This is a genomic window from Bacillus atrophaeus, assembly GCF_001584335.1.
GTDB lineage: Bacteria > Bacillota > Bacilli > Bacillales > Bacillaceae > Bacillus > Bacillus atrophaeus.
In genome coordinates, this window is record NZ_LSBB01000020.1 from 57516 (window position 1) to 288201 (window position 230686).

Sequence of the window (230686 nt, forward strand, 5' to 3'; positions counted from 1 at the left end):
TTGGGAACGCCGTATTGGGACAGCGATGTGCGCGGCTCCGTATTCGGATTGACGCGGGGAACGACAAAAGAACATTTTATCCGCGCTACACTTGAAGCGCTGGCGTATCAGGCGAAAGATGTGCTTGACGCAATGGAAGCCGATTCAAATATTTCATTAAAAACGTTGCGGGTAGACGGCGGCGCTGTTAAAAACAATTTCCTTATGCAGTTCCAGGGAGATATTTTAAATGTACCTGTCGAACGTCCGGAGATTAATGAAACCACTGCGCTTGGCGCGGCATATTTGGCAGGGATTGCTGTCGGCTTCTGGAATGACCGTTCAGAAATCGCCGACCAGTGGAGCCTGGATAAACGGTTTGAACCGGAAATGAAAGACGATCAGCGTAAAGAGCTTTACAGCGGCTGGCAAAAAGCTGTAAAAGCAGCTATGGCTTTTAAATAAATATTGAGTATGATATAATAAAAACAAGTTAATAATAACGGTCCTGAGATGAGGAGAGACCACAACACCAAAGTGCAGACATACGCTTTGGCTGTTGTGGTCTCTTTTACTATATACCGTGACAACTGGGAGGAACTTAAAAATGAATCAACAATTTTCAAGTCTTGAACGGGATAACATGCTTTCGGAAATGACAAAAAAGACATATGATTTGTTTATTATAGGCGGAGGAATTACAGGAGCGGGCACAGCACTGGACGCCGCTTCAAGGGGAATGAAAGTCGCGCTCAGCGAAATGCAGGACTTCGCGGCGGGAACATCAAGCAGATCGACTAAGCTTGTCCATGGAGGACTGCGTTACCTCAAACAATTCGAAGTTAAAATGGTTGCTGAAGTAGGAAAAGAACGGGCCATCGTATATGAAAACGGCCCGCATGTCACCACACCTGAATGGATGCTGCTTCCGTTTCATAAAGGCGGCACATTCGGATCATTCTCAACTTCTATCGGCTTGAGAGTGTACGACTTTTTAGCAGGCGTGAAAAAGGCGGAACGAAGAAGCATGCTGTCCTCTAAAGAAACTCTGCAAAAAGAGCCTTTGGTGAAAAAGGACGGTCTAAAAGGCGGCGGGTATTACGTTGAATACCGCACAGATGACGCGAGATTGACCATTGAAGTAATGAAAGAAGCCGTTAAATTCGGCGCCGAGCCTATGAACTATTCCAAAGTTAAAGAGCTTCTTTACGAAAAAGGAAAAGTAGTCGGCGTATTAATTGAAGATTTACTGACCAATAAAGAATATAAAGTGTATGCGAAAAAAGTCGTCAATGCGACGGGCCCATGGGTGGACCAATTAAGAGAAAAGGACCATTCCAAAAAAGGTAAGCATCTTCAGCATACGAAGGGAATTCACCTAGTATTTGACCAATCCGTATTCCCGCTAAAACAAGCGGTTTACTTTGATACGCCGGACGGCCGTATGGTGTTTGCGATACCAAGGGAAGGCAAAACATATGTAGGAACGACGGATACCGTTTATAAAGAAGCATTAGAGCATCCGCGTATGACGACTGAGGACCGCGATTATGTGATAAAAGCGATCCAATATATGTTCCCGGATTTAAATATCACAGAGAATGATGTGGAATCAAGCTGGGCGGGGCTTCGTCCGCTGATTCACGAAGAAGGAAAAGATCCTTCGGAAATTTCTCGTAAGGACGAGATATGGACATCAGAATCAGGTTTAATCACTATCGCCGGCGGAAAGCTGACCGGCTATAGAAAAATGGCTGAGCACATTGTCGATCTTGTAAGCAACCGCTTAAAAGAAGAAGGCGGAAAGGACTTCGGTTCTTGTAAGACGAAAACAATGCCGATCTCAGGCGGACATGTCGGCGGCTCTAAAAATCTTGCTTCCTTCGTTGATGCAAAAACAAAAGAAGGCGTCGCCATCGGTTTGTCTGAAAAGGATGCTAAGCAGCTTGCCATCAGATACGGTTCTAACGTAGAGAACGTCTTCAAAAGAGTCGAACCGATGAAAGAAGAAGCTGCCAAACGCCAGATGCCGGTTCATATCTTGGCTGAAGCTGCCTACAGCATTGAAGAAGAAATGGCAGCCACGCCTGCAGACTTTTTTGTCCGCAGAACGGGCAGATTGTACTTTGACATTCATTGGGTGGAAACGTATAAACATGCTGTTATTGAGTATATGAGCGACCGTTTCAACTGGGATGAGCAGACGAAAAACAAACACACACAACATCTGAATGAGCTGCTGCACGATGCCGTCGTGCCGCTTGATCAGTAAGAAAATTTGATGGGCTGTGCCTTAGTGGCACAGCCTGTTTTATCTTTTAGAAGATGAAATAAATGGCTATATATCCCATATATATCAGCCTCCGCAGTTAACAAGTGACACAGACAGCCGCTTCATATTAAAATAACTACATAAGATAATCATTAGGAGGACGAACATGAGCTGGAATAAGAGCTATGAGCGTTGGAAACAAACAGAAGAATTAGATCCCGAAATAAAACATTTGTTAGCTGATTTAGAGGGAAATGAGCAGGCGCTTGAAGACTGTTTCTACAAAAACCTCGAATTCGGAACCGGAGGCATGCGCGGAGAAATCGGAGCCGGCACGAACCGAATGAATGTATACACTGTCCGCAAAGCATCAGCGGGACTTGCCGCTTACATATTGCAGCAGGGAGAGGAAGCGAAAAAAAGAGGCGTAGCCATAGCATATGATTCACGCCACAAGTCACCGGAGTTTGCCATGGAGGCAGCAAAAACGCTTGCCACTCAAGGAATTCAGACATACGTGTTTGATGAGCTTCGCCCAACGCCTGAATTATCCTTCGCTGTCAGAGAACTGAAAGCTTATGCAGGGATTGTGGTCACAGCCAGCCACAACCCGCCGGAATACAATGGCTATAAAGTATACGGCGACGACGGAGGCCAGCTTCCGCCGCGTGAGGCTGATATCGTCATAGAGCAGGTAAATGCCATTGAAAACGAACTGACAATCAAAGTAGAAGACGAAAAAGTATTAAAAGAAAAAGGCTTGATTAAAATCATCGGTGAAGACATTGATAAAGTCTACACGGAAAAGCTCACTTCTATTTCCGTACATCCTGAATTGTCACGCGAAGTCGATGTGAACGTCATTTTCACACCGCTGCACGGAACAGCGAATAAACCGGTCAGACGCGGGCTTGAAGCGCTGGGATACAAAAATGTAACGGTTGTCGCAGAACAGGAGCTTCCTGATCCGAACTTTTCAACCGTCAAATCCCCTAACCCGGAAGAGCATGCGGCGTTTGAATACGCCATTAAGCTTGGAGAAGAGCAAAACGCTGATATCTTAATCGCCACAGATCCGGACGCCGACCGCCTTGGCATTGCCGTGAAAAACGATGAAGGCAAATACACAGTGCTGACAGGAAACCAGACAGGTGCGCTGCTGCTTCATTATTTGCTTTCCGAAAAGAAAAAACAGGACATCCTGCCTGACAACGGCGTCGTTCTCAAAACAATTGTCACCAGTGAAATGGGCCGTGATGTTGCTTCTTCATTCGGTCTGGATACCATTGATACTTTGACAGGCTTTAAATTTATCGGTGAAAAAATCAAAGAATACGAAACATCCGGCCAATATACATTCCAATTCGGATATGAAGAAAGCTACGGTTATTTGATCGGAGACTTTGCAAGAGACAAAGACGCGATTCAGGCCGCGCTTTTAGCGGTTGAAGTGTGCGCATTCTATAAGAAACAAGGAACATCGCTATATGAGGCTTTGATCAACCTTTTTAAAGAATACGGTTTTTACCGTGAAGGCTTACAATCATTAACACTGAAAGGGAAGCAGGGCGCTGAACAGATCGAATCGATACTGGCTTCGTTCAGAAGCAACCCGCCGCAGCAAATTGCCGGAAAACGAGTGGTGACAGCGGAAGATTACGCGGTCAGCAAACGAATGATCCTTGCGGAAAATAAAGAAGAGTCCATCGACCTTCCGAAATCAAATGTATTGAAATACTTCCTTGAAGACGGTTCTTGGTTTTGCCTTCGCCCGTCAGGAACAGAGCCGAAGGTTAAATTCTATTTTGCCGTAAAAGGCACTTCTACGGAAGACAGTGACCAGCGTCTTGCCGCACTTTCAGAAGATGTGATGAAGACAGTAGACCGAATTGTACAAGAAACATCAGCGAAATAAACCATGCAAATCACCAGCTTCCGGCTGGTGATTTTTTTATTCAGCCAAAAGTCTGAAAAAATTCATCCTATAAGAGAAGAAAAAATGTGCTAATAACTGGTATAATAACAAGTACTAGAAGTAAAGCCGGAGTGAGAGAAGTGAGCAAACCAAGGGTGGAGAAATTAAGAACGTTAAAAACCATTGCGGAAACCTTGAACCTATGTCAAGGTCACACTTGATGAGGTGTTAAAAGAATTGCTTAGCTTGACCGGGCTTCAGTCAGGATGGGTATTCCTGATAGACGGAGAAGGCTCCTATACATTAGCAGCGGATGCATATTTGCCTCCGGCTTTAAGCCATAAACAAAATGTGCTGATGTGTGAAGGTGGTTGCTATTGTCTGAATAAATTCAGGAACGGGAGCCTTACAAGGGCTGCCAATATAATGAACTGCAAGCGGATTGAATTGGCGGAACAATTAAACTGTTTTGACACAGAGGGCATCACCCATCATGCAAAGGTTCCGCTTGAAGGCGGCGGGCGAAGCTTCGGACTGCTGAACGTTGCCGCGGCGGGAAAAACCTTATTCGACGAGGATGAGCTTCACCTGCTTGAGGCTGTTGCTTTTCAGATCGGAACGGCGATACAGCGAATGAAACTGGCCGAATATGAACAAAAAAACGCTCTCTTAATGGAGCGTAACCGCCTTGCTCAGGATCTTCATGATTCAGTCAACCAAATGCTGTTTTCCGTCAGTTTAACGGCAAAAGCGGCAAAATCATTAACAAAAGACAAGACACTTCAGGATATGATCGATTTTATCCAAACCTTATCACAAGACGCCCTTGCAGAAATGAAGTCACTCATCTGGCAGCTCCGCCCTGAAGGACTTGAAAAGGGATTGCCTTCAGCCGTAAAAAGCTACGGAACGCTTATCGGGCTGACCGTTAATGTCAAGCAGACAGGGAGCCTGTCCTCTCTCTCCGATGAACAAGAGCTTATGCTGTGGCGGATCGTGCAGGAGGCGCTTAACAATTGTAAAAAACATGCCGGGACGGATACGGCATATGTGTATATTGCTTTACGCGGTAAACAGATTGCACTTGAAGTCATTGATCATGGCAGCGGTTTTTGTGCGGAGGCGCATGACGGGCTGCCTTCCCTAGGGATTAAGGGAATGAAGGAGCGTGCTGAAACCAGAGGCGGCCGATTTGCGATACACTCAGAGCTCGGAGCGGGCACGGTCATTTCTGTCAGCCTCCCGCTTAGTGAACAGAAGGGAAGGACAATGTGATGAGAATTGTGATTGCGGATGATCACCATATCGTACGAAAAGGGCTTCGATTTTTCTTTGCAACCCAGAAGGATATTGATGTTGTCGGTGAGGCCTCAACCGGGACTGAGGCTCTCCGCGTGATAGAGCAAACCAAACCGGATCTTGTGCTGATGGATTTATCCATGCCTGATATGGATGGAATCGAGGCGACAAAAAAAGCGGCAGCGCTTTTTCCAAGCATCAGTATTATTATCTTAACGAGTTATTCTGATCAGCAGCATGCGATTCCGGCCCTTCAGGCGGGTGCAAAAGCTTATCAGCTGAAAGATACAGAGCCTGAGGAATTGGTGAAAACACTGCGGCAGGTACATTCGGGAGAATATAAGCTCTCAAGTGCTATTATGCCCCATGTGCTGACACATATGAGGACACAACATGAACCGGAGAAGGAAAAGTACTATCAGCTGACAAGACGGGAAAAAGATGTTTTGATGGAGATTGCCAGCGGAAAAAGCAATAAAGAGATAGCCGCTTCCTTGTTTATTTCAGAAAAAACAGTCAAAACGCATGTGTCAAATCTTTTAGCTAAGCTTGATGTTGCAGACCGCACACAAGCGGCACTTTTTGCAGTCAAGTATCATTTGAATGGGGAGATGACGAATTGAATATATTAGTGATTAACGGAACCGCAAGAAAACAGGGCAGAACAAGAATTGCCGCTTCATATATCTCAGCTTTATACAACACCGGGTTGATTGACTTAAGCGAATACATATTGCCGATTTTTAATGGGGAAGCAGAGCAGTTTGAAATTGAGCGTGTTCAGCAGCTTAAACAGCGTGTAAAAGAGGCCGACGCGGTTGTTTTATTATCGCCTGAATATCATAGCGGCATGAGCGGAGCATTAAAAAATGCGATAGACTTCCTGAGCAATGAACAATTTAAATATAAGCCTGTGGCATTATTGGCAGTGGCAGGAGGCGGAAAAGGCGGTATCAATGCCTTGACGAATATGCGCACAGTCATGCGCGGAGTATACGCCAACGTCATTCCGAAGCAGCTTGTGCTTGATCCCGTCCATATTGATTATGATAATGCCGCGGTAACAGAAGAGATGGAAGTCAGTATAAAAGAATTAATGGAAGAACTGAAAATGTTCGCAAAAGCAGGAAATCCCGGCATCTGATATGCCGGGATTTTTTTATGTCAAAAGTGCCAATTGATCTTGATAAGTCAGTTCTGTGGCATGGTCAATATAACGGAGAAGAGAGTACAGTTCCTTTTCAAGAACACCATAATCATGTTCAAAGTGGTACGCGTGCAGAAAATGCTCAATACGTTTTGACAATAAATCGTCTTCTGTGCGCACCATTAAAATCAATAAGTTATCCCACTGTGAACGATGAGTGTAATATAACGCTTTATCATAATCCGCATAATTCAACTGAATCGCTTCTCCTTTCTTGTGAGAAGTTCGTGTTTAGTTTATGCAGCGGATGATTTTATTGACCGGGGAAAAGTTGGCGTTTGCGTCAGTAGCGGAGTAGCAATATGAGGGAGACATAAAAATCAATGCGTTTTACATGAATGCCGGATGGAAATTGGGAAACCCTATGACATGACATAAATCTAGGCACAGGAGAATTTGAAAATGAAATCACTTCCGTATACCATTGCCCTTCTTTTTTGCGGCCTTTTGATCGTTTCCATTGCTGCGAAAGGGTACTCAACAAATCCGAATGAGTCAGTGCAGAAGTGGGAGCAGCTCGCCTGGAGCAAGCTTCAGGATGAATATAAGGGCGCTTCTTTATCTGATTATGCTTATATGGGGCGAACTGAGGTTAATGATGAACAGACAAAAGACGTCTTTCGTGTGACGGTCAGCCGGAATAAAGAAACATTTTCTGCTCATGCAGAGGTCTATTTTCATCCGGTGACAAAGCATATGATCAGCATCAACGTCTTTCGGCTGTAAGACAATGAAAAAACTGTACAGCCCTAAGGCCATACAGTTTGAACCGTTTATAAATAACGTTTTGCTCCGAGGTAGCGCTGTTTCCAATAGGAATTGCTCATCTTTGAGATGACGACGCCTGAATCGTTGGCATTAATAAATTCGCCGTTTCCGAGATAAATGCCGACATGAGAAGGGCCCGCCGCATACGTTGTGAAAAAGACAAAGTCGCCGACTGCCGGCTGGCTGACCGGTTTCATGACATTCCAATAACCGGCCGCTGTTAACCTGGAGACAGAAGTGACTTTATTTAGTGCATAATAGATAAAGCCGCTGCAGTCAAAACCTGAAGGCGTTGTGCCGCCCCAGCGGTAAGGCACTCCTAATTGTTGTTTGGCAGCCGCAATCATTTGGTTAATCTTCGTGCTTCTTGAGCCTGTGCTTGTTGAAGGCGAAGATGTAGAAGGAGTGGAAGCCGTGCCTGAAATCGTTAATTTCTGGCCGACTTGCAGCACATCTGTTTTCAGATTGTTTTTATCGCGGATCTGCTGGGCGGTCACATTGTACTTTTGCGCGATCACCCAGAGAGAGTCGCCGCTTTTTACAGTATAAACCGTTGTCTTCCCTGAACCGGTATTCTTCGACGGTGAAGTTGAAGAATTCGATGATGTGCCTGAAAGCTGCAATACTTGTCCGACTTGAAGCACATCTGATTTTAAATTGTTGCTGTTTCTGATTTGCTGAACGGAGACATTATGCTGATTGGCGATTTTCCAGAGAGAGTCTCCGCTTTTGACTATGTATTTAGTTGATGATGACGGCTTCGTCTTTGATGAACTGTTTGAGCTGGAACTTGTTTTATCAGAAGCCGTTCCTTTTATTTTTAATACTTGCTTCACATAAATGGTATCTGATTTTAAATTGTTCAAAACCTTTAATTCGCCGATGGACATATTGACTTTGTTTGCGATTTTCCAAAGTGAATCGCCGAGCTGAACCGTATAAGTGCCTGAAGCTGACGTTTTTTTGTTGCTCTGGGACGATTTGTTTGTGCTTGATTTGGAATTGGAAACGGTTCCTGAAACCTTTAATTTTTGTCCTGCACGAATGAGATCGCTGCTAAGCCCGTTTAGTTTTTTAAGTTCCTGAACAGACATTTTAAAATCGCTTGCAATCAGCCACAGCGAATCGCCGTTTTTGACTGTGTACACAGAATTTCCGCTTTTGGCTGATGATGAAGAGGTAGATGAGCTTGATTTTCCGTTTGGAATGTCGAGTGTTTGTCCGATCGACAGCACCGTGCTCTTCAGATGATTTGCAGACTTAATTTTGTCAATGGTTGTATTGTAGTTTTGAGCAAGTTTCCATAAAGAATCCCCGCTTTTTACCTTAATGGTTTGTGCCTCTGCCGGTGTTACAGCAATGGTTGTGCCTACGATCGCGGATGCTGTTAACCCTGCCGCTAGTTTCTTTTTCATATGAATCTCCTTTTCCCCCATGAAAAGTATTTTGCTTTTTTCTTAAAACAATGTCCCTTATTTATTTTTAAGATAATTTTAAGGAAAAAACAATCATTATTTTTATTATCGGCTGGATAAGCATTTCATTTCGTCTTTTTTGACAGATCGGTTATATTTTCCTATGTTATGTTTGAAAAAAATACATAAAAAAAGAAGGAAACGCGTTCCTTCACTCACTTTAACAATCGCATGATGTCCTGCTTGTTTTTGACTAAATCGCCCAGTGTGTACTTGTCCAGCACTGAGAGATATGCCAGAAGCGCTTCATTGAATACATGCTTCAAACCGCAAACCGGAGAAATAATACAAAGATTCTTACCCGAATCAAAGCATTCGACAATATTAAAGTCATCTTCCGTTTTTCGGACTACCTCTCCGATGTTGATATCTTCAGGTGCCATACCTAAACGTATGCCGCCGCCCCGGCCGCGGATGGTTTCCACATAACCAAGCTGGCCGAGCTGGTAAATGACTTTCATCAGGTGGTTTTTTGAAATTGAATACGTTTCTGCGATTTGTTTTATATTGCAAAGATCTTCTGTATGTTGGGTGGCCAAGAAAATCAAGACCCGTAAAGAGTAGTCTGTATAATTTGTTAATTTCATAATATGACCTCGAAATAAGAGATTTCTTCTATCTTATCATATTCTATTATAAAATGAAAAAAAAGGAATTAAGCCAAAACAGGCATAAAAAAAGAGTGAGCCGATAAGCTCACTCTTTTTGATTAGGATAAGTGATTCGGTGGTTCTTGATTTCCAGACTCATTCGGCCGCTTTTGTTTACTTATTTCGGTGTTTTGAATTTTGCGGTCGATCTTTGCTAAATAGTTAGCAGCGAAGTCTTTTCCGCCAAGTCCAAACGATAAGCCGAATGCGAGAGCAAACCCGCCCAGCACAATAATAAACGCTGAATTGACTATTGTAGCTGCCACTCCGAGCTGGTCAAGAGCCATAAAGAACGACAAGGCGATAATGGTATACTTCGTGATCGCTGCCAATGATTTGAATTCCTGCCCTTTGATCACGCTGGCCAGCAGTTTGCTGACAAGCTGTCCGGCATAAAGGCCGAGTGCGAGAATAAAGACAGCGACAAATACATTCGGCAAATAGGCAATGATTCCTGTTGCGATCACCACGAGGAAGTGAAGCTGAACAATTTGCAGCGCCTCGGCTGTAAACAGCAGAATGACAACAATTTGAGCAATCATGCCGACGATTTGCGCGAGCGATAATTTCGCCGGTTCCTGAGTTCCGAGGCCCATTTTTCCTAATAATGAGTTAAAGCCTGTCCGGTGCAGGAGTCCCGCAACCATCGTATTCACCCATTTTCCGACCCAAATTCCGGCCAATATGAGGACAATAGCGATAATGATATTAGGAAGCATGGTCAGTACGTTATTCAGCATAGCGACGGCAGGCCCGGATATACCCGCGATATCAAGCTGGTCAAGAGCTGAAATGACAACCGGAATTAAAATGAGCACATACGCGATCGTGCCGATGATAGCTGAAAGGCTTGTGTCTTTTAAGTAAATAGACAGTCCCATACGCGCAGCCATCCGTTCTGTGCCTATGCTGGCAAGGAAATTTGTGATGATGTCACGAACAATACGCGCGATGAGCCAGCCGATTAAGACGATAAGGGCCGCTGCGAATAATTTCGGCAGGAATGAAAGCACGCTTTCCATCATTCCCGTAAACGGACCTGATATGCCGCTGATTTGAAGCGCGGATAAGACACCAGGCAAAAAGACCAGCAAAACGAGATAAAAAACAATTTGTGACGCCGTGTAGACAGCCTGATGTATATCTTTTCCTTCTGAAATCAAATTCCACTGGCGCAGCTTTTCAGCGATATGCATTTTCGTGCCGAGTTTTTTCACAAGATAGCTCAGCACTGAAGCGACTGCCCAGCCGAGTAATAGAATCAATCCAGCCTTCAACACGCTCGGAACCGCTGCAGCAATGGCAGAAAGCATGCTGACAAACGGCGAAGCGACGGCAGTCAGATGCAGAATGTTAAAGAATAAAATGAATACAATGATTAATGCGATAAAGTAAACGACTTTGCTGATGACTTTTTCTGATGAATAGCGGGCTGGTTTTTTGTCCGCAAACAGTTTGTCATCCATTTTCGTTTTTTGGAGCCCTTTGTAAACCCCTTTTTCGATGGCTTTGGCAATGGCCCAGCCGATGAGTAAAACGAGTAAAGCGATGATTAGGTTTGGTAATTTACTGAGAGAAGAACTAAGCATGTCAGCAACATTCAATGGGTATCGCTCCTTTTTGAAAAAGTTATATGCGTGTTTTACCCACTCGGATATTTAGCAAACCACTTGAGTGTGTTTCCTTATTTATCCTTCCAGTTCTTGATAGCCCCTAAAGAAAGTTCTTTTTCACATTTCATCTTTTGACAGGATGGCTCATACATTATAGATAAGTCCAAGTAGGGGGGATTCGGTTGAACGTGGAGGAAAAGAAGGATTTGCAGCGGGCAATTGAGGAAATTACCGAAATTGCAAAGGGATTCGGCCTTGATTTCTACCCGATGAGATATGAAATTTGTCCAGCGGAAATTATTTATACATTTGGAGCGTACGGCATGCCTACAAGATTCAGCCACTGGAGCTTCGGCAAGCAGTTTCACAAAATGAAGCTGCATTATGACCTTGGATTAAGCAAAATTTATGAACTGGTCGTCAATTCAGATCCATGTTACGCCTTTTTACTGGACAGTAATGCGCTGATCCAAAATAAATTGATTGTCGCTCATGTGTTAGCCCATTGTGATTTTTTCAAAAACAATTGCCGTTTTCAAAATACGAAGCGGGACATGGTTGAGAGCATGGCGGCAACGGCTGAGCGTATCAAATATTATGAACGGGTTCACGGAACAAAGGAAGTAGAATCCTTTCTAGATGCTATTCTCGCGATTCAGGAGCATATAGATCCGTCACTTGTGCGCCCGAAGCTGTTGTGGAGCATGGATGATGAGGAAGAAGAGGAGAGAGCGGCAGCCACCCCGTACGATGATCTTTGGGGATTGGATGAAAAAAAGAAAACACAAGAGAAAAGAAAAGTGAAAAAGCATTTTCCTCCCCAGCCTGAAAAGGATATCCTGCTCTTTATTGAAGAGCATTCGCGTGAGCTTGAACCGTGGCAGCGTGATATTTTGACAATGATGAGGGAGGAAATGCTCTACTTTTGGCCGCAGCTTGAGACAAAAATTATGAATGAAGGCTGGGCTTCCTATTGGCATCAAAGAATCATCCGCGAGCTTGATTTAACCTCTGATGAGTCCATTGAATTCGCAAAGCTGAACGCCGGCGTTGTCCAGCCGTCCAAAACGGGCATTAACCCATATTATTTAGGGTTGAAAATCTTTGAAAATATAGAAGAAAAGTATAATAACCCGACCGAAGAGATGAAAAAAATTGGAGTGAAGCCGAATTCGGGCCGGGAAAAAATGTTTGAAGTCAGAGAAATAGAATCGGATATATCGTTTATCCGCAATTACTTAACGAAGGATTTAGTCATGAGAGAGGACCTGTACTTATTCCAAAAGCAGGGAAGAGATTACAAAATTGTTGATAAGGAATGGCAGTCCGTCCGTGATCAGCTTGTCAGCATGCGGGTTAACGGAGGATTTCCATATTTAACTGTCAATGACGGAGATTACTTGAAAAACAATGAGCTTTATATTAAGCATTGGTACGAAGGAATCGAATTGGATTTGAAATACTTGGAGAAGGTCCTTCCCTACTTGTATCAGCTGTGGGGCAGAAGCGTTCACATTGAATCGATTCTTGAGGATAAGCCGGTGATGTTCTCTTATGACGGAAAAGGGGTGCATCGGCGGTATTTATAAAGTAAAAAAGGATGCAGGCAGCCTGCATCCTTTTTTTATGTTATTTTCCAGTTTTTAAGATCTTAAAAATCTTTTTCGCCTGGTCCGTGTTGTTGATCAGCCCGGCGAATTTTTCTTTTCCTGGTCCGTACGCATAGACGGGAACCTCTTCACCGGTGTGGTCAGTACTTGTCCAGCCGCTGTTAGAACGGGTGTTGAAAAGCTTGATGATCGCTTTGTAGGCGCCTTTGTTCTGATCAGCTTGAGCGGCTGCTTCGACAGTTTTTATTTCCTCCGCGGTAAATGTAAGATCAGTATAGCGGGAAAGCACATCCTTAGCAGGTTTTCCCTCGGCTATCTTCTTCGCCATAAATTCAGGAGTCCGCTTCGCCGCTAAAATTGGTTTGGCGTGCCAATTTTTTTCGCTGTTTGCGCCGATTGTAAAACCTCCGGTCGTATGGTCAGCAGTTGCGATGACAAGGGTGTGCTTATCTTTTTTTGCGAACTGAATCGCAGCTTTATAAGCTTTTTCAAAATCCTTCACTTCACTCATTGCTCCGACAACATCATTATCATGTGCGGCCCAGTCGATTTGGCTGCCTTCCACCATTAAGAAAAATCCTTTTTTGTTTTGATTAAGACGGTCAATAGCCGAACTTGTCATGTCTTCAAGCGACGGAGTCTGGCTGTCACGGTCTAAGGCTTTCGCAAGCCCTCCATCGGCGAATAATCCAAGGATCTGTTTATTTTTATCTTTTTTTAATTCATGCTTTGTCGTTACATAACTATAACCGGTTTTCTTAAATTCTTCCGTTAAGTTTCTGTCTTTGCGGTTGAAATATGTTTTTCCGCCGCCAAGCAAGACGTCGATTTTTTGTTTTCCGTTGATTTTATCATCAAAATAGCTATTTGCGATTTGATTCATATTTTTTCTTGATTCATTATGTGCGCCGTATGCTGCTGGGGTGGCGTGGTTGATTTCAGAGGTTGCGACAAGTCCGGTCGATTTTCCTTGCTCTTTTGCTTCCTCAAGCACGGATTTAACTCTTTTTTTGTTTTTGTTTACGCCGATCGCGTTGTTATACGTTTTGACGCCGGTTGAGAGAGCAGTGCCTGCCGCCGCCGAATCTGTAATATTGTAATCCGGATCATCAGGGTAAGTCATCATCATGCCGGTAAGGTTAGGATCAAATTCGGTGAGTTTCATATCGTTCGGGGTCTTGCCGTTATTCTTCAGAGAGCGGTAGGCGTTTATGTATGGCGTTCCCATACCGTCTCCAATCATCACAATGACATTTCTGATTTCGTTCTTGTCTTGTTTTTTGGCGTCCGCTTTTTCTGCCTGCTGAAACTCAATACCGGTGAAAATTCCGGCTGTCAGCACTGAAACAGCAGCAAGCGGCAGGAGCTTGGCTTTCACATTTTGAAAAAATTTCATCGTCCGAATGCCTCCTTTGGTTATTGTTCTGCACGTATTATGGTAGCGAAACTTTGTTAAATACGGCTTTCGTTTGTATAAAAAGCAGGTAAATCATTGTTAGAAATTGTAAAGGTGAGATACTTTTTTATCTTTCCGTATATCAGGGAAAAGCATTCGTTTTTTTCATTAAGATGTGAGTGCAGGAGAAAAATATTGGAGAAAACGAAAATGCCAGATAGAGGCTTTGACATGCTGGCAAATGAGAAGTTCTCTTCATAAAAGATACAATTTTTGGACTGCTCATACTGACTAGAAGGTTATGTGATGTTTTCGAATTCCCTTATCTCTTCCTTCTTTTTGATATATTTCTAAATATAGAGATTGAAAGAAAAATAACATGACAAACAGCCGTAGTTTTTGTCACTTTTGAAATGAAATTGAAATATTTTGTACCCTTAAAAACTTTTTTTAAAAACGAATTAGTAAGAAATTTGTCACAGGAAGTCAAGTCTATTTCTATTGGGAATCTATCCTTATAATAGAAAACAGATAAATGATCAAAAAGACAATGAATGAGATAGGTATATATAGGGAGGAAATCATGAAAAAGCAAATTATAACAGCTACAACAGCAGTAGTTTTGGGGTCAACTTTGTTTGCAGGAGCGGCGTCTGCACAAAGCGTCAAAGTGAAAAAAGGCGATACATTATGGGGATTGTCCAAGAAATATGGCACATCTATCAACAGCATTAAATCAGAAAACAAATTAAAATCAGATATCATTTACATAGGACAAACGTTATCCGTTAACGGCAAATCGTCCTCAACAAGCTCAAGCAGCAGTTCATCATCATCATCTACTTATAAAGTAGTGAGTGGTGACAGTCTTTGGAAAATTTCGAAAAAATACAGCATGACAATTAACGAATTGAAAAAATTAAACGGCCTAAAAACAGATTTAATCCGCGTCGGCCAGGTTCTTAAAGTGAAGGGCTCAAGCTCAAGTTCAAACCAAAGCTCGTCAAATGTTTCTGCATCAAAACCGTCTACATCATCAGGCAGCAACGTGTCATCAACGTCACTTAATGTAAGCAAGCTTGTATCTGATGCAAAAGCGCTCACTGGCACTCCGTATAAATGGGGCGGAACAACTACTTCTGGTTTTGATTGCAGCGGATTTATCTGGTACTTGCTGAATAAACAAACAAACGTGGGCAGAACAAGCACTGCGGGATACTGGAGTTCTATGAAGAGCGTATCAAGCCCGTCTGTCGGCGACTTTGTTTTCTTTACAACATATCAAGCAGGCCCTTCTCACATGGGTGTGTATATCGGAAACAACAAGTTCATCCATGCAGGATCTGATGGCGTGCAGACAAGCGATCTGAACAACAGCTATTGGAAACCTCGTTATCTTGGCGCAAAACGTTTCTAATTGCCTTTTGAAACCCGTTCATTGAACGGGTTTTTTATTATTACATTAGACGGGTGACATGATGATTGGTTACAGCTAAAAATGAAAATGTGATAAGAAATCCAAAAACTTTTTTTCTTTTTCGTTTTCATGAAGAGCAATCGCATACGCCCCTGCATGAGGCAGTTTTGTGAATTCGCACGGAACCTCGATCATACGTCCTGCAGTTAATTCCCGCTTGACCGTTGATAACGGAAGAAACGAGACTCCAAGTCCTTCTTTAATAAAACGCTTCGTAATGTGGGTTTGTGTCACCTTCATGGTTCTGACAAAAGGAAATGTGATTCTGATCTGGCGCAGCAAATCGTCCCAATAATCGGGATGATTATGGGTCAGCAATAAGTATTGGTTAAGCAGTTCTTTCACTTGGAAAGTATAAGCAGCTTGAGCTGCATCAGGAGGTGCGACAAGCACAACCGGGTCCTTATATAATGGGCGGCATGTTAAGGAGGCAGACTGCACCTTTAAACAGCTTAACCCGATATCAGCTTCGCCTGCTTTAATCAATGGCGAAATTTCGGCTGATTCGGCGATTGTCACCGTTATTTCCGTTTCTGTATTCATCATTGTATACCGCTTCATGACAGATGGCAGGACCGTATCGGCGATCAGCGGTGAGACGGCGAGATTTAAGGTTTGTGAGTAGCCTTGCCTGACCCTGTGAAGTTCTGACATGCTTTTTTCATAATCATCAAGCAGTCTCAAAGCATAAGGCAAGTAAGCTTTGCCTTCCTCAGTCAGCTGGATTTTCCTCCCTTTTCTTTGGAACAGCTTGCAGCTTATTTCCTCTTCCAAGAGTTTAATATGCACGGTTACGGTAGGCTGAGATAAAAAAAGCGTTTCGGCAGTTTTTCTGAAGTTTTCATATTTTGCAGCTGTTACAAAAGTGTGTAGCCATTTAAAATCCATATATGATCTCCTCTGATTAATAATTTTAATTAATTTCCTTAAAAATATTCATTATTTTTTAAATATTATATTTACTATAATAACAGAAAGAAGAAGAGGGGGAATAGAAATGGTATATCACGGATTAAAAGGGATTACATGTGTTGAAACATCAATCAGCCATATAGACGGAGAAAAAGGCCACTTAATATACAGAGGCCATGATGCAAAGGAAATCGCACTTCATGCGAGCTTTGAAGAAGCGGCCTATCTCATCCTTTTTGGATCGCTTCCTCAGCCGGCCGAATTGCTTGATTTTAATGAAAAGCTGATCGCAGAACGCCCGCTGCCTGAACATATTCAATATCTCATTCAAAGACTGCCTGAAAATATGGACGACATGTCGGTGCTGAGAACAGTCATTTCAGCATTGGGGGAAGCATCCTATACATATCCTCCGAAAACAGAGGAAGCGATTCGCCTTATAGCCATTACGCCTTCCATCATTGCGTACAGGAAAAGATGGGTTCAGGGAGAAAAAGCGATAGCGCCTTCTTCTCAGTACGGACATGTCGAAAACTACTACTATATGCTGACTGGCGAACGTCCCGCCGAATCTCAAAAGAAAGCGCTTGAAGCCTATATGATTCTCGCTATGGAACACGGCATGAACGCGTCTACTTTTTCAGCAAGAGTCACTGTTTCCACAGAGTCCGATTTAGTATCTGCGGTGACATCGGCACTGGGTACGATGAAAGGCCCGCTTCACGGGGGTGCGCCTTCTGCCGTGACAAAGATGCTGGAAGATATTGCGGAAAAATCACAAGCGGAAAAATATTTGGCCGAGAAGCTTGAAAAGGGAGAGCGGCTGATGGGGTTCGGCCACAGAGTGTATAAAACGAAAGATCCGCGGGCGGAGGCTCTGCGGCAAAAGGCGGAGGAAGTCGCGGGCAATGACCGTGATCTTGACCTTGCGCTGCATGTGGAGGCTGAAGCAATCCGCTTATTAGAAATATATAAGCCAGGCCGTAAGCTGTATACAAATGTAGAATTTTATGCAGCGGCGGTTATGAAAGCAATCCATTTCGAGGATGAATTGTTTACACCGACATTTTCGGCAAGCCGTATGGTAGGCTGGTGCGCCCATGTGCTTGAGCAGTCGGAAAATAATATGATTTTCCGTCCGTCAGCAAAGTATACCGGAGCGCTCACCGTATAGTAAAAGCAGCACATTCATACCGTTTAAACCCGCCCATAAGGTGGTAACGTTTACTATCATTATGTGCAGGAGTGATTTTAGTATGAACCCTATGGACAGACAAACAGAAGGCCAAAAGCCGCAGCACCAGGACAGGCAGCCCGGCATTGAGTCAAAAATGGAGCCTTTGCCTTTAACGGAAGATCCGGATTATAAAGGGAGCGGAAAACTCAAAGGAAAGACCGCTATTATTACCGGGGGAGACAGCGGAATCGGCAAAGCTGCAGCGATCGCATATGCAAAGGAAGGCGCCAACATTGCCATTTTGTATCTGGAAGAGCATGCTGACGCTGAAGAAACGAAGCAGCGGATTGAGCAGGCGGGTGCAGATTGCCTTTTAATACCGGGCGATGTGGGAGATGAAGAGCATTGTAAAAAAGCGGTGGAGCAGACAGCGAAGCACTTCGGGGGCTTGGATATCTTGGTGAATAATGCCGCTGAACAGCACCCGCAGACCGATATTCTCGATATTTCGACTGAACAGCTTGAACAAACGTTTCGCACGAACATGTTTTCCATGTTCCATATGACTAAAGCGGCTCTGCCTCACATGGGGAAGGGAAGCGCGATCATCAATACAACCTCCATCACCGCTTATCAGGGTGATACATCACTGATTGATTATTCATGTACAAAAGGAGGGATTGTTTCTTTCACCCGCTCCATGGCACTGTCTCTTGCTGAAAAAGGGATCAGGGTGAATGCGGTGGCTCCGGGGCCGATCTGGACACCGCTTATTCCGGCAACATTTTCAGAAGAAAAGGTGAAAAATCATGGATTGGATACGCTGATGGAAAGACCAGGCCAGCCGGCAGAGCATGCAGGGGCTTATGTGCTGTTGGCTTCGGATGAATCCTCTTATATGACAGGGCAGACGATTCATATTAATGGAGGCCGATTTGTCTCAACTTAATATAGGTAGAAAACCAGTGAAACCAGCTTTCTAAGAAAGCTGGTTTTTTGTTGGGAAATTTTAAAATAAATATTTTGTACAATATTTTAAAAATTCTGTTTTCATTTTTAAATTTTTATATATAATATTGAGTAGGAGAAAGGAATTATTGTTCAAACGAACAAATATAGTAGAAAATAAGGAGATAGCTCAATATCGCCTTTATTGTCAGAAGATTCAAATTATAGAGAATATAAGTTATAGGAGTTGATGGGGATGAAGGGAAGCGTATTTAGAAAGAAAAGCATTCAAGATTTGATAGCTGCCACAGGCGGTGAAAAGTCTTTAAAAAGAGAACTTGGGGCATTTGATTTAACATTGCTTGGCATTGGAGCGATTATCGGCACGGGAATCTTTGTATTAACAGGAACAGGCGCCGTCACCGCGGGTCCCGGTCTTACGATCTCATTTGTTGTCGCGGCGCTGGCCTGCTTATTCGCGGCCCTGTCATATGCCGAATTTGCTTCATCTGTTCCTGTATCAGGTTCTGTATATACATTTACCTATGCGACGTTAGGTGAGCTGATGGCCTTTATTATCGGCTGGGATTTAATTTTAGAATACATGCTGGCCGTGAGTGCGGTTTCTGTCGGATGGTCCGGTTATTTCCAATCGTTTTTATCAGGTCTCGGCATTGATCTTCCAACTGTTTTAACGGCTGCTCCGGGTGCTGTAAAAGGCACCGTCACGATATTTAATCTTCCTGCCTTTGTGATTGTGCTGGCTATTACGTTCTTGTTGTACTTAGGAATCCGGGAGTCAAAAAGAGTCAATAACATTATGGTTATTTTAAAAATTCTTGTCGTGCTTTTATTCATTGCAGTAGCGGCAGTCTACGTTAAACCAGATAACTGGCAGCCGTATTTGCCGGAGGGATTTGGCGGAGTATTCAGTGCTGCGGCGCTCGTTTTCTTTTCTTTCATTGGATTTGACGCTGTCTCTTCCGCAGCGGAGGAAACCAAGAATCCCGCGAAGGATCTGCCAAAGGGAATTATTTTTTCTTTATTAGCCTGTACGATCTTGTACGTGGTCGTTTCTGCCATCATGACGGGAGTTGTGCCATTCGCTCAATTTAAAGGTGTTGACCATCCCGTATCCCTCGTTCTTCAGATGTCCGGCCAAAACTGGGTGGCGGGCATCATTGATATCGGAGCGGTATTGGGGATGACGACTGTTATGCTTGTTATGCTTTACGGCCAGACAAGGGTGATGTTTGCCATGTCACGCGACGGTTTGGTGCCGGGTTCTCTTTCAAAGGTCCATCCAAAGCATAAAACACCTTATGTGGCGACTTGGTTTTTCGGCATACTGTCTGCTTTGCTCGGCGCGCTGGTTCCGTTAGACGAGCTTGCGAAGCTGGTGAATATCGGTACCCTGTCAGCATTTGTCCTGATTTCGGTAGCTGTCATCGTCCTACGAAAAAAACAGCCAGACCTTCCGAGAGCCTTTAGATGCCCAGGCGTTCCGTTTATTCCGATTTTGGCGATTCTTTTCTGCCTGTTTTTAATTATTAACCTAGGCTGGGTGACCATCGTCCGTTTCTTTATCTGGCTCTTAATCGGTCTGGTGATCTACTTCCTTTATTCGAGAAAGCATTCCAAATTGAATCAAAAACTTTGATAAACCGGGAAGCGGCCTATGCAGCCGCTTCTTTTTATATTTTCTGAACAATAGAAAATATAAAAATAGACTTAAAAAGTGCAAAAAAATAAGAGATAATATGGGGTGAAAAGGAAGGGTGATTTTTTGTCTGAGCAAAAACCAGTTCAATGGGCTTCGAAATTAGGTTTCGTCATGGCCGCCGCGGGTTCGGCGATCGGATTGGGCGCGATTTGGAAATTCCCTTACGTAGCGGGAACAAATGGGGGAGGCGCTTTTTTTCTCATTTTCGTGATGTTTACAGTTCTCCTGGGCTGCCCGCTTTTAATCGGCGAATTTATATTTGGCCGGCGGAGCCAGACGAATGCTATTGATGCATACAAAAAAGCTGCGCCCCGCACAGCTTGGTTTCTCACTGGCTGGGTTGGTGTAGCGGCTTGTTTCCTAGTCTTATCGTTTTACAGTGTGATCGGCGGATGGATTCTACTGTACCTCTTAAAGACGGCTTTGGGTTCGTTATCAGGTTTGTCACAGGCACAGTATGGTTCTTTGTTTGCATCCGTTATCCAAAATCCCGTGCAGACGCTTTTAGCACAGCTTATCTTTATGGCGCTTACCGTGATGGTCGTGGCGAGAGGTGTACAAAAGGGGATCGAACGGGTAAGTGCGATTATGATGCCGATTTTATTTATCCTGTTTATTTTACTCGTTCTGCGTTCTGTGACGCTTGAGAACTCAATAGAGGGCATTTCGTTTTTACTTGTGCCTCATTTCAGCGACCTTACTTCTGAGTCTGTTTTATTCGCACTTGGACAGGCCTTTTTTACGTTAACACTGGGGGTCTCCGTCATGGTGACCTACAGCTCTTATTTGCCGAAAACACAAAATCTGCCCCGCTCTGCAGGTTCAATCGTTTTGATGAATATAGTGGTGACTTTGCTTGCGGGCTTAGCTATTTTCCCGGCTGTTTTTTCATTCGGCATGCAGCCGAACGAAGGACCGACTTTGTTGTTTACGGTGCTTCCGGCGGTGTTTGACCAGCTGCCTTTTGGAACGCTGTTTTTCATTGGTTTTCTTATGGCGTTTTTATTCGCGGCTTTGACTTCCGCTTTTTCGATGGTTGAGATTATAGTGGCGACAATCGGCAAGGGTGATGAATCAAAGAGAAAAAAATTGTCCTGGACGAGCGGATTACTGATTTTCTTATTCGGAATCCCGTCGTGCTTATCATTTGGTGTTCTGGGCGGTGTGCAAATATTTGATAAAACGTTTTTTGACGTGGTTGATTTCACCGTCAGCAATATCCTGATGCCATTAGGCGCTCTGCTGCTGTCTATTTTTATCCCGCTGAAAATACCAAAAGAAGAGCTGTTTGCTGAAATGAGAAACGGTTCAAATGTCGGCAAAGGCTTCTTTTATGTTTGGTATTATCTGCTTCGTTTCGTCGTGCCGCTTGCCATTATAATCGTCTTTTTAAATTTAATCGGGATTTTTTAGAGAAAAACAGGCCGGGCAGCTGGCCTGTTTTTTTATCTTGCGCTAAACGGTCCATTGGCTGTGTGCTGGAACTGTTTGCTTACGTAATGCCGTGCTCATGTAGCTGATCCGCAGGGAGGGCAGAAGTGATTTTGAAAAGGTGTCCAAATAAATCACCCGGGCACTTTGTAAAGAGATTGGGTGTCCGCTATAACGGAACTCCTCGTCATGTCATCCTCAACAATATAAGATTGCGCCTCTTTAGCCTATGCTAACAGCTTCTGCCTTCTGGTGATCGTCATAATAGCGCCGAGCGGAAACTGATGGGAGGGTGTCGTGTACACGAGCTGCGGATAAAGCCTTCCGCCGTTTTGAAGGAAGCTTCATTCCTTTAGTAATTCTGGCATGAGATATTTCTTGTTTGAAATAATCATAAAGCTGCCTGTATAGCGGAGTCTTGCTTTTGTTGTCCAAAAAAGGTGTCATATCCATTTTGAAAGCTCCTCCTCAACTGGACTGGTCATTTTTTTGTGAAGTGGTTATTTAAAGAAAGCCAGGACCTGATTATAATCATTGTAACGAAAGAGAGGGGATGAAAAAATGATAGAAATAAAAAGGCTGACAAAAAAAGAAGAGTGGAAAGAGGCTTTTCCGGTGATGCACGAGCTGAGGACCCATATTGATGAGCCGACCTTTTTAGAAAGGATTGAACGTTGTATTAAACAAGAATCATACACACTGTTTGCCTTATATGATCATGGCGCGATCACTGCACTATGCGGAGCGCTGCCGCGGGTACCTCTTCATCAAGGAGAATATGTGTAGGTGGCGGACCTTGTCACAAGTGAACACAACCGATCAAAAGGGTATGGCAAACAGCTTCTTGAACATGTGTGCAAGTGGGCGAAGGAGGCGGGCTACGACATGATCAGCCTATCTTCAGGCGTTCAGCGGGTTGACGCGCACCGATTTTACCAAGAAAAAGCAGGGTTTACTATAGAAAGCTACTTGTTCAGGAAATCACTATAACACATAAAAGCCAGAGCATGAAAAATGATCTGGCTTTTGTATGTTTCTTTTACTCTATTGCACCTGATCCGTTTGCTTCTCTACCACAACCTGATTTTGATGTTCAAGCCGTTTTTTGATACGGAAATGATAGTACAGATAGCAGAAAACAATAAATGGCACTCCGCAATATAAACCGATTCGCTGATCAGGGATAAAAATGAGACTGACTAAAATAAGCCCGTATAACCCAAAGCCGAGAATCGGAACAACCGGATAAAATGGTGTTTTAAATTTTAGGTCTTTTACATCTCCGCCTTCAGCAAGAAAACGTCTGCGAAAGAAAAACTGCGAGGCGCAAATAGACATCCACGCCACAACTGTAATCATCCCTGAAATTGAAATGAACCATAAATAGACTGTTTCAGCCGCAACGATACTTGTAATTAATGAGCAGCCTGAAATCGCAATCGTCACCATCAAAGCGTATAGCGGCACTCCTTTTTTGGACAGCTTTGTTAAGAAGGCTGGCCCCATTTTGCTTTTGGACAGCGACCACATCATTCTCGACGCCGCGTATAAACCGGAATTTGCTACTGATAAGATTGCTGTTAAAATGACAAAATTCATGATATCTCCCGCATAAGGGATACCAATTCGGTCTAATACCGCCACAAACGGGCTTTCGATAACGCCGGCTGTTTCATAAGGAAGAATGGCAACTAATACAAACATGGCCAGTACAAAGAAAAACAATGTTCTCCAGATGACATTCCGAATGGAGCGGGGTAGTGTTTTCTCCGGGCTTTCGCTTTCACCCGCCGCAATCCCGACAAGCTCTGTTCCCTGAAAAGAAAAGTTAACCATCACTAATGTAAACATAACCGCCAGTACGCCATTGGGGAACAAGCCTTTATCAGTTGAAAAATGAGATAAAAATGGCGCTTGCTGATCTCCTTGGAAATCAATAAAGCCAAATACCGCAGCTCCTCCAATAATAATAAATAAAACAATGGCGGTTACTTTAATGCTTGAAAACCAGAACTCCATTTCAGCAAAACTTCGGACGGATAAGGCATTAATCGAAAAGATAATCACCCCGAAAACCAGGCACCACACCCAAATCGGAACAGACGGAAACCATCTTTGCATTAAAATCCCCGCAGATGTAAACTCCAATCCCACTGTATTAGACCAGCTGAACCAATAAAGCCATCCGATCATAAACCCGGTTGCCGGGCCCAAGAATTTTGTGGCATAGGCCTGAAAGGAACCTGCTATGGGCATCGCAACTGCCAGTTCTCCAAGACACAGCATCACCAGATACATTAAAAAACCGCCCAAGATATAAGCAAGAATCGCGCCGGCGGGTCCAGCCTGGCTGATGGTAAATCCCGAGCCTAAAAATAACCCGGTGCCAATAACGCCGCCTAATGCAATCATAAAAAGATGACGGCCTTTCATGCTGCGTTGTAATTCATTTTTATTATGGTTTTCAGCCATACAGATTCCTCCTTAATACACACAACCGTTATCGTGATCGCATGAGTACGTGTAGGTTTTATGTTCTGAACCATTTTGCTTTTTTCTATCTGTGGTCAATTGATCGCTTTCCAGCAGGTGAACAGTCGTTTGCTGAATGAGAGCCGGAAGGACATGAAATGTATAAGGCTTGTATACTCTTTCCGTCCATTTATGACCGTCCTTGCCGTACACTCCCATATTAATAGAGGGAATGTTTAGCTGTCGTATGTCTTCGAACGGAATGGAACCGATAATATCCCATCCGGGAAAATTCTTAGTAAAGGATGCAATTTCTGAATCTGTTTCATGCAGAGAGAGAAAGCTTCCGTCTGCTAAGTAAGGGAAAAATTTTTTAAAGGCAAATGTTTCTCCGGTGGAAACAGCGACTTTTTCCACTGCTTCTTTTATGACACTAAGTAATTGCCGGTCATTGTTGTTTTCCTCTTTCAAATAGTTATGAGGCAAATAGGGAGGAGCATAGAATACAATGACTTTGGCACTCTGTTCAGGGTCCAGCTTTTGCAATTCCTCTACAACCTTAAAGCATCTCATGCGCAGCTCCAGATGTTCATACTTCTTGAAGGTTTCTTTGATGCTTAAGTCAGGGTCTATTCCTTTCGCGCGTAGTTCCTCCATGTACTCTTCCAGACTGACGACTTGGATATGCCAGGACAAATCTTTTTTAGGCAAGTTGGTGCGTTTTAAAAATTCTTCATAATAATCTGATAATTTTTCTTCTACATGTTCGCAGGCTACGAGAGAAATGTGAAGTAACTGATCCATCACTTCTTTCGCAGTTTTTTCATAGAGAAAATAGTTGAAATATAAATAACTGCTCACAGCTGTTTGGACATTATAAGCCTCTTTATTGTCACGCTGGTATAAACAAGAGGGAGGTAAAATGAGTTCGCCGTCAATGTTCTCCGCTAAATTGATGTTATTGTGGATTCTTCTTGTCAGTTCAGAAGCAATGAGGTTGGGGTCAATGCCTGCTAATGTATCTCCTACGTGCACTTCACGCCCGTAAATATAAAAACAGGGAAGTAATTTGCCAGCGGCTCCTGTGTAGATGTATCTTGTTGAATCGTTGTCATATAAAGGTGTAATAAAGTCAGTATTAATGGCAGATAAATAGGTAAAGTGATATTCCTTTTGTAACCGATTCAGCTCAGGAATAGCTGACAGAATGCCGGCATGCTGGCTTTCCTCGTCCGGATTTGCCATAAATAATATATTTCCCGGAAGCTCGTCCAGATGTTCTGAGAAGTATAAAACGTTTGCCAGATGAACGGCAATACCGCTTTGCATATCGACAGATCCTCTTCCGAACATCCACTCACCTGATTGGGCATCTTTTTGAACCTCTTGATGAAACGAATAAGAAGCAAAATATTCAGCCAATTTATCTGGATCTAATGCATCGTCTTTTAGCGGGCCAAAATCTTCAATTCCAACAGTATCAATATGAGCATGATAAATGACCGTTTTCTGGCTGTCTTTGATGCCTTTCAGTAATGCAAAAACATTTTTACGGCCGTATGGATCACTTGGAATAGGCTGTTCCCACACTTGATCAGGATGCTGCTTAAAATATGGAAAACCTGTTAGCACCTCTTTTATAAAATCGGCTGCATCAGCTTCTCCGACCGTTCCGTTTATGCTTTTAATATTGATGAGAGCTTTAGTCAATGCCTCGATTCTTTCCGGCATTTTCATTTGGCTTATTTTCTCATACATAGAAGTACCTCCATCTTTAAATAGTATACGTTATAACAAAATAGTACGATAGAATCCCATCGTACTATTTTGCCGGATGGTTTTACATTATAGGTTTAATATGCTTCTGATGTTGTCTTTGCCTGCATATGCAGAACTAAATAATCCGGACCTCCTGCTTTGGAATCCGTACCTGACATATTAAAGCCGCCAAACGGCTGATAGCCGACAATCGCTCCTGTACAGCCGCGGTTAAAATATAAATTTCCAACATGAAAGTCTTCACGGGCGCGTTCAATATGCTCGCGGTTATTCGATAAAAGGGCTCCTGTCAGCCCATATTCCGTGTTGTTGGCGACTTCCAGCATATGATCAAAATCGCGGGCCTTACAAAGCGCCACAACAGGCCCAAAAATTTCTTCCTGCATCAGGCGGGCATTTTCATCCACATCCGCAAAGATAGTAGGCTGAATAAAGTAGCCTTTTGAATCATCGCCTTCTCCTCCGGTCAAAAGACGGCCTTCTGTCTTGCCGATTTCAATATAACTCATGACTTTATCGTAAGACGCTTGGTGTATCACCGGCCCCATATACGTATTGGGATCTTCGGGATTTCCCACTGTCAGTGTTCTTGCCAATGCCGCTGCTTTTTCAACAACAGCGTCATAGACGTCTTGATGAATGACCGCGCGTGAACCGGCTGAACACTTTTGTCCGGAAAAGCCGAATGCCGAATACACAATCGCAGACGCCGCAGCATCAAGATCAGCGTCCTTATCTACAAGAACGGTATCTTTTCCGCCCATTTCAGCGATAACGCGTTTTAGCCATTTCTGCGTCGGCTGTACTTTAGATGCCCGCTCATAAATACGGCAGCCCACAGCCCGGGAACCAGTAAACGAAACAAATCGGGTTTTCGGATGTTCAACTAAATAATCGCCGATTTCTGAGCCATTCCCCGGAATGAAATTAAGAACGCCGTTTGGCAAGCCTGCTTCTTCCATTACTTCGACAAATTTTGCTGCGACGACAGGCGTTGCATCTGCCGGTTTTAATAAGATCGTATTCCCCGTTACAATGGCAGCGGCTGCCGTACCGGCCATAATCGCAAGAGGGAAGTTAAATGGTGAAATGATAATGCCTACGCCAAGCGGTATGTAGTGATATTGATTGTATTCGCCTGCGCGGCTTTTTACGTCGGCTCCGTCTTTTAACTTCAGCACCTGGCGGGCGTAATACTCTAAGAAATCTATCGCTTCTGCCGTGTCGGCATCTGCTTCATTCCAAGGTTTCCCGGCTTCTTTTACCAGATAGCCGGAAAACTCATGCTTTCTTCTGCGGATGATTGCCGCCGCTTTGAATAAAACATTTGCCCGGTGTTCCGGTTTCTGCTTTTTCCACGTTTCAAATGCCTGTAATGCAGCTTGCATCGCTTTTTCAGCAAGATCTTTGTCGGCCATTGACACGCTGCCGATCACTTCTTCTTTATTAGCAGGATTAATGGAGACGATTTTTTCATCAGTTTCAACTCGTTCCCCGTTAATCACCAGCGGATAATGTTGGCCTAACTGAGTATTTACATCATCCAATGATTTTTGAAATGATGTTTGCTGCTTTTCTTCTTTGAAATTTGTAAATGGTTCGTGCGAATATGAAACTGCCATAACGAGACCTCCTAATGTTGGTTGAAAATTTTTCACTCTTCTTATCATGCAAGTTGTGTACCAATATTGTAAAAATGTAAAATATTTTTTGTAACTTTATGACATAGAAAATAAAATGATAGATTTTTTTTGATATAGGAATCTGGATCTGTATAAAAAGTGCAAAATAATATGGCGTATTTTTGCGTTTTAAGCGCCAATCATTTTTGCAGTTATACCCAGCCGCGGAAACGGGCAGCCTCAGCAGACTTTCTGATCCCCGTCATATATGCGGCTAACCGCATATCGACTTTATGTGTTATGGAAGTTTGGTATATGTTTTCAAAGGAGTCGACCATGACTTTGCGCAGCTTTTCGGCAATTTCTTCCGCTGACCAGTAATAGCCTTGATTGTTTTGAACCCATTCAAAGTAAGAAACGGTAACCCCTCCTGCACTTGCAAGGATATCTGGGACAAGCAGCACTCCTTTTTCATTCAAGATTTTCGTCGCATCCAATGTAGTAGGGCCATTTGCTGCTTCTACGACAATCGCCGCTTTAATGTCATGTGCATTCTTGGCGGTAATTTGATTGGAAATGGCGGCAGGCACCAGAATATCACAATCCTTTTCCAATAATTCTTGATTCGAAATGACATCTGTGAATAAATTGGTTACTGTGCCAAAGCTGTCCCGTCTATCAAGTAGGTAATCAATATCAAGTCCATTCGGGTCATACAGCGCGCCATGTGCGTCCGAAATGCCGATTACTTTGGCTCCGGCATCATGCATGAATTTGGCGAGAAAGCTTCCCGCATTTCCAAAGCCTTGAATGATGATGCGTGCGTTTTGTAAGTCAATGCCTTTTTTCTTCACAGCTTCTTCAATGCATATCGTAACGCCCTGCGCAGTTGCCGTTTCGCGTCCTTGGGAGCCTCCTAAAACAAGGGGTTTTCCCGTTATAAAACCCGGAGAATCAAATTCGCGCAGGCGGCTGTATTCATCCATCATCCACGCCATGATTTGAGAATTCGTATACACATCAGGAGCGGGAATATCCTTTGTAGGACCCACAATTTGGCTGATCGCCCGTACATATCCGCGGCTTAACCGCTCTAATTCACCAAAAGACATGTTCCTCGGATCACAAATAATCCCGCCTTTTCCGCCTCCATAAGGAAGATTTGTAATTCCGCATTTCAAGCTCATCCAAATGGATAATGCCTTGACCTCTTCTTCCGTCACTTCAGGATGGAAGCGTACGCCGCCTTTCGTTGGGCCTACTGCATCATTATGTTGAGAACGATAACCGGTAAATACGTTAACGCTGCCATTGTCCATTTTGACAGGTATCCGTACGGTCAGCATTCGAATGGGTTCCTTCATTAATTCATATACATCATTGGAGTAGCCTAATTTTCTTAACGCTTCCCTTATCACGGTTTGTGTTGAAAGGAACAAATTTAAGCTTTCTTTTTCTTCTGTTTCGGCGTTTACTTTGTTTTGGGTTGACACGATATTTCACCTCATAATGTTTTAAATAATAAACAAATCGATCAGAAACAAATGAATGTAAGCGTTTTTATTTTTGTGTGGAATCAAGCATACATGATTGCCTCCTAAGCCTTAAATCATTTCACGTATTTAACATGCAAGTTTCGTGCCATGTATTTTGCTGTTGAGATTCATGCCGCGAATTATTAAGAATAAAAAAAGACGCCTCTCGGGGCGTCTTTTAAAAACCAAACTGTAAATTCGTATCGACAGCTACAATTGTATATACACAGATAATAACAAAAAGATTCAGGACAACACCGAGCAGGCCCGGGCCTGTGCGGCCTTTTTTAATGATCAGCTCGGCAATGCCGAAAGGGACGGCGGCCATGGCGAACGGCAGCATTTGATAGGAATAAAAAGTGACGTTGCTGATAATGGCCAAGTTCAGCATGAGCAGAGACAGAACAGCTGTCCCGACAGAAATCCAGCCAAACACATTATGCTCTTTAAATATTCTTACCAGTTCCATAGTTCCACCTCGCCGATTTTTGCTGCTTTCACTGATTTGTTTTTAAGCAGACGTTCAATTTCCTTTGTCGGCCCCGTCACGACAGAACCGTAAACATTTACGCCATGTTGTTCGACATAATCAACTCTGTTATCCAGATTCATATCTTTACGTTTAGAAATGACGTGCACCCAGTTTTTATGCTTGGACATATATTCGAGCGCATTGATAAATTGTTCGCGATCCGATTCACCCTGTGATTCAAATGTAGGAAGCACCTTGGAATCTTTCCCGGGAAATCCTAGCGGCTCTGCATAAGGGGTGTCTTTCAGATTTTTTTCCGTCTCAATCGCATTCCAGAGGAACCTTACATCATAACCGCTGAATTTTTCATAGATTTCATTTGAAGGATACGCGCGGTCATACGAGAGATATACTTCAGAAACCGTTCCTTCAGGCAATTTTTTCAGTGTTTCCTGTGCTTTAGAAGTCGTTTTTTCCTTTAAGCCGGAAGGGTGGGTAAAATAATGGCTTGATTGATTGGCTTCTAAATCATAGTAATTGACGGAGGGTGCTTTGACTTTATCATAAAACATTTCAATTCTTTCATTTCCCACCGCTACTGTTTTCGTTCCGATCTGCTTTTGCAGCGGAAATTCTGTATTCATTCCGAACAGTTTGACCTGGCTTTTTAACCCGGACGTATCAACAAGGACGTTAGGCATCGTAAGCGCTACGGTAACAGCCGCCGTTTCCATGAATTCATTTCCGGTGCTTTGTTTTCCTCCCAGCCCATAATAGAGGTAGCTTCCCAGCGTGCAAAGCGGCAAGATAATTAATGTTGAAATGACAGCCAAGACAGAAATGCGCAAATAGGATTTTCGTTTTCCATATGACAGAATCGCTTTTTGTTTCTCCGGGCTGATCGTGGCGTCCCATTGGGACTCGTCTTGCATTTCACTCTCAATGAGTTCTTGATACACTTCAAGTTTCTCAAGCTCTTCTTCAAATGCGATCATTTCCTGGTCGCTCATCTCTCCATTTTTATATTGTTCAAAACGCTTTTTAAATTCTTCATTCATCATTAACACCTCTATTATAAAGTGTCTTCAGCCGCTGTCTGGCACGAAATAAAACACTTTTAAAATTAGCCTCTGAAATATTCATAATATGGGATGCTTCTTTGTAATTTAATTCCTTTAAATAATATAGCGTTAAGGCCTCCCGATAATTGTCGGGAAGCTCGGACATATATCCAGTCAGCACTTCCTTGATTTCAACCTGATGAGCCGGGCTTTGAACAGCCGTTTGAAAAAGGCTCCCGATTAAGTCATCAGAAATGGTCACTTCCTTTTTATGTTTTCTGACATAATCAATAAACGCATTTCGGGCCACTTGAAAAAGCCATGGCTTTACTTTGCTGTGGTCGTAGGAGTGGATGTGTATGTATGCCCGCATAAAAGTTTCCTGCAAAAGATCCTCCGCGAGATGCTTGTCTTTCGTCATGGAGAGCAGGAACCTGTAAACATCATTCATGTACATTTGGTATATTTCATCGATCGTCACTGCCTTTTCTCCCCTCTATGTTATACACGCATAAGAAAGGTTTAAAGTTGCACTTTACATGCAAACGGCTTATTTCCATTTTCACCTAATCAAACACCATTACTATATAGTACCTAAAAATTGCTCTGAAAGATAGGGCTGACACATGTTTTACATTTTTGTCAATGGGAAAAGGTCAGAAAAAGGGTAAGGAGTGGAATAATGGAACATATCAATATCTCTAACACTGAAATTGAAGCCTCAAGAATCGGATTGGGCACGTGGGCCATCGGAGGCACCATGTGGGGCGGAACCGATGAAGAAAACGCAATCAAAACAATCCACGCCGCCTTTGAAAAGGGGATTACATTCATAGATACGGCTCCCGCATACGGGTTCGGGCAATCAGAAGAAATTGTCGGAAAGGCGATTGAGCAATATGGCGCAAGAAATCAAGTCGTGCTTGCGACCAAAACGGCGCTTGATTGGAAGCATAACCAGCTGTATCGCCATGCAACCCGTGCCAGAATCATTGAGGAAATCGAGAATTCTTTAAAAAGATTAAAAACAGATTATATAGATCTTTATCAAGTTCACTGGCCGGACCCTCTCGTCCCGATTGAAGAGACTGCCGAAGCCATGAAGGAGCTGTATGACGCAGGGAAGATCAGAGCGATCGGCGTCAGTAACTTCTCAGTGGAGCAAATGGATACCTTTCGGGCCGTGGCGCCGATTCACGCCATTCAGCCTCCGTATAACCTGTTTGAAAGGGAGGCCGAAGAGGATGTTCTCCCATATGCGAGGGAAAAGGGACTGACTGCGCTTTTGTACGGAAGCTTATGCCGCGGGCTTTTAACCGGAAAAATGACGGAGGATTACACATTTGAAGGTGATGACCTTCGAAAACAGGACCCTAAATTTCAGCAGCCGCGTTTTAAAGAATACATCGGCGCTGTTAAAAAACTCGATGAATTGGCATACTCACGTTACAGGAAATCGGTTATTCATCTTGCTGTAAGATGGATTTTAGACCAGCCCGGGACAGGTATTGCCTTGTGGGGCGCCAGAAAACCTGAACAAGTGGAAGCCGTCTCAGATATTACAGGCTGGGAATTGACCTCTGAGGACAAAAAAGATATCAATCATATTTTGCAGGAAACGATATCAGAACCGGTCGGCCCTGAATTTATGGCACCGCCGACAAAAGAAGAAGTGTAAGAAAAAAGCTGAGGCCGCCGCCTCAGCTTTTTAGCGCCATGAAAAGAGGAAATGATAATTATTAGTACCAGGTAATAAAAAATGTTGTTATAATAGATAACAGATAGAATCATTTGATAACAACAACAAAGGAAGTGCGATATGTATAAGTTTTGTGCAAATGCTCTAAAAGTCATTCTTTCTCTGCGCGGAGGGGTGAAAGTCTATAACAAAGAAAACCTTCCGGCCGATTCAGGATTCGTCATTGCGTGTACACACTCCGGCTGGGTAGACGTCATCACACTTGGAGTCGGAGTTCTTCCTTACCAAATACATTACATGGCGAAAAAAGAGCTTTTTCAAAATAAATGGATCGGTTCTTTTTTGAAAAGCATTAACGCGTTTCCGGTCGACCGGGAAAATCCAGGGCCGAGCAGCATCAAAACACCGATTAAGCTGCTGAAGGAAGGCGAAATCGTCGGAATCTTCCCAAGCGGAACGAGAACGTCTGAGGATGTTCCGCTGAAAAGAGGAGCCGTCACCATCGCGCAATTGGGAAAAGCGCCGCTAGTTCCCGCGGCCTACAAAGGACCGTCAAGCGGAAAGGCACTTTTCAAAAAAGGAAAAATGAAGCTGATCATCGGTAAGCCGCTTCGCCAGGAGGATTTTGCCCATTATTCTTCTAAAGAAAAGCTTGCCGCAATGACGGATGCTTTGAACAACAGCATTAAAGAGCTTGAAAAGAAACTGGAGCAGCTTTAAAGAATAGCTTTAAACTCAAGTCCCAAAGTATGGGGGAGCAATTGAAAGGTGCATATGCTGTTATTGATCCGGGATGATGGGACTTTGAATGTGTATGCCTGCACAATTGTAAATGTCACTTCTCAATGTCCTAAAGTAATAGAAAACCCTGAACAAATTGCGTATTGTTTATACTTTTCTGCACTTAGTTATAATATATGAGAAGTTTATAAATGCAATTTAGGAAAGGGTACTGGGGATGAAAAAAGTCATAGTAGTCGGCGCAGGGATTCTTGGTGCATCGGCAGCATATCAGTTAGCAAAAATGGGTGCTGATGTTCTTGTTATAGATCGCAAAGATAAAGGGCAGGCTACCCATGCAGCTAAGGGTATTATTTGCCCGTGGATATCACCGCGGAGCAATCAGGGCAATATTAAGGTTGAGAGTCATTCACTAAATATTTGGTTCATTTCTTAACAGAGCATTCGTTCACTCATTCTGCTAATGCATTGAGTAGGAAATGCGCAGAATATGCTTACTGAAAAGCCAATGTTTTTCAATAAATTCTCACCTACTATCTGTTAGAATCCCCTTTTATTATGTTTTATTAGTAATAGTTGTAAATTGGAAATGATTGTAGTTTATGCTTGTCAGCGGATTCGGGCCTTTACAGCCAAAAATGACTATGAAAATTTTTATACGACATGGTATTCGAGGAGCTAGTCATTTTATAGTTAAATGTAAGAGGAAATCGATTCGGCAAATGATGATCTTAACCGTAAATCATGTAGCGAAATATCGCATTTTATCAAAAAACAGGTTCAGGTTTCCAATTGTTATTCCGAGTCTTTGGCAGGAATGTTTGTAAAAATACTGAATTAAAAAAGACACCTTTTAAAAAGGTGTCTTTTTGTTTTATGCTTCTTTCTGTTCAGCCGCTTCTAACAGCTCTTCGTGCTGAAGCTTTTTCACTTCAATATAAGCAACATGGTGGCCGTCAATTTCATTAATAATAAATTCGCAGCCTTCTTCTATGATGGAATCGTCCTTTTCAACATCATATTTCTGGGTCAGGAACCAGCCTCCGATTGTATCGACTTCTTCGTTTTCTAAATGAATGCCGAGAAGGTCGTTTACTTGGTCGATCAGCACTTTCCCGTCAAGCATATAATGTCCGTCTCCAAGCTTGCGGATTTCGTTAATTTCATCAATATCGAATTCGTCGCGGATTTCTCCGACGATTTCTTCAATGATATCTTCAACTGTCACAAGTCCCGCTGTTCCGCCGTATTCGTCTGACAGAATAGCCATATGCACTCTGTCTTTTTGCATTTTGACGAGTAAATCTTGGATTGGTGCAGACTCAATGACGTGAATGATCGGATTCACAAAGTCGGTGATTGTTGACTCAACTGAATACTCACCGCTGATGCAGGCTGTCAGCACCTCTTTAATATTGACGACACCGATAATATTATCTTTATCGCCTTCTTCAACGGGGTACCGGGTATACTTTTCAATTTGAATGATTTCCATCATGTCAGCGATCGTAATATCGTGCGGCAGGCTGACAATTTCGGTTCTTGGAATCATAATTTCTTTCGCAAGCCTGTCATCAAATTCAAATATCTTATTCACGTATTTAAATTCTGATTGGTTGATTTCTCCGCTTTTATAGCTTTCGGATAAGATAATCCGCAATTCTTCTTCGGAGTGAGCCAGTTCATTTTCAGAAACGGTCTCCAAGCCGAAAGCTTTCGTCAATAATCGTGCTGAGTTGTTCAGCACCCAAATAAATGGGAACATAATGCGGTAGAACCAAATCAGCGGTTTGGCAAACAGCATGGACACTGCTTCAGCTTTCTGAATTGCGACCGTCTTAGGCGCCAATTCTCCCACAACGACGTGCAGGAAAGTAATGATGGCGTAGGCAAGGATAAATGAGATGATGTGAGACAGTGAACCTGGCATGTTCATCTGTACGAAAAGCGGGTGAAGAAGCCTTTCAATCGTCGATTCGCCTAAAACCCCTAATCCAATCGAAGTCAATGTAATTCCCAGCTGGCACGCTGATAAATATTCATCAAGGTGCGTGGTCACTTTTTTTGCGGCAATGGCTGATTTATTTCCTTCCGCGATCAACTGATCAATCCGTGAGCCTCTGATCCTGATAATGGCAAACTCAGATGCTACGAAAAATGCCGTCAGCGCGATTAAAACGGCGACTAAAATCAAATTAACAATATCCAATTAGAACCTTCACTCTTAAATGAGAATGAAGGTAACACCTCCTGTAAGTAAAATAATGTTTTAACTTAACAGCAGCAAAAATGATTGAAGCACGGTCAGCTTTTCGGGAGCGAGCTTGCTTTTCAGCTTATCGCGTTCCTCAGGCTGCAACCTTTCAAACCGATGCAAGATTCCGGAGATGTTTTGATTCATATGATCAATTTCTGAGGTCAGAATACCAATTTCATCATCTTTCAAAGTTGAAGAGGGAAACTGATTCTCCAGGCGATCTTTAATATCGGACAGGGCCAATCGCTGCTGCTTGCAATCTACAATAAACATAAGACGTTTGAGTGCGTTTTCATCATAATAACGGTAATTCGAACAGGATCTGGCCGGCGTAAGCAGACCGAGATTTGTATAATAATCAACTGTTCGTTTCGTTACTCCGGCAAGCGCCGCTAGTTCACTGATGCGATAAGTCTCAGCCCCATCTAAATCCCTCCCCAACCATCACGTTATAGTTATGAGAATAGTTTAATATATGTAAGGGGATTTGCACAAGTTTATTGTTCTTAGAAATTGAGCGAGCGAGGCCAAGCTCCGCCGGATTCTATAAAGGCAAAGGACCTGTACGGGCGGCTGCTGGAACAACATTTATATGTACGATACTTTTTACCAGAAGCGTCTTCCTATAGAAGAGGGGATCGAACAACTGTGCTTAGAAATAGAGCAACTATTACAGCATTAGCCGCATGCTAAAAGAGAAGCCCTTTATACTCGGGAAGCAAAAAATCAAAATATTTAAAACTCTGTTTTGGAATGATTTATGGTACAATAAAATATACAATTTATTAAACATATTGACTTGGAGGTGGTATGATGGGGCCCTCTGCATAGTCATCAATACATCAAGCGCATCAACCTTAAGAAAATTTGATTTTATCAGGAGGTGACTCCCTGTCCTATCGTAAGGACGGGGTTAAATGGACGATATTGACAGTCTGATTTTAATTGGCGTGCTCATTGCTTTAACCGCATTTTTTGTCGCAAGTGAGTTTGCGATTGTTAAAGTAAGGAGATCCAGAATTGATCAGCTTATAACAGAAGGAAACAAACGGGCAATACTCGCAAAACGTATTATTACGGATCTGGATGAATACTTATCCGCATCCCAGCTTGGCATCACCTTGACATCAATCGGACTCGGTGTGCTGGGGGAACCTGCTTTTGAACGCCTTTTACATCCGGTGTTTGAGGCATTCAGTCTGCCGGCGTCGCTTACCCATGCTTTGTCATTTGCGGCCGCATACGGCTTGATTACATTCCTGCATGTCGTTGTAGGCGAGCTTGCCCCTAAAACGGTTGCTATTCAAAAAGCAGAACAGCTGACATTATTGATCGCAGGTCCATTACGTTTTTTCTATTTGCTTATGTATCCTTTTATTTGGGTCCTCAACGGATCTGCGAGGCTTTTGACCGGAATGTTTGGTTTGAAGCCCGCGTCGGAACACGACAGTTCTCACTCTGAGGAAGAGCTCAGAATGCTGCTGTCCGAAAGCTTGAAAAACGGAGAAATTAATCCGTCTGAATATAAATATGTAAATAAGATTTTTGAATTCGATAACCGAATAGCGAAAGAAATCATGATTCCGCGGAAAGAAATGGCCGCTGTTTCAACCGATATGACGATGAATGAGACGCTTCAAATCATGCTGAAAGAAAAATACACCCGCTGGCCCGTAACTGACGGTGACAAAGACAGCGTCATCGGCATGGTCAACACGAAGCACTTGTTTTCCGACTTGCTGTTTATGAGCGATAAGGAAAGGGAGAAGCTCTCGATACGCTCGTATGTGCGCCCGGTAATTGAAGTCATTGAAACGATCCCCATACATGATCTGCTGATTAAAATGCAGCGGGAACGCATTCATTTGGCGATTCTGTCGGATGAATACGGAGGAACCTCGGGAATCGTGACGACAGAGGATATTCTTGAAGAAATTGTCGGTGAAATCAGAGACGAATTTGACGAAGATGAGCAGCCGCTGATTCAGAAGCTGTCCGACCGCCATTATGTGATGGACGGAAAGGTTCGCATAGATCAGGTGAATGAGCTTTTGAGCGCAGCTATTCAAGAAGAAGAAGTGGACACAATCGGCGGACTGATTCTGAAAGAAAACATTGACATCGGAGCGGGAGAATCCATTCAAATCGGACAGTATACGATACAGGTCCTAGAGATGGACGGACGGCACATTAAGCAAATTGACATACAAGAACACGTCAGCCAAACCCCTGAACGCGCGGCACATCACAAGCTGCCGATTCCCGAACCGGTTATGCTGAATAATGCAACCTTGAGCGAAAAATAAGCTCAAGGTTTTTTTGTTAGGCTGTGTGAAATATTATCTAAATAGAACGATCAATCGTTCTGTAATGGCTGATAGTGCCGGTCTATGACCGTATTCATTAAGCAGATTTCTGCCAGTCATCTTTTCAAGATAAAGGAGCTTTAACGGAATAAGAAAGGGAACTTCCAATCAATGAAGTTCCCTCATTTTTATTGTAAATTCAAGATAACAGCGCTATTCCGCACCAAAATGCAACCAAGCAGCCGCATAGCGTTATCGCGGTGTATAACAGGCTTTCCTTTACGCGCTTTTCGAGCAGCAGCTGAACGGATTCCACACTGAAAGTGGAAAAAGTGGTAAACGCGCCGAAAAATCCGGTGCCGATGATGGTGCTTACGGACGGATTGGTGATGTTAAGTGCGGTAAACAGCCCGAGACCGAAAGCTCCGAGTATATTGATCGTCAAAATACCGATGGGAATGCTGAAGCTGTTCCTTTTGGCTGAAATCCTCTGTCCGAGCCAAAAGCGGAGCACAGATCCGATTCCCCCAGCAATACATATCCCGGCAATTGTCATGACGGATCAATCTCCTTCCTTTGCTGTCCGCCCGCTATTCGCCGTCCGCACAAAACACCGGCAAGCGCGAGGCCGATCCCTGCTAAAAGTGAGGCAGCCATATATGCAGCGGCTGCTGCCGGGGCTGTTTGCAGCATCATAACCGATTCTTTAGAAAACGTCGACATTGTGGTAAACCCGCCGCAAAAGCCGGTGCCTAAAAAAGCGGACAGAAGAGGCCGTTTAGTCCGGACTGTAAAAAACCCGGTGAGCAGCCCGAGCAGAAAGCTTCCGGATATATTTTCAAGCCAAGTTGCAAGGGGAAACGTATTTGTATGTAACCATGCAGATAATCCATATCGGAGGCAGGACCCTACAGCGCCTCCGATAAAAACAGCACTATATTGTTTCATGTTTGTCATCCTTTAAAGTGAAATCAGGATAATCCGTCACGATGCCGTCAACAGCCATGCTTTGCAGTTTGTCGGCTGTTTTTTGATCTCTTATTGTCCAGGCAAACACTTTTAAGCCGCGTTTATGGACGGAAGATATAAGCAGACGGTTCAGCCGAGTATATTTTATATTGGCATAATCCGCGCATGATTGATAGACATTCAATTGATTTCTCGTCAATCGCCCGAAACTCGGTCTTGCAATGACGGCTGTCGGGATAGAAGGATAGAGATCGCGGAACGTCTGAATGGATCGGATGTTAAAGGATTGAACGATATTATAAATGGAGAAAGAAAACGTGCTTAACAGCTTTCCCACTTCTTTTTCAAGTCCGACTTGAGAAGGAGGGCCTTTCAATTCAATCAGCAGACCGACTTTCTGATGATAGCGCTTGAGTACGGCTTCAAGTGTCGGAATTTTTTCTCCTTGAAAGGCGGGGCCGAACCAGCTCCCTGCATCAAGTGTTTGCAGTTCTTTCAGCGTATAATCTTTTACATAGCCAGTGCCGTTCGTCGTCCGGTCAACCCTGTCATCATGTATCACCACAATGTGCCGGTCTTTGGTGAGCTGCACATCAAGCTCAATCATATCCGATTTCAGTTCCGCAGCTAAGTCGAAGGCGGCAAATGTATTTTCCGGCGCGTAACCGGATGCTCCGCGATGGGCGATGGTGTACAAGCGTGTCAGCTCCTCATATGGACATTTCTGTTATTGTATCAAAATTCATATATGCACCGCGATACCAAGTGGTGAATTTTTTTGAGAAAAAAGAATAGGCCGGGCTGATTCGGGCGTATATCTTAAAAAAGAAAAATAAACAGCACGGTATACCGGTATGACAGCGTTCGCCAAAAAAATAGTGCTTTCGACTTGTTTACAAAAAATTCTGTTATTTTATAATAGCAAAAAAGGAGGCGAGATCATGGGTAAAGGGAGAATCAGAGTGGAGGAAAGAATTAAGGCCGAAACGGATGCTGAAATGCAAAAAGCAACTCTCCTGGATCAGACACAAACGAAAAGGAAGTAGTACGTGTTGTCCCTATTGAATCTGGCTGAAATATGATGAAAGATACTATGCCCCGGCTCTGTGCCGGGGTTTTTATGCGTCTATTGAGACATTAAAAGAGATTTTTGCCGAATGATTTAGTATAATTAATTTTCGATTGGGATAAAGGAGCGACCGTCATGCCGGAAAATCTACAACAATACTTTACACTTGATAAAACGATACAAATAGGAATCAGCGTAGGCATTTTGCTGATTTTTCTCATACTCAGAAAGATATTTACGAAGTATTTATTCAATCTGATTTTTAATTTAACAAACAAGCCGAAAACAGAAATATTTAAACAGGTGATCGTTGCCTTTGATAAACCTGCCAGGTGGTTTTTTGTCGCCCTCGGTCTTTTTTTGGCCATTCGGTATTCCCCGTTCTTTGATGGGCAGATGCCGCTTATCAGCAAAGTGTACCGTTCGTTTATTGTGGCGCTGTTGTCTTGGGGTCTTTGTAATTTGACAGCAGCCTCATCATTTTTATTCCATAAGGTCAATCAGCGATTCGATCTTGAAATGGACGATATTTTGGCCCCGTTTTTATCGAAGCTGCTTCGATTTGTCATTATTGCGCTCAGCGTAAGTGTTATTGCGCAAGAATTTAATTACGATGTAAACGGCTTTGTAGCGGGGCTGGGGCTTGGCGGATTGGCATTTGCGCTTGCGGCCAAGGATACCATCAGCAACTTCTTCGGCGGAATCATTATTATCACGGAAAAGCCGTTTACCATTGGCGACTGGGTTCAAACACCGAGCGTGACGGGAACGGTGGAGGATATCACATTCCGAAGCACGAGATTCAGAACGGCACAAGAAGCTGTTGTTACCGTCCCGAACTCCACGCTGTCGATGGAAGCCATCACGAACTGGACAAAAATGAACAAACGCCAGATTACATTCTCGCTTCATGTGTCATACGCCACGCCTGTTGAGAAAATGGACCGCTGCATTAAAACGCTCAGAAAAATGCTGATCGAGCATGAAGGCGTGCATGACGACACCATTATGGTCAACTTTGACATGTTTGCTGACAGCTATTACAACCTATTCTTTAATTTTTATACAAAAACCACAGCATGGGCTGAGAACCTTGATGTCAGAGAAGATATCAATTACCGTATTATAGACATTTTGGCAGCGGAGGGTGTAGAGTTCGCGTACCCGGGCCAAACCGTACTGGTGAAACAGAAAAACCATAATGATCCGTTTCAGACGAATCGGACCGATAGGGAGAAGGAGCGGGCATAGCCCGTTGTACTCCGTCCTTTAGCTGCCGCTTTCGGACGGAGTTTTTTTTATGGTAAAATAATCGAAAAGGGCGGTGAAGCTTTGAAGGATTATCAAGATATAGTGGACAAAGCCAAACGTATTGTCGTGCTGACGGGAGCCGGCATGAGCACGGAATCGGGTATTCCGGATTTCCGCTCAGCGGGCGGTATTTGGACTGAAGATTCATCCAGGATGGAAGCGATGAGCCGCGATTACTTTGAACGCCATCCCCGCCTGTTCTGGCCTAAATTCAAAGAGCTGTTTCAAATGAAAATGAGCGGCCGCTTTGAGCCGAATGAGGGGCATGTCTATTTAGCAGAGCTGGAAAAAGAGGGGAAGCAAGTCGATATTTTCACGCAGAATATCGACGGCCTTCATAAGAAAGCGGGAAGCAGACACGTATACGAATTGCACGGATCGATCCAGACAGCGGCCTGCCCAGCGTGCGGCGCGAGTTACGATCTTTCTCATTTGCTAAAGCATGACGTGCCCCAATGTACGGCGGTAAAAACGGACAGCGAAATTTGCAGCACGGTCTTAAAAACAGACGTCGTCCTTTTCGGCGACATCGTGCAGCATTTTGATACCCTTTATGAAAAATTAGGTCAAGCTGATCTGCTTTTGGTGATCGGGACATCACTTGAAGTGGCGCCTGCCAGGTTTGTGCCTGAGGAAGCAAGCCGGATTCCAGGAATGAAGCAGATTCTCATTAACCTAGAACCGACTTACTGTGATGACTTGTTTGATCTTGTGATTCATAGAAAAATAGGCGAGTTTGCCAAAGAATTATCCGATAAAAAATGAGGCGGCCTTTCGAAGGCGCCTCATTTTTTATTCATGGACAGGAATCATTGTATCCTTCAGCACATCAAAGGAATATCCCTTATCCTTCAGTTGTTTAATTAAAACCGGCAGTGATTGAACGGTGGACGGAAGGTCGTGCATGAGAATGACATGTGGGCGGCTTGAATGGCTGTTTTCCATATATTCAAGCTGATTGATGACCTCCGGGACAAATTTCGGTCCGCGGTATTTCCAATCCATGCTGTCAATCGTCCAGTCCCAGTACACAAAACCGCCTTTTTCCAGATGTTTGATCTGGGTGTCGGTAAGTGACGGCTTGCTGCCGTAAGGGGTTCTGACAAGGTCTGTTTTGACCCCCGTGATGTCTTTCAGCGTATCACGCGCCTGCTGCATTTCTTTCAGAGGCGATACCGGCGTCTGATAGAATCGTTTGTTGTCATGCGTGACGCCGTGCAGGCCGAGTGAGTGTCCTTCATTCTTTGATCTTTCCACAGCCTGCTTAAATGTATTCATTTGCGGTCCGAGCATGAAAAAGGTAGCTTTCACATCAGCGCTTTTTAATACATCCAGCAAGCGGTTTGTAGAAGCTGACGGGCCGTCATCAAACGTCAGATAGACCGTTTTTTCATCAGGGCTCTGCTCGGTCTGTAAATGTTTAATCAGCAGATCCGGGGAGTTTCTTTTGAGCTTGAGGCTCGGATTTTCGTCACGAAGCTGGCTGTTGGTTGTGACCGTGATTTGTTTACCTTTTGCGTGTGACCCTGAGTAACCCAAAAAGACGATTAACAACAGCAGCACACACAAAACTGCTAAGCTTGTAAATTTAAAAACAAGTGAAAAAACAGAAGGAGAAGTGTCTCCTTTCGTCTGGCGCATATTAATCTCTCCAGTGGCATAGATTTCTACATACCGCTGTATTGGTGGCAGTTTTATTGCAAGATACACTGCCATATGATTACAACCTATGTACTCCGACATAAAGTATACAGGAATAAAACTGGAAAGAACATAGAAAAATTGTCGAAATATCAGTTTTTAAGGAAAAAATAATCTCTTCTGCCTGCGCTTTCTATATCTCTAATTCTTTCTGTTTTTCAGCTTGTTCGGTATGGTAGAATAGTTGACAATGACAGCTTGAGAAAAACAGGATATCACGAAACTTGGGAGGGTTTGTATGAAGGTGTTAGTGAATGGACACTTATTGAAACGGGATGAGGCCGTTGTTGATATTGAAGACCGCGGTTATCAATTTGGCGATGGTATTTATGAAGTCATCAGAGTTTACGAGGGTGTTTTATATGGATTACGCGAGCATGCTGAACGATTTTTTAGAAGCGCCGCTGAAATCGGAATCGATCTGCCGTTTAGCATTGAGGATCTTGAATGGAAGCTGGAAAAGCTTGTCCAAGAAAACGGTGTCGAGAGCGGCGGGGTATACATTCAGACAACAAGAGGCGTGGCGCCGAGAAAGCATCAATATGAAGCCGGGTTGGCTCCGCAAACAACTGCGTACACGTTTCCAGTGAAAAAACCGGAAAATGAGCAGGCGCACGGCGTGTCAGCGATTACTGATAAAGACCTCCGCTGGCTGAGATGCGATATCAAAAGTCTGAATTTACTGTATAATGTGATGATTAAGCAAAAGGCCTATGAAACGGGTGCTTATGAAGCTGTGCTGATCAGAGACGGAATTGTAACGGAAGGAACATCCTCCAATGTGTATGCGGTGAAAGACGGGGTAGTCCGGACACACCCGGCCAACCAGTTGATTTTAAATGGCATCACCCGCATGAACATTTTGGAACTCATACGAAAAAACGGATGGAAGCTGGAAGAAAAGCCTGTCACCGAGGAAGAACTTAGACAAGCAGAGGAAATTTTTATTTCTTCTACAACGTCAGAGGTAATTCCGGTTGTGACGCTTGACGGGGAAGCGGTTGGCAGCGGAGTTCCGGGACCGCTGACGAAGCAGCTGCAGGCGGCATTTCAAGAAAGCATTCAGCAGGCGATCGGCATCTCGTCATCATAAACAAAACAGCACCGCTGCAAAAGAGCGGTGCTGTTTTGTTTATTTTTTTGCAAATCCAAGAATGACCGATATGATCGGAGAAATATAGAGGAAGAAAACATACGGCAAATAATCGATGACAGGAACGCCGAGTGCGCTGGCCATAAATGCCCCGCTTACGCCCCAAGGGATTAACGGATTAATTAAGGTGCCGCCGTCTTCAAGCGAGCGTGACAGATACTTTCGTTCAATATTTTGTTTGTCATATAAGTGTTTATATGACTGGCCGGGTATTAAAATCGACAAGTACTGTTCACCTGTTGCTAAGTTCACTCCGATGCTTGAGCAAACGGTTGCCAAAATCAGGCGTCCTTTTGTGTGAATGCCTTTCATGACACCCTCCAATAAGGCTGAAATCAGACCGATTTTCTCCATTATTCCTCCGAGTGCAAAAGCGATCATAATGAGAGAGACTGAGCCCATCATCGACTGAAGCCCGCCCCGGTTGATGATGTTTGAAACAGCCTGATTGTCCGTCTCATAAACAGTTCCGTTTTGCAGCGCTGAGATAAATGCTTGGACACCGCTGTCAGGAATGAAAAGGGCAGTCAGTATACCGGAGGAAACAATCCCGGCAGCCAGAACGGGAATCACGGATACCCGCTTACCTGCTAGCAGGATGACAAGCAGCGGAGATAACAGCGCCCAAGGAGTAACGTTTGCCGCCTCTTTTATCACTGAGATCATTTTCTCGATATTAGCTGTTGAAGCGGCATTTGCCGAAACAGATAACCCCATTACATAAAACAGCACGATCGTAATAAGCAAAGCGGGGATTGTCGTCCCCGTCATATGGCGAATGTGTTTGAAAATCGAAATTTCTCCAATGCCGGCAGCGAAGTTGGTCGTATCTGACATAGGTGACATTTTATCTCCGAAGCAGGCGCCGCAAATCACTGCCCCGGCGGTCCATTCAAGCGGAACGCCGGCAGCGCTTGCTACTCCTATCAAGGCTACGCCGATCGTGCTCACTGTTGTCAGGCTTGATCCGACCAGTGTGCTGATAATCATGCATGAAAATAATGCGGTCAACAGAAGCTGACTTGGTTCAATAAAGGACAAAGCATAAACGGTAACAGTCGGTATAGCGCCGCTGTACATCCACGCACCGATCAAAATGCCGATCAATGACAGGACAATAAGTGGCTGTACTCCGTTTTTTATGCCGTTCACAATGCCTTCCTCAATGTCCTTCCACGAAAAGCCGATGGTTAAGCCGGCAATCGAAAGAATAAGGATGCATAGAAACAGGGGCATATGCGGTTCTGTATGGAACATAAACAGGCAGGAAATGATAACCGCCAATATAAATAAAAATAGTCCGGCAGCCAACGGAAACGTCAGCCGTTTTTGTGAATTCAAAAAAACACCCCATTAATGATCTTTAATGCTTTTGTGCTTTTTGGCACGAAAGTATTATAGCAGAAAAAGCGGATAAACACTGTTTTTTTACAATTGTGAATTTAAAAAAGTGAGCACTGCTGCGTGCTCACTTTACAATCAGAACCGGAATATCGGATTTCGCTGACAGCTTTTCGCTGACACTTCCGAATAACAGTTTTTTCAGCCTGTTTTGGTCACGGCTTCCCATGACGATCAGATCGGCTGATATATCTGCTGCGTGCTCGATAATTGAACTCGCGGGATCGCCTTCTAATATATCAATGTCTCCGTCAATTTGGTTGTCATTCAAAAGCATTCTGGCTTCAGCAACGACTTCTTCCGTTTGATCTTCATAGATCATCGGCTGCGGCTGGACACCTTCTGACATAAGCGGGTCGGGAACACTCGTCATTCCTCCGCCGATATAGCTTGCGCCTGCTGCCGGTCTAGGCGGGTCGATGATCGTCTGATTTTCTTTTCTGTCATGAGAATGTGCGACAGTTATCCGTGCGTGCAGAGTTTTTGAAAGGTCAATGGCTTTTTGAAGCGCTTTCTTGCTATTGTCACTTCCGTCAAATGCAACAATGATTCGATCGGCATGAAACATGATCCTCACCCTTTCAAAAGATGGATTACAATACAATACCCGAAATATGAAACCGCTAACCATTTTTCTTAAAGTAGTAATTGACAAATAAAGGTTTTGTTTATAATATGAAAAAGAATCTAAAATCGGAACGGAGGTATTGTCATGCTAAGGATAAATAACGTTAACATCGTTCAATTTCATATATGCGTGACGAGCCCGAACCTCCCTTATTCTGTAACCTGACGTCTGTTTAAGTGGTTCAGTCGCGCACCAAAGCGGACTGCGCCTGTTGATAATCGGCAAAAAGAGGCATGGAGCTTACGCTTTATGCCTCTTTTTTATATGCAAAATGATTCTAAATCTAAAGAAAGACGGGTGTGGTGGATGTGAATACAAAAGAAGAATGCATGATGAAGAATAAGAAAAATGGCCGGGATAAACTTGAAGGCGGCTGACGAAGTGAAGGAGATGGAGATGTATGTTTTCTGTATTAAAAAAGCTGGGATGGTTTTTTAAAGCCTACTGGCTGCGTTATACTATTGCAATTGTGCTTTTATTGGCCGTCAATGTGCTGGAGATGTTTCCGCCCAAGCTTCTCGGAAACGCGATAGATGATATGAAATCCGGTTTGTTTACCGTCAGCGGCATGGTGTTTTACATCGGACTTTTTCTCGGCTTGACGGCTGTTGTGTATGTTATGTCCTATTATTGGATGTATCAGCTGTTCGGCGGGGCGAACATAATGGAAAAAATTCTCCGTTCTAAGCTGATGGGGCACTTGCTGAACATGTCTCCGCCGTTTTATGAGAAATACAGGACAGGAGATTTAATGGCACGCGGAACAAATGATCTGAAAGCGGTCAGTTTAACGACAGGTTTCGGAATTTTGACGTTGGCTGATTCTACGATGTATATGCTGACGATCTTTTTGACGATGGGTATATTGATCAGCTGGAAGCTGACATTTGCTGCGATTATTCCGCTTCCTTTTATGGCGTTGGCTATCAGCTTGTACGGAAGCAAAATTCATGCGCGGTTTACTGAGGCTCAAGATTCATTCGGCGCTCTGAATGACAGGGTGCTAGAATCTGTTTCCGGCGTCCGGGTGATCAGGGCTTATGTGCAGGAAACGAATGATGTCCGCCGCTTTAACGACATGACGGCTGACGTGTACGCAAAAAATATGAGGGTGGCCTTTATTGATTCGCTGTTCGAGCCTACTGTCAAGCTTCTCGTCGGTATGAGTTACCTTATCGGACTTGGTTACGGCGCCTATCTCGTCTTTCAAAATCAGCTGACACTTGGCGAGCTTGTTTCCTTTAACGTATATCTTGGCATGATGATTTGGCCGATGTTTGCCATTGGTGAATTGATTAATGTGATGCAGCGCGGAAATGCGTCTTTAGATCGCGTCAATGAAACCTTATCCTACGAGCCTGAAGTTGTGGAACCGACGCTTCCTGCCGCAGTTGAAGAGCCGGGCGAAATGGTTTTCAGCCGCGTCAGCTTTACGTACCCCAGTTCATCCCAAGGCAACCTGTGCGATGTCTCTTTCACAGTGGGTAAAGGGCAGACGGTCGGGATCGTCGGAAAAACGGGAAGCGGAAAAACAACCATCATCAAGCAGCTCTTACGCCAATACCCCGCCGGAGATGGAGACATTACATTATCAGGCGTCTCGATTCAGGACATTCCGCTGGACCGTCTGCGCAGTTGGATCGGTTATGTCCCGCAGGATCACTTGTTATTTTCGCGAACGGTTAAGGAAAATCTATTGTACGGAAATCCTGATGCCTCAGATGAAGAGGTGAAGCGGGTAATTCGGGAGGCGCATTTTGAAAAAGATCTGGAAATGCTGCCGGCCGGGCTAAACACAATGGTGGGCGAAAAGGGTGTCGCTCTCTCAGGCGGGCAAAAGCAGCGGATTTCGATTGCGAGGGCATTAATGGGAAATCCGGATATTTTGATTTTAGATGATTCGCTTTCAGCCGTCGATGCGAAAACTGAGGCGGCGATTATTCGCAATATCAGAAAAAACCGCCAAGGGAAGACCACATTTATTACGTCCCACCGCTTATCCGCAGTTGAGCACGCAGACCTGATTCTTGTCATGGACGGCGGGCGTATATCTGAAAGAGGAACCCATCAGGAACTGCTCGAGAACAATGGATGGTATCGTGAACAATATGAGCGACAGCAGCTGTCCTCTAATGAAGAAGGAGGGACTGTTGCGTGAAGACAGGAAAAACATTATGGAAATATGCGCTTATTTATAAGAAGCTGCTGATATCCGCGGTTCTTTTGCTTATGGTCGCTGTGGGCGCCGAGCTGACAGGACCCTTTATCGGAAAAAAGATGATAGACGACCATATACTTGGCATCGAAAAAACTTGGTATGAAGTGTCAGCAGGAGAAAAAAATGCGGTATCATTTCAAGGCAAATCATACGTGAGGGAGGATCGGTATGATTCTCCCGGCGCCCCGGATAACGAGGCGCATATCTATCAGGTTGGAACGTCTTATTATTTTGTCGGTCAAGCGGTCAGTTTTGACGGGGACAGAAAAGTATCTGACGGAAAACTGACCATCTCAAAAGGGGGAGAAAGCCGGGCGTATCCTGCTGAAAAGCTTACAAAACAGGAGATTTTTAAGTTTTACCAGCCGGAGATTCATGGGCTGCTGTTCTTGATTTTTCTCTATTTGGGGCTGCTTGTCTTTTCTGTGTTTTTTCAATACGGACAGCACTATTTGCTCCAAATGAGCGCCAACCGCATTATTCAAAAAATGAGGCAGGATGTGTTTTCTCACCTTCAAACGCTTCCGGTCCGATACTTTGACAACCTGCCAGCCGGTAAAGTGGTTGCGCGGGTGACCAATGATACCGAAGCGATCAGGGATTTATATGTCACGGTTCTTTCTACTTTTGTTACAAGCGCGATTTACATGATAGGCATTTTTACGGCGCTGTTTTTGCTTGATATAAAGCTTGCGATTCTATGCCTCGCAATCGTGCCGATCATATTGATCTGGTCTGTTATTTATCGCAAATATGCGTCGGACTATAATCATCAGATCCGCTCCATTAACAGCGACATCAATGCAAAAATGAATGAATCCATTCAAGGAATGCCCATTATTCAGGCTTTCCGCCACCAGAAGGAAACGATGAGAGAATTTGAGCAGCTTAATGAATCACACTTTCATTATCAAAACAAAATGCTGAATCTAAACTCTCTCTTATCCCATAACTTGGTGAATGTCATCCGCAACTTGGCGTTTGTCGGCTTGATCTGGCATTTCGGCAGCGCCAGTCTGAATGCGGCTGGGATTATCTCAATCGGTGTGCTGTATGCCTTTGTGGATTATTTAAACCGGCTATTTCAGCCGATTACCGGTATCGTCAACCAGTTTTCAAAGCTTGAACTGGCGAGGGTATCGGCGGGAAGAGTGTTTGAGCTATTGGCAGAAAATGAAACGGAAGCACAGGGGGTTCCGGCAAAAGATCGCGCATCAGGTCAGGTCGAATTTCGGGATGTATCTTTTGCTTACAATGAAGGGGAAGACGTGCTGAAAAATATCTCGTTTAAAGCGAAAAAAGGAGAAACCATCGCCCTCGTCGGCCACACAGGCTCAGGCAAGAGCTCGATTTTGAACATCCTGTTCCGTTTTTACGACGCCCAAAAAGGGGATGTGCTGCTTGACGGGAAAAGCATATACGAAATGTCGAGGCATGAGCTCAGAACCCATATGGGCATTGTTCTGCAAGACCCGTTCCTTTTTTCGGGAACAATCGGCTCAAATGTAAGTATGGAGGATGAGAGAATTTCGGCAGAAAGGATCACTGAAGCTCTCCGCCAAGTCGGGGCCGAAAACCTGCTAAAGAATCTGCCAAAAGGCGTGGAAGAACCTGTTATTGAAAAAGGAAGCACGTTATCTTCAGGAGAGCGGCAGCTCATTTCGTTTGCGAGAGCGCTCGCTTTTGATCCGGCTATCCTGATTTTAGATGAAGCCACCGCCAATATTGACACCGAAACAGAAGCGGTCATCCAAAACGCCTTAGATGTTGTCAAACAAGGGCGTACCACATTTGTCATTGCCCATCGTCTTTCCACGATTAGAAACGCTGACACCATTCTTGTGATGGAGAAAGGCAGCATCATCGAAAAAGGCAGCCATGAAGAGCTGATGGAGCAAAAAGGCCAATATTATCAAATGTATGAGCTGCAAAAAGGAAAACAAAATTCAATTGCATAACATGAGCGGCATACGGATTTCCGTATGCCGCTTATTATTATGTACACATTAATAAGCAAGCCCGACACGAACTCGGATGAAGTCACGCGCTTCAAGCTGTTGATAGAGAAAATGCGCCGTATCGCCGACTGTGATTTTTGATCCGCCCTCTGGCAAAAAGTCTTTTTCAAAGCGGTAAACACCGGTTGCTTCACCGTCCGGAAGATAAGTGGGACAAATGGCGGTCCAGTCTAACCCAGAAGCCTCGAGCATTGTGAAGACTTTGGCATGCTCCTCAGCCGCCCGGGTCAATTTTCGTTTTGACTCATTGGTCTCAAACCGAAATTTTTGCGGATGTTGCCGGGATTTGAGAATTCCGGCTGTGCCGACAGTAATCAGCCGCTTCATGTTTTCTTCCTCCATTATGTCAATGACATGTTTCATCGACACAGAGAGCGTGTCATCTCCATCTGTACCGAGACAGCTGATCACCATGTCTGAGCCAGTGATCACATGTTGTACGTCATCTCGATTCCGGGCATTTCCTGTGCTGATCCGTTCCGGAGGCAAGTGAGGCACGTTCTTTTGTTCTCTGGCCAGCGCGTAAATATCATATCGCTTGTTTGCGCCTGCTTCTTTAAGAAATGCCTGTCCGACTCGGCCAGTCGCGCCAAATAAAGCTATTCTCATCCAAAAACCCCCTCGTCTTATTATAAAATGAAGGCAATCATTTTGAACAGCGCGGAAAAGAATACCTGTACAAATTGATAGAACGGTGGGAAACATATTCATGAACCATCGATATACTTACAAACTGTACAAGCTCCCAATTGACAAACGCCATCATAGACACTATTTTCCCCTCCCTTTTCTCCTAGGATATGTGGAATAGGAAAAAAGAGTGACAGCATCAAAAGAAGGCACGGGAGCCCGTGCCTTCTGTCAGCCATTATATTGAATTAAGTTATTGTACGCCGCCGCCCATTTGTTGTTGAGCGAAAGAAACTAAACGTTTAGTGATTTCTCCTCCGACAGATCCATTAGCGCGAGAAGTTGTTTCAGCACCAAGGTTCACACCGAATTCTGAAGCGATTTCGAATTTCATTTGATCGATTGCCTGAGCTGCGCCAGGTACAAGTAGTTGGTTTGAAGAGTTACTTCCAGATTGGTTTGGCATTGTTAATATCTCCTTTTATATATAGTATGGTTGGGCTTGCTGGAGTTGCACCAGCCGTGAATCCGGGGAGTCACTGCCTTCTCGGCTGTGCCCAATGGCTGCTGACTGTACTATGTATTATGTTAAATTTGCAAAGTTTGATGCAGCCATTTGAATGGTAAATGTTGTGAGAGGAATAAAAAAAGCTTAGCCATTTTCAGGCTAAGCAGTTATCAGTTAATCATAAATGTGAAAGAGCATCAGCTCATGAATCTCGCTTTTAATAGAAGGCTCGTCGTCATGGGCGGGAAATTGCCTTCCCCACTCAATATCTCCTGTCTTATGGTAAATCCCTTCATAATGTGTCCCTTTATGAAAAAACGAAATTCTCCACCCGGGCAGCTTTTCTTTTTGGAACAAAGGCTTCCAGCTAAAGTGAGAAATCATGAAGTGTCACGCTCCTTAATTGATTTCAATTGACATGGATCGGAACCGAATTAGTTACATTGTATCTTATTCTGATGAAAGTTCATAGGATAGGAATTCATTTCCGCATGTTGACCTTGTCCAAAATTGTCAAAAAAATAGTGCCCGGATGTTTGCCGGGCGGCGCCGGATTACGGCCAAAGTTTTTCAGGCGCTACGATGGCCTGCTCCGAGAGATAAGACGCATATTCGAAGTTTCTCCGCTTTGTCAGAGAATCAACAGAGGTTAAGTTCGGATGCGAAAAAATACTGCGGCCCGGTCGTGAATTAGCCTCAAACATCCATACCTTTCCGGCCTGATCGATTCCGAGGTCAAAGCCGATTTCGCCGATGAAGCCTTCAATATGTTCATTGAGTACACGGCTGACAGTTAGTGCGGCGACTGAAAGCTTTCTGATCATATCGGCCCTTTCCTTAGGATCGTCATAGAGTTCCGCTAATGTTTTCACTGTTCCTCCATTTGAGAGGTGGGTCGTTATGCTGTTTTTGCCGGAAATCTTTACGGCAATTGCGGTTACGTCCCATTTTCCGCTTGCGTTCTTATTTGTATGCACGCGAAAATCGGCAGGACGTCCCTGAAATTCGATAAGATCAATGCCTTGCTGAACAAGAAAAGAAGCGGCATCGTGTTCTTTTTCAAACGCAGCTAAAAAGGCTGATGAATCCGGATACTCAATAGAAGTAAAGGATTTTTCTTCATTTGTATGTTTGACGGTCAGTCCTTTCTCCGATTGGGTCAGCTGGTAAATCCCAGTGCCGAGCGCGCCGTTAGCCGGCTTGATATAGACGGTCTCAAATGACTTACAGAGTGTGTCAATGCTTTCAACGGACGGATGAAGGATGGATTGCGGTAAGAAGGGTGCCGTCCGGTTGTCTTTTTCCAAAAGCTGATGAATCTCCCATTTGTTAAAAAACCCGGGATTAAACCATGGAATTTGATATTCATTTATCAGCCGCTGTTTTGTTTCCTGTAAGAGTGCAGAATCTTCTATTTTACGGTTCGGCAAGCGGTCATACACAACATTCGGGAGCGGGACGGTTTTCTTTTCCCAGCCGTTTTCTCTGTAAAGATACGCTTCAATCGTGCCGTGTTCCCACTGGATTTGATGGGCGCCAAAGACAAAGCAATACCCGCCAGACTGAAGGTTCAAGGTGAGCAGCTTTGAAAAAAAGAGAGAGCGTTCTTTGAATGGCTGAGAAAGGGACTTAGTAAATCCGGCCGTGAAAATCCCGATTAATGGGCCGATAAAGACCGTATTCTCGTGAATGATGATATTCGCCTGGCTTCGGTGCGGAATCATCAGCTCGTGAAACAGATTTTCAGAAAGCAGTACTGTGCGCTCAAGATTTTTCTTGAAGGAAATATGACATCTTGCGACCTGAGTACCGAACGCGGCATACAAAAGACCGTTTTGCTTCATAGAGGAGGGGAGAAACATCGTGTTTTCGCTTTTTTTGTGTATGCCGACCATGTAGCTTTTACGATTCATGCGGCAGGGCTCCTTTCTGGTCCCGTAACGAGTGAATCCCTAAGCAGCGCTTAAAAGGACTTGTGCAGAGCTGCTCCTTTTGCTCGGGAGAGACTTTTAAAATGGATTTTCTGCCTGGCTTTGAATTGATATCAAGTAGCCAGATTCTTCCGTCCTTGGCCAGGCATATATCGAGCCCAAGTTCAAATAAAGGTCCGTACTGCTCGTCGAGAAAATAAGGAACGGACTGGGTGATCGAGAAGACATCATCCAATAAAATGACCTGCTGTTTTTTCGGAATCTCTTGAAACCATGTATCAAATTTGAGAGCATCAGACCCCCCAGATAAATTTGCCAGAAGCCCGTTTTGATAGCCGCGTCTCACGGCCTTGCCGACAGTTTCCCAGCTGCCGGACTCATTTTTCTGCATTAATATACGAATATCACGCGGATACCGTTCCTTATCTTGAATATTTAAATAAGGCTGTAAAATGTAGCGGTGCTGCAGCACTTTTTTACACCATGTTTTAAAAGACACCTGATTGGAAAAAGATTTGGTTTGTTTATTCTTTCCGATATGATAGGTGGCCGTAATTGATTTTTTGCCCAGCTCGAGAAGAATGACGCCTCTGCCGCCGGACCCGAACGCCGGCTTTAAAATACAGGTTTTTTCTTTTAATAAAAACGAATAAATTTGCTCATATTTTGTGATTTGAATTGTTTCTGGGATATATGGGTTAATCAAAGGATTTTGCTGCAAATCGTTTAACACAGCCCACTTATCAGGAAGACCGAAACCGAGAAATTCTGTTTTTGGATATTTTTTGAGCCATTCGACGATCGGTTTTGCTTTATGGGAATGAGAGTCTTTCCCATAAAAACAGCGATCATAAATAAAGTCGGGAATATTTATTTCTGTTTCGTTCCATTTTCCGCTGGACGGATGATGGGCAAGCGCCTTGACACGCAGGGTGTCAGGAGATATATCAAATGGCGTAAAGCGGACGAAACGAATGCCGAAGTCAGGCGCTCTCTTCGCCAATTCGGCGGCATAATCTTCTTCATGCTGGCGGGATAAAGACATAAAACCGAGTGTTATCATGTTGTTACTCCCCCTTATTGAAAAACTGCTGATCACGTACGGAAGGATCGCATTCCTTTCCAGCAGCAGCTTCAAGCTGTTTAACCAAGAAACCGGAGACGGATTTTGCTGCGGGTGTTCTACCTTAATGATTACGATACTTCTCCTTGCCTTATTCCTGACAAAACAAGATGATTTTTAAAGGCAAGGTTCCGTCTCCTTTATTTGCTAAGTCGTCTCACGAACCTCTATAATACGAATAGATATAGTTCAGGTATCATAAAAAAGATTCGGTTAAGATGGAGGCAGATGAAAAGGAATGGGTATAGCAGGAACTTTTATTTTTATGATTGTGATCGGCGCTGTAATCGGGGCGATTACCAATCATTTAGCAATTCAAATGTTATTTCGGCCATACAAGGCTTATTACGTATTTGGCAAACGGGTCCCTTTCACGCCCGGGCTGATTCCAAAAAGAAGAGATGAGCTTGCTAAACAAATGGGACTGACGGTGGTCAATCATCTTTTGACACCAGAAGGCATTAAAAAACGGCTTGTTTCTGATACGGCCAAAAAACAGGCGCTGCAAGCCGGAGAACAGTTTATCCGCCGCATGACGGATTCTGAGATGACATTAAATGAAGCGTTGGACAAAGTCGGCATTAAGCGTCCGGGTGAGGCTGCTGATGCATGGATTGACCAATGGACGGATGAAAAGCTTTCACAGCTCTTCCTACAATACGAACACCGGCCGTTAAAAGAGTGGCTGCCGCCTGAAGTGCAGGAAAAGCTGGAAGAGAAGATTCCGATGGTTTCTGAATATATTTTGAAACGAAGCAGTGACTATTTTGAAGGTGAAGAAGGAAAAACAAGACTCGGCAATATGATTGATGACTTTTTAAAAGAACGCGGGATGCTCGGAAGCATGGTGCAAATGTTTCTCGGCAATTCAAGCCTCGCGGACCGCGTGCGGCCGGAGCTGTTAAAGTTTTTGCGTAATGAAGAAACGAAACGGCTGCTTTCCGATCTTCTCAATAATGAATGGGATAAGCTGAAGCAATACTCATTTTATGAGGCTGATGAAAAATGGAATGCCAAAGCCTTAATCGTCAGCCTGAAAAAAAGAGTGCTGCAATCATTCTCCGCCGCACCGTTTTTTGAAGGGACAATCGGCGCATTGGCATCCCGATATGAAAAAGAACTGAGCCAAACGTATTTGCCGGCGCTTTTAGACAGGGCCCTTGATGGGATCGCTGCAAATCTTGATGATGTGCTGAAAAGGATGCGCCTTGAGGAAATTGTTAAGGAACAGGTGGATCAGTTCCCTGTTCAGCGATTGGAGGAAATGGTGCTGTCCATTTCGAAAAAAGAATTTAAAATGATCACATATTTAGGCGGTCTTCTAGGCGGATTGATCGGAGCTATTCAAGCCCTGTTCGTCATCCTTTTTTAAATGAAAGCCCGTATAATAATGAAAGATGCTCCATAGTCTGTTATAGTGGAATGGTATGTCTAGCGGTATTGAAGAAAGGAGCAATAAAACATGGCAGTTAATTTTTATGATGCAGCTTATGATCTTGAAAAAGCAATACGGGAAAGCGAAGAATATACCCGTTTAAAAGGGCTTTACGATGAAGTAAATGCTGATGAATCAGCAAAGCGGATGTTTGAAAACTTCCGTGACGTGCAGCTGAAACTTCAGCAAAAGCAAATGTCAGGTGAAGAAATCACGCAAGAAGAAGTAGAACAGGCGCAAAAAACAGTCGCCCTTGTCCAGCAGCATGAAAAAATTTCTCAGCTGATGGAAGCAGAGCAGCGCATGAGCATGCTGATCGGCGAGTTGAACAAAGTGATTATGAAGCCTTTGGAAGAGCTTTACGGCAGTGTTGAAGGCTGATGATGAGACAGAACCCTTTTTTCTTAGGAAAGAAGGGTTCTTTATTTTTGCGGGGATCTCCTAATGTGTCAGTTCACAATAAAATCAAGCGACTCTTTTGGAGTTCCATTAATAATGATAGTGATCGTATGAACTCCTTTATAGTGTTTTCTCGTAGATAAATCTCTAAAGGAATGAGTTTTTGAATAAGCTCGTGTTTCACCTTGATGTATATCAATCTCAGTGATTTTAAACACTTTTTTATTCCGCTGTCCTCTGGCTTTCACATAATCAATTGCATATTCGGCTCTTACTTTGGTATTTTTTGCAGAATGAATCTGAAAGGAAAAAGATAATCTCTCTCCAATAGAGATTCGGTCAGGGCTGCAAGTGAAGTGCTGTAATCGGATGGATTCACCATCTTCATATCCAAAAACGGACAGCGCTTGTTTATCGCCTTTTTTTAATAACGTACGGTAAGCATGTTTTATGATCCAATCTGTGTCATGATGTTTTCCGTACCATTTTGCGGCGATGTCTGCCAAGAGTGCTGGATGTGTTTTTGAGATATCATTCAGGTTATTTGCCACACTTTTCCTTACGTATAATGATTCATCCTGTATGAGGTTGTGCAGGATCGGAAGGATAGGGGAGGGATCGGATTTAAATGAAGGAATAGATATTCCCCATGGAAGGCGGGGCCTGCTTCCCTCACTAGCCAGTCTCCTTACATGGTCATTCGGATGGCAAGACCATTCCAGAAACTGTTCGATCATTCTTTCCTGATTCAGCAGTAAAAAAGGCCTGACAGCAAACTCTGAGGTAGAGTATTGTGTAAATGTTTCTAAAGCCCCCATCGACTCTTCCCAATGCTCTAATCCGTATTGCTCGACATAATCAGGAAATATGATTCCGCTCAGACCCGTAAAATGAGGGGCGGTTTTATATAAAATGGTAAGCGCTTCATTAAATTTACTCGGGAGCGTTTCATATAAAGACACTGTTATTCGGCGCATTCGCTGTTTTAATGCAAGATCCTCCCAGTCCCGGAAAATCAATGTTTGGCATTTAGGCGCGTCAAAAGAAGGATATTCTTTTTTTATAGTGTGAGTCAGTTTCTGAACAAACTCGTGGTTGTAGATATCTTTTAGATTACTCATACGGTCACCGCTTTTCTCCTTGTTAATGTGAATTATATACGAATGTATGTTCTTCATCAATGTAAATCTCCAGTATTGCTGAAAATTTAATTTTGCTGACCGAACTGCTTTTTTAAATTAAAAAAATACTTGATATCCGGCGGATAAATTGAGATAATAATGTTGAAAGCGCCTACACTTACATTTTTACTGAGGATACGGTCGCATATACTGCCGATTTTTTAGGGGATAAGCAACAGAGAGTAAGTGAACGAGTGCGCTCGGTCAAAAAAGGGGTTCCTGATAAATGATATTTCGGAAATAGAAATAATGGTATTGGGAGAATGGCTGCATCGATCGTATCCTAAAAAGAAGATTTCATTCAAAGTCTGCCTGCGCGGGCTTTTTTGCTGTGAAGAAAACTTGTTCTAAACACAGAGACAGGGTCATATTCTAATGACAAGTACAGTCATCAAGAAGGGGGACATCTCTGTGTCTAAACAAATGCTTGCATTAAATATAGATGGCGCGCTTCTTCGCTCCAACGGAAAGCTGCACCAGGCCACAAAAGACGCAATAGACTATGTGAAGAAAAAAGGAATTTACGTTACTCTTGTGACCAATCGCCATTTTCGCTCCGCACAGAAAATAGCGAAATCGCTAAAACTGGATGCGAAGCTGGTTACTCACAGCGGCGCCTATATCGCTCAAAAAATAGATGACCCATTTTTTGAGAAAAAAATTTCTGAGGACCATACGTTTAATATTGTGCAAGTGTTAGAGAGCTATCAGTGCAATATCCGACTTCTCCATGAAAAATATTCGATCGGAAATCGGAAAAAGGTGAATTCCAATTTATTGGGGAAAGCGCTGATTCATCCGTCAGACCCGATCTTTTATCCGGTTCAGTTTGTTGAGTCATTAAGTGATTTGCTCATGGATGAACCGGTGAGCGCCCCTGTGATTGAAGTATATGCGGGCGGCGGCATTCAGAGCGATATCATGGAGACGATTTCTGCAGCCTTTCCGGCGGTCGATCTCATCCGTGTGAATGAAGAAAAACTGAACATCGTTCCAAAAGGCGTATCAAAAGAAGCCGGTCTGGCGCTTGTTGTCGCTGACGCAGGCTTAACAATGGAAGATGTAGTCGCCATCGGGCATCAGCATGACGACCTGCCGATGATTGAACTCGCAGGCCTTGGAGTCGCCATGGGGAACGCTTCTGCAGAGATTAAAAGAAAAGCTGACTGGGTTACGAGGTCAAATGATGAACAGGGTGTTGCATATATGATGAAGGAATACTTCCGTATGCAGCAGCGAAAAGGGTTTCTTGATAAATACCATATGAAACGAATCTAAAACTAGAGCCGCATGCGCACGTGATATCGCGCCTGCGGCTTTTTGCATATAGAGGGAGCGGATTGATTTTACCCATTTATTTTTGTACACTAAAGAAAGTTTTGAATCTGAAAATAAGGTGATTACGTTGCAAATAAAAATAGAAGGCATTACGGATGACAGGCTGCACCGTCCGCTTCAAAATATCGCGAATTTGTTTTATGAAGAATGTGTGCTTACATACGGAGGTTCAGAGGAATCATCAGATCTTGTGATCAGCTTGGATTATTCTGAATGCCTAGAGAATGTCACGGTTTCAGGGGAAGTGAAAGGCACCTCCATTAAAGAACGGCATACAAAGCCGATTTCCTCCGGCATGAACGAAAAAGAAGCATTTAAGCAAGTGAAAAACACAATTTCTTACGTGTATTTAAATCTGCTTCAAGCACATACGGGCATCACGCAAAAATGGGGAATCCTTACAGGCATCCGGCCGACCAAGCTGCTCCATAAAAAACTCCAAAGCGGGATGACGCAACATCAAGCGCATGCCGAATTAAAAAAGGACTATTTGATTCACGATGAAAAAATCAGCTTAATGCAGCAAATCGTGGACCGCCAGCTTGCCGCAGTTCCGGATCTTTATCAAGTCAAGGACGAGGTCAGCATATATATCGGCATTCCTTTCTGCCCGACAAAGTGCGCCTATTGCACCTTCCCGGCTTATGCGATTCAGGGACAGGCAGGCAGAGTCGGTTCGTTTTTGTGGGGGCTTCACTTTGAAATGCAGAAAATCGGCGAATGGCTGAAGCGGCATGAAATAAAGGTAACAACCATTTATTTCGGCGGAGGCACACCGACCAGCATTACCGCTGAAGAAATGGATTTGCTGTATGAGGAAATGGTCCGCTCGTTCCCGGATGTGAAACAGATTCGGGAAATCACTGTAGAGGCGGGGCGTCCTGATACCATTACGGAAGAAAAGCTTGATGTGCTGAACAAATATCATATTGATCGCATCAGCATCAATCCGCAATCGTATGAAAATGAAACATTAAAGGCAATCGGCAGACACCATACGGTTGAAGAAACTATTGAGAAGTATCACTTGTCACGCGAGCACGGCATGTCCAATATTAATATGGATTTAATCATCGGCCTTCCGGGAGAAGGGGTGGAGGAATTCAGAAACAGCCTTCGTGAAACAGAAAAATTAATGCCTGAATCCCTTACCGTCCATACGCTCTCATTCAAGCGGGCGTCAGAGATGACGAGAAATAAACACAAGTATAAAGTAGCGGACAGAGACGAGGTGTCTCAAATGATGGATGATGCCGTTGTTTGGACAAAAGAGAACGGCTATGAGCCTTACTATCTGTACCGCCAGAAAAACATTCTCGGTAATCTGGAAAACGTCGGGTACTCAGTTCCGGGACAGGAAAGCATCTATAATATTATGATTATGGAAGAGGTACAGACGATCATCGGAATCGGCTGCGGCGCGGCAAGCAAATTCATTGACCCCAAAACGGGAAAAATCACACACTTCGCCAATCCGAAAGATCCAAAATCATACAACGACAGATTTGAACATTATACGGAAGAAAAAATTAAATATTTAGAGCAGATTTTTGAAAAGACGTCTCTTTAAAAGAAAGCAGCACTGGCGAGCAGTGCTGCTTTTTTATGATATCGCGTTTAAGACATGACCCATTCGGGAAAAAATTGTATAGACTGAACCTAAAAGGACGTGAGTGCATGTATGATGTCATCGGAATAGGAATAGGACCGTTTAATTTGGGGCTTGCCGCTCTATTGGAGGATATTCCTGAATTGAACGGGCTTTTTTTTGATAAAAAGAAGGAATTCGCCTGGCATCCAGGGCTTTTAATAGAAGGAACAGATCTTCAGGTAGCTTTTTTAGCAGATTTGGTGACGATGGCCAATCCGCAAAGCCGTTATACCTTCCTTCATTACTTACATAAGTCAGACCGGCTCTACCGATTCTATACGTTTAACGAATTTGATATTCCAAGACGGGAGTTTAACGAGTATTTAGCATGGGCTGCGTCTGATATCGGGTCATGCGTTTTCGGCTCAGAAGTCATTCGTGTGACAGACAGCGGGAAACACTACCAGGTGACCGTGAAAGATACAGAAAGCGGAAGCGAGACGGTGTATGAAGCAAAGCATGTCGTCATGGGCACAGGCAGTGAACCGTTCGTTCCGGTAGAGCTGGATGATGAACTTCGGAAAGATACCATTTACAGCCCGGAATATTTGTATCGGAGAGATGAACTTAAGGATGCAGAGTCGATTACAGTGATCGGCTCCGGCCAAAGCGCGGCTGAAATTTTTTCTGATTTGCTTAATGGAGCAGCACACCGCGGCTGCCGGCTGCAATGGATTACCCGCTCAACGGGATTTCGGGAATTGGAGACCGCTAAGCTCGGCCAAGAAATGTTTACTCCGGAATATATTGAGTATTTTAATCAGCTTCCGTTTCAAGAACGGCTGAATACACTTCCCGAGCTTAACGGGTTGCGTAACGGAATTGATTCAGCTACACTTGCCGCCATTTATAACAACCTGTATCACAGATCCATTTCCGGCGGATCGCCTGATGTGTATATACAGTCGATGTCGGAGCTGACTCACATAGAGAAAAAGAAAGAACATTGTCAGCTTACATTCAAGCAGCGGCAATTAGATGAAACGTTCCAAGTTGATTCGCAAAAGGTCATTTTGGCGACAGGCTTTAAGCCGCACATTCCTGAATGGTTTGATTATTTCAAGGATGACATTGAATGGGAGGATGAGAAGCGTTTCAAAGTAACGGATGACTTCCGCCTTGTTTTTCATAAGGAACGGGAGCATCACTTTTTTACGCTGACCAATCTCGATCACTCTCATGGAACGGGAGCTACGAACTTAAAGCTTTCCGCCTACAGAAATCAAAAAATCATTAATACCATTCTTGGGAGAGAATACTACTCACTGAAGAAAAAAGCGGCATTTCAGCAATTTCTCCCCGCAAAAAAGAACTGACCCTCCAAGGAAGGCCAGTTCTTTTTTTTATCCTCGCTGTTTTTTCTTTATGGGGACCTCAGGCTTCCACTTGAATATCTTGTTCAGCTGCCGGTATATTCGTTTCGATTCCTTCGTCAGCAGCGGACCGAGAATCGCTAATATCAATACGTAAAGCGCGGCGAACGGCTTTAGCGTGCTGGACAGTCCGCCGGCAATACCGAGATTTGCGACGATAATGGAAAATTCCCCGCGGGAGACGATGGTGAGGCCGATATTTGACGACGCTTTATGTGAGAGTCCCGCGCGTCTTCCGGCAATCATTCCGGCGATAAAGTTCCCGGCAATGGTAAGAATAACGGCGCCTAAGGCAAGCCAAACCGCATCGCCGAGCGTAAAGGGATCAATACTGAGGCCAAAGCTGAAAAAGAACATGGCGCCAAAGAAATCACGGAAAGGAACCACAAGATGCTCGATCCGATCGGAATGCTCTGTTTCAGAAAATACAAGGCCGAGAAGCAAAGCGCCGATGGCCTCGGCAACGTGAATCGTTTCTGAAAAACCGGCGATAAAAAAGAGCGCGGCGAAAATGACGATAATAAACACTTCATTTGAACGAATATCAAACAGCTTATTCAAAAGGGCGGGGAGCTTTCTTGCCACAATGAAGAACAGCAGCATATATCCGAAGGCGATCAGGATTGATAAGAGCGCGCTTCCGACAGAAGTCGCGTCACCCAGCACAAGACCGGACACAACGGACAGATACACAGCAAGGAATATATCCTCAAACATAATAATTCCAAGTATCAGCTCTGTTTCGGGATTTGCCGTTCTTTTCAAATCAACTAGAACCTTCGCGACAATCGCACTTGAGGAAATGGTGATAACGCCGGCCAGCACGAGTACTTCCAGAAATGAAAATCCGGTAATAAATCCATATATCAGGCCGAGGCTGAAGTTGATTAAGATATATATCGACCCGCCGACCGCAATGGACCTTCCGGATTTAATCAATTTGCCGACAGAGAATTCGAGTCCGAGATAAAAGAGGAGAAAGAGAACACCCATCCGCCCGAAAAACTCAATAATCTCGCTGCTTTCTATAAACGTCAGATCAATAATCCCCAGCTTCGGCGCGTGAGGCCCAAGCAGCATTCCTAATATGATGAGGAAAGGAATAATGGAGAAGTTGATTTTGTTTGCAATTAAACTGGCAATCGCCACGAGGACGAGCGCAGTTCCGACTTCAAAGACCAAATGATCCATAGGCTGATCACACTCCCCCTCTAGAAAGAAATTCATGAGTCAGTTTCTTCAGATGCTTTCTTTCACCTGAGAGAACGAGTGTGTCATTTTCTTCAATGATGGAATCTGCTCCGGGGTTTAAGAACTTCTCCTGATTATGCTTAATGATGGCGATCACAGTTACATCATGGTTTTGGCGTACATCCAGTTCGCCGAGTGTGCAGCCGACTGATTTCGCTCCTTTTTCCACTCTGAACCACTCGATGATGAGATCGCTGAATGCCATTTCAATCGACTCCAGCGCCTGCGGCTTATAGACCATACCGCCTAAAATAGCAGCAATTTGTCTCGCTTCGGAATCATCGAGTGAAATGTTGGTCAGAAGCTCATCAGGATCTTGGTCATCAAACCTGTAAATTTCTCTTCTTCCGTCATCATGAATGATAATCGTCATTTTTTCATGATTTCTTGTTTCGATTTCAAATTTTTTGCCGATGCCGGGCAAGTCGTTCTCTTTTATATTCATACATTTCCCTCCGAAAAAAATAGTATTGGATGACTAATAAAAAAGTTTGATACGATTGATGGATGGTTTTAATGTATTTATGATCGGAGGTAATTTGATTGGTATTTTATAGGGACGGCACATATTTTATCCAAAATGCTCACTTTTGACTGATCAAGGGGCTTGACGGACAACAGGAAAATAACCCGTGCCAATGGATCATATTCTTTGCCCATAGGGGAAAACAAGCTGGCAGGCGAAGCCGTTTTTGCCGATTGTGTTTCCTGAGGATAAGAGGAAACCTGCAGCTGGCTGTCAGCCGCTGTATCAAGCTGTGAAGGCAGAACAACATCAGAAGGGGGGAAAAACACCATAAATAAACTTAACAACATACCAAGCATCAATTTATCCAACGTTATCCTCCCCCTTTCTCTCGAATATATTCTGTCAATTTCACTATATAAAAATTTATGACCACTTTCAAATGATATGCACTTTTCAGTATCAATTGAACTCGAAAAATAAAGAGGATTTTACTGTGAGCGAAGGGAATGTATACAAGGTGAAGAAATTTTGTAAGCGTATACAGGAGGTGCTTTAGTTGGACTATATTCAATATGAAGCAAAGGGGCTTGTCGCAGAAATTGTATTTCAACGCCCTGATGCTTACAATGCTTTCAATGAACAAATGCTTAATGAATTAAAAGAGGCGTGTGTAAAAGCGGCTGAAAGCGAGGCGCTTATCGTTCTTTTAAGAGGGAGCGGCAGAGGTTTCTCGGCTGGCGGAGACATTCATATGATGACGTCACCTCATGATTCCGGGCAATTTAAGCAGCTCATGGACACAATCGAAACCATCACGATGACACTATTTCAAATGAAAAAAATAACCGTGGCCGCTATTCACGGCGCCGCTGCGGGCCTCGGGTTAAGCGTGGCGCTTTGCGCTGATATGGTTCTGGCTGAAAAGAACGCAGGCCTTGCGATGAACTTTAATGGCATCGGGCTTATTCCTGACGGGGGAGGCCATTATCTTCTTATGAAACGTGTAGGCGAAACAGAAGCGAAAAAGCTGATCTGGAGCGGGAAAAAACTGTCGGCTGAGGAAGCGGTCACACTGGGGCTTGCAGACGGAACATTCAGCGGAGAGCCAGCAGCGGGCGCTGAACCGTATGTAAATCAGCTTTTGGCGTCGCCTCTTCAAGCGATGATTGAAACAAAAGCCATTTATCAAAACCTGCATGAGGACAAATTGAAACAGGTATTATCGCTCGAACGAAGCGCTCAGGAAAGAATGAGGAAAACGAAGGATCATCAAGAGGGGATACGCGCATTTTTGGAGAAACGAAAACCGATGTTTAATACGTAACACACAAATTCAGCCGGCCTATTGCAGCCGGCTTTTCTAGATTATCTGTGAAATAATATCAATTTTCCAGAGGCATTTACCAAACGGTGGGTATGGCTGTAAAGGTTCTTTTCCTTTAATATTGATTCCCCGGTTTTTTTCGCCTTTTCTTCACTTTCTGCTTCTATTCTTTCATTGATCAGCGTTTCTCCCGACGGGTGGAATGCTGTGAGAAAATAATAATCCATGAAATTTGTCCCCCTTTTTACCCTTTAATAAATTATATTCTTAGTAAGATATAAAAATCCTTTATTATTTTTCATCCAATAATAGTATATAATGGGTGGAGGAAGGAGGGAGTCAGGTGCTGACAATAGATCATGTAACGAAACAATTTGGCAAACAAAAAGCAGTTGACGGATTGCATCTTGAAATCCCGGAGCAGCAGATGTTCGGCTTGTTAGGCGCAAACGGCGCAGGAAAAACGACCACATTTCGAATGATATTAGGCTTATTAAGCATAACGGAGGGCTCCATCAGCTGGAAAGGCCGGCCAGTCAATTACAGTATAACCAGTAAAATCGGATATTTGCCGGAAGAACGGGGGCTTTACCCGAAATTAAAGGTGAAAGACCAGCTTGTATATCTTGCCCGTCTTAAAGGGATGGCGAAACAAGATGCTGTAAAAGAACTCGGCACATGGCTTGAACGGTTCAATATCACAGAGTACGAGAATAAGAAGGTAGAAGAGCTGTCAAAAGGAAATCAGCAAAAAATTCAATTTATATCGGCTGTCTTGCATAAGCCTGAGCTGTTGATTCTTGATGAGCCATTCAGCGGCCTTGACCCTGTGAATGTCGAACTTTTAAAGGATGCGGTTGTAGCTCTTAAAAACAGCGGTGTATCCATCGTATTCTCAAGCCACCGCATGGAGCATGTAGAAGAACTTTGTGAAAACCTCTGTATTCTGCAAAAGGGAAAGCCAGTCGTCCAAGGGAAGCTGAAGGAAATTAAGCGCTCGTTTGGAAAAAAGAATGTGTCTATTCATTCTGATGACAATCTTGAATTTCTAAAGTCGCACGAGGGCATTACGAAATGGAAAGAAACGTCTGACGGAGTAAAGCTTCAAATTGCCAATGAAGCCATTTCCCAAGAACTGTTTTCCATGCTTCAAGGCAAAGGATTTATCAGAAAGTTTGAACTGGAAGAGCCGTCACTGCATGATATTTTCATTGAAAAGGTGGGGGCTGTCTATGAATAAATTTTTTATTATGCTATTCCATACATATAAAAATAAGATCACGGCAAAGTCGTTTATTATTTCAACCGTTATCAGCGTACTGCTTGTTTTGTTTGTGACAAATTTAGAGTCGATTATTTCTATGTTCCAGTCTGATGACGATGCAAAGCAAGAAATAGCGGTCATTGATGAAACAAATGAATTGTACCCGATCTTTTCAAAGCAGCTGAAAGCTGTTGATGCCGACAGCGAATTGGATATGAAACAAACGAAAAAATCCGAAAAAGAAGTGTCTCAGCAAGTTAAAAATGAAAAATTGGACGGAATGTTCATCATCAAAAGAGATAAAAACGGAGAAATATCGGGGACTTACAAAGCGTTAACGATTTCTGATGAGACGGCGTACAATTACCTGAAGCAGGCGCTGACACAAACGAAAACCGTTGTGGGCACGGCTGACTTGGGTGTCTCACAAGAAAAAATCAGCAGCCTCTATGCCCCTGTCTCTGTCGATAATGTAGCATTGCAAACGGGAGCGAAGTCAGAGGAAGAGCTTGGGCAGGTTATGGGGCTTGTCTATATCCTTCTGTTTATGATTTATTTCGCTGTCATTATGTATGCGAGTATGATTGCGATGGAAGTGGCGACGGAGAAATCATCCCGCGTCATGGAAATTCTGATCTCAAGCATGCCGCCGATCCAGCAGATGTTTGCAAAGCTGTTTGGCATTGCGCTCGTCGGAGTGACGCAGCTCGCTATCATCCTGTCAATTGGCTTTGCGTCTCTCAAGCTCGGTGAAACCGGCGAGACAACATCATCGGTCAGTCAGTTTATCAATGTAACCGATGTTCCGGTTTCAACGATTATCTACGCAGTTATTTTCTTTTTGCTCGGGTATTTCCTTTATGCGACAATGGCTGCCTTTCTCGGAAGCGTCGTCAGCCGCATAGAGGATGTGCAGCAGACGATCACACCGATGACGCTTTTGGTCGTGGCCGGCTTTATGATTGCAGTGTTTGGAATACGCACTCCTGACGCGGGATTTATTACTGCCACATCGTTTATTCCGTTCTTTACGCCGATGATTATGTTTTTGCGTGTCGGCATGCTGGATATCCCGTTTTGGCAGGCAGCGCTCGGCATTGGAATTACCCTGCTCACCATCATCATTTTGGCAGTGATCGGGGCAAGAATCTACAAAGGCGGTGTCCTTTTTTACGGCAATTCAAACGCATTCAAAGCAATCAAACAGGCGCTTCGTTTATCGAAAAACTAATGGGAAACAGTCTGGGGACACTCAGGCTGTTTTTTTGCGGTTTCGGCGTTTTCCATTCTTTTAGCAGAACGTGCATTCGTACGGAAACGATGCTAAAATAGGGGTAATTCACCTCATCGAAAGGAGCGGAACATTGACTGATTTAACCTTTATACATGCTGCGGATCTGCATCTTGACAGCCCGTTTTACGGCATATCGCATCTGCCAGATCCGATTTTTAAACGGATAAAAGAAAGCACTTTTCACAGTGTGAGACATGTAATGGATGCCGCTGTCCGGGAACGCGTTGATTTCGTTTTGCTGGCAGGTGACTTATTTGACGAAGCTAACCGCAGCCTAAAAGCTCAGCTTTTTTTAAGAAAGCAGTTTACAAGGCTGAGAGAGTGCGGGATTCAGGTATATGTCATCTTCGGAAATCATGATCATTTGGGCGGGGAATGGACGCCGATTGAATGGCCGGATAATGTGCATATCTTTACCTCTTTTTCCCCTGAAGAAAAATCCTTTTACAAAGAAGACAAGCTAGCGGCCAGCATCTATGGCTTCAGCTATCCTGCCCGAGCCGTTACGAGCAACCAGGCTTCCCGTTATCGGGTGTCAACGGATGCTCCCTTTCATATCGGCATGCTTCACGGCACTTTATCAGGGGCGGAGGGGCATGATCCGTATGCTCCTTTTACATATGATGATCTTAAAAAAAGCGGGATGGATTATTGGGCGCTTGGCCACATTCATAAACGGCAGGTGCTATCTTCTCGGCATCCGGCCGTTATTTACCCCGGAAATATTCAAGGGCGGCATATGAAAGAAACGGGTGATAAGGGCTTTTATCTCGTCAATGTTTCAAGCGGTGACATATCCTATGAATTTAAGCAGGCCCATGATGTATTGTGGGAACAGATCAGTATTGATGTGACGGGCATAGAGCATATGACCGCTTTATTTCAAACGGTAGAGGCTGTTTTTTCGGACTTGCGGCTGACGGAGAAACCGGTTTGTGCAAGGCTGGTTTTGCAGGGAAAAGCGCCCGAATTCCTGAAAACGGCGTCAAACGGCGTGCTGGACGAACTTCTTGAAACGTTTCAGGAGCAGGAAGCAGAGGAGGATCATTTTATATGGCTGCTTTCTGTGGAAGATGAAACTGAGGACGGAGACGCGGACGCAGCTCTCAGCCCTTTCTTTGGCGGGTTGTTTTCAGAAATAGAACAATCGGAAGAGATGAACGGAGTGTTTGAAGGCCTTGAGCGGCATCCGGTGTACAGAAGGCACGCCAGCCGGTTCAGTGACGAAGACATAGCGGAAATCAAAGAGCAGGCGCAAACTTTGTTAAAAAAACAGCTCAGGGTGCTTGAGACATAAGGCGGTGAAAGCGATGCGAATCCTATCTTTACATATCTATCAATATGGAAAATTTTCAAACCAAACGTTTCACTTTTCAACATCCGGGGTTCAATTGATCTACGGTTTGAATGAAGCCGGAAAAACGACCATGATGTCATTTATTGAAAGCATGCTGTTTGGGTTTCCGAAAACAAAAAAGTATGAGCCGAAAACAGGCGGCGTCTACGGAGGTATCTTAGAGGCGGAACACCATGAGTACGGCAGGATTAAGGTTGAACGGACAAAAGGAGCCTCAGGAAGGGTTCGGGTATACACGGCTGCAGGTGAAGTGAAAACTGAGGATTTTTTAAAGAAGCTTCTCAGGAACACGGATCGTGCGCTCTATAAATCAATTTATTCTTTTGATGTGTTCGGTTTGCAGGAGATTCATACCTTTAATAGAGATAAAATTGGAGAGTTTCTGCTGTTTTCGAGCTTGTTCGGCGCCGAAGCAGTTACAAAGCTTGACTCTCGGCTGGCGAAGGAACAAGACCGTCTTTATAAACCGAACGGCAGAAACCCTCGTTTAAATCAGGAACTCGAAACGCTTAAGCAGCTTACGGCAAAACTGAAACAGGCAGAATCTCTTGAAGCCGGCTACCACAGTCTTCTCGAGGAAAAAAAAGCGCTCGCCTCAAGCCTTGCCGCCGCTGAAACGGAGCTGACCGGTTTAACGGAACATATTCGTCATATAGATGCGGCGATCCACATCAAGCCGCTGATAGACCAAAAAACGGCACTGCAACAAAAAATGGAGGCGTACCCGGCACAATCCGCCCGATTTCCAGCGGACGGATTGTATCAGCTTGAGAAATACGAGTCGCATATCCATCCGAAATCAGCCCAGCTTGAGGCGCTCCGGGTAAAAGCGGCGGAATTATCCAGCCAGTCACAACAGCTTATGCCAAATGAAGAAATGTTGAAGAATGAAGCGCTCATTCAAAATCTGCTTGCAGAGTATCATATGTATCAATCATATGGCGAACAGCTTTCGGCCGTACAAGCGCAGCTTCGCCAGGTCTCTTCCCGCGTGTCTTCCGGCTTGCAGCAGCTCGGCAAAGCGGATGAAAAAGAGCTGCTTCACATGAATACCGCCTATGATTACGAATGGCAACTGCAGCAGGCAATGCAAAGCTATGGCCAAGCCAGAGACAGAAAAAAGCAGCTTGATGAGACATTTGAACAGGTGCGGCGAGATCTTGAAGAAGCGGAACGGGCGTATGAAGAGTCCGCTGCCGCAGTGCTAAACGATCATCAGCGAAAAGAAAAGGAAGCCGAACTCAAAAAACAGAGGTTTTACCAAGGGCAAGAGGAACTGGCATCACAGCTTATGCTCTTAGAGAAGCAGCAGGCAAAACAAAAGAAGATCATCCTTGGTGCCGGCGTCCTCTGCACCGCCTTCTTTCTCATCGTAAAGGAATGGCTGCCCGCGATTGCTTTTGCCGCTGCTGTTTTAATCTATCTATTCGTGAACTTTAAAAAGGCCCCTGCCATCCGTATAACTGCGCAGAGAAGCCAGCAGAAAACAAATATGCCTTCAGGAGAAATGGATGAGCTGAAGGAAGCGCTGTGGCAGGATGATCAAAACAGACAGCAGCTGATTACACTCAAAGCGGTTTTACAGCAAAAAGAAGCCGGTTACGAAAGAGTCATTCAGCAATTTGAAGAGTGGGAAGCGGAAATGGCCCCCGCTCAAAGCAGGATCGAAAGTTATAAGAAGGACCTCGGTTTCAGCGAAGACGCGTCTTTTTTGCTGGATGCCTATAGCTTAATGAAAGATTTGAAAAACGAGATCAAGAAAAAACACGAACTGACCATTGAAGCCGGAAGACTTCAAAAACACCGGCGGACTTTTGAGGCGCGGCTTAATCAGTTAATGCCGTCAGAGAACGGGGATGAGCATACCGTTGCAGACCTCATTCATTTCCTGAAAAAAAGTGTCGAACGGGAAGAGAAAATAGAAAAGAAAAAAAGGGAAATTGACACGGAAATTCAGTATGCCGAGGAGCAGATGCGTGATCTTGACCAAGAGATTCAGTACTTTCAAGCTCAGATTGACCGGCTATTTCACGCCGCAGGTGCAAATGACAGGGAAGATTTCCGGGCTATCGCCGAAATCGGCAAGAAACGGAAAGAGACAGAAGAGCAGCTTCAAAACATAAAGGCGCAGCTGCATGGGGCTCATTCCGATGCAACTGAACTGGCAGGATCCGGGACGCTTTCAGAAATGAAACGAAAGCTTTCTGAAGCAAAGGAAAGAAGAGACCGGCTCCATGAGGATGTACATCATTCCAGGGAGCAGCTTGCATTGCTTGCGGTCAGACAAGAACAGCTGGAGGCATCGGGAACAGTATCCGAGCTGAAGCTGCAAACTGAAATGCAAAAAGAACGGGTCAAATTGCTTGCAAAAGAATGGGCCGCCATTCAAATGGTCAGACAAGTGATCAAAGACAAAATGGAGCGCCATAAAAAAGTCGGATTGCCGCGCTTGTTAGAAACGGCAAAAGCATTTTTTCATCCGCTCACGGGCGGAAGCTATGAGAATATATATTTTTCCGAGGCAGATGACTCTATTATGGTGATGCGAAGCGACGGAATGACATTTCATGCGGAAGAGCTTTCACAGGCGACATGTGAGCAGCTATATGCATCGATACGTTTTGCGCTTGCACTTACCCGTCAGGATGGCGTTATGCTCCCATTTCAGCTTGATGACAGTTTTGTTCACTTCGATCAGGAGCGTCTTAAACGAGTGCTTGAGGTGCTTGCCAGGTTCTCTGAGGGCAATAGGCAAATCCTTTATTTCACATGTCATGAGCATGTCAAAGCGTCGTTTCCAAACGATCAAGTGATCCATTTATTGTCATAAATGAGTTTTTAGCTTAAAAGCTGTGTGTGATATACTGGTAATATGTAAGATATGGAGGGAGCTTTAATAGAATGGCTAAAGGTATTATGCTTCACGAGGTTGGCGAACAGGTTGACCAATATTTATTGATTAAATCCTCAACAAAGGGGATTGCAAGCAATGGAAAACCATTCTTGACATTAATGCTTCAAGACCAATCAGGTGATATTGAGGCGAAGCTATGGGATGCGAAGCAAAGCGATGAAACCACCTATGCGCCGCAAACGATCGTTAAGGTCGTCGGGGATGTCCATCACTACCGCGGTCGAAATCAGCTGAAGCTGAGAAACATCAGACCGGCGGGCGAGCATGAAAATGTAAACATTGATGACTTTTTAGAAACGGCGCCCATCCCGAAAAATGAGATGATGGACACTGTCACCCAATATATATTTGAAATGAAAAACCCGAATATCCAGCGGATCACAAGACATCTGGTCAAAAAATACGGTGCAGAGTTTATAGATTATCCTGCAGCTACCAAAAACCATCATGAATTTGTCTCCGGTCTGGCGTATCATGTTGTGTCCATGCTGAATCTGGCAAAAGCGATAGCGGATTTATATCCGTCGCTTGACCGTGACCTTTTGTATGCCGGCGTGATTTTGCATGATCTCGGAAAAGTAAAAGAGCTGTCCGGCCCTGTATCAACCACGTATACAGTGGAAGGCAATCTGCTCGGCCACATCTCCATCATGGTGACTGAGCTTTCAAAAGCGGCAGAGGAGCTTCAAATTGATTCAGAAGAGGTGCTGATCCTTCAGCATTTGATCTTGAGCCATCACGGCAAAGCGGAATGGGGAAGTCCAAAACCGCCGATGGTAAAAGAAGCGGAAATTCTGCATTACATTGACAACCTTGACGCGAAAATGAACATGATGGACAGAGCACTTGAACGGGTGAAGCCGGGCGAGTATACCGAGCGGGTATTTGCACTGGAAAACCGTTCATTCTATAAACCGTCGTTCCACGAATAATACGAAAGGGCTGGTCCTCCAAACACATGATGTGTTTGAAGGGTCAGTCCTTTTTTATCAGCTTCTTCACTCATAACTTGTCTGGCTGATGCATAAAGTTAGAAATAAAGAAACTATGCAAAAAGGGGGAAGAGGCCGTGCTATTTTTTCCGTGGTGGGTATACCTTTGCATCATCGGCATCATTTTCAGTGCTTATAAGCTGGTGACAACTGCGAAAGAGGAAGAAAAGCTTGACCAGTCTTTTATTGAAAAAGAAGGACAAATCTATATAGAGCGAATGGAACAAGAAAAACAACGCCGTCTGGCTCCGATTCCTTCTGCTGAAACGAAGCAGGGAGAAGAAGATCAAAACCATTCGATCGCATAAAAAAAGCGCAGCTCTTTAAAAGAGCCTGCGCTTTTTTTATTTGGAAGTGCTTGAAGATGTGTTAAATGTATCTTTTAAATCTTTGTCTTTCACATCAATATCAGCTTTTTTGATCACTTTTTCAACAGCAGCCTGAACAGCTGATGTATCGCTGAGTTTTTGTTCTTTCACGTCTTTCTTAAGATCTTTCTTCATGTCATCATATTTTCCGCGTTCCTCGGTATTTTTGATGATATGGTAGCCGAATTGCGTTTTAACAGGGTCGCTGACTTCGCCTTTTTTCAGCTTAAATGCCGCTTTGCTGAAAGTCGCATCCAATTGGGTATCATCTTTTGAAATCCAGCCAAGATCTCCGCCATTGTTTGCTGAGCTGTCTGTAGAGTATTCTTTCGCAAGGTCTTCAAATTTCTCGCCTTTTTTCAGCTTTTTCTCTACTTCTTCAGCTGTATCTTTGTCAGCGACAAGGATGTGGCTTGTACGGATTTTTCCTTTCAGACCTTCCCAATATTCTTTTACATCGTCATCAGTTACTTTGATGTTATCTTCAGCGGCTTTTTGTGTGAGCAATTCATATTTTACCTGGTCTTTCAGGTAATCCTCGCCATATTGTTCTTTGAGGGCAGAATATTGATCGCCGAGCTGTTTTTTATACTCTTTTAGTTTTTTGTCAATTTCTTTGTCCGTTACTTTATACTTTTTAGCTAACACTTTTTCTTGGACAAGCTGTGTCAGCACACTGGCTCCGGCTGTTTTTTTCATGTTTGTGTAAAGTTCGCCCTTCGTTACATCGCCGGCGTCTGTTTTAGCGATGACTTCTTTGTCGCCGCTGCTGCAAGCGCTAAGAGCCAAAATGCTTGTAGCAGTAATAGCTGCAATTGCCATTTTTTTCATTTTTCTCAAACACTCCTAATCATTCCAAATTAAATTGCCTATGCGTATCATAACATATTGTGGCTTTCTGTAAAAAGATTTTAAATAACGGGCATTCGTCTAGTCAAACTTTCCCCAGTTACATACAAATATATTGATCAAGAAAAGGAGGTATGTAGCATGAGCGGAGGATACTCAAATGGTTTCGCGTTGCTCGTTGTACTGTTCATTTTGCTTATCATCGTAGGTGCAGCGTACATTTACTAAGCAGTTTAGGATCGCTTGCAGTTTGAGCGGTCCTTTACTTTCACTTCAGCCTAATCGTTTTAACACCTAAGTGCATAAGATGTAATTGGAAAATAAACCTTTTTTGAGGAGGTGCTTTTCAGATGGGCGAAGTTTTCGCAGGCGGTTTTGCGCTATTGGTTGTATTGTTTATTTTATTGATCATCATCGGTGCTTCTTGGCTGTATTAATCAGAAAACAAAAAAGCATAGCTGCCGGACGTCCGACAGCTATGCTTTTTACTGTTGTTGTTTAAACAGTAAAGGAGATCTCTACAAACGAAGAGATCAGCAAAATTAAAATGGATACATTAATAAATCTGAATACCTTATCCTGCCGCTCTTCAGGAATCTCTCTGACAAGGCATAATGTATTTGTGAGCTTGTTTATAAAGTACAAAATAAACAAGGCTGCCACGATAAAATAGAATAAAATGATGGGAGATTCCCCCTCTCTCTGAACTGCTCCCATATTACATTACCAAATATTTATACAAAAAGATAGAAATTAAACTGAAATATCAGGTAGGGAAAGCGCGGCACAGCTACTTTTCCACCAATATATCAAAGCCGTCAGCTTCCTGATCTATGAAGCACGCTTTCGGCGCTTTCAGCAATTTTAATGCAAACAAGAAATCGGGCAGACAATAACCGAAATGAATGCTTGAAATAATACAGAAATAATGAGCGTGGCTTGGAAATGCCAGCCCTGCGTAAAATAATACCGGCGTAATCAGCAAAAACGGGCTCAACAATGAAATGAGCATAGTCATTTTAGGAATCCGTTTCCACTGGCGCAGTCTTAACAAATAAATCTTTTTTTCTATTTTTCTTTTTTTGCTGATGATCGGCAGGACATGGATGGCTTTATGTACAAGTAAAGTAACAACGAGCAAAACGCCGAAGACAGGTACATATTCATCGCTTAAGCTCATTTTCGGCCGCAGCAGTTCGAACGCTAAAAAATTCGATATAAAAAACATAATCATTAAACAGACAGCAATCAATACGATGCGAACGGCCCCATAATCTTTCACAAGATTAATGGTTTTCCAGCAATTCATCAGAGTCATCCTTCCGTACAAAGCGTGAATACAATCTCAAAATAATTTACTCCTCCCAAGAGAAAAAATCAATCCTTTTTCACGAAAAAAAATGGATTTGGCAGGAATTTTTTTGAAAGCGCCAAACAATCTGGGAAATGTACGGTTAGAACTTTCTTCTCACTGCATTATCAGCTAAAATAAGATTAAAGATAGAAAGAAGTGAAACGGATGGATTCGATGGATCATCGCATTGAGCGATTGGAATATTACATACAATTATTAGTGAAAACAGTAGATATGGACCAATATCCCTTCTATGCGATGCTGATTGAAAAAGGGCTGACCAAGCGGGAAGGGGAAGAGGTTGAACGGATTTGCCGCGATTTGGCAGAAGAGCTGGCGTCACAAAAAGCGCAAGGTTTTGTGACTTTCGAAAAGCTCCTTGCGCTTTTTGCCGGACAATTAAATGAAAAATTAGATGTCCACGAAACGATTTTTGCCTTATATAAGCAGGGGATGTATACCGAGCTGATGGAAGAATTTATTGAAATCATCAGGAACTTTGACTAACTGTTAACCGGTTCGAGGTGTTCAGCTGTTTCATCAAGAAGATCGCCGTCTGCTTTTTTCTTCAATTTTCCGTCTTCAATATCAAAATCGTTTTCGATATTCATAAGCGATTTTTCAAAGTACTCCATAAAGTCATCTCCGTATATATTACGGATGATACATGTCATTTCTGCGTTTTCAGGGAATTTTCCGAATAATTGATATAAAGGCTGTGATCCTTTGAATACCGCATTGCGCGTCGGATCAAATTCTTCAAGCAAGCTCGAAAAGATATTTTCCCCTTCTTCGGTCAGCTGAATGTACGTATTTCTTTTATCATTTAACCGCTTCGAAAATTTTAGATACCCCCGCTCCTCAAGCTTCTTAGAGAAATTAAAGGCCGTTGATACATGCATCACGCCGAACTTCGCAATTTCAGAAATTGAAGCCCCGTCCAGCTGATAGGCTATCCATAAGATATGATGTTCGTTAATATTCAAGTCGTATGGCTTGAGCCATTGCTGCCAATCCTTCTCTAAAGATTTCCAAAGGGCCTTGCTCAGCTGTGCCATTTTTTGAGTAAAAACAAGTGCTTCTTTTAAATCATAAGGCGGTTCCACTCGATTCATTACGTTCACCTGCTTCTCTTTATCTTTGTCTCTATTATGCCAATAAAATAAAGATTAATAAAGATGAAAATTTAAGAATTTTATAATAAATTCAGCACCCGTTGCCAAATAAGGATTTTCAGCCTAAAAAAAGTGCAGGGAAGCCATTTTCCCGCACTTTTTTTAATTAGAATAGGATATTAGTTTTGTAAGGTTTTCTCCAGCTGTTTAATCTTCTCTTCAATATCCGCAATTTCCTTTTGCAGATCCTGCTGGTGCGGTTTAATTTCTTCCTGCCATTTTTTAATTGAGGTTTGCAGCTCGCCGCTTACGTCTTTAATGACATCAGCGCTTTCTTTCGCAGCTCTGACTAGCTGATCTTTTAATGCCATGCCGTCTGTTTTTAAGCGTTTGATCGTTTCTTCAAAAGATTCACAATTAGATTTAATTTTCCCGCGCAGCTCTTTACCTGATGAAGGTGCTGAAAGCAAAACCGCCGCGCCTCCGATAATCCCGCCTACGAATAGTCCTGTTAAAAGAGAACGTCCGTTAGCCATTTGTATCACCCCGTTTTATCTTTGGATATCATACATGTGTTAGCTTTTTCTCATTCTAGCTGGAATAAGAAACTTCTATACATAGCTTGCTTTATTTTAGCATATTTTTTAAGTGAAAAGGAGGGAGAAGGTTGTCTGTCTTTATGATTGTGTTATCATGTATGACTCTTGCTTTCGCTTCAGGCGCCGTTTACTATATCAGACTTCTCGGCCAGGCTGCGTCTTACCCGCCGAAAAGGGTTCTCCGGCAAAAGGCGCTTGTTTGTTCAACCGGAACCGCCCTCACTCTATGTCTTATCTTTTTCACAAAACTGCTCGTTTGAAACCTGTTGAAGCGCCGTCAGCTCTCTTATATAAAAAAACCTCTTCCAGTGTGATTCGGAAGAGGCGTTTTAAATCAATTATTACGCCGGTTCGGATAAACTCGACCGTTTCATGATGGTTTGCACAATCGGATACATAATAATCATCGCGATTGTATTCACAGCGGCTGCAGGCAGGACAATGGCGACAAATAGTGCGGCAAAACCGCCCGGCAAACCGACAATAAGCAATGCTGATAACAAAAATACCGTTCCCGACAAGATGGTTCCGATAGCCGTCAGAATAGCACATGACGCTGTTTTTTGGCTCTTTCTGAACACAAGGAACAGGGTGAAAAACAGAAACGCCGATACCGGTTTGTCAATGATGTTTGGAAGCTGTCCGCCCGGAAAAGCGGTTGTCAGAGCCGAAATCAATCCGGTTACAATTCCGATCAGAAGCACATTTTGCACCCGCGGAAACAGCAGGATGGCCATAAACATCATGATCAGCATCATATCGGGCTTCATGCCGCCTAAAAAAGGCGGAATAATGGAATGGAGCGCTGCGCCGATTGCGGCAAACAGTGCCATAATGACTAACTCTTTTGTTTTCATAACTATGCTCTCCTCTGCTAAGCTCTTTTTGCCTTCCAATAATATGCTCGTCATTTATTGCGAGGGCTTAAAAGAATATAATATGCAAACAGTATATCAAAGGAACGGTTTGCATAGAAGATTTTTTACTCATTTTCTTGCTGGAATTTCTTCATAAAGGCTGCCAGTTTTTCGCAATCTTTCAGTGTGACAGCGTTATAGATGGAAGCACGGCAGCCTCCGACAGAACGGTGTCCGCCAAGCCCGACCATTTTCTCTTCTTTTGCCTGCTGGACAAATGTCTTTGTCAGCTCATCATCACGAAGGGTGAAGGTGACATTCATGCGTGAACGGCTGTCTTTTTCGGCGTGGCCTTTGTAGAAACCGCCGCTTTCATCAATGCATTTGTACAGCACGTCTGCCTTTTGCTCATTGCGCTGTTCAGCTGCATCAATGCCGCCGTTTTCTTTCAGCCACTCTAGGACAAGGCTCAGCATGTATATCGCAAATGTCGGAGGTGTATTGTACAGTGAGTCCGCTTTTGTATGTGTTGAATATTTTAGGATTTTCGGAACGTTGGCATTTTCATTTTGCAGCCATGATTTTTTCATTACGACAACGGTAACACCTGAAGGACCAAGATTTTTTTGGGCACCGCCGTAAATGACGTCAAATTTGGATACATCGATTTTTCTGCTTAAAATATCGCTGGACATGTCAGCGACGAGCGGAATTGGAGAGTTTGGGAATTCCTGCCACTGTGTGCCGAAAATCGTATTGTTAGATGTAATATGTAAATATGCGCCGTCTTTTACATCCGTAAGGTCAGCCTCGGGAATGTAGCTGTAATTGTCTGATTCGCTTGTCGCCGTCACAGATGTGTTTCCGAACAATTTCGCTTCAGCGAGCGCTTTTTCAGACCAAGCGCCTGTCATCACAAAATGAGCGGTTTTTTCAGGTGTTAAAAAGTTCATCGGAAGCATTGAGAATTGAAGGCTTGCCCCGCCTTGAAGAAACAGAATGTCATAGTCTTCCGGGATGCCCATCAGTTCAATCAGCAGGCTTTTCGCTTTTTGATGCACCGCTTCATATTCATTGCTGCGGTGGGAAAGCTCCATAACAGACATGCCGGATTCATTAAAATCAATAAACTCTTTCTGTGCTTTTTGCAGAACTTCCAATGGCAGCGCTGCAGGACCTGCGTTAAAATTCGTTGTACGTTCCATCATGATCTCTCCCTGTTTTCCACGTTAATGTATGAAATAATACAATTATCCTATCACAAAAATTCAGTTTTTTTATAAAAAATTTGAATTGTCTAAAGAAAGTGACGGATTATAACGATTTGTTCCCATAACAAAAAACCCCATCTTATGATGAGGCCAGGCGTTTGGCAATGGATGAAGAAATGTCTTGCAGATCTTCCGGTTTGTAATCATCTGCATGTGTTTTCCACACTGCTCCGAATCCGTCTCCTTTTCCGTAGCGCGGGATAATATGCATATGGTAATGGAAAACAGATTGTCCTGCTTTTTCGCCGTTATTGTTTAACGTATTTAAGCCGATCGGTTCAAATTCATCCCTGATGGCGCGGGCAATTTTCGGCACGGCGTGAAAATATTGTTTCGCTAATTCGTCTGTAAATTCGTAAACATTTTCAATATGTGTTTTCGGGATAACGAGGGTGTGGCCTTTCGTCACTTGGCTGATATCGAGAAATGCCAGCACATGTTCATCTTCATAAACCTTTGCTGACGGAATTTCGCCGGCGATAATTTTACAAAAAATACAATTCTCTGCACTATGCATGAGGGTTCCTCCTTATGAAATTGTTTTTTATGTATAAACTCATCGTACCACAGAAATGCAGAAAATAAAAAACAGGATGAACGGCGGAGCGTTCACCCTGCATGCAGAGGAATAGCTTAAGTTAAGAAAATTCGGATATGCCTTTTGTAAGCACCTCATTTGTTTATAAAATGAAGACTTTTTTAACGCCTATAGATTCCTGCGACAAACACCTCATTTGACAGTCAGCTTCATGTTTAATGAAGAAATTCATCAATTTAGTGAATGAGAAATGGTCTAAGCATTGGACATGTGAATTTCTATCCAACTGTTTTTAAGACGTCTTTGACAAACACCTCGTTTTTCAGTTGATTAAAGCTTTTTCCTCTACAACCATTATAATGTCCCGGAATCGGTTTGTTTATTACAGCTATTTTTAAGAATTCAGGAAAAGGGAATCGTTTCAAATCAGCCTGTATTTTTGGTACTATTAAGAAAACAAATTGAAGGGGAGAAACTATGTCTCTGCTATCGGTAAATAATGTGACCGGCGGGTACACAAGAAACCCGGTCTTAAAAAATATTTCCTTCACTCTTGAACCGAATCAGATCGTCGGTTTAATCGGGCTGAATGGAGCAGGAAAAAGTACGACAATCAGACATATCATCGGTTTAATGGACCCGCATAAAGGCGCGATTGAATTAAACGGCAAAACATTCGCTGACGATCCGACCGGCTATCGGTCGCAATTCACCTATATACCGGAAACACCCGTTTTATATGAAGAGCTGACGCTTATGGAGCACCTTGAATTGACGGCTATGGCGTACGGCCTTTCAAAAGACACGTTAGAAAAAAGGCTCCCTCCGCTCTTAAAAGAATTCCGGATGGAAAAACGGCTGAAATGGTTTCCGGCCCACTTCTCCAAAGGAATGAAGCAGAAGGTTATGATTATGTGCGCGTTCCTTGCAGAGCCTGAGCTTTATATTATTGATGAGCCCTTTCTGGGGTTGGACCCGCTCGCTATCAACGCGCTGCTTGAACGGATGAATGAAGTCAAAAGGGGCGGGGCGAGCGTCCTCATGTCCACGCATATTCTGGCGACGGCAGAACGCTATTGTGATTCATTTATCATTTTACATAACGGCGAGGTGCGGGCGAGCGGAACGCTGGCCGATCTCAGAGAACAGTTCGGAATGAGGGATGCGGCGCTGGACGATTTATATATTGAACTGACAAAGGAAGAAGACGGCCATGAATAATATGCTTGATATTTGGCAGTCACGGCTTCAAGAGCATATAAAAGAAACCAGAATGTATATGAAATATATGCTCAATGACCATCTCGTCATCGTCCTGATTTTTTTTATTGCCGGGGCGGCGAGCTGGTACAGCAAATGGGTGAAGGATATACCCGCCCATTTTCCGTCCTTTTGGGTGATGGCGGTGCTGTTTTCCCTTATCCTTACCGGTTCATATGTACGGACGTTGCTGAAGGAAGCCGATCTGGTCTTTCTATTGCCGATTGAACCGAAAATGGAGCCTTATTTAAAGCAGGCGTTTACGTACAGCTATCTTTCTCAGCTTTTTCCGCTGATCGCTCTTACTTTAGTCTGTATGCCGCTTTATTTTGCCGTTAATCCGGCGGCAACGCTTGTTTCTTATACAGTTATTTTCATACAGCTGCTGATCCTGAAAGCGTGGAATCAGGCGATGGAGTGGAGGATCACTTTTCTGAGTGACCGAAACAAAAAGCTGACAGACGCTATGGTCAGATTTGTAGCCAATGCCCTTGTCCTTTACTTTGTATTGCAATCTTTGTATATATACGCAGTTGTTGTGTATGTCATCATGGCAGCGCTTCTGATCTACTTTACAGCGGCTGCAAAGCATAAATCATTTAAATGGGAAGCGCATATTGATTACGAATTGAGACGGAAACAGCGGTTTTACAGAATCGCCAATCTGTTTACAGATGTGCCGCATTTGAAAAAGAGAGCCAAGCGCAGGGCGTATCTTGACTTTTTGCTGCGGCTTATCCCGTTTGAACAGCGAAAAACTTTCTCTTATATGTATGCGCGCGCCTTCTTGCGGTCGAGTGATTATTTGGGAATACAAGTGAGACTGACGGTTATTTTCGCGCTGATTATTATGTATGCCTCTTCAAGTGAGTGGATCGCAGCGGTTTTAACCGTGTTCACTTTATTTATCACGGGCATCCAGATGCTCCCGCTTTTCGGTCATTTTGATCACCTTTCCTTGCAGGAGCTGTATCCAGTGAAGAAGGAAGAGAAGATGAAAAGTTATTTTGCTTTGTTAAAAACAGCTTTAAGCGTGCAGGCATTGATCTTGATTGCCGCTTCTGTCTATGCGGCGGGTTTGACAGGCGGGCTGTACGCTTTAATCGGTTCCGCAGTGCTTATCTTTGCTCTGCTACCATCATACATGAGCGCCAGATTGAAAAAATACGGAAAGATTTGATTGAAACCTTTTTTCCATTCATATCGTGTAATAAAAAAGCGAGACGAAGGAGTGGAAGCTGATGACTGACAGCGAGCTGCTGTTAAACGAAGCGTTTCAATGGAAAATGCGTTTTTTAAGAAAGTCCTCGATGTTTGAACGGTTTTCGAAGGGTGTGCAAATGAAGGTGAATGAGCGCATTCCTGAGAAAATTCATGCAGCGGTAACCGAGAGCATAAAAAAGATGGTGGAAGCGACCATGCTTGGTTCCAATATGACAGCCTTTAAAAAAGACACAACCAGCCTTTCCGTCAGAGAAAAGGATAAGCTTGCTAAAAAAACGATTGCTTCCTATCAAAAGATGGCCGCTGCTGAAGGGATTGGCACCGGAGCGGGCGGTTTTATGCTGGGGGTAGCCGATTTTCCGCTGCTGCTCAGCATAAAAATGAAATGTTTATTTACATTGTCGTCCATTTACGGTTTTGATGTAAAGGACCGTGACGAGAGGTTATACCTTCTGCTCATTTTTCAGCTTGCATTCTCAAGCGATGAACATCGGAAAAAAGTTTTTTCCGCACTGGAGAATTGGGAAACGGTAAAAGAAGACATTGACTGGAGAGTCTTTCAGCAGGAATACCGTGATTATATTGATGTTGTCAAGCTATTTCAGCTACTGCCGGGCATCGGCGCGGCGGTGGGCGGAATCGCCAACTACAAACTGCTTGCACAGCTGGGGGAGACGGCAAGACATGTGTTTCATCTGAGATTACTAAAAGAAACAGCCGGAGAATAAATGCCGGCTGTTTTTTTATGAATGATGATATGAGATTGCAGCCCCTGCAAGCACTTTGGCGGCTGTCAGCATTGCTTTTTCATTGATATCAAATTTAGGGTGGTGGTGGGGGTGAACACATTCAGGATCTTCAGGGGCAGCTCCCGTGAAAAAAAAGGTTCCTTTCACATGCTGCAAGTAATAGGCGAAATCCTCACCGCCCATTTGCGGCTCAGCTTCGATCACATGCTCCACGCCTTCTGTTATCTTTGCGATGCTGGCTAGGTGGTCTGTTTCTTCCGGGTGATTGACAACTGCCGGATAACCGCGTTCATAGCTGTAATCATAGGAGGCCGCATGCATATCGCAAACTCCTTTAACGACAGATTCAATTTCCTTTTCCAAAAGGCTGCGTACATTTTCGTCAAAAGAACGTGCCGTGCCGATTAGTGTGGCTTGATCCGCAATCACATTAAACGGATTACTGGCGACGAATGAGCCGGTTGAAATAACGGCAGACTGAATTGGATTGACCTTTCGGCTGACAATGTGCTGAAGGGCGGTTACAATCTGCGATCCGATGAGAACGGCATCTTTTGTATCATGAGGATGAGCCCCGTGCCCTCCTTTTCCGCGAATGTTGATTGTAAACCTGTCAGCCGCCGCCATCACCGCACCTGTTCGATAAAGGATGGTTCCAAGCGGTTCTGTCGCCCACAAATGGGTGCCGAATATAACATCCGCTTCCTCGAGGCAGCCGTCGGCAATCATCGGCTCCGCACCGCCCGGGGCATATTCTTCCGCATGCTGATGAATTATGATGAATTTTCCCTTCAGCTTATGTCTGTTTTGGTAGAGCACCTTTGCAACCGAGAGTAAGGTCGCCGTATGGCCGTCATGCCCGCATGCATGCATGACACCAGGCACTGTAGAAGCGTAGGGAACATCTTTGGCATCTTGAATGGGGAGGGCGTCAAAATCAGCTCTCAACGCAACAGCCGGACCGGGTTCGCTGCCTTCAATATAAGCCAAAACTCCGCGTCCCCCGACTTGTGTCCGGATCGGAACACCGAGTTTTTCATAAAAGGAAGCGATAAACGCCGCCGTCTTTTCTTCCTGAAAAGAAAGTTCAGGGTTCATATGAAAGAACCGCCTGTGCTTTACCATTTCATCAAAACAGCTATCAAGCTGTTCATTTATACTTTTTTGAAGTGTCGAAAGTGACAAAAGCAGCATCTCCTTTTTGGTCATCTTTTCCCATGATTGTATAGAAAAATTCAGAAAATTTCAATCTCTTGATCATCAAAGAATAAAAATGGCTGCCGCCGTGGTTGCCAATAAACCGATGACAACGGGAAAGAAGTTTTTTCTCGCCAGTTCAAACGGGTCTACTTTACAAATCGCCGCGGCGGGGATGAGTGCCCACGGTATCAGCGTTCCGCCTCCGACCCAAATGGCGGAAATTTGCCCGAGTGCCGTTAAGACTGCGGGATCGGCATGTAAGGCGGCCGAAAAAAGCTTGGCGATGGAACCGTTGAGAGAAATGCCTGAAAAGCCTGAGCCGTCAAGGCCCGTCACTGCACCAACGGCAGTAAGAGTGATGGCGGCAAATTCCTTAGACATGGGAATAGCGTGAGATAAGGCAAAACCGAGGTCATTGACGATCCCGTCAGATCCTTCGGGAAGAGGGGTGCCGAGTATATGCTTAAAGCCTGAGTCGCCAAGATAAAAGAAAGCGGCAATCGGTATGACAGGGCCAAACACCTTAAAACCGAATTGGAAGCCTTCAATAAAATATCCGGTGATTTTTTCAAGGCTTTTTTGTTTGTAGACGATGAAATGGACAGTCATTAATATCATAATCGCCGAACCGCCAATCAATGCCGTGGCATCGTTGCCTTGTAGGTCAAGGATCAGCATGCAGCCGATATCAGCCAGAAAAACAATGGGAATAAAGAGAGCCAGCGCCGTTCTCAGGCGTCTCGGCAAATACATCTCGGTATTTTCATTTGCAGGGGAAGGCAGGACGGAAGCTGTTTTCAGTTTTGTCTTGTTTTGTTTTCTTTGATCACGCAGGATGATGATAAAGGCTGCGACTGTTGTAGTAAGGCCCATGATAAGGACGAGCGGGATGCTTGCCGACATCACATCATGTACAGGAATTCCGGCTGCATCAGCAGTAAGCTTCGGGGCCGCCTGAATGACAAAATCACCAGAGAGGGCAAAACCGTGGCCAAACAAATTCATCGACATGGCGGCCGCAATGGGAGAAAGGCCGGCGCGGATGGCGGCGGGAAGCAATATTGCTCCGATTAACGCCACTCCCGGAGAAGGCCAGAAAAACAGCGAAATGGCAAACATAAGTCCGCCAATGAGCCAATAGGCGATAACTGGGCCTTTGATCAGCCGTGCAAAAGGAGAAATCATCGCATCATTTATCCCGGTTTTCGTTAAGATCTCACTCATCGAAACAATAAAGCAAATGATGAAAATAGTAGGAAGCAATTCTGACGCCGCATAAATGAAACTATGAAATAAACTGCTGACAGACGCATGAAGCGATTGTGTGGCCAATAATGAAATCGTAAAAATACCCGCCAACGAAATGAAGGTCGTATCTTTTCTTAACAGCATAAAAAGGATAATAGCCCCTATGAAAAGCACATATAAAACATGAATCGACATGCCCGTGACTTCCATTCAGATCACTCCGTTTATATTCCGCTTTGCTACAGAATATTCATAGGCGGGCATATGGTGCAAAGCTGTATCATAGGGAAGAATGTCATTTCCAAGGAAATAATGGGCGGAAACACGAAAAAAACTGCCGGAAAAATCCGGCAGCTATTCAACTGCGAAATAAGTGGTCACATACGAAGGGCGGGAGAACATTGACGTTGTGTCGATTCCTGCAGAAGTGTTCCGTTTTTTGTGAGCCTCGCTGTAGGACGCGGACTGCTGCCAGTCATTGAAGGCTTTTTCCGTTTCCCAAAGGGTGAGAATGACATAGGTGTCGCTCTCAATCGGTCTCAGCACTCTGATTGCTTCAAAACCAGGTTCGTTTTCTACTTTTCCGGCTCTGTTTTTAAAGCGGTTTTCAAACAAGGGTCTTCCTTCCGGTGTTACGGCAATATTGTTTAATACCGCAAAACCCGGATTGCGGATTTCTCCAGCTTGGTCAATGCTTTCATATTGATGGGGCGCCTGAAATACAGTCGGTCCTTCTGTTTCATGCACAAGGATCGCATTTTCCTGACCTTGCATCAGCAGCATATTCTCCGAAGAATTCTTTTCAGCAATGGTCTTTAAAAAATCGGCTGTCCCATATGTAATATAAACATTCATATTTGCCACCTCCTGCTTGCTAGTATAACAAAAGAATGGTATAAGTTTCTATTGGCGACTCATTCAAACATAATTCGAAACAAATTTTCCCATACTACACGTAGAAAGGCGAGGTGAGTTTATGTTCAAGAAGAAAAAGAGAATCATCATTCCTTTATTCATTTTAGCTGTAACCGCTTTTCTCGCTTTAATAGGATACATTTCAATTATTTTTCTCGGCCATTATGTTATTGATGAAAAGAAGCTTATTCTTCATGCTTCATCTAAAATAGTTGATCAAAACGGCGATGAAGTTGCGAGTCTTTACACTGAAAACCGCGAGCCTGTCACTTTTGACGATATACCGAAGCATGTCAGCAAAGCATTTGTGGCTGTTGAGGATAAACGATTCTACGAGCATCATGGAATTGATTTGCAGTCTGTCGGAAGGGCGGTTTACCGTGATATCTTAGCGGGAGGCAAGGTGGAAGGCGGAAGCACCATCACGCAGCAGCTTGCCAAAAACATCTTTTTGACTAATGACAAGACATTTTTAAGAAAAACAAAAGAAGTGATTATTGCCATAAATCTTGAACGGGATTACAGCAAGGATAAGCTGCTTGAAATGTATTTAAACCAGCTTTATTTCGGGCACGGCGTATACGGCATTCAAGCGGCATCACACTATTATTTCAATAAAGAGGTTAAGGATTTAACGGTGTCAGAAGGCGCTGTACTGGCGGCCATTCCTAAGGCGCCGTCTACTTATTCGCCAATCTTGCACCCTGACAAAAACAAAGAGCGCCGTGATACCATTCTCAGCATGATGAATGAACAAGGCATTATCAGCGCAAAGGAAGCGGTCAGAGCCCAAGGTCAAACCCTAGGGCTGCACATCAAGAAAAAATCTGAAACGCCGTGGTTTGACAGTTACATTGACCTTGTAATGAAAGAAGCGGAGACGAAGTATTCCATCTCCGGAGAACAGCTTCTTCAAGGCGGCTATACGATTAAAGTGCCGCTTGATTCCAAACTTCAAAAAACAGCCTATACGCTCATGAAGGAATCCCGTTATTATCCGGGAACGGATGAGAACGCCGAGGGAAGCGCGGTGTTCATCAATAACAAAACAGGCGGTGTAAAAGCGGCGATCGGCGGGAGAGAATATACATCCCGGGGTTATAACCGCGTAACAGCGGTGCGGCAGCCCGGTTCTACTTTTAAACCGCTGGCGGTATACGGGCCGGCCATGCAAGAAAAGAAGTTTAAGCCCTATTCACTTCTTCAGGATGAAATGAAAACGTATGGAGATTACACGCCGAAAAACTATGACGGACAGTACGGGGGAGAGGTGACTATGTCAGATGCCATTACCTACAGCAAAAACGCTCCCGCTGTCTGGACATTAAACGAAGTCGGAATTGAAACCGCCAAATCTTATTTAAAAGCAAACGGCATTGATATACCTGACGACGGTCTGGCGCTTGCGCTGGGCGGTTTGGAAAAGGGCGTTTCGCCGCTTCAACTTGCCGGCGCTTTTCATACCTTTGCAGCCGGAGGAACCTATACAGAACCATTTTTCATCACAAAAATAACAGATGAAGACGGTGAAACTGTAGCCGGCCATAAAGAGTCCGCGAAACGGGTATTCAGCAAACAAACCGCTTGGAATATGACAAGAATGCTTCAGCAGGTCGTGAAAAAAGGCACCGCGACGTCAGGGGTCTATCATGGCGATCTGGCGGGGAAAACAGGGACTACATCTTTTACTGAAATCCAGGGCGCGACAAAAGACGCTTGGTTTGCCGGCTATACGCCAGATACTGCAGGAACCGTTTGGATGGGCTATGATAAAACTGATAAAAACCATTATTTAAAAGGGGGAAGCTCTTATCCGACAAGACTGTTTAAGGATATTTTGACACAGGCCGGCGAGAATGGATCTGCATTCAGCAAACCGGACAAAGTGAAAGAACTGGAAAGCCCGATTGTGCTGGAACCGGTAAAAACAGTAACCGCTGATTATACGTTTAAAGCGGCGGGGTTGTTTACAGTTGTATTAAAGTGGGACGCTCAAGAGGATAAGAGAGTGGTTTACAGGATATATGTGAAAAAAGACGGCGAGGAAACGCTCCTTGATTCAACCGAAGGGAAAAACAGCTATGACATTCCTTATGCCAACTTGTTCTCAGGCGCTTCATATAAAATTGTGCCTTATAATACACAGACGAAAAAAGAAGGGGAAGGCACCGATTACGTTCAGCCCAAATTATTTTCCTCTTAATGAATTCGGCGATTTTTTGAACTTTGCGCTTCATTTATATACCATTCGCATAAAACAAGGTATAGTGTAATGAGCGATGAATACGAACGTATGGTTGCAGGATGAAAGGTGGAAATGAGAGATGAGTAAAGCATTTAATGAGACATTATTAAAAGCAGCACGCGGCGGGAAAGCAGATCATGTGCCTGTTTGGTATATGAGACAGGCAGGGCGTTCACAGCCTGAATATCGGGCGCTTAAGGAAAAATACGGTTTGGTCGAAATTACGCATCAGCCTGAGCTGTGCGCATATGTGACAAGGCTTCCCGTCGAGCAGTACGGCGTCGATGCCGCAATCCTTTATAAAGACATTATGACCCCTCTTCCGTATATCGGGGTTGATGTGGAAATAAAAAACGGTATCGGGCCAGTCATTGATAATCCGGTCCGGTCGTTACAGGATATCGAAAAGCTTGGCGTGCTGGAGCCTGAACAGGATGTTCCTTACGTGCTTGAAACGATTCGGCTACTCGTAAATGAGCAGCTGAACGTTCCGCTCATCGGTTTCTCAGGTGCACCTTTTACACTGGCCAGTTATATGATCGAAGGCGGTCCGTCAAAAAACTATAATAAAACAAAAGCATTCATGTACAGTATGCCGGACGCGTGGAATCAGCTGATGAATAAGCTGGCTGACATGATTATTGTGTATGCCAAAGCGCAGATTAAGGCAGGCGCAAAAGCCTTTCAAATTTTTGATTCATGGGTCGGCGCGCTGAATCAGGCGGATTACCGCACGTATATCAAACCTGTCATGAATAGAATATTCACCGAGCTTGCTGATCAAAATGTACCGCTTATCATGCACGGTGTCGGCGCAAGCCATTTAGCGTCAGATTGGCATGATCTCCCGCTTGATGTCGTCGGCCTGGACTGGAGATTGGGCGTTGATGAAGCCAGGGCTCAAGGGATCACCAAAACGGTTCAAGGCAATCTGGACCCTTCGATCCTGCTGGCCCCATGGGACGTTATTGAGAAGAAAGCAAAAGATATACTTGACCAAGGCATGAAATCTGACAGCTTTATTTTCAACCTTGGACACGGGGTTTTCCCCGATGTCAGCCCTGACGTTTTGAAGAAGCTGACATCGTTTGTTCATGAGTATTCTCATGAGCAGAAAATGGGGCAATATTCCTGAGCATATCCTTTGGTATCTCGCCAAAAGCCTGTCAAAATTATGTTAGATCATCTAAAGAGGGTGTTAAACAGTGAGTAAGAAGAAAATGGGGCTTCTCGTTATGGCGTACGGCACGCCTTATAAAGAAGAAGATATAGAACGTTATTATACACATATCAGAAGAGGCAGAAAGCCGGAACCCGACATGCTTCAAGATTTAAAAGACAGATATGAAGCCATCGGGGGCATTTCGCCGCTTGCAAAAATTACGCAGGAACAAGCTGAAAAGCTTGAGCAGCATTTGAACAGCATCCAGAATGATGTCACATTCCAAGTTTACATCGGGCTGAAACATATCGAACCGTTTATTGAAGACGCGGTAGCCGCAATGCATAAAGACGGTATTACGGAAGCGGTGAGCCTTGTGCTTGCTCCGCATTTTTCCACATTCAGTGTTCAGTCTTATAATAAACGTGCGAAGGAAGAAGCCGAAAAGCTTGGCGGATTAACGATCACCTCTGTTGAAAGCTGGTATGACGAACCGAAATTCGTGTCATATTGGACAAATCAAGTTAAAGATACGTACGAAGCGATGCCGAAAGAGGAAAGAGACAAAGCCGTACTGATCGTTTCCGCGCACAGCCTTCCTGAAAAAATCAAGGAGTTTGGCGACCCTTATCCCGACCAGCTTCATGAATCAGCAAAAATGATTGCTGAAGGAGCCGGCGTTTCCGAATATGCCGTAGGCTGGCAAAGTGAAGGAAACACGCCTGATCCGTGGCTCGGTCCGGATGTACAGGATTTAACACGCGACTTGTATGAACAAAAAGGCTACAAAGCATTTGTGTATGTGCCTGTGGGATTTGTCGCTGATCATTTAGAAGTGCTGTATGACAATGATTATGAGTGCAAAGTCGTAACAGACGATATCGGCGCCAGCTACTACCGGCCGGAAATGCCAAACGCAAAGCCTGAATTCATTGATGCTTTAGCAACTGTAGTATTGAAAAAAATTGGGGAATAAAAGTTAAAGAAGGCGATTGAAATGAGTGACGGCAAAAAGCATCTTGTCATCATCGGCGGCGGCATCACGGGATTGGCCTCCGCCTTCTATATGGAAAAAGAAATCAGAGAGAAAAATTTGCCTCTTTCTGTGACGTTAGTCGAAGCAAGCCCGAGAGTTGGCGGAAAAATTCAAACGGCCCGCAAGGACGGTTATATTATTGAAAGAGGGCCGGACTCATTTTTAGAAAGAAAAAAAAGCGCACCGGAGCTTGTCAAAGATTTAGGCCTTGAGCATTTGCTTGTCAACAATGCGACGGGGCAGTCTTATGTGCTGGTTAACGAAACGCTTCACCCGATGCCAAAGGGCGCTGTTATGGGCATACCTACTAAAATAGCGCCATTTATGTCTACCGGCTTATTTTCATTTTCCGGCAAAGCGCGCGCGGCTATGGATTTCGTTTTGCCCGCAAGCAAGCCGAAGGAAGATCAGTCCCTGGGTGAATTCTTCCGCAGGCGTGTCGGTGACGAAGTTGTTGAAAATTTGATTGAGCCGTTATTATCCGGCATTTATGCGGGTGACATTGACAGGCTCAGCCTGATGTCGACGTTCCCGCAGTTTTATCAGACCGAACAAAAGCACAGAAGCTTGATCCTCGGCATGAAAAAAACAAGGCCTCAGGGCTCCGGACAGCAGTTAACGGCTAAAAAACAAGGGCAATTCCAAACCTTAAAGACCGGCTTGCAGACACTCGTCGAAGAGCTGGAAAACCAGCTGAAGCTGACGAAGGTATACAAGGGTACAAAAGTAACCAATATCAGCCGCGGGGAAAAGGGCTGCTCCATCGCTCTTGATAACGGGATGACGCTGGATGCCGATGCCGCGATTGTGACCTCACCGCACAAATCGGCTGCCGGAATGTTTCCGGATCTGCCAGCTGTCAGCCAGTTAAAAGACATGCACTCTACCTCTGTGGCGAATGTCGCGCTTGGCTTTCCACAAGAGGCTGTCCAAATGGAACATGAAGGAACGGGTTTTGTCATCTCAAGAAACAGTGATTTTTCAATAACGGCCTGTACTTGGACGAATAAAAAATGGCCGCACTCTGCTCCGGAAGGCAAAACGCTCCTCAGGGCTTATGTCGGAAAAGCGGGTGATGAATCAATCGTCGAACTGTCTGATAATGAGATTATCAAAATTGTATTAGAAGACCTAAAGAAAGTCATGAAAATCAAAGGCGAACCTGAAATGACGTGCGTCACACGCTGGAATGAGAGTATGCCCCAATATCATGTCGGCCACAAACAGCGTATAAAAAAAGTGCGCGAAGCACTGGCTGCTTCCTATCCGGGAGTTTACATGACGGGCGCTTCATTCGAAGGCGTTGGGATTCCGGACTGTATCGACCAAGGGAAAAGCGCCGTTTCAGACGTACTTGCTTATTTATTCGAATGATGAAATCCTCCTCTGCGGAGGATTTTTTTTATGCTGATTTACATGTTCTCTCAGCATATGGGCAAACCAACACTACGTAAAAAATAATTGAATCTTTTAAGGCGTTATGTTAAATTATCTTATGTACTTAATGACTAAATTGTTCAAACGGTCAATTCATTGAGGTGTAAAACATGTCCATAGATCGAAAAAAGCTTATATTGGATGCGGCAACAAAGTCTTTTACACAATTCGGCTATAAAGCGACCACAATGGATTTGGTAGCGAAGCTTGCGAATGTAGGAAAGGGAACCATCTACACTTTTTTTAAAAACAAGGAAGAGCTGTTTGACGACATTTTTTCTACGTTATTAAAAGAAATGAAGCAAACGGCGGACGAAGCGATGGACCCGGACCTGCCATTTCATGAAAATGTTCATCGGGCGCTGTTTGCGATTCTTGAATTTAGAAAAACACATCAGCTGACCATTAAGATCTTCCAAGAAAATGCTGAGATTGGTACAATGGCAGTTCAAGAGGTCATTCAAAAGATGGAACGCATGATTCTTCTTTACATTACAAGAAAGATAGAAGCGGCCGTTCAGAGCGGTGAAATCAAACCGTGTGATCCCGAGCTGACCGCCTTTATTATGCTGAAGCTTTATATTGCCCTTATTTTTGATTGGGAAAAAAATCACCAGCCGCTCACAAAAGAAACGATTGCAGAGCTGCTGGAGTTGTATGTAGTGAAAGGATTGTCTACTTAGATAATCCTTCCTTTTTTAGAGATTGGATGGCCGTTCCCGCGAATGAGTCAGTTTTAATTAGGAGGCATCAAGGATGAGCACAATACGGAGTCAATGGAAAGACATCCTGACAAGTAAAAAGCTATTAATCCCCATTATCGCAATTTTGTTTGTTCCGCTGATTTACAGCGGGGTTTTCTTAAAGGCATATTGGGACCCTTACGGCACAGTCGATCAGCTCCCGGTTGTCGTGGTGAACCAAGACAAAGGGGAAAAATATGAAGGGAAAAATCTTCAGATCGGCGATGACCTGGTAAAAGAATTAAAAGACAATGAAAATTTTGACTGGCACTTTTCAGACGATCTCGATCAATCTTTAAAGGACTTATTAAATCAAAAATACTATTTAGTTGTCGAGATTCCGGAAGATTTCTCAAAAAATGCCAGCACCGTGCTTGAGAAAAATCCGAAAAAACTGGATTTAAAGTACCATACGAATGCCGGTTCGAACTATGTCGGAGCGACAATCAGCGAAAAGGCAATAGATAAGCTGAAAGCCTCTGTGTCAAAAGAAGTGACAAAGCAATACGCTGAAGTTATTTTTGATAACTTTAAGGATATTGCCAAAGGTTTAGGCGACGCGAGCAGCGGAGCAAAGAAAATTGATGACGGTACAAAAGACGCGAAAAACGGAAGTTCGCAGCTGAAAGAGAATTTGGAGAAACTGACTGAGAGCACCGCAACCCTCAGTGATAAAACGAAACAGCTGTCAGACGGAGCGGCCAAAGTGACGAGCGGCATTAAAACGCTAGACAGCTCGTTAGGCAAATTCCAAGAAAGCAGTAATACTATCTATGAAAATGCTGGTCTACTTGCAGAAAAAACCGGTGAGCTGAGCGATGGCCTGAAACAAGGTTTAGACGGCCAACGCCAATTGCAAAAAAATATTCCGAATCTGACAAATGGACTCAATGAGATGAATCAGAAGGCTTTAGAGACTTCTCAAAAAGTGACAGAGGCCGAAAAGTTCATTAATTCGATAGATACAAGCGGGCTCGAACAAGCAATTAAAAATCTTCAAGACACAGAAACAGAAGTGCAGAAATTCAGCAAACAACTGAAAGAGCTCGAACAAAATATTAAAAATCGTGATAAAGCATTAAAAAATATTATCAATTCAAGTAAATTTTTAACAGATGAACAAAAAAGTCAATTAATCAATTCAGTCGATAACCAGCTTCCGAAGATTGATCTTCCCGATGTGGATAAGATTTTGAATCAGCTTCCTTCAGCAGGGAATCTTCCTGATATCTCAGGTATAAAAAGTTCGCTGGAAGAAGTGAAAGCAAAAGTGCAGGAATTGAAGGCACTCCCTCAGGCCACGTCTAAGCTATATAACGGAGCGGTCGACATTCAAAATGCCATTAACCAATTGGAGGAAGGAACAACTAAACTTTACACCGGAGCGCAAGCGATAAATGAAAATCAAAATAAACTGACGGCAGGTATTGGCGAATACAATAAAAAGTTTGCTGAAGCAAAAGCCGGATCAAGTGAATTAGTCTCAGGGAGCTCCCAAGTGTCAGGCGGCCTGTTGAAGCTTTTAGACGGCACTAATCAGCTGCAAAACGGTTCTTCTCAGCTTGCCGAAGGATCAGGGTCGCTAGACAGCGGTCTTGGCAAACTGTTGGACGGAACAGGCGAACTGTCAAATAAACTGAAGGATGCGGCTGATGAAACTGGAGATGTCAAAGCAGATGACAAGACATACAGCATGATTGCCGAACCGGTTGAGACAGACGATAATGCGATTCATTCCGTTCCTAACTACGGTACCGGATTAACCCCGTATATTTTATCTATGGGCTTGTATGTCGGAGGTTTGATGCTGACAGTCGTGTTCCCGCTAAAAGAAGCCTCAGGACGGCCGAGAAACGGCTTTGAATGGTTCTTCAGCAAGTTTAGCGTTATTGTGCTTGTCGGGGTGATTCAGGCCCTGATCGTGGCCACAGTGCTATTGAAAGGCTTGGGACTTGATGTAGAAAGCACCTGGAGATTTTATGTCTTTACCATCATTACAAGTCTCGCCTTCCTGTCAATAATACAATTATTGGCGACGACGATGGGCAATCCGGGCCGATTTATTGCGGTCATCATTCTGGTGCTGCAGCTCGGAGCAAGCGGCGGAACATTCCCGTTAGAACTGCTCCCGAATTTCTATCAGGTCATCCACTGGGCATTGCCGATGACGTACAGCATTAATGGATTCAGGGCGGTTATCTCAAACGGAGATTTCGCTTACATGTGGCATCAGGCCGGTATATTACTCGGTATTGCTTTTGTGATGATCCTGTTAAGTATTACTTACTTTACAATCTTGAGCCGGAAAGAAAAAACACCAACAGAGGATCAGCCGGCATAATGAAGCTTTAAAAAAAGAACTTGTTTCCGAACACGGAAACAAGTTCTTTTTTATTAAAATCCCCATCTTATCAGTAAGCCTGTATAAGTCAGCCCTCCGCCAAATCCAAATAACACTAGCGTATGGTCTTTTTTCAGCTTGCCTGCCTTCACAGCTAAGTCAAGCGCCAGAATAATTGAAACAGAAGACGTATTTCCGAAGTATTCAACACTTGTGAGTGTTTTTTCTGCGGGGAACAATGTTTTTTCACAAATAGACTCAATCATGCGCATATTGGCGCTGTGCGGAACAAACCAATCGAGGTCCTCTGGACGCAAGTCAGCTTTATGTATGAGCTGGTGAAACTCCGCAGGCACCGTTCTGGCGGCCCATTTGTATACTTCACGGCCGTTTTGGACCATTTTCCCCGTTTCTTCGAGCTTTTGGCCGTTTAGATCGCTTCGCAGCCCTGTGCGGTACAGAACATCGGCTCCATTGCCGTTTGTACCCTGAACGGAGGCCAAGAAGCCAGGGGATTGTTCATCATATTCAACCAATAATGCGCCGGCGGCATCGCCAAACAGGACGCAGGTCGTTCTGTCAGTGTAATCCGTTACTTTTGATAATGTCTCCCCGGCGATAACGATCACTTTTTTGTGCAGGCCGGATGTAACCAATCCATTTGCCATATGAAGCCCATATGTCAGCCCCGCGCACGTTGCATTGATATCAAGAGCGCCGGTCTGTTCCCAGCCGAAGTACTCTTGAACGCGGCAGGCCGTGCTCGGAAATGCATAGTCCGATGTGGTCGTGGCTACAAGAATCATATCCACATCTTCCAGAGTGCCTTCATATCGTCTCTGTAAATCCTTTACAGCTTCAATACAAAAATCAGAGGTGAATTCGTGATCACCGGCAATGCGGCGCTCTTTCATCCCTGTACGCTGAACAATCCATTCATCCGAGGTATCAACAATTTTTTCAAGATCTTTATTTGTTAAACGCTTGCTCGGCACATAGGTGCCAATGGCTGAAATTTTTGCCTTAGACAATGTCACCACTCCTTTATGATCAGATTATAACATTAGATATTAGTATCTGGTACTAAAGAATAGCAAAATAAGAAGGTATTTTGTGAAAAAGAGAGAAGATAACGGATGAGAGGGAACGTATTTGATCTTTAACACCGTCCTCTGTATCACCCGGCTGAGCCGCGAAACAAAAAAACTCCCCCAAGCAGAAAATCATTCAAACTGCTTGGAAGAAGTCTTGAAAAGAAATATTCTTTTCAGCATGGGTCATAAAGAATATTTCTTATTTGGATTTACCAGCTTCTGTGTTTATTACAATTACAGCCACAATGGTGTTTCTTTCTTTTCTTTTTGCAAGGGTCATGACACTCTCTCTTCTTTTTACAAGGGTCGTGGTCATGGCAATCTTTATCGAACCAGTCATCAAAGAACCAGAAATCATCGAACCAATCATCGTGGAATTTCCGTTTATGTGAATGACGACAGCACATAGATACCCCTCCTATTCCCATGCCTCCCTACAACATATGAAGAATGAATAGAAAAAGATTGGACGTGTCCATCGGGTAAAGAGTATATTTTAAGAAGAAATAGAATGATAAAAAGGAGGAATGGTTTTGACGTCAGTTCGAAAAACAATGAAGCTTATCAAAGAGCTTGTCCAAATACCAAGTCCAACGGGAAATACATTTGAGGTGATTGCATATATTGAAAGCCTCTTAAAAGAGTGGAAGGTAGAAACCATTCGAAATCATAAGGGAGGTTTGATCGCAACGTTGCCGGGACGAAATGAAGAGCGCCAACGGATGCTGACGGCGCACGTTGACACACTCGGCGCTATGGTGAAGGAAATAAAAGCTGACGGCAGACTTAAGATTGATTTAATCGGGGGATTCCGCTATAACTCGATTGAGGGCGAGTACTGCCAAATTGAAACCTCTTCAGGAAAAACGTATACGGGCACCATTTTGATGCATCAAACCTCTGTGCATGTTTACAAAGATGCGGGAAAGGCTGAACGCAATCAGGAGAACATGGAGATACGGCTTGACGAACCGGTGCGCAGCAGGCGTGATACAGAGGAGCTGGGCATTGGAGTCGGTGATTTTGTTTCATTTGACCCGCGTGTAGAGGTTACGCCGAGCGGTTTTATCAAATCACGCCATCTTGATGATAAAGCCAGTGTCGCCTTACTGCTGCAATTGATCCGCCAAATCAAAACAGAAGAGATCGAGCTGCCGTACACCACTCATTTTCTCATTTCTAATAATGAAGAAATCGGGTATGGCGGGAATTCCAATATTCCGGCGGAAACGGTAGAATACTTGGCTGTTGACATGGGGGCTATCGGAGACGGGCAAGCAACAGATGAATATACAGTCTCTATTTGCGTAAAGGATGCCAGCGGACCGTACCATTATCAATTGAGAAAGCATCTGACAGAGCTGGCGGAGAAACATGGGATTGAGTATAAGCTTGATATCTATCCTTATTACGGCTCAGATGCGTCAGCAGCAATCAAATCTGGACATGATATCGTCCATGGGCTGATCGGTCCGGGCATTGATGCGTCACACGCGTTTGAGCGCACCCATGAATCGTCTCTGCGCCATACTGCCAAGCTTTTATACTATTATGTGCAATCTCCTATGGTATAAAAGGGAGAAGATTATGGTTCACTAGAATCAGCCGAAGTGATCAGGCTGACAAACATAACAAAAAGCCTGCCGGACTATAGTCCGGCAGGCTTTTTGATTAACCGGAAATCGTAGCGTCTTGTTCTGTTTTAGAACGGCTCATGATTTCCGCTCCTTTAACAGGATCGTATTGGCCTTCCCATTTTGACATAACAACTGAAGCCAGTGCGTTACCTGTCAAGTTTACTACAGTACGGGCCATATCCATGATCCGGTCAACACCTGCGATGAAGGCAAGTCCTTCTGCCGGAACGCCGATGGTTCCCAATGTCGCAAGCAAGACGACAAAAGAAGTGCCAGGCACGGCAGCCATACCTTTAGAAGTGACCATCAAGACGAGTACAAGTGTAATCTGATGCCAAATCGTCAAGTCAATTCCGTACACCTGCGCTAGGAACAGGGCGGCAATGGATTGATAGAGCACAGAGCCGTCCAAGTTAAACGTATATCCGATCGGCACGACAAAAGAAACGATACCTTTTGGACAGCCGATTTTCTCCATTTTTTCCATGATGCGAGGAAGAACGGTTTCTGAACTGGACGTACTGAACGCCAGTAAAATTTCGTCCTTCATGTAGGCAAGGAATTTAAATATGTTCACGCCGGCAAGTTTACCGACGATCCCAAAGATTACGATTAAGAAGAAAGCAAGCGCGACGTAAACTAATCCGACGAGCTTTCCTAGGGAAAGCAATGAACCGAGCCCGAATTTGGAAACGGTAACACCGATAAGAGCGAAAACTCCAAACGGCGCCACTTTCATGACAAGATTCACCACATGGAACATAGCGTGGGATACACCGTCAAAAAAGGCCAAAACAGGCTTTCCTCTTTCGCCGATTGCTGAAATTCCTAATGCAAATAAGACGGTAAAACAAATGATCGCAAGCAGATCGCCTTCAGCCAATGATTGGAAGAAGTTTGTCGGCACAATATGGAGAAATGTCTCTGCCACTGATTTCGTGCTTTGCTCTTTCTCTGTTTCAACATATTGGCTGATGTCTGATTTTTGCGCACTTTCGATGTTAACACCCGTTCCCGGCTGGAATAGATTTGCAAGGGCAAGGCCGAGAATAATCGCAAATGTTGTAATTATCTCAAAATAGAGAATAGTACGGAATCCAAGTTTACCGACTTGCTTGCCGCTTCCCGCTCCGGCTACACCGATAATTAAGCTTGAGACAACAATCGGGATGACAATCATTTTAATTAAACGTAAAAACAAGTCGCCCACAGGCTGTAAGTACGTAACTACCGCAGGGTTGCCATACCAAATGACCCCTACGACTACCCCGAGTATAAGACCAACAAATATTTGAGTTGCTAATCCAAAGCGTAATTTTTTCATAGATACCCTCCCGAAGAAAAAATACTAATATATCATAAAAGACATATATTAATTCTCACTAATAGATCAAATTATACTGGATAAGAAAACATTTCGTCTATAGTTAAATAGAGTTAGAAAATATAGAATAATCTGACAAATTCAGTAAACCTTCTATAATCATCCAATTAAGGTGAGGTTTGTCCTGTTTAAAATGAATCATTATTTTAGAATTATCAGTCAGAAAAGCAATGCTCATAAAAAAATCCCACTGCAAAAGAGTGAGATAAGGAATTTCTTTTTATTTACATATCGCTAATTTTCATACAACGATCGCAAACATTTCCATAACACTCATGCTGTTCAGATATCTCTTTTCCGCATTCCCCGCACTTTTTAGAAGGCAGGTTTCTAAAAAATTCTGTAATTTTCCCTAACATAACCAATCCCTCTTTTCCCTTTGTTATGACATCATTGTAATATAACAGATTGTAAAAATCAATAACTGTTTTGATACAATGTTTAAAACATGCAATTTTTAAGAAAAATAGGTATATTGGAGTGGGGTTATTTTTAAAGAATAGATGGGAGGACAATATGAAAGTTACTGTTATCGGGTGCTATGGCGGATTTCCTGCTGCACATGAAGCGACATCGGGATATCTGTTTCAATCGGGTGATTACTCTTTGCTTGTCGATTGCGGAAGCGCTGTTTTGTCAAAGCTATTTGCATATGTGCCTGCTGAAGAGCTGGACGCCGTCATACTGTCCCATTATCACCATGACCATATCGCAGACATCGGGCCGCTGCAATTTGCCAAACAAGTCGGTTCTTTTCTCGGTAAAGGAAAGGAAGCGCTTCCGATCTACGGCCATAATGCTGATATAGAACAGTTTCAGCGGCTTACATATAAATCACATACAAAAGGAATGGCTTATCATCCGGATCAGCCGCTGACCGCGGGTCCTTTTACGATCACTTTCTTAAAAACCGTTCATCCGGTCGTTTGTTATGCCATGCGAATTACTGATGGAATCCATACCGTTGTGTATACAGCCGATTCAAGCTATCAGGATTCATTTATTCCATTTGCCAAAGATGCTGATTTATTGATATCAGAGTGCAATTTTTACGCGGATCAAGACGGAAAAAGCGCAGGCCATATGAACAGCCTTGAAGCGGGACGCATCGCTGAGCGGGCGGGCGCAAAAGAATTGCTTCTCACACATTTGCCGCACTTTGGTGTGCATGAGCGTCTGCGCGATGAAGCGAAAACCGTTTTTCATGGCAACGTGGATATTGCGAAGTCAGGTCTTGTGTGGGGAAAATAAAGGAGGAGCAGCATGTTATTTATAGATAATCAAAATATAAATGATCCGAGGATAAACCTTGCGATTGAGGAGTATTGTTTGAAATATTTAGATCCCGAGCAGCCTTATTTGCTTTTTTATGTGAATCAGCCGTCGATTATTATCGGGAAAAATCAAAATACGATTGAAGAAATCAATACGAAGTATGTTGAGGACAACGGAATTATTGTAGTTCGGCGTCTGTCAGGCGGCGGTGCTGTCTATCATGATTTGGGAAATCTGAATTTCAGCTTCATCACAAAAGATGACGGGGACAGCTTTCACAATTTCAAGAAGTTCACAGAGCCGGTGATCCAGGCTTTGAAACAGCTTGGCGTTGATGCTGAATTAAGCGGACGGAACGATATTGTCGCAAACGGCCGGAAAATTTCGGGGAATGCCCAGTTTGCGACGAAAGGCCGGATTTTCAGCCACGGGACGCTTCTGTTGGATTCAGCAATTGACAATGTGGTGTCGGCGTTAAAGGTGAAGAAGGATAAAATCGAATCAAAAGGCATTAAATCCATCAGAAGCCGTGTGGCAAATATCAGTGAGTTTCTTGATGATAAAATGTCGACAAACGAATTTCGCAGCCATTTGCTTCACCATATTTTCAATACAAATGACATTACCAAGGTGCCTGAATATAAATTGACGGAAGAAGACTGGAAAATCATTAACAAGATTTCCGAAGAACGCTATCAAAATTGGGACTGGAATTTCGGGAAATCTCCGAAGTTCAACCTGCAGCACTCAAAGCGCTTTCCGATTGGATCAATCGATTTGCGCTTGGAAGTCAAAAAAGGAATCATAGAGGACTGCAGCATATTCGGAGATTTCTTTGGTGTCGGAGATGTAGCTGATATTGAAAACGCGCTGATCGGAAAACAATACGAGCGCAAGGCGATTGCAGACGCTTTAGAAGGCTTTGATATGAAACACTACTTCGGAAAGATCGGAACAGACGATTTTCTAGAATTGATTTATTAATAAAGAACATTGCATAAACGCATCGTTTGATATGTAAAAGCAGTTTTGAAATAATATAAGAAGAAATGATAGGAGGGATATGCATAATGAAGGTGTTTTTAATTGGAGCTAACGGACAGATCGGGCAAAGGCTTGTCGGGCAATTTCAGCAAAACGGCGCCCATACGGTCAGAGCGATGGTCAGAAAACCAGAGCAAAAAGAGGCGCTTCAAGCATCTGGCACAGAGGCTGTCATTGCTAACTTAGAAGGAAGCCCGGAAGAAATCGCGGCTGCTGCAAAGGGCTGTGATGCGATTGTGTTTACAGCGGGTTCAGGCGGGAGCACAGGACATGATAAAACACTATTGATCGATCTCGACGGAGCGGCAAAAGCAATTGAAGCGGCCGAGATTGCGGGAATCAAGCGGTTTATCATGATCAGCGCTCTGCAAGCCCACAATCGTGAAAATTGGAATGAGTCTTTAAAACCTTATTATGCAGCCAAGCATTACGCAGATAAAATCCTTGAAGCAAGCGGATTAACATATACGATTATCCGCCCGGGAGGCCTTCTGAACGAAGCGGGCACCGGTCTTGTTTCCGCAGCCGCTGATGTAGAAAGAGGCTCGATCTCCCGCGACGATGTGGCGGCAGCTGTCATAGCTTCATTAGACGAATCCAATACAGAAAATCAAGCCTTCGATCTGACAGCGGGAGAAACACCGATCGCCGAGGCATTGAAAAATTTGTAAAATTGATAAGCGTTTGCTGACACTCGGGGCTTTTTGCTCTTGAGTGTTTTTTCCTGTTTCTCTATAATAAGGGGGAAAGCTTATTTCGTTTAATGAATGGCTATTCATTCATTTTTTACAAAAGGGGTGGGAGAATGAATCTGGTTTCCAAATTAGAGGAAACAGCAGCTGTGAAACCTGACAAAACCGCTTGTATATTTGGCGGCGAGTCTATTACGTATGAAGAACTGAGAGAGAGCATTTTCAGATTTGCCAATGGGTTGCAGGATTTAGGGATGGAAAAAGGGGACCATCTTGCGCTGCTGCTCGGCAATACACCTGATTTTGTCATCTCGTTTTTTGGAGCGCTGAAAGCCGGAATTGTGGTTGTGCCGATTAACCCGACATACACACCGACAGAAATCGGCTATATGCTGACAAACAGCGATGTGAAAGCGATTGTCGGTATTGATCAGCTGCTGCCGGTGTATGAGCGCATGCATGAAGCCTTGCCTAAGGTGGAACACGTGATTTTAAGCCAAACAAGCACAGAAGAGCCGGAGGCGGAAGAGCCTCAGGTAAAAACAAAAATGACAACGTTTACAAAGATGATGAATCCGATCAATCGGAGCCGAAGCTACCCGAAGCTCTCTCATGATGACACCGCTGTTATTTTATACACCTCGGGAACAACGGGAAAACCGAAAGGCGCCATGCTGACCCATCAAAATTTATACTCTAATGCAAATGATGTCGCCGGTTATCTGGGAATGGATGAGAGAGACAAAATTGTCGCCGCGTTGCCGATGTTTCACGTGTTTTGCTTAACCGTCTGTATGAACGCACCGCTTATGAGCGGAGCTTGTGTGCTGATTGAGCCTCAATTCAGCCCGGCGGCTATTTTTAAGCTGGTTAAAGACCGGGAGGCGACCATATTTGCCGGCGTTCCGACAATGTATAACTACTTATATCAGTATGAAAAAGGTTCTCCACATGATTTTGCTTCTATCAGATTATGCATCTCAGGCGGCGCTTCAATGCCGGTCGCTCTATTAAACGCTTTTGAAGAAAAATTCTCCGTTGCCATTTTAGAAGGGTACGGGCTTTCCGAAGCTTCTCCGGTCACCTGCTTTAATCCGTTTGACAGAGGGAGGAAGCCGGGCTCCATTGGGACAAACATCTTACACGTAGAAAATAAAGTCGTCGATCCTCTCGGCCGTGAGCTGCCGGATCATCAGGTTGGGGAGCTGATCGTAAAAGGCCCCAATGTAATGAAGGGCTATTACAAGATGCCGATCGAGACGAAGCATGCGTTAAAAGACGGATGGCTGTATACTGGGGATTTGGCCAGACGTGATGAGGATGGCTACTTTTACATTGTGGATCGTAAAAAGGACATGATTATTGTCGGGGGGTATAATGTGTATCCGCGCGAGGTAGAAGAGGTGCTGTACAGCCATGAAGATGTCAAAGAAGCTGTTGTGATAGGCGTGCCTGATGCGAAAAGCGGGGAGGCGGTCAATTGCTATATTGTGCCGAAACGGCTTTCTTTAACGGAAGAAGAGATTATGCAGCATTGTGAAAAGCATCTTGCCAAATATAAACGTCCCGCCGCGATTATCTTTCTTGAGGAAATTCCTAAAAACGCGACAGGGAAGATTTTAAGAAGGGCGCTGAGGGATACCCTGCCTAAATGACATACAAAAAACGCGAAGCCAAAAGGGCTTCGCGTTTTCATGCTGCGTTGAACGGTCAATCTTTTGCTTCTTTTTTGATAATGGTTTGCAAAGCCTTCGTATCGTTTCGGGTTAATTTGTAATACGTTCCTTCATGTAAAAAGACAGCCTGTTTATTATCATCGAACCATAAGCTGAATGAATCAAAGCGATCTTCATGGAACTTCACCGTTCCTTCATAGTCAGGATTTGACTGTTTGTCTGTCTTTATTTGTTTTCCCTGGTTCATGATGTCCAGCATATCTTTTACATGCTGTCTTCTTTCAATTTCGATAACTTCATTTTTGTCCGAAGACAACGTAATCAAATCTGCGTTGACCGATTGAAAAACGTCTCCTGATCGGCTGTACAGATAGAAAAAAGCAACAAGCATAAGACCGAGAACGACGATGACCGCCACTATTTTTTTCATGCACATCACTCCAAACATTTCATAGTTTCCCCAGCAGTAAAGCTTTCCATCCCCATATATTGAGAAAAAATTGACAAATGATTGAAGCTGTGTGAGGTTGATTATACATTTGGCAGTCATGGGAGAAACAAAGGGCTTGGTTCTAAGAATCTAAAAAAATGATTACAATAGAAGTAAAGTTAGTGATGTAAGGGGTGAGACAACGATGCGCAAATGGATTGCGGGAGCGGGCCTTGTTTATGTGTTATACGGCCTTTTTATTTATTGGTACCTCTTTATGACGGGCGATGCCGCTGTGCCTGAAGCTGTAAGAGGAACGGAAGCTGATCCTGCCTCGTTTATGAAGCCGTCTCAACTGGCGGTCGCGGAACAATATTCAAACATAAAGAACTTTTTATTTTTTATCGGCATTCCGCTTGATTGGTTTTTATTTTTTATTCTATTAATTACCGGCATTTCAAAGAAAATTAAACAGTGGATGGCAACGGCTGTGCGATTTCAGTTTTTGCAGGTGGCCGGTTTTGTGTTTGTACTGTCTCTTATCGTCGCAGCAGTCACTTTGCCATTAGACTGGATCGGCTATCAGGTGGCTCTTGACTATAACATTTCGACACAAACAGCGGCCAGTTGGGCAAAAGACCAAATCATTGATTTTTGGATCGGTTTTCCGCTGTTTACAGTCTGTGTGCTTGTGTTTTACTGGCTCATCTCAAAGCATGAAAAAAGATGGTGGCTTTATGCATGGTGTTTAACCGTGCCGTTTACCCTGTTTTTGTTCTTTTTACAGCCCGTTGTCATTGATCCTCTATATAACGATTTTTACCCGTTGCAGAACAAAGAGCTGGAAAGCAAAATTTTAGCCTTGGCGAATGAAGCTGATATTCCGGCAGATCACGTGTACGAAGTCAATATGTCGGAAAAAACAAATGCGCTGAACGCTTATGTGACAGGGATCGGGGCCAATAAACGGATCGTTCTGTGGGATACGACGCTCAACAAACTGAACGATTCTGAAATTTTGTTTATTATGGGGCATGAAATGGGCCACTACGTCATGAAGCATGTTTATATCGGACTGGCTGGCTATTTGCTGCTGTCGCTAGCGGGATTGTATGTGATTGATAAAATTTACAGGCAGGTTGTCCGTACTTTCGGCGCAAGGCTTCATATCAATGGAAAAGGGGATATAGCGGCTCTTCCTTTGCTGCTTCTGCTGATTTCCGTGCTGACATTTGCGTCAACGCCTTTTTCAAATGCGGTTTCCCACTATCAGGAGAATGCTGCTGATCAATATGGGATGGAGTTGACTAGAGACCGGAAAGCTGCTGTCGATACGTTTCAGGATTTAGCTGTAACGGGGCTCACCCAAGTCAATCCGCCGCTTTTAGTCAAGTTGTTCAGAAATAGCCACCCTTCTATTATGGAGCGGATTGAGCATGCGGAAACAAACGAGAAAACCGAAGAGAACCCTACATCTAAGCCAGATTCTGATCAATAAAAAAGAGAAGCAGGCATGAACCTGCTTCTCTTTTTGCTTATTGCGCTGCTGCCTGAACGTTGATTAAGCCTTTTCCGTAGTAGAAAGAGTTTCCAAGGTTAGTGGCAGTGCTCTCTAAACTGTTGCGGACTTGAGAGTTTGTCCAGTTAGGGTGCTTAGAAAGAACCAATGCAGCGGCTCCGGCAACATGCGGAGAAGCCATTGATGTTCCGTTGTAAGAACCGTAGCTGCTTCCCGGAAGTGTGCTTTGAATTGAAACGCCCGGTGCCATGACATCTAGCTCAGAGCCTGCGCTGGAGAAAGATGCTCTTTGGTTATTGCTGTCCACCGCGCCAACCGCAATGACAGAAGGATATTTCGCAGGATAGCCGACTGTGCTTGTGCTTCCTGATGAACCGCTGTTTCCGGCTGCCGCCACTACAACGATTCCTTGAGAAACAGCTTTATCTACAACTGCTTTTAAAGCTGTTGAACCTTGTGGTCCGCCAAGGCTCATATTAATGACGTCCATGTTGTTGGAAATTGCCCATTCGATTCCGTTAATAATCCAGCTGTAATCACCGCTTCCTGAAGAAGAAAGAACTTTTACAGCATATAGGGATGCGCTTGGCGCGACACCAAGTACACCAACTGAGTTATTAAGCGCTGCAACAGTTCCGGCAACGTGAGTTCCGTGTGAATTTCCATCTTGGAAAGGGTTTGGCTCAGACGGGACAAAGCTTGCTCCGCCGCTGACTTTTAAATCAGGATGAGAAGAGTCGATACCGCTGTCGATTACAGCGACTTTAACGTTAGAGCCGGTGTAGCCCTGGGAATGTACAGCAGGCGCTTTGATTTGGGAGATGCCATAAGGTACTGACTGAGCTAATGCGTGAGCTGTGTGATCTTCTTCTACGTATGCGATGCTTGGATCATTTTTCAGCTCTTTTACAGCCTCTTTGTCTAAAGTCGCTGTCGCCGCATCTACATACTTGAACTGTTTCTGTAATTTTCCGCCGTTTTCAGCAATGACATCTTTTTTCGCTGCGGCGCTCATTGCCCCCATTGTCTGTTTAAATCCGACAATATACTTCTTTTCTTCACTGCTTTTTCCTGCAGCCTGAGCCGGGGACATACTGCTGAACGCCATCGTAAAGACTAAAGTGAATGCAAACAACAAGCCGATCCATAATTTCCTGCTTCTCACTCTTTACCCTCTCCTTATATCGAATTTAGAATAATCCTATCTTTGGGATTATTCTGTAAATTTATTGTAATAGATGGAAACGTTTTTTAGTAGACCCATTTTTTTACGAACGTTTTAATTCTATTTAGGTATATCATCTCTCGTTATTTCAGTAGAGACTCGAAAGATCTAAAAATATTGAAGAAAAAATGAAAATTGGCATGAGTAAATGATCATGGTGTAGAAATTTCTGATGAAATCAGGCAGAATCTCCTGAATCTCTTATTTTTCCGAACAAGAAAATCAGTGCAAATGACCTGCCTGTCAAATGACAAGAAGAAACGAATACTATTTTGATATTCTATCACTGTATGCATAACAAAATAATTTGTATAAAAAATTCTGATTAATGTAAAATAGGTTCATCTGAATCTTATAGAAAGGGAGAATAAATGATGAACATTTATCAAGCAGAACTGAAGGATATCAAAGGAATCACACCGCTTTTTAATAAATACCGGGAGTTTTATCGCCAGGCGCCGGATCAGGACGGGGCAGAGACGTTTTTGAAAACACGTTTAAAAAATGGAGAATCTGTTATCTTTACGGCATCGGAAAATGGTGGATATCTTGGATTTGCCCAGCTCTATCCAGTTTTTTCATCCGTGGCGATGAAAAGAACTTACATATTGAATGATTTATTTGTTGCCGAACATGCCCGAAAAAAGGAGCCGGCCAAAAGCTTTTGGCGGCTGCGAAGGAGTTTGCAGCACAAAATGGAGCGAAGTCGCTGTCGCTTCAAACTGCTCCGGATAATCATGCTGCAAGAAGTTTATATGAGCAGAACGGCTATGAAGAGGATACCGATTTTATCCATTACATCTGCAAGGTGCAGACGACATAAAAAACGAAGCTGAATGATTTGGTTTTTCGAAGGCATTTCGGTACGATAGAAGCTAAAAAGGAGTGTGCCGTATGACCAAATCTTTTCAAGCCGTGCTTGCAGAAAAACACGGTGATGATGTATCAGTAAAAGTGACAACTATGACGGATGAAGATTTGCCGCCAGACGGCGTTCTGATCAAAACCGCCTTTTCAGGAATAAACTATAAGGACGGGCTGGCCGGCAAAGCGGGCGGAAATGTTGTCAGAGAATATCCGCTTATTCTGGGGATTGATGCGGCGGGTACTGTCGTATCTTCAAATGATTCCCGGTTTCAAGAGGGAGATGAAGTCATTGCGACAAGCTATGAACTCGGTGTCTCCCGTCATGGCGGGTTGAGCGAGTATGTATCTGTTCCCGGAGATTGGCTTGTCTCTTTGCCTAAGCATCTTTCCCAAAAAGAAGCGATGGTTTACGGAACAGCGGGCTTTACCGCCGCATTGTCCGTCCACCGCCTTGAAGAAAACGGACTGTCCCCGGAAAAGGGCAGTGTACTTGTCACAGGGGCAACCGGAGGCGTAGGGGGCATTGCCATTTCCATCCTGAGTCAGCGGGGATATCATGTCGTTGCGAGCACCGGAAATCAAGCCGCTGCTGATTACCTTAAACAGCTCGGGGCAAATGAAGTGATCAGCCGGGAAGACGTCTATGACGGCAAGCTGAAGGCGTTATCTAAGCAGCAATGGCAGGGAGCTGTCGATCCTGTCGGCGGAAAACAGCTTGCTTCACTTTTAAGCAAGATTCAATATGGCGGCTCTGTCGCTGTCAGCGGGTTGACGGGCGGAGGAGAGGTTCCTGCGACGGTATTTCCGTTTATTCTCCGCGGAGTGAATCTGCTGGGAATCGATTCAGTTTACTGTCCGATGGAAACGAGAAAAGCAGTTTGGCAGCGAATGGCTGGAGACTTAAAGCCTGATCATCTGCTGAATATAGTCGACAAAGTGATATCGTTACAGGAAGTGCCTGACGCATTAAACGATATTTTGGAAAATAAAATTCAAGGAAGAGTCATTGTGGAACTGTAATAAAGAAAGGTCTCTCGCGAGGGGCCTTTTTTTATTGTTGAATCTATTTAAATAAGTAATAAAAGCAATTGTTGATAATGATTATCATTGTTATTTGTTTCGTCCATGCTATAATATTTCATGGGTATTGCCCTATAGAAGAAAACAATAGAACAAACAGGAGAGAGTTGAAAGCTATGAAGAAAATACTGACAATTCTTACAGTTGTCATACTCGCTGTGACCGCAGCGGCATGCTCTTCTTCAGCAGGCAATAAAAAAAGTGCTGAAGAGCAGATTACAATCAAGCATGATTTAGGAAAAACAAAAGTCGCCAAAAACCCAAAACGGGTTGTTGTTCTTGAATTAGGCTTTATCGATACATTATTAGACCTCGGCATTAAACCCGTCGGTGTGGCGGATGATAATAAAGCGAAGCAGCTGATTAACAAGGATGTGCTGAAAAAAATTAACGGCTACACGTCAGTCGGCACCCGGTCGCAGCCCAGCATGGAAAAAATCGCTTCATTAAAACCAGATTTAATCATTGCTGATTCTAGCCGGCACAGCGGCGTGTACGAGCAGCTCAAAAAAATCGCGCCAACGATTGCTTTGGAAAATTTAAACGCAGATTACCAGGATACACTTGATGCTTCTCTGACAATTGCAAAGGCAGTGGGAAAAGAGAGCGAGATGGAGAAACAGCTGACAGCGCATGAAGAAAAGCTGAGCAATGTAAAAAGAAAGCTTGGAGCTCAAGGAGAGTCTGTTCTCTTAATCGGGAATACCAATGACGCAATTACCGCAAGAGATGAAAACTTTTTCACTTCGCGTCTGCTGGCCCAAGTCGGTTACAGATACGCGATCAATAAATCTGACAACAGCAAAACAAGCAACGGAGAATCCGTTAATATGAAGATGACGCTTGAGCAGCTTTTGGATACAGATCCTGATGTTATTGTTTTAATGACAGGGAAAACAGACAATGTAGATCAAGACGGCAAACGGCCGATCGAAAAAGACCCTCTGTGGAAGAAGCTGTCTGCGGTGAAAAACGGACACGTCTATCACGTTGATCGGGCGGTGTGGTCACTTCGCCGCAGTGTTGACGGGGCTGATGCTATTTTAGATGAGATCGAAAAAAATATGCTTCCATCCTAAAACAATATCAAATGCTTTGGTTCGCCGGGGCATTTGATGTTGTTTATTTCATTTTTGAGAGAGGACTGAACACAACATGCGCTCTGTTTCTCAGCAGAAAGAAGGGACGAGAAGCGGGAGAAAGTATGCGCTGCTTGCGGCGTTTCTGATTGCTTTGCTGCTTTTCAGCTTTACGCTATCCATTTCCGCAGGTTCTTCCTATATTCCTATGCTAGACATCATTGATGCGGTATTTCATGACGATGGGTCAAAGCTTCATTCTATTATCCTGTCGATTCGGATTCCACGTGCCATTGAGGCTGCTTTCATCGGTGCAAATCTGGGCGCCGCGGGCGCGCTGATGCAGGCAATGACTAGAAATGCGCTGGCGTCCCCGGGGATTTTTGGCATAAATGCGGGCGCGTCAGTCGCGGTCGTCTTGCTTCTTGTGGTCTTTCCGGCAGCCGTCCCGCTTCATTTTACAATGATTGGAGCTTTCATGGGCGGGGGCGCGTCAGTTTTGGCGGTTTATGCTGTTTCTTCTTTTTTTAATGAAGGTCAAAAGGAGATTGGCTTTGCGCTGACGGGCATCGTCATTCAGGCGATTCTAGCCTCTATTACCCAGATGTTATTGATCTTTAATGAAGAAAATACAGAAACCGTTTTATTTTGGCTTGCGGGTTCTCTTTCAGGAAGCAGTTGGGAAAAAATAGCCTTCTTGATTCCAGTGAGCGTGACTGCGTTGCTTGTTGCGGTGCTGCTGGGGAAAACGGCATCTGTATTAAGTCTTGGCGAAGACGTATCTAAAGCTCTTGGGCAGAAGGTATGGTTCAGCCGAGTGTTGATCGGATTAACCGTCATCGCTTTGGCAGGGGTTTCTGTTTCGGTAGCGGGACCTATCGGGTTTATCGGTTTAATGGTCCCGCATATGGTTCGTTATATGGCCGGAGCTGATTATCGGGTCGTTATTCCCTTGTCCGCTTTGCTCGGCGCTTCTCTCCTGCTGCTTGCCGATATTTCTTCCAGATTTGTGTATTTTCCTTATGAAACGCCTGTCGGTGTGGTAACCGCTTTTATCGGATCGCCTTTCTTTATTTATTTAGCGAGGAAGAGAAAAGAGGAAACTGACAGATGAAAAAAAACACAGCTAAAAAAACCTGGGGTATCATTACGCTGCTTACCATCCTGCTTGTCCTGCTTATCCTTTTTAATTTGGGAATTGGCGATACGCCGATTGCGTTTGCGGACATCATAAAGGCTCTTGTCGGAGTGGGGGACCCGGGTATACAGTTTACGTTATTCGAATTTAGGCTGCCCAGAATCGCCTTGGCGGTGCTTGCAGGCGCTGCGCTTGCGGTCAGCGGCGTCATTGCCCAATCGGTAATGCGGAATCCTTTGGCCGCGCCGGACACTCTGGGGCTAACAGGCGGTGCCGGACTTGGGGCGGCAATTGTCACGATTTTGCTTCCGGGGGCACACTCATTAATTTTAGCAGGAGCGGCTTTTAGCGGCAGTGTGGCTGCAGCTGTATTTGTCTATTTGCTTGCGTATCGCGAGGGAATATCTCCCGTGCGATTAGCGCTGGTCGGCTGTGCCGTAAGCGCGTTTTGCCATTCAGGCATCCAGCTTTTGATTTCCAGAATAAGCCCTAATGTAAACAGTGCGTTGGTTTGGCTGAGCGGCAGTTTATGGGGAAGGGAATGGGACGATGTCCTTTCTCTGTTGATATGGGCCGTCATTCTGATTCCTCTCGCTTTGTTTCTGGCTGGACCGATGGACTTGATAAAATCGGGAGATGATATCGCGAAAGGCTTGGGTGTCAGTCTTGAAAAAACCCGGCTTCTTTTGCTCGCCATCACCGTTTTTTTAACCGCGGCGGCAGTGTCGGCAGTGGGGACCATCGGGTTTATCGGCTTGATGACGCCTCATATCGCCAGGAAGCTGGGCGGCTTTTATTCTAAACAATTAATCCCTATCTCCGCTCTAATCGGGGCCATTATTTTATTAACGGCCGATGCTATTGGCAGAGGGCTGATTCCGCCAATTGAAATTCCCGCCGGTTTAATTGTCGCTGTTGTGGGCGGACCATTTTTTCTATATCAATTATGGAGAGCGTCAAATCGGAGGAAGAAAAGATAAAGACAGGCGATATAAGCCTGTCTTTATTTTATATATAAGAAGATAAATGGCTGCTCAGGTTGTAATCCTTCACATGCCATTTGTCTTCAATATATTGAATGTTGCTTAAGCATGCATTAACAAGCCTTGTGTTTTCAAGGTTGATTTCTCCGGCGGATATTTCTGACAAAAGGGCGTGAATCGCCACGCCGTGAGCGACAATCAATACCTTTTGGTTTGGGTACGCGTGATTCACCTTTACTAAACCCTCCATCAGCCTGGCTGTTAAGTCTTCTAAAGTCTCCATATTCGGATAGTTTTTATCTGGATAGCGTTTTCTCCGCTCTTCAAGTGACATGCCTTCCGCATCGCCATAGTCCCGCTCTTTGAAATCCTCCATCACTGCAATGGGAAGGTGCAAATATTCATTTATGATTTCTGCTGTTTTTTTCGCCCGTTTCATCGGGCTTGTCACAATGATATCCCAATTAAAGTCCTTTAAATACTCTCCTGTTTCTTTGGCCTGACGCTCTCCCGCTGCGTTTAAAGGAATGTCAGTGCTGCCCTGCAATTTTTTTTGGGCGTTCCAATCTGTTTCTCCGTGCCTGACTAAACAAACGGCAGTCATAAAAATCCCCCTTTCGATGTGTCGGTTGTTGATTCGATATATGTTTATTATACTAAAAAACCGAAAAAAGATTTAAACTAAGGCCTCAAATAAAAGAGCCAGCCCAATTCCGCCGCCGCTTCCGATTGCTGCAACAATAAATTTGCAGTCCACGCGCCTTTGTACTTCATAAAATGAGGGACCGCTGCAGCCATCATCCGGTGCAGTATATGGGGAAGAATATAACCAAGCCTTTAAAAGTAAAATGAAATCAACCACAAAAACATTTGGGAATTTTCCATATATTTGTTATGATTGATTTGAAAGCTAAATACGTGCAGAAATCATTTGCTCAAAAGGGAAGTTCTGTTAGATCCCGCCGATGTCCAGCAACTGTATTTGGGAGCGATTCGAAACAGCAGCTGTCTTTACCAGCACGAAGATGGGAAGGTTCGAGAAGACTTCTTTGTTTGGAACAGTTGAGTATGATACTGATTGCGTGCATCATGAACAACTTTAGTGGTGAAAATTAACTTACGCTGCCTCCTATTATGAGCAGCAGTTGCAAGAAATTATGATGCGGACAGGAATGAGTGAAAAGAAGAAGTTTTTTCGAACATTATTGAAAGGGCTTACAAAAAAATAATTGAAGGGCTTTCGGGAAATGGAAGGAAGAATGATTGAAAGATAAAGAGAAATTTTCCCGGTGGTTAGATGGTGTTTATCGAATATGAATGTTTTCAAAAGCTCTGCAGGTATTTCATAAACGCGCCAGAGAGTCGCGATCTTCCCTGAGGCGCTCGAAATCCGCTGAAGAATTTCAGGACTTTGGCTTTCAGATGGTCATCTATCCGATGACATCCTTCCCGGGCAGCAGCAAAAGCCTATGAACGAATGGTTCAACACAAAAAGAAGCAATAAAGGATAGGCAAACGAGAAGTAAGCTATATGACACGATAAAAATCTGGATAAAGAAATGGCAAAAAACAATTCTTAACGAAGAACATAAGGCAAAAAAACACACCATGAGAAAAGAAGGCGATGATTCGTATCAAGAAAGAGATGTGATCGGATTCATCGCTTTTTTATCACAGTTCATATTCATGAGTGAAAGCGAGGAGGAAAGCGATGGGTAAAGCAGAACTTAGAGGGAATGAACCCTTCATTTCTCATCATGAATCGGCTGCTGAAGTATTTACACCGGAAGATTTTAATGAGGAAGATCAACTTATTTTAAAAACCACAGAATTATTTGTCAAAAACGAAGTAACGCCCCTTATTGAATCGATTGATCAGCATGATCACGAGAACGTAAAGAAATTGTTTCAAGAAGCGGGAGCGCTCGGCTTACTCGGTATCGAAGTTCCAGAAGAATATGGCGGACTGTCTCTAAACAAGAAGCTTTCAGGGCTTGTAGCCGAAAAGATGGGAGCTGGCGGATCGTTCAGCGTCTCCTTTAATATTCATGCGGGTGTAGGGACATTGCCATACGTTTATTATGGAACAGAAGAACAAAAACATAAATACCTTCCGAAGCTCGCGGCGGGAGAATGGATCGGAGCGTATGCCCTAACAGAACCTAGCGCAGGATCAGACGCTTTAAACGCAAAAACGACGGCCGTCTTGAACGAGGAAGGAACAGCCTGGATTTTAAATGGTGAAAAACAGTGGATTACGAACGCGCAAGTGGCTGATGTCTATGTTGTCTTTGCGAAAACGACTGAAGGCATGACCGCATTTATCGTCGAGCGGTCGTTCGAAGGCGTTTCGGTCGGGCCGGAAGAGAAGAAGATGGGGATAAAAGGATCTTCGACAGCAACCTTAATCTTGGAAGAGGTCAGCATTCCAATAGAGAATGTTCTGGGGAAAGTCGGAAAAGGGCATCGCGTGGCCTTGAACATTTTAAACATGGCGCGATTAAAGCTGGCGTTTTCGAACATTGGAACATCGAAACAAGCATTGAAGCTTGCCGTGAACTACGCCAAACAGCGTAAACAGTTTAACAGGCCGATCATCAGTTTTTCCATGATTCAAGAGAAGATTGCGGATATGGCGATTTCGATTTATGGAGCGGAAAGCGCCGCCTACAGGACGGCAGGCAGCTTGGACAATGTTTTTGATTGCGCTGATCCATTAGACGATAGATTGAGAGAACTAGCAACCTATGCATCTGAATGTGCGATCAATAAAGTAAACTGCTCCGAAGTACTTGACCGGATCGTAGATGAAGCGGTACAGATCCACGGCGGCTACGGATACATGCAGGAGTATGAAGTGGAACGATTGTACCGAGATGTACGGATCAACCGGATTTTCGAAGGTACAAACGAAATAAACCGTCTGACGATCGCCAAACTTTTGATGAAAAAAGCGGATCAAAACGGTGGCATAAGGCTTGAAACTCAATTAAGCAAGCAAGAAAACCGAAACAAGCAATTCATTCAGCTTTCTAAGTGGCTTCTCAACAAAACTTTGAAAGCGCTGACAAACTCTGGCGTTAACATTCAGCAGGAGCAAGAATACTCACGGCTGCTCGCCGACATGAAGAAAGAAATCTATGTGGTGGAATCCGTTGACATTCGGACGAAAAAAGCGATACAAAAGAACGGGAAAGAAAAAGAACGGTTGAAAGAGATGATGACGAACGTCATTTGTGAAGAAAGCTTCCGCAGAATTGAAGAGATGGCGGTGTCCGTTTTATCGGGGGTCGTATCAGATGAGGCCGAAAGAAAACTCGTATTGGAAGAGATTCGCAGCCTTCCTTTGCCCCTCTTCAGCAACCTGTTTACTCAAAAACGCGAAATCGCAGAAAGAATAGCCGATCATGAAAAATATATTGTGTGAACGGAGTGACGTCTTGTGAAAAAAATCGGGTTTATCGGATTGGGAAACATGGGTCTTCCTATGTCGCAAAACTTGCTTCTGTCAAACTTTACTGTGTATGGAATGGATCTGAACAAAGAAGCTGAGATCTCCTTTCATCAAGCAGGAGGAACGATCGGCATATCGGTTGAAAAGATGGTTGAACTCTGTGATGTGATCCTCACAAGCCTTCCTTCATCAAACGCAGCAGAGAAGGTTTTTCTAGGGGAAAAGGGGCTCGTAAGCCTGGCTGAACCCGGCATCCTGCTGATCGATACGAGTACGGTCGCTCCTGAACTGAATCAACGAATTGAAGAGGCAGCCAGGAATAAAGGTGTTGCTTTTCTTGCGGCGCCTGTCAGCGGCGGTGTAATAGGGGCGGTCAACCGGACGCTAACCTTTATGGTAGGCGGTGCGAAGTCCGCTTTCGATGAGGCAATGCCTGTTTTTAAGGCAATGGGCGAGAATATTTTTCATGTAAATGAGAACATCGACAGCGGTACGAACACGAAGTTGATCAACAACCTCTTGATAGGATTTTATACAGCCGGTGTTAGCGAAGCTCTGCATCTTGCAAAAATAAACAATCTAGATCTTGATCAATTGTTTGAGATGCTGAACGTTAGTTATGGGCAGAGCCGTATTTATGAGCGCAACTATAAAAGTTTTATAGCGGATGATCACTATGAACCCGGCTTTTCTTTGAAGTTGCTACTCAAAGACCTTGGCTTTGCACTGGATTTAGCTAAAAAGAACAAGGTGGACCTGCCGGTGAGCAAAATCCTCTTTGACCTTTACGAAGAAGCCGAAAGGAACGGATATGGCGAAAAGGATATGTCTGTCTTATACAAAAAAATAAGTGAACAGACGACGACTATTTGATAAGGAAAGGTGATAAAGCAGATGTTGACAACCAATATGAAAAAAATGCAGAACAACATCAATGGAGAATGGGTTGATTCTACAGGCGCCGAAGTCGAAGAAGTGATCAATCCTGCAAACGGAAAAATAATCGCTTATGTACCTCTATCTACGAGAGCGGATGTAGATCGCGCCGTACAGGCCGCTCAACATGCTTATCAGACTTGGTCATTGGTGCCTGTGCCCAACCGGTCAAGACTTTTATACAAATACCTGCAGCTTCTTCAAGAGCAAAAAGAACAGTTGGCAGAAATCATTACGATGGAAAACGGCAAAACGTTAAAGGATGCCCGCGGAGAAGTGCAGCGGGGAATCGAAGTCGTTGAGCTTGCGACCGCAACACCCACTTTAATGATGGGAGAATCCCTGCCCGGGATAGCAAACGGCATCGATGGATCGATCTGGCGCTATCCTTTAGGAGTCGTTGCCGGAATCACGCCATTTAACTTTCCAATGATGGTTCCCCTATGGATGTTTCCACTCGCCATCGCGTGCGGAAACACGTTCGTCCTAAAAGCTTCAGAACGTACACCTATACTCGCAGAGAAACTGGTAGAGCTGTTCTATGAATCAGGTTTTCCTAAAGGTGTCCTCAACCTCGTACATGGAGCAAAGGATGTCGTGAACGGTATATTGGAGAATGAAGATATCAAAGCCGTTTCCTTCGTTGGTTCAGAGCCGGTGGCAAGGCATGTGTATCAAACGGGTACAGCTAACGGAAAACGCGTTCAGGCGCTTGCCGGCGCTAAAAACCATGCGATTGTCCTGGCGGATTGCCATCTTGAAAAAACAGTACAGGGCATCATTGGAGCGGCGTTCGGCAGCAGCGGGGAACGCTGTATGGCATGCTCTGTGGCGGCGGTTGTGGATGAGATCGCCGATGAATTTATGGAATTGCTCGTTTCTGAAACACGAAAGCTGGAAACAGGAGACGGCAGATCCGAGAATCACTTTGTCGGCCCGCTGATACGTGAAGTCCACAAAAACCGCGTCCTTGATTATATAGACAGCGGTATTAAAGAAGGCGCCGCATTGGCCGTAGACGGACGCGATCCGGATATTCAGGAAGGATACTATGTAGGGGCCACCATTTTCGATCATGTGAACTCGGACATGAAAATATGGCAGGACGAAATCTTCGCGCCGGTATTGAGTGTCGTACGAGTAAAAGACATTGATGAGGGAATCGAACTTGCCAATAAGTCCAAATTTGCCAACGGTGCCGTGATCTACACGTCGAGCGGCAAAAGCGTGCAGCAGTTCCGCGACAAAATTGATGCCGGCATGATCGGCGTGAATGTCAATGTACCGGCTCCAATGGCGTACTTCTCCTTCGCAGGGAATAAAGCCTCTTTCTATGGAGATCTTGGGACAAACGGAAAAGACGGCGTCCAATTTTACACACGCAAAAAAGTCGTCACCGAACGCTGGTTTTAACCTGAGAATCTCTAAAATAGGATCCCTCTAATTGCAGGACAAAACCTTTAGAGGGGTCTTTCTATTGAACAGCTAGCTTCAATCGGGAGGGATAAATGTTGAGCTACAAATATGTAACGCTTGAAAAGGAAAATGATATCACGACCGTCACATTGAACAATCCGCCGGCAAATACACTATCCTCTTCCTGTATCGCTGAAATGCGATCCCTTTTTCAGGAACTGGCCCAAGATGATGATACAAAAGCGATTATCATTACAGGAGCGGGCCGCTTCTTTGCGGCAGGAGCGGACATAAAAGAATTCGTTTCAAAATTAGGGGACCAGGAACAAGGGTTGGCGCTCGCCGAAGGAGGCCAGGCGCTCTGTGATGAAATCGAAGCGCTAAAAAAACCCGTCATTGCTGCGATAAACGGACCAGCTCTTGGCGGAGGTCTTGAACTGGCGATGAGCTGCCACTTCAGAATCATATCAGATCAGGCTACAGTAGGTCTTCCGGAATTAAAGCTCGGTCTGATTCCAGCGTTTGGAGGTACACAGCGGCTTCGCAATATAACGGATACTGCCACAGCACTTGATCTCATCCTGACGGGCCGAACACTTTCAGCTCATGAGGCAGTAGAGCTTAAGATCGCGAAGCTGGCCGTGAAGAAAGAGGAACTGTTGAAGACGGCAAGAGCTGTCGCGGCGTCATTTCTGGAAGGAAAAAGCATGACCAGTGTCATGCGGGCAGTGGAATGTATCATACAAGGGAGCAACGAGAGCATGGAACAAGGGCTGGAAAGGGAACGAAAAAGGTTTGCCGAGCTGTTTTTGACGTCCGATGCCAAAGAAGGAATCCACGCATTTGTTGAGAAACGCAAACCAGACTTTCATCATTCATAAAAGGAGAGGATCAAGATGTCCGATGAAGTTTTGTTTTCCGTCAATCAAAACGGAGCCGCAACCATTGTTCTGAACCGCCCGAAAGCTCTCAACTCACTATCTTATGAAATGGTTCGGCTGATTGGTGAAAAATTAAGAGAATGGAAGACAGATCATAGCGTTTCTGTCGTGGTCATGAAAGGCGCAGGTCCAAAAGGGCTTTGTGCCGGCGGCGATATTAAGGCACTCTATGAAGCTCGTTCGTCAACATCGGCTTTGCAAGATGCAGAGCGATTTTTCGAAAAAGAATATGAGGTCGACATGGCAGTCTATCAATTTCCGAAGCCGGTCATCGCCTGCTTGGACGGCATCGTGATGGGTGGAGGGGTAGGCCTGACGTATGGGGCCAGTCATCGGATTGTGACGGAGAGGACGAAATGGGCGATGCCCGAAATGAATATCGGTTTCTTTCCCGACGTCGGCGCAGCCTGTTTTTTAAACAAAGCTCCGGGACACTTGGGGCGATATCTCGGATTAACGGCGTCTGTCATCCATGCCGCTGATGTGCTGTATATGAACGGTGCAGACATCTACATGGAGAGCGGCGCTTTAGAGCGATTGATCCAAAAAGTGGAACATACGGACTGGAACCTTGTAAACGTTGAGGAAAGGCTTGATCAGATGATCGGGGAATGTAAAGCGGAGCCACCTCAAGAGAGCAAGCTCGCCCTTTATCAAAAAGCGATCGATCATCATTTTAGATATGATACGTTGGAAGAGATCCTTCAGTCGCTCGAAAGCGAGGGAAGCGATTTTAGCGTGAATGTAAAAAAACTGCTTCTTTCCAAGTCTCCATTTTCATTGAAGATCACGCTAAAACAACTGATCGACGGAAAGCATAAAACGCTGGAAGAATGCTTTGCCACGGATCTGGTACTGGCAAAGAACTTTTTGAAGCATAACGATTTCTTTGAAGGCGTACGATCCGTCCTTATCGACCGTGATCAATCACCGAACTATGAATATCAACACGTTTCAGATGTAACCGATGAAGCGGTGAATCAGTTCTTTCAACCTTCTGAATCTGCCCAATTTTAACAGCGAGATTTGGATGATCGTCATACACGGGCCCTTTACACGGCATTCTCTCATTATGGTTCAAATAGGATGATCGGAAGACAAAAATGGTAGGAAAAATAATTTGATAATACTTCTAATAGGATATAAGTGTAAATTCAAAAAGAGAGCGGTCGGACATTTGTCATAATTTTTTGAAAGTGCCAACATTTTTTGCGTTTTGTATGAAATTATAAGATTTTATGAAAAAGTATTGAACTTGACACCAGCAAGTATCTATCAGTTTTATCATCTCGCAACCTCCAACTCTGTAAAATATGGTTATACTTTAAACGCCGCTGTTTTATACGTCAACTTTTATTTTAACTTGGTTAACAAATGAAATAACAAAAAAACCAGCCTTACATCGGCTGATTTTTTTGTTATTCTATTCTTCTGTCAAAATCACAAGAGAATCTACAGAAGAAGCCACATGGGAAACTGCACGGCTCACTTCTTGAAGGCCCCCGAGAAAGGCTTGAAGATCGACATCAATTCTGCCGGTTTGGTCTTTGCTGACCTTCATGCTGTTGACAATGTCATCAAACAGACGGTTGATTTGAGCCATTTTTTCTTTGCTTTCCGTTACAAGATGGTTCACATCTTTAATATGCTTTGACACGATGTTGATTTGCGTGTTCGTATTGTTAACGAGTTCGGATACTGTCGAAACTGTCTTTTTCGTATCTTCAGAAAGTTTTCGAACTTCGTTGGCGACAACGGCAAAGCCTTTGCCGTGCTCACCGGCCCGTGCCGACTCAATCGAGGCGTTTAAAGACAGAAGATTCGTTTGCTCGGCTATGCCGGTGACGATGCCGAAAATCTTCTCAATTTGTTGGGCGATGTCATTCAGCTTCTCCATTTCTTTCTCAATTTGGACAAGGCTGCTGTCAATTTTGTTCATCTGTTTTTGCTGGATTTCCAATTCTTTTTTCCCGCCGATTGATTTTTCTTCTACATGAATAGAAGTAACAGTGCCCGCTTTGGACGCTTCAGAGATGCCTTCGGATTTGTCAACAAGCTCCTGTACGGAACGTGTTGTTTCTGAAAAAAGATTTGCCAATGAGCCGGATGTTTCCTGGATTTTCTGGTGAAGAACGGCTTTCTTTTCCTCTTGATCATCCCGGCTTTGTCTGTACTCATCTTGAAATGCTTCAAGTACAAGCTGCTGCTCCAGATTTAATATTTTTGTCGTTGCTTTGATGGCTTTAAGAAGCTCTTGATGGTCTGAAATGGATCGTTCATAAATGCTGATCATGGAGAGCAGCAAATCCTGAAAAGCGCCCATGTACCATTTCGGAAGCAGCCCGATTTTTAAATGAATCGAGGCGATTCTGTTTCTTTTTTCAATGAATTCATCATTGATCACGCCGCCAAACATTTCCTGAATATGCCGTTTTAACGTTTGTTTCAAGCGATCGACCGAGCTGTGGTCATTAATGATGTCCATTAAAGAGCTTTCATGACCCAGATTTTCATAAAAAGCATCTACGATACTTACTATATTCTCTTTAATCAGAGGCTGCAGTTCCTGTAAGACATGGAGTTCTGCATCCTCTAATCTGACCATTCTGAGTTGTTTTTTTACATCTGAAAACCGATCTGTCAGCTGAATCCGATTTTTCTCTTGAACAGGTGAAGCTGAAAAATAAGCCGTATCTTTTTTTCTGTCTTTTTTAAATAACAATGTGTGGTCCCCCAGATCATATTCTCTTTGGCTATTTTGCCTTTTTTCTTTTTTATCGGTATACGGGGAGCATGAATGAAGGTAATAGGGCAAAATATTTTCCTATTATTTGATTTTTTAGCGGAATTAGAAAAACCGTTCTGCAAGCATGAACGGTTTTAGTCATTCTTTATTTGTTTCAGCGGCTTAATGGCAGGGCCTTCCGCCACCTCGCCGTTTGGCTTGAAGCGGGACCCGTGGCAAGGGCAGTCCCATGTGTGCTCGCCGTCGTTCCATTCAACTTCGCAGCCTAAATGCGTACAGGTCGTATCAACGAGATGCAAGCACCCTTGTTCATCTCTATATGCACCGGCTCTTTTGCCGTTTACGGTGACGATTTTTCCTTCTCCCGTTTCCACATCCTCCGGTTTCACATCCGGTTTTTCAAGCTTTCCTTTAATGAAATGCTTGGCGACATCGGCATTGTAGGAAATGATCTTTTTTAAGCCGGGATCGGGATGGAAACGGGACGGAGTGAAGATGTTTGCGTATGAATTCTGTTTGTTTTCAATATGGTCAGACAAGATGTTCGCCGCAACGGCTGAACTTGTCATCCCCCATTTTTTAAACCCGGTGGCGACAAGGATATTGTCTTCATTTTTTGAGATCGGCCCGATGAATGGGATTTTGTCAATGCTGACAAGATCTTGGGTTGACCAGTGATACGGAATGCTTTCAATTCCGATTGTGTTTTCGGCGAACTGTTTCAGCGCTTCGTAATGCTCTGACATTTCTTTTCCCTGACCGGTTTTGTGGCTTTCACCGCTCACCAGAACAAGCTTGTCTCCGTTCATCTCGGTATATCGGAGCGATCTTGACGGCTGATCAATACTCAGATACATGCCTTCCGGGTATTCGATTTTCGGTTTAACTGCAAGAATATAAGATCTGTCAGAGTACATTCTGGCAGAATATAACCCGCCGCCGTCATAAAAAGGAAAGTGTGAACAGCATACAATATATTTGCTTTTAATGGCGTGTCTGTTTTTGGTTACGACCTCAGGCAGCACGCCTTTTTTAATATCAAGCGCCGCTGTCTGCTCAAAAATTCGCCCGCCGTTCTTTACGATGTCATCAAGCAGGGCTGTGAGGTAAAGCAGCGGATGAAACTGAGCCTGATGCTTCATGACAAGCCCCAACTTGATATCAACGGGGACAGGCAGTTCCTTAACAAGTTCCCGCTCTATCCCAAGCTTTGTATAGGCCTCGTGCTCGTCCCTGATTTTTTTGACAGATGACTCGCTCGTTGCGTAAATATACGCATCCTGTTCTGTAAAATCGCAAGAAATCTGTTTCTCCTTCACAATATCTTTAATGTAAAAAAGCGCTTTTTGGTTGGCTTCATAATAGAGCCTCGCGTTTGGCATGCCGATATGATTGATTAACTCGTCATATATCAAGTCATGCTGGGCCGTGATTTTTGCCGTGGTATGGGCTGTTGTTCCGTTCAGAACTTGATTGGCTTCAATCAGCGTCACACGGAAGCCTCTTTTTGTCAGTTCATAGGCTGTAGTGATTCCGGTTATTCCGCCGCCGATAATCGTCACATCAGTTTCTGTATCTTCCTGAAGTTCGGGAAAAGAGGGGACATCCGCTGATGCTCTCCAATATGACTCCGGAGCGTTGTCGTGTGAAAACGGTTGAGTAGTCACGAAATAATACCTCCCTTGCAAGTTATTCTTAATTTTTCCATTATGCTCATATTCATACATCTAATAAATCATGTGATAGAAAGCTTTCTTTTTTCATAAAATAAAAAGGTTTATTGAGAAAGGAGTGATACGATTGACGAATCAGAAAAAGAAAACATTGCCGCCCCAGCATCAGAACCAGCAGCCGGGTTTTGAATATGTCATGGACCCGCGGCCGGTGTTTGATAAGCCGATAAAAGAGAAGAAGCTGGAGGGAAAAACGGCTATTATCACCGGAGGCGACAGCGGAATCGGACGCGCCGTTTCTGTGTTATTTGCTAAGGAAGGCGCAAATGTTGTCATTGTGTATTTAAATGAACATAAGGATGCGGAAGAGACGAAGCAATATGTAGAGAACGAAGGCGTGAAGTGCCTGCTGATTGCAGGCGATGTCGGAGACGAAGCTTTTTGTAATGATATCGTAAGACAGGCGAGCCAAGCGTTTCCGTCCATTGATATTCTGGTGAACAACGCGGCAGAGCAGCATGTGCAGACAGGTATTGAAAAAATCACAAGCCACCAGCTGGTAAGAACATTTCAGACCAATATCTTCTCCATGTTCTACTTAACAAAGGCTGTATTGCCGCATCTGAAAAAAGGATGCTCGATTATTAACACAGCCTCCATCACGGCCTATCAAGGAAATGAAAGGCTGATTGATTATTCAGCAACGAAAGGAGCCATTGTTACGTTCACAAGGTCGCTTTCTCAATCTCTTGTCAAACAGGGGATCAGGGTAAATGCTGTGGCGCCCGGTCCGATTTGGACGCCGCTCATTCCGGCAAGCTTTGCGGCTAAAGATGTAGAAGTCTTCGGTTCAGATGTGCCGATGGAACGGCCGGGACAGCCTGTTGAAGTGGCTCCAAGCTACTTATACTTAGCCAGTGATGACTCGACTTACGTAACGGGGCAGACGATTCATGTCAACGGGGGAACAATTGTAAACGGATAATATAAAAAAGCCAATCCATGTAGGATTGGCTTATTCACTCTGCTTGAGAGCGGCATATTCTTTAGAGAGCGTAAGGAACGCTTCTTTATCTTTTTCATCTAACGCTTTATTGATTTTATCAGTCAGCATGGTCAACCGACGCTTAAACAAGGATTCATCGAGCACCATTTGAATGTAAATATCCATCATCGTTACATCAAATTCTTTTGTTTTTTGCGTGTTGCGGGACTTCATGAGCTCAGTGTACGATTTTTTCTCTTTCATAAAGAATCCCCCCAATGCCTTTTTTTAAGTATATGGATTACGGTCAGAAAAATCAATAAATTTTTATAATTTTTAGACAACTAATACTTGGAAAAATATCGACATATCCTGCAAAAAGCGTAGAGGAACAAATGATTAAAGGGTAGAAAGATAGAAAATAGTATCGGTGATAAGAAGAAATATTATTTTAAATAGTAATATAGAACTAATAACTACCTTTAAAAGATTATTTTGAACTGTTTCGAAAAAAATCCTGTCGTTTTATTTACGTTGATGATAGATTATTAAGTATAAATTTTGCAAAAAAAAGAAATGGAGGAAGTATCATGAGTCAGAAAACTGACGCACCCCTAGACACCTACGAAGTAAACAGCTCAACAATCGCCGTATTGCCCGAACCGATGAACGGGAAAATGTACTCAAAGATCATTGAAAAGGACTGCACGTTTTATGTCAGCATGAAGCCGCTGCAAATTGTCGACCGAAGCTGCCGTTACTTTGGCTCAAGTTATGCGGGAAGAAAAGCGGGAACCTATGAAGTGATTAACATTTCTCACAAGCCGCCGATCATGGTGGACCTTTCCAACCATATCTTTTTATTCCCTACACTTTCTTCGACAAGACCCCAATGCGGCTGGATATCACACGTGCATGTAAAAGAATTTAAAGCCACGGAATTCGACGATACAGCTGTGACCTTTTCCAATGGAAAAACAATGGAGCTCCCGGTCTCCTGCAATTCGTTCGAAAACCAGGTCTACCGCACGGCATGGCTCAGAACAAAATTCCAAGACCGGGTCGAACACGCGCCAAAACGGCAGGAATTCATGCTGTACCCGAAGGAAGAACGCACGCGGATGATTTATGATTTTATTTTGCGCGAGCTGGGCGAGCGGTACTGAGGGAATAATGGGAACAGGCCCACAAAACGTTAATCCTATTATGAATGTGCGGCTGAAGATGTGTGATTGCTGAAGTTTGATCAAAGATCATACTTGAGCCGGCTAAAAAGATGCGCTTGATATCTCAATCTTTCTTCCTATTTATATTGTAAATGGCGATTATTTCAATTATGATAAATCTAGCTATGAAACAACTGTAAATAGGGGGATGGATGAGATGTTTAAAAAGGCAGCTGCCGTTCTGTTGTGCTTAGGCCTGATTTTCGGTTTTTCTTACGGGGCAGATCATACAGCAGAAGCAAAGACAAAGGTGAAGACGTATAAAAATTGTAAAGCGCTGAACAAAGATTATAAGGGCGGGGTTGCCCGTTCAGCTAAGGTGAAGAATAAAGGCGGAAAAACGAAGTACAAGCCTTACGTCTCAAAGGCGCTGTATGACGCTAATAAAAAGAGCGACCGTGATAAGGATTACATCGCGTGCGAACGATAATATCGGCAAAAAAGCAATCTGAACATGTCAGATTGCTTTTTTATTATACGATGCGTGACCGGCTGAGCCGGCCTTTGTTTTCCTTGTCCACATGCTGACAGCCATCATAACTGTAACATTGAGCAGCAGGGCGATGATGCCTACATTCAAATCTTTCATCATTTGAGGCAAAAACGGCAGCAATGTTCCGATTGTCGTTTCGGTCAGCGTAATATATGCGACCGCGCCGACTCCTGTTATAATGCCGGCAAAAGCGCCTTGTTTTGTCACGAAACGGTGTTTCGGCAGGCTGAAAAGCAGTGCCGGGAACAGTTGAGTGACAAGGCTGTATCCCATCAGGAGCAGAGTGACAATGGTGTTTCCGCCTTTGAATGTAAAGTACACTGAAATCAGGGCGATGACGGGCACGGTGTATTTCGCCAATGTTGTCACGTGCTGTTCAGAGGTGTTCGGAGCAAGTGCCTGATACACATTTTTGGCAAACAATGTGGAGGCGGCCATTAAAATCATGGAGCCCGGCACAAGAGCCGTGAGTAATCCCGCTGCTCCGATGACCCCGACAATCCATGGGTCAAATGTCTGAAGAGACAGCCTCAAGAGAGACAAATCCGCATCCGCACCTTTCAACCCCGGAACCTGCAAAATCGCAGCAAAACCGACAAAAAGGACAAATAACAGGACAAGCTGATATAAAGGCATAATCATGGCATTTTTCCGAAATACTTTTGGGTTTTCCGCTGAATAGGAAGCTGCGAAGGTATGGGGCCACATGTAAAATCCGAGTGCTGTTAATAATACGGTTGAGCTGAACCAAGAGACGCTCTGTCCGCTTTCCGGCAGGGTGAGAAAGCCGGGTTTTGCCGCGTCGAGCTGTTGGAACATGTCCTGAAAACCGCCATAGTAATGAAAGGGCAGGTAAAGCCCGAGAAACAAAGCCACGACCAATATTAAAATATCTTTGACAACCGATATCCAAGCCGACCCGTGAATGCCGGAAACCATAACATAAACCGTGGTGGAAACGGCTCCGATCCAAATGGCCGCAGCCGGGGTGATTTGCCCGTAGGACGTTTCTGATACAATTAACCCGAGTCCTTTCAGCTGTAAAACAAGATAAGGAATCAGCGCCGCAATTCCGACTAAGGAGACAATGATGCCCAGCAGAGGACTATCATATTTTTTGATGAAAAAGTCGGATTGTGACATAAGCTTGTGCTCTTTAGAATATGTCCAGACGGCTGGTAGAAGCCAATAAGATATGATATAGGCCAAACAACCGTAAGCGATGATATAAAAGGCCGGCCCGCCTTTGCCGTAAGCCCAGCCGCTTCCGCCTAAAAATGTAAAGGTGGTATAAATTTCTCCCGCCATAAGCAAAAAGACAAAAATAGTGCCGAACCCGCGTCCTCCGACCGTCCATTGCTCAAGGTTCATATCTTTTCCTTTTTTGGCCCGTATGCCAAGGTACATGCAAAATAAGAGTACACTAAAAATAATGATCAGCGCTGCATTCATTTTGTCCCACCTTCCTTATTTTCCTTGTCCAAGACATATACAATGGTCATCAGTACAGAGGTCAAGAGCGCCCACATGACAATGTAAGCAAGAATAAAGGGCATACCGAAAAGGTAAGGAGTGACTTTGTTAGCAAATTGAATCCCGAATAAAATTCCGATAAAGGGTAAAGCCGCAAGTACATGAATCAGTTTCATAATGCTCCTCCTTATCTGTCGAAAATCAAGGGTTCGGCTGACGGGGTTAATAATACGTGTTTCGAATTATAAATAAAATGTTTCAATTTGTATAGTGTGAATTGTCTGTTAATTATAATAATTTACGTCAATTGCTTTTTTCAGCCGCAAATAAATAATGCTCCAGTAATCCGCTTACCTGCTCCCGAATCCGCGGGTTGAAGTAACGGTGATTTTCCTCGTACCCGTTGATGGCAAATACATAAAACGTAAACGCATCATCCCGGTCCGCCTGATGAATTTTAATCTTCCTTTTCCGCAGTTCTTGTCGTATGCCGATCAAATCCTTTTGTGCTATTTTTAATGATTGTTTGATAAGTTGTATATAGGGCTGTTTCAGTTTGAGTGTGCTTTTTCCGATGCTGTCCAGGTCGCGGTTTAAAATCGTGATGGCCATCGGCAAAAAGAGCGCCCTTTCAATGATGTCATATACTTCTGCCTTTGTGTTTGGCATGTAAGTCCCTTCTTTCTTTGGGAACGTTTGTTCTTATTTGTATTCTATATCGACATAAGAAATGTTTCAAGGTCTGAGAAAAAAGACCGAAATTTTTTAGTTTTTTGCCGATAATGTGTAGAATAAGGATAGACAAACCTGATGAGGAGTATAAATGTTGGAGCATTTTTTTTCTTATTTGACTGAGGATCGTTTAACTGAATTATTTCAAAGCTACAGGGCTTTTGGTCCGTTGATTGCTGTTTTGCTTCCTTTAATTGAAGCATTTCTTCCTTTCTTGCCTTTGGTCGTCTTTGTGGTGGCGAATACGAATTCCTTCGGATTGTGGGAAGGGTTTATCTTGTCCTGGCTGGGATCAACTGCCGGAGCGGTGCTTGTTTTTTTTATCGTCCGCCGTTACGGGCAGAGGAGAATTCTCGGGTTTATCCGCAGACATCAGTCAGTCAGAAAGCTGATGCAGTGGGTGGAAAGGCGCGGCTTCGGACCGCTGTTTATTCTGCTTTGCTTCCCATTTACGCCGTCAGCAGCGGTAAATGTCGTCGCCGGCTTATCAAGGATTGGAATGCGGCCGTTTATTTTGGCGGCGGCTTCGGGGAAGCTTGTTATGATTTTTATGATCAGCTTCATCGGTTATGATCTCCACGCGCTGATTACTCAGCCTATTCGGACAATCATTGCCGTATTGGTCATTGTTGTATTATGGTATGTCGGCAAGAGAGTGGAACGGCGTTTACATGTGAAAGCCAGTCAGCAGGAAAACGACGGAGGGAGACAATAATTTTGAAAAAACGGTTTTGGTTCATGGCCGGTGTGGTGTGTGTGGTTCTGGTCATTCAGGCTAAAAATGCTGTTTTTATTGATTATAAAGTTGAAGGCATCAGTATGAAACCGACCTTTCAGGAAGGGAATGAGCTGATGGTCAATAAATTTTCGCATCGCTTTAAAACCATCCGCCGTTTTGATATCGTGCTGTTTAAAGGCCCGGAAAAAAAGGTGCTGATCAAACGGGTGATCGGCTTGCCAGGGGAGTCTATCCAATATCGGGATGATAAGCTGTATGTCAATGGAAAACAGGTTAAAGAACCTTTTTTGAAATCTCTAAAATCCGTATCTGCGGGGAGCCATGTGACCGGAGATTTTACGCTAAAGGAAGCAATTGGTAAAGATGCGGTGCCAAAGGGACAATATTTTGTAATTGGAGATAATCGCATTTACAGCTTTGACAGCCGCCATTTTGGACCGGTTAAGGATAAAGATATCGTCGGAGTCATTTCTGATTGAGGCTCTATAAAAAACAAGGACGCCAATATACCGGCGTCTTTTTTTTGTGATAAATTTGGAAAAAAGGTGTTGATACACAAGCTGAGAGTCATTATAATAAAAATTGTTACGCGTGTAACAAAAATGAAAAGTCTGAATCAAGGTTCATGGATGATATTCTTTTATTTTTGTTTCTCTCGTAATAAAAAAAGGAGTGGTGAATATGGATTACCAGACAGTCATTATCGGAGGCGGGCCGGTCGGATTTATGCTTGCTTCGGAACTTGCTTTGGCAGGCGTGAAGACATGTGTGATTGAGCGTCTTGAGCAGCCTGTCCCGCATTCCAGGGCGCTGACGCTTCATCCCCGTACGCTTGAGCTTCTTGAGATGAGGGGATTGCTGAATCGTTTTGCATCACAAGGGAAAAAAATATCTTCAGGGCATTTTTCTATGCTCGATACCCGTCTTGATTTTTCCGGTTTGGATACAAGCACTAATTATACCCTGCTGCTCCCTCAGGCGATGACTGGACAGCTGCTGGAGGAATATGCGCGCGGTTTGGGCGTAGATATTTTTCGCGGAGCGGAAGCGCTGGCCGTTACCCAAAATGGAGAAATGGCTCAAACGATCGTGAGGGAGCATGATGGCACTGTGCGTACTCTGCGAAGTTTGTTTGTCGCGGGTGCTGACGGAGCGGGAAGCATTGTCCGAAAGCAGGCGGGAATTGAATTTATCGGAACGGACAGTACGGTGACGGCAGCGCTTGGAGATGTCAAGCTGCTTTCTCCACCGGCATCAGGCGTTCTTTCCCTCTGTACAAAACAGGGGGGAGCCATGATCGTTCCTCTTTCTCCGAAGCTTTATCGGGTAGTGGTTGTCAGCCCTTATCGTACTCAGACGCCGAAGGATGTACCTGTTACAGAAGAGGAATTGAAAGCAGACCTCATGCGTATTTGCGGAACTGATTTTGGCCTGACCGATTCTGTGTGGATGTCTCGATTCGGGAATGCCGCCCGCCAGGCAAAACAGTATCGGAACGGAAGGGTATTTCTTGCGGGGGATGCGGCTCACATCCATTTTCCTGCGGGAGGGCAAGGTTTGAATGTCGGCCTTCAGGATGCCATGAATCTGGGGTGGAAGCTGGCGGCGGACATCAACGGCTCTGCGCCGTCATGGCTGCTGGACAGCTATCATGCTGAACGGCATCCTGTTGCTGAAGATCTTCTGTCGAACACGGAAGTGCAGACACGCCTCTTGGATTTCACGCCGGCCGGGCTCCATTTGCGAAGTATGATGTCAAATATACTGGCATTTCCTGAGGTCAATCAATATATTGCGGGACAAATATCTGCTCTTGATGTGTATTATAAGGCTGATCAAAAGATGCCGGCTCATGTCCTCAATGGAACGAGGCTGTCGAATGTAGAACTGGTCCTTCCTGACGGTAAATCCGAGCAGCTTTACAATTTCCTGCGATCAGGGAAATATGTTCTGCTGTCGCTGCGGCAGGAAGCTGGTCATGAATCCCGGTCCGACGTGTTTCAGACCGTTTTCGCTTCCTTCGCTGAACCACGTGAACAATGGTGCGGCGTCCATACCGCATTGATACGTCCGGATGGCCACGTCGCTTGGGCGGTCGACGCATCAGATCCCGATTGTTCCGCTGTCATTCAAGCAGGTATCAGCCGCTGGTGTTCGGCTGGCTGCTGAGTTTAACATGAATTCGATTGTTTCATCTGTAACAAAACGTTATAGTAAAAGAAACAAACGAATGAAAAGGATGGAAGAGACGTATGGATCAATTAAATCAAGAGCAAGCCAAACGCGCCATTTTTGAGTTATATACTGAGCTGATTCATCAGCAGGAGAAATGGGAAAGCATTATCAAAACATTCTTATCTGACGAGATGAAGAAGCTGGATCATGGAAGCAGCCAAAAGCCCCAATTGACAATGACGGAAATTCACGTTCTGTCTTGTATTGGGGAGCATGAGCCGATCAATGTCACCTCTATTGCAGATAAAATGAATACCACAAAAGCCACGGTATCCCGCATCAGCTCAAAACTGCTCAAAGCGGATTTTCTTCGCAGGACACAGCTCAGTGATAATAAGAAGGAAGTATATTTCCGGCTGACACCGGCCGGGAAGAAGCTGCACGGCTTGCATCAATACTATCATCAAAAAATTGAACAGCGTTTCATCTCATTTTTTGACCGATATACAGATGAAGAAATTTTGTTTGCGGAAAGGCTTTTTCGGGATCTGGTGACAAATTGGTATCCTGCGTCGGATACGATTGATCATGTAATCCAAGATCTTTAAATCAGAAAAAAAACACGCAGCCACTGTGCGTGTTTTTTCTGCCGTTATGATCAGCATGATCAGCTCGCGTTATAGGAGCTTTCCGTTTCCTTTTTTCCATCATGAAGGTGGTGCAGCAGCCGATAGAACGGCGGAAGCATGGCGATGACGAGGATCACCCTAATCACCTGAACCGCCACAACAAAGGTGGAATCCGCGTGCAGGGTGACGGAAGTTGTTGCCATCTCAGCTATTCCGCCTGGCGCAAAAGCAAGAACAGACGTTATCAAAGAGATTCCAGTCAGCTTGGAAACAACAGCGGCACTTAACAGCATGGCTGCAATTAAACCGATTGACGAAACCAAGGCGACGAAAAGGATACGCGTCACACCTACAAACATACTTCTGTACATTTTAGAGCCGATTGTTGCGCCGAGAAAGATTTGTGACACATGGTTTGCCTGCGAAGGCCACCACGCGAGCATGTCATGTCCTGTGACAGAGGCCCCGCCGATTTGGACGGCCGCAACGCCGAGCATGCTGCCGAGCAGCCACGGAGCGGGGAATTTCAGCCATTTAGCCGCTTTACACGCGCCCCACGCGATGAGTGCCAAACAGCCGGTCCATAGCACCGGCCCAAGGCCTAACTCCGCTGTTGCGCTTGAAATCGTATGCTGGGCATCAACCGCTGCGCTGCCTTGTTTTGCATATAAAAAGATCACAAGAAAAGGAATGGACAAAACGACGAGAAGCACCCGCATCATTTGCACAAGACTTACGATGGCGGTGTTTGCGCCGACTTCCTGAGCGATGCTGGGCATAGCGGAAAGTCCGCCGGGCGCCGTGCCTACAAAACTTGTCATCATATCCGTTTTACTGAAACGCCAAAGCACATAACCGGACAGCATGGCGAGAAGTATGGACAATATCAGCATAATTCCTACTGAAAGCCAGTGGTCTTTTAAAACTGAGAGGACAGACAAGTTTAGTTTTTGTCCTAACTCTATCCCGAGGATCATTTGTCCGAGAGCGAGCCAGCGTTTGTTAATGCCTTTTTGGTCGGGTGCCATCATCAGCCATGACGGGCGGAGCATGGCGAGACAGCAGCTGACAAGCAGCGTGCCGATCATCCATCCGATTGACATCCCGGTTAACGAAAGAATAAACCCCCCTGCTGCACTGATGGCGATAAACCAAATATCTGTAAGGAGATTTTTGTCTTTCTTCAATGAAAACCCTTCTTCCTAATGACTTACATCTGTTTTATTAAGTTAGTGAATTTAATATTACTATAGTATATTTTTAAAGATAAATAAAATATGAATTTATTTCTGAGAGCCATTCATTTTTCTTATGAACGGACAAGCCAAAAGAATAGATTGGCTGAGCATAACGGAGTAACGCAGGGGGCTCTTCGAGAAAATGCAGAGGATGGTTCTGAATCAGAACCATCCTTGTGTGGTTAAGCCGCCATTTTGCGGCATTCGTCAGCACAGGCAAAGTAAGACTTCGCACACGCTTGGCAATGGTTATGATCATGCTTTTGACATTCTGTGCCACAAGCTTCACACACATTGGCGCAGAGGGCGCAAATTTGCTTCATAAACGGGCTGTCTGTTTGCATCGCTTTTGCAGCTAAATCGCACATGTCGTATTCTCTGTCCAGCCGGATACACTCGCTTAAGTCGTGATGGGCTTGCTCTTTCAGGCAGCGGCTGAAACAGGTGTTAAAGGCTTCGATACAGCTCACGCACGTCTCAAGGCAAGCTTCTGCATGTTGTGTCATCATACATACCTCTAAAAACATTGTATGTTGAATCGTTTTCCGAAACATAAAAATGAAAACAAACTTATGTATATATACCCAAGACGGGTATATAGGCTAAAGGGTTACCATGTAATACAAAAACCAGACGGCATGGTTTTGTTCATCTCGTGCAGCGCGGGTAAAAGTGCCTTTTGCCTTTAGGTTTGTGGTTTCCTCCGCGGTGCGTAAATAAAAATCAACGGTTTTCTGTTCATCCTTAAAGGCTGCGTCAAGCCCTCTCGCGAATGAGTCGGGACAATCTTCCGTTTGTTTAGGCATGATTTGTTTTCCGGTAATGGATGAATACAGTGAGGAGAAGGCGCGGAGATGGCGAAGTTCATCTTTTCTGATTTCCTCAATTTGTTTTCTTACTTCCTCCCGGTGCGCTAATTGGGAGAGTTTGCGATAATATTGAACTGCACTGTATTCTCCGTTAATGGCCTTTTCCAAATTCTTAATTAAAACGGGATCTTCACGATGCTGCTGCGGATATGGATAATAGCCGTAATGCAAGGGATTCACCTCTGCTCTTAGAGTTGGGCTGTCATTAAAGTATATGACCGCTTTAGTGATATGTGCTGATTGTTTTATGTGAAGGCGGAAGCGGTTTTTCCCGGAATTGGACATGAAAAGGCCGTTTTTACCAATAGATCAGATTGGTCATTTTCGTCAACATTCGATAAAATATAGAAAGATTACAAGAGAGGGGACTTCTAATTTGGGAGCAGAGTTTTTAGTAGGCAGATCCGGGAGTGGAAAAACGAAGCTGATCATAGACAGCATTCAAGATGAGCTGCGCCGGAATCCATTCGGGAAACCGATCATTTTTCTAGTCCCGGATCAAATGACGTTTTTAATGGAATATGAGCTTGCTAAAACGCCTGGTATAGGCGGAATGATACGCGCTCAAGTGTTCAGCTTTTCACGTTTGGCCTGGCGTGTCCTGCAGCATACGGGCGGAATGAACCGGCCGTTTGTCACCAGCACGGGAATCCAAATGCTTTTGAGAAAGCTCATTGAAGAGCATAAACAGGAGTTTAAAGTCTATCAAAAAGCGAGTGACAAAAGCGGGTTTACCGAACAGGTAGAACGGATGCTGACGGAATTTAAACGGTACTGCCTTGAGCCTGAAGATATCCGCCGCATGATTGAAAGCGGAACTGCCACAGACTATCGCGGCGAGCGGGTGTTAACCGATAAGCTGCATGATTTGTATATTTTATATCAGCAAATGGAAAAGAGCCTTGAAAACCAGTATCTTCATTCAGAGGATTATTTAACGCTGCTGGCGGAACAGGTCCCGTATGCGGAAGATTTGAAAGGGGCGCATGTCTATGTAGACGGCTTTTATCAGTTTACTCCGCAGGAATTCAGAGTGCTTACGCAGCTTATGGCACAGGCTGAGCATGTGACGTTTTCACTGACGGCGGACAAGCCGTCCCATGTGCAGGCGCCTGATGAGCTGGATCTGTTCAGAATGACAGGCAAAACATATTATCAGCTCCATCAAGCAGCTTCGGAGCTTCATTTGGACATCACAAACAGAGAACTGACCGAGACGAAACGATATCAGCAAACTCCGGAGCTTGCCCATCTAGAAGCAATGTATGACGCGCGCCCTGCTGTTCCGTTTTTGGAAAAGCAAGAAGCCTTCACTGTGATGCAGGCTGCGAACAGGCGGACAGAGCTGGAAGGAATTGCCCGTGAAATTCATGCTCTTGTAAGAGATAAGGGATTACGCTACAAGGATATGGCAATTCTCGCCCGCCAGCCGGAAGATTATAAGGATATGGTCAAAGAAATATTTGCAGATTATGAAATTCCTTACTTTATAGATGGAAAGGCATCCATGCTGAACCATCCGCTTGTTGAGTTTATCCGTTCAAGCCTTGATGTCATAAAGGGAAATTGGAGATATGAAGCGGTGTTTCGCTGTGTGAAAACCGAACTGTTATTCCCGCTTGACCGTCCGAAGAACATCATAAGGGAGCAGGTCGATCAACTGGAAAACTATTGTATTGCTTACGGAATTAAAGGCGACCGATGGACGAGAGGCGACCGTTTTGTTTACAGGCGGTTTGTTTCACTGGATGATGATTTTGCGCAGACAGATCAAGAGATTGAAATGGAAAACATGCTGAATGACACAAGAGACTGGATTGTTCCGCCGCTTTTCCGTCTTCAAAAACGGATGAAACAAGCAAAGACGGTCCAAGACATGGCGGAGGCTCTTTATCTTTATTTAGAAGAAACGGATATTCCGTTAAAGCTGGACCAAGAAAGACAGCGCGCGGAAGAGGACGGGAGAATTATCGAAGCGCAGCAGCATAATCAGGCTTGGGACGCTGTCATACAGCTTCTCGAGGAATTTGTGGAAATGATGGGCGAAGACGAAATTTCTCTGTCTCTTTTTCAGCAAATGATGGAGACGGGTGCGGAATCGTTAAAGTTCGCTCTGATTCCGCCTGCACTCGATCAAGTCTTTGTCGGCAATATGGATTTATCGAGAATGTACGGAACACGCTGCACCTTTGTTATCGGTGCGAACGACGGCGTACTTCCGGCCCGGCCTGAGGATGACGGGGTGCTGTCTGATGACGACCGGGAATGGCTGAAAACCATTGGAGTCGAGCTGTCATCCGGCGGGCGCGAACGTCTGCTTGATGAGCACTTTCTCATATATATGGCGCTTTCCAGTCCGTCTGACCGGCTGTATGTATCCTATCCGATCGCAGACGCCGAAGGTAAAACGCTTTTGCCGTCAATTGTGGTTAAACGGCTTACAGAACTGTTTCCGGAGCATAAGGAAAGGCTTTTGACAAATGAACCGGAACAGGTCAGCGACTGCGAACAGCTCTTGTATCTCGTCAATAAAAGCGTGGCGCAATCGTATACGGCAAGCCAATTCAGGTTGTGGTTAAAGGAGTATGACATCAGTGATGTATGGTGGAGCGCGTATAATGTATTGATGAGTGAACAGGACAGGCTGAACTCGAAAAAACTTTTCTCCAGCCTGTTTTTCAGAAATGAAGTCAAACCGCTTGAACGCACTGTATCGAGACAGCTGTACGGCGAGCATATTCATGGAAGTGTGTCCAGAATGGAGACCTTTAACGCTTGTCCGTTCTCCCATTTTGCGTCCCACGGCTTACATCTGAAAGAACGGCAATTTTTTAAGCTGGAAGCGCCGGATATCGGACAGCTGTTCCATTCCAGTCTGAAGCTGATTTCAGACAGGCTTCGTGAACAAAAGCTGGATTGGCGCGATTTAACAAAAGACCAATGTAACAAGTTCTCTTACGAGGCGGTGGAGCGGCTCGCGCCGAAGCTCCAAAAAGAAATTCTGCTTAGCTCAAACAGACATTATTATGTCAAGGAAAAGCTGCAAAAAATTGTGGCGCGCGTGTCCGGCATTTTAAGCGAGCATGCGAAGGCGAGCGGGTTTGCACCGGTTGGGCTTGAGCTTGGTTTTGGCGGAAAAGGCCCGCTGCCGCCTCTTACATTCACATTAAAAAACGGCTGCACGATGGAGCTTGTCGGACGCATTGACCGCGTAGATAAAGCGGAAAGTTCAAAAGGGCTGCTGCTGAGAATAGTGGATTATAAATCCAGCGACAAGGGTCTTGATTTGTCAGAGGTATATTACGGCCTTGCCCTGCAAATGCTCACGTACCTTGATTTATCCATTACGTATTCGGCAGATTGGCTCGGCATGAAGGCTACACCGGCCGGCGTTCTTTATTTCCATATTCATGACCCGATGATTCAAGCCAGCGTTCCGCTCGGGCTTGATGAAATAGAACAGGAAATTTTTAAGAAATTTAAGATGAAAGGCCTGCTGCTCGGCGATCAGGAAGCGATTCGATTAATGGATACGACGCTCCAAGAGGGAAGGTCAAATATCATTAATGCCGGGCTTAAAAAAGACGGTTCATTAAGGTCTGATTCAGCGGCGGTCGGAGAAGAGGAATTTTATCTGCTGACACAGCACGTGCGGCGGACCTTTCAGGAGGCCGGCGAACAAATCACCGACGGGTGTGTGTCGATTGAGCCGTATAAGCTGAAAGATAAAACACCCTGCACATACTGCTCATTCAAATCAGTATGCCAGTTCGATGAATCATTGGAAGAAAACGAATATCGCACGCTGAAAGCGGAAAAGGATCATACCATATTAGATTGGCTGAAAAAGGAGGGAGATGGCGATGCAAATTCCTAAACCGGCAGACAGCACCTGGACAGATGACCAGTGGAACGCCATTGTCTCATCCGGACAGGATATTCTCGTTGCAGCGGCCGCTGGATCTGGAAAAACCGCTGTGCTTGTTGAGAGAATGATCCGAAAAATTACCGCGGAGGAAAATCCGATAGATGTGGACCGTCTTTTGGTCGTGACATTTACGAACGCCTCTGCGGCTGAAATGAAGCACCGGATCGCGGAGGCTTTGGAGAAAGAGCTCGTGAAACGTCCCGGCTCTCTTCATATCAGGCGGCAGCTGTCTCTGTTGAACCGGGCCAGCATTTCAACCCTTCATTCATTCTGCTTGCAGGTGCTCAGAAAATATTATTATCTCATTGATCTTGATCCGGGCTTTCGGATTGCTGATCAGACAGAAGGCGAGCTGCTCGGGGACGAGGTCCTTGATGAACTGTTTGAAGACGAATACGCGAAGGGGGAAAAAGCGTTTTTCGAACTGGTGGACCGGTATACGACAGACCGGCACGACTTAGACCTTCAGCACCTCGTGAAACGGGTGTATGAGTTTTCCCGTTCCCATCCCGATCCAAAAACGTGGCTGGAAGGTTTCGTTCATCTTTACGATGCCTCAGAAAAAAGCACGATTGAAGAACTGCCGTTTTATCCATATATGAAAGAAGACATTGCGATGGTGCTGAGTGCTGTGAAAGAAAAGCTTCAGCGGGCGCTTGAGCTGACAAAAGTGCCGGGCGGCCCTGCGCCGCGCGCTGATAATTTTCTGGATGATCTTGCACAGACAGAGGATCTGATCGCACATTCGGCGGATTTCACTGAATTATACAAGCGGGTTCCCGCAGTCTCCTTTAAGCGTGCCAAAGCGGTCAAAGGAGATGAATTTGACCAGGCGCTCACAGAAGAAGCGACGGATTTACGGAACGGCGCGAAAAAACTGCTGGAAAAACTAAAAACGGACTATTTCACAAGAAGCCCCGAGCAGCATCTGAAAAGCCTGTCGGATATGAAGCCTGTGATTGAAACGCTCGTCCAGCTTGTCATCAGCTACGGAAAACGGTTTGAAGCCGCCAAACAAGAGAAATCAATTATTGATTTCTCTGACTTGGAGCATTACTGCTTGTCTATCCTGACAGCCGTGAATGAGTCGGGGGAGCGCAAGCCGAGTGAGGCGGCGGCTTACTATCAAGAGCAGTTCCAAGAGGTGCTGGTTGACGAATATCAAGATACAAATCTTGTGCAGGAAGCCATACTGCAGCTTGTCACAAGCGGGCCTGAAGCTTCAGGAAACTTGTTTATGGTAGGGGATGTCAAACAGTCCATCTACCGATTCAGGCTTGCCGAACCGCTTCTTTTCCTTTCTAAATATAAACGATTTACCGAAACGGGAGAGGGGACAGGCCGGAAGATTGATTTGAACAAAAACTTTCGAAGCCGGGCGGATATTTTAGACAGCACGAACTTTCTGTTTAAGCAGCTCATGGGCGGCAAGGTCGGCGAGGTTGATTATGATGAGCAGGCGGAATTGAAGCTAGGAGCCTCTTACCCTCCGAATGACCAGACTGAAACGGAGCTGTTGCTGATTGACAGAGCGGAGGAAAAAGAGGCGAGTGAAGAAACAGAAGAGCTCGAAACCGTTCAGCTTGAAGCAAAAGCGATTGCAAAGCAGATTCGAAAGCTCGTATCCTCTCCTTACAAAGTCTATGATGGAAAATCGAAAACACACAGCAATATCCGCTACCGCGATATCGTGATTTTACTGCGTTCCATGCCGTGGGCGCCGCAAATCATGGAAGAGCTGAAAGCTCAAGGCATACCCGTCTATGCCAATTTGACATCAGGCTATTTTGAAGCGGTCGAGGTGTCTGTTGCGATTTCCGCTTTAAAAGTAATTGATAATCCGTACCAAGATATTCCTCTCGCTTCCGTGTTGCGCTCGCCGATTGTCGGCGCGGATGAAAATGAGCTTTCACTGATTCGGATGCATAATAAAAAAGCGCCTTTCTATGAAGCGATGAAGGACTATCTTTCAGGCGGGGACCGAAATGACGAGCTATATCAAAAGCTGCACACGTTTTTTGAGCTTTTGCAAAAATGGCGCTCTTTTTCTAAAAACCATTCAGTTTCCGAGCTGATATGGGAAGTTTATCGTGACAGCAAATATATGGACTATGTCGGCGGTATGCCGGGCGGAAAACAGCGGCAGGCCAATTTGCGCGTTCTCTATGACCGGGCACGCCAGTATGAATCGACGGCATTTCGCGGTTTATTTCGTTTCTTGCGGTTTATTGAACGTATGCAGGAACGGGGCGATGACCTCGGGACAGCGAGAGCGCTCAGCGAGCAGGAGGACGTGGTCCGCCTGATGACGATTCACAGCAGCAAGGGGCTTGAATTCCCTGTCGTATTCGCTGCGGGACTTGGACGGAATTTTAATATGATGGATTTGAATAAATCATATCTGCTGGACAAAGAGCTTGGTTTCGGCACAAAGTTTATTCACCCCGAATGGCGTATTAGCTATCCGACACTTCCGCTCATCGCCATGAAGAAAAAAATGCGCCGGGAGCTGCTGTCAGAAGAGCTGCGTGTGCTATACGTGGCTTTAACAAGAGCGAAGGAAAAGCTGTTTCTTGTCGGTTCCTGCAAGAATCGTGAGAAGCAGCTGGCGAAATGGCAGGCTTCAGCGTCTCAGCCAGACTGGCTTCTCCCGGATTTTGAGCGGTATCAGGCAAAAACGTATTTGGATTTCATCGGTCCCGCATTGATTCGTCACAGAGACATGGGGACAGATGCTTTACAAGGGCTTGCGAGTCAAGCTGACATATCAGAACACCCTGCCCGGTTTAACATCCAAATGGTCAGCGCCCAAGATTTATTGGATGATGATCTGGAAGAAAGACAAGAGGAAAAGAGCAGCCGTCTTGACGCCATCCGCCGCGGTGAGCCTGTGTCCGGTTCGTTTGAATTCGAAGAACAAGCGCGGCGACGCCTGTCATGGCGATACCCTTATCACGACGTGACAAAAATTCGCACGAAGCAGTCTGTTTCCGAGATCAAGAGAAAGAAAGAATACGAGGACGAATACAGCGGCCGCTCTCTCATCAGACCGGCTGACGGAAACATGTTGTACAGGCGCCCTGCGTTTATGATGAAAAAAGGGCTGACTGCGGCTGAAAAAGGAACGGCGATGCACACCGTTATGCAGCATATCCCGCTGACACATGCGCCGTCAAAAGAGGAAGCGGAACGTATTGTCAAACGTCTTTATGAAAAAGAGCTGCTCACCGAAGACCAGCAAGCCGTTATTGACCTAGAGGAAATCGTGCAATTTTTCCATACTGAAATCGGCGAAAAGCTGATCGGCGCAAAATGGATTAACCGCGAAGTGCCGTTTAGCATGGCGCTTTCAGCACAAGATGCGTTTCTGGACACTGAATCTAAAGATGAGCCTATATTGGTGCAAGGAATTATTGACTGTCTGTATGAGACCGATGAAGGGCTTTTCTTGCTGGATTACAAAACGGACCGAATCGAAGGGAAATTCCAGCACGGATTTGAGGGGGCGGCTCCTATTCTTAAAAAACGATACGAAACTCAAATCGAGCTATACACAAAAGCTGTAGAACAAATAACGAAAACCAATGTGAAGGGACGTGCACTCTACTTCTTCGACGGAGGACACGTTTTGAACGTATAACGAGATCCATTAGCTCCCTGTTTCCAATGGGAGCGGATCTCTTTTTCTATAAAAAGAGAGGTGAGGCCTTTTGCGGATTTTACATACGGCTGATTGGCATTTGGGAAAAACACTTGAAGGAAGAAGCCGCCTAAATGAGCAGGCGGAATTTTTAGAAGAGCTGAACAAGATTGTAAAAGAAGAAAAAATTGACGCGGTAGTCATGGCGGGTGACGCGTTTGACACGGTAAATCCGCCGGCCCTTGCCGAGCAGCTGTTTTATGAAAGTCTTTCCGCTCTTTCAGACCGCGGAAAACGCCCGGTTGTTGTGATTGCCGGAAACCATGATAATCCAGACCGTTTGTCAGCCGCTTCACCGCTGACGACAGAGCACGGCATCCATTTGATCGGCTATCCGAAGACAGAGCCGGTTCATATCGAAGTGCCGTCAGCGGATGAGCTTTTAGCTGTTGCGGCGCTTGCTTATCCGTCAGAAGCGAGATTAAACGAAGTTCTGTCTGATACCTTTGAGGAAAAACTTCTCCGTGATCATTATGACATCAAAATCAGACAGGCGTTTGAACATATGAGCAGGCAATGCCAAAAAGGCGCTGTCAAAATAGCGGCAAGCCATCTGTACGTTGCCGGCGGCAATCAGACGGATTCTGAACGGCCGATTGAAGTGGGCGGAGCTTATACGGTTGCGGCTGAAAGCCTTCCGGCAGACGCGGCTTATGTGGCGCTCGGCCATCTTCACCGTCCGCAGACGATTAAGCGGGCAAAGACGCTGGCGCGTTATTCAGGATCACCGCTTGCATACAGCTTTTCTGAAGCGGGCTACGCCAAATCGGTGACTGTCGTGGAAGCCGGTCCGGCCGGGAAAGCTTCTTGGAAAGAGATTTTCTTATCAAGCGGCAAACCACTTGTGAAGTGGAAAGCGGCAAACGGGCTGAGCGAGGTCTATAGCTGGCTGGAAGAAGGGCGTGATACCAACGCTTGGATTGATCTTGAAATACGAGTGACTGATCAGCTATCACTGGAGGAAATCCACCGTTTGCGAAAATCACATCCCGGATTTATTCATATCCGTCCGATTTTCGAAGAGAAAGACATGGCAGCCGAGCCAATTGAAATTGAACATGCATCTATTGAAGACCGGTTTAAGAAATTTTATGAAAAACAGACAGGCGGCGCTGTGCCGGATGAGGAAATGGTGAAGCTGTTTTTAGAGCTTGCATCAGGAGCGGATGATGAGGAGGAAGCAAGATGAAGCCGATCGCATTAACGATAAAAGGGCTCCACAGCTTTAGAGAGGAGCAGACCATTGATTTTGACGGTCTTTCAGGCGCCGGGGTTTTCGGCATTTTCGGACCGACGGGAAGCGGAAAATCCTCGATTCTCGATGCGATGACACTTGCTCTTTACGGGAAGGTCGAGCGGGCGGCGAATAATACGCACGGCATTTTAAACCACGCGGAAGACCAGCTTTCCGTCTCCTTTACCTTCGCGCTCCAATCAAATCATCAAACCTCGTACAAAGTAGAGCGTGTCTTCAAAAGAACAGATGAGACAAAGGTGAAAACAGCTCTCTGCCGTTTTATCGAGATAAAGGATGAACAAACCGTCCTCGCCGACAAAGCGAATGAAGTGAATAAAAAGGTCGAGGAACTTCTTGGATTGACAATCGACGATTTCACCCGGGCGGTCGTTCTGCCGCAAGGAAAGTTTGCGGAATTCCTTTCTCTAAAAGGCGCAGAACGCCGGCATATGCTTCAGCGCTTATTCAACCTTGAGCAGTACGGCGACAGGCTCGTAAAAAAACTGAGACGCCAGGTGCAGGAAGCCAATTCGAAAAAAAATGAAATGCTTGCCGAGCAGTCTGGGCTTGGAGAAGCCGGGGCTGAAGCGCTTGAGCAAGCTGAACAGGCGCTTCATGAGGCCGAAGAGCGCCTTGAAGGTATGAGGAAGAAAAGAGAGCAAGAAAAAGAGCGGTATACAGAGCATCAGGATATCTGGAATCTTCAAAAGGAAAAAGGGGTTTATGAGGAGGAACAAAAGCGTCTTCAAGAGGAACAGCCGCGTGTAGACGCTATGCGCACCCGGCTTTCAGAAGGGGAAACCGCCGCCGCCTTAAAGCCTTATGCGGAAGGATATATAGAAGCCATCCGGCACGAAAAAGACACCGCCCGTGAAAAAGCGCTTGCGAATGAGGAATTCACGAAGAGCAGCAGCTCATTTGACCAAAAGAATAAAGAGTACGAAGACTGGCGCCGGCACAAAAGCGAAAAAGAACCCGAGCTTGTCAAGCGGCAGGAGCAGCTCATACGGCTTCAAAAAATCGAAATCAAACTGACAGAGGCGAAGCAGGAGGCAGAACGAACAAAAGCGGAGCTTAAGAAAAAGGAAGAATCCTGCCAAGCCGCCGTCAAGGAAGCAGAAACGGTAAAAGACCGGCTCGCACGCGGACAAAACAGACAGGCTGAACTAAAAGAACAGCTGAAAGCCGTGCAGGTGACTGCCCAAGAACGAAAGAACTGCCAGAAAGCGGCCGAACTTGTCTTACACATGAAGCAGACAGAAGGCCTGATCGAAAAAGAAAACGCGCGCAATCACGCGGTAACTCGCACCTTGCATGACATGAATTCAGAAAAAGAGAAGCTCGCGCTAAAAGCCAAAGCAGAGGAAGAAAATATCATTCAAGCCTATCAGACGGTACAGGCTGTATATGATATGGTGTGCGAGACAGAACGGTCACTGGCTCGAACGGCCGAACGCGCGAGACAGACGCAAAAAATGCTTCACACCCAGCGTGAGGAAGCGCGGACGGCAGCGTTAACGAAAGAATTATCGGAAAAGCTTATCAACGGAAAGCCTTGCCCAGTTTGCGGTTCAACTCAGCATGACCCGGCCGCATCGGCACATGAAACCTATATACCTGCTGCAAATATTGAGGAAAGCATCGCTCAGACAGAAGCTCTAATAACAGACGCAGCGGTCCTTGCGCAGGATATTCTTTCTGCGAAAATCACACTTGAGGAGCAATCGGCGCGTTTCATCGAGGAATGCCCGTTTTTACAGACAGTTCAAAACCAAACCCAAACCCTTGAGCCTGCTGCTTCTCATGAAGACAGCCCGCTTACAGAAGCATTCCATGCCGTTACCATAGAATGGAAACAAATAAAACAGGATATATTGTCTGTCAAGACGCAGATCACCCGAATGATCGGCGCATATCAAGAGGCGTTAAGACAGGCAGAACAGCTCAATGAGCGAATCAGCTACGAGGAAAAAGAGGGCGCCCGCATCAGCCAGGCATTAGATGAACTCCAAACCTCTTTGCACAACCAGCAAAAAACATTCTCGGAAACATGCAAAGACCTGCATCCGGATCAAGTGGAAACTTGGCAGCAGGCCATCGAGGAAAAAGATCGCGCTGCCGAGGAATGTGAGAACAGAATTGAGCGAAGCATTGCGTTTTTAAAGGAGCATGAATCGGAAAAAGAGAGACTTCAGGATCTTATCCATGGACTCGAACGGGAACGGCTGGAGCTTCACTATGAGACCGAACGCATCAGCGGCGCCATTCTAGAGTACCAAAAAGAGCTGGGCGAGCATGTAAAAGAACAATCGGTGCAAACGAATCTCCGAGCCGTCGAACAGGAATTACAGCTTTTAAAAGAGAAAGAACATATCCTTTATGAAAGCTTGAAAAATGCCCAGATGACGCTCAATCAGGCAAAGGGGAGGGCAAACGGAAGCGAGCTCTCACACCAAGAAGCGAAAGAAAGGCTGTCCAAAGCGGAGACCGTATGGCTGACATACGCCAAAGATACCTCTTTCGATCAGCCGGAACAAATAGAACGAAGCTTGATTCCGTCAGACGAGCTTGAGAACATGAAAAATGAAATTGACCAATATATGGATAAAACGAAACAAAACGCAGCAAACTTAAAGCGTGTCACCGATAAACTGGACGGAAGACGTGTCACCGAAAACGAATGGAATGAAACTGTCGCAGCGCTTAAAGAAGCCGAGGACATGTTTGGCGCCGCCATGGAAGAAAGGGGCGCGGCCGGCAAAGCTCTTGCTGTGATGCGTGATCATCACAAACGCTTTAAAGAAATTGAAGCCGAACTGAAAAAATGGCAGACACACATTGACAGGCTGGATAAGCTGCAATCTGTATTTAAAGGAAATACCTTTGTCGAATTTTTAGCGGAGGAACAGCTCGAAAGCGTCGCAAGAGACGCATCCGCGCGGCTTGGCGTGCTGACGCGGCAGCGGTATGCAATAGAAGTCGATTCAGAAGGCGGTTTTGTGATGCGTGACGATGCAAACGGAGGGGTCAAGCGTCCCGTTTCGAGCTTGTCGGGAGGGGAAACCTTTCTTACCTCGCTTTCACTCGCACTTGCGCTGTCTGCACAAATCCAGCTTCGAGGAGAGTATCCGCTGCAATTTTTCTTCCTTGATGAAGGATTTGGCACACTGGACCAAGACTTGCTGGATACGGTCGTTACCGCTTTGGAGAAGCTTCAGTCGGACAACCTGTCAGTCGGCGTGATCAGCCATGTGCAGGAACTGCGTTCGCGGCTTCCGAAAAAACTCATCGTTCATCCAGCTGAACCGAGCGGAAGGGGAACACAGGTGTCGCTTGAATTGATGTAAAGGGGGGCTTTGCGCTGTGCCTAAACAGACTGTCGGACATTGTGAACTGTGCGGCCGGCAGAATGTCCTGCTGACAGAACACCACCTGACACCGAAGGAAGAAGGCGGCACCTTCCTGCTGACCGCGATGCTTTGTATTCCTTGCCATAAGCAGATCCATGCCTTATACACGAATCAGGAGCTTGCGGCCAGGCTGTCAGGCATTGAAGAGCTTCGGCGTGATCCGCAGCTTGCAAAATTTGTGAAGTGGATCAGAAAACAGCCGGCATCCAAGCTGGTTAAAACAAGAAAAGCAAATGAACGAAAAAAGAAACGATAGCAAAAAGCAGCCTCCTCTTGGCAGAGTGGCTGCTTTTTATCCATTTCCAACCATATCCTGATCGCTGACATCGGGGTCTATATAGTTTGTTGCGTTTACTGCGTTGTTTAAAATAAGGAAATCTCCTGTATTTCCTGCTCCCGAACCGAGCGCAGATTTTGAGGAACTCTTAGGAGAAAGGTAAAAGGAATCACCAAAGTTTACGACTCCGCCCGATATGGAATTGATAGCTATAGGCCCGACAATTGCTGGCATAAACGACACCCTCTATAGAAGTCTCAAGAGCATTATATGTCAGCTCTGGGACGATTGTGAGTTTGAGAACGGAATCTCTCGGATATGTTTGACTCTCGCATCGCCGCACACCGCCGAAGCAGACCCAATATGAAAAACAGAGGAAGAAGACACCCCTTGTATGTTCACGCTGCGGACACGAATTGAGGGGACTTCATGACAAAAGGCGCTCTGTATACCGGTTTCCGGAAGAGGCTTCACTGCAGGCTGCTGAAATATTTGATATTCGTCTCTGTTAAAGGAGCCTTCCTTTGCCTCATACAAAGGGATATACCGTTGTACGGCGAAAACTTTTACATTCATATCAATTTCATTTGTATCGCCGGCTTGAAAAACACTTGAGATCCCGATCGAGTTTATTTTTGCAAACCTGAGGTGTGATAATCGTTTAAGCATTATTATTCAGGCGCCAGCGGAACTAATTGTCCGATAATAAGTGATTCCGGCGGTGTATCGAAAATAGAAGACAAATAAATAGAGTCCGTATCCCCGATAATAAATAAAGAAGAACTGGACACCCCGGCGGTCCGAATATCTCCGATTTCAAGCTTTCGATTGACGACTGTAAACATCATGAGGATTGATCATCACCTTTCATTTCCGGGGGAATATGTTCAATAAAGTGTTCAATAGCCCGGATGATATCGCGCTTCACATGCTCTGCAATCTGCTCTGCGTATTGTGCAGGCGGCATATTCTCTTCTTTTTTTATATGAGATACATAGTATCGAATCCGGCTGTCCATTTGTTTTCTGATATCTTCAATAATATGATGCCTGTTTGTGTCGTCCAGCCTGCTTTCATACTGATTCTCAAGCTGCTCTAATATCGATGGAATCTCCTCTGACAGGTACATATCGACGTTTTGCCGGATTTGCTGCATAAGCTGTGCAGATTGCTCTTGCTGCATGATTCCGATGCCCGGAGGCGTTTGGCTCACCTCGAAATTCTGGACACCTTCCGGATCTGTCGGGTTTAAGCCGATATTCAGCGTGCCCTCCAGCCGTTCGATTTTCAACTGGTCGAATTTATATTCAACACGCTCAATATTGGTGGCAGGCCGCTGTTTCATGTTCTCCATTGAGGATTGGATTTCTTTAAGTTCCCTTTCAAGCTGCTGGATCTTCACAGCCTGCTGCTGAACAAAGGAATTTAAATTTTGTAAGTATGATGAAACCGATTGATCATACATGTTTTATTCACACCCCGCATTCATTTGTAGACATTAACGGCTTGGCGCCTGCAGCGGCACGAATGGAGTAGAGTCGGAATCCTCTGACGTTACGGCTCCGCCAGGGGAAAGGGACGGAGCCGCTTCAACATAGCTGCCTGTGTTGTATAAGTTAGAAAGTGATTTAATCGAGCCCGCGCTGCCGATCTGCAGCACCGAGGAGTTGCTGACAGATTCCACCCGCAGATAATTGATTTGGATGGTCTGATTAATATAAAAGTTCATGAAGCATGCACTCCTTTAAGCATTGCCCGCGATCGGCTGATCGACCATATCTTTATCGTACACATTGGTCGTATTTTTGTAATTCGTAAGCGTGAGATTGTCTCCTGTAATAAAGCTGCCTGCACCCGCAAATGTCTTGACCTGGCTTTGGGGGGAAATGGTGATGCAATCGCCGATATGAACGACTCCGCTCGTACCGACTGCATTAATTTTAAACGCTCCGACAATCGCTGGCATACGGGCACATCCTTTATTGTAAAAATGAGGAAAAACAAGTAAAGTGGGTAAGGATATACATCCATTTGGGCTATTCACGATAGCTTATGACAAATGCACATTTTTGTGAGCGAAAAAATAAAGGAGAACGTAAAATGAATCAAAGTCCTGCGCCAACGCAGTCCGATGAGCGGATTGTATCGCTTGATTTGCTGAGGGGAATCAGTATATTAGGGATTCTTCTAGTGAATATTTTTGATTTCAAAGCGCCGATGGCCCAAACGATGACAATCGTCCAGAGTATTCCTGGAACGATTTCCTATTGGTGTGAAGCGCTGATTGCCATTTTTATTGAAGGAAGTTTTTATCCGCTGTTTTCTTTCCTTTTTGGGACGGGGGCGATCCTGTTTTATGAGAGAATCCGCGCCAAAGGGCTTTCATTTGGGGCATTTTATACAAGAAGACTGCTCGTTTTAACAGCGATCGGCATCCTTCACGCGGTTTTTGTGTGGTCTGGCGATATATTGTTTACATATGGCATCCTCGGTTTTCTGCTGTTTTTCTTTCTGAAACGGAAGAAGTCTGTGCTATTGATTTGGGCGGTGTGCTTATATTGTATTCCGTACGGGATTTTATCTCTTTTGATGCTTCTCATGCTGCTGGTTCCGGCGGAAGAGATGCAGGATCTGCTTGGTGCGTCTGATCAGACGGCGGCGATTTTTCAGCATGGAAGCTTTGGCGACATTACCGCTTTTCGATTCAGCGAATGGCTGACGGAAAATGTGGCGGTGCTGCCGCTCTCTGCTTGTATCATCGTGCCTTGTTTTCTTATCGGTATTTATGCTTATAAAAGAGGATGGTTTGAAAAAGAAATATCCGCGGGTGTAAAAAGTGAATTACTCGTGCTGATGTGGTGTTCGTTAGCCGCCGGTCTGTTGCTTAAGCTTACTCCCGTGTGGTTTGGCTGGAATATGACATGGATTTACATACAGCAGATGGCGGGAGGGCCGATTCTTGCCCTTGGCTATGTATCAGGATTCCTGCTGTTATGGAATAAAAAGCGGCAGGCTGGCTCTGTTCTTCGCATGTTTTCCTATGTCGGCAGGCTGTCGCTGACTCAGTATTTGTTTCAGACGATTTTTTTAAGCCTGTTTTTTTACGGCTACGGATTGGGGTTCTACGGGATGTTTTCTTCAGCGGAAATGCTTGGTATCGCGCTGATTTTTTATGCGTGTCAGCTGGTATTCAGCAGATTATGGGTTAAAACGTTCCGCTACGGTCCGTTTGAATATGTATGGCGGAAGCTTACCTATTGGCGTCTTCCCGCTTTTCGGAAGGAATAATGTCCTGCTTAATGCCATCATTTAAGAGGTTGTCCAGCTCTTGGCTGCATTGAATCGCCTCTTTGGAATTCATGCCGAATTTTTGGGCTGTCTCGATTAAAGTCATTCTCTTTTCTTCAATTTTTCTGTTCATCATGACGGTCTCCAACTCTCGAATTTATTTTGGAAAACGGAGGATATGGTTAGTATAACCTATTTTTGTATAAAAGGTTTTCTTTCGTCAATATGACAAAAAATGTGACAAAATTTTATGTTAAAAGAAAGCAGGCCCGGATAAGAGACAGCTAGAGTGTGGCCAGCTGTAGGTGCAATAAGGCCTGCCGATGTTCGATATCATGTAAAATTTTTGTCTGTTCCCGTTCTAATGAGGAGCAGGTGCCGCTGATATATGGGTCGCCGCTAATCCGCGGGCAAATGTCAAGGTGCCACTCTCTGATTTTCTGAGACAGACGGTCTATCGTAAATTCCCTTGTTAACACATTTTTTAATAGAGCGTGATACTGTGCTTTAAAGGCGGTAATAGCGAGCAGTCTGGCAGCCAGCGTTTGTCCGTTTGCAAGCAGGATGTCATCGTCTGCCAATGTGTTCAAGACAAGCTCTCGCGTCTCTTGCGGCACGATTTGAAAGCGGCCGGCGTCTCCGTTTAAATAAAGGGCGAAATGGGATGAGTGCCGGGTGCAGGTGCTTCCGATCAGCCATAAGTAAAAAAGCTTCACATCAAGGTATGTTTTGATGCGCACGGCAAATTCGTCATCAGCCGCTGAATGAATAAAGGAAAGAAATTCTTGTAAGTATGCGTCATGCTTGGGTGTGTTCATATTGCTTAAAGCATTAAAAAGCCCATTCTCTGTGCCAAAGAGCGGAATTCTCGGATCGGTATAGCGGGCTTCGTAAATCGCCCCCAACGGCATATGGCGCTCCTTTAAGAAATGGTCGTCAACCGCTTCGATTTTGACATAAATGCCTTCTTCCCGGCCATTTATATGAAGAAACACATGGGAAGCAAGAGGAGAGAGAACGCCGATTTGGCTGAAAAAGTGATAGGCCAGCCTCCGTCTGATAAGTGAGGGATCATGCTCCTCCGCGTTCAAATATATCGTTCTTTTTCCGTGCAGCGCGTTCTCATATTCTATTACATAAGATTTCTTATTCAGGCCGCCCCGGTTTCTGATAAGAATACGTGAGGCTGCAGATTCTGAGACGAGCAGGCCGGCTGCTGAGCCATTGCTTTGTATCTGCTGCGGATGAAAATATAGACTTATCGTTTCCATATTCTTTTCCTTTCCTCCTTTACGCCATATGTATGATATGTACAAGGAGCATGTCCCGAAACTGTGTATCTCGTTATTCTTTGCCTAAACTCATGACGGAGAAAAAAGGGTTTCTCATTTTTAATAGAGAATAAAATAAATAGCGCGTTTTGATATAAAGACGATGGGGGAATAAGATGAAATTTGCGACAGGGGAACTATACAACCGAATATTTGTCGGCCTGATTATTGATGATCACAAAATTATGGATTTGCAAAAGGCTGAAAAAAAACTGTTTGAACTTGAAACGATTCCGAATACGCTTGCGGAATGCATTGCAGAAGGAGACAAATTTGTGGCGCATGCCCGCCAGCTTGCGGAATGGGCCAAAAAACCAAATGATGAGCTTGGTTCATTTATTTATTCACTGTCAGACGTGAAACTGCACGCGCCTATCCCTAAGCCATCTAAAAACGTGATGTGTATCGGGAAAAACTATAAGGATCATGCGATTGAAATGGGGAGTGAGGCAGACATACCCGAGTATCCGATGGTATTTACAAAGTCGCCGACAACCGTCACAGGGCACGGCGATGTGATCAACTGCCATTCACAAGTCACTGCACAGCTTGACTATGAGGGGGAGCTTGCGGTCGTCATCGGTAAAAGCGGGACACATATCTCTAAAGAAGAAGCGTATGACCACATTTTCGGATATACGATAATTAACGATGTCACAGCCCGTGACCTTCAAAAAAAGCATAAGCAATTTTTCATTGGCAAAAGCCTTGATTCTACCTGTCCGATGGGACCGGTGCTTGTACATAAATCATTGATTCCGGACCCTCAGTGTTTACAGGTTGAAACGAGAGTCAACGGCGAACTGCGCCAGTCCGGCTCGACAAGCGATATGATTTTTTCGATTGCAGAGTTAATTGAAACGCTGTCGAAGGGCATGACGCTTGAAGCAGGGGATATTATCGCGACAGGCACGCCGTCCGGTGTCGGCAAAGGATTTACCCCGCCGAAGTTTTTACAGGCGGGAGACAGCATTGACATTACCATTGAACCAATCGGGACTTTATCAAATCGCATGGGCTGATTGTCCGGCTGGCTTTTTGAGAAATTCATTTTGTTGCCGGGGACAAGTTCATGGTACTATAAGTGGGGTATATTTATCTGATAGGGGGAAAACGTGTATGACACACATGCATATTGCATCATGGATCGTGGCGTTGATTTTGCTTTTCGTCAGCTACGGGCTTTATTCTTCTGGGAGTGCGAAGGGCGCCAAAATCACTCACATGATCCTGAGATTATTTTATATTCTCATCATTTTGACAGGCGCTGAGCTATTTATCCGGTTCGCCAACTTTAACGGAGAATACGCCGGAAAAATGCTGCTCGGCATTATCACGATCGGCTTAATGGAAATGATCCTCATCCGCAAGAAAAAAGAGAAATCAACTGGAGGCTTGTGGATCGGTTTTATCATTGTTCTCGTTCTTACTGTTTTACTCGGCTTGCATTTGCCGATCGGCTTTCATTTGTTTTAAAAGTTGATCCGGTTAAGGATAAAATCCTTAACCGGGTTTTTTTATGCTCTCAGAAAACGATGTGCACAATATATTAGCAAATTCATATAAATTCCATAAATATTTAAAATTACCTTAAATGTCCCCTTGAATAACTCCGAATCTGTTAAATTATGATACTCTTCAAAAAGAATCAGAATTTTTCAGGAGGTTATGAAATGAAACGAACAAAAGTGAGTTCTTTCTGGGCGTCGGTTTTGATCTTTACGCTTGTCATCAGTCTCTTTACGCCGTTCAGAGAAGTGTCTGCTTCAGGCAATACGATTGAAGATGCCTCAATTTTGGAAAATGGAAAAGAACAAACCGGAATGCTAAAGGAGCCGGAGCAGTCTCAATGGTACCAAATCTCCCCGGGCAAAGATGAAATCTTCAACGATTCTCATATGGCATTGTCGGTTAAGAGTGAATCCTTTTTAAATGTAAGCGTTTATGCCAGCAAAGAAAAAGCGCAAAAAGACGAAACCTTTGATATGTACCGCTCTTATACTGCGCAAGAAGGAAAAAGTGAAATCAACATTCCTCATGCCTGGAAGGGGCCTTACTACATAAAGGTGGAGTATGTCGGGGAAGAAGCTGAAGACGGGGATGCGGTTGCTGCTGAAAATGGCGAATCCGACAAAACCACGGAAGCGGCGTACACCATCAGCTACAAAGGAACAAAGCTTCAGCCGGCTGATCTTGAAGAAGAGTCTTGTCCGGTGGAAATGAGTGTTGACCAGAAAAAGTCAGGTAAAGACATTTTAAAGCAGCTGAGAGCCATTCGTGATGATCAGCTGAATCAAACGGCTCTAGGTAAACAGATGTCCGGCCTCTATTATAAGGCAGCTCCGTTCATCGTCGCTAAACTTGCTCTGAATAAAGAGACGAGAAATGCGGTATATCAGGATCTTGTGACGCTGCAGCCAATGTTCAAAGATGTATCTGAAAATGGCGCGGATTCTTCGTATACCATAACGGAAAACGATCAAAAAGCGATAACTCGCCTGTATGAAACGGCAATAAAATCTGTTCCTTCTTTCCTGAAAAAAGACATGAAAAAACAAGCGGAGCAATTGAAAATAAATCAAGTAAAGGGAAAGACGGCGGGAGCATTTTTAACAGAAAACAAGCTGGCGCCTGAAAGCAACGTTCAGACCGGAAAAGTCATCTTTAAAGTGAAGGACAAGAAGAGTCTTCAGTCCGTAAATAATGAAATGAAAGGCTTTACGGCCAGCGCGCAATCGAAAAAAGATATAGAAAACGTGAAAAATGCAAAAAAACTGTTCGATAATCTCTATTCGTTCGAACTGCCGAAGGATCAAAAACAAAACGGGTCGTATACAGCAAGTGCAAAACGAGTGAAGAGCGCGGCTTCTTCTTTATCAAAAATGTCCAACGTAGAGTTTGCTGAACCTGTTCAGGAATACAAAAGTCTGTCTAAGGATATTCAATACTCCTATCAATGGCCGCTCAAAAATAACGGAGAAGACGGCGGCGTGAAGGGGGCGGATGTGAAATCTGAATCGGCAAATGCCCTGCTTGCAAAACGCAAGCTGAATGACACGCTGATCGCTGTTGTGGATACGGGCGTTGACAGCACCCTTTCAGATTTGGAAGGAAAGGTAAGGACGGATTTAGGACGCAATTTCGTCGGACGAAACAATAATGCGATGGATGATCAAGGACATGGAACACATGTCGCCGGTATTATCGCGGCAGAAAGCGGCAATGGATATTCAATGGCGGGTTTACATGCTAAAGCAAACATTATACCTGTTAAAGTGCTCGATTCCACCGGGGCCGGAGACACTGAGCAAATCGCGCTCGGCATCAAATACGCGGCTGACAAAGGAGCAAAAGTCATCAATTTGAGCCTGGGCGGGGGATACAGCCGGGTGCTTGAATTTGCGTTGAAGTATGCTGCATCCAAAAATGTCACGATCGCGGCGGCAAGCGGAAATGATGGAGAAAGCGAGCTGTCATATCCTGCTTCTTCTAAATATGTAATGTCAGTCGGAGCAAGCAACCGCATGGATATGACGGCTGATTTCTCAAACTATGGAAAAGGGCTGGATATCACAGCGCCTGGTTCTGATATTCCAAGCTTGGTGCCAAACGGAAACGTGACGTATATGAGCGGAACTTCAATGGCGACGCCATATGCCGCTGCGGCCGCAGGACTATTGCTTTCTCAAAATCCGAAGCTGAAACCGAATGAAGTTGAGGATATTCTGAAGCGTACAGCTGACGATATTTCCTTTGACAGTGTGGACGGCGGAGAAGAAGTACTGTATGACGAAAACGGTGATCCGATTGAAATTCCTCATATTCCCGGCGTTGACTGGCATTCCGGCCACGGCCGTTTGAATGTGATGAAGGCGGTCAGCGCGGTAGATTTACAAGTGAAGATCAACAAGCTTGAAGATACGCAGACAGCCGTCCGGGGAACAGCAAAAGCAGGCACCGCAGTTGAAGTTAAAAACGGCAAGAAAAAGCTGGGCAGCGCAAAAGCCGGAAAAGACGGCAAATTCAAAGTTAATATTCCAACCCAGAAAAAAGATCAAGTATTGCATATCAATGCCTCATTGGGTGATGCAAAAACGTCTGTCAAAACAGTTGTGGTAAAAGGCAAACCATCAGGCGCTCCAAAAGTAAATGGAGTGAAAGCGAAAGACACGGCAGTAAAAGGAAAAGCAAACAGTAAGGCAGCAATCAAGGTCAAAAATAAATCGAAAAAGGTCATAGCCTCTGCGAAAGCGGATAATAAAGGAGCGTTTTCTGTAAAAATCAAAAAACAAAAAGCGGGAACCGTCCTTTATGTCACGGCGGCCGATACAGATAAAAAAGAAAGCAAAGCGGTAAAAGTGGTTGTGGAAAAATAGAAAAAACAGGCGGAGCCTCGGCGGCCGCCTGTTTTTTTATTCAGTTCCGTCCCGCTGAACAGCGGAGTACATAATGGATCGTTTCCCATCCGACGCTGTCCATTCAAACCGGTCGTTTGAGGAGGACCCTCTGCTGTAATGATGCTGTAAAGCGCACTGAGCTTCATCATTTGAAAAATGATAAAAGGACACGCCCTTATCTTCTTCCGGACTGCCGCCTGAAAATAAACCTTTATTATAAGAAAAAACACAGTCAAATACAGATAAGCCGAAGACACGCAAATGCTGTAAAAACGCAAGAAAGGTCTCATCATCAAGCGAATTCAAAAGAGCCATTAACGGACGCTTAATCGACTTTTCATAGCGGATGCTTTCCCCGCCGGAAAGCGGAATACGCCGTCCGTCACGGATCACTGCAAAGCTGCTTGAAATGCCGGCTTTCTCCCATAATCCGTTAAGCTGAATATAAACGGGGGTATTCGGAAGGCTTTCGGCAAGCAGCATATCGCCTTCCTCATTTTCAATGACACATATCCCGTCTTCTACGATGATTGTTCCATATTCCCATTTTCTTTCTTCTGTAAATAAATACTGTTTTCGCTTCATAGAATGGGGTAATCTCCTTTTTTATTTCATCCTCACCGTTCTTTCCAATTCAGGCTTGTCTCATACAAGTCTTCATGGGACAAATCAACTATAAGCCTATAGATGCATAAGCTAAGAAAGGTGCTGAAGGATACGAATTTGATACCGAAAGAAACGGGATTGGAGCTGATATTACATGTGCGGTATTACGGGTTGGGTCGATTTTAAAAAGCAGCTCGTCCAAGAAAAACAAACGATGAACAAAATGACAGACACTCTTTCCAAACGAGGACCTGATGATACAAACGTTTGGGGAAAGCATCATGTTTTATTCGGACATAAAAGGCTTGCGGTTGTGGACATTGAAGGCGGGCGCCAGCCGATGGCTTGTACTTTTCAAGGAAATACGTATACCATCATTTACAATGGCGAACTGTATAATACAGAAGATTTACGAAAAGAACTGCAGGCTCGCGGCCATCGGTTCGAACGGACTTCTGACACGGAGGTCTTGCTGCACAGCTATATTGAATGGCAGGAAGAATGCGTTCATCGCCTGAATGGCATTTTTGCCTTTGCCGTTTGGGATGAAAAACGGAATCAGTTATTTGCGGCGAGGGATCGGCTCGGCGTGAAGCCGTTTTTTTATACGGAGAAAGGTTCTTCGTTTCTATTTGGCTCCGAAATCAAAGCCATACTCGCCCATCCTGATGTACCGGCCCGCGTGGACAGAAACGGGCTTGCCGAGATATTTGGGCTCGGCCCGTCTAGAACCCCCGGCATGGGTGTATTTAAAGGGATAAAAGAAGTTCGTCCCGCACACGCACTGACCTTTACAAAAGACGGGCTGAATATGTGGCGCTATTGGAATGTGGAAAGCAAGAAACATACAGACAGCTTTGGCGAGACTGTCGCAAACGTAAGGTACTTATTTCAAGACGCGGTGACACGACAGCTCGTGTCGGATGTGCCGGTCTGTACGTTCTTATCCGGCGGGCTTGATTCAAGCGCCATCACTGCCATTGCAGCAGGCCATTTTGAAAAAGAAGGAAAAGGCCCGCTTCATACTTATTCGATTGATTACGAGGAGAACGACAAATTTTTTAAGGCAAGCGCGTTTCAGCCGAACGACGATGGCCCGTGGATTGAAAAAATGACAGAAGCATTCGGCACACAGCATCACAAATGTGTTATAAGCCAGGCAAAGCTTGTTGAATATTTGGAAGAAGCTGTGTATGTGAGAGATTTGCCGGGAATGGCGGATGTCGATTCTTCTTTACTGTGGTTTTGCCGGGAGATGAAAAAAGACTTTGTCGTCGGCCTCTCCGGGGAGTGTGCGGATGAAATATTCGGCGGGTATCCGTGGTTCCATACTGCTGATGCGGAGGCGGGATTTCCGTGGATGAGATCTACAGAAGAGCGGATTACCCTGTTACAAGATTCGTGGCAAAAAAAGCTGAATCTGAGAGAATACGTGAATGCCAAATATGAAGAAACCTTGGCGGAAACGCCGTTATTAGACGGAGAAACCGGGGAAGATAAAGTGAGAAGACAGCTTTTCTATTTGAATATGCTGTGGTTTATGACAAATCTATTGGATCGCAAGGACCGGATGAGCATGGGTGCAAGCCTTGAAGTGCGGGTTCCGTTTGCCGACCACCGCCTTGTGGAGTATGTATGGAATATACCGTGGGAATACAAAATGCATGATCAGCGGGAAAAGGGGATTTTACGCAAAGCGCTTGAGGGGATTTTACCAGACGAGATTTTGTACCGCAAAAAAAGCCCTTATCCAAAAACCCATCACCCGGAATACACAAGAGCGGTCAGTGAGTGGCTGAAACAACTTCTGAGCAAGAAGGATTCGGTGCTTCACACGCTTCTGAACAAAAATAAAATGGATCAGCTATTAGAAACGGAAGGTTCATCCTTTCAGGTGCCTTGGTTTGGGCAGTTAATGAAGGGGCCGCAGCTGATTGCGCATCTTGCTCAAATCCATACATGGTTTGAAGCATACCGTATTGATATAGACGAATAAAATTCATATGCCGGTTCCTGATAAGGAACCGGCATATGTTTTATAGATAAAGGACGAGCTTCGGGATACGATGATATGTGACAAAGCCGCAAAAACATAATAGACTTGGAGAAGAATTTTGGAAAGGAGTGAATACGAATGGCTGATATCAAAAGAGCCTATCAGCAATGTGAAGAAATCACAAAAACGCATGCCCCGACATGTTATCAAGCATTTACGTTCCTTCCGCTGAAAAGAAGGCAGGCGGCCTGTGCGGTTTATGCTTTTTGCCATACAGCTATTACGATAGACGATAAAGACGAGCTGTCTGCATTAGAAAGAGATGCGGAACAATTTCTCGCCGGTACATATGAAGAGAATCATTTTTTATGGGCTGCGCTTGCCGATGCTTTCCGGCAGTTTGCGTTAGAAGCGGAACCTTTTCGGGAGTTCATCGCCGGTATTCATGAAAATAACGAAAAAACGAGATTTGAAACGCTTGATGAATTGCTCATGTTTGCATATCAAACGGGAAGCACAGCCGGATTGATGCTTTTGCCGATTCTCACCAAAAGAAATAAAGAAAAACTTCGCCAGGCTGCCGTATCCCTCGGCTTGGCTATCCAGCTGACCCGCATGCTGCGGGATGCCGGTAAGGATTATCGCCGGAAAAAGCGTATTTGTTTTCCTCAGCAGGCGATGCGGCAATTCGGTTATACAGAAAATGATTTTTGCAATGAGACGGTTAATAAGGCCTTCGTTTCAACATGGGAGTATGTCGCCTTTGAAGCGGAAGCGTATGCCGAGGAATGCTTCGACGCAATGTCCCTCTTTCCTCGATATTCCCAATCATCAGTAAAAGCCGCAGCTTATTTATATAAAGCTGTTTTAGAAAAAATCAGAGCGGAACATTACGAAGTTTTTACCAAGAATATGACGCTGACGGAAGAGGAAGCAGACGCCACCCTGCAGCAGCTATAAAAAAATCCCGGCTCTCTTTAGAGACCGGGATTTATGCCATTCCTTTTTGAATCCAAATTCGGGAGCGCCATCTTCTGTACATTAAAATTCCTCTGACCCATTCATCCGCGATAAAGGAAATCCAAACACCGGCAAGGCCGAATCCTAAATGGATGCCGAAAAGATACGCGAGCGGAAGTCCGATGCCCCACATTGAGATCATCGCCATGTAGACCGGAAACTTCGCATCACCAGCAGCACGCAAGGAGTTGATGATGATGACATTAAATGAACGGCCGGGTTCAAGAATAATCGTCATGACAATCAGCATGCTTGCTGTTGCGATAATATCAGGGTTCTGGCTGAAGATGCCGATGAGCTGTTTGGAAAACAGAGACATGATAACTGAAGTTCCCGCAGCGATTCCAAGCGCCCAATACAGGCTTTTCATACAGCGGTCATAGGCATTGTCAAATTGTTTGGCGCCGATATAACGGCCGATTAAAATCTGTGTTCCTTGACTGATGGCGGTCCCAAACAGCAGGATAAACATTGTGATGTTTTGTGTGTATACTTTTGTAGTGAGAGCCTGTGCGCCCATAATGGCGATAAAATAGGTAATCACCATTTGTGAAATGTTGTAGGAAAGCTGCTCCCCGGCAGAAGGAATTCCGATTTTCAGCAGCTTGCGCAAATGCTCTTTATGCACGTGAAACACTTTTTTCAATGTCAACGTTAGATTGATGCGTTTATTAACAATTACGATCATAGCAATTAATCCAATGACGCGGGCGATGGATGTTGACATGGCCACGCCGGCCACGCCGAGAACAGGCAATCCGAACGGCCCGAAAATGACGAGAAAGTTACCGGCAATATTTAAAACGTTCATGCCGATGGTGACAAACATTGTATCTTTTGTATAGCCGTAGCTCTTTAAAATCGCACTGAACGTCATGATTAACGCCTGAATAAATGAAAGGCCTCCGACAACCTGTAAAAAGATTTTCGCATCGGGCATCAGGTCATTGGTCAGCCCCATCATATGCAGCATCGGAACGGCTGCCATAAACACAGCGGCGCTGATGACGAGACTGATAACAAAGTTAGCCCCGATGGATACGTAAGCGACCTCTATCGCTTCTTTCTTTTGCTTTGAACCCAAAAATTGAGAAATAATGATAGTCGTTCCTGTAGCGATAAAGCTGAACATCACGATAATTAAATTCAAAATCTGGTTGCTCACACCGACCGCAGCCACGCTGTTATCGGAATATTGACTGAGCATCAGAGTGTCGGCATTCCCCATAAACATATATAATGAAACCTCAATAAATATCGGCCAAGTCAGCGAAAATAATGAGAGTTTTTGATCAGCAGGTTGTTTCAATGCAGTTTGACGTAAGACAGCCTGTTTCATAGCGCTACCCCTTTCTTTTAAAAAAATCAACGTTTTAAAGTGTACCGCCATTTCCTTATAATAAAAAGGGAGAGAACCGAAACTTCTTGCAATAATCCGACTTAAAAAGGAGGATGAAAAAAGTGCCGCGCATCATGTTTACAGTGCCGCCTTTTCCGGTCTTTATCGCAGCCGGTGAAGGTGTTTTTAAAAAAGGCGAAATGCATGCGAGACGAATTTTTTCCGTATTTGATCTTATCTATGTAAAACAAGGAACCTTATATATAACAGAAAATGACCAGACCTTCTCGGTGGGAGGAGGCGAATATATTTTGCTGTCGCCCGGCTTGGAGCATTTCGGCTCAAGGGGCTGTGAAGAAAATACTTCCTATTATTGGCTTCATTTCGACGAAAAAAGGTATGAATTCACGCAAAAAGGCGGAAACAATTGGGCGGAGCTGCTGCAGGAAAAAGGCAGCTTTGAAGAGCCGGCCCGCTATCGCCTGGCCTTGCCTCGCAAAGGAAAGGTGCAGCGTCCGCTATTTATGGAAAAACAATTTGACAGCTTAATGGATTACACTGCTGAAAACTCGGATTTGCCGCTGCGCAAGCAAATCCTGTTCGAAGAGCTTTTGCTGCATCTCCAAAAAGAGTCATTTCAGATTCCGTCAGCTAAAGAGCGGGTCGCATGGGACGCCGCCAGATACTTGCAAGAGCATTATAAAGAGCGGGTGACGATAAAGGACCTCTCTTACGCGCTCCACTATCATCAGGATTACGTGACCCGCTGTATGCAGCAAGTGCTCGGAGTAACTCCGGGCCAATATACAAACAAGGTGAGAATGACAGAGGCGAAGCGCCTGCTGTCTTCAACAAATGACAAAATGGGGGTTATCGCGGAAACCATCGGAATGGAGGACCCGACTTATTTTTCAAAGCTCTTCAAACAGACTGAAGGCGTGTCACCGATTGAATACCGTAAAATCGTAAGCCGTAAAATCGAGTAGTTATTTTTCAATATTTGACAATAAAGTGAATGTTTTATAGAAACGTTTCGTATGTACACCTTCTCTTGGTAGGATAGAATAGGGCGGTTTCTATTCGTCTGAAAGATAAGAGGAGGTGCTGATTTGTGGATAAACCTGAAGCGGTTTTCGGTTTTGAGCAAAACCGGGTCACAATTAAAGATTATATCAAGCTTGTAAAACCGGGAATTATTATATCAAACTCAATTGCCGCATTCGGCGGGTTTTGGATCGCTTATGTGAGTTCAGAAAAAGCTTTAACAGGCTCCGCGTTTTTTGTGACCATGCTGGCGGCTATGATCGGAACGGCGTTTGTTATGGCCTCAGGCACAGTATATAACAATTATTTTGACAGAAAGATTGATGCCAAAATGGCCCGTACACGTCATCGGGCATCTGTCACTGGGAAAATGTCTGCGGCCTCGATTATCACTTTTGGTACATTCTTAGGAATAGCCGGACTGGGGATGCTGGCGGCACTGAATGTGTTAACCGCTGTTTTAGGTTTTTTAGCTTTTATTTTCTATGCCGTGATTTATACGATCTGGTTTAAAAGGACGTCCGTCTGGAGCACGGTTGTGGGGAGTTTTCCGGGAGCCGCGCCGCCATTGATGGGATATTGCGCTGTGGCGGGACATATAGACATGACAGCAGTTGTACTGTACGCCATTATGTTCTTATGGCAGCCTCCTCATTTTTGGGCAATCGGCATCAGGCGAAAAGAAGAGTATCGAGCGGCAGGCGTCCCGCTATTGCCGGTTGTAAAAGGCAATCATGTCACAAAAATAAGCATACACCGGTATATTACAGTGCTTGTTCCCGTTACACTTTTGCTTTCCTTTTATGTCGGCCTTCATCATTTGAGCCCGCTCTATTTTATTTCTGCCTTAATCCTCGGATTCATATGGATATATAAAAGCTATCAGGGATTTAAAACGGATGATGATGTTCAATGGTCAAAGGGGATGTTTATCTATTCTCTTTTTTATTTTTGTATATTGTTTTTCATTATGATGATCGACTCTTTCGTCATGGCTTTTTTTGTACAATGATAAACGATGCCTCATATCCTGGACCTGTCCACCTTCCGCAGCCCTGTTCTTTTCTGATAAAATAATGAAACACGAAAATGGTGAAGGAACGGATGAGGGATTTATGATGAAAAAAACAATTTATGACGTGGCAAAAGCGGCAGGCGTCTCCATTACAACAGTATCGCGTGTCATTAACAATACCGGCAGAATCAGCGTGAAAACCCGGCAGAAGGTGATGCGTGTCATGAAAGAAATGGATTATCTGCCTAATGTGCACGCCTCCGCGCTGACAGGAAAACGCTCGAATATTATCGGTCTGCTGACTCCGGATATATCGAACCCCTTTTTTGGCGAGCTGGCAAAAAGCATTGAAGACAGGGCAGACGAGCTTGGGTTCAATATCATTATTTGCAGCACGGATCATGATTCGAAAAAAGAATCGAAATACTTCTCAATTCTCAAGCAAAAAAGCGTGGACGGTATCATTTTTGCCACAGGAATTGAGAATCATGACAGTATGTCCGCATTAGAAGATATCGTCAATGATGAAATCCCGCTTGCCATGATTTCTCAAGATAAACCGCTCGTTCCGATGGACATCGTCATTATCGACGATTTTCTCGGCGGCTATGTGGCAACGAACCATTTGCTGTCCTTGGGCCATAGAAAAATCGCCTGCATCATGGGGGACGGCTCCACAACAGGTGAAAAAGACAGGATGAAAGGATTTCGGCAGGCCATGCAGGAGGCGGACGTGCCGATTGATGATTCGCTCTTTGTCCCGACAGTATTTTCATTGAAAAGCGGGAAAGAAGAAGCGGGCAAATTGTTTGATCGAAGCATGCCGACCGCCATTTTTGCATTTAACGACGTTTTGGCGTGCGCGGCGATTCAGGCGGCGAGAGAAAGGGGAATCAAGGTGCCGGAGGATCTGTCCATCATCGGATTCGACAATACCGTTCTTGCAGAAATGGTCGATCCGCCGCTCACCACGATGTCTCAGCCGATTCCTGAAATGGGCCGCCGAGTCGTCGAACTGCTTGTTGATGAAATGAAAGGAAAGAAAACGGCAAAACAAAAAATCATGTTGCCACCCGAGCTTGTCATCAGACATTCTACCGCTAGATTAAAAGACATTCCGCCAGTCCGGCTTTCATAGCGGTCTTTTTTTTGTGGAAATGAATGTGTGAAAAAACAAAAAACATATTGCGAATGGGAAAAAGGCATTGTAGAATGAAATCACCTCGTTGAGAAAGCGCTTGCGCAAAATTAAGAAAACCGTTAAGCGGCCACTGGATGCTGAAACGGCACTTTATTTCACCTATTATGTAAAGCGCTTTCATTAAGGGTGATCCCGGACGGAATCATCACATGTAAAGGCTTCGGCGGCCGGGTCAGACAACATAAGGAGTTGATTGGCAATGACGAATCAAGTAAGATGCGCAGTATTGGGGCTAGGGAGACTTGGTTACTATCATGCAAGAAACATCATCAACGAAGTACGCGGAGCAAAGCTCGTCAGCGTGTGTGACCCTATGAAGGGAAGGGCCGAGCAGGTCGCCGAAGAGTTCGGCCTGGAAAAATGGACAGATAATCCGGATGTGATTTTGGAAGATCCTAATATTGACGCCGTTATCATTGTCACCCCGACAAGCACCCATGCAGAGATGATCAAAAAAGCCGCGGAACACGGCAAGCAAATCTTCGTTGAGAAGCCGTTGACGCTGAGCCTTGAAGAATCAAAAGAAGTGATAGAAAAGGTAAAAGAAACAAGCGTCATCTGCCAGGTCGGCTTTATGAGGCGATTCGATCCCGCATATGCAGATGCAAAAAGGCGCATAGACGCCGGAGAAATCGGGAAGCCCATTTACTTTAAAGGCTTTACGAGGGACAGCGGTTCACCCCCTCCGGAGTTTATCAAACACAGCGGCGGAATTTTTATTGACTGCTCGATACACGACTACGACATTGCTCGTTATGTGATGGGAGCCGAAATCACCTCTGTTTCCGGACATGGCCGGATTTTGAACAATCCGTTTATGGAAGAGTACGGTGACGTTGATCAAGCGTTAACCTATCTTGAGTTTGATTCAGGTGCGGCCGGTGATGTTGAAGCAAGCAGGACCTCCCCTTACGGCCATGATATCCGAGCGGAAATTATCGGGACAGAAGGCAGTATATTTGTTGGAACATTGCGAAATCAGAATGTGACGATCCTAACGTCAGCAGGCAGCAACTATGAGATCATACCAGACTTTCAAACTCGCTTTCACGAAGCATATTGCTTAGAACTCCAGCATTTTGCTGAATGCGTTCAAACAGGAAAACGTCCGCTTGTCACCGAGGTCGACGCAACGATCAATTTAGAAATCGGAATTGCAGCAACCGACTCATACAAAACCGGCAAACCTGTAAAGATTCACATGGATAAAATTCACGCGGATGTGTAACACGCCAAAGCGCCCTTGCAGCAGGATGATGCCGGCTTTGAAAGATGGAAGAGAAAGTGGGAAATGATTCAAACGAAGGCATCACGCTTGGAATTGCTCTGGTCAGCTCGGCGAACGACGAATTTCCGGATCGAGATGCGACCCGCTGGAAGTATTGAAAACCTATTTTAATAGAATCAGATATGTGCATGTAAAGGACGTAAGAAAGGATATTTTTTATGAGGTTCAAGAAAAAATCTGGATTTCCGGCAGGCTGTCCGTAAAGGGTTTTTACGGTGCCGGGGACGGAGACTTTGATGTTGCGCCCATTGTGAAATAGCTGGCGGAAAAGGCGGTACAGCAGCTGGGCCATCGTTGAAGCGGAACAGAGCCCGGCGATCTATGATCCTTATGATTATGCTAAACGTGCAAAAACATATATGGGCGGTTTGCTTGTTCGTGAACGAAACAGATAGAGGCATCTCTTTTACGGGCTGACAGTCGAAAAGATTGCCAGCCGCTTGTCTTACTGCTTCAATCCATACAAATATTGGATATAGTCAGTTGCAATTCCTTTATGCCCCAGCTGCCGCAGCATCGCCGTAATATTCCCGCGATGATACGTACCGTGGTTGATAATATGCTGCATGATTTCTGCGTATGTGGTGTCAAGCGTGCCGTAGTGCTGATGATAAATGGAAAAAGGCTGGTCCAAGTTTTTTTGGCGGGTGAAAAAATCTCTATACTGCCCGTTTAAGGATAGAAACTGATTTTCAATCGCTTCGAGCTGCCCCCGAATACCTTGAAATTGGCTCAGATCGTCAATAGCGTCTTGAAAAGAATCTCCTAACAGCGTTCTGAGCCATATATGATCTGTTTGGCACATGTGAAACAGCACTTCATTTATGGAAGAAAAAACACTCTTCGTTTCTTGATTGGCAATGTCGGCCGGCAGGCTTTTTACGTGTTCAAAAATCCGTTTGTTTGCCCATGTGTGATACTGATAAAGCTGTTCTATATTATTCATCTGACTCCCCCTCACATTTATTATTCTCTTTTTTATTCGGCAATTCCTTTTTTTAAAACAGCAGTGCAGCCCCCCCGCATCACCAAAGCTGAACATTTATTTAATACGATCATCAGTCCTCCGCCCGTATCCAGCGTTTTAAATATTCGCACGGCCAAAACCAGCACGATAAACCAAACCCAAGAAACGGCAATACAAGACAGCGTATATAACCATTTATCAAGTCCCGTGTACGGAAGCGATTGGTGCCGATCACACCGGCAGTGTCCAAAATGGCGTGCGGATTTAAGAGGGAAACCGCGGCTTGTTTTTTAGCGCTGAACACGTTCTTTTGCGTCTCATCTGGATTCGGCCGGCTGTGCCATGTCACCCAGCCCATATAAGCAAGAAACAAAAATCCGCACGTAAGCATGATCGTTTCAAAGACGGGAATCTGCTGCACAACAACATCCTGCCGAACTGTGCTTTCAAAACAGCGGAGACAAGAAATGATTCGGCTGACAACAAACGAGCGGATGCCAATCATAGAGGACGATGCGTACGGAGATTTATGGTTTGAAGAAAAGCCGCCGCCCCAATAAAGTCGATGGATAAGGAAGGAAATGTCCTGTATCTGGGCACGTTATCCAAGACGGTGAGTCCGGGACTTCGCATCGGCTGGGTGACCGGACCTGAACCGGTGATTGAGAGGCTGGCTGATATCAAAATGCAGACAGATTTCGGTTCAAGCGCTTTGTCCCAGTGGGCTGCGGCAAAGTGGCTGGCAGAAGCTTGTTATGAAGAGCATCTTGCGTGGCTGAGGAAAGAGCTGAAAGCCAGAAGAGATGCAACGCTCCGTTTTCTGCAGCGATATACGGTAGATATCGCCCGATGGAACGTTACCACAGGCAGTTTTTATATTTGGGTGACGTTTCATCGGCCGCTCCCTGTCAGACGGTTATTTAACCAGGCGCTGACAAAAAACGTTCTCCTGAATCCCGGTTCAGTATATGATCCAGATGACCGGCAAAGCTTGCGGCTGTCTTATTCATACGCCGCCCTTCCTGATATCGGGAAGGGCATTAAGGTATTAGCAGAAACGGCGGGGCAATTAATGTCCGAGCACACGAAATAAAAAGGGGCTCTTATTTAATGACCGCGCCGAGTGCTCTGGCGAATACGGTGGCCTGTTGCGGAGTTATTTTACAGCCTTTCAGCTTTTCAAGTGAAACATGAATCTGTTCAAACCGGCAGCTGCTGATGTCCATTTTTTGAAGAGACGTCCCGATAAAGTTTGCGCCCTCCAAGTCACACGAATCAAAATGTGTGTGCTGCAAGACAGCGTCATTGCATTCACATTGCAAAAGTGAACATTGATCAAAACGAACCTGCTTCATATTAGAAAAAAGGAACGAACTGAAATTGGCGGGGCACTGGCTGAACAAAACATTCCGCATGGTTGCTTCTGCCAAATTGATTCCTAGTAGCTTTGACTGTCTCCATTCGGTTCTGTGGATAATAGCGCCGCTAAAATCGGCATTTGACAGATCGCACTTTTCAAACAGCACATCGGTTAATTCAATATTCCGAAATGAGACATCAATAAATTGCACATTTCTGAAAACCACCTGATCTGCGCATATTCTTTCAATGTCTTCCTCAATGATCGAACAATTTTCAATCAGGCACATCTCGAGTTGATCATCTTGCGTCAGCCCCTCGCCGAAGCTTGCTGCTGTAAGGGTTTCCGGAATTCGGGGTTTTTGAATGGTGCTTGTATTCATCTGATGACATCCTTTACTGATCTTGCGGCAAGATACTCCGCTGAGACATTTTTTTAGAGTTTGATAATAAATTGCAAAGCTATGCGATACATATAATTAAATGAGTGCCTTTTAAAAAAGCTGGTGAAGTTAACCGCGGCAGCCATGCAGCTGGAAGCGGTCATTAAAACAGGGAGCTCCAAGCAGGCTGAATACAGAGCGAAGTTTTATAACGATAAAGCTTTGACAGTTCAACCGGCCGAGAATATCAGCATGTTTACTGTGTTTAATGGCGGTTCGTCCCGCTTATTTCTAAAAGCATAATGGGAAGGTCCTTTTACGTCAAGGGGCGGCGGATGATCACTGGGGAACATGACAGGAGGTTTTAAAATGGGGCATTACATTCAAACGGAAGAGCATGTGACGCTATTTGTGGAAGATATCGGTTCGGGCCGGCCGATTGTCTTTTTGCATGGCTGGCCGTTGAATCACCAGATGTACGAGTATCAAATGAATGAGCTGCCGAAAAGAGGCTTCCGTTTTATCGGCATCGACTTTAGAGGCTACGGAAAATCTGACCGCCCGTGGACCGGCTATGATTATGACACGATGGCAGATGATGTAAAGGCTGTCATATACACCTTGCAGCTTGAAGATGCCGTGCTCGCCGGATTTTCAATGGGGGGAGCCATCGCCATCCGTTACATGTCGAGGCACGACGAAGCAGATATTAAGAAGCTGATTCTGATGGGAGCCGCGGCGCCTGCGTTTACAAAGCGGCCGTATTACCCGTATGGCTTCTTGAAAAAAGACGTCGACGACTTGATTGTCCAATTCAGAAATGACCGACCGAAAGCACTTGCAGATTTCGGGCAATTATTTTTTGAAAAGCATATCTCGCCGGAATTCAGGCAATGGTTTCAGGAGCTGAATCTGAATGCTTCCCCCTATGGCACGATTCATTCCGCTATAGCTTTGAGAGATGAGGATTTAAGAAAAGAGCTCGGAGACATTAAGGTGCCGACTCTCATTATGCACGGCGTCAAGGATAAGGTATGTCCGTTTGATTTCGCCAGAGAAATGAAACGCGGCATCAAACAAGCCAAATTAATTCCGTTTGAAGAAAGCGGCCATGGGCTCTTTTTTGACGAGAAAGAAAAATTAAATAATGAAATCATGCGGTTTTCAAGGTAAAGCGCGAAAAAACCCGATGTAAGGATTCGGGTTCTTTTCACACGTTTATATGATTCCTTTAGTATGCAGTTCATGAATGATCAAGTCTGCTGCATCCGCAATGGATATTTTATCTGATTCAATCGTCAGATCAGGCGAAAGCGGAGCTTCATAAGGAGAGTCGATTCCCGTGAAATGTTTGATTTCTCCGCTCCTCGCTTTTTTGTAAAGCCCTTTAGGATCGCGTTCTTCGCAAATATTCAGGGGGCATTTGATATAAATTTCAAAAAATTCTTCTTGAGGAAATTTCTCTTTAACCATCTTTCGGTCTTCTCTGAATGGAGAGATAAAAGCCGTTAGGATAATCTGGCCGCTATCTACAAAGAGCTTTGCAACCTCTCCGATCCGCCGGATGTTTTCTACTCTGTCTTCGGCACGGAAGCCAAGGTCTTGGTTCAAACCGTGCCGGATGTTGTCACCGTCGAGCACGTAGCTTTGTATGCCTCGTTCATACAGCTTTTCATCAACCGCATTGGCCATCACGGATTTACCTGAGCCTGATAAGCCGGTAAACCAAAGAACACAGCTTTTGTGCCGATTTAACTTTTGCCTGTCAGCTTTCATCACAGCCGTGGGGTGCCAGACGATATGCTGGTTATTGCTCATGATGGACCTCCGTTATATGCTGGATGGCAATCGGCTTTTGATGCAGACCTTTCATCAGGACATTGGCAACTTCCGGCCTGCTGAATTCTTTAGGGAGCTTTTTGCCTTGGCGCAGCAGTTCTCTTACTTTTGTTCCGGATAAGTGAATGTGGTCTCTCGCACTGTGGGGGCAAGTTTTAGAGGTGCCCATGTTTCCGCATTTCCGGCAATAAAAGCTATGCTCGAAGAACAGCGGCTTAATGCCCAGCTCCTCTTCAGTAAATGATTGGAATATCTGTTGCGCGTCATACGTGCCGTAGTAGCTGCCGACACCCGCGTGATCGCGGCCGACGATAAAATGCGTACACCCGTAATTTTTTCGGACGAGAGCATGGAAAATGGCTTCGCGCGGCCCCGCATAACGCATAGCCGCCGGGAATACCGATAACATCACGCGGTCTTTCGGATAATAATGATCAAGCAATACTTGATAGCTCTCCATCCTGATATCACTTGGTATATCATCTGCTTTTGTTTCTCCGACAAGCGGATGGAGCAGCAAGCCATCTGTTATTTCTAGCGCCGATTTTTGGATATATTCGTGCGCTCTGTGAACGGGGTTGCGGGTTTGAAAGCCGACGATAGTTTTCCAGCCTAGTTTATCAAAAGCGGCCCTTGTATCGGCCGGGGTGCAATAGAACTGTTCAAACGCTTTTTCAGGCAGGCGGCTTGCGGTGATAGGGCCGCCGATATAAGTGCCGGGCCGCTCCAGCAATTTTTTAACGCCCGGATGAGCGGGGTCATCCGTTTGAAAAACAGACAGAGCTTCCTGAATCTTATCGGGCTGATAGATATCGGTAACGGTCATGGTTCCATAAGGAACTGTATCTTTCACCAATGCAACCTTTTCGCCAATGGACAACTGCTTTGCGGTTTCTTCATTGACAGGCAGCGTGACCGGCAAACTCCATGGCAGACCGTCTGCCAAACGCATTTCTTTCACAACAGATTGGTAGTCTTTCTCCCCTAGAAATCCCGTTAACGGACTATACCCTCCAATGGCGATCAGCTCAAGGTCGCTCAATGCCAGCTGATCAAGCTCGGCTTCGCATACACAACCTTCAAAAGAGCATTCACGATCCACCCGGTTTATTAAAATCCCTCCATGAGGCTCATTTACATTCACTTGGTAAAACCTCCATCTTTTAAGGTTCATTTTGATTATTTCTGTATGAGTTAGATTACTCCAGGTGCAGTCCGCACTCCGTTTTTTCGCGCCCGGCCCACCTTCCCGCTCTTTCATCATGCGGATTGGAAGAAGGCAATGTACACATTTCACAGCCTATGCTCGGGTAATTTTGATCGTGCAGCTTGTTGTACGGCAGATCGTTGAGCTGAATGTAATTCCACACGTCATTCCATGTCCAGTGAATAAGAGGGCAGATTTTAATTAATTTAAATTTTTGGTCTCTGTTGATGAATTTGACATGTTTTCTTGCAGGTGATTGTTCCCGTCGCAGCCCTGAAATCCATGCATCCATTCCCGATAAGTGTTTTTGCAAAGGCTCGATTTTTCGCATATGGCAGCACAAATTCGGATTGTGTTTCCACAGCTCGCTGCCATATGTCTTTTCCTGGTCCTTTACACTCAGAGCGGGCTCGAGAAGCTGAATGGTAAACCCGGGATATCTGTTCTTGGCTGTTTCAATGAGTTCGTACGTTTCTTTAAAATGCAGTCCTGTATCCAAAAAAATAATGTGCGCACTTTTATTGATCTTAGAGATCAAATCAAGAAGCACCATTCCCTCAGCGCCGAAACTGCAGGCATATACGATCTGATTCCCATAAGTCCGAAAAGCCCATTTCAGAACATCAAGTTCGTCGATGAGCTTTGCCGTTATATCATTTGCAGCCGTGCCACTCCATGTTTCATAGGTGATGTGTTCGCTCAACTTTATTCCCTCCGCTCCTGAAACTCTTCGTTTGTTCTCTGAACTATAGATTAAGTTATAGGCAGACTATTCACCTTTTCCTTAAATGTTCTTGGTTTTTACTCCGTATCTTTCATAGATTGGAAGGGAGGCGGGGAACCAATAGGCGGTTTGATGAATATACTTTTTTGACTTGACCGCAATGTTTATTGCCTGAAGGGAGGGGTAGGATGCCGGTTACGATTTATCAGGGAAATGATTATTCGCCCGCCCCGGCAGACATCAATATCGTAATTGATGTGATCAGAGCATTCACCGTCGCCCATTATGCTTTTATCGGAGGGGCGAAGAAGATTCTATTAGTCAGAACAACGAAAGAAGCATTTCGTCTGAAAAAAACATACCCGGATTATCTATTAACGGGGGAGGTGAATGGCGTCGGGATCAAAGGATTTGATTTAGATAACTCTCCTAAACGTGCGGCGGGACATGATATGGCGGGGAAGACGCTCATTCAAAAAACAACTAACGGCGTAAACGCGGCATTGCACGCATTACAGGCTGAACACATTCTGGTCACCGGTTTTTCGAATGCGAAAACAACGGCGGAATATGCCGCTGCACTTAGCCGCCGGCAAAAGGAGCCCGTGATCAACATCATAGCTTCCCACCCGACAGGTGATGATGATATGGCCTGCGCCGAATATATCAAAGACATCATTGAAGGCAAGCAGACGATCGCACCCGCTGAGGCCGTTATGAGAATCAAAAACTCTCATGTTGCCGAGAAGTTTTTCGATCGTGAGAATCCATTGTTTGATCCGGACGATATCACTTATTGCATAAAAGAAATACCGGGCCATTTTGTGATGAAAATCAATCCGGAAAAAGAAGTACCAATGATTGAGAGGGTTATAATATGAATCATTTCACGCTTGATTTGCCATTGAGAACAATCAAACCTAGAAAAACCGGCCTGACCATTTTAATTGATAATGGCTATCCACTGCGTTTTTTTAAAGATTCAATCGAAGGAGCGGCCGATTATATTGATTTTGTCAAATTCGGCTGGGGGACATCGTTGATTACGAAAGATTTGGAGGAGAAGATCAGCTGCCTGAAAGAGAATGACGTGAAGTACTTCTTCGGAGGCACACTATTTGAAAAGTATGCAAGCCAGAAAAAGGTCGATGAATTTTATCGGTACTGTATATCATACGGCTGTGAGTATATTGAAATATCAAACGGAACAATCCCGATAACCAATAAAGAAAAAGCGGCATACATTACAGATTTTTCGCGTGAATTTAATGTATTCAGTGAAGTGGGAAGCAAGGATAATGTGATATCGAATCAGCAAGGGCCGGAAGAGTGGATCGAATCTATTCTCGAAGATATAGAAGCCGGTTCTGAAAAAGTCATAACGGAAGCAAGAGAGAGCGGAACAGGAGGCCTGTGCTCCAGTAATGGAGATATCCGGTTTCAGATAACTGATGATATCTTATCTTCCGGAATTGATATCAACAAACTGATTTTTGAAGCCCCAAATAAAACGCTTCAAACAGGTTTTATCCAAAAAGCCGGTCCCAATGTGAACATGGCCAATATTTCATTTCAAGATGTGATTTCTTTAGAAACTTTGCGGCTGGGATTGCGATCCGATACTTTCTATCTGTAAAAGAAGCGGCTTAAGGGCTCTCGTTTCAGAAGGGAGAGCCTTTAGAGCCTTGCATTATCATTTTTTACGGTACATAGGCGTCAAGAGAGGAAGGGAGGCAAAACGGATTTGATAGATTACATCAATCACTCTCGTGGAAATTAATTGGCAAATAAGCGCTTGGAACACGATGGCCCAGGCAATAATAGAAGCGGTAATCAAAAAGATCACACAATTTATGGCTAATAAAATATTGCCGGGATTCCCTCCGCGGTAGATGGAAATCATGAGCGCAAGGGCGCCAAAACCCCCGTTGGAAATTTTGTATTTGTATAAAAGGCCGATGCCAAGCCCTAATAAAAGAGACCCGCCTGCCAAATCAAGCCAAAGATTTGCGGCTACATCGGGAAAGGCGGAATCGAAAATCAATACCGAGACAGATGTGACTGTAATAGAGGCAAGGGTTCCGACAAACGTTCTCATTTCCAGCCATTTCAGGGCGGTGAAAAGCATGGACACATTCACAGCCCAAACCGAAATGCCATGCGGAATATGAAACAAATAGTTGAATAAAACGGCAACGCCAGCCGCTCCACCTGAAGGGATATCATGAGGGAATAAAAACAAGGACATGCCAAGCCCTTGTAAAACGCCTCCTGCAAGAATCATACATATCATTTTTACTTTCATGAGCCGCTCCTTTAAAAAAGACTCGTCCGTTGTTTATATTTTATGAGGCTGTCCTTTTATTATGTCAAAATAAAAGAGGTTCAGCCTAATAGGCTGAACCGTCCCATGTATAATGATTGATCAAGTCCATATTGATTTCTGTGCCGATGCCCGTTCCGGCAGGGATATCAATCGTTCCGTTTGCAGGCTGAAGGGGCACAAGATCTGTAAAAGGATTGTCCATCACATCCCATTCGAGCGGTTCAATCTGATTGTGCTCCATTTTTGACCAAGGCGGCAGGCAGGCTTGGGAAAATAATGCATATAGCCTCGAAAGTGCACCGTCATAGGCGTGAGGGGAAACCCTGACGCCGAAGTGACGGGCGAGCTGCAGACAGTCGCGAAACTCGTCAATTCCATTCACGTGCATGACATCTGGCTGAATGATATCAAAACCGCGCTGGGAAAGAAGAGGAACAAATTGCTTTGCGCCTTTTATATTTTCGCCTCCTGCAAGTGGGACAGAGAGGCGGCTTCTGAGCAGAGCAATATCTTGTATGTGGTCAAGAGGGACAGGCTCCTCAAGCCAAAGAATATTCGTCCATTGTGAAAAATAGCGCTCCCACAGTAAAGCGGTTGCCGCGTCATAGCTTTGATTGGCATCCAATATAATAGAGACTGAATCGCCGCATGCATGCTGAAGCGCTTTGATATGGGCGGCATCCTCTTCAAAGGATTTGCCGCCTATTTTTACTTTTATTTGTTTAAACCCTTTTTTCAGCATTGCTTCAGTATGAAGAAGAGAACTGCTGATCCACTGCTGATGATCGGAATATGACTGGAAAGAGGCGTATACAGGTATTTGCCGCCTGTAGCTCCCTCCCCATAATTCACATATGGAACAATTGGCGGCCTTTGCCGCTATCTCGGTTAACGCCATACTGACAGCTGATGCCGCTCGCTGATGCCACTTTTTTACGGTGCGAACCAAAGGCAGCCGGCAGCCGGCCTGTTTTCCAAGAAGGTAAGGGATAATGCGGTTGGTAAATCCGACATGTAAAGAGGGCAGCCAATCTATGCATTCACCCCAGCCATCTATCCCGGTGTCAGTAATGATTCTGATGAGATAACACGTCCGATATTGCTTATATCCATTTGCATCTCCATAGGGCTCTTCCAAGCGATGGAAAAGCGGGAATGTTTCAATACGTTCAATTTTCAAAGCTCTGTCGCTACCTTTCTTCAGCGGGCTGCAGACGTTCACTTGACAGGTGCGGCTTTTCTTTCTCTTTGGTTTCTTCTTCATTTTGATTCACATGGACGAGAAGCAGCACGAGAATGCCGACAGCCAGTGTTAAGCCGGCGATGCTTAAAAACATGCCGGGTCGTGACCATTCCATTAAGCGTCCGAAAATCGGAGGTCCAATCGCGACACCTAAAAACCGAACCGATCCGTATAATGACGTCACAAATCCTCTTCGGTCTTTCCCGACAGCTCCGGTGATGAAGCTGTTGATACAAGGCAGCACAAGCCCGGTGCCGACACTGCTGATGACAAGAATGCTGATAAAGAGAACCAATTGCTCAAAAAAAGATAGCGTGGCATAAGAAATAGTCATCAGCGCCAAACCAAGAACAATCAGCTTTTTCATTAAGGATTGCTTTTGTCCGATTTTACTTCCGGTAATATATGAAGTCACGCACATGACCAATAGCGGAATGGCCAGAATCAGCCCTTTTTTTACGCCGTCCGTATCATAGGTTTTCTCCAGTACATCAGAAAAGTAAAATAAGATCCCGAATAGGGTAAATAAACAAGTTGCTCCCGCCAAATATGCGGTGAAAAGCCATCTGCCCTCTTGTTTAAATACGCTTAATAATCCTTTTGCGTATTTTCCTATCGTTGGCGGCTCCTCCTCTTTTTTCTTCTCCTTAATAAAAATCCACGTCAGCAGAATAGAAAGAGCGCAAAATGCAGGGAATGCAAAAAAAGCTCCATACCAGACAAGTAAGGCTATAAGAGAGCCGATAATGGGTGAAAGGACTTTTCCCATTCCGTTTGATGCTTCGACGATTCCGAGCACTTTGCTTTCCTGCGCCCCTTTAAACAGATCCGCCGACAGGGCCATAGCGATCGGGCCTGTTCCTGCGGCGCCGAGTCCCTGCAGGGCGCGTCCCGCCATGATCAAAGGAAAAGATTGATGGAAAAAACCGGCGATTAATCCGCCTATCCCGTACAGAAATAAGCAAGGAATAATAATTTTCTTACGGGAAAAACGATCTGCGAGGTAGCCGACAATCGGTATAAAAACAGCTGCGGTTATCGAAAAAACCGTTATGACAAGACTGACTTGAAATTGAGATAAATGAAGTTCGGATTTCATTTGCGGTAATATCGGGATTAACATGGAATTACCCAGTGTTAAAATGAGCGGTATGGAACCGATTGCCACAATAGTCATCACATTAGGTTGTTTTGTTTGTGCCACCAAGGCTCACTCCTTTTCTTGTTTAGAATGTCCTTGATATATCGGTTTATTCAGAAAAGCTTAGCGCTCTGTCATATGTAAAAAACCGAATACGGAATGAACCGTATTCGGGCATTTATCACGTATGTTTGAATCAGCCGAGTCCTTGTGACGTAACGGCGACTAAGTGTCCGTTTCGTTTCGGAAAAAGGCTCTTTCGAAGAACCATCAGCGGCGATTCAGTATCTCGTACAAACCCCATGGCCGCCAGATCAGGATCGATACAGCGGTATTCTCCGGAAATATCAATCCGAATCCGTCCTTGCTTCCCATCCGCAAGCTCATTGATTAACAGAGCCGCACATTCTCTGGAAGGTGCGATTAAAGGCCCTATTCTCAAGCTGTCCGGCGTCTGGCGGGAAAGTCCGTATCCGACAATTCTGCCCTCTTTGTTTTTGGCAACGGCACATTCTAAACAGCCGGAAACGAGCTGCTGAAGCAGGCGTTCTCTGCCTGTGCCGAATGCCGCCCGGTCTGCTTTTGTTAATGCCTGAAAATCCTTTGCTTGAAAAGGTACAATGTCTATTTCAGAATCCGCTGTGTGAGGAAAAAAGCGGTCACACACATACTTATAAATGGAACTGATTTGCTGAAATCCGGCTTTTTGATAAAGCGGAAGGCCTTGCTCGGTGGCGACAAGCATTATCGGAATGGTATCGTTTAGTTCGACGATGCATGTTTCCACCATCTTCTTGCCGAGACCGGCCCCTCTGAATTCTTTTTGTACGATCACAAGGCCAAGCGAAGCAAAAGACCCGTATGGAAAAATGCCGGAGCAAGAAAGAAGAGTTCCCTTGCTATTCTTATAACCAAAAAGGCGTCCGTTTTGCAGCAAAAGCCCCAGCTCCCGCTCATCATAACCAGGCCAGCCTGCGTGCCGGCACAATGCGGACAGGCCAGGCACATCTTTTTTTGTTAAAACGGAAAGCGCAGCATCACTCATTGGCATCATTATCACCGTCTTACTTGAGTTTTTTATACATGACAATATGAGGTCCGATACCAGGGAGATCAAATGGATCACCAGTATCCTTCCAGCCAAGCTTTTCGTAGTACCCTTGTACGTGGCATCTGGCGTTGCACCATACCGTTTTTGCCCCCATATCGGCAAGCTTCTGTTCAGCGCGAGTGACAAGCGTGCTTCCGGCTCTCTGCTTGCGGTATCCGGGAAGCGTCGCCATTCCCCTCATCTGATAGGATGGGGAAGCTTCAATCAAGGGATGATCTTGGCGATAAAAAGAAGCTACACTGATCAGCGTTCCGTCAAAAAAAGCGCCGAGGTGAAAGCTGCCTTCCTCTTTGTCTTGTTCATATTTACATTGTTCTATCGTTTGGTGCGGACGCAAGATCATATGTCTGATTTCATAAGTATCTTCTGCTGAAATTTCATTGACAAGAATCATAATATCCTCCTTTTACTATGGTTTGAAGAGAAGGGGAGACACCTCTTTATATTATCACCTGTCATCCATAAAGAGGAGGGCCGCCTGATTTATTCAGGCAGCCCTTTTCACGTTTAGTGCAAAAACACATTCTCGCGCTTTTCGTCTTTTTTCTGAATATAGGAAGTAAGCTCCGCCGTTAAGTCAGACCGGAGGAAAGGCGTGATCAGATAAATTCCGTTAAACAGCTCACATGCCGTATCGAGAAGGGAGCGGGCGATGGCGAGGCCTTCCGCTTTTTGTTTTTGCTTATCTTCACCGGCAAGCGCCATTTTCTCGCGAATGGAATCTGACAGTTTGATGCCGGGAATTTCATGATGAATAAATTCGGCGTTGCGGCTGCTGGTTAACGGCATAATGCCAATGTAAACAGGCGTCTTGAGATGCTTGGTTTCGTTATGGATGTCGACAAGCTGCTGCTCTGAGTAGACTGGCTGTGAGATAAAATAATCGGCGCCGCAATCGATTTTTTTCTCAAGCCGTTTCACCGCTTTGTCAAGGTGGCGGACGTTGGGATTAAACGCCCCGGCGACAGAAAAATTGGTCTTTCTGCCGAGCGGTTTCCCCGATAAGGAAAGCCCTTCATTGAATTGCTTGATCAGCCTGATTAAATCAAAGGATGTTAAGTCATAAACAGATGTGGCCCCCGGAAAATCACCGATTTTAGAAGGATCGCCTGTAACCGCCAAAATATCGTTTAAGCCTAAAGTGTCGAGCCCCATTAAATGTGACTGCAAGCCGATTATATTTCGGTCTCTGCATGTTATATGAACGAGAGATCTGATATCCAGCTGCTGCTTCAAAAGCGCTCCGCAGGCAACATTGCTGATTCTCGGTGTCGCAAGTGAGTTATCCGCAAGCGTCAGCGCCTCTATTCCGGCTTCTTTTAATTCGCTTGCAGCGGAAAGGAATTTCTCAAAGTTCAACTTTTTCGGCGGATCAAGCTCTACGATTATTGACCTTTTTTGAGAGGCGATTTCATCTAAACCCGGCTCGGTCCGCTCGTGCTGAATGGAGATGGTTTCCTGCGCTCTGACTTTCACTTCTTTTTCCGTAATAGGCTCAAGGCCGCCGACTGCATCTGCCATAGCCCGAATGTGGCTCGGGGTTGTGCCGCAGCAGCCTCCGATAATCCGTGCGCCCTGTTTTCGGAATTCAATGGCGCTGTTTTGGAAATACGTATCATCTGTTTCATACACAAGCCGTCCTTCTTCTAGGGATGGCAGGGAGCTGTTAGGATAAACGGATAAAAACGCATCATCAAAAATCGGCACCTCGGTGAGCGCTTCAATCATATGATAAGGGCCGAGCCGGCAGTTAATGCCCGTCACATCAGCACCAAGACCGACAAGCGATCGAAGAGCTTCCGATAGGGGCGTTCCGTCTTGAAGCACGCCTTGTTCATGCATCGACACATTCAGGACGATCGGCAAATCCGTTTCCTTTCTGGCAATTTTTAAGACTTCCTGTGCTTCTTCAAGATCATAATAGGTTTCCAAAAGGAGTCCGTCCGGCTCTTCGTGCAGCAAGAGATAAAGCTGTTCCCGAAAGCTTCTTTTAATTTCCTCAAGGCTGTACGCATTTTTGTTAAAGGTGCGGATGCCGCCCATCGTCCCGAGCACATACGCTCCGCCAGACGAGGCACGCGCGATTTTGACTGCTTCTTTATTGATTTTTTTCGTTTCATCTTCAAGTCCGTGCCGGGATAATTTGATATAGTTGGCCCCGTATGTATTGGTTTGAATAATATGTGCGCCCGCCTGAACATACGCTTCATGAATTCGTTTGATTTCCTCCGGCTTTGACACATTCAATTCTTCAAAGCATCTGTCAATGCCATATGAATAAAGAAGCGTCCCCATAGCGCCGTCTCCGATTAATACCTGATGTTTCAAATCTTCTAAAAGTCCCATTGTCTGCCTCCTTCATAACATTCAGCAAGGAAAAAAGAGAATTAAAAAAAGTCCTCTTAAGAAGAAGACTTTATAAAAGATTTGTCTATCTTCTTATCTTCCAAGCTGTTCAAGCTTGCTGGATTTAGCACCTTGGTCATGACTGCGGATGCAATCATTACACCGGTTGCTGAAGCTTCTTCGGGCCAGTCCCTCAGCTTCTCTTGATAAGAACAATGATTCAGTTTTTAATTGAGCAAATGAAATCCGGAATTCCCCAAAAGAGATGAGGAATTTTCCTTTCTCCAAATTTACCGAAAATATAGACAATAATCAATAGCAAATGTAAAATTTATCGGAAATTTATAAATTGAACGTCAATCGGCAGGTCAGCACCGCGGACGGCAGACATAATCTGCTGAAGATCGTCCTTGCTTTTTCCGGTCACCCGTACCTGATCATCCTGGACTTGGGATTTCACTTTCAGACCTGAGTTTTTAATGATCGTGTTGATTTTTTTGGCATTCTCTTTATCGATCCCTTGAACTAGCTTCGCGCGCTGTCTCACAGTGCCGCCGGAGGCATTCTCAATTTTTGAATATTCGATGTTTTTGGTCGGGACATTTCTTTTAATGAGTTTGCCTGTGAGCACATCCTTAAGCTGGCTCATTTTGAATTCATCATCGGAAACCAGAACGAGGTCCTCTTTTTCTAACGTAATGTCGCTTTTACTGCCTTTGAAGTCATAGCGGGTGCCGATTTCCTTCAATGCAATCTGAATTGCGTTTTGGACTTCCGGGAATTCAACCTTGGACACAATATCAAAAGAACTTTCTTTTGCCATATGAAAACCTCCATAACATTTAACTTATGTGTTGATTATAGTAGAATAAAGAGAAACTTCCAACAGAACAAAGAATCAATTTGGGATGATTGGAAAAAAATAAGGAACAACATCCGCCAAAAACATAAGCGGAATAGGAAGGGCGATAGCATGAGACCAGGGCAGCAATTAACCTTGAGTATAGATCACCAAACAGATTTCGGTTACTTTTTAACCGACGGAGAAGACACGGTTCTCTTACATAACAGTGAAGTGACAGAGGATATAGAAGAAAGAGACGAAGTAGAAGTATTCATCTACGTTGACCAGCAGGAAAGGCTTGCGGCAACGATGAAAATACCGGTCATCAGCGCCGAGCAGTATGGATGGGTAGATGTTGTGGACGCAGTAGACGATATGGGCGTGTTCGTTGATGTCGGCTTATCTAAGGACGCGCTTGTCGCAACAGAGCATCTTCCGCCGTACGAATCCGTGTGGCCGCAAAGAGGGGACAAGCTGTATTGTATGCTGAAAGTGACAAACCGCGGACGCATGTTTGCAAAACCCGCGCCGGAGGACATCATCAGCGAGCTGTTTACTGAAGCGTCAGAAGATGTGATGAATAAAGAGCTGACAGGAACGGTGTACAGGCTTATCGCTTCCGGTTCTTTCCTGATCACAGACGATGGCATTCGTGCCTTCATTCACCCTTCTGAAAGAAAAGAAGAGCCGAGACTCGGATCAAGAATCACGGGACGGGTGATTGAAGTGAAGGATGACGGGTCGGTGAACATGTCGCTTCTCCCGCGGAAACAGGATGCGTTGTCAGTAGACGCCGAGCAAATCCTTACTTATATGAGAACGAGAAACGGCGCCATGCCATACGGAGACAAGAGCGACCCGGAAGATATTCGCCAACGCTTTCAGATGAGCAAGGCCGCCTTTAAACGGGCGCTCGGACACTTGATGAAGAATAACAAGGTCTATCAGGAAAACGGCTGGACATATGAAAAGCAATAAAGAAGAGAGCAGGCTGCCAGAGAGCAAGCCTGCTTTTTTTGCGGTGAATATCCAATTGATTACGGCCTCCATGTGCCGAGGAGTCCGTACAGGATGTGGGGAATACTCCGCGAAACTCTCCATGCTTTACGATCTTCATGAAAAAACAGCAGAACATAGAGCGTTATGCAGAGGAACTATATACAGAGCTGAAGAATATGTCTGATGTAGAAAGAGAGAATGCAATCGCGGAAATAAGGGTCACGTATTTGTGAAGAATGACAAAACAAAGGCCGAGGAACTCCCAAATGTGATTTCTGAGGAATTTTCGCAGCCAAAGGAGTTTGCTGAAGCGTTATTGGGCGTAAGGAACAACGGGACAATCGTCTATTTCTGTCAGGAAAAACAAAATGAAATTCCAAAAAGAGATCATCGTTATAGCAAATCTGGCAGCGGTCTAGTTGGTGTTGTAGCGTGCCGTTTTTTTCTTTTTTGAATTTTAAAGAACACGGGGAGGCCGTAACATGGATTTAAGCATCAATTATCTGTTAACGATCATTTCGCTTCTTTTCTTTTTGGTAGCCTATTATGTAGGAATAAAAAAACAAACTTGGATACTGGCCGGTTTTAATGAGGCGCGTATCCGTGACAAGGATAGACTGGCAAGAATTGCAGGCTGCTTTTTCTTGAATTCCGGTTTATTTATTCTGCTGAACAGCTTTATCGCATTTCCCGGACAGGAGGAGCTGCTCCCGCCGCTCATTTTGGCATATGGGGCCGGCGTCATTATTTACGTGAATAAGAAATTAGTAGAATAGGAAAAGAAGGACAGGGCATAAGTCTTTGTCCTACTTTTCCATTAATAAAATCGTCTGCCTTAACCGCGGGCATAGCGCGGCAGCCTAATGGGAGGATGTTTATATACTGAATGTGAAATTTATTATCGGGCGTTAACTTACTATGTAACAGCATCCCAGATTCTTAGTATGAGGAAACAAGCAGCTATCGAGGCGGCCAATATTTGTACGGTGAAGGCTCAAAGCAATCTGCTTCGGTCCTGCAGGCATATAAGAGAAAAGTAAAAAACCGGCAGTCCTTATCACAAAGCTTACCGGTTTTGTTGTTTATGATTTACTTGAGAAAAAAATCGCCAGCGTTCCCGGACCGGAATGTGAGCCTACGGCCGATCCGATCGTATGCATGATAATCTCTTTCGGATGAAAGGCGTCTTCAATCAGCTGTTTCATTTCAAGCGCGGTGTCTTCGTTATCGGCGTAGCTGATGCCGACTGTCTGCCCGCTCCAATTGTCTCCGCGTTCGGCCATTACTTCAATGATCCGCTTTAACAGCTTTTTTTTGCCTCTGATTTTTTCTAACGGAATAAGTTTCCCGTCCTCCATGTGCAGAAGCGGTTTAATATTTAAAAGCCCGCCTACAAAAGCGGAGGCTTTGGAAATTCTGCCGCCTCTTGCAAGATAAGTTAAATCATCCACAGTAAAAATATGCTCAAGATGAGCGCAAAAGTCCTTTACAGACGTTTCAATTTCTTGTATTGTATTTCCGTCGACACAGAGCTCTTGCGCGTATCGCACTGCAAGGCCGTAACCTAATGAAGCGCATTTGGAATCAATGATCCGCAAATCAAAATCAGGATATTCTTCCTTTACTTCATTTGCCATCATCACAGCGGTCTGATAAGTGCCGGAGAGCCCTGAGGAGAAAGCGACATAGAGCGCAGGTTCTCCTGTTTCGGCGAATTGCAGAAACGTGTTTTTAATCGTCTGCGGTGACGCTTGGGAGGTCTTGGGAGCTTTCCCGTTTTTCATTGCCTCCAATACTTCATTCGCCTGAATTGTTACCGCATCTTCATATTCTTTGTCATCAAGAGAAACTCTGAGAGGTATAAAGCCAATGTCGTTCGCCTCGAAAAAAGAACGGGGCAAATCAGCCGCGCTGTCGGCGATGAGATGAACTTTCATATAAATATCCCTTCTTTCCAATATGCTCTAAAAAGTAAGAGGTAAGCCAACTATATCATATTAATTTGCCAAATTCGTGTTCAAATATTTGATTTAAGGGAAAAGATAATAATATGAATAAGCGGAGGAACAAAGCCATGGTACTAGAACTGACAAAAAAAATAATCATTGTTGTGATCGGCGCTTTACTTAATGCGGCAGGGCTGAATTTATTTTTGATTCCCGCTGATGTGTATGCCAGCGGCTTTACCGGTGTCGCCCAGCTGTTATCAAGCGTCGTCGACCAATACGCCCCTTTTTATATTTCGACAGGGATTTTGCTGTTCCTCTTAAATATTCCGGTCGGCATTTTAGGATGGCTGAAAGTCGGAAAATCGTTTACGGTTTACAGCATTTTGAGCGTCGCTATGACAACCGTTTTTATGGGTGTGCTTCCGGAAACCAGGCTGTCACATGATATCCTGTTGAATGCGGTATTTGGCGGTGTCATTTCCGCAGTCGGAATCGGTATGACATTAAAATACGGCGGGTCGACAGGCGGACTAGATATCATCGCCATGGTGCTCGCGAAGTGGAAGGATAAACCCATCGGCACGTATTTCTTTATTCTGAACGGGATTATCATTCTGACGGCAGGATTATTGCAAGGTTGGGAGAAAGCTTTATATACCCTTGTTACACTTTATGTGACAACGAGGGTGATTGACGCGATCCACACCCGACACATGAAGCTGACGGCGATGATCGTGACAAAAAAAGCGGATGAAATCAAAGAAGCGATTTATGGAAAAATGGTTCGGGGCATCACGACTGTTCCGGCAAAAGGCGCATTTACGAATGAACCAAAAGAAATGATGGTCATCGTCATCACAAGGTATGAACTTTACGATTTGGAAAAAATCGTCAAAGAGGTTGACCCGAAGGCATTTACGAATATTGTCCAAACGACCGGGATTTTTGGTTTTTTCAGAAAAGACTGATGAAAGCAGGTGGATGTCATGAAGCGGCTGCTTGTGATGCTCTTGCCGGCGCTGCTTTTAATAGGCTGCGGGCAAAAAGAGTCAGAACCCGATAAGGAGGTATCAGGCGGAATGGAAAATCAAGAGGTTGTATTAACCGTTGAACCGATTCAAGAGCCTGAACAAATCAAGTTTAACATGTCACTAGAGAACCAAGGTGAAAATGCCGTGGACTTTCAATTCAGCACCGGGCAGAAATTTGAGCTTGTCGTCTACGATTCTGAACACAAAGAAAGATACCGTTATTCCAAAGATAAAATGTTTACACAGGCCTTTCAGAACTTGACGCTTGAACCTGGCGAAACATACGACTTTTCCGATGAGTGGAAGGAAGTGCCGGAGCCGGGGACTTATGAAGTAAAAGTGACCTTTAAGGGAAAAGCGGAACACTTGAAGCAAATTCAGGCCGTTCAGCAATTTGAAGTGAAATAAAAAACTATGGCGGTGCCCGCCATAGTTTTTTTATTGCAAGTTATCCAGCTGATCCTGGAATTGATGAAGCTGGTGACGTTCTGCATCTGTCGAATTGGCATACGCGGAAGACACAGCATTTTTTGCTCTTAGAATGGCTTTTTGCTGATCGCCTTCTTCAAAGCCGCCTGCAATCATAACAGCCTGATTAACAAATGATTTCGCCTGAGTGAACAATTCGTTTCTCATTAAAATTCAACCTGTCCTTCAGCCGCATTTTTTGCTGCGGTATGCTGGGACTCTTCAAGTGTAGACCGATATGGAAATCTTGCGTCATGAAGACTGACGGAGTCCTTACCCTGCTGAATAAACCTTTTTGATTTGCTTCGTTTACCCATTTCGAGAATGCCCCCTTCCATATTGTGACGAGATGAGTCGTCCTGCTTAGTATGGAAGGGCTGCCGGCGGTTTATGAGTGGGAAAAATTAAAGCGAAAAATGTTGTTTTAAAAAACGGGAAACGCCATCCTCTTCATTTGAAAAAGTGGTTGTATCCGCAATTTGCTTGACGGAATCAATGCCATTCTCCATCGCAACGCCGCATCCGGCAAACGCAAGCATTTCCAGGTCATTATCTTCATCGCCGAAAGCGATGATGCGCTCAGCGGGGATCTGGTAGTAATCGCTGATTTTTTTTAATCCAACCGCTTTGTTCATGCCGCTTTTGATAATTTCAATCACATGCCACGGCGCCGCCCATCTTCTGTGATCAATCACTTCCGCGTGCACATCGGACAAGTAAGCGCGGATGTCCGGCACATCTTCCTCTTTGGCGTGAATTAACACAGAGGTGACATCCTCACCCAGATTGTCACGTAAATCACCGACCGTTACATTTGTTGTATTCATATTAAATGCGTCAATAAGCCGTTCATCATGATAATGAAAATACACATCGTCGATGACTTCCGCAAGTACATTATGCACACTGTACGTTTCGCTGATATCAACGAGCTGTTTTACGACTTCAAGCGGCAAGGAGGTATGATACCGTCCCCAGCTCTCATCTTGCGGATGGTGAACAAATGCCCCGTTAAAATTGACGATCGGCGTTGTAAGCCCCATCTGCTGATAATACATTGAGCTGGAGCGGTACGGCCGGCCTGTCGAAATACAGACGTAATGTCCGGCTTCTTTGACCTTTCGGATGGTGCGAAGGGTATCTTCTGATATTGTTTTATCATCCTTTAATAATGTTCCATCTAAATCTAAAGCGATTAAATAAGGTTTTGTCTCCATAAAAGCTCCTTTATAATCTTAGATTTTGCGTTTTCTTCCTTATCTACAGTGTAGCTTTTTACCATCTTTATTGTCTACATGTTACACTTATGATTATGGTTATCCTAAGGAGGGAGCTTCGTGATTCAAATTGAAAACCAAACCGTTTCCGGCATTCCGTTTTTACATATTGTAAAGGAAGAGAACAGCCGCCGCGCCGTTCCTCTTGTTTTCTTTATACACGGATTTACAAGCGCGAAGGAACACAACCTTCACTTTGCTTATTTACTTGCCCAAAAAGGCTTCAGAGCTGTTTTGCCGGAGGCTCTTTTTCATGGGGAGCGGGGGGAGAACATGACCGGAGAAGAGCTTGCGGGCCATTTCTGGGACATCGTGCTCAATGAAATTGAAGAACTGAATGTGCTCAAAACATACTTTGAAGAGCGTGATCTTATAGACGGCGGACGCATCGGACTGGCCGGCACGTCCATGGGCGGAATAACCACTCTCGGCGCAATAACGGCGTATGATTGGGTGAAAGCCGGTGTCAGCCTGATGGGAAGCCCGAATTATGTAGAACTGTTTCAACAGCAAATTGAGCACATCAAATCGCAGGGAATCAATATTGATGTCCCGCAAGAGAGAGTAGATGATCTCATCGAACGGCTGAAAACAAGAGATCTCAGCCTTCAGCCTGACTCCTTGCGTCATCGTCCTCTCCTGTTTTGGCACGGTGTGAAAGATAAGGTTGTTCCTTACGCGCCGACCCGTAAATTTTACGACACCATTAAACCGCTGTACAGCGAGCAGCCTGAGCTTCTGCAATTCATCGCAGACGAAAAGGCTGACCATAAAGTGTCGCGGGAAGCGTTGTTAAAAACCGTCGCCTGGTTTGAGACGCATTTATAGAGCACAATGGTGTTAACACAAACCGGATTTACGTTATACTGGAGAAAAAGGAGTGATAGAACGTGGAAGAAGCATTAAAAGAAAACATTATGGGCGCTCTAGAGCAAGTCGTTGATCCTGAGCTTGGCGTGGATATCGTAAACCTCGGCCTTGTATACGATGTCGATATGGACGAAGACGGATTAACGCATGTGACGATGACACTGACGTCAATGGGCTGTCCTTTGGCACCGGTGATCGTGGATGAAGTGAAAAAAGCTTTAGCGGATATTCCCGACGTGAAAGAAACAGAAGTTCATATCGTCTGGAACCCGCCGTGGACAAGAGATAAAATGTCAAGATATGCAAAAATCGCACTTGGCATACAATAAGAGAGATAAGGACAGCTGAACAAATGGAGGCTGTCCTTTTCTGCATAGAGAGGAGTGAAAAACATATGATGTACTTGCTTGCCGTATTATGTCCCCCGCTTGCCGTCTTGTTTTCAGGAAAACCGTTTCAAGCTGTGTTAAATCTGATTTTAACGGCAATCTTCTGGCTGCCGGGCGCCATTCACGCCTGCTTTATCGTAGCGGACCGGCGTGCGGAAAAACGGGCCGGATAAATTGGAAAAATGAGTGCGCAATCATGGTATACTTAACGCAAACAAAGCAGGGAGAGTGCCATGAAGAAGAAAAAAACGCTTGCCTTTGTCCTTTGCCTCGGCGTATATGCGGCCCTGTTTGCGTACTCTGTCCATTCCGGCCAGAAAACAGAGGCAGGAGGCATGACCGATGTCAGCCGCCTGTTCCCGATGAAAATTAAGCAAACGGTCAAAGGGAAAGAAGAGGAAACACTGATCGAAACGGTGAAAGAGGCCAATCGAAAAAACATAAAAATTTCAATTGCCGGTACCCAGCACTCCATGGGCGGCCATACATATTATGAGGACGGCATCGTTCTCGACATGACAAGCTATAATAAAATCTTAGCATTCAACAAAGAGAAAAAAATCATCAGGGTCCAGAGCGGAGCGACATGGAATGACATACAGAAATACGTCAATTCATACGGACTTGCCGTAAAAGTCATGCAGTCACAAAACATTTTCACCATTGGAGGGTCGCTCAGCGCCAACGCCCACGGACGTGATATTCGCTACGGCTCGCTCATTGATACGGTCAAATCATTCAGGCTCTTAAAAGCGGACGGCAGCATCGTCACCGTTACTCCGAAGGATGACTTGTTTTCCGCGGTCATCGGAGGATACGGGCTATTTGGCGTGATTCTTGATGTTGAGCTTGAGTTGACGGATGACGAGCTGTATCAGATGCAAACCGAGAAAATGAATTATAAGACATACGCCGATTATTTTAGAGAACAGGTGAAGGGGAATCCCGATGTGCGCATGCATTTAGCCCGCATCTCGACAGGCGAAAAAGGGTTCCTGCAAGATATGTACGTGACGAATTACTTATTGGCTGATGATCAGGATGAAATCAAATCGAACAACGAATTAAAAGAAGATGAGCATACAGAGCTGACAAAATTCGCGCTCGGCCTGTCACGGCGGTATGGTTGGGGCAAGAATTGGCTGTGGAGCACGCAGCAATCCTATTTCCTGAAACAAACCGGAACGACCATCACAAGAAATAACGTGATGCGGTCTGAATCGGAATTTCTCGAATACGAAAACAATGAAAATACAGACGTCCTGCAAGAATATTTTGTCCCGGTTAAAGAGTACTCGTCCTACATTGATGATCTGAGGCAAACATTGTCGCATGAAGACTTCAATCTCCTGAACATTACGATCCGGTATGTGCAAAAAAATGAAAAAGCCGATCTGTCTTATGCGAAAGATGATATGTTTTCGCTCGTTCTGTTAATCAATGAGGGCTTTTCTAAAGAAGAGCAGGCTGATACCGCACGGATCATCAGAAGCATGACAGACGTTGCCCTAAAGCATCACGGAAGTTATTACCTGCCATACATGACGTATCAGACAAAGGCACAAATGAGAGAGGCATATCCAAAAAGCGAAGCATTTTTTCGCAAAAAACAAACGTATGACCCGGATGAGCGGTTTATGAATTACTTTTATCAGAGGTACAAACCATGAAACACAACAAATTGAAATGGCTGATTCTTTCCCAAAGCAGCGTATTTTTCGCCAGCAGTTTAATCTTTCCGTTTTATATTTTGTTTATTAAAAACATCGGTTCCAGCTATACACAGTTCGGCTTGTCCTATGGCTTATTCGGTCTGAGCGGGGCGCTTATTCATCCGCTGCTCGGCAGGCTGTCGGCTAGAGTAGATAACCGTTATTTCCTTATGGCCAACTCTTGGGGAATGGCGGTGCTTCTTTTATATTTCCCGCATATCTCCGACGTTTCTCAAGTATACATCGTGCAAGTTCTATTAGGTCTGCTTGGCGCAATGCAAAAGCATGGCGAAAAAATTCTTATTGCCGACTATACAGACAGCGGAGAACGCGGAAGAAAGATTGGCAGCTATCACTTTTGGACCGCCGTTTTTTCCGCGGCTGCGATTATACTGGGCGGCTTTCTTGCAGATTTCTTTACAGTGCATATTATTTTTTACGCCAGTTCAATTGTCTTCTTTGTGAGCGGACTGATGTTGTATCAAAACCGAGAGTGAAATGAATGACCCGGCCTTCATGAAGGCCGGGTCATTTTTGTTCCATCAGAATAGCCCCTGCGATAAGAAAGAATTAGTGATTTTATGATAGTCGGCAGCCCGTTTTTTACAGTGGGTTTTTTTAATGAACAGAAAATTTTCAAATGAATAAAAATATTAAATATACGATTGAATTAATTTTTATTCATGTTATAATGTTAAATAATTTCACAAAAACCAAGAAGGTGAACACGTTTGAAAATAGGTATTGTAGGCGCTACAGGCTATGGAGGCGCTGAACTTGTCAGGATTATCAAAAATCACCCGCATGCAGAAGAATGCATACTTTATTCATCGAGCGGGCAGGGAAATGCATATAGTGAGACATATCCGCATATGAGCGGTCTGGTGCATCAAACCTTGCAGCCAATTAATATGAATACCATTAAACATGAAGCAGATGTGATGTTTCTTGCGACCCCTCCCGGTGTATCAAGTGAACTGACTCCGCAGCTTGCGGCCGCGGGAATTCCGGTCATTGATCTTTCCGGTGACCTGAGGATACAAGAGCCGGAGGCATATGAGAAATGGTATAAACGGACGGCCGCGCCGGAACAGACAATCAAAGAGACGGTATACGGCTTATCTGAAATCAACAGAGAACACATTAAAAAAGCAAAGCTGATTGCAAACCCGGGCTGCTTTCCGACAGCCGTTTTGCTCGGTCTCGCTCCTCTTGTACAAAACAAGCTGCTCGATGAAACCTTTTTAATCGTTGATGCAAAGACGGGTGTTTCGGGAGCCGGACGAAAAGCCTCTATGGGAACTCATTTTTCCGAGCTGAACGACAATTTAAAAATTTATAAGGTTAACGAGCATCAGCATACGCCGGAGATTGAACAGCTGTTAAAAGAATGGCACCCGGCAATGGAGAATATCACATTTTCCGCCCATTTGGTTCCAATGACGAGAGGAATCATGGCGACAATGTATACACAGGTAAGGACAAATATGTCTGGAGATGAACTGCAAAATCTGTATTTGGAATTTTACCAAGATTCATATTTTGTGAGAGTCAGACCCCAAGGACATTTTCCGGCAACAAAGGAAGTGTGGGGCAGCAATTTTTGTGATATCGGCATAACCATTGACGAAAGAACAAACAGGGTGACGGTCGTATCAGTGATTGATAACTTAATGAAAGGCGCCAGCGGGCAGGCAGTCCAAAATTTAAACATTATGAACGGCTGGAAGGAAGAAACAGGGCTTACCATGACGCCAATTTATCCATAGAACAGGGGAGAAATCGAACCATGATTCAGTTGAGTCAAGAATATATCACAAAAGTAACAGGCGGCGTTTCTTCGCCGAAAGGGTTTGAAGCAAAGGGTGTGCACTGCGGTCTGCGCTATTCAAAGAAAGACCTCGGCGTCATCATCAGCGAAACGCCTGCAACAAGCGCCGCTGTGTACACACAAAGCCACTTTCAGGCCGCGCCGATCAAAGTCACTCAGGACAGTTTAAAACAAGGATCAGAATTAAAAGCGGTCATCGTGAACAGCGCCATCGCCAACGCCTGCACCGGAGAGCAAGGCTTGGAGGATGCTTACAATATGCGCGCAGACTGTGCCGAACTGCTGAATGTAGACCCTGAACTAGTCGCCGTTTCCTCAACAGGGGTGATCGGAGAGCATTTGGATATGGAAAAAATCCAGGCGGGGATCAAGCTTTTGAAAGACACGCCAGCGGGTTTCGGAGATTTTGAAGAAGCGATTTTGACGACAGATACAGTAATGAAGCAGACCTGTTACGAACTTACAATCGGTAATAAAAAAGTCACGATCGGGGGAGCCGCGAAAGGGTCAGGCATGATCCATCCGAATATGGCGACAATGCTTGGCTTCGTCACAACTGACGCGGCTGTGGAAGAAAAAGCCCTGCACAACGCGCTTCGTGAGATTACAGATGTCTCCTTTAATCAAATTACGGTTGACGGAGAAACTTCAACGAACGATATGGTGCTTGTCATGGCAAATGGCTGTGCGGAAAATGAATGCCTCACCGAAGCGCACGATGAGTGGCCATTATTTAAAAAAGGGCTTTTACTGGTCTGCGAAGATCTTGCCAAAGACATTGCCAGAGACGGTGAAGGTGCGACGAAGCTGATCGAGGCCCAAGTAAAAGGCGCGAAGAACGATCTTGAAGCAAACGTAATCGCCAAAAAAATAGTCGGTTCAAGCCTTGTAAAAACCGCCGTTTACGGGACGGATGCCAACTGGGGGCGCATTATCGGAGCGATTGGCCACAGTACGGCAAGTGTGACGGCAGAGCAAGTGGAGGTTTTTCTAGGCGGGCAGTGCTTGTTTCAAAACAACGAGCCCCAGCCATTCTCAGAAACGAAGGCGAAGGAATACTTAAGCGGAGATGAGATTACAATTGTCATCCGCTTGTGTGAAGGCGAAGGGAACGGAAGAGCATGGGGCTGTGATTTAACCTATGATTATATCAAAATCAATGCGAGCTATCGCACATAACAAGGGGAGCACAATGGATAAAACAATTGTTTTCAAATGCGGGGGGAGCGTCATCCGGGAGCTTTCTGCCGAATTTTTTCATAATGTAAAAGAATTGATGCAATCAGGCTGGAATATCGCCATCGTCCACGGCGGCGGCCCGGAAATTACAGATATGCTGAAAAAATTAAACATCCAGACAGAATTTGTGGGCGGACAGCGGAAAACAACAAAGCCGGTTTTAGAAGTTGCCGAAATGGTGCTGTCAGGTGTCGTGAATAAATTTTTCGTGGCGGAGCTGGCTAAAAACGGGCTGAAGGCTGCCGGCGTATCAGGCAAGGATGGCGGACTTCTTGAGGCGGAATATCTTGACCGGTACACATACGGTGAAGTCGGAGCCATTAAACAGGTCGATACAACGATGGTCAACGCGTTGATGGAAGAAGGCATCATCCCGGTGATCGCGCCGCTGTCGATGACAAGTGATTATAAGACGCTGAACGTTAATGCCGATCTCGCGGCATCCGCGGTAGCGGAAGCGCTCAAAGCCGATAAGCTTATGTACGTTACAGATGTTGAAGGAATCATGAAGAAACAAAAACGGCTTGATATCCTTTCACCGCAGGAGATTGACGAACTAATTGAGCAGGGGGTTATTTCAGGCGGAATGATTCCGAAGGTCAAATCAGCCTTATCCGCTTTATCAGGCCAATTAAAAGAAGTCATGATTGTAAACGGGAAGGGTTCATTTTTCTCAGGCAAAACATTTCAAGGAACAAAAATCGTGAAGGAAAAGGAGGCAGTTTCGTGAGCAGCTTATTTCAAACCTACAGCCGTTGGGATATTGATATCAAGAAAGCAAAAGGAACGATGGCGGAGGATCAAAACGGAAAAACGTATCTGGACTTTATCCAAGGCATCGCCGTTTCCAATCTGGGCCACTGCCATGAGGCTGTGACGGAAGCGGTCAAACAACAGCTCGACAGTGTATGGCATGTTTCCAACCTTTTTCAAAACGCCTTGCAAGAGGAAGCGGCTGATCAGCTTGCCGCTCATAGTGCCGGAGATCTTGTGTTTTTCTGCAACAGCGGGGCGGAAGCGAATGAAGGAGCGATTAAGCTGGCGAGAAAAGCGACCGGCAAAACAAAAATCGTCACATTTCTCCAATCCTTCCATGGACGGACATATGCGGGGATGGCTGCTACCGGACAGGATAAAATCAAAACAGGCTTCGGACCGATGCTGGAAGGTTTTCATTACCTGCCTTACAATGATCCATCAGCTTTTGAAACGCTTAAAGACGAGGAAGGGATCGCCGCAGTCATGCTTGAAACGATTCAGGGAGAAGGCGGAGTGAATCCGGCAAACGCTGACTTTTTAGAAGCCGTGCAGACATTTTGCAGCGACAAACAAGCGCTTTTGATCATTGACGAAATCCAAACGGGAATCGGGCGGACAGGAAAAGGCTTCGCTTACGAACATTTCGGCCTCTCACCGGATATTATTACAGTGGCGAAAGGTTTAGGTAACGGTTTTCCGGTCGGAGCGGTGATCGGCAAGAGAACATTAGCGGACGCCTTTACTCCCGGTTCTCACGGAACGACCTTCGGAGGAAATATGCTGGCGATGGCGGCCGTCAATGCGACATTACAAATTGTATTCCAGCCTGAATTTCTCCAAGAGGCGGCGGAAAAAGGGGAATACTTGCTCGCGCTATTACAAGCAGAGCTGAACGGCCCATTTGTAAAACAGATTCGCGGAAAAGGGTTAATGGTTGGGATTGAGTGTGACGGGCCGGTTTCTCATATCATTTCAGAATTGCAGACATTAGGCTTGCTCGTATTGCCGGCCGGACCGAATGTGATTCGTTTGCTTCCGCCGCTCACTGTATCAAAAGATGAATTATCGTCGGCCGTTGGCAAGCTCAAACAAGCGATTGCTCAGCATACTGCTGTAAATCGATAATTTTTTTTACCTACGAAAGCATAAAAATACAAAAATATTATTAATTATTCATCAAGAGGTGGGCTTTAAGATGGAAGGTTATTTAGTGTTAGAAGACGGAACGTCATTCAGCGGGGAGCTGGACGGAAACGAAAACTGCACGGGTGAGACTGTTTTTTTCACCGGCATGACAGGTTATCAGGAAGTGTTGACAGATCCATCATACACAGGGCAAATTATCGTGTTCACGTACCCGCTGATCGGAAATTACGGGATTAACGAGAACGATTTTGAAAGCAAAAAGCCCCATATAAAAGCCGCGGTCGTATATGAAGCGTGTGAGCATTTTTCTCATCATGAAGCGGTATACAGCCTCAAGGAGTACCTGAACAAATGGAACATCCCGCTGTTGTCCCACGTTGATACACGCGCGGTCGTCAAAAAAATCCGCACGAAAGGCACTATGAGCGCCGCGGTAACGACATCCAAAACGGAGGCGGGGCTTTCTTTACAGCCGGGAAACGTGGCGGAGCAGGCTTCCGCACAAGAGGTCACCACGGAGGGAGACGGAAACAGGCATATTGCTTTAATTGACTTCGGTTATAAAAAATCAATCGCCTCGGCTTTGGTGAAGAGAGGCTGCAAGGTCACTGTCATCCCTTATCAACAAATGGAAGCCGTTTATCAAATCAAACCGGACGGCATCGTATTATCCAACGGACCGGGCGATCCGAAAGCCATAAAGCTGTATATGGATCAAATCAAAAACATCATCAGCCGCTTTCCGACACTTGGCATTTGTCTCGGCCACCAGCTGATCGCGCTTGCCTTTGGAGGAAATACGTATAAGCTGCCGTTCGGACACAGGGGTGCAAACCATCCGGTCATTGACCGCAAAACGAACCAGGTCTTTATGACAAGCCAAAACCACAGCTATGTGGTCGATGAAAACTCAATTAATGATCAAGAACTGTCCATCAGATTTCATCATGTAAATGACACATCTGTCGAAGGGCTTTCTCATAAGAAGCTTCCTGTCATGAGTGTCCAATTTCATCCAGAAGCCCACCCCGGCCCGGCTGAAAGCGAATGGATTTTTGATGACTATTTAAAGAATGTAACACCAGCAAGGAGAGAAATCGCTCATGCCTAAAGACACCAATATTTCAAGCATATTAGTAATCGGCTCCGGTCCGATCATCATTGGCCAGGCCGCAGAATTTGACTATTCAGGCACTCAAGGGTGCATGGCGCTGAAAGAAGAAGGCTACCGGGTCATTCTCGTTAACAATAACCCGGCGACCATCATGACCGACGAGGCATTCGCAGATGAAATCTATTTTGAACCGCTGACGACAGACAGCCTGAAGGAGATCATCAAAAAAGAAAAACCGGACGGACTGCTTGCGAATTTAGGCGGACAGACGGCCTTAAATCTCGCAGTTGAGCTCGAAAAAGCAGAAGTGCTGAAAGCGAATGGAGTGAAGCTTTTGGGCACATCGGTCGACACAATTGAAAAAGGAGAAGATCGGGAAAAATTCCGCTCGCTTATGAAGGAGCTCAATCAGCCTGTGCCTGACAGTGAAATTGTCGATAACGAAGAAGATGCCCTGCGCTTTGCAGAAGCGATCGGCTTTCCGGTCATTGTCAGACCTGCTTATACACTCGGCGGAAAAGGTGGAGGAATCGCCCCTTCAAAAGAGGTGTTTCTTCCTCTGATTAAGCAGGCGCTGTTAGCGAGCCCGATCCATCAATGCCTGATCGAAAAAAGCATCGCCGGCTTTAAAGAAATTGAATATGAAGTCATGCGTGACAGTAAAAATACATGCATTACCGTCTGCAACATGGAAAACATTGATCCGGTCGGTGTCCATACAGGCGATTCAATAGTTGTCGCACCATCACAAACACTGACAGATGAAGATTATCAAATGCTTCGCACGGCGAGCCTGACCATCATTTCAGCTCTTGACGTAGTCGGAGGCTGCAACATTCAATTTGCGCTTGATCCTTTGAGCAAACAATATTATGTCATTGAAGTGAATCCGCGCGTCAGCCGTTCATCCGCACTCGCGTCAAAAGCGACCGGATATCCGATTGCAAAAATGGCGGCAAAGCTTGCAGTCGGCTATACACTTGATGAATTGAAAAATCCGCTCACAGACTCCACTTATGCGAGCTTTGAACCGGCGCTTGACTACGTCATCGTGAAATTCCCGCGCTGGCCGTTTGACAAATTTAAAAATGCCGACCGCACACTCGGCACCAAAATGAAAGCGACCGGCGAAGTCATGGCGATTGAACGAAATTTAGAAGCGGCGATTCAAAAAGCGGCGGCCTCCCTTGAGTTGAAAAATATCGGCACACACCTTCCAGAACTTGGCGGATTGTCTGCAGATGCCCTGTGGGAGTTAGCTATTACCCCAGATGACCGCAGATTTTTTGTTGTCATGGAGCTTTTAAGCCGTCGTATTTCAATAGAAGAAATACATGAAAAAACCAAGATTGACCCGTTTTTCCTGCATGCCTTTCACCATATCATTGAGCTGGAAAACCGCATGATGGAAGAAGGCGGTGACATCTCTTTTGATTTGCTGAAAAAAGCGAAGGAAAAAGGCTTTTCAGATATCACGATTGCCTCCCTTACCGGGAAAACAGAAGAACAAGTCCGCAAGCTGCGGAAGGAGGCGGGAATTACCGCGTCTTATAAAATCGTCGATACATGCGCCGCTGAGTTTGATGCAAAAACCAATTATTTTTATTCGACCTATTTTGGCGAAAGCGACGGAGATGTCAGCCGCAAAGAAAAGAAACGCGCCCTTATTATCGGCTCAGGTCCGATTCGTATCGGCCAAGGAGTTGAATTTGATTACAGCGCCGTCCACGGAGTCCTTACCTTGCAAAAGCTCGGGTTTGAAACGATTATGATCAACAATAATCCCGAAACGGTGAGCACTGATTATGAAATTGCGGACCGCCTTTATTTTGAACCGATTACGACAGAGCACATTTTAAACGTAGCGGAGCACGAAGACATTGATTTTGCCATCGTGCAATTCGGAGGGCAAACGGCAATCAATGCAGCAGAAGAACTTGAAAAAGCCGGCATCACTCTTCTCGGCACATCGTTTGAGACGCTTGACGCCTTAGAAGACCGGGACCAATTTTATAAGCTGCTCGATGAGCTTGGGCTTGCACACGCAAAAGGTGAAACAGCTTATTCCAAAGAAGAAGCGGTGCAAAAAGCGAAGGGAATCGGCTACCCTGTACTAATCCGGCCATCCTATGTCATCGGCGGAATGGGAATGATGATCGTTGAGTCAGAAGAGGCGCTTTCACAATTGCTTGATGACGAAAACGCTATGCCGTACCCGATTTTAATTGATCAATATATCTCGGGAAAAGAAGTGGAGCTTGACTTAATTTCTGACGGTGAAGAAGTCTTTATTCCGACATACGTGGAACATATTGAACGGGCGGGCGTCCATTCCGGCGACAGCTTTGCCGTTCTGCCGGGGCCGTCCCTTACCGCTCAACAAGAACAAGGCATGAAAAAAGCAGCCCGAAAAATCGCCCAAAAACTTTCGTTTAAAGGGATTATGAACATTCAATTTGTTATAGACAATGGGAACATTCTCGTTCTTGAAGTGAATCCTAGAGCAAGCCGCACAGTTCCGGTCGTCAGCAAGGTGATGGGCGTTCAGATGATCCCGCTCGCCACACAGCTTTTAGCAGGAGCGTCCTTAAAGGACGTAAACCCATCCGTTCAAAATCAGCATGGCGTGGCAGTGAAATTCCCGGTATTCTCTTCACATGCCATACAGGATGTGGATGTAAAGCTCGGACCGGAAATGAAGTCGACAGGCGAAGGCATGTGTGTCGCGTTTGATGCGGATAGCGCAATGAAAAAGATCTATGCCGGCCTCTGGGAGAAAAAAGGAAGCATCTTCTTAGAAGGCGGGAATTCCGACTTGAAGAGCCTTGCGGAAAGCGCCGGCTTCTCAGTATACGAAGGTCCATTTTCCGCATGGATCGAACAAAAAGAAAAAGCAGTCCACATTAATCTGAATCACTCTGAAGAAGCGCGTACGCAGCGAGTAGAAGCCATGACACACGGCGTAACGATCTTCACCGAAGCGGAAACCGTCCGGGCGTTTTTAAACAGCGGCTCCGGGCATCAGCAGCCTGTTTCTCTCAGAGATCTTTATAAAAAGGAAGTGGCACCATGCACACAGTGAATATTGGAGACACACAAACCAGCCTGTACGGTAAAGACCTATTAACATTGAAAGACCTCAGCGAGTCGGACATAAGCGCTCTGCTCACCGAAGCCGCCGATTTGAAACAAAACAAAATCCAGCCGATCTTTCAAGGAAAAACGCTTGCGATGATTTTCGAAAAGTCATCAACGCGGACGCGTGTCTCATTTGAAGCGGGAATGGCGCAGCTTGGCGGAAATGCGCTCTTCTTAAGCCAGAAAGATCTCCAGCTTGGGCGCGGCGAGACTGTGGCGGATACAGCGAAAGTACTGTCCGGCTACGTGGATGCGATAATGATCCGGACATTTGAGCATGAAAAGGTCGAGGAGCTTGCCGAGCATGCGGACATCCCGGTAATCAACGGGCTGACAGATAAATATCACCCATGTCAGGCGCTGGCAGACCTTTTGACGATCAAAGAGATCAAAGGGAAATTAAAAGGTGTAAAAGTTGCCTATATCGGTGACGGGAACAATGTAGCCCATTCTCTTATGGTTGGCTGCGCCAAAATGGGATGTGATGTCTCAATCGCTTCGCCGAAGGGCTATGAGGTTCTTGACGAAGCAGTCAATGCTGCAAAAGAGTATGCCGGCGTATCCGGTTCCTCTATAACGCTGACTGCTGACCCGGTCGAAGCCGCCAAAGGGGCCGATGTGATTTATTCCGACGTTTACACAAGTATGGGTCAGGAAGCGGAAACAAATGAACGTCTGACGGTTTTTACGCCTTACCAGGTGAATGCATCACTTGTCAAACATGCAAAACCTGACTATACATTCTTGCATTGCCTGCCTGCCCATCGCGAAGAAGAGGTAACCGCAGAGATTATTGACGGTCCTAACTCGGCGGTATTCCAACAAGCTGAAAATCGTCTGCATGTCCAAAAAGCCTTGCTGAAGGCGATCCTTTACAAAGGATGAAGACAAAAAACTGCTGAGTATTCCTCAGCAGTTTTTTTATGAGACATATTATTGATATTTAGACGCATACTACATCAAAAAGCTAAAGGAGGGATACAATGGGACAGCAGCATCAATTCCGACCTGGGCAAAAAGCGCCTAATAACGGTGCGTATGTAGAAATCGGCGAAACAGGAAGCATGGTGAAAAACCCGAAAAAAATTCATTTGACGGCAGGAGACATGTTTCCTGAGACATCGAATCATAACAGGCTATGGACATACCAAAGAAAGCCGTAAAAAAAAACCTGCGCATAAGCAGGTTTTTTTAATGCTGTTGGCTTGTTTCATTCTTCATAGGAAGCATCTCGCCGAGAACAATAACCAGCACTGTGATAATAACAGCGATAACAGAAGATGTTGTCACGTTATACTCGGCTCTGTTCATAGAGGCGATCAAGTAGCAAGCCATATGTGATAAAAGGAACGTCCAAATAAAAGCAACAATAAATCGCACGTTTCCACCTCGTCCTTCTCATTCTATTCTAAAGGTTATCATACCATATATAAAGTAGAGTAGGAAGTTAATTTTAATGCCCCTCTTCATTTCATCATTCTGCTTGATCTTCATTTTAATGGTAAAATAAAAATAAATATCGTCTATTGGTATAATAGCCAATTCAAGGCATCACTAGGACTTTACCTTATTCGTTTTGTTTCTTTCTACATAGCATAGTATAGCGTGAGATGAAGCTGCGAAAGGAGGCGGGCAGGCGATGGGATTAACGGAAAGATATTTTCAAATGGGATCGGAGCAAAACGTCATTCATCTGCCGTATCGGCCGAACGGATTCGGTATCTTTATATTGGGAGACCGGACTCACTTCGTCGGTGATGAGACCAGCTTTTGGCTTCAGCATTATGGGAGAAATCAGCTGTTGAATATGCTGAGGGAAGAAGGATATACGATTTTTAACAGCAATTTGTACGGAAGGCACTGGGGCGCAGAAAAAGCGGTCACGTATGCCAAACAGCTGATCCACTTTGTGTTAAAGCAGGAGATCCTCAATCAGAAGATTCATATATTAGCAGACGGAATGGGCGCCCTCGTTGCTGATGAACTGCTTCGTTTTTCCCCGGAACACATCCGTTCAGCAGCGATGCTGAATCCTTGTCTCGATCTTCAGGCACATTATGAATCAGAAAAAGAAAACAAATTTTTCTACAAACAATTCTTAAAAGAAGCAGCCGAAAGCTACGGAATAACAGAAAAAGAAGCGGCCGAACGGTCTTATAAAACGATAAAAGGCTATCCGAGCCGGCTGCCTGTGCACATCTGGCAGCGGATGACCGGAGCGCCTTACCCATACAGCATGCATGCGGGAGTTTACAAGGACACGCAAAAAAACGCAGGCTGCCCGGTGGATATCACATTCCACTTATTTGAGCACCCGACCAGAATCTACACATCTATCTGTAACTTCTTTCACAGGCATGAAAAAGAATTATAGTGAATACAATAACAGCAGCCTTCTCTTTACCGAGGGCTGTTTTGCTTTGCTGAATATTAAAAATTAGAAGGGCGGCAGATCAATGGACTCAATGCTGATTATTGGTGCAGATGAATTTTTCGGCCTTTCATTATGCGAAAGAATGATGGATGAAGGTAATGACGTTGATGTCATTCTGGCAAGTCCGGATAATGAGAATAGACGAATCTATTTGGAAGAACGGCTGATGTGGCTCGGAAGAAACGAACACTTTCGCCAATTAAAGTATATCGGGGACAAACAATATGATAAAGTCTGTGTCCAGTATGGGAGCGGCGATTTTTCTGCAGACAGCTTCAAAAACGAAACTGTTTATATACTTGTCTATGAGCATGACAGGCAGAAGTGGGAAGAAGAAGTGAAAAATGATGCGGTCAGTTGCATTATTCTTCCGAGAATGTACGGCCCATGGAAAGAAGAGCAAGAAGAAAAAACGGAAAACAGCTTTTTCGTTGATGACGTGGCTGATCAGCTGAGGAACTATCTTGTGTCAGGCACCGAGAAGGACAGAAGTAAGGTTATTCATTTGCAAGTCGAAGAACAAACGCCGGAAGAGGAAGCAAAAACAAAAATTATCGAGTGGAAAAGACAATTTTCATCATTATTCGACAAATATTAAGAAATACCTTCCATGTTTCGAGCTTTCCAGATACAATAAACGTATATGGAATATACATGTTATAGCTTGCAAAAGGGGTTGAACATGACATGATCACTAGGCTTGTCATGATCTTTTCTGTCCTCCTGTTACTGAGCGGATGTGGACAAACTCCGTTTAAAGGAAAAATTGAGAAGGTCGGTATGCTCTTTCCCGATACCATCAATGATCTAGTGTGGGGAACAAAAGGGTATAAAGGTTTACTAAGTATACAATCTGCATATAATGTCGACGTCTACTATAAAGAAGGCGTTAAGACTGATGAGGATATATTAAACGCCATTGAAGATTACCACAAGAGAGGGATAAACCTTCTTTTTGGCCATGGCAGTGAATACGAAGAAATGTTTAATCTGGTCAGTGAGGATTACCCGGACATGGAATTTGTCATTTCTAACGCGGAATCAAAAGCCGACAACGTCACAAGCGTTCATCTTAACGGAGAAGCGATGGGGTTTTTCGGCGGGATGACAGCCGCACATATGTCCAAAACCAATCAAATCGGCGTGATTGCTTCTTTTAAATGGCAGCCTGAAGTAGACGGCTTCATCAAAGGGGCCAAGTATGAAAATCCGGACATCACTATCAATACGAAATATACAGACCACTGGGATGACGATACCACAGCCGTGAAGCTTTATGAGAAGATAAAAGAGGAAGGCGCGGATGTTGTATATCCCGCCGGAGATGGGTATAATGTTCCTGTCATTCAACAAATTAAAAAAGACGGTCTCTATGCGATCGGCTATGTCACAGACCAGTCTGATCAGGGCGAAAATACCGTTTTGACAAGCACTGTTCAAAATGTGGACAAGGCCTATGGCATCATAGCCGAGCAATACAGCAACGGCACTTTGGAAAGCGGAGATCACTATTTCGATTTTAAAGATCATGTGGTTGAAATGGGGACATTCAGTCCTCTTGTCGACAAAGCCTTCCAAGATAAAATTGCCGCTCTTATCAAAACGTATAATCAAACAGATGAACTGCCGAAAAAAGAGTAACGGAGTGAATACGAATGCAGCATGAAAAATCACTTGAATTTTTGCAAATCGCGATGAAATATTTGCCGGAAGCAAAAGCGGAGCTGGAAAAATCGGGGATCGAGCTGTCCGCCGAGTCCATACAGCCATTTATGAATCTGTTTTCAACGGTGATGGCGGAAGCTTACGAGCTTGGCAAGTCCGACGCAAAATCAGAAAATGAATAATAAAAAGCCACTTTTATTGAAGTGGCTTTTCACATGATTTTTTTCTTTAAAGCGGTAACCATCGGGCCGAGGTCTTTTAAAACAGGTTTTAATTGGTCAAGCGAGTTCATAATAGAGCCGATTTGGTTCATGACATGCATGTAGTCGACTGCTTCGGCAGTCTCCTCTTTGCCCGAACGGGAAACCGCTTCTTTTTCGTCCTGTTTCTCTTTTTTTTCTGCGGAATCGCCAAACATCATTTTTGAAAATACATCCAACAATATACGCCTCCTTTTCGTCCTTATAACATAATCTATGAGAGAAGAGCGCTGATAGATTAGACGAATATATTGCCAACAGAAAAAAAATAGGGTAGGATTAGTACCAGATACTAATAATTGATCATAACGTTTGATCTTCTAAATTTAAGATATAAAGGAGTCTTCCCGATGAAAGCTGGAATACTTGGAATGGGCCGTTTTATCCCTGAAAAGGTTTTGACGAATCATGATTTAGAAAAGATGGTTGAAACTTCTGACGAGTGGATTCGTACAAGAACAGGGATAGAAGAAAGAAGAATAGCCTCAGAGGATACGTATTCATCACATATGGCGGTTGCCGCTGCCAAAAAAGCGCTTGAACAAGCTGAAGTTGCGCCTGAGGATCTTGATATGATTCTCGTTGCCACCGTCACACCGGATCAATCATTTCCGACTGTCTCATGCATGATTCAAGAGCAGCTGGGCGCGAAAAAAGCGTGTGCGATGGATATCAGCGCGGCATGCGCAGGGTTCATGTACGGGCTTGTCACAGGTAAACAATTTATAGAAGCAGGAACATATAAACATGTTCTCGTCATAGGCGTTGAGAAACTCTCCAGCATTACAGACTGGGAAGACCGCAACACTGCCGTTCTGTTTGGAGACGGAGCGGGCGCTGCGGTGGTCGGGCCTGTCAGTGATGACAGAGGGATCCTTTCATTTGAACTTGGAGCGGACGGCACAGGCGGTCAGCACTTGTACTTGGATGAAAAAGGACATACAATCATGCATGGAAGAGAAGTGTTCAAATTTGCCGTTCGCCAAATGGGTCAGTCAAGCGTGAATGTCATCGAAAAAGCCGGCCTCTCAAAAGAAGATGTCGATTTTCTCATTCCGCACCAGGCGAACATCCGCATAATGGAAGCGGCGCGCGAGCGTTTGGAGCTTCCTGTCGAAAAGATGTCTAAAACCGTTCATAAATATGGAAACACATCTGCCGCGTCTATACCGATTTCATTCGTAGAAGAGTTGGAAGCCGGAAAAATCAAAGACGGCGATGTAGTCGTCATGGTTGGATTCGGCGGAGGATTAACATGGGGCGCCATTGCATTGCGCTGGGGCCGATAGAAAAAGGGTGAGGTGCACAATATGAGTAAAAAAAGAGTAGTCGTTACAGGACTTGGGACATTATCCCCGTTGGGCAATGATGTCGAGACAAGCTGGAAGAACGCAATCAACGGTGTATCTGGAATCGGTCCGATTACACGTGTTGACTCAGAAGAATATCCGGCAAAAGTAGCCGCTGAATTGAAAGACTTCAATGTTGAAGATTATATGGATAGAAAAGAAGCAAGAAAAATGGATCGGTTCACACAGTACGCTGTGGTAGCCGCTAAAATGGCCGTTCAAGACGCCGGCCTTGAGATTACGGATGATATCGCACCGAGAGTCGGCGTATGGGTCGGTTCCGGCATCGGAGGCCTGGAAACGCTTGAATCACAATTTGAAATCTTCTTAACGAAAGGGCCGAGACGGGTAAGTCCGTTCTTCGTTCCGATGATGATTCCAGACATGGCGACAGGCCAAATTTCAATCGCTTTAGGTGCCAAAGGAGTCAACTCTTGTACCGTGACAGCGTGCGCAACAGGAACAAACTCGATTGGTGACGCGTTCAAAGTCATTCAGCGCGGTGATGCAGACGCGATGATCACAGGCGGAACAGAAGCGCCGCTGACAAGAATGTCGTTTGCGGGATTCAGCGCAAACAAAGCGCTCTCAACTAATCCGGACCCGAAAACAGCGAGCCGCCCGTTTGATAAAAACCGTGACGGCTTCGTTATGGGTGAAGGAGCAGGTATCGTGGTTCTTGAAGAGCTTGAACACGCACTTGCCCGCGGAGCGAGGATTTATGGGGAAATAGTCGGCTACGGTTCAACCGGAGACGCTTATCACATTACCGCGCCTGCTCAAGACGGTGAGGGCGGAGCAAGAGCCATGCAGGAAGCGATTAAAGACGCAGGGCTTGCGCCAGAAGAGATTGATTACATCAACGCTCACGGTACAAGCACGTACTATAACGATAAATACGAAACAATGGCGATTAAAACCGTTTTCGGCGAGCACGCGAATAAACTTGCGATCAGCTCCACAAAATCAATGACAGGCCACCTTCTGGGTGCGGCTGGCGGAGTTGAAGCGATTTTTTCTATACTGGCCATTAAAGACGGTATCATTCCGCCGACGATTAATATCGAAACACCAGACGAAGAATGCGACCTTGATTATGTACCGGACACTGCGCGGAAACAGGACTTAAATGTTGTCCTCAGCAACTCGCTCGGATTCGGCGGACATAATGCGACCTTGATCTTCAAAAAATATCAATAACATCATGACTTGCCGGCTGCCTATTAAGGTAGCCGGTTTTTTTGCCGTGCATAGAATACGAAAAGGAGGCGATTCACTTGAGTGTAAAAAAAACGTATAGCTGGTTCGAGTCCTCAACATCTATAAATGACTTGTCCCGCTACATTGTTCCCTTCTTTTCAGGAGCCGCAAAAGAAGACTGGAAAGCAATACTCGGCCACCTCCAAAACCACGGGATGTTCCGCAGTCTAAAAGAGGGCAAAAATACAATAAATTTGTTGAAAGAAAAAGGAAGCTTTAGCCATATCCAAAAGGAAGAGCAATGTTTGATGAAGAAATGGGAGGGGCCGGATGTACCCATTATCGTGCTGCCGGTTGACGAGCGCAACCGGAAAATTCGCTTGGAGTTCAGTTCGAAATCAGGCCTTGCTTTTCGGGACAAAATGTTCCTTTTTCTCCCGTCAGATCCTCCGAATTCCTCTGTCTCGGCCTTAATGACCCATGAATATCATCACGTTTGCCGGTTAGAACATATGACAAAACAAGAAAAAGACGTCACACTTCTTGATACAATCATCATGGAAGGATTGGCCGAATATGCTGTTTATGAGAGGTTCGGCAGCAGCCAAACGGCAGAATGGACTTCTTACTATACACAAGACCAGCTTCAGCTGCTTTACAAAAAAAAGATCGCGCCACATCTTCATCTAAAGCGGGAAAGCGCATTATACCCGCAGCTTCTGTTTGGAAAAGGATATTATCCGAGCATGCTGGGATATGCAGTCGGATTCAATATTGTAAAAAAATATTTAACTGAGAAAAAGGTAAATACCAAGGACGGAATAAGTATCCAGTCAGAAACCTTTCTGGAAGCAACGCTTTAAAAGATTAAAAGTCTGGAATTTAATTAATAATATTACATTTATCCTAAAAAATTCTTGCTTTTGTAAAAGTGTTGTAATAATATACAACTATAAAATTTTATGGCAATTCAATATTTTTTGCGATTTCAGAATAGAAAGTTTATTTTCTCTCTAAAACATTTTTTACACCATGATGGTGAAAGGAGAGTATTATGAGCACATTGTTAGAAGTGCAGAATTTAAAAACATATTTTTTCAGAAAAAAGCAGCCGATCCCGGCAGTAGACGGAGTTGATTTTCATATCAATAAAGGAGAAACCGTCGCGCTTGTTGGAGAATCTGGCTCCGGCAAAAGCATTACTTCCCTTTCCATTATGGGCCTGGTCCAAAGCTCCGGCGGACAAATAATGGATGGCTCCATTACACTAGAAGGCAAGGACCTTGTAACATACACCGAAAATGACTATTGCAAAATCCGCGGCAACGACGTATCCATGATCTTTCAAGAACCAATGACCTCCCTTAACCCGGTGTTAACCATCGGCGAACAAATTACCGAAGTGCTTATCTACCATAAAAATATGAATAAAAAAGAAGCACGCAAAAGAGCAATTGAACTTTTGCAGATGGTCGGCTTCTCCAGGGCAGAGCAAATTATGAAGGATTACCCCCACCGTCTGTCAGGCGGAATGAGACAAAGGGTCATGATTGCGATTGCGCTGAGCTGCAACCCGAAGCTTCTGATTGCCGACGAGCCGACGACAGCACTCGATGTCACCATACAAGCACAAGTGCTTGAACTGATGAAAGAGCTCTGTCAAAAATTCAACACCTCTATCCTTCTCATTACACACGATTTAGGTGTCGTGTCAGAGGCGGCCGACAGAGTGATCGTCATGTACTGCGGACAAGTCGTAGAAAATGCGACAGTGGATGAATTGTTTTTAGAACCGCTTCATCCGTACACAGAAGGTCTGCTTACCTCGATTCCAGTGATAGATGGAGAGATTGATACATTAAATGCAATCAAAGGCAGTGTGCCGACACCAGACAATTTGCCGGCGGGCTGCCGGTTTGCCCCGAGGTGTTCAAAAGCAATGGACAAATGCTGGACGGATCAGCCTGCGCTTTTAGCCCATCCAAGCGGGCGTTCTGTGAGATGCTTTTTATATGAGGAAGAGGGTGCCGACCAAACATGACAACAGCCAAGGAAGAAACAATCTTAGAACTGAAAAACGTCAAAAAATATTTTCCAATCCGATCTGGTTTTTTTCAAAGGAAAGTCGGTGATGTAAAGGCTGTTGACGGTGTTTCATTTTCTTTAAAAAAAGGAGAAACACTCGGGATTGTAGGAGAATCCGGCTGCGGGAAATCGACAGCGGGACGTACGATGATCAGACTCTACAAACCGACGGAAGGCCAGATTCTATTCAAAGGCCAAGATATTTCCAGCCTGTCAGAGGAAAGTTTGCGAAAAAGTGTCCGCAAAAACATTCAAATGGTATTCCAAGATCCGTTCGCTTCATTAAATCCGAGAAAAACCCTGCGATCCATTATTAAGGAACCGTTCAATACCCATCATATGTACAGCATGAAGGAACGAAACGAGAAAGTAGAAGAGCTTTTGGCAAGAGTCGGCCTCCATCCATCCTTCGCCAATCGCTATCCCCATGAATTTTCAGGCGGACAGCGGCAGCGGATCGGCATTGCGAGAGCCCTGACTTTAAATCCGGAACTGATCATAGCGGACGAACCGGTTTCTGCGCTTGACGTATCAATCCAAGCCCAAGTGATCAACTTAATGGAAGAATTGCAGGAAGAGTTTAACCTGACGTATCTATTTATCTCTCACGATTTAAGCGTCGTGCGGCATATCAGCGACAGAGTCGGCGTCATGTATTTAGGTAAAATGATGGAGCTGACAGATAAGCATGAGCTCTACGATAACCCGCTTCACCCGTATACCCAGGCGCTCCTATCCTCTGTACCCGTCACAAGAAAAAAAGGAGCCGTCAAACGCGAGCGTATCGTCTTAAAAGGAGAACTGCCAAGTCCGGCCAATCCGCCGAAAGGCTGTGTTTTCCACACAAGATGCCCCGCCGCAAAAGCCATATGCAAAGAACAAATACCCGAATTTAAAGAAGCCGCTCCCAACCATTTTGTCGCCTGTCACCTTTACGGTTAACGAAGAGTCACGGCGCAGCGAGACTTGAGAGGGGGTATGCGTACTACATAACCAACACGATCTAACTGACAACTTACATTTCAAAGGGGGAAATGAAGATGAAAGTAAGAAAAACAGCACTGACGATGCTAAGTGTACTGATGGTTCTGGCCATTTTCTTATCAGCCTGCTCAGGGTCAAAATCAACAAGCAGCGAAAACAAACCAGCCGGAAAACCGCAGAAGGGCGGGGACTTGGTTGTAGCCTCAACTGGTGAGCCTACCTTGTTTAACCCTCTCTATTCAACGGATGTTGCAAGTTCAGATATTGAAGGTATGATTTTCAGCACACTTTTGGAAACGGATGAGAAATTAAATGTAAAACCTGCACTTGCTGAAAAAGTCACTGAATCAGATGACGGTCTGACCTATGACGTGAAAATTAAGGAAGGTGTTAAATTTCACGATGGGAAAGAGCTGACAGCAGATGATGTTGTGTTCACATACAGTATTCCTCTGGATAAGGATTACAATGGAGAACGCGGGTCGGGATTTGAGTCCCTTAAATCTGTAACCAAAAAAGGTGATTACGAAATTGAGTTTAAACTAAAGAAAAAGGATGCCTATTTTTATAACGTCGTTTTAGACAGTTATGGAATACTTCCTAAACATATTTTAGGAGATGTTCCTGTTGCGGAACTTGGCGAGAACGAATTTAACCGCAAAAATCCAATTGGTTCAGGGCCATTTAAGTTCTCAGAATGGAAAAAAGGTGATTATGTAAAACTTGAAGCAAATGACGATTATTATGGCGGAAGACCATACCTAGACACCGTAACAGTCAAAACGATCCCGGATGCAAATGCTGCCGTTGCCCAGTTGAAAGCGGGAGACGTAGATTTCTTTGTAGTGCCGGGCACGGATTTTGAGACCGTTCAAACGTTTGATCATGTAAAGGTTAAATCTGATCTAGGCCTTAACTATAGCTACATTGGCTGGAACCAAAAAAATGACTTGTTTAAAGACAAAAAAGTACGTCAAGCCCTGACATATGCGCTTGACCGTAAAGCAATGGTGGACCAAGTGCTTAACGGAGACGGTGAAGTGGCAGACGTACCGGAAAGCCCGCTTTCTTGGAATTACCCTAAAGGCAAAATTCCAACCTTTAACTTTAATCAGAAAAAAGCTAAAAAGCTATTGAAAGAAGCTGGATGGAAAGATACGGATGGAGACGGCATCCTGGATAAAGACGGAAAAAAATTCTCTTTCACCATTAAAACAAATCAGGGGAATAAAATTCGAGAAGATTTAGCGGTAGTAGTCCAGCAGCAGTTAAAAGAGGTGGGCGTTGAAGCGAAGCCGCAAATTGTTGAATTCAGTGCGCTGATTGAGCAAACAAGTGCTCCGAACTGGGACTACGATGCGTTGCTTCTGGGCTGGAGTCTTGCAACATTCCCGGATCAGTACACCATCTTCCATTCAAGCCAATCTGAAAATGGTTTAAATAATATTTGGTATAAAAACAAAGAGGTCGATAAGCTTCTTGAAGAAGCTAAAACCATTACAGACCGAAAAGAATATCAGAAGAAATATGAAGAAATTTATAAGCTGATAGCCGAAGATCAGCCGTACAGTTTCTTATTCTATTACAATTATCACCGAGCGATTCCATCCAATATGCAAGGGTATGTATTCCACCCTAAAAATGATTTGTATCACATTGAAAAATGGTGGCTCGATAAATAATAGCATTTTCCAGAAAGGGAAGGGGATTTCTTCCTTCTCTTTCTCATTTTATTTTAAAAGGGGACAAGTGTATGGTTACATACGTTATTAGAAGAACATTAATGTCTCTGCCGATTCTTTTAGGCATTACCATATTGTCTTTTGCTATTATGAAAGCGGCGCCAGGTGATCCGATGTCCCTGATGATGGACCCGACCATCAGCCAAGCGGACAGAGCAAAGTTTATTGAAAAATACGGATTGAATGATCCTGAGCCTGTTCAGTATTTAAAATGGCTCGGAAATATGATTCAAGGCGACTTTGGTACGTCTATTGTTAAAAAAGGCACCCCTGTTTCCGAATTAATCCTTTCGCGCCTGCCCAATACGCTGGTGTTAATGATATTCTCAACCTTTGTCGCTCTTCTGATTTCGATACCATTTGGTGTTCTTTCTGCGAAACGTCCTTATTCTAAACTTGATTATGGTATTACGTTTACTTCATTTTTAGGGCTGGCAATACCGAATTTCTGGTTTGGATTAATCCTCATTATGTTTCTTTCTGTAAATCTCGGGTGGTTCCCAACTGGCGGGGTCGGCACATTAAATGCGGATTTCAATATATTTGACAGGCTTCATCACTTGATTCTGCCGTCATTTGTTTTAGCAACGGCAGATATGGCGGGCATTACGAGATATACCAGATCCAGTATGCTTGATGTAATGAAACAGGACTATATACGGACTGCTCGCGCGAAGGGTTTTAGAGAAAATAAAGTCATTTTTAAGCATGGATTGCGAAATGGCCTTCTTCCTGTTATTACGATTTTCGGTTTGATGATTCCTTCGTTTATTGGAGGAGCGGTTGTGGTTGAGCAAATTTTCACTTGGCCGGGACTTGGCAAACTATTTATAGATTCAGCGTTTTCCAGAGATTATCCGGTCATTATGGCAATGACAGTCATTTCTGCTGTTTTGGTAGTCGTCGGAAATTTAATTGCCGATATTTTATACGCATTGGTCGATCCGCGTATTGAGTATTAACAGAGAGGGAGAGATAACATGTCACAACCAAATACTGCGACACCCTCTAATGAGGTTAAGCTGAAGGAAAACATTCGTGAAAAACCCGAAACAATGACAAAAATCTTTTTTGAAAAGTTTTTTAAAAACAAACTGGCTGTAGCAGGAGGATTTATATTAACGATTATCATTCTGCTGGCGGTGTTTGCGCCATTCGTTGCGCCTTATTCTCCAGAAAGCCAGAGCCTTATCAATAAATTAAAGCCGCCGAGCGCTCAAAATCTGATGGGGACAGATAAATTCGGCCGCGATATCTTTACACGAATCTTATATGGGGCACGTGTATCGTTGCTTGTAGGATTTGCTTCTGTAATAGGTGCGATTACAATCGGTACGGTCGTTGGGGCGATTGCGGGATATTTTAAAGGAATTGTGGACGCCATCTTGATGAGAACGGTTGATGTAGTACTATCCATTCCTGATATTTTTCTTCTGATCACTTTAGTAACGATATTCCAGCCGGGGATGGATAAACTGATTTTGATTTTTTCATTAACAGGGTGGACAACGACGGCGCGTCTTGTAAGGGGAGAGTTTTTATCACTCCGCTCAAGGGAATTTGTTTTAGCTGCTAAAACCATCGGGACAAGAAATTACAAAATTATCTTTTCGCATATTTTGCCTAATAGCCTCGGACCGATTATTGTGTCTGCTACTCTTAAAGTAGGCGGCGTCATTTTAGCGGAGTCAACATTAAGCTACCTGGGCTTCGGCATCCAGCCCCCGATCGCAAGCTGGGGGAATATGCTGCAGGATGCGCAAAACTTCACGCTCATGATTCAAGCGTGGTGGTACCCGTTATTTCCCGGGCTATTTATTTTAATTACCGTTCTGTGCTTTAACTTCGTCGGAGACGGGCTGCGTGATGCGCTTGATCCGAAAAATATTAAATAAAAGAAAAACGAAACTAATGTCAGAATCAGTGACAAAAACAAAATGAAAAGCAGGTTTCTATTGTGAGATTATCTTCATAGAGAATCTGCTTTTTATTATGCCTGAAAAAATAATAAGTCGACCGCTGCTTATATATTTCATCATTTTCATTGGAATAATTTCTCTCTCCCTTGCCTATACTGTGGACAACAGTTTTTATAAAGTGAGGGGTCAGAGATGTTATTTCTTCATGATGTGTGGGTGAATTGGTTTGAAGGGGAAGAGAATGGCTACAATGTATGCCACTTTCACGAATGGCGCAAGGAGGATACGGTAGAGCTTTTGGATCAGGTGCCTCTTTTGAGAGTCCCGTCGGTGTTGTATCATTACATAGAAAATGATCTATCAGAGCTTCCGAAAGAATTGCTCGATGGTGTCCATCAAAAATCGTATATCAGAAAAAACCATGAGCGGACGAAGCTTGAGTATTGCTTTGTGGTGACGGACGGAATCGGCATCTTGGCCGTTGATACAATCGGCTATACCATCCCGGTCAGAAAAAGCCGCCTGATTCCGAGACAGGAACAGCTTGTATATGAAATGATTAAGGATGTAGAACCTGAAACCTATGAATTTGAACCGAACAAACTGGAATCTTCTAAGGAATACCACATTTTGTCCTTGGCGCCGGAGCATGTCAGAGGGCTGACGAGGAAAGAACGCCAAATTAAACAGCTCATGTTTATGGCGCTTGATCAGCTGAAAGGGCTCAATAACAGAGCCGAGATCGCTTATTGGTACACTGAATGGAATCCGCATATGTACGGGCAGATCAAGAGAATGAGCTTTGAAGAGATATGGAACATGCTTTACAACGAGACAATCGAAGGCTGGTCGGACAAGCATCTCTCGTTTTGCGAAAACCTAATAAAAGGACAGCCGTTTTTCGAAAAGTTATGGGAAATGGAAAATGAATCGAAAGTGAATTAAATAAAAACCGCTCTTTGCTTCAAAGCAAAAAGCGGTTTTTTCAATTAGCGTCTTTTCCGTCCGAGACCCATTGCGTTCTCCATTTTTTTTAGCATTTTGCCGGCTGTTTTGTTAGCGCGTTCAGCGCCTTCATCGAGAATCCGGTCTAATTCATCTGTTTCGATTAATTCGTAATAGCGGTCTTGGATCGGTTTTAACGCACCGACTACAACCTCGGCTACATCGCTTTTAAACTCGCCGTAGCCTTTGCCTTCATATTTCGCTTCAAGCTCTTCAACTGTAGTGTTGCCAAGGATTGAATAAATCGTAAGAAGGTTTGAAACACCGGGCTTGTTTTCTTTATCAAATTTCACAATACCTTCAGAGTCCGTCACAGCGCTTTTGATTTTCTTTTCAAGCTGCTTTGGATCATCAAGCAGTGTGATAAACGCTTTTTGGTTTGGATCTGATTTGCTCATTTTTTTGAGGGGATCAGCCAGAGACATAATACGCGCCCCGACCTTCGGAATCTTAACCTCAGGAATCGTGAAAATATCGTTATATTTTTTGTTGAAGCGCTCGGCAAGATTTCGCGTCAGTTCAAGATGCTGCTTTTGATCCTCGCCGACAGGAACAAGATCTGTGCCATACAGCAAAATATCACCGGCCATTAACGGCGGGTATGTTAACAGTCCGGAAACAACGGCTTCCTTGCCTTTAGACTTGTCCTTAAATTGTGTCATGCGTTCGAGCTCTCCGATATAAGCGACACATTGCAGCATCCATCCGGCCTGGGCATGAGCCGGCACCTCTGATTGTATAAACAGCGTTGCTTTTTCAGGATCAAGCCCGACTGCCAAATACAGCGCCGCAAGATTACGTATATTTTTCCGCAATTCAAGACGGTCCTGGGGAACTGTAATCGCATGCTGGTCAACGATACAGAAGTAACCGTTATAGTCGTGCTGCAAGTCGACAAATTGCTTCATCGCTCCAATATAGTTGCCGAGTGTTACTGAGCCGCTCGGCTGAATGCCGGAAAAAATCGTTTTTTTCATTCAACATCATCCTCATTTCTATTGCATAATAAAAAAGGCCCATTCTCCCCCTATAAAAAAGGGACGAATGAACCGTGGTGCCACCCTGATTATTCCATTAAAATGGAATCACTCCAGACGTTGGTAACGGAGACTGCTCCGTCTGAGCCTACTTCAAGTTCGGTCAGCTGCTCCAAAGTCCATTCCACATTGCCCATTATCTGCTCCCAGCACCGCAGACTCTCTGTAAACGGGGTGAATGTGTACTACTCTTTTTCATAGCAAAGTTTACATTTGATTGCTTCATTATAAATCAATTATAACCAAATGTCATCAAGTAAAAACACCATTTTTACCAATTTATTTGTAGCTGCCCATCGAATAACACATGTCTTCAGGCCGCTAAATGATAAAGAATATCAATGATTTTCCGCTTTAAAACATCGAAGTATATCTCGTTTTTGAGAGAAAAACTGACGAAGTTTAAATATTTTAAATTGAAAAAATAATATTGCAATAAATTATTTGTTTCATTATAATGAACTTGTTCACTTCTTTGTTACAGCTTTTTTACAAAAAATAATCAGAATAGACGGAACTGAGTAAATGTTACGAAAACATAGGTTCATTTGTCTGATATTTCTGAGGATTTAGCCGTAAGGAGCTGAAAAATTATTTTAGGGGGGCTACTTCATTGAAGAAGCGTTGGTCGATTGTAAGTTTGCTGCTTATTTTCACTCTCGTCTTAAGCGCATGCGGCTTTGGCGGCGGAACTAACAGCAGTGGTGATGGTAAAGACAGTAAAGGGAAAACAACACTGAATATAAATATTAAAACTGAGCCTTTTTCACTGCATCCTGGATTGGCTAATGATTCAGTGTCCGGCGGAGTCATTCGCCAGACTTTTGAAGGATTGACTCGTATCAATTCAGACGGGGAACCTGAAGAAGGAGCAGCTTCAAAGATCGAAAAAAGTGACGATGGAAAAACATATACCTTTACGATTCGTGACGGCGCGAAATGGTCAAACGGAGATCCGGTAACTGCCGAAGATTTCGAGTATGCCTGGAAATGGGCGCTTGACCCGGCGAACGAGTCACAATATGCTTACGAACTTTATTACATCAAAGGCGCTGAAGCTGCAAACACAGGCAAAGGCAGCCTTGACGATGTTGGTGTAAAAGCGGAAAACGACAAAACATTAAAGGTTGAATTGAATAACCCGACACCTTATTTCACTCAGTTAACCGCGTTCTATACTTATATGCCGATTAATAAAAAAATTGCAGAGAAAAATAAAAAATGGAATACGAATGCCGGTGACGATTATGTCTCAAACGGGCCATTCAAATTAGCGTCATGGAAACACAGCGGATCTATCAAACTTGAAAAGAACGACCAGTATTGGGATAAAGACAAAGTCAAGCTGAAAAATATCAACATGACCATGATTAATAACACCAACACTGAGTTGAAGAAATTCCAAGCGGGAGAGCTTGATTGGGCGGGTATGCCGCTTGGGCAGCTTCCGACAGAATCACTTCCAAGCTTGAAAAAAGACGGTTCTCTTCATGTAGAACCGATTGCGGGAGTGTACTGGTACAAATTTAATACTGAAGCTAAGCCGTTGAATAATGTGAACATCCGTAAAGCGTTAAGTTATTCAATTAACCGTCAATCTATTGTTGAAAATGTGACGCAAGGAGAGCAAATCCCGGCTATGGCTGCCGTTCCGCCGACAATGAAGGGATTTGAAGACAACAACAAAGGCTACTTCAAAGATAACGACGTTAAAACGGCAAAAGAATATCTGGAAAAAGGGCTCAAAGAAATGGGTCTGAGCAAAGTATCTGAACTGCCGACGATTAAAGTATCTTACAACACGGATGATGCCCACGCGAAAATTGCTCAAGCCGTCCAGGAAATGTGGAAAAAGAACCTTGGCGTCAATGTAGAGCTTGATAATTCCGAATGGAATGTTTACATCGACAAGCTTCACAGCCAAGACTATCAAATCGGCCGTATGGGCTGGCTTGCCGATTATAATGACCCGATCACCTTCCTTGAATTGTTCAAAGATAAAGAAGGCGGCAACAATGATACAGGCTGGGAAAATGCTGAATACAAAAAACTTCTGGATGATTCTCAAACGGAAACAGACGAAACAAAGCGTGCGAAACTGCTTAAAAAAGCAGAGGGCATCTTTATGGATGAAATGCCTGTTGCCCCTATCTATTTCTATACCGATCCATGGGTGCAGGATGAAAACCTAAAAGGCGCAATCCTGACGGGTACTGGTGAGATTTATTTTAGAAATGCTTATTTTAAATAGGTTCTTCATCTGAAAACAAAAGATTTTAAGGTATATGGGGAAGGGTTCCTCGTATACCTTTCTTACTGATGGAGTATAAAAATGCAAAAAACATGGAGGTGTATCCCTTTGCTAAAGTATATCGGAAGACGTTTAGTTTATATGATTATCACGTTATTTGTGATTGTAACCGTAACATTCTTCTTAATGCAGGCAGCACCGGGCGGGCCATTTGCGGGTGAAAGAAAACTTCCGCCTGAAATTGAAGCTAACTTAAATTCGCATTACGGATTGGACAAGCCGCTTTTTGTCCAATATGTCAGCTACTTAAAATCAGTAGCGGTATGGGATTTCGGACCATCTTTTAAATATAAAGGCCAAAGCGTTAATGATTTGATCAGTTCAGGTTTCCCCGTTTCATTTACTCTTGGAGCAGAAGCCATTCTCCTCGCTTTAGCGTTTGGTGTATTGTTTGGGGTTATTGCGGCCCTTTATCATAATAAGTGGCAGGATTATACAGTTGCAATTTTAACGATTTTCGGTATTTCAGTTCCGAGTTTTATCATGGCGGCTGTCTTACAATACATATTCTCTATGAAACTGGGGATTTTTCCTGTCGCAGGATGGGATTCCTGGGCATACACCTTTTTGCCTTCAATTGCGCTCGCTTCGATGCCGATGGCATTTATCGCCAGACTTTCCCGTTCAAGTATGATAGAAGTGTTAAACAGTGATTATATTCGGACAGCGAAAGCGAAAGGCTTATCAAGGCCGATTGTAACGGTAAGGCACGCGCTGAGAAACGCACTTTTGCCGGTCGTTACATATGTGGGCCCGATGGCTGCGCAAGTTTTAACAGGAAGCTTTATCATTGAAACGATTTTCGGTATACCTGGATTGGGCGCCCACTTTGTAAACAGTATTTCCAATCGGGATTACACTGTAATCATGGGCGTAACGGTTTTCTTCAGTGTTATTCTGCTTTTATGTGTACTTATTGTAGACGTGCTATACGGAATCATCGATCCAAGAATCAAGCTTTCCAAAGCAAAGAAAGGAGCCTAGGCCATGCAGAATATTCCAAAAGACATGTTTGAACCAGCTGCAGCGGATGCCAGAGATGCTGAGAAAATATCTAAAAAGAGCCTTTCCCTTTGGAAAGATGCGATGCTGCGCTTTCGCAGCAACAAGCTTGCGATGGTCGGACTTGTGATTATCATTCTTATCGTACTTATGGCTATTTTTGCGCCTTTGTTCTCAAAATATGATTATTCCACTACCAATCTATTAAATGCTGACAAGCCGCCGTCAAAAGATCATTGGTTCGGAACAGATGACCTGGGAAGGGATATATTTGTCAGGACATGGGTCGGCGCGCGGATTTCTATCTTCATCGGTGTAGCCGCAGCCGTTCTTGACTTATTGATCGGCGTCATTTGGGGAAGCATTTCAGGTTTCCGCGGAGGACGAACTGACGAGATTATGATGCGTATTGCAGATATTTTATGGGCTGTTCCTTCATTATTAATGGTTATTTTGTTAATGGTCGTGCTGCCAAAGGGCTTAATGACGATTATTATCGCGATGACGATTACCGGGTGGATCAATATGGCAAGAATTGTCCGCGGACAAGTCCTTCAGCTGAAGAATCAGGAATATGTGCTGGCTTCACAAACTTTAGGAGCAAAAACCTCACGTTTGCTGTTTAAACATATCGTGCCTAACGCGATGGGACCGATTTTGGTCACAATGACCTTAACTGTTCCGACTGCGATCTTTACAGAAGCATTTCTAAGTTATTTGGGACTGGGAGTACCTGCCCCGCTTGCAAGCTGGGGAACGATGGCTTCTGACGGATTGCCTGCATTGACCTACTATCCTTGGCGTTTGTTTTTCCCTGCCGGTTTTATTTGCATCACAATGTTTGGCTTTAACGTGGTCGGTGACGGGTTGAGAGACGCACTGGATCCTAAGTTACGTAAATAAGGGAGTGATACGGGTGACACGCCTATTAGAAGTAAAAGACTTAGCAATTTCATTTAAAACATACGGCGGAGAGGTTCAGGCGATCCGCGGGGTGAATTTTCATCTGAATAAAGGAGAAACATTGGCGATCGTGGGAGAGTCAGGTTCCGGAAAGAGTGTGACTTCCCAAGCAATTATGAAGCTGATTCCGATGCCGCCGGGTTACTTCAAGCGCGGCCAGATTTTATTTGACGGCAGGGATCTGGTGCCTATGTCAGAAAAAGACATGCAGTCAATCCGAGGCAAAGAAATCGGCATGATATTTCAAGATCCGATGACGTCTTTAAACCCGACGATGAAAGTCGGCAAACAAATTACAGAAGTACTTTTTAAACATGAGAAAATCTCTAAAGATGCCGCAGCTAAACGTGCTGTTGAATTACTTGATCTTGTCGGGATTCCGATGCCGGAAAAACGGGTCAATCAGTTTCCTCATGAATTTTCAGGCGGGATGAGGCAGCGTGTGGTCATTGCCATGGCACTTGCGGCAAACCCGAAGCTGTTAATAGCCGATGAACCGACAACCGCACTCGATGTGACGATACAAGCTCAGATTTTGGAATTGATGAAAGATCTGCAGAAGAAAATTGACACATCCATTATCTTTATCACGCATGATCTTGGTGTTGTAGCCAATGTGGCGGATCGTGTGGCCGTGATGTACGCCGGCCAGATTGTTGAAACAGGCACCGTTGACGAAATCTTTTACAACCCGAGACACCCGTATACATGGGGGCTGCTGGCGTCCATGCCAAGCCTTGAAAGCACGGGTGATGAACAGCTGACCGCTATTCCGGGAACGCCGCCTGATCTGACAAATCCTCCAAAAGGAGATGCGTTTGCGCTTCGCAGCTCGTATGCGATGAAAATTGACTTTGAACAGGAGCCGCCGATGTACAAAATTTCCGATACGCATTATGTGAAATCGTGGCTGCTCCATCCCGATGCGCCGAAGGTTGAGCCTCCGGAAGCGGTCAAAGCAAAAATGCGCCAGCTGCAACATACGTATGAAATCCCTGTCCTAATGGAAGAAGGTGAATGAAGTGACTGAGAAATTACTTGAAATTAAACATTTAAAACAGCATTTTTTCACATCTAAAGGAACGGTAAAAGCTGTAGATGATCTTTCTTTTGATATCTACAGAGGAGAAACGCTTGGCCTTGTCGGCGAATCCGGGTGCGGAAAATCCACAACAGGCCGAAGCATCATTCGACTGTACGATGCAACGGACGGAGAGGTTCTGTTCAACGGTGAAAATGTCCACGGGAAAAAATCCCGTAAAAAGCTGCTCGAATTCAACCGGAAAATGCAAATGATTTTCCAAGATCCATACGCCTCTCTGAATCCGAGAATGACTGTTGCCGATATCATTGCGGAGGGCCTCGACATTCATAAGCTGACAAAGACGAAAAAAGAACGCATGCAGCGCGTCCAAGAACTGCTTGAAACCGTCGGTCTGAACAAGGAACACGCCAATCGTTACCCCCATGAATTTTCAGGAGGGCAGCGCCAGCGTATCGGGATTGCCAGAGCGCTGGCCGTTGATCCTGATTTTATCATTGCGGACGAACCGATTTCTGCACTGGATGTTTCCATTCAGGCACAGGTTGTCAACTTAATGAAGGAATTGCAAAAGGAGAAAGGACTCACGTATCTGTTTATTGCCCATGATTTATCCATGGTTAAATATATCAGTGATCGAATCGGTGTCATGTATTTCGGAAAGCTGGTGGAACTGGCTCCGGCTGACGAACTCTATGAAAACCCGCTTCATCCATATACAAAATCATTGCTTTCTGCAATTCCGCTTCCCGATCCGGATTACGAAAGAAACCGTATCCGCCACAAGTATGATCCGTCCGTCCATCAATTAAAGGACGGGGAAAAGATGGAGTTCCGTGAAGCTTCACCAGGGCATTTTGTTATGTGTACGGAAGCGGAATTTCAATCATACAAATAAGCACGTACCAAAACCTTCAAGAGTCAGCCATCTTGAAGGTTTTTTTATGAAATATTCGAGGTATTGATGGTGTTTATTATAATAGAAGAAAATGGATTAAAAGCAGCCGTATCTATTTCTCTTGCAAAAAGCCGGGCAGCCATCATGTCGGTGAAAAACGCCCTGTTTACTCCTTGGAGTGCTGTGACCTATCCGATTACAGATGGCAGAAGGAACAAATGCACGTTTTGCCTTCACGGCTGCGGCTGTTTTGTATTTGATTACTTTCGTCATTGCAATAGCTAAAGCCGAGGCTTTCTCATTATCAGCTACAAACCCGCGCACATTGAAACTTACCAAGCGACCCCTCATTTTCCTATAATGGAAGCCAGGAGGGGATAATTGTGCGTTTTATGAAGTATTCAATCATAGCAGGCTTGCTTCTCAGTTTTGCGGCCTATCCGGCGGAAGCAGCGCAGAAAGAACCGCAGCCTTTATTAAAAGTGGCTCTCGAAAAGAAAGAACTGCCTAAAGGGATGTCCAGATTCGCGTATGATTCGGGCTTTCATTTTACATATCCTGATGCGGTGAGAGGAATTTACGTGACGGGACATTCAGCGGGCGGCAGCAGATTTGATTCTCTGACTGATTTTGTTGAGAAAACAGAATTGAACACTATGGTCATTGACGTAAAAGATGATAACGGAAATCTCACTTACCAGCCTGATAAAAATTCTCCATATTACGATATCAGTAAGAAATACATCAAAGACCCAAAAGCGATGCTAAAAAAAATGGAAGAGAAACATATCTATCCAATAGCTAGAATTGTCGTATTTAAAGACACGGTTCTTGCGAATAAAAAGCCTGAATGGTCCTTCAAAGAAAAAGACGGAAGTGTCTGGAAAAACGGGCGTGGGGAATCGTTTGTCAATCCATTTATGAAAGAAGTTTGGAATTACAACGTGAACTTAGCAAAAGAAGCAGCCAAAATGGGATTTAAAGAAGTTCAGTTTGACTACGTACGCTTTCCTGAAGGCTTTGAAAAACGGGATGATGAACTGACTTACGATCATGGAGAGTATGGAAAAAGCGCTGATGATAATGTCCAAAAACGTGTACACGCGGTCACCGATTTTGTCAGTTATGCGAAAGACAAACTGAAGCCGTACGGGGTTGATGTATCCGCCGATATTTTTGGATATTCCGCCACTCTGCCTGAAGCGCCCGGCATCGGACAGAATTTCAGCAAAATTTCCGAAAATGTTGATGTTATTTCTTCCATGATTTATCCGAGTCACTGGACAAGCTATTTCGGGATTGATAAGCCGGACCTTGAACCATACAAAGTTGTAAAGGAATACGCTAAAGTAGAAAATAGCAAACTCGGAAAACTGAAAAATCCGCCTTCATCGCGGCCATGGCTTCAAGATTTCACAGCCTCTTATCTTGGAAGCGGCAATTATCAGCACTACGGAAAACAGCAGATTGAAGATCAAATTAAGGCGTTGAACGAAGCAGGCATTGATGAGTTTTTACTTTGGGACGCGGCAAACCATTATACAAAAGGTGTGGATTACACGCCGCTTGATTAAAACGGAGCAGAGGCTCCGTTTTTTTTTTGTCTGAAAAAAAATGAAACCAAGTTTTAGGCTTGTACGTCTTAATAGATGTAAGGCTGTTTAAACAAAAAGAAATGGGGTATATCTAAGAGTGTGAAGATAACGAACTCATAAGGAGCAGATCAATGAACTGGTACCAAAAGTTAAATGAATACTTTCCAATTGAAGAAATGAAATCCAAAGCGCATATGGAAGCTTTGTTAAAAGAGCGAAGCGATATTTACCATAAAGAAGAAGGCAAACATCACGTATTAATGTATGCGGAGTTTGATTCTTTTATCTTTATTGATTATCTGTATATATCGAAGGACGCAAGAGGGCAGGGACTCGGAGGCAAATTGATCGGTGAACTGAAAAAGAAAAACAAACCGATATTGCTTGAGGTTGAGCCTGTGGATGAAGATGATGCAGATACAGAGAAGCGCCTGAAATTTTACCAAAGAGAGCATTTTAAGCATGCTCAGTCAATTGGGTACCAGCGCCGTTCATTGGCTACGAATGAAGTGAACAAAATGGAGATTTTGTACTGGTCACCAAAAACAGAATCTGAAGAAGAAATGTTAGAAGCGATGAAGCAGACATATGAAAAAATTCATATCTATAAAGATGAACAATGGTACGGAGATTCATACGAAAAAACGGATGAGGTCCTAAAGGTCATTGATGATAAAAAACAAAAAAACATTTTCGATCAGCTAAGCTAATTGAGAATATATAGATGGTTTGATCGTGAAAATTTGCCGGATTGACACATTTTTTTCTTAGGACACTATTCACACTTACTTTTTTATAGTATAATACCTATAAAGATTCCTTTTTTAGAGTTATTTCAATTTAAGAATAAAAAACATGTTCATCCTACTAATTAGGGGAGTGAAGATTAAATGGTTACATTATACACATCACCAAGCTGTACTTCATGCAGAAAAGCAAGAGCGTGGCTGGAAGAGCACGAGATTCCATTTGAAGAAAGAAACATTTTCTCTGAACCTTTATCAATTGATGAAATAAAACAAATTTTACGCATGACGGAAGACGGAACGGACGAAATCATTTCCACCCGTTCAAAAGTATTCCAAAAGCTTAACGTAAATGTTGAATCAATGCCGCTTCAAGATTTATACACATTGATCAACGAACATCCGGGACTGCTTCGCCGCCCGATTATCATCGATGAAAAACGTTTGCAGGTCGGCTACAATGAAGATGAGATCAGACGTTTCTTACCAAGAAAAGTCCGCTCATTCCAGTTAAGAGAAGCACAGCGTTTAGCTAATTAATATATAAAAGAAGGCTGATGTTTTATCAGCCTTCTTTATTTTTTGTCAGCAATCTGTTCATAATAAATGCTGGCAAGGATAACAAACACAACTGTCAGAACAGGAAGCAGCATTTCAACAAGACTATGCTGCGCCATAAAATAAGACAGCTTTTGATCTCTGACAATCATTTCTCCTCCTGTATATGCCAGCAGCCCGCTTCCTGCATAAATCAAAAGCGGCACTCTATTCAGCGCAATGTGAATCAGCTTGCTGCCCCAAATAATAATCGGAACTGATACAAATAAACCGACCATCACGAGAAAAAGGTCGCCGTGTGATGCCCCGGCCACTGCTATAACATTGTCAAGCGACATAAAGAGATCGGCGAGGACAATCGTCCGAATGGCCTTCCATAAGGAGGTGCTGCTTTTTACGTGCTGGGTGTCTTTCTTTTCAATAAGCAGCTGGTAACCGAGATATAAAAGAAACACTCCGCCGGCGCATTGCAGAAAAGGAACTTTCAGCAGATACACCGCTGCACTCGTAAGCCCGACGCGCATGGCCACCGCAATAAAGGTTCCGAAGATAATCGCTTTTTGTCTTTGTTTTTCCGGTAAGTTCCTGCAAGCCATCGCAATCACAACAGCGTTATCTCCGCCGAGGATCAGATCTATCCCGATGATGAGCAGCAGCGAAAACAGATAATCATGCTCCATGTACAGGCACCTCGCTTTTTGTTTCATCGCTTGTACAACTAATATATGAAGCGGGTTATTTTTTATGATAGCGGGCAGAAGACAAGCCGTTTTTCAGCCGATAATGCATTTTTATTTCTTTTGTGACTGTTTTATCATAAAATAGAAATATAAAGAATTTCACACTGTCTTGGGGACAAGGTTAAGATGTGGACGGAATGGGTAAAGTGTAGTAAAGTACAATTAATCGGGAGCTTAGATGTCCCTTCAACATCTTATATAGAAGGGAAGGTTGGCAAAATGGAAATAGAAAGAATAAACGAACATACTGTAAAGTTTTATATGTCATATGGAGATATTGAAGACCGCGGTTTCGACAGAGAAGAGATTTGGTATAACCGTGAGCGCAGTGAAGAACTGTTCTGGGAAGTCATGGATGAAGTTCATGAGGAAGAAGAATTCGCTGTAGAAGGTCCTCTTTGGATTCAAGTTCAGGCACTCGATAAAGGCTTGGAGATTATCGTTACAAAAGCCCAGCTTTCTAAAGACGGACAAAAGCTCGAACTGCCGATACCTGAAGATAAAAAGCAAGAACAAGCAGATGAGAATCTCGATGCCTTGCTGGATGATTTTCAAAAAGAAGAGCAAGCCGACAATCAGGAAGAGAAGGAGCAAAAGCTTCAATTCGTCTTGCGGTTTGATGATTTTGAGGACTTGATTTCTCTTTCAAATTTGAACGTAAACGGAAGCAAAACGACGCTTTATTCGTTTGAAAACCGGTATTATTTATATGTAGATTTTCAAGAAATGTCTGATGAAGAGGTTGAAAATCAGCTAAGCATCCTGTTAGAGTACACATATGAATCCTCAATCAGCATACACCGCATCGAAGAATACGGCAAGCTGATTATTTCAGAGGATGTTCTGAATACAATAAAAAAACACTTTGCATCATAGCAGACCGATTTCTTAACGGAAATCGGTTTTTTTCTTATCCGAAAACACAATTTTGAGGGTGGAAAATGGGAGTATGACGTTTTTATAGAAAGAAAAGACAACAGGAATTCATCATCTTCTTACAGAATTCATAAAGAATCTGGAAGGGAGAGATGAATATTGTTTAGTGCTGTGACATCAGAAGGTAAAACTGTTTACCTGATGAAAGAAAGATATGCTGCAACAGAAGCGTCGGAATTGAGAAAAACGAAATTCTTTTGTCCGGTTTGCAGAGAACAGCTCGATGTCAAGCTCGGCTCTTTAAAAGCTCCGCATTTTGCCCATAAGCAGAATAAAGCTTGCACCATAGAGTTTGAACCGGAGAGCGCCTACCATTTAGAAGGGAAAAAGCAGCTTTATTCTTGGCTGAAGGCGAAAGGATGCTCACCTGTTCTGGAGCCATATGTAAAAAGCATACAGCAAAGGCCTGACATTATAGCAAATGTACAAGGAGGCATGCTGGCTTTTGAATTTCAATGCGCGAACCTCGCTCCAGACCTCTTATATAAACGCACGCAAGGGTTAAAGCAAGCAGGGGCTGAACCGCTCTGGATCATCGGCGGAAACCGTTTAAAACGCACGTCAAGGCACTTTTTCCAGCTATCTGCTTTTCATTGGCAATTCATGAAGGAGAATCCACGGCAGTTCCTGTTGTTTTACTGTCCGGAAGCACGCTCCTTCTATAAGCTCCATCATATTACCCCGTTCTATGCGAATTATGCCTGCGCCTCACTCGAAGCAATCCCGCTCACAAAAGCAAATGTGAAGGATATGTGGTTCTCAGCATCCGCACCTTCCTTTCAGCCTGCTGCCTGGCAAAGCGCCATTACCCGTTTTCGGCATAAACCTCCCCGTTTTTTATCCAAAGAAGCGAATCATCTTCGGCTCCTTTTTTATGAAAAACGCCAGACGCCGCTCCCATTTTTACCGCCTGAAGTATTTGCCCCCATTCCTCTTGGAGCCGTTTTTTTAAGTCCTGTTTTCATATGGCAGGGCCATCTTTATCTGTATATGACCGACCTCGCAGAAAAGCGTATGCCCATCAGGTTTTCTGCTGTTTTTCGATTTTGTAAGATGCAGATTCAAAAAAAACGGATTCATTTAAGGTACGAATATAGCGAACAGCTTTTGCGTGAGGCATTGAAACAGTACATCAATTTTCTGTGCGGGAAGGAATTTTTAATGGAGGGTGAGAAAGAAGTATATATGGTGAAATATCCAGTTCATGACTGCCGCACGCTTGAGGGTGTTATGGAGCGCGACCAAACCTGTTTTGGGGAATGAGATCGTTTCATTTGGCTCACCCTAAAGAAAAGGTGGTGGCTGGATGTGAAAGGCAAGAAACGGAGTGTTTTTCGCTTTTTTACTGTGTTTTTGGCATGCGTTGTCTTCTTCACCGCATATGATTTGACAAATGGCAGTGAAAAACCGGAAGATAATCACAATACAAGTTTGTTGAGAAACAGCCGTTTTTTCAATTGGCTTGAATTAAAGAAAACGAGGGGGATCACCATGACTGAGGAAAAAAAAGCAAACCAACTGCCTGACAGAAGCGAAGTAAAGGCAGAAGATACGTGGAAACTAGAGGATATTTTTCCTAGTGATGAGGCCTGGAATAAAGAATTTCAAGCTGTGAAAGAGTTAATTCCTAATCTTTCTGAATTTAAAGGAACGCTCGATCATTCTGCGGATAATTTATACGAAGCCCTTACTTATCAGGACAAAGTAATGGAACGATTGGGCAAGCTGTACACATATGCGCATATGCGTTCTGACCAGGATACAGGGAACTCCTTTTATCAAGGCCTGAATGACAAGGCTGCCAATCTGTATACACAAGCTGCAAGCGCAACCGCGTACATGGTTCCTGAAATCTTATCCATACAAGAAGAAAAACTGCAGCAATTCCTTCTTGAAAAAGAAGAGCTGAAGCTTTACTCACATGCGATTGAGGAAATTACAAAAGAACGCCCGCACGTATTAAGCGAAAAAGAGGAAGCATTGTTGGCTGAAGCTTCTGAAGCGCTGTCTTCTTCTTCAAATACTTTCAGTGTATTGAATAATGCAGATATTACGTTCCCATCCATCAAGGATGAAAATGGACAAGAAAAGCAGATTACTCACGGCAATTTCATTAACTTTCTGGAAAGCGAAAACCGTGAAGTGCGCAAAAACGCTTTTGAAGCTGTTTACAAAACATACGGCCAATATAAAAACACAATGGCGACGACCCTCAGCGGCACCGTAAAAAAGGACAATTTCTATGCGAGGGTGAAAAAATATAAATCCGCCCGGGAAGCCGCGCTTTCAAACAACAGCATTCCTGAGGAAGTGTACGATAATCTTATTAAAACCATTAATAAGCATCTGCCGCTGTTACACCGTTATATCGAGCTGAGAAAGAAAGTGCTTGAGCTTGATGAAGTTCATATCTATGATTTGTACACGCCGCTTGTGAAGGATGCGGGTATGAAGGTCACATATGATGAAGCGAAAGAGTATATGCTCAAAGGGCTTGCTCCTTTAGGTGACGAGTATGCGTCTATTTTAAAAGAGGGCCTTGAAAACCGATGGGTGGACGTGTACGAAAATAAAGGAAAACGCAGCGGCGCCTATTCTTCAGGCACGTACGGCACGAATCCGTATATCTTGATGAACTGGCACGATAATGTCAACAACCTGTTTACGCTCGTTCATGAATTCGGTCATTCAGTTCACAGCTATTATACGAGAAAGCATCAGCCATACCAATACGGCAATTACAGCATCTTTGTCGCTGAAGTGGCGTCAACGACCAACGAAGCGCTTCTCGGAGAATATATGCTGAACAACTTAAAGGATGAAAAGCAGCGCTTATATCTTCTTAACCATATGCTTGAGGGCTTTAGAGGAACGGTCTTCAGACAAACGATGTTCGCCGAATTTGAACATCAAATTCATATGAAAGCGCAAGAGGGAGAACCGTTAACTCCTGAGCTTCTGAGCAGTATGTATTATGATCTTAATAAAAAGTATTTTGGCGATAATATGGTGATTGATAAAGAAATCGGGCTGGAGTGGTCAAGAATCCCGCATTTTTATTACAATTACTATGTGTATCAATATGCAACGGGCTATAGTGCAGCCCAAGCGCTGAGCAGCCAGATTTTGAAGGAAGGAAAGCCTGCTGTTGACCGGTACGTTGACTTCCTGAAAGCGGGCAGCTCTGAGTACCCGATTGATATTTTGAAAAAAGCGGGCGTTGATATGACATCGCCTGAACCAATCGAGGCCGCATGCAAAATGTTTGAGGAAAAACTTGATGAAATGGAAGAATTGCTGTTAAAAGTGAAGCATTCTTAAAAGCGAGAGCCTGTGCAAGCGAATGCACAGGCTCTTTAAAATCCTTTAAACGTTTTGCGGTGATTCAAACGGTACAGGGCAAATAAGATGGACAGAAACAATAGGGGAGATGTAATGTAAATCGGCAGCATGTGCATCATGGCTAATAAATTTAAAAAGAAAAAGAAGACAATCAATACAATAGAAATAACTGTGTAAAGCATGACCTTCCTCCTCGTCCTTGTTCATTACAAGCATATGAACATATTCGGTAAGTTATGTTTTGTGACAAAAATATGAACATTAATCGTATGGCTTGTCAAGAGTCGACAACTTTTGATATGATAAGGATGTGAAATTGATCACAAACAAACATTACCCCTTTGTTTGACCGTGAAAAATTTCTCCCATCCCCTTTGTTGTCGTTAAGACATATGAAACCGCGCTTATCCCGGCGCGGTTTCTTTATAACTTTAAACAAAACATACGTTCGTTTTTGGGTCAAAAAAACAGCCCCAAGCTATAAACGCCTGCGGCTATTTTTCACATGAATGCAATTGATCGGGGCTGCTGGCAAGAGACTGCCAAAACATTCCGTGCTTTGCTTCGACCTTGGCAACCTTCTTGGCAAACGCCAGTTTTTTCATTTCTCTTTCAACCTCTTCAAGGGTTAAATCATATACAAGTGCAATTTCCTTCGAGGCCACAAAGCGAAAGTATTCAATAAAGCATTCGAGCGGCGGTGTTTCTGAAGGCTTTGGCTCGTCGCCCAGCATTTCGAATAAAATCTCTTCATACACCTCATATGAATAATTTCCAGGCACCTTAAGCCCTTCGTCATCATGCTGTGTATTAAAAAATGTAAGAGTCGGGTTTACGGTAACATCCATTTCAGCTGCAATCTTCATGTCGCATTGGAGCGCTTTAACCGCACTTTGAGAGTGAAGATCCTTTTTGAATTCTTCAAGATCAAGCTTTGTTTTTTCAGCGATCTTCAGCAGCGTTTTTTCCTCCGTAATATTTTGCTTTGCAACAAACAGGCTTTCCTGCATATTGCGGAGAAATTGTATTCCGGCTTTTCGTCCTTGAAGCTCTGCCGCTTTTAAAGCGAGAGCTGCAAGATACGGGGAAGAGAGCGGCTGTTCTTGTTCGAGCCACAAAGTCCCGTCACAGGACATGCCGGAGCGGTTCGCGATTTTTTCCCAAGCCTCCGCCAGAAGATGCTTTTTTCGTTTTTGCTTGTTTAAAGATGTGATACTTGCGGCTGCAATAATCCGCAGGGTAAAAAAACGGCCGTAGCGGATTTTCAGCTTTTTTATGACAGGCTCTAAGGACCAGCATTCAGGACATAAAGGATCAACAAACATGTAAATTTCCAGCGGTTTCTTTGGGTGACCGTGGCAATGGGCGAAGTATTGGTCATGTTGATAGTTTGTCAAAATGATCGTTCCTCCGCTTCTGTCTGATTCACCATATGCCTTGCTGTCAATTCCAGCCGCCCGAACAGGAATTCACGAATGTCCCCTTCTAAACCGACATGGTCCATTGCATCGCTCATACAGCTGAGCCATGCATCCGCCCTCTCATGCGTGATGGGAAAAGGAAGATGACGTGCTCTGAGCATCGGATGGCCGTGTTCTTCAGTATAAAGAGGCGGTCCGCCTAAATACTGAGTCAGAAATTGCTTTTGTTTTCTGGCCGTTTCTGTCAAATCGCTCGGAAATATCGGCTTCAGCAAAGGATGAGACGCGACACGCTCATAAAAAGTATCAACAAGTTGCGATAGAAGTTCTTCTCCAATCGCTTCATAAGGTGCGTTAAACGATTGTCCCATGTTGACTACTCCTTTAAATATGGCTAATAGGAATCATAATTCCTATTGCGAAAGTACATGTAGTGTTTATTATTTTCATCTACCATTTATTTTAGCAACAAGGCCTAATTTCTACAAACAAACTGCCTTTTATGCGCTCAGGGTTTGCCTGATGTGCCGGAAAATCGCACAGTACCGCGCTTGTATTTCATATCATATCACATTAAATTCATGAATGTGTAAGATTTCACTCCGCAAAAAAACCAGAGGGCTCATAGCCGCTCTGGTTTAGGCGTAATAGTTCGCAGTGACTTTTTTTACGTAGTTTTGAGTTTCCTTAAAAGGAGGAATGCCGCCGTATTTATCCACATTTCCCGGTCCGGCGTTATAGGCTGCCAAAGCCATGGAAACATTTCCGTCATATTTGGACAGCATTTGCTTCAAATATTTTGTTCCGCCCTCTATATTTTGCGCGGGGTCAAGCGCGTTTGACACGCCGAGAGAGCTTGCGGTTGACGGCATCAGCTGCATGAGTCCCATGGCGCCTGAGCCGCTT

General features: G+C 44.5%; 224 protein-coding genes, 9 pseudogenes, 1 riboswitch and 1 other annotated feature (2 of these 235 only partly in view). Of the genes and pseudogenes, 136 read left to right on the forward strand and 97 right to left on the reverse strand.

Going from position 1 to position 230686, the window contains the following annotated elements; genetic code table 11:
* From glpK to AXI57_RS13950, 6 genes and pseudogenes are all read left to right on the forward strand, one after another.
* Positions 1-444, forward strand: partial view of a glycerol kinase GlpK gene (glpK, locus tag AXI57_RS13925; protein ID WP_003327832.1) — the 3' end only. The gene continues 1047 nt to the left of window position 1, outside the view; the window shows 444 of its 1491 coding nt (coding positions 1048-1491); its start codon lies off the left edge, out of view; its stop codon occupies positions 442-444.
* A 142-nt stretch (positions 445-586) separates the two neighbouring features.
* On the forward strand, positions 587-2251 hold the full coding sequence (gene glpD, locus AXI57_RS13930) for a glycerol-3-phosphate dehydrogenase (RefSeq protein ID WP_003327831.1): 1665 nt from the start codon (positions 587-589) through the stop codon (positions 2249-2251).
* 166 nt (positions 2252-2417) lie between these two features.
* Complete coding sequence (locus AXI57_RS13935; RefSeq protein WP_061670410.1) at positions 2418-4166, forward strand: phospho-sugar mutase; 1749 nt, start codon at positions 2418-2420, stop codon at positions 4164-4166.
* A 140-nt stretch (positions 4167-4306) separates the two neighbouring features.
* Positions 4307-5441, forward strand: a pseudogene (locus AXI57_RS13940) (GAF domain-containing sensor histidine kinase).
* Positions 5441-6088, forward strand: a complete 648-nt coding sequence (locus tag AXI57_RS13945) for a response regulator (protein WP_061670411.1) — start codon at positions 5441-5443, stop codon at positions 6086-6088. The pseudogene AXI57_RS13940 and the gene AXI57_RS13945 overlap by 1 nt, the downstream one beginning before the upstream one ends.
* Positions 6085-6609, forward strand: a complete 525-nt coding sequence (locus AXI57_RS13950; protein WP_003327827.1) for an NADPH-dependent FMN reductase — start codon at positions 6085-6087, stop codon at positions 6607-6609. The genes AXI57_RS13945 and AXI57_RS13950 overlap by 4 nt, the downstream gene beginning before the upstream one ends.
* A gap of 15 nt (positions 6610-6624) precedes the next feature.
* Here the strand turns inward: AXI57_RS13950 and AXI57_RS13955 are convergent, their stop codons facing one another.
* Positions 6625-6867, reverse strand: coding sequence for a YhdB family protein (locus tag AXI57_RS13955; RefSeq protein WP_003327825.1), 243 nt, complete (start codon positions 6865-6867; stop codon positions 6625-6627).
* A 207-nt stretch (positions 6868-7074) separates the two neighbouring features.
* Between AXI57_RS13955 and AXI57_RS13960 the strand changes: the two genes are divergently transcribed.
* Positions 7075-7398, forward strand: a complete 324-nt coding sequence (locus AXI57_RS13960; RefSeq protein ID WP_003327824.1) for a YqzG/YhdC family protein — start codon at positions 7075-7077, stop codon at positions 7396-7398.
* A gap of 47 nt (positions 7399-7445) precedes the next feature.
* Here the strand turns inward: AXI57_RS13960 and lytF are convergent, their stop codons facing one another.
* The 3 genes from lytF to AXI57_RS13975 form a co-directional block, all read right to left on the reverse strand.
* Complete coding sequence (gene lytF, locus AXI57_RS13965) at positions 7446-8855, reverse strand: peptidoglycan endopeptidase LytF (RefSeq protein WP_061670412.1); 1410 nt, start codon at positions 8853-8855, stop codon at positions 7446-7448.
* A 215-nt stretch (positions 8856-9070) separates the two neighbouring features.
* The gene (nsrR, locus tag AXI57_RS13970; RefSeq protein ID WP_003327822.1) at positions 9071-9502 is read right to left on the reverse strand and encodes a nitric oxide-sensing transcriptional repressor NsrR; all 432 of its coding nucleotides are present in this window, start codon (positions 9500-9502) and stop codon (positions 9071-9073) included.
* A 122-nt stretch (positions 9503-9624) separates the two neighbouring features.
* Complete coding sequence (locus AXI57_RS13975; RefSeq protein WP_061670413.1) at positions 9625-11169, reverse strand: mechanosensitive ion channel; 1545 nt, start codon at positions 11167-11169, stop codon at positions 9625-9627.
* Positions 11170-11360: 191 nt separating this feature from the next.
* On the opposite strand from AXI57_RS13975, the gene AXI57_RS13980 reads away from it, so the two are divergent.
* Positions 11361-12767, forward strand: a complete 1407-nt coding sequence (locus tag AXI57_RS13980; protein ID WP_061670414.1) for a SpoVR family protein — start codon at positions 11361-11363, stop codon at positions 12765-12767.
* Between the two features lie 40 nt (positions 12768-12807).
* On the opposite strand, the gene AXI57_RS13985 is transcribed toward AXI57_RS13980, so the two are convergent.
* On the reverse strand, positions 12808-14184 hold the full coding sequence (locus AXI57_RS13985; protein ID WP_061670415.1) for an alkaline phosphatase: 1377 nt from the start codon (positions 14182-14184) through the stop codon (positions 12808-12810).
* Positions 14185-14767: 583 nt separating this feature from the next.
* On the opposite strand from AXI57_RS13985, the gene AXI57_RS13990 reads away from it, so the two are divergent.
* A complete protein-coding gene (locus AXI57_RS13990; RefSeq protein ID WP_003327818.1) occupies positions 14768-15601 on the forward strand; it encodes a C40 family peptidase in 834 nt (277 codons plus the stop codon).
* Between the two features lie 75 nt (positions 15602-15676).
* Here the strand turns inward: AXI57_RS13990 and AXI57_RS13995 are convergent, their stop codons facing one another.
* On the reverse strand, positions 15677-16549 hold the full coding sequence (locus tag AXI57_RS13995) for a LysR family transcriptional regulator (protein ID WP_013390453.1): 873 nt from the start codon (positions 16547-16549) through the stop codon (positions 15677-15679).
* Between the two features lie 109 nt (positions 16550-16658).
* On the opposite strand from AXI57_RS13995, the gene citA reads away from it, so the two are divergent.
* The 4 genes from citA (at position 16659) to AXI57_RS14015 (ending at position 21834) form a co-directional block, all read left to right on the forward strand.
* A complete protein-coding gene (gene citA / locus AXI57_RS14000) occupies positions 16659-17747 on the forward strand; it encodes a citrate synthase CitA (protein ID WP_061670416.1) in 1089 nt (362 codons plus the stop codon).
* Positions 17748-17829: 82 nt separating this feature from the next.
* The gene (locus tag AXI57_RS14005) at positions 17830-18699 is read left to right on the forward strand and encodes an SDR family oxidoreductase (protein WP_061670417.1); all 870 of its coding nucleotides are present in this window, start codon (positions 17830-17832) and stop codon (positions 18697-18699) included.
* Positions 18700-18954: 255 nt separating this feature from the next.
* Positions 18955-20358: a branched-chain amino acid transporter BcaP gene (locus AXI57_RS14010; protein ID WP_061670418.1), complete on the forward strand. Its 1404-nt coding sequence runs from the start codon at positions 18955-18957 to the stop codon at positions 20356-20358.
* 126 nt (positions 20359-20484) lie between these two features.
* On the forward strand, positions 20485-21834 hold the full coding sequence (locus AXI57_RS14015) for a sodium-dependent transporter (RefSeq protein WP_061670419.1): 1350 nt from the start codon (positions 20485-20487) through the stop codon (positions 21832-21834).
* 45 nt (positions 21835-21879) lie between these two features.
* Here the strand turns inward: AXI57_RS14015 and AXI57_RS22500 are convergent.
* A pseudogene (locus AXI57_RS22500) lies at positions 21880-22166 on the reverse strand (MocR-like pyridoxine biosynthesis transcription factor PdxR); the annotation flags it as partial.
* Positions 22075-22305, reverse strand: coding sequence for a hypothetical protein (locus AXI57_RS22505; RefSeq protein WP_003327811.1), 231 nt, complete (start codon positions 22303-22305; stop codon positions 22075-22077). The pseudogene AXI57_RS22500 and the gene AXI57_RS22505, both read right to left, overlap by 92 nt.
* A 108-nt stretch (positions 22306-22413) precedes the next feature.
* Here AXI57_RS22505 and AXI57_RS14025 point away from each other — a divergent pair.
* A pseudogene (locus AXI57_RS14025) lies at positions 22414-22842 on the forward strand (GNAT family N-acetyltransferase).
* Positions 22843-22896: 54 nt separating this feature from the next.
* Here AXI57_RS14025 and AXI57_RS14030 read toward each other — a convergent pair.
* The 7 genes from AXI57_RS14030 to sigM form a co-directional block, all read right to left on the reverse strand.
* Positions 22897-24324 (reverse strand): amino acid permease, encoded by a 1428-nt coding sequence (locus tag AXI57_RS14030; RefSeq protein WP_003327809.1) that lies wholly within the window; start codon positions 24322-24324, stop codon positions 22897-22899.
* Between the two features lie 12 nt (positions 24325-24336).
* The gene (locus AXI57_RS14035) at positions 24337-26082 is read right to left on the reverse strand and encodes a M20/M25/M40 family metallo-hydrolase (protein WP_061670420.1); all 1746 of its coding nucleotides are present in this window, start codon (positions 26080-26082) and stop codon (positions 24337-24339) included.
* Positions 26083-26177: 95 nt separating this feature from the next.
* A complete protein-coding gene (gene pruA / locus AXI57_RS14040; RefSeq protein WP_061670421.1) occupies positions 26178-27725 on the reverse strand; it encodes an L-glutamate gamma-semialdehyde dehydrogenase in 1548 nt (515 codons plus the stop codon).
* Positions 27726-27937: 212 nt separating this feature from the next.
* A complete protein-coding gene (locus AXI57_RS14045; RefSeq protein ID WP_003327805.1) occupies positions 27938-29218 on the reverse strand; it encodes a Glu/Leu/Phe/Val family dehydrogenase in 1281 nt (426 codons plus the stop codon).
* 220 nt (positions 29219-29438) lie between these two features.
* Positions 29439-29729: a hypothetical protein gene (locus tag AXI57_RS14050; RefSeq protein WP_003327804.1), complete on the reverse strand. Its 291-nt coding sequence runs from the start codon at positions 29727-29729 to the stop codon at positions 29439-29441.
* Entirely contained in the window at positions 29717-30793 is a 1077-nt protein-coding gene (locus AXI57_RS14055) for an anti-sigma factor (RefSeq protein WP_087941862.1), read from the reverse strand. The genes AXI57_RS14050 and AXI57_RS14055 overlap by 13 nt, the downstream gene beginning before the upstream one ends.
* The gene (gene sigM / locus AXI57_RS14060; protein WP_003327802.1) at positions 30783-31274 is read right to left on the reverse strand and encodes an RNA polymerase sigma factor SigM; all 492 of its coding nucleotides are present in this window, start codon (positions 31272-31274) and stop codon (positions 30783-30785) included. The genes AXI57_RS14055 and sigM overlap by 11 nt, the downstream gene beginning before the upstream one ends.
* 201 nt (positions 31275-31475) lie before the next feature.
* On the opposite strand from sigM, the gene AXI57_RS14065 reads away from it, so the two are divergent.
* From AXI57_RS14065 to AXI57_RS14075, 3 genes are all read left to right on the forward strand, one after another.
* Entirely contained in the window at positions 31476-32471 is a 996-nt protein-coding gene (locus tag AXI57_RS14065; protein ID WP_061670422.1) for an aldo/keto reductase, read from the forward strand.
* A gap of 141 nt (positions 32472-32612) precedes the next feature.
* The gene (locus tag AXI57_RS14070; RefSeq protein ID WP_003327800.1) at positions 32613-33212 is read left to right on the forward strand and encodes a 1-acylglycerol-3-phosphate O-acyltransferase; all 600 of its coding nucleotides are present in this window, start codon (positions 32613-32615) and stop codon (positions 33210-33212) included.
* Positions 33213-33450: 238 nt separating this feature from the next.
* Positions 33451-33669: an FAD-dependent oxidoreductase gene (locus AXI57_RS14075; RefSeq protein WP_061670423.1), complete on the forward strand. Its 219-nt coding sequence runs from the start codon at positions 33451-33453 to the stop codon at positions 33667-33669.
* A 438-nt stretch (positions 33670-34107) separates the two neighbouring features.
* Here AXI57_RS14075 and AXI57_RS14080 read toward each other — a convergent pair whose 3' ends face one another.
* Both AXI57_RS14080 and AXI57_RS14085 read right to left on the reverse strand, forming a co-directional pair.
* Entirely contained in the window at positions 34108-35442 is a 1335-nt protein-coding gene (locus AXI57_RS14080) for a hemolysin family protein (protein ID WP_003327797.1), read from the reverse strand.
* 60 nt (positions 35443-35502) lie between these two features.
* The gene (locus AXI57_RS14085) at positions 35503-35931 is read right to left on the reverse strand and encodes a MerR family transcriptional regulator (protein ID WP_003327796.1); all 429 of its coding nucleotides are present in this window, start codon (positions 35929-35931) and stop codon (positions 35503-35505) included.
* Positions 35932-36407: 476 nt separating this feature from the next.
* Between AXI57_RS14085 and AXI57_RS14090 the strand changes: the two genes are divergently transcribed.
* Positions 36408-37796, forward strand: coding sequence for a hemolysin family protein (locus AXI57_RS14090; RefSeq protein ID WP_061670424.1), 1389 nt, complete (start codon positions 36408-36410; stop codon positions 37794-37796).
* Positions 37797-37995: 199 nt separating this feature from the next.
* Here the strand turns inward: AXI57_RS14090 and crcB are convergent, their stop codons facing one another.
* The 3 genes from crcB to AXI57_RS14105 are packed head-to-tail and all read right to left on the reverse strand — an operon-like array spanning position 37996 to position 39462.
* Positions 37996-38352: a fluoride efflux transporter CrcB gene (crcB, locus tag AXI57_RS14095; protein ID WP_061670425.1), complete on the reverse strand. Its 357-nt coding sequence runs from the start codon at positions 38350-38352 to the stop codon at positions 37996-37998.
* The gene (locus AXI57_RS14100) at positions 38349-38744 is read right to left on the reverse strand and encodes a fluoride efflux transporter FluC (protein ID WP_003327791.1); all 396 of its coding nucleotides are present in this window, start codon (positions 38742-38744) and stop codon (positions 38349-38351) included. The genes crcB and AXI57_RS14100 overlap by 4 nt, the downstream gene beginning before the upstream one ends.
* Positions 38731-39462: a glycerophosphodiester phosphodiesterase gene (locus AXI57_RS14105; protein WP_003327790.1), complete on the reverse strand. Its 732-nt coding sequence runs from the start codon at positions 39460-39462 to the stop codon at positions 38731-38733. The genes AXI57_RS14100 and AXI57_RS14105 overlap by 14 nt, the downstream gene beginning before the upstream one ends.
* A 244-nt stretch (positions 39463-39706) precedes the next feature.
* Between AXI57_RS14105 and AXI57_RS21405 the strand changes: the two genes are divergently transcribed.
* From AXI57_RS21405 to AXI57_RS14115, 3 genes are all read left to right on the forward strand, one after another.
* Complete coding sequence (locus AXI57_RS21405) at positions 39707-39811, forward strand: YhdX family protein (protein WP_003327789.1); 105 nt, start codon at positions 39707-39709, stop codon at positions 39809-39811.
* A 158-nt stretch (positions 39812-39969) separates the two neighbouring features.
* Positions 39970-41085 carry a mechanosensitive ion channel family protein gene (locus tag AXI57_RS14110; protein WP_061670426.1) on the forward strand — a complete coding sequence of 372 codons (1116 nt, stop codon included), beginning with the start codon at positions 39970-39972 and terminating at the stop codon, positions 41083-41085.
* A gap of 81 nt (positions 41086-41166) precedes the next feature.
* Positions 41167-41910 (forward strand): NAD-dependent protein deacylase, encoded by a 744-nt coding sequence (locus AXI57_RS14115; RefSeq protein WP_061670427.1) that lies wholly within the window; start codon positions 41167-41169, stop codon positions 41908-41910.
* A gap of 27 nt (positions 41911-41937) precedes the next feature.
* Here the strand turns inward: AXI57_RS14115 and AXI57_RS14120 are convergent, their stop codons facing one another.
* Positions 41938-42786: a polysaccharide deacetylase family protein gene (locus tag AXI57_RS14120; RefSeq protein ID WP_003327786.1), complete on the reverse strand. Its 849-nt coding sequence runs from the start codon at positions 42784-42786 to the stop codon at positions 41938-41940.
* A gap of 298 nt (positions 42787-43084) precedes the next feature.
* Between AXI57_RS14120 and dat the strand changes: the two genes are divergently transcribed.
* Positions 43085-43939 (forward strand): D-amino-acid transaminase, encoded by an 855-nt coding sequence (gene dat / locus AXI57_RS14125; protein ID WP_061670428.1) that lies wholly within the window; start codon positions 43085-43087, stop codon positions 43937-43939.
* A 39-nt stretch (positions 43940-43978) separates the two neighbouring features.
* Here dat and nhaC read toward each other — a convergent pair whose 3' ends face one another.
* Both nhaC and AXI57_RS14135 read right to left on the reverse strand, forming a co-directional pair.
* On the reverse strand, positions 43979-45340 hold the full coding sequence (gene nhaC, locus AXI57_RS14130; RefSeq protein ID WP_003327783.1) for a Na+/H+ antiporter NhaC: 1362 nt from the start codon (positions 45338-45340) through the stop codon (positions 43979-43981).
* A gap of 127 nt (positions 45341-45467) precedes the next feature.
* A complete protein-coding gene (locus AXI57_RS14135; RefSeq protein ID WP_010788097.1) occupies positions 45468-45968 on the reverse strand; it encodes a universal stress protein in 501 nt (166 codons plus the stop codon).
* A gap of 460 nt (positions 45969-46428) precedes the next feature.
* Between AXI57_RS14135 and bmrC the strand changes: the two genes are divergently transcribed.
* Positions 46429-48186, forward strand: coding sequence for a multidrug ABC transporter ATP-binding protein BmrC (gene bmrC / locus AXI57_RS14140; RefSeq protein ID WP_061670429.1), 1758 nt, complete (start codon positions 46429-46431; stop codon positions 48184-48186).
* On the forward strand, positions 48183-50204 hold the full coding sequence (gene bmrD, locus AXI57_RS14145; RefSeq protein ID WP_061670430.1) for a multidrug resistance ABC transporter ATP-binding protein/permease BmrD: 2022 nt from the start codon (positions 48183-48185) through the stop codon (positions 50202-50204). The genes bmrC and bmrD overlap by 4 nt, the downstream gene beginning before the upstream one ends.
* A 48-nt stretch (positions 50205-50252) precedes the next feature.
* On the opposite strand, the gene AXI57_RS14150 is transcribed toward bmrD, so the two are convergent.
* From AXI57_RS14150 to AXI57_RS14170, 6 genes are all read right to left on the reverse strand, one after another.
* Positions 50253-50873 carry an NAD(P)-dependent oxidoreductase gene (locus AXI57_RS14150; protein ID WP_003327779.1) on the reverse strand — a complete coding sequence of 207 codons (621 nt, stop codon included), beginning with the start codon at positions 50871-50873 and terminating at the stop codon, positions 50253-50255.
* Between the two features lie 37 nt (positions 50874-50910).
* Entirely contained in the window at positions 50911-51030 is a 120-nt protein-coding gene (locus AXI57_RS21410; RefSeq protein WP_206699549.1) for a hypothetical protein, read from the reverse strand.
* 117 nt (positions 51031-51147) lie between these two features.
* Positions 51148-51360, reverse strand: a complete 213-nt coding sequence (locus tag AXI57_RS14155) for an alpha/beta-type small acid-soluble spore protein (RefSeq protein ID WP_003327778.1) — start codon at positions 51358-51360, stop codon at positions 51148-51150.
* Positions 51361-51576: 216 nt separating this feature from the next.
* Entirely contained in the window at positions 51577-51786 is a 210-nt protein-coding gene (locus AXI57_RS14160) for a YheE family protein (protein WP_003327777.1), read from the reverse strand.
* Positions 51787-51956: 170 nt separating this feature from the next.
* Positions 51957-53315 (reverse strand): YheC/YheD family endospore coat-associated protein, encoded by a 1359-nt coding sequence (locus AXI57_RS14165; RefSeq protein ID WP_061670431.1) that lies wholly within the window; start codon positions 53313-53315, stop codon positions 51957-51959.
* The gene (locus AXI57_RS14170) at positions 53305-54396 is read right to left on the reverse strand and encodes a YheC/YheD family endospore coat-associated protein (protein ID WP_061670432.1); all 1092 of its coding nucleotides are present in this window, start codon (positions 54394-54396) and stop codon (positions 53305-53307) included. The genes AXI57_RS14165 and AXI57_RS14170 overlap by 11 nt, the downstream gene beginning before the upstream one ends.
* 298 nt (positions 54397-54694) lie before the next feature.
* Here AXI57_RS14170 and AXI57_RS14180 point away from each other — a divergent pair, with 298 nt between their 5' ends.
* Together AXI57_RS14180 and AXI57_RS14185 are read left to right on the forward strand one after the other, a co-directional pair.
* Positions 54695-55828, forward strand: coding sequence for a DUF445 domain-containing protein (locus AXI57_RS14180; protein WP_061670433.1), 1134 nt, complete (start codon positions 54695-54697; stop codon positions 55826-55828).
* A gap of 90 nt (positions 55829-55918) precedes the next feature.
* Positions 55919-56272, forward strand: a complete 354-nt coding sequence (locus AXI57_RS14185) for a YlbF/YmcA family competence regulator (RefSeq protein ID WP_003327772.1) — start codon at positions 55919-55921, stop codon at positions 56270-56272.
* A gap of 68 nt (positions 56273-56340) precedes the next feature.
* Here the strand turns inward: AXI57_RS14185 and AXI57_RS14190 are convergent, their stop codons facing one another.
* Positions 56341-57411: a DNA alkylation repair protein gene (locus AXI57_RS14190; protein WP_061670900.1), complete on the reverse strand. Its 1071-nt coding sequence runs from the start codon at positions 57409-57411 to the stop codon at positions 56341-56343.
* A 471-nt stretch (positions 57412-57882) separates the two neighbouring features.
* On the opposite strand from AXI57_RS14190, the gene AXI57_RS14195 reads away from it, so the two are divergent.
* The 3 genes from AXI57_RS14195 to AXI57_RS14205 all read left to right on the forward strand — a co-directional run bounded on the left by AXI57_RS14195 (position 57883) and on the right by AXI57_RS14205 (position 61776).
* Positions 57883-58749, forward strand: coding sequence for a Cof-type HAD-IIB family hydrolase (locus AXI57_RS14195; RefSeq protein WP_003327769.1), 867 nt, complete (start codon positions 57883-57885; stop codon positions 58747-58749).
* 127 nt (positions 58750-58876) lie between these two features.
* Positions 58877-60379 carry a coproporphyrinogen III oxidase gene (locus AXI57_RS14200; protein ID WP_061670901.1) on the forward strand — a complete coding sequence of 501 codons (1503 nt, stop codon included), beginning with the start codon at positions 58877-58879 and terminating at the stop codon, positions 60377-60379.
* A 107-nt stretch (positions 60380-60486) separates the two neighbouring features.
* Positions 60487-61776, forward strand: coding sequence for a lysine N(6)-hydroxylase/L-ornithine N(5)-oxygenase family protein (locus tag AXI57_RS14205; protein ID WP_061670434.1), 1290 nt, complete (start codon positions 60487-60489; stop codon positions 61774-61776).
* A gap of 27 nt (positions 61777-61803) precedes the next feature.
* Here AXI57_RS14205 and AXI57_RS14210 read toward each other — a convergent pair whose 3' ends face one another.
* From AXI57_RS14210 to AXI57_RS14220, 3 genes are all read right to left on the reverse strand, one after another.
* Positions 61804-63024 carry a cation:proton antiporter gene (locus AXI57_RS14210; RefSeq protein ID WP_010788106.1) on the reverse strand — a complete coding sequence of 407 codons (1221 nt, stop codon included), beginning with the start codon at positions 63022-63024 and terminating at the stop codon, positions 61804-61806.
* Positions 63025-63031: 7 nt separating this feature from the next.
* A complete protein-coding gene (locus AXI57_RS14215; protein ID WP_003327765.1) occupies positions 63032-63529 on the reverse strand; it encodes a cation:proton antiporter regulatory subunit in 498 nt (165 codons plus the stop codon).
* 77 nt (positions 63530-63606) lie between these two features.
* The gene (locus tag AXI57_RS14220; protein WP_061670435.1) at positions 63607-63921 is read right to left on the reverse strand and encodes a hypothetical protein; all 315 of its coding nucleotides are present in this window, start codon (positions 63919-63921) and stop codon (positions 63607-63609) included.
* A 188-nt stretch (positions 63922-64109) separates the two neighbouring features.
* Between AXI57_RS14220 and AXI57_RS14225 the strand changes: the two genes are divergently transcribed.
* A complete protein-coding gene (locus tag AXI57_RS14225; RefSeq protein ID WP_061670436.1) occupies positions 64110-64877 on the forward strand; it encodes an enoyl-CoA hydratase in 768 nt (255 codons plus the stop codon).
* Positions 64878-64918: 41 nt separating this feature from the next.
* Here the strand turns inward: AXI57_RS14225 and AXI57_RS14230 are convergent, their stop codons facing one another.
* The gene (locus tag AXI57_RS14230) at positions 64919-65104 is read right to left on the reverse strand and encodes a YhzD family protein (RefSeq protein ID WP_010788110.1); all 186 of its coding nucleotides are present in this window, start codon (positions 65102-65104) and stop codon (positions 64919-64921) included.
* A gap of 116 nt (positions 65105-65220) precedes the next feature.
* On the opposite strand from AXI57_RS14230, the gene AXI57_RS14235 reads away from it, so the two are divergent.
* The 6 genes from AXI57_RS14235 (at position 65221) to AXI57_RS14260 (ending at position 73006) form a co-directional block, all read left to right on the forward strand.
* Positions 65221-66117, forward strand: a complete 897-nt coding sequence (locus tag AXI57_RS14235; RefSeq protein WP_061670437.1) for an ABC transporter ATP-binding protein — start codon at positions 65221-65223, stop codon at positions 66115-66117.
* Positions 66110-67372, forward strand: coding sequence for an ABC transporter permease (locus AXI57_RS14240; protein ID WP_061670438.1), 1263 nt, complete (start codon positions 66110-66112; stop codon positions 67370-67372). Before AXI57_RS14235 ends, AXI57_RS14240 begins: the two co-directional genes overlap by 8 nt.
* 133 nt (positions 67373-67505) lie before the next feature.
* Positions 67506-68732 (forward strand): metallophosphoesterase family protein, encoded by a 1227-nt coding sequence (locus AXI57_RS14245; protein ID WP_061670439.1) that lies wholly within the window; start codon positions 67506-67508, stop codon positions 68730-68732.
* Positions 68733-68745: 13 nt separating this feature from the next.
* Positions 68746-71622, forward strand: a complete 2877-nt coding sequence (locus AXI57_RS14250; protein ID WP_061670440.1) for an ATP-binding protein — start codon at positions 68746-68748, stop codon at positions 71620-71622.
* Between the two features lie 71 nt (positions 71623-71693).
* Positions 71694-72638, forward strand: coding sequence for a 3'-5' exoribonuclease YhaM (yhaM, locus tag AXI57_RS14255; RefSeq protein WP_003327756.1), 945 nt, complete (start codon positions 71694-71696; stop codon positions 72636-72638).
* A 137-nt stretch (positions 72639-72775) separates the two neighbouring features.
* Positions 72776-73006, forward strand: a complete 231-nt coding sequence (locus tag AXI57_RS14260) for a sporulation YhaL family protein (protein ID WP_003327755.1) — start codon at positions 72776-72778, stop codon at positions 73004-73006.
* Positions 73007-73042: 36 nt separating this feature from the next.
* Here AXI57_RS14260 and AXI57_RS14265 read toward each other — a convergent pair whose 3' ends face one another.
* Positions 73043-73897: a peptidylprolyl isomerase gene (locus tag AXI57_RS14265; RefSeq protein ID WP_061670441.1), complete on the reverse strand. Its 855-nt coding sequence runs from the start codon at positions 73895-73897 to the stop codon at positions 73043-73045.
* A 159-nt stretch (positions 73898-74056) separates the two neighbouring features.
* Here AXI57_RS14265 and yhzE1 point away from each other — a divergent pair, with 159 nt between their 5' ends.
* Together yhzE1 and yhzE2 are read left to right on the forward strand one after the other, a co-directional pair.
* Positions 74057-74143 carry a sporulation protein YhzE1 gene (yhzE1, locus tag AXI57_RS20975; RefSeq protein ID WP_003327753.1) on the forward strand — a complete coding sequence of 29 codons (87 nt, stop codon included), beginning with the start codon at positions 74057-74059 and terminating at the stop codon, positions 74141-74143.
* Between the two features lie 122 nt (positions 74144-74265).
* Positions 74266-74352: a sporulation protein YhzE2 gene (gene yhzE2, locus AXI57_RS14270; RefSeq protein ID WP_003155248.1), complete on the forward strand. Its 87-nt coding sequence runs from the start codon at positions 74266-74268 to the stop codon at positions 74350-74352.
* A gap of 61 nt (positions 74353-74413) precedes the next feature.
* On the opposite strand, the gene AXI57_RS14275 is transcribed toward yhzE2, so the two are convergent.
* The gene (locus tag AXI57_RS14275; protein WP_003327751.1) at positions 74414-74632 is read right to left on the reverse strand and encodes a hypothetical protein; all 219 of its coding nucleotides are present in this window, start codon (positions 74630-74632) and stop codon (positions 74414-74416) included.
* A 73-nt stretch (positions 74633-74705) separates the two neighbouring features.
* Entirely contained in the window at positions 74706-75224 is a 519-nt protein-coding gene (locus AXI57_RS14280; RefSeq protein WP_003327750.1) for a DUF3267 domain-containing protein, read from the reverse strand.
* Positions 75225-75434: 210 nt separating this feature from the next.
* On the opposite strand from AXI57_RS14280, the gene AXI57_RS14285 reads away from it, so the two are divergent.
* Positions 75435-75776: a YhaI family protein gene (locus AXI57_RS14285; protein WP_061572505.1), complete on the forward strand. Its 342-nt coding sequence runs from the start codon at positions 75435-75437 to the stop codon at positions 75774-75776.
* Here AXI57_RS14285 and AXI57_RS14290 read toward each other — a convergent pair.
* Complete coding sequence (locus tag AXI57_RS14290) at positions 75773-76384, reverse strand: HTH-type transcriptional regulator Hpr (RefSeq protein ID WP_003327748.1); 612 nt, start codon at positions 76382-76384, stop codon at positions 75773-75775. The genes AXI57_RS14285 and AXI57_RS14290 overlap by 4 nt on opposite strands.
* Positions 76385-76563: 179 nt before the next feature.
* Positions 76564-76920: a YtxH domain-containing protein gene (locus tag AXI57_RS14295; RefSeq protein WP_003327747.1), complete on the reverse strand. Its 357-nt coding sequence runs from the start codon at positions 76918-76920 to the stop codon at positions 76564-76566.
* Positions 76921-77051: 131 nt separating this feature from the next.
* On the opposite strand from AXI57_RS14295, the gene yhzF reads away from it, so the two are divergent.
* Positions 77052-77243, forward strand: a complete 192-nt coding sequence (yhzF, locus tag AXI57_RS14300; RefSeq protein WP_003327746.1) for a membrane protein YhzF — start codon at positions 77052-77054, stop codon at positions 77241-77243.
* Positions 77244-77324: 81 nt separating this feature from the next.
* On the opposite strand, the gene AXI57_RS14305 is transcribed toward yhzF, so the two are convergent.
* From AXI57_RS14305 to AXI57_RS14315, 3 genes are all read right to left on the reverse strand, one after another.
* On the reverse strand, positions 77325-77840 hold the full coding sequence (locus AXI57_RS14305) for a tryptophan transporter (protein WP_061572508.1): 516 nt from the start codon (positions 77838-77840) through the stop codon (positions 77325-77327).
* Between the two features lie 125 nt (positions 77841-77965).
* On the reverse strand, positions 77966-79045 hold the full coding sequence (serC, locus tag AXI57_RS14310) for a 3-phosphoserine/phosphohydroxythreonine transaminase (RefSeq protein ID WP_061670442.1): 1080 nt from the start codon (positions 79043-79045) through the stop codon (positions 77966-77968).
* Positions 79046-79190: 145 nt separating this feature from the next.
* Entirely contained in the window at positions 79191-79628 is a 438-nt protein-coding gene (locus AXI57_RS14315) for an HIT family protein (protein ID WP_003327743.1), read from the reverse strand.
* A gap of 498 nt (positions 79629-80126) precedes the next feature.
* Here AXI57_RS14315 and AXI57_RS14320 point away from each other — a divergent pair, with 498 nt between their 5' ends.
* From AXI57_RS14320 to AXI57_RS14330, 3 genes are all read left to right on the forward strand, one after another.
* Complete coding sequence (locus tag AXI57_RS14320; protein WP_061670443.1) at positions 80127-80870, forward strand: ABC transporter ATP-binding protein; 744 nt, start codon at positions 80127-80129, stop codon at positions 80868-80870.
* Complete coding sequence (locus tag AXI57_RS14325; RefSeq protein WP_061670444.1) at positions 80863-82089, forward strand: ABC transporter permease; 1227 nt, start codon at positions 80863-80865, stop codon at positions 82087-82089. Before AXI57_RS14320 ends, AXI57_RS14325 begins: the two co-directional genes overlap by 8 nt.
* A 61-nt stretch (positions 82090-82150) precedes the next feature.
* On the forward strand, positions 82151-82861 hold the full coding sequence (locus AXI57_RS14330; protein ID WP_061670445.1) for an EcsC family protein: 711 nt from the start codon (positions 82151-82153) through the stop codon (positions 82859-82861).
* A gap of 15 nt (positions 82862-82876) precedes the next feature.
* Here the strand turns inward: AXI57_RS14330 and AXI57_RS14335 are convergent, their stop codons facing one another.
* The 3 genes from AXI57_RS14335 to hmoB form a co-directional block, all read right to left on the reverse strand.
* Positions 82877-84067 (reverse strand): M20 family metallopeptidase, encoded by a 1191-nt coding sequence (locus tag AXI57_RS14335; RefSeq protein WP_061670446.1) that lies wholly within the window; start codon positions 84065-84067, stop codon positions 82877-82879.
* 75 nt (positions 84068-84142) lie between these two features.
* Positions 84143-85540: a hypothetical protein gene (locus AXI57_RS14340; RefSeq protein WP_061670447.1), complete on the reverse strand. Its 1398-nt coding sequence runs from the start codon at positions 85538-85540 to the stop codon at positions 84143-84145.
* 144 nt (positions 85541-85684) lie between these two features.
* The gene (gene hmoB / locus AXI57_RS14345; protein WP_003327737.1) at positions 85685-86185 is read right to left on the reverse strand and encodes a heme-degrading oxygenase HmoB; all 501 of its coding nucleotides are present in this window, start codon (positions 86183-86185) and stop codon (positions 85685-85687) included.
* A 121-nt stretch (positions 86186-86306) separates the two neighbouring features.
* Between hmoB and AXI57_RS14350 the strand changes: the two genes are divergently transcribed.
* From AXI57_RS14350 to AXI57_RS14375, 6 genes are all read left to right on the forward strand, one after another.
* Positions 86307-88448 carry a transglycosylase domain-containing protein gene (locus AXI57_RS14350; RefSeq protein WP_061670448.1) on the forward strand — a complete coding sequence of 714 codons (2142 nt, stop codon included), beginning with the start codon at positions 86307-86309 and terminating at the stop codon, positions 88446-88448.
* 121 nt (positions 88449-88569) lie between these two features.
* Positions 88570-89625 carry a uroporphyrinogen decarboxylase gene (gene hemE / locus AXI57_RS14355; RefSeq protein ID WP_061670449.1) on the forward strand — a complete coding sequence of 352 codons (1056 nt, stop codon included), beginning with the start codon at positions 88570-88572 and terminating at the stop codon, positions 89623-89625.
* 70 nt (positions 89626-89695) lie between these two features.
* On the forward strand, positions 89696-90628 hold the full coding sequence (gene hemH, locus AXI57_RS14360; protein WP_003327733.1) for a ferrochelatase: 933 nt from the start codon (positions 89696-89698) through the stop codon (positions 90626-90628).
* A 21-nt stretch (positions 90629-90649) separates the two neighbouring features.
* Entirely contained in the window at positions 90650-92062 is a 1413-nt protein-coding gene (hemY, locus tag AXI57_RS14365; protein ID WP_003327732.1) for a protoporphyrinogen oxidase, read from the forward strand.
* Positions 92063-92235: 173 nt separating this feature from the next.
* Positions 92236-92808: a TetR/AcrR family transcriptional regulator gene (locus AXI57_RS14370; RefSeq protein ID WP_003327731.1), complete on the forward strand. Its 573-nt coding sequence runs from the start codon at positions 92236-92238 to the stop codon at positions 92806-92808.
* 73 nt (positions 92809-92881) lie between these two features.
* Positions 92882-95209: a YhgE/Pip domain-containing protein gene (locus AXI57_RS14375; protein ID WP_061670450.1), complete on the forward strand. Its 2328-nt coding sequence runs from the start codon at positions 92882-92884 to the stop codon at positions 95207-95209.
* Between the two features lie 53 nt (positions 95210-95262).
* Here AXI57_RS14375 and fabHB read toward each other — a convergent pair whose 3' ends face one another.
* Positions 95263-96240: a beta-ketoacyl-ACP synthase III FabHB gene (gene fabHB, locus AXI57_RS14380; protein WP_061670451.1), complete on the reverse strand. Its 978-nt coding sequence runs from the start codon at positions 96238-96240 to the stop codon at positions 95263-95265.
* Between the two features lie 262 nt (positions 96241-96502).
* On the reverse strand, positions 96503-96673 hold the full coding sequence (locus AXI57_RS21590; RefSeq protein WP_155723730.1) for a hypothetical protein: 171 nt from the start codon (positions 96671-96673) through the stop codon (positions 96503-96505).
* Between the two features lie 163 nt (positions 96674-96836).
* On the opposite strand from AXI57_RS21590, the gene AXI57_RS14390 reads away from it, so the two are divergent.
* On the forward strand, positions 96837-97877 hold the full coding sequence (locus AXI57_RS14390) for a M42 family metallopeptidase (RefSeq protein WP_003327727.1): 1041 nt from the start codon (positions 96837-96839) through the stop codon (positions 97875-97877).
* 97 nt (positions 97878-97974) lie between these two features.
* Here AXI57_RS14390 and AXI57_RS14395 read toward each other — a convergent pair whose 3' ends face one another.
* Positions 97975-99264, reverse strand: coding sequence for a cation:dicarboxylate symporter family transporter (locus tag AXI57_RS14395; RefSeq protein ID WP_003327726.1), 1290 nt, complete (start codon positions 99262-99264; stop codon positions 97975-97977).
* Positions 99265-99548: 284 nt separating this feature from the next.
* Entirely contained in the window at positions 99549-99683 is a 135-nt protein-coding gene (gene yhfH, locus AXI57_RS20985) for a protein YhfH (RefSeq protein ID WP_010788137.1), read from the reverse strand.
* A gap of 157 nt (positions 99684-99840) precedes the next feature.
* Here yhfH and AXI57_RS14400 point away from each other — a divergent pair, with 157 nt between their 5' ends.
* The 4 genes from AXI57_RS14400 (at position 99841) to AXI57_RS14415 (ending at position 103990) form a co-directional block, all read left to right on the forward strand.
* Positions 99841-100575: an MBL fold metallo-hydrolase gene (locus AXI57_RS14400; RefSeq protein ID WP_061670452.1), complete on the forward strand. Its 735-nt coding sequence runs from the start codon at positions 99841-99843 to the stop codon at positions 100573-100575.
* 12 nt (positions 100576-100587) lie between these two features.
* Positions 100588-101583, forward strand: a complete 996-nt coding sequence (gene lplJ / locus AXI57_RS14405) for a lipoate--protein ligase (RefSeq protein WP_061670453.1) — start codon at positions 100588-100590, stop codon at positions 101581-101583.
* 86 nt (positions 101584-101669) lie between these two features.
* Entirely contained in the window at positions 101670-102314 is a 645-nt protein-coding gene (locus tag AXI57_RS14410; protein WP_061572524.1) for an SDR family oxidoreductase, read from the forward strand.
* Positions 102315-102448: 134 nt separating this feature from the next.
* Positions 102449-103990 carry a fatty acid--CoA ligase family protein gene (locus AXI57_RS14415; protein ID WP_061670454.1) on the forward strand — a complete coding sequence of 514 codons (1542 nt, stop codon included), beginning with the start codon at positions 102449-102451 and terminating at the stop codon, positions 103988-103990.
* Between the two features lie 55 nt (positions 103991-104045).
* On the opposite strand, the gene AXI57_RS14420 is transcribed toward AXI57_RS14415, so the two are convergent.
* Positions 104046-104441, reverse strand: a complete 396-nt coding sequence (locus AXI57_RS14420; protein WP_003327719.1) for a YhfM domain-containing protein — start codon at positions 104439-104441, stop codon at positions 104046-104048.
* A gap of 205 nt (positions 104442-104646) precedes the next feature.
* Between AXI57_RS14420 and AXI57_RS14425 the strand changes: the two genes are divergently transcribed.
* The gene (locus tag AXI57_RS14425) at positions 104647-105939 is read left to right on the forward strand and encodes a M48 family metallopeptidase (RefSeq protein WP_061670455.1); all 1293 of its coding nucleotides are present in this window, start codon (positions 104647-104649) and stop codon (positions 105937-105939) included.
* 37 nt (positions 105940-105976) lie between these two features.
* Here the strand turns inward: AXI57_RS14425 and AXI57_RS14430 are convergent, their stop codons facing one another.
* Entirely contained in the window at positions 105977-107125 is a 1149-nt protein-coding gene (locus AXI57_RS14430; RefSeq protein ID WP_003327717.1) for a S8 family peptidase, read from the reverse strand.
* Between the two features lie 434 nt (positions 107126-107559).
* Here AXI57_RS14430 and AXI57_RS14435 point away from each other — a divergent pair.
* The 5 genes and pseudogenes from AXI57_RS14435 to AXI57_RS14455 all read left to right on the forward strand — a co-directional run bounded on the left by AXI57_RS14435 (position 107560) and on the right by AXI57_RS14455 (position 112329).
* Positions 107560-108008 (forward strand): annotated as a pseudogene (locus AXI57_RS14435) (N-acetyltransferase family protein).
* A gap of 71 nt (positions 108009-108079) precedes the next feature.
* Positions 108080-109072: an acrylyl-CoA reductase family protein gene (locus tag AXI57_RS14440; RefSeq protein ID WP_061670456.1), complete on the forward strand. Its 993-nt coding sequence runs from the start codon at positions 108080-108082 to the stop codon at positions 109070-109072.
* Positions 109073-109248: 176 nt separating this feature from the next.
* Positions 109249-110211 (forward strand): ABC transporter substrate-binding protein, encoded by a 963-nt coding sequence (locus tag AXI57_RS14445; RefSeq protein WP_061670457.1) that lies wholly within the window; start codon positions 109249-109251, stop codon positions 110209-110211.
* 76 nt (positions 110212-110287) lie between these two features.
* Positions 110288-111325, forward strand: coding sequence for a FecCD family ABC transporter permease (locus AXI57_RS14450; RefSeq protein ID WP_061670458.1), 1038 nt, complete (start codon positions 110288-110290; stop codon positions 111323-111325).
* Positions 111322-112329: a FecCD family ABC transporter permease gene (locus AXI57_RS14455; protein ID WP_061670459.1), complete on the forward strand. Its 1008-nt coding sequence runs from the start codon at positions 111322-111324 to the stop codon at positions 112327-112329. The genes AXI57_RS14450 and AXI57_RS14455 overlap by 4 nt, the downstream gene beginning before the upstream one ends.
* Positions 112330-112357: 28 nt before the next feature.
* On the opposite strand, the gene AXI57_RS14460 is transcribed toward AXI57_RS14455, so the two are convergent.
* Positions 112358-112936, reverse strand: a complete 579-nt coding sequence (locus AXI57_RS14460) for a histidine phosphatase family protein (RefSeq protein WP_061571145.1) — start codon at positions 112934-112936, stop codon at positions 112358-112360.
* 1107 nt (positions 112937-114043) lie between these two features.
* On the opposite strand from AXI57_RS14460, the gene AXI57_RS14470 reads away from it, so the two are divergent.
* The 5 genes from AXI57_RS14470 (at position 114044) to AXI57_RS14490 (ending at position 120096) form a co-directional block, all read left to right on the forward strand.
* A complete protein-coding gene (locus tag AXI57_RS14470; RefSeq protein WP_061670461.1) occupies positions 114044-115759 on the forward strand; it encodes an acyl-CoA dehydrogenase family protein in 1716 nt (571 codons plus the stop codon).
* Between the two features lie 15 nt (positions 115760-115774).
* The gene (locus tag AXI57_RS14475; RefSeq protein WP_003327705.1) at positions 115775-116659 is read left to right on the forward strand and encodes an NAD(P)-dependent oxidoreductase; all 885 of its coding nucleotides are present in this window, start codon (positions 115775-115777) and stop codon (positions 116657-116659) included.
* Positions 116660-116680: 21 nt separating this feature from the next.
* Positions 116681-118135, forward strand: a complete 1455-nt coding sequence (locus tag AXI57_RS14480; protein ID WP_061670462.1) for a CoA-acylating methylmalonate-semialdehyde dehydrogenase — start codon at positions 116681-116683, stop codon at positions 118133-118135.
* A gap of 98 nt (positions 118136-118233) precedes the next feature.
* Positions 118234-119019: an enoyl-CoA hydratase-related protein gene (locus AXI57_RS14485; RefSeq protein ID WP_003327703.1), complete on the forward strand. Its 786-nt coding sequence runs from the start codon at positions 118234-118236 to the stop codon at positions 119017-119019.
* 15 nt (positions 119020-119034) lie between these two features.
* Entirely contained in the window at positions 119035-120096 is a 1062-nt protein-coding gene (locus AXI57_RS14490) for an enoyl-CoA hydratase/isomerase family protein (RefSeq protein ID WP_061670463.1), read from the forward strand.
* A gap of 406 nt (positions 120097-120502) precedes the next feature.
* Here the strand turns inward: AXI57_RS14490 and AXI57_RS22510 are convergent, their stop codons facing one another.
* The 3 genes and pseudogenes from AXI57_RS22510 to AXI57_RS14500 form a co-directional block, all read right to left on the reverse strand.
* Positions 120503-121018 carry a methyl-accepting chemotaxis protein gene (locus AXI57_RS22510; RefSeq protein WP_371176577.1) on the reverse strand — a complete coding sequence of 172 codons (516 nt, stop codon included), beginning with the start codon at positions 121016-121018 and terminating at the stop codon, positions 120503-120505.
* 288 nt (positions 121019-121306) lie between these two features.
* Positions 121307-121684, reverse strand: a pseudogene (locus AXI57_RS22515) (protoglobin domain-containing protein); the annotation flags it as partial.
* Positions 121685-121959: 275 nt separating this feature from the next.
* Positions 121960-123552 carry an FAD-dependent oxidoreductase gene (locus tag AXI57_RS14500; protein ID WP_371845796.1) on the reverse strand — a complete coding sequence of 531 codons (1593 nt, stop codon included), beginning with the start codon at positions 123550-123552 and terminating at the stop codon, positions 121960-121962.
* Positions 123553-123625: 73 nt separating this feature from the next.
* Here AXI57_RS14500 and AXI57_RS14505 point away from each other — a divergent pair, with 73 nt between their 5' ends.
* The gene (locus AXI57_RS14505) at positions 123626-124483 is read left to right on the forward strand and encodes an SDR family oxidoreductase (RefSeq protein WP_061670465.1); all 858 of its coding nucleotides are present in this window, start codon (positions 123626-123628) and stop codon (positions 124481-124483) included.
* A 30-nt stretch (positions 124484-124513) separates the two neighbouring features.
* Here the strand turns inward: AXI57_RS14505 and AXI57_RS14510 are convergent, their stop codons facing one another.
* Positions 124514-124747: an IDEAL domain-containing protein gene (locus AXI57_RS14510; RefSeq protein WP_003327696.1), complete on the reverse strand. Its 234-nt coding sequence runs from the start codon at positions 124745-124747 to the stop codon at positions 124514-124516.
* A 326-nt stretch (positions 124748-125073) separates the two neighbouring features.
* Here AXI57_RS14510 and AXI57_RS14515 point away from each other — a divergent pair, with 326 nt between their 5' ends.
* Complete coding sequence (locus AXI57_RS14515; RefSeq protein ID WP_010788160.1) at positions 125074-125649, forward strand: competence protein ComK; 576 nt, start codon at positions 125074-125076, stop codon at positions 125647-125649.
* Between the two features lie 217 nt (positions 125650-125866).
* Complete coding sequence (locus AXI57_RS14520; RefSeq protein WP_003327694.1) at positions 125867-126139, forward strand: excalibur calcium-binding domain-containing protein; 273 nt, start codon at positions 125867-125869, stop codon at positions 126137-126139.
* Between the two features lie 27 nt (positions 126140-126166).
* On the opposite strand, the gene AXI57_RS14525 is transcribed toward AXI57_RS14520, so the two are convergent.
* The 3 genes from AXI57_RS14525 to AXI57_RS14535 all read right to left on the reverse strand — a co-directional run bounded on the left by AXI57_RS14525 (position 126167) and on the right by AXI57_RS14535 (position 128344).
* Positions 126167-127654: a sodium:solute symporter family protein gene (locus tag AXI57_RS14525; RefSeq protein WP_003327693.1), complete on the reverse strand. Its 1488-nt coding sequence runs from the start codon at positions 127652-127654 to the stop codon at positions 126167-126169.
* Positions 127651-127851, reverse strand: coding sequence for a DUF3311 domain-containing protein (locus AXI57_RS14530; protein WP_003327692.1), 201 nt, complete (start codon positions 127849-127851; stop codon positions 127651-127653). Before AXI57_RS14530 ends, AXI57_RS14525 begins: the two co-directional genes overlap by 4 nt.
* Positions 127852-127978: 127 nt before the next feature.
* Complete coding sequence (locus AXI57_RS14535; protein ID WP_003327690.1) at positions 127979-128344, reverse strand: YhjD family protein; 366 nt, start codon at positions 128342-128344, stop codon at positions 127979-127981.
* A gap of 154 nt (positions 128345-128498) precedes the next feature.
* Between AXI57_RS14535 and AXI57_RS14540 the strand changes: the two genes are divergently transcribed.
* The 4 genes from AXI57_RS14540 to AXI57_RS14555 all read left to right on the forward strand — a co-directional run bounded on the left by AXI57_RS14540 (position 128499) and on the right by AXI57_RS14555 (position 131929).
* Positions 128499-129122 (forward strand): TVP38/TMEM64 family protein, encoded by a 624-nt coding sequence (locus AXI57_RS14540; protein WP_061670466.1) that lies wholly within the window; start codon positions 128499-128501, stop codon positions 129120-129122.
* Positions 129123-129124: 2 nt separating this feature from the next.
* The gene (lepB, locus tag AXI57_RS14545; protein WP_003327688.1) at positions 129125-129625 is read left to right on the forward strand and encodes a signal peptidase I; all 501 of its coding nucleotides are present in this window, start codon (positions 129125-129127) and stop codon (positions 129623-129625) included.
* 202 nt (positions 129626-129827) lie between these two features.
* Positions 129828-131315 (forward strand): monooxygenase, encoded by a 1488-nt coding sequence (locus AXI57_RS14550; RefSeq protein ID WP_061670467.1) that lies wholly within the window; start codon positions 129828-129830, stop codon positions 131313-131315.
* An 83-nt stretch (positions 131316-131398) separates the two neighbouring features.
* Positions 131399-131929: a MarR family transcriptional regulator gene (locus tag AXI57_RS14555; RefSeq protein WP_061670468.1), complete on the forward strand. Its 531-nt coding sequence runs from the start codon at positions 131399-131401 to the stop codon at positions 131927-131929.
* 59 nt (positions 131930-131988) lie between these two features.
* Here AXI57_RS14555 and AXI57_RS14560 read toward each other — a convergent pair whose 3' ends face one another.
* The 3 genes from AXI57_RS14560 to AXI57_RS14570 all read right to left on the reverse strand — a co-directional run bounded on the left by AXI57_RS14560 (position 131989) and on the right by AXI57_RS14570 (position 134228).
* A complete protein-coding gene (locus AXI57_RS14560) occupies positions 131989-133137 on the reverse strand; it encodes an AbrB family transcriptional regulator (protein WP_061670469.1) in 1149 nt (382 codons plus the stop codon).
* A 233-nt stretch (positions 133138-133370) separates the two neighbouring features.
* Positions 133371-133694 carry a four-helix bundle copper-binding protein gene (locus tag AXI57_RS14565; RefSeq protein WP_061670470.1) on the reverse strand — a complete coding sequence of 108 codons (324 nt, stop codon included), beginning with the start codon at positions 133692-133694 and terminating at the stop codon, positions 133371-133373.
* Between the two features lie 96 nt (positions 133695-133790).
* Positions 133791-134228: a ferritin family protein gene (locus tag AXI57_RS14570; protein ID WP_061670471.1), complete on the reverse strand. Its 438-nt coding sequence runs from the start codon at positions 134226-134228 to the stop codon at positions 133791-133793.
* Positions 134229-134433: 205 nt separating this feature from the next.
* On the opposite strand from AXI57_RS14570, the gene addB reads away from it, so the two are divergent.
* The 5 genes from addB to AXI57_RS14595 all read left to right on the forward strand — a co-directional run bounded on the left by addB (position 134434) and on the right by AXI57_RS14595 (position 146588).
* Positions 134434-137934 (forward strand): helicase-exonuclease AddAB subunit AddB, encoded by a 3501-nt coding sequence (gene addB, locus AXI57_RS14575; RefSeq protein ID WP_061670472.1) that lies wholly within the window; start codon positions 134434-134436, stop codon positions 137932-137934.
* Complete coding sequence (gene addA, locus AXI57_RS14580; RefSeq protein WP_061670473.1) at positions 137921-141625, forward strand: helicase-exonuclease AddAB subunit AddA; 3705 nt, start codon at positions 137921-137923, stop codon at positions 141623-141625. The genes addB and addA overlap by 14 nt, the downstream gene beginning before the upstream one ends.
* 70 nt (positions 141626-141695) lie before the next feature.
* Positions 141696-142874 carry an exonuclease subunit SbcD gene (gene sbcD / locus AXI57_RS14585; protein ID WP_061670474.1) on the forward strand — a complete coding sequence of 393 codons (1179 nt, stop codon included), beginning with the start codon at positions 141696-141698 and terminating at the stop codon, positions 142872-142874.
* Positions 142871-146269, forward strand: a complete 3399-nt coding sequence (gene sbcC, locus AXI57_RS14590) for an exonuclease subunit SbcC (RefSeq protein ID WP_061670475.1) — start codon at positions 142871-142873, stop codon at positions 146267-146269. Before sbcD ends, sbcC begins: the two co-directional genes overlap by 4 nt.
* Positions 146270-146285: 16 nt before the next feature.
* Complete coding sequence (locus AXI57_RS14595) at positions 146286-146588, forward strand: hypothetical protein (RefSeq protein ID WP_061670476.1); 303 nt, start codon at positions 146286-146288, stop codon at positions 146586-146588.
* Positions 146589-146624: 36 nt separating this feature from the next.
* On the opposite strand, the gene AXI57_RS14600 is transcribed toward AXI57_RS14595, so the two are convergent.
* Genes AXI57_RS14600 through AXI57_RS14625 form a run of 6 tightly spaced genes read right to left on the reverse strand, consistent with a single transcriptional unit; the run spans position 146625 to position 148575 of the window.
* A complete protein-coding gene (locus AXI57_RS14600) occupies positions 146625-146843 on the reverse strand; it encodes a spore germination protein (protein WP_003327676.1) in 219 nt (72 codons plus the stop codon).
* Positions 146844-146882: 39 nt separating this feature from the next.
* Positions 146883-147278 carry a spore germination protein GerPE gene (locus AXI57_RS14605; protein ID WP_003327675.1) on the reverse strand — a complete coding sequence of 132 codons (396 nt, stop codon included), beginning with the start codon at positions 147276-147278 and terminating at the stop codon, positions 146883-146885.
* 2 nt (positions 147279-147280) lie between these two features.
* Positions 147281-147457 carry a hypothetical protein gene (locus AXI57_RS14610; protein ID WP_061670477.1) on the reverse strand — a complete coding sequence of 59 codons (177 nt, stop codon included), beginning with the start codon at positions 147455-147457 and terminating at the stop codon, positions 147281-147283.
* Positions 147454-148074 (reverse strand): spore germination protein GerPC, encoded by a 621-nt coding sequence (gene gerPC / locus AXI57_RS14615; protein ID WP_061670478.1) that lies wholly within the window; start codon positions 148072-148074, stop codon positions 147454-147456. The genes AXI57_RS14610 and gerPC overlap by 4 nt, the downstream gene beginning before the upstream one ends.
* A gap of 33 nt (positions 148075-148107) precedes the next feature.
* On the reverse strand, positions 148108-148338 hold the full coding sequence (locus AXI57_RS14620) for a spore germination protein GerPB (RefSeq protein WP_003327672.1): 231 nt from the start codon (positions 148336-148338) through the stop codon (positions 148108-148110).
* Between the two features lie 15 nt (positions 148339-148353).
* Entirely contained in the window at positions 148354-148575 is a 222-nt protein-coding gene (locus AXI57_RS14625; protein ID WP_003327671.1) for a spore germination protein, read from the reverse strand.
* Between the two features lie 134 nt (positions 148576-148709).
* Here AXI57_RS14625 and AXI57_RS14630 point away from each other — a divergent pair, with 134 nt between their 5' ends.
* Positions 148710-149897 (forward strand): DUF418 domain-containing protein, encoded by a 1188-nt coding sequence (locus tag AXI57_RS14630; protein WP_061670479.1) that lies wholly within the window; start codon positions 148710-148712, stop codon positions 149895-149897.
* Here the strand turns inward: AXI57_RS14630 and AXI57_RS14635 are convergent.
* Together AXI57_RS14635 and AXI57_RS14640 are read right to left on the reverse strand one after the other, a co-directional pair.
* The gene (locus AXI57_RS14635) at positions 149860-150030 is read right to left on the reverse strand and encodes an aspartyl-phosphate phosphatase Spo0E family protein (protein ID WP_003327668.1); all 171 of its coding nucleotides are present in this window, start codon (positions 150028-150030) and stop codon (positions 149860-149862) included. The genes AXI57_RS14630 and AXI57_RS14635 overlap by 38 nt on opposite strands.
* A 151-nt stretch (positions 150031-150181) precedes the next feature.
* Positions 150182-151168, reverse strand: coding sequence for a CotH kinase family protein (locus AXI57_RS14640; protein ID WP_061670480.1), 987 nt, complete (start codon positions 151166-151168; stop codon positions 150182-150184).
* A gap of 176 nt (positions 151169-151344) precedes the next feature.
* Between AXI57_RS14640 and AXI57_RS14645 the strand changes: the two genes are divergently transcribed.
* The 3 genes from AXI57_RS14645 to AXI57_RS14655 all read left to right on the forward strand — a co-directional run bounded on the left by AXI57_RS14645 (position 151345) and on the right by AXI57_RS14655 (position 155604).
* Positions 151345-152250: a fumarylacetoacetate hydrolase family protein gene (locus tag AXI57_RS14645; protein WP_003327666.1), complete on the forward strand. Its 906-nt coding sequence runs from the start codon at positions 151345-151347 to the stop codon at positions 152248-152250.
* Positions 152251-152347: 97 nt separating this feature from the next.
* Positions 152348-152704, forward strand: a complete 357-nt coding sequence (locus AXI57_RS14650; RefSeq protein ID WP_003327665.1) for a YisL family protein — start codon at positions 152348-152350, stop codon at positions 152702-152704.
* Positions 152705-152901: 197 nt separating this feature from the next.
* On the forward strand, positions 152902-155604 hold the full coding sequence (locus tag AXI57_RS14655; RefSeq protein WP_061670481.1) for a S8 family peptidase: 2703 nt from the start codon (positions 152902-152904) through the stop codon (positions 155602-155604).
* A 36-nt stretch (positions 155605-155640) separates the two neighbouring features.
* Here AXI57_RS14655 and AXI57_RS14660 read toward each other — a convergent pair whose 3' ends face one another.
* A complete protein-coding gene (locus AXI57_RS14660) occupies positions 155641-156210 on the reverse strand; it encodes a DUF2777 domain-containing protein (protein ID WP_061670482.1) in 570 nt (189 codons plus the stop codon).
* Positions 156211-156385: 175 nt separating this feature from the next.
* On the opposite strand from AXI57_RS14660, the gene asnB reads away from it, so the two are divergent.
* Positions 156386-158227, forward strand: coding sequence for an asparagine synthase (glutamine-hydrolyzing) (gene asnB / locus AXI57_RS14665; protein WP_061670483.1), 1842 nt, complete (start codon positions 156386-156388; stop codon positions 158225-158227).
* Between the two features lie 138 nt (positions 158228-158365).
* Complete coding sequence (locus AXI57_RS14670) at positions 158366-159187, forward strand: phytoene/squalene synthase family protein (protein WP_061670484.1); 822 nt, start codon at positions 158366-158368, stop codon at positions 159185-159187.
* 31 nt (positions 159188-159218) lie between these two features.
* Here AXI57_RS14670 and AXI57_RS14675 read toward each other — a convergent pair whose 3' ends face one another.
* Positions 159219-160586, reverse strand: coding sequence for an MATE family efflux transporter (locus AXI57_RS14675; protein ID WP_061670485.1), 1368 nt, complete (start codon positions 160584-160586; stop codon positions 159219-159221).
* Between the two features lie 122 nt (positions 160587-160708).
* On the opposite strand from AXI57_RS14675, the gene AXI57_RS14680 reads away from it, so the two are divergent.
* The 4 genes from AXI57_RS14680 to iolX all read left to right on the forward strand — a co-directional run bounded on the left by AXI57_RS14680 (position 160709) and on the right by iolX (position 165074).
* The gene (locus AXI57_RS14680) at positions 160709-161572 is read left to right on the forward strand and encodes an AraC family transcriptional regulator (RefSeq protein ID WP_010788183.1); all 864 of its coding nucleotides are present in this window, start codon (positions 160709-160711) and stop codon (positions 161570-161572) included.
* A gap of 125 nt (positions 161573-161697) precedes the next feature.
* Positions 161698-162642, forward strand: coding sequence for a heme o synthase (gene cyoE / locus AXI57_RS14685; protein ID WP_003327657.1), 945 nt, complete (start codon positions 161698-161700; stop codon positions 162640-162642).
* Between the two features lie 106 nt (positions 162643-162748).
* The gene (locus AXI57_RS14690; RefSeq protein WP_061670486.1) at positions 162749-163783 is read left to right on the forward strand and encodes a LacI family DNA-binding transcriptional regulator; all 1035 of its coding nucleotides are present in this window, start codon (positions 162749-162751) and stop codon (positions 163781-163783) included.
* A 262-nt stretch (positions 163784-164045) separates the two neighbouring features.
* The gene (iolX, locus tag AXI57_RS14695) at positions 164046-165074 is read left to right on the forward strand and encodes a scyllo-inositol 2-dehydrogenase (RefSeq protein WP_061670487.1); all 1029 of its coding nucleotides are present in this window, start codon (positions 164046-164048) and stop codon (positions 165072-165074) included.
* A gap of 505 nt (positions 165075-165579) precedes the next feature.
* Here the strand turns inward: iolX and AXI57_RS14700 are convergent.
* Together AXI57_RS14700 and AXI57_RS22100 are read right to left on the reverse strand one after the other, a co-directional pair.
* On the reverse strand, positions 165580-166080 hold the full coding sequence (locus AXI57_RS14700; protein ID WP_003327652.1) for a DinB family protein: 501 nt from the start codon (positions 166078-166080) through the stop codon (positions 165580-165582).
* Between the two features lie 32 nt (positions 166081-166112).
* Positions 166113-166528, reverse strand: a pseudogene (locus tag AXI57_RS22100) (LysE/ArgO family amino acid transporter); the annotation flags it as partial.
* A 10-nt stretch (positions 166529-166538) separates the two neighbouring features.
* Between AXI57_RS22100 and AXI57_RS20990 the strand changes: the two are divergent.
* Positions 166539-167194, forward strand: a pseudogene (locus tag AXI57_RS20990) (aminotransferase-like domain-containing protein); the annotation flags it as partial.
* Between the two features lie 10 nt (positions 167195-167204).
* On the opposite strand, the gene AXI57_RS14715 reads toward AXI57_RS20990, so the two are convergent.
* Positions 167205-167843, reverse strand: coding sequence for a pentapeptide repeat-containing protein (locus AXI57_RS14715; protein WP_061670488.1), 639 nt, complete (start codon positions 167841-167843; stop codon positions 167205-167207).
* A 123-nt stretch (positions 167844-167966) separates the two neighbouring features.
* Between AXI57_RS14715 and AXI57_RS21415 the strand changes: the two genes are divergently transcribed.
* Positions 167967-168146 (forward strand): hypothetical protein, encoded by a 180-nt coding sequence (locus AXI57_RS21415; RefSeq protein ID WP_141292165.1) that lies wholly within the window; start codon positions 167967-167969, stop codon positions 168144-168146.
* A 66-nt stretch (positions 168147-168212) separates the two neighbouring features.
* Complete coding sequence (locus AXI57_RS14720; RefSeq protein ID WP_003327645.1) at positions 168213-169016, forward strand: alpha/beta fold hydrolase; 804 nt, start codon at positions 168213-168215, stop codon at positions 169014-169016.
* Positions 169017-169061: 45 nt separating this feature from the next.
* Here the strand turns inward: AXI57_RS14720 and cysC are convergent, their stop codons facing one another.
* Genes cysC through AXI57_RS14735 form a run of 3 tightly spaced genes read right to left on the reverse strand, consistent with a single transcriptional unit; the run spans position 169062 to position 171592 of the window.
* A complete protein-coding gene (gene cysC / locus AXI57_RS14725; RefSeq protein WP_061571190.1) occupies positions 169062-169661 on the reverse strand; it encodes an adenylyl-sulfate kinase in 600 nt (199 codons plus the stop codon).
* Positions 169651-170826, reverse strand: a complete 1176-nt coding sequence (sat, locus tag AXI57_RS14730) for a sulfate adenylyltransferase (RefSeq protein WP_061670489.1) — start codon at positions 170824-170826, stop codon at positions 169651-169653. The genes cysC and sat overlap by 11 nt, the downstream gene beginning before the upstream one ends.
* 55 nt (positions 170827-170881) lie before the next feature.
* The gene (locus AXI57_RS14735; RefSeq protein WP_061670490.1) at positions 170882-171592 is read right to left on the reverse strand and encodes a phosphoadenylyl-sulfate reductase; all 711 of its coding nucleotides are present in this window, start codon (positions 171590-171592) and stop codon (positions 170882-170884) included.
* A 209-nt stretch (positions 171593-171801) separates the two neighbouring features.
* Here AXI57_RS14735 and AXI57_RS14740 point away from each other — a divergent pair, with 209 nt between their 5' ends.
* Both AXI57_RS14740 and AXI57_RS14745 read left to right on the forward strand, forming a co-directional pair.
* A complete protein-coding gene (locus AXI57_RS14740; RefSeq protein ID WP_061670491.1) occupies positions 171802-172494 on the forward strand; it encodes a 2-phosphosulfolactate phosphatase in 693 nt (230 codons plus the stop codon).
* Positions 172491-173249 carry a phosphosulfolactate synthase gene (locus tag AXI57_RS14745; protein ID WP_061670492.1) on the forward strand — a complete coding sequence of 253 codons (759 nt, stop codon included), beginning with the start codon at positions 172491-172493 and terminating at the stop codon, positions 173247-173249. Before AXI57_RS14740 ends, AXI57_RS14745 begins: the two co-directional genes overlap by 4 nt.
* A 57-nt stretch (positions 173250-173306) precedes the next feature.
* Here the strand turns inward: AXI57_RS14745 and AXI57_RS14750 are convergent, their stop codons facing one another.
* The 7 genes from AXI57_RS14750 to AXI57_RS14780 all read right to left on the reverse strand — a co-directional run bounded on the left by AXI57_RS14750 (position 173307) and on the right by AXI57_RS14780 (position 180603).
* Positions 173307-173918, reverse strand: coding sequence for a YitT family protein (locus tag AXI57_RS14750; RefSeq protein ID WP_003327638.1), 612 nt, complete (start codon positions 173916-173918; stop codon positions 173307-173309).
* A gap of 85 nt (positions 173919-174003) precedes the next feature.
* Positions 174004-175119, reverse strand: a complete 1116-nt coding sequence (locus AXI57_RS14755) for a mandelate racemase/muconate lactonizing enzyme family protein (RefSeq protein WP_061670493.1) — start codon at positions 175117-175119, stop codon at positions 174004-174006.
* 10 nt (positions 175120-175129) lie between these two features.
* The gene (locus AXI57_RS14760) at positions 175130-176359 is read right to left on the reverse strand and encodes an MFS transporter (protein WP_034718365.1); all 1230 of its coding nucleotides are present in this window, start codon (positions 176357-176359) and stop codon (positions 175130-175132) included.
* A gap of 160 nt (positions 176360-176519) precedes the next feature.
* A complete protein-coding gene (locus tag AXI57_RS14765; protein WP_081112779.1) occupies positions 176520-177374 on the reverse strand; it encodes a GNAT family N-acetyltransferase in 855 nt (284 codons plus the stop codon).
* Positions 177375-177387: 13 nt separating this feature from the next.
* Positions 177388-177828, reverse strand: a complete 441-nt coding sequence (locus AXI57_RS14770; protein ID WP_003327634.1) for a GNAT family N-acetyltransferase — start codon at positions 177826-177828, stop codon at positions 177388-177390.
* A 113-nt stretch (positions 177829-177941) separates the two neighbouring features.
* Positions 177942-179780 (reverse strand): bifunctional homocysteine S-methyltransferase/methylenetetrahydrofolate reductase, encoded by a 1839-nt coding sequence (locus tag AXI57_RS14775; RefSeq protein ID WP_010788206.1) that lies wholly within the window; start codon positions 179778-179780, stop codon positions 177942-177944.
* A gap of 90 nt (positions 179781-179870) precedes the next feature.
* A riboswitch (SAM riboswitch) is annotated at positions 179871-179993 on the reverse strand.
* Between the two features lie 118 nt (positions 179994-180111).
* A complete protein-coding gene (locus tag AXI57_RS14780) occupies positions 180112-180603 on the reverse strand; it encodes a YajQ family cyclic di-GMP-binding protein (protein WP_003327632.1) in 492 nt (163 codons plus the stop codon).
* A 150-nt stretch (positions 180604-180753) separates the two neighbouring features.
* Here AXI57_RS14780 and AXI57_RS14785 point away from each other — a divergent pair, with 150 nt between their 5' ends.
* The 4 genes and pseudogenes from AXI57_RS14785 to AXI57_RS21750 form a co-directional block, all read left to right on the forward strand.
* Positions 180754-181602 (forward strand): CvfB family protein, encoded by an 849-nt coding sequence (locus tag AXI57_RS14785; RefSeq protein ID WP_003327631.1) that lies wholly within the window; start codon positions 180754-180756, stop codon positions 181600-181602.
* Positions 181603-181852: 250 nt separating this feature from the next.
* On the forward strand, positions 181853-182077 hold the full coding sequence (locus AXI57_RS14795; protein WP_061670496.1) for a hypothetical protein: 225 nt from the start codon (positions 181853-181855) through the stop codon (positions 182075-182077).
* 28 nt (positions 182078-182105) lie between these two features.
* Positions 182106-182399: a DUF3784 domain-containing protein gene (locus AXI57_RS14800; protein WP_061670497.1), complete on the forward strand. Its 294-nt coding sequence runs from the start codon at positions 182106-182108 to the stop codon at positions 182397-182399.
* Between the two features lie 114 nt (positions 182400-182513).
* Positions 182514-182653: pseudogene (locus tag AXI57_RS21750) on the forward strand (M4 family metallopeptidase); the annotation flags it as partial.
* Between the two features lie 52 nt (positions 182654-182705).
* Here AXI57_RS21750 and AXI57_RS14805 read toward each other — a convergent pair.
* Positions 182706-183560: a DegV family protein gene (locus AXI57_RS14805; RefSeq protein ID WP_003327626.1), complete on the reverse strand. Its 855-nt coding sequence runs from the start codon at positions 183558-183560 to the stop codon at positions 182706-182708.
* Positions 183561-183697: 137 nt separating this feature from the next.
* Here AXI57_RS14805 and AXI57_RS14810 point away from each other — a divergent pair, with 137 nt between their 5' ends.
* Together AXI57_RS14810 and AXI57_RS14815 are read left to right on the forward strand one after the other, a co-directional pair.
* Entirely contained in the window at positions 183698-184540 is an 843-nt protein-coding gene (locus AXI57_RS14810) for a YitT family protein (RefSeq protein ID WP_013390466.1), read from the forward strand.
* Positions 184541-184558: 18 nt separating this feature from the next.
* Positions 184559-185011, forward strand: a complete 453-nt coding sequence (locus tag AXI57_RS14815; protein ID WP_003327624.1) for a BsuPI-related putative proteinase inhibitor — start codon at positions 184559-184561, stop codon at positions 185009-185011.
* Positions 185012-185041: 30 nt separating this feature from the next.
* Here the strand turns inward: AXI57_RS14815 and AXI57_RS14820 are convergent, their stop codons facing one another.
* The 3 genes from AXI57_RS14820 to AXI57_RS14825 all read right to left on the reverse strand — a co-directional run bounded on the left by AXI57_RS14820 (position 185042) and on the right by AXI57_RS14825 (position 186288).
* Positions 185042-185239 (reverse strand): DUF3813 domain-containing protein, encoded by a 198-nt coding sequence (locus tag AXI57_RS14820; protein WP_003327623.1) that lies wholly within the window; start codon positions 185237-185239, stop codon positions 185042-185044.
* The gene (locus AXI57_RS21755; RefSeq protein WP_003327622.1) at positions 185239-185388 is read right to left on the reverse strand and encodes a hypothetical protein; all 150 of its coding nucleotides are present in this window, start codon (positions 185386-185388) and stop codon (positions 185239-185241) included. Before AXI57_RS21755 ends, AXI57_RS14820 begins: the two co-directional genes overlap by 1 nt.
* Positions 185389-185475: 87 nt before the next feature.
* The gene (locus tag AXI57_RS14825; RefSeq protein WP_003327621.1) at positions 185476-186288 is read right to left on the reverse strand and encodes a Cof-type HAD-IIB family hydrolase; all 813 of its coding nucleotides are present in this window, start codon (positions 186286-186288) and stop codon (positions 185476-185478) included.
* A 120-nt stretch (positions 186289-186408) separates the two neighbouring features.
* Here AXI57_RS14825 and AXI57_RS14830 point away from each other — a divergent pair, with 120 nt between their 5' ends.
* The 13 genes and pseudogenes from AXI57_RS14830 (at position 186409) to AXI57_RS14885 (ending at position 199709) form a co-directional block, all read left to right on the forward strand.
* The gene (locus AXI57_RS14830) at positions 186409-187176 is read left to right on the forward strand and encodes a prolyl oligopeptidase family serine peptidase (RefSeq protein ID WP_061670498.1); all 768 of its coding nucleotides are present in this window, start codon (positions 186409-186411) and stop codon (positions 187174-187176) included.
* Positions 187177-187238: 62 nt separating this feature from the next.
* Complete coding sequence (locus AXI57_RS14835) at positions 187239-187547, forward strand: metal-sulfur cluster assembly factor (RefSeq protein ID WP_003327618.1); 309 nt, start codon at positions 187239-187241, stop codon at positions 187545-187547.
* Between the two features lie 65 nt (positions 187548-187612).
* Positions 187613-187780 (forward strand): YqaE/Pmp3 family membrane protein, encoded by a 168-nt coding sequence (locus AXI57_RS20995; protein WP_003327617.1) that lies wholly within the window; start codon positions 187613-187615, stop codon positions 187778-187780.
* A gap of 60 nt (positions 187781-187840) precedes the next feature.
* Positions 187841-189277: an FAD-binding oxidoreductase gene (locus tag AXI57_RS14840; RefSeq protein ID WP_061670499.1), complete on the forward strand. Its 1437-nt coding sequence runs from the start codon at positions 187841-187843 to the stop codon at positions 189275-189277.
* A complete protein-coding gene (locus tag AXI57_RS14845) occupies positions 189274-189816 on the forward strand; it encodes an MFS transporter (protein WP_003327615.1) in 543 nt (180 codons plus the stop codon). Before AXI57_RS14840 ends, AXI57_RS14845 begins: the two co-directional genes overlap by 4 nt.
* A gap of 234 nt (positions 189817-190050) precedes the next feature.
* On the forward strand, positions 190051-191088 hold the full coding sequence (argC, locus tag AXI57_RS14850) for an N-acetyl-gamma-glutamyl-phosphate reductase (protein WP_061670500.1): 1038 nt from the start codon (positions 190051-190053) through the stop codon (positions 191086-191088).
* Positions 191089-191108: 20 nt separating this feature from the next.
* The gene (gene argJ / locus AXI57_RS14855) at positions 191109-192329 is read left to right on the forward strand and encodes a bifunctional ornithine acetyltransferase/N-acetylglutamate synthase (protein WP_061670501.1); all 1221 of its coding nucleotides are present in this window, start codon (positions 191109-191111) and stop codon (positions 192327-192329) included.
* A 13-nt stretch (positions 192330-192342) separates the two neighbouring features.
* On the forward strand, positions 192343-193119 hold the full coding sequence (gene argB / locus AXI57_RS14860; protein WP_061670502.1) for an acetylglutamate kinase: 777 nt from the start codon (positions 192343-192345) through the stop codon (positions 193117-193119).
* Positions 193116-194273, forward strand: coding sequence for an acetylornithine transaminase (locus AXI57_RS14865; protein WP_061670503.1), 1158 nt, complete (start codon positions 193116-193118; stop codon positions 194271-194273). Before argB ends, AXI57_RS14865 begins: the two co-directional genes overlap by 4 nt.
* Before the next feature lie 70 nt (positions 194274-194343).
* On the forward strand, positions 194344-195405 hold the full coding sequence (locus AXI57_RS14870; RefSeq protein ID WP_061670504.1) for a carbamoyl phosphate synthase small subunit: 1062 nt from the start codon (positions 194344-194346) through the stop codon (positions 195403-195405).
* Positions 195398-198490, forward strand: a complete 3093-nt coding sequence (locus AXI57_RS14875) for a carbamoyl phosphate synthase large subunit (RefSeq protein WP_061670505.1) — start codon at positions 195398-195400, stop codon at positions 198488-198490. The genes AXI57_RS14870 and AXI57_RS14875 overlap by 8 nt, the downstream gene beginning before the upstream one ends.
* Positions 198478-199448 (forward strand): annotated as a pseudogene (gene argF, locus AXI57_RS14880) (ornithine carbamoyltransferase). Before AXI57_RS14875 ends, argF begins: the two are co-directional and overlap by 13 nt.
* Positions 199449-199529: 81 nt before the next feature.
* Complete coding sequence (locus AXI57_RS14885; RefSeq protein ID WP_003327605.1) at positions 199530-199709, forward strand: YjzC family protein; 180 nt, start codon at positions 199530-199532, stop codon at positions 199707-199709.
* Between the two features lie 28 nt (positions 199710-199737).
* On the opposite strand, the gene AXI57_RS14890 is transcribed toward AXI57_RS14885, so the two are convergent.
* Positions 199738-199926, reverse strand: a complete 189-nt coding sequence (locus AXI57_RS14890; RefSeq protein ID WP_003327604.1) for a YjzD family protein — start codon at positions 199924-199926, stop codon at positions 199738-199740.
* Positions 199927-200185: 259 nt separating this feature from the next.
* Between AXI57_RS14890 and AXI57_RS14895 the strand changes: the two genes are divergently transcribed.
* The 4 genes from AXI57_RS14895 (at position 200186) to AXI57_RS14910 (ending at position 202827) form a co-directional block, all read left to right on the forward strand.
* Positions 200186-200920: a hypothetical protein gene (locus AXI57_RS14895; protein ID WP_061670507.1), complete on the forward strand. Its 735-nt coding sequence runs from the start codon at positions 200186-200188 to the stop codon at positions 200918-200920.
* Between the two features lie 82 nt (positions 200921-201002).
* A complete protein-coding gene (locus AXI57_RS14900; RefSeq protein WP_061670508.1) occupies positions 201003-201578 on the forward strand; it encodes a hypothetical protein in 576 nt (191 codons plus the stop codon).
* Between the two features lie 89 nt (positions 201579-201667).
* A complete protein-coding gene (locus AXI57_RS14905; protein WP_061670509.1) occupies positions 201668-202621 on the forward strand; it encodes a BMP family ABC transporter substrate-binding protein in 954 nt (317 codons plus the stop codon).
* A 14-nt stretch (positions 202622-202635) separates the two neighbouring features.
* A complete protein-coding gene (locus AXI57_RS14910; RefSeq protein ID WP_010788228.1) occupies positions 202636-202827 on the forward strand; it encodes a ComZ family protein in 192 nt (63 codons plus the stop codon).
* A gap of 29 nt (positions 202828-202856) precedes the next feature.
* On the opposite strand, the gene AXI57_RS14915 is transcribed toward AXI57_RS14910, so the two are convergent.
* Positions 202857-203084, reverse strand: a complete 228-nt coding sequence (locus tag AXI57_RS14915; RefSeq protein WP_061670510.1) for a hypothetical protein — start codon at positions 203082-203084, stop codon at positions 202857-202859.
* A 171-nt stretch (positions 203085-203255) separates the two neighbouring features.
* On the opposite strand from AXI57_RS14915, the gene fabH reads away from it, so the two are divergent.
* From fabH to AXI57_RS14960, 9 genes are all read left to right on the forward strand, one after another.
* A complete protein-coding gene (fabH, locus tag AXI57_RS14920) occupies positions 203256-204194 on the forward strand; it encodes a beta-ketoacyl-ACP synthase III (protein ID WP_003327597.1) in 939 nt (312 codons plus the stop codon).
* Between the two features lie 21 nt (positions 204195-204215).
* Positions 204216-205454, forward strand: a complete 1239-nt coding sequence (gene fabF, locus AXI57_RS14925) for a beta-ketoacyl-ACP synthase II (RefSeq protein WP_061670511.1) — start codon at positions 204216-204218, stop codon at positions 205452-205454.
* A 77-nt stretch (positions 205455-205531) separates the two neighbouring features.
* Complete coding sequence (locus AXI57_RS14930) at positions 205532-206317, forward strand: DUF2268 domain-containing putative Zn-dependent protease (RefSeq protein ID WP_061670512.1); 786 nt, start codon at positions 205532-205534, stop codon at positions 206315-206317.
* Positions 206318-206508: 191 nt separating this feature from the next.
* Positions 206509-207495 carry an ABC transporter ATP-binding protein gene (locus AXI57_RS14935; protein ID WP_061670513.1) on the forward strand — a complete coding sequence of 329 codons (987 nt, stop codon included), beginning with the start codon at positions 206509-206511 and terminating at the stop codon, positions 207493-207495.
* A complete protein-coding gene (appF, locus tag AXI57_RS14940) occupies positions 207492-208481 on the forward strand; it encodes an oligopeptide ABC transporter ATP-binding protein AppF (RefSeq protein WP_003327594.1) in 990 nt (329 codons plus the stop codon). Before AXI57_RS14935 ends, appF begins: the two co-directional genes overlap by 4 nt.
* A gap of 98 nt (positions 208482-208579) precedes the next feature.
* Positions 208580-210205, forward strand: a complete 1626-nt coding sequence (locus tag AXI57_RS14945) for a peptide-binding protein (RefSeq protein ID WP_061670514.1) — start codon at positions 208580-208582, stop codon at positions 210203-210205.
* Between the two features lie 71 nt (positions 210206-210276).
* Entirely contained in the window at positions 210277-211227 is a 951-nt protein-coding gene (locus tag AXI57_RS14950) for an ABC transporter permease (protein WP_010788235.1), read from the forward strand.
* Positions 211228-211245: 18 nt separating this feature from the next.
* Positions 211246-212160, forward strand: coding sequence for an oligopeptide ABC transporter permease (gene opp4C / locus AXI57_RS14955; protein ID WP_003327591.1), 915 nt, complete (start codon positions 211246-211248; stop codon positions 212158-212160).
* 216 nt (positions 212161-212376) lie between these two features.
* On the forward strand, positions 212377-213129 hold the full coding sequence (locus AXI57_RS14960; RefSeq protein WP_010788236.1) for a YjbA family protein: 753 nt from the start codon (positions 212377-212379) through the stop codon (positions 213127-213129).
* Between the two features lie 44 nt (positions 213130-213173).
* On the opposite strand, the gene trpS is transcribed toward AXI57_RS14960, so the two are convergent.
* Complete coding sequence (gene trpS / locus AXI57_RS14965) at positions 213174-214166, reverse strand: tryptophan--tRNA ligase (protein WP_061571221.1); 993 nt, start codon at positions 214164-214166, stop codon at positions 213174-213176.
* 56 nt (positions 214167-214222) lie between these two features.
* Positions 214223-214434, reverse strand: a binding site (T-box leader).
* A 405-nt stretch (positions 214435-214839) separates the two neighbouring features.
* Here trpS and AXI57_RS14970 point away from each other — a divergent pair.
* The 9 genes from AXI57_RS14970 to spx all read left to right on the forward strand — a co-directional run bounded on the left by AXI57_RS14970 (position 214840) and on the right by spx (position 223323).
* The gene (locus tag AXI57_RS14970) at positions 214840-216477 is read left to right on the forward strand and encodes a peptide ABC transporter substrate-binding protein (RefSeq protein ID WP_061670515.1); all 1638 of its coding nucleotides are present in this window, start codon (positions 214840-214842) and stop codon (positions 216475-216477) included.
* A gap of 108 nt (positions 216478-216585) precedes the next feature.
* Positions 216586-217521: an oligopeptide ABC transporter permease OppB gene (gene oppB / locus AXI57_RS14975; RefSeq protein WP_035175064.1), complete on the forward strand. Its 936-nt coding sequence runs from the start codon at positions 216586-216588 to the stop codon at positions 217519-217521.
* A gap of 3 nt (positions 217522-217524) precedes the next feature.
* Positions 217525-218442, forward strand: a complete 918-nt coding sequence (gene oppC / locus AXI57_RS14980) for an oligopeptide ABC transporter permease OppC (RefSeq protein ID WP_003327585.1) — start codon at positions 217525-217527, stop codon at positions 218440-218442.
* 4 nt (positions 218443-218446) lie between these two features.
* Positions 218447-219523, forward strand: coding sequence for an ABC transporter ATP-binding protein (locus tag AXI57_RS14985; RefSeq protein WP_087941865.1), 1077 nt, complete (start codon positions 218447-218449; stop codon positions 219521-219523).
* Between the two features lies 1 nt (position 219524).
* Positions 219525-220442, forward strand: a complete 918-nt coding sequence (gene oppF, locus AXI57_RS14990) for an oligopeptide ABC transporter ATP-binding protein OppF (protein ID WP_035175065.1) — start codon at positions 219525-219527, stop codon at positions 220440-220442.
* A gap of 69 nt (positions 220443-220511) precedes the next feature.
* Complete coding sequence (locus AXI57_RS21005; RefSeq protein ID WP_238380190.1) at positions 220512-220727, forward strand: hypothetical protein; 216 nt, start codon at positions 220512-220514, stop codon at positions 220725-220727.
* 107 nt (positions 220728-220834) lie between these two features.
* Positions 220835-222016 carry a putative glycoside hydrolase gene (locus AXI57_RS14995; protein WP_371845797.1) on the forward strand — a complete coding sequence of 394 codons (1182 nt, stop codon included), beginning with the start codon at positions 220835-220837 and terminating at the stop codon, positions 222014-222016.
* Between the two features lie 152 nt (positions 222017-222168).
* Complete coding sequence (locus AXI57_RS15000; protein ID WP_003327580.1) at positions 222169-222747, forward strand: GNAT family N-acetyltransferase; 579 nt, start codon at positions 222169-222171, stop codon at positions 222745-222747.
* A gap of 180 nt (positions 222748-222927) precedes the next feature.
* On the forward strand, positions 222928-223323 hold the full coding sequence (gene spx, locus AXI57_RS15005) for a transcriptional regulator Spx (RefSeq protein ID WP_003327578.1): 396 nt from the start codon (positions 222928-222930) through the stop codon (positions 223321-223323).
* Positions 223324-223358: 35 nt separating this feature from the next.
* On the opposite strand, the gene AXI57_RS15010 is transcribed toward spx, so the two are convergent.
* Complete coding sequence (locus tag AXI57_RS15010) at positions 223359-224021, reverse strand: TerC family protein (protein WP_061670517.1); 663 nt, start codon at positions 224019-224021, stop codon at positions 223359-223361.
* 279 nt (positions 224022-224300) lie between these two features.
* On the opposite strand from AXI57_RS15010, the gene mecA reads away from it, so the two are divergent.
* The 3 genes from mecA to pepF all read left to right on the forward strand — a co-directional run bounded on the left by mecA (position 224301) and on the right by pepF (position 228338).
* Positions 224301-224957 (forward strand): adaptor protein MecA, encoded by a 657-nt coding sequence (gene mecA, locus AXI57_RS15015; protein WP_003327576.1) that lies wholly within the window; start codon positions 224301-224303, stop codon positions 224955-224957.
* Positions 224958-225116: 159 nt separating this feature from the next.
* Complete coding sequence (locus AXI57_RS15020) at positions 225117-226280, forward strand: competence protein CoiA family protein (RefSeq protein WP_061670518.1); 1164 nt, start codon at positions 225117-225119, stop codon at positions 226278-226280.
* 228 nt (positions 226281-226508) lie between these two features.
* Positions 226509-228338, forward strand: a complete 1830-nt coding sequence (gene pepF / locus AXI57_RS15025) for an oligoendopeptidase F (protein WP_167375115.1) — start codon at positions 226509-226511, stop codon at positions 228336-228338.
* Positions 228339-228373: 35 nt separating this feature from the next.
* Here pepF and AXI57_RS21420 read toward each other — a convergent pair whose 3' ends face one another.
* From AXI57_RS21420 to AXI57_RS15040, 4 genes are all read right to left on the reverse strand, one after another.
* Entirely contained in the window at positions 228374-228541 is a 168-nt protein-coding gene (locus AXI57_RS21420; protein WP_003327573.1) for a hypothetical protein, read from the reverse strand.
* 312 nt (positions 228542-228853) lie between these two features.
* The gene (gene spxH / locus AXI57_RS15030) at positions 228854-229756 is read right to left on the reverse strand and encodes a protease adaptor protein SpxH (protein ID WP_061670520.1); all 903 of its coding nucleotides are present in this window, start codon (positions 229754-229756) and stop codon (positions 228854-228856) included.
* On the reverse strand, positions 229753-230151 hold the full coding sequence (locus AXI57_RS15035) for a globin domain-containing protein (protein WP_010788246.1): 399 nt from the start codon (positions 230149-230151) through the stop codon (positions 229753-229755). Before AXI57_RS15035 ends, spxH begins: the two co-directional genes overlap by 4 nt.
* 267 nt (positions 230152-230418) lie before the next feature.
* Positions 230419-230686, reverse strand: partial view of a lytic transglycosylase domain-containing protein gene (locus AXI57_RS15040; RefSeq protein ID WP_061670521.1) — the final stretch only. 443 nt of this gene lie beyond the right edge of the window; only the last 268 of its 711 coding nucleotides appear in the window; its start codon lies beyond the right edge, outside the window — the gene reads right to left on this strand; its stop codon occupies positions 230419-230421.

Excerpts from the sequence above, each read along its gene's own strand:
- AXI57_RS14605 (WP_003327675.1), bottom strand. The coding sequence starts at position 147,278 with ATGCTTAAACGATTATCACACCTCAGGTTTGCAAAAATAAACTCGATC.
- AXI57_RS15000 (WP_003327580.1), top strand. The coding sequence starts at position 222,169 with ATGAACTGGTACCAAAAGTTAAATGAATACTTTCCAATTGAAGAAATG.
- AXI57_RS20995 (WP_003327617.1), top strand. The coding sequence starts at position 187,613 with ATGATGTACTTGCTTGCCGTATTATGTCCCCCGCTTGCCGTCTTGTTT.
- AXI57_RS14720 (WP_003327645.1), top strand. The coding sequence starts at position 168,213 with ATGGGGCATTACATTCAAACGGAAGAGCATGTGACGCTATTTGTGGAA.
- AXI57_RS14715 (WP_061670488.1), bottom strand. The coding sequence starts at position 167,843 with ATGAATACAAGCACCATTCAAAAACCCCGAATTCCGGAAACCCTTACA.
- AXI57_RS14745 (WP_061670492.1), top strand. The coding sequence starts at position 172,491 with ATGAATCATTTCACGCTTGATTTGCCATTGAGAACAATCAAACCTAGA.
- AXI57_RS14785 (WP_003327631.1), top strand. The coding sequence starts at position 180,754 with ATGAGACCAGGGCAGCAATTAACCTTGAGTATAGATCACCAAACAGAT.
- AXI57_RS14490 (WP_061670463.1), top strand. The coding sequence starts at position 119,035 with ATGTCCGATGAAGTTTTGTTTTCCGTCAATCAAAACGGAGCCGCAACC.
- AXI57_RS14120 (WP_003327786.1), bottom strand. The coding sequence starts at position 42,786 with ATGCGCCAGACGAAAGGAGACACTTCTCCTTCTGTTTTTTCACTTGTT.
- yhzE2 (WP_003155248.1), top strand. The coding sequence starts at position 74,266 with ATGGGCGAAGTTTTCGCAGGCGGTTTTGCGCTATTGGTTGTATTGTTT.
- AXI57_RS14230 (WP_010788110.1), bottom strand. The coding sequence starts at position 65,104 with ATGGATTATTATTTTCTCACAGCATTCCACCCGTCGGGAGAAACGCTG.
- AXI57_RS14215 (WP_003327765.1), bottom strand. The coding sequence starts at position 63,529 with ATGAATATAAAAGAGAACGACTTGCCCGGCATCGGCAAAAAATTTGAA.
- AXI57_RS14415 (WP_061670454.1), top strand. The coding sequence starts at position 102,449 with ATGAATCTGGTTTCCAAATTAGAGGAAACAGCAGCTGTGAAACCTGAC.
- AXI57_RS14325 (WP_061670444.1), top strand. The coding sequence starts at position 80,863 with ATGAATAATATGCTTGATATTTGGCAGTCACGGCTTCAAGAGCATATA.
- AXI57_RS14150 (WP_003327779.1), bottom strand. The coding sequence starts at position 50,873 with ATGAGAATAGCTTTATTTGGCGCGACTGGCCGAGTCGGACAGGCATTT.
- AXI57_RS14185 (WP_003327772.1), top strand. The coding sequence starts at position 55,919 with ATGGCAGTTAATTTTTATGATGCAGCTTATGATCTTGAAAAAGCAATA.
- cysC (WP_061571190.1), bottom strand. The coding sequence starts at position 169,661 with ATGAGCAATAACCAGCATATCGTCTGGCACCCCACGGCTGTGATGAAA.
- bmrC (WP_061670429.1), top strand. The coding sequence starts at position 46,429 with ATGTTTTCTGTATTAAAAAAGCTGGGATGGTTTTTTAAAGCCTACTGG.
- AXI57_RS14205 (WP_061670434.1), top strand. The coding sequence starts at position 60,487 with ATGTATGATGTCATCGGAATAGGAATAGGACCGTTTAATTTGGGGCTT.
- AXI57_RS14520 (WP_003327694.1), top strand. The coding sequence starts at position 125,867 with ATGTTTAAAAAGGCAGCTGCCGTTCTGTTGTGCTTAGGCCTGATTTTC.
- AXI57_RS14640 (WP_061670480.1), bottom strand. The coding sequence starts at position 151,168 with ATGGAAACGATAAGTCTATATTTTCATCCGCAGCAGATACAAAGCAAT.
- AXI57_RS14950 (WP_010788235.1), top strand. The coding sequence starts at position 210,277 with ATGGTTACATACGTTATTAGAAGAACATTAATGTCTCTGCCGATTCTT.
- AXI57_RS14810 (WP_013390466.1), top strand. The coding sequence starts at position 183,698 with ATGGTACTAGAACTGACAAAAAAAATAATCATTGTTGTGATCGGCGCT.
- AXI57_RS14400 (WP_061670452.1), top strand. The coding sequence starts at position 99,841 with ATGAAAGTTACTGTTATCGGGTGCTATGGCGGATTTCCTGCTGCACAT.
- AXI57_RS14050 (WP_003327804.1), bottom strand. The coding sequence starts at position 29,729 with ATGGAACTGGTAAGAATATTTAAAGAGCATAATGTGTTTGGCTGGATT.
- AXI57_RS14240 (WP_061670438.1), top strand. The coding sequence starts at position 66,110 with ATGAATAAATTTTTTATTATGCTATTCCATACATATAAAAATAAGATC.
- AXI57_RS14375 (WP_061670450.1), top strand. The coding sequence starts at position 92,882 with ATGAGCACAATACGGAGTCAATGGAAAGACATCCTGACAAGTAAAAAG.
- AXI57_RS21410 (WP_206699549.1), bottom strand. The coding sequence starts at position 51,030 with ATGATGGCGTTTGTCAATTGGGAGCTTGTACAGTTTGTAAGTATATCG.
- AXI57_RS14780 (WP_003327632.1), bottom strand. The coding sequence starts at position 180,603 with ATGGCAAAAGAAAGTTCTTTTGATATTGTGTCCAAGGTTGAATTCCCG.
- lplJ (WP_061670453.1), top strand. The coding sequence starts at position 100,588 with ATGTTATTTATAGATAATCAAAATATAAATGATCCGAGGATAAACCTT.
- AXI57_RS13995 (WP_013390453.1), bottom strand. The coding sequence starts at position 16,549 with ATGGATTTTAAATGGCTACACACTTTTGTAACAGCTGCAAAATATGAA.
- oppC (WP_003327585.1), top strand. The coding sequence starts at position 217,525 with ATGCAGAATATTCCAAAAGACATGTTTGAACCAGCTGCAGCGGATGCC.
- hemE (WP_061670449.1), top strand. The coding sequence starts at position 88,570 with ATGAGTAAAGCATTTAATGAGACATTATTAAAAGCAGCACGCGGCGGG.
- AXI57_RS14540 (WP_061670466.1), top strand. The coding sequence starts at position 128,499 with ATGTTGGAGCATTTTTTTTCTTATTTGACTGAGGATCGTTTAACTGAA.
- AXI57_RS14320 (WP_061670443.1), top strand. The coding sequence starts at position 80,127 with ATGTCTCTGCTATCGGTAAATAATGTGACCGGCGGGTACACAAGAAAC.
- AXI57_RS14500 (WP_371845796.1), bottom strand. The coding sequence starts at position 123,552 with ATGTATGAATATGAGCATAATGGAAAAATTAAGAATAACTTGCAAGGG.
- AXI57_RS14775 (WP_010788206.1), bottom strand. The coding sequence starts at position 179,780 with ATGGGACTTTTAGAAGATTTGAAACATCAGGTATTAATCGGAGACGGC.
- AXI57_RS14155 (WP_003327778.1), bottom strand. The coding sequence starts at position 51,360 with ATGCCAAACCAATCTGGAAGTAACTCTTCAAACCAACTACTTGTACCT.
- AXI57_RS14180 (WP_061670433.1), top strand. The coding sequence starts at position 54,695 with ATGGGTATAGCAGGAACTTTTATTTTTATGATTGTGATCGGCGCTGTA.
- AXI57_RS14620 (WP_003327672.1), bottom strand. The coding sequence starts at position 148,338 with ATGAACTTTTATATTAATCAGACCATCCAAATCAATTATCTGCGGGTG.
- AXI57_RS14820 (WP_003327623.1), bottom strand. The coding sequence starts at position 185,239 with ATGAGAAACGAATTGTTCACTCAGGCGAAATCATTTGTTAATCAGGCT.
- AXI57_RS21755 (WP_003327622.1), bottom strand. The coding sequence starts at position 185,388 with ATGGGTAAACGAAGCAAATCAAAAAGGTTTATTCAGCAGGGTAAGGAC.
- AXI57_RS14340 (WP_061670447.1), bottom strand. The coding sequence starts at position 85,540 with ATGGAAGTCACGGGCATGTCGATTCATGTTTTATATGTGCTTTTCATA.
- AXI57_RS14655 (WP_061670481.1), top strand. The coding sequence starts at position 152,902 with ATGAAACGAACAAAAGTGAGTTCTTTCTGGGCGTCGGTTTTGATCTTT.
- AXI57_RS13935 (WP_061670410.1), top strand. The coding sequence starts at position 2,418 with ATGAGCTGGAATAAGAGCTATGAGCGTTGGAAACAAACAGAAGAATTA.
- AXI57_RS14525 (WP_003327693.1), bottom strand. The coding sequence starts at position 127,654 with ATGAATGCAGCGCTGATCATTATTTTTAGTGTACTCTTATTTTGCATG.
- AXI57_RS14440 (WP_061670456.1), top strand. The coding sequence starts at position 108,080 with ATGACCAAATCTTTTCAAGCCGTGCTTGCAGAAAAACACGGTGATGAT.
- AXI57_RS14905 (WP_061670509.1), top strand. The coding sequence starts at position 201,668 with ATGATCACTAGGCTTGTCATGATCTTTTCTGTCCTCCTGTTACTGAGC.
- argB (WP_061670502.1), top strand. The coding sequence starts at position 192,343 with ATGGATAAAACAATTGTTTTCAAATGCGGGGGGAGCGTCATCCGGGAG.
- trpS (WP_061571221.1), bottom strand. The coding sequence starts at position 214,166 with ATGAAAAAAACGATTTTTTCCGGCATTCAGCCGAGCGGCTCAGTAACA.
- AXI57_RS14740 (WP_061670491.1), top strand. The coding sequence starts at position 171,802 with ATGCCGGTTACGATTTATCAGGGAAATGATTATTCGCCCGCCCCGGCA.
- AXI57_RS14610 (WP_061670477.1), bottom strand. The coding sequence starts at position 147,457 with ATGATGTTTACAGTCGTCAATCGAAAGCTTGAAATCGGAGATATTCGG.
- nsrR (WP_003327822.1), bottom strand. The coding sequence starts at position 9,502 with ATGAAATTAACAAATTATACAGACTACTCTTTACGGGTCTTGATTTTC.
- glpD (WP_003327831.1), top strand. The coding sequence starts at position 587 with ATGAATCAACAATTTTCAAGTCTTGAACGGGATAACATGCTTTCGGAA.
- AXI57_RS14910 (WP_010788228.1), top strand. The coding sequence starts at position 202,636 with ATGCAGCATGAAAAATCACTTGAATTTTTGCAAATCGCGATGAAATAT.
- AXI57_RS14760 (WP_034718365.1), bottom strand. The coding sequence starts at position 176,359 with ATGACTATTGTGGCAATCGGTTCCATACCGCTCATTTTAACACTGGGT.
- AXI57_RS14275 (WP_003327751.1), bottom strand. The coding sequence starts at position 74,632 with ATGGGAGCAGTTCAGAGAGAGGGGGAATCTCCCATCATTTTATTCTAT.
- AXI57_RS14895 (WP_061670507.1), top strand. The coding sequence starts at position 200,186 with ATGGGATTAACGGAAAGATATTTTCAAATGGGATCGGAGCAAAACGTC.
- AXI57_RS14450 (WP_061670458.1), top strand. The coding sequence starts at position 110,288 with ATGCGCTCTGTTTCTCAGCAGAAAGAAGGGACGAGAAGCGGGAGAAAG.
- AXI57_RS14165 (WP_061670431.1), bottom strand. The coding sequence starts at position 53,315 with ATGAATCGTAAAAGCTACATGGTCGGCATACACAAAAAAAGCGAAAAC.
- AXI57_RS14870 (WP_061670504.1), top strand. The coding sequence starts at position 194,344 with ATGGAAGGTTATTTAGTGTTAGAAGACGGAACGTCATTCAGCGGGGAG.
- AXI57_RS14055 (WP_087941862.1), bottom strand. The coding sequence starts at position 30,793 with ATGATGAATGAAGAATTTAAAAAGCGTTTTGAACAATATAAAAATGGA.
- AXI57_RS14935 (WP_061670513.1), top strand. The coding sequence starts at position 206,509 with ATGAGCACATTGTTAGAAGTGCAGAATTTAAAAACATATTTTTTCAGA.
- AXI57_RS14090 (WP_061670424.1), top strand. The coding sequence starts at position 36,408 with ATGGACGATATTGACAGTCTGATTTTAATTGGCGTGCTCATTGCTTTA.
- AXI57_RS14750 (WP_003327638.1), bottom strand. The coding sequence starts at position 173,918 with ATGAAAGTAAAAATGATATGTATGATTCTTGCAGGAGGCGTTTTACAA.
- AXI57_RS14290 (WP_003327748.1), bottom strand. The coding sequence starts at position 76,384 with ATGAATCGAGTGGAACCGCCTTATGATTTAAAAGAAGCACTTGTTTTT.
- AXI57_RS14670 (WP_061670484.1), top strand. The coding sequence starts at position 158,366 with ATGGCTGATATCAAAAGAGCCTATCAGCAATGTGAAGAAATCACAAAA.
- AXI57_RS14395 (WP_003327726.1), bottom strand. The coding sequence starts at position 99,264 with ATGAAAAAATTACGCTTTGGATTAGCAACTCAAATATTTGTTGGTCTT.
- AXI57_RS22510 (WP_371176577.1), bottom strand. The coding sequence starts at position 121,018 with ATGAACAAAATTGACAGCAGCCTTGTCCAAATTGAGAAAGAAATGGAG.
- AXI57_RS13985 (WP_061670415.1), bottom strand. The coding sequence starts at position 14,184 with ATGAAATTTTTTCAAAATGTGAAAGCCAAGCTCCTGCCGCTTGCTGCT.
- AXI57_RS14635 (WP_003327668.1), bottom strand. The coding sequence starts at position 150,030 with ATGAACAGAAAAATTGAAGAAAAGAGAATGACTTTAATCGAGACAGCC.
- sbcC (WP_061670475.1), top strand. The coding sequence starts at position 142,871 with ATGAAGCCGATCGCATTAACGATAAAAGGGCTCCACAGCTTTAGAGAG.
- AXI57_RS14625 (WP_003327671.1), bottom strand. The coding sequence starts at position 148,575 with ATGCCAGCGATTGTCGGAGCGTTTAAAATTAATGCAGTCGGTACGAGC.
- yhzE1 (WP_003327753.1), top strand. The coding sequence starts at position 74,057 with ATGAGCGGAGGATACTCAAATGGTTTCGCGTTGCTCGTTGTACTGTTC.
- AXI57_RS14110 (WP_061670426.1), top strand. The coding sequence starts at position 39,970 with ATGCCGGAAAATCTACAACAATACTTTACACTTGATAAAACGATACAA.
- AXI57_RS14825 (WP_003327621.1), bottom strand. The coding sequence starts at position 186,288 with ATGGAGACAAAACCTTATTTAATCGCTTTAGATTTAGATGGAACATTA.
- AXI57_RS14305 (WP_061572508.1), bottom strand. The coding sequence starts at position 77,840 with ATGAAAACAAAAGAGTTAGTCATTATGGCACTGTTTGCCGCAATCGGC.
- AXI57_RS14410 (WP_061572524.1), top strand. The coding sequence starts at position 101,670 with ATGAAGGTGTTTTTAATTGGAGCTAACGGACAGATCGGGCAAAGGCTT.
- AXI57_RS14265 (WP_061670441.1), bottom strand. The coding sequence starts at position 73,897 with ATGAAAAAAATGGCAATTGCAGCTATTACTGCTACAAGCATTTTGGCT.
- AXI57_RS14010 (WP_061670418.1), top strand. The coding sequence starts at position 18,955 with ATGAAGGGAAGCGTATTTAGAAAGAAAAGCATTCAAGATTTGATAGCT.
- AXI57_RS14530 (WP_003327692.1), bottom strand. The coding sequence starts at position 127,851 with ATGAAACTGATTCATGTACTTGCGGCTTTACCCTTTATCGGAATTTTA.
- AXI57_RS14650 (WP_003327665.1), top strand. The coding sequence starts at position 152,348 with ATGACACACATGCATATTGCATCATGGATCGTGGCGTTGATTTTGCTT.
- AXI57_RS14470 (WP_061670461.1), top strand. The coding sequence starts at position 114,044 with ATGGGTAAAGCAGAACTTAGAGGGAATGAACCCTTCATTTCTCATCAT.
- AXI57_RS14765 (WP_081112779.1), bottom strand. The coding sequence starts at position 177,374 with ATGCCAATGAGTGATGCTGCGCTTTCCGTTTTAACAAAAAAAGATGTG.
- pepF (WP_167375115.1), top strand. The coding sequence starts at position 226,509 with ATGACTGAGGAAAAAAAAGCAAACCAACTGCCTGACAGAAGCGAAGTA.
- AXI57_RS14945 (WP_061670514.1), top strand. The coding sequence starts at position 208,580 with ATGAAAGTAAGAAAAACAGCACTGACGATGCTAAGTGTACTGATGGTT.
- AXI57_RS14675 (WP_061670485.1), bottom strand. The coding sequence starts at position 160,586 with ATGAAACAGGCTGTCTTACGTCAAACTGCATTGAAACAACCTGCTGAT.
- AXI57_RS14285 (WP_061572505.1), top strand. The coding sequence starts at position 75,435 with ATGGATTCGATGGATCATCGCATTGAGCGATTGGAATATTACATACAA.
- AXI57_RS14900 (WP_061670508.1), top strand. The coding sequence starts at position 201,003 with ATGGACTCAATGCTGATTATTGGTGCAGATGAATTTTTCGGCCTTTCA.
- AXI57_RS14445 (WP_061670457.1), top strand. The coding sequence starts at position 109,249 with ATGAAGAAAATACTGACAATTCTTACAGTTGTCATACTCGCTGTGACC.
- AXI57_RS14805 (WP_003327626.1), bottom strand. The coding sequence starts at position 183,560 with ATGAAAGTTCATCTCATCGCCGACAGCGCGGCTGATTTGCCCCGTTCT.
- AXI57_RS14210 (WP_010788106.1), bottom strand. The coding sequence starts at position 63,024 with ATGGATCATTTGGTCTTTGAAGTCGGAACTGCGCTCGTCCTCGTGGCG.
- citA (WP_061670416.1), top strand. The coding sequence starts at position 16,659 with ATGGTATATCACGGATTAAAAGGGATTACATGTGTTGAAACATCAATC.
- AXI57_RS21420 (WP_003327573.1), bottom strand. The coding sequence starts at position 228,541 with ATGCTTTACACAGTTATTTCTATTGTATTGATTGTCTTCTTTTTCTTT.
- yhaM (WP_003327756.1), top strand. The coding sequence starts at position 71,694 with ATGGCTAAAGGTATTATGCTTCACGAGGTTGGCGAACAGGTTGACCAA.
- AXI57_RS13990 (WP_003327818.1), top strand. The coding sequence starts at position 14,768 with ATGAAAAAGCAAATTATAACAGCTACAACAGCAGTAGTTTTGGGGTCA.
- AXI57_RS21405 (WP_003327789.1), top strand. The coding sequence starts at position 39,707 with ATGGGTAAAGGGAGAATCAGAGTGGAGGAAAGAATTAAGGCCGAAACG.
- AXI57_RS14190 (WP_061670900.1), bottom strand. The coding sequence starts at position 57,411 with ATGAGTAATCTAAAAGATATCTACAACCACGAGTTTGTTCAGAAACTG.
- AXI57_RS21590 (WP_155723730.1), bottom strand. The coding sequence starts at position 96,673 with ATGATTGGTTCGATGATTTCTGGTTCTTTGATGACTGGTTCGATAAAG.
- AXI57_RS14280 (WP_003327750.1), bottom strand. The coding sequence starts at position 75,224 with ATGAATTGCTGGAAAACCATTAATCTTGTGAAAGATTATGGGGCCGTT.
- pruA (WP_061670421.1), bottom strand. The coding sequence starts at position 27,725 with ATGGCAGTTTCATATTCGCACGAACCATTTACAAATTTCAAAGAAGAA.
- AXI57_RS14815 (WP_003327624.1), top strand. The coding sequence starts at position 184,559 with ATGAAGCGGCTGCTTGTGATGCTCTTGCCGGCGCTGCTTTTAATAGGC.
- AXI57_RS14135 (WP_010788097.1), bottom strand. The coding sequence starts at position 45,968 with ATGTTTCATGCCGATCGAATCATTGTTGCATTTGACGGAAGTGACAAT.
- AXI57_RS14420 (WP_003327719.1), bottom strand. The coding sequence starts at position 104,441 with ATGAAAAAAATAGTGGCGGTCATCGTCGTTCTCGGTCTTATGCTTGTT.
- AXI57_RS14535 (WP_003327690.1), bottom strand. The coding sequence starts at position 128,344 with ATGCCAAACACAAAGGCAGAAGTATATGACATCATTGAAAGGGCGCTC.
- hmoB (WP_003327737.1), bottom strand. The coding sequence starts at position 86,185 with ATGAATGTTTATATTACATATGGGACAGCCGATTTTTTAAAGACCATT.
- spx (WP_003327578.1), top strand. The coding sequence starts at position 222,928 with ATGGTTACATTATACACATCACCAAGCTGTACTTCATGCAGAAAAGCA.
- AXI57_RS14660 (WP_061670482.1), bottom strand. The coding sequence starts at position 156,210 with ATGAAGCGAAAACAGTATTTATTTACAGAAGAAAGAAAATGGGAATAT.
- AXI57_RS14645 (WP_003327666.1), top strand. The coding sequence starts at position 151,345 with ATGAAATTTGCGACAGGGGAACTATACAACCGAATATTTGTCGGCCTG.
- crcB (WP_061670425.1), bottom strand. The coding sequence starts at position 38,352 with ATGACAATTGCCGGGATATGTATTGCTGGGGGAATCGGATCTGTGCTC.
- AXI57_RS14800 (WP_061670497.1), top strand. The coding sequence starts at position 182,106 with ATGGATTTAAGCATCAATTATCTGTTAACGATCATTTCGCTTCTTTTC.
- argJ (WP_061670501.1), top strand. The coding sequence starts at position 191,109 with ATGATTCAGTTGAGTCAAGAATATATCACAAAAGTAACAGGCGGCGTT.
- AXI57_RS13960 (WP_003327824.1), top strand. The coding sequence starts at position 7,075 with ATGAAATCACTTCCGTATACCATTGCCCTTCTTTTTTGCGGCCTTTTG.
- AXI57_RS14425 (WP_061670455.1), top strand. The coding sequence starts at position 104,647 with ATGCGCAAATGGATTGCGGGAGCGGGCCTTGTTTATGTGTTATACGGC.
- AXI57_RS14455 (WP_061670459.1), top strand. The coding sequence starts at position 111,322 with ATGAAAAAAAACACAGCTAAAAAAACCTGGGGTATCATTACGCTGCTT.
- AXI57_RS14770 (WP_003327634.1), bottom strand. The coding sequence starts at position 177,828 with ATGATTCTTGTCAATGAAATTTCAGCAGAAGATACTTATGAAATCAGA.
- AXI57_RS14510 (WP_003327696.1), bottom strand. The coding sequence starts at position 124,747 with ATGAAAGAGAAAAAATCGTACACTGAGCTCATGAAGTCCCGCAACACG.
- yhfH (WP_010788137.1), bottom strand. The coding sequence starts at position 99,683 with ATGTTAGGGAAAATTACAGAATTTTTTAGAAACCTGCCTTCTAAAAAG.
- AXI57_RS14555 (WP_061670468.1), top strand. The coding sequence starts at position 131,399 with ATGGATCAATTAAATCAAGAGCAAGCCAAACGCGCCATTTTTGAGTTA.
- AXI57_RS14840 (WP_061670499.1), top strand. The coding sequence starts at position 187,841 with ATGAAGAAGAAAAAAACGCTTGCCTTTGTCCTTTGCCTCGGCGTATAT.
- AXI57_RS14250 (WP_061670440.1), top strand. The coding sequence starts at position 68,746 with ATGCGAATCCTATCTTTACATATCTATCAATATGGAAAATTTTCAAAC.
- AXI57_RS14030 (WP_003327809.1), bottom strand. The coding sequence starts at position 24,324 with ATGGCTGAAAACCATAATAAAAATGAATTACAACGCAGCATGAAAGGC.
- AXI57_RS14005 (WP_061670417.1), top strand. The coding sequence starts at position 17,830 with ATGAACCCTATGGACAGACAAACAGAAGGCCAAAAGCCGCAGCACCAG.
- AXI57_RS14075 (WP_061670423.1), top strand. The coding sequence starts at position 33,451 with ATGAAAAAAGTCATAGTAGTCGGCGCAGGGATTCTTGGTGCATCGGCA.
- iolX (WP_061670487.1), top strand. The coding sequence starts at position 164,046 with ATGACGAATCAAGTAAGATGCGCAGTATTGGGGCTAGGGAGACTTGGT.
- AXI57_RS14350 (WP_061670448.1), top strand. The coding sequence starts at position 86,307 with ATGTTCAAGAAGAAAAAGAGAATCATCATTCCTTTATTCATTTTAGCT.
- AXI57_RS14460 (WP_061571145.1), bottom strand. The coding sequence starts at position 112,936 with ATGACTGCCGTTTGTTTAGTCAGGCACGGAGAAACAGATTGGAACGCC.
- AXI57_RS14565 (WP_061670470.1), bottom strand. The coding sequence starts at position 133,694 with ATGACACAACATGCAGAAGCTTGCCTTGAGACGTGCGTGAGCTGTATC.
- fabH (WP_003327597.1), top strand. The coding sequence starts at position 203,256 with ATGAAAGCTGGAATACTTGGAATGGGCCGTTTTATCCCTGAAAAGGTT.
- AXI57_RS22505 (WP_003327811.1), bottom strand. The coding sequence starts at position 22,305 with ATGGATATGACACCTTTTTTGGACAACAAAAGCAAGACTCCGCTATAC.
- AXI57_RS13945 (WP_061670411.1), top strand. The coding sequence starts at position 5,441 with ATGAGAATTGTGATTGCGGATGATCACCATATCGTACGAAAAGGGCTT.
- asnB (WP_061670483.1), top strand. The coding sequence starts at position 156,386 with ATGTGCGGTATTACGGGTTGGGTCGATTTTAAAAAGCAGCTCGTCCAA.
- AXI57_RS14065 (WP_061670422.1), top strand. The coding sequence starts at position 31,476 with ATGGAACATATCAATATCTCTAACACTGAAATTGAAGCCTCAAGAATC.
- AXI57_RS14885 (WP_003327605.1), top strand. The coding sequence starts at position 199,530 with ATGGGACAGCAGCATCAATTCCGACCTGGGCAAAAAGCGCCTAATAAC.
- AXI57_RS14370 (WP_003327731.1), top strand. The coding sequence starts at position 92,236 with ATGTCCATAGATCGAAAAAAGCTTATATTGGATGCGGCAACAAAGTCT.
- AXI57_RS14845 (WP_003327615.1), top strand. The coding sequence starts at position 189,274 with ATGAAACACAACAAATTGAAATGGCTGATTCTTTCCCAAAGCAGCGTA.
- hemY (WP_003327732.1), top strand. The coding sequence starts at position 90,650 with ATGAGTGACGGCAAAAAGCATCTTGTCATCATCGGCGGCGGCATCACG.
- AXI57_RS14100 (WP_003327791.1), bottom strand. The coding sequence starts at position 38,744 with ATGAAACAATATAGTGCTGTTTTTATCGGAGGCGCTGTAGGGTCCTGC.
- AXI57_RS14995 (WP_371845797.1), top strand. The coding sequence starts at position 220,835 with ATGAAGTATTCAATCATAGCAGGCTTGCTTCTCAGTTTTGCGGCCTAT.
- AXI57_RS14630 (WP_061670479.1), top strand. The coding sequence starts at position 148,710 with ATGAATCAAAGTCCTGCGCCAACGCAGTCCGATGAGCGGATTGTATCG.
- AXI57_RS15035 (WP_010788246.1), bottom strand. The coding sequence starts at position 230,151 with ATGGGACAATCGTTTAACGCACCTTATGAAGCGATTGGAGAAGAACTT.
- opp4C (WP_003327591.1), top strand. The coding sequence starts at position 211,246 with ATGTCACAACCAAATACTGCGACACCCTCTAATGAGGTTAAGCTGAAG.
- AXI57_RS14550 (WP_061670467.1), top strand. The coding sequence starts at position 129,828 with ATGGATTACCAGACAGTCATTATCGGAGGCGGGCCGGTCGGATTTATG.
- AXI57_RS14035 (WP_061670420.1), bottom strand. The coding sequence starts at position 26,082 with ATGTATGAGAAAATAAGCCAAATGAAAATGCCGGAAAGAATCGAGGCA.
- serC (WP_061670442.1), bottom strand. The coding sequence starts at position 79,045 with ATGGAACGTACAACGAATTTTAACGCAGGTCCTGCAGCGCTGCCATTG.
- AXI57_RS15010 (WP_061670517.1), bottom strand. The coding sequence starts at position 224,021 with ATGGAGCATGATTATCTGTTTTCGCTGCTGCTCATCATCGGGATAGAT.
- lytF (WP_061670412.1), bottom strand. The coding sequence starts at position 8,855 with ATGAAAAAGAAACTAGCGGCAGGGTTAACAGCATCCGCGATCGTAGGC.
- AXI57_RS14690 (WP_061670486.1), top strand. The coding sequence starts at position 162,749 with ATGAAAAAAACAATTTATGACGTGGCAAAAGCGGCAGGCGTCTCCATT.
- mecA (WP_003327576.1), top strand. The coding sequence starts at position 224,301 with ATGGAAATAGAAAGAATAAACGAACATACTGTAAAGTTTTATATGTCA.
- AXI57_RS14070 (WP_003327800.1), top strand. The coding sequence starts at position 32,613 with ATGTATAAGTTTTGTGCAAATGCTCTAAAAGTCATTCTTTCTCTGCGC.
- appF (WP_003327594.1), top strand. The coding sequence starts at position 207,492 with ATGACAACAGCCAAGGAAGAAACAATCTTAGAACTGAAAAACGTCAAA.
- gerPC (WP_061670478.1), bottom strand. The coding sequence starts at position 148,074 with ATGTATGATCAATCGGTTTCATCATACTTACAAAATTTAAATTCCTTT.
- fabF (WP_061670511.1), top strand. The coding sequence starts at position 204,216 with ATGAGTAAAAAAAGAGTAGTCGTTACAGGACTTGGGACATTATCCCCG.
- dat (WP_061670428.1), top strand. The coding sequence starts at position 43,085 with ATGAAGGTGTTAGTGAATGGACACTTATTGAAACGGGATGAGGCCGTT.
- AXI57_RS14600 (WP_003327676.1), bottom strand. The coding sequence starts at position 146,843 with ATGCCAGCAATTGTCGGGCCTATAGCTATCAATTCCATATCGGGCGGA.
- AXI57_RS14160 (WP_003327777.1), bottom strand. The coding sequence starts at position 51,786 with ATGATTTCTCACTTTAGCTGGAAGCCTTTGTTCCAAAAAGAAAAGCTG.
- AXI57_RS14315 (WP_003327743.1), bottom strand. The coding sequence starts at position 79,628 with ATGCATAGTGCAGAGAATTGTATTTTTTGTAAAATTATCGCCGGCGAA.
- AXI57_RS14295 (WP_003327747.1), bottom strand. The coding sequence starts at position 76,920 with ATGGCTAACGGACGTTCTCTTTTAACAGGACTATTCGTAGGCGGGATT.
- AXI57_RS14170 (WP_061670432.1), bottom strand. The coding sequence starts at position 54,396 with ATGATAACACTCGGTTTTATGTCTTTATCCCGCCAGCATGAAGAAGAT.
- AXI57_RS14330 (WP_061670445.1), top strand. The coding sequence starts at position 82,151 with ATGACTGACAGCGAGCTGCTGTTAAACGAAGCGTTTCAATGGAAAATG.
- AXI57_RS14480 (WP_061670462.1), top strand. The coding sequence starts at position 116,681 with ATGTTGACAACCAATATGAAAAAAATGCAGAACAACATCAATGGAGAA.
- AXI57_RS14515 (WP_010788160.1), top strand. The coding sequence starts at position 125,074 with ATGAGTCAGAAAACTGACGCACCCCTAGACACCTACGAAGTAAACAGC.
- addA (WP_061670473.1), top strand. The coding sequence starts at position 137,921 with ATGCAAATTCCTAAACCGGCAGACAGCACCTGGACAGATGACCAGTGG.
- AXI57_RS14700 (WP_003327652.1), bottom strand. The coding sequence starts at position 166,080 with ATGAATAATATAGAACAGCTTTATCAGTATCACACATGGGCAAACAAA.
- AXI57_RS14960 (WP_010788236.1), top strand. The coding sequence starts at position 212,377 with ATGTTATTTCTTCATGATGTGTGGGTGAATTGGTTTGAAGGGGAAGAG.
- AXI57_RS14875 (WP_061670505.1), top strand. The coding sequence starts at position 195,398 with ATGCCTAAAGACACCAATATTTCAAGCATATTAGTAATCGGCTCCGGT.